Source organism: Thioclava sp. PTB-PU3-1 (assembly GCF_055666785.1).
In genome coordinates, this window is sequence record NZ_JBVNVL010000002.1 from 328,986 (window position 1) to 549,695 (window position 220,710).

Genomic DNA, 220,710 nt, shown 5'->3' on the forward strand with positions numbered 1-220,710 from the left:
CGGCAGAGATGTCCTCGGGCCCGGCAACCGCGCGCAATCGCGCGCTCGAACGGGCCAAAGGCGAGTGGGTCGCCATTCTCGACAGTGACGACCTTATGCATCCAGAGCGGCTGGAGCGGATGCTGGAAGGGGCGGACGCGCTTGGCGCGGATGTTATTGCGGATGATATGGTGTTCTTCGGGACTGTCCCGGGATCGGGCGGTCGCACGTTGCTCGAACCGATGTCTCTGGTGGCTCCGCTCGAGATTACTGCGAAGCTGTGGGTCGAGGCTGCGGCGCCGGAGACCGAGCTCCCGCCGCTTGGGTATCTCAAGCCGATGATCCGTCGCGCGATCCTCGGCGATCTGCGTTACGATCCCGATCTGCGGATTGGCGAGGATTTCGATTTCGTCCTGCGTCTCTTGCTGAAGGGGGTGAAGTTCTGTGCGTTGCCCGACCCGATGTATCTGTACCGTCGACATAATGCATCGATTTCGCATCGGCTTTCGCCTGCCGCGATCGGCGCGATGATCCGCGCTCAGCAGCGGTTGTCGGAGGGGCTGGACCCAGCCGTTGCCGCGCAGTTGGCCGCGCGCCATCGCGGGTTGCGGAAGTTGGCTGAGTTCGAAGCGCTCGTGGCCAACCTGAAAGCCCGGCAGTTCGCGGTGGCAGCGATAAAGATCGCGCGGCGTCCGTCTCTGGCGCAGGACGTTCTCCGAAGTCTCGCCGAGAGACGCAAAGGCAAAGACGCGACTGGCTTGGAGCGCCGTGCGGTTCAGGTCTCTCTCGGAGCCGAGGAAGGGGCTGACGTGCTGGCCGATGAAGTCGCGACCGTATCCGTCGCGGAGAAAATGCATGTCAGCGTACCGAAGCCGGTCGCGCCCGGTGCGATGTGGGCCTCGCCGCCCGCGAAAATGGCCGCGAAGTTGAGCGCCCTTTCCGAAGCGAATGACGTCATTCCGGAGGCTCTGGATGGGGCAGGGGCCTGGGCGCGTTGGCTGTTGCCGCAATGGGCGCAGGAGCAGGCATAGGCGGATTTAACCCGCAGACCGCGCTTTAGTCCTCGGGGCGAAGCAAGAGGCGGAGCGTATTCGTCACCGGTGCGGCGGGTTGCTTTTGGGCACGCAATTTGTCCCGCAGGATACCCGACGCGATCGGCATGAAGTTCTGCGGCGGTTTGATAGAGAACCTGAAGGCCGCCCCGAGACCGTCCTGCGCCTTGATGTCGAGAAAGCGCCGCAGCAGGTAGCGGTCGCGGATCTGGTCGTGATGCCGACGCATGGCGGAATTCGCCGCGCGGGACACCGATTGGTCGTCGAGATGTGCAGAGGCCGCTGTCATCAGCGCACCCAAATCCTTCGTCCCGTGCCGACCCGAGAGCGAATTTTCCCGCACGCGTGCAGCATAGCCGCATTCGCTGGTGACAAGAAATTTCGCGCCGCGCGCAAGCATGCGGACATAGAAGTCGAAGTCCTCGCCCAACCGCAGGCTTTCGTCATAGCGTAGAGCGTGCCGGTCCAGAAAGGCGCGCGACATGAGCGGCTTGAGAAACCCAAGCTCTCCGCGCGTCTCGCCGCGTTTGCCCATGTTTCCTTCGACGAACCCGGCCAGATCGAGTTCGAAAACCCGCGTCTCACTGTCGGGAAGCCGGGTAGGGTCGAAGGCCTGCGCCATATCGGCGGGCACGAAGGCGATATTGTCCGCGATCAGATCCCAGCCTTCATAGGCGAGAAGGCGCGAGAAGCGGCCGGGGAGCAGAAAGTCGTCGGCATCGAGCACTGCCAGAAACGGGGACCGGGAGGCGGCGATTGCACGGTTGCGGCCTGCCGCCGGCCCCTGATTGCTGTCGTTTCTAAGAACGATCAGGCGCGCGTCACCCGCTGCGGCGTCCTGCGCAGCCTCTGCACTTCGGTCAGTGGAGGCATCATCGACCACGACAACTTCCGCAACCTCTGGCTGTTCGAGTGCGGACCGGACCGCATCGCCGATCGTGTCTTCGGCGTTATAGGCGGTGATCACGACGCAAATCTCTGGGGTCATCGCTTGGTTTCTCCCACTTCGCCGACGGGCTTTCGTGTGCGCGCGATCACGTTAAGGAAGGCGTTCGAGAGGAAGGCCCGATTGCTTTCGCGCACGAGACGCCACAGGTCGCGCCCGCAGAGGCTTGCCAGAATTTCGCGCCGTCTGGGGAAACTCAGCCCTTTCTTCCAAGGCTGGAAGACCATGTCACGAATGGTTTCCGCGGAACGGTCGGCAAGCAGTTCATGCGATCGCGGCGGCAGGCCGTCTTGCCCGATGCTGGTGGTTGCGAGGGCCATGGCGAAATCCAGTGTTTCCGAGAGGCCAGTCTGTCGGGCGAGCTGTTCGAGCTGATCCCGCTCGTCCAGCTCGAGACTCTCGAATGCCTTGATCATGTCGAGGGCCACAGAGCCCGCAGGTTCATGCGAAAGAAAGGCTTTGCAGAGCGTGATTGCGGCGATCAAACACATATCTGGCGGGGACGGCACCGGCAGTGTGCTGTTCGCGACCGACTGCCTCACCGCCCGATGCAGGAAGCCCACCAAGTTCCGAGGGCGCGGCAAGCCGGGCTGTTGGACGCTATGGTGCAAGTCCACGAAGATGGGTTGGTCGGGCGCTTCGAAATGGCGTTCGCCGAGGAAATGCACCCACCAGCTGCCGAGTTCGGCTTCGGTGGGCTTGAACCCAGCCTCTTCGAGGATCTTTCCCGCCGCGATCCGATCCTTGGGCGCGACCAGTATATCGACATCCCCGGACGGCTTGAAAAGGGGCGTGCCGTAGAGCCGGATTTGCTGCAGCGGGCCTTTCAGGTGAAGGTGCGGAATCTGGCCGGCATCGAGCGCTTTGGTGATCTCGGCGGCGAGCTTCAGCCCGCGATTATTCGAAACCATTCCGCGCATGCGTCCGAAGTTGAGCTCAGCGTTCACCTGCTCGGCCGCGCCGCCTTGAAGGTCTGGCCACCCGGGGTGCATCAACAGCTTGTTCACGCGCGCGATTTCAAAGAGAAGGCGAGGGTCGGTGCTGATCGGCGGCGCTTGACCGGATGCCATCTTCCTGAGAATTTCGACCTGTGTCGAACAGTCGCGCCGCTTCACGTAAGTGAGCTCTTTCTCCGGAAAGCTCACGCGCCTACCTTCACGAAATCGCGAATCGAATCCATCGAGAGATCAACCCCAGGTTGAATTGCGAGACTTTTTAATTCCCCCAAGGTTGCAATTTTAAATGTCCAGCTTTCTGGCGAAATTTTAACGCGCTCATTTCTTGAGCGGGTTTTCGGACAGGATGCTCGCATATTGGACCCCCTGAAATCGGCCGCGGGAATATTGCCTTGATTTTGCCTGTTATTTTCGCAGCGAACTGAAGCTGTGACGCTCCGAATGGACTAAGGTTTGACTCAAGTGGAGCCTGATTAAAGACTTTAGGAGGCGCAAGCCAAAATGAGTACGTAACGTCAAAAGGGGGTATCTACTGATGAAAACGTATACTCGTCCGCAGCTTCAAAAGCACGGCAAGCTCGAAGACCTGACCCACGGTGCAGGTAGCACCACGATCGCCGACCAGGTGCTGCCGCCCGGTACGGATATTGCGGGTCTTACCTTCTCGTAATTCGAAAAAAAATGAGAAGGACAGGGGCGTGGTCTCGCCTCTGTCCACTCTATGCAACGTGGCTCTCAAGGTGTGGGTGGGTAGTCTATGAATGCAATGTCCCAATATCGGGTTCGTTCCGAATGTGTTGCTTGTCCTTATGGTGACGGCGTCGCGATTTTGGATTTAAATTCCAATGCCTATTTCAGTCTGGATTCCATCGGCGCCATCGTCTGGAATCTATTGGGCGACCAAAAGAGCGTCGAAGAAATTATCGATACGATTTCGGGCGCTTATTCTGTTCCGCGCGACACCGTTGCCGAGGATGTCTCGGTGCTCCTGAGCGACCTTCACGAAAACGGTCTCGTCGAGGCTGCGTGAAATGCGTTGGAAACGGCCGATCCTTCACGACGCTCGATTGTTGTTCGAGGCGCTCGTGACAGTCGTGCGTGTGCGTGTCGATCTGTGGCGGCACCGCCACGATGCATTGCGCAAGATCGTGGTGTCCAATGCCGCGCGTTTTCCGGAGCCGAAAGCCGCTGACCGCGGCACTCTCGCTGAAATTTCATGGGCCGTGGCGGCTGCTGCGCGTCTCGTCCCGCAAGCGACCTGTTTGACACAGGCCACGTCGGGGCAGCTCTTGCTCGCACGTCGCGGGATCGACTCCACCGTGCGCCTGTCGCTGCCGATAGGCGGGGAAGAGTTTCGCCCGCATGCCTGGTTGATGTCCGACAATATTATCGTGCTTGGTGGAACGCGCGCGGAATTCGCGCGCCATACGTTGTTGAAGAATATGACGGCGTTTGCGCAAGGCGAGGCGCGCCCATGAACCGGCCCGCACTGCATTGCGCAATTGGCGGTTTCGCGGATCCCGCCAAGCTGGCAGCCGTTCCCGAGCTGCGGAACGCCGTGGTTGAAGCATCCGCGCGGTCTTCGGTTCTCATGTCGGGGCCGCAGACGACGCGCAGCGCAACCGGCGCGCTTGTCGCGGCAGACCTGGACCTGACCCACCTGAGCGACACGGCGCGGCGTCTGGCGATGCCGCCAAACAGCTCGGCCATCGAACTTGTTGCCGCAGCCTATGATCGCTTCGACGACGAGCTCGGCCATGTGCTCGAGGGGGCTTTCGCGATCGCAATCTGGGATCCAAAGCGCGCAACTCTTCTTGTCATCCGGGACCGGTTTGGTCTCAAGCCGGTGGTCTACCGGGCCAATACGCGCGGGCTTGCGTTGGCGAGCGATCCCGAAGCTGTCATCGCGGTGACCGGGGAACGCCCCGAGCATGACGTCCTCTGGATCACCGAACATCTCTCGGGGCAGCTGACAAATCAGACGCGCACGGCTTGGAAAGATATCGTCCGCTTGCCTCCGGGAAAGCTGATGCACTATCGCGATGGCACCCTGTCGCCCCAGCGCACGTGGTGGAGCCTCGAGCCCCGCGACCTGAGCGCGGCCGAGCAAACTGACGAGGCCTTGCGAGATGCGCTCTCGGACGCCACCGGCGAAGCAATGAGCGGAGGCTCCGCCGCCGCGATGCTCAGCGGGGGCCTTGATTCAAGTTCGCTGGCGATCCTGGCGTCGCGATTGTCGTCAGAGCCTTTCCCGACCTACTCGCTGCGGTTTCCCACTGCGCCTGAACTTGATGAGGGCGAATATATCGATGCCGTTCTGGAGGCCGGAAACTTCCGGCCCACTATGCTGAATGGCGGCGTTGGAACTGCGCTCGATCCAACGCTTTCGGACCTTTTCCTCACGAACCAGCAACAGCCTTTCCCGGGCTTTGGCATGGTAACGACGCATACGATCTGTTCCGCAGCGCGGGCGGATGGGCATGCCGTTTTGATCGACGGGCATGGCGGCGATGAAGTCATCGGAGGCGCGTCCTTTTCCTATCTCAATGAACTCGCCCGGTCCGGCGAGTGGGCGAAGCTTTGGATGTTGCTGAGAAAACTGCATGGGTTCGCGGGTGGCCGTGGTGCGGTCGCGTCCTTCGCGATGGCCTATGCGCGCCACGGAGGAAACCGTAACGCCGCGAAATTGGCGGGTCGGTTGCAGCGTCGGCTTTTCAGCTCGAGCGATCCGGCCCAACCGGATTGGTTCAGCATCGTCGCGCCGGAGCTGGTTTCGCGTTTGGATCTGCGCGCGCGTTCCGAAGCCGCGGGCACCGCACTCTATTCGGACATGCCATTTGGGTTTGCGACGCATGCGCGCGCGCTGGCGGGGGATTTGACGCCGAGTGCGTTCGAGCTGCTTGATCGAGCCACGCGTCCCTTGGGGCTTCAGTTGCGGTTCCCGTTCTACGACCGGCGCGTCGTCGAGCTTTGCGTAAACCGGTCCGATGCGGACAAGATTAAGAACGGACAGCCGCGCGCGCTGATGCGCGATGCGATGAAAGGCATCCTGCCGGAGCATGTCCGATTGAGATCGACGAAGGTCGACTTCACCGCCAACAATCGCCGCGCGATGCGCGAGGACCCGCAGGGACAGTTGCGGCGGTATATCGACAACCCGCCAGAACGACTTGAGCCATACGTCAATATCGCGCGCCTTCAAGAGACCGCGCGGGCGCTGTTCGACACCTCCGCCGATGCCGGTGGATTGGAGGTCATGCAGCTCTGGCGCGCTGCGTGGCTCGACATGTGGCTCGAGCGGGAAGAACGCGCCCGCCAACCGATTGCATATGGAATAGAACCGATAAGGGAGGTCCACGCGTGACCGAACTCGAACATATTGAACCCGCGCAGGGGCTCGGCGCCCCCGTATATTCCTACAGCACATACGGCATGCAGGTTGTTTCCGATATTGAACTCCCGGAGCTGGCCTCTTTCGTTCCCGGCTCGGTTGCAGAGCCGCGCAGCTTGCGCATTCGCCGTGCGCCGGTGGAACTGCCCGAAACCGGCAGATCTTTGCCGACCTGGTACGAGTTTGGGGCCACGGAAACACGGTTCTACTGGCAAACCGTCGGGGCCTTCTCCGTCAACCTCGACGGTACGGAAATTCTCTGCGAGCCCGCAGAGGGTGTCAGCGACGACCTCATCGCGTTTCCGCTGCTCGGTCCGATCCTGTTCGAGGCGCTCCGGCGTCAGGGGCATTTCGTTCTGCATGCGAGTGCGGTCTCCCTCGGAGGGCAGGCCGTCGTTCTGATGGCGGACAAGGGCACGGGAAAGTCGACCTCCGCGGCGGCATTGCTGAATGCCGGGGGCAAGCTCCTTGCGGATGACCTCGTCGCCTTTACGCCGGACGGTGAGGTTCTGTCGGGCTTCGGTCAGGTGAAGCTGTCCGACGCGGCCCTTGAGGCGCACCGGCCGCAGAAGTCCGTCGCCCGGGGCGATGTGCATGCGGCAATCGACAAGAAGCGGGTGCAGCTTCCTCGCGATGCGACGGCAGAATATGCGGCTCCCGCCGTGCGTCTCTATATTCTCGAACGCGGAGAGGGCGAGATGGCTTCCACCGCCGACGTGGCCGCCAGCCAGTCGCTGCCCGCGATCCTGCGGTTCTCCTACGGGGTGCGCTTCGGAGAGAACCTGCTGTCGGGAGAGCCAGCCAATCGCCATTTCCGGGACGCCGTCGCGCTTGCCGGGAGGGTGAAAGTCCGCATCCTGCGCCTTCCCGCAACGCTTGATGCCATGACCACCCTCGCAGATGCCATTCGCGCCGATCTGAATTCGGATCGCGCAAAGGCTGGAGACGAGGATTGAGCGACGTTCTCTCCGCCAGGGCGTCTCTCAGCGAGGCGCGCAACCTCTTCACGACGATGCGTCGTGCGGCGGGCAACAAGCTCTATATCGCCTTGGGCATGCTGATGCTGAGCAGCCTCAGCGAGGGCATTTCCGTCCTTCTGCTTCTGCCGATCCTGAGCCTCGTCTCCCGGTCGGAGGAAGGCGCGCCGATCATTGAGATCACTGAGCGCGAATTCATGGGCGTGACGCTTCCCGCCTTCACGCTCCCGCTCGCCGTGCTGCTCTCGATGCTCGTCTGCTTTCTCATTCTGCAGGCTTTGTTCAATCGGATGCGCACGGTCTATGTCACCGACATCCAGCTGAGGTTCTCCGCGATCTTGCGGCATGGTTTGTTTTCCGCCATCGCCGAGAGCCGGTGGGATCATCTGGTCCGCCAGCGCAACGCCGATCTGGAACATGCGCTCGTCGGCGAGGTGGAGCGGGTTCGGATGGCGTCGATGTTGTTGATGTCGCTTATCCAGGGCTCTGCATCGCTTGTGCTCTACGTGGCGCTGGGGCTGATGATTTCGGTGCCGATGACGGTGTTATCCGCCGTATTTGGCGTCGTCGCCTTTCTCGCGCTTCGACCTTACCGGAAGATGTCGGCGGAATACGGTGTGAAGCTGCAGGGGCTCCGGCGCGATCAGTTTCGTGCGGTCTCGGGTTTCCTGTCGGGGCTCAAGACGGCGAAAGCGATGAACCTCGAAGAGGCGGAGATTGCTGGGTTCGACGCGATCCTTGATATGGAGCGGACGGACACCCGCGAATTCGCGCGGCGCACCGCAACGGGCTCCGGAATTTTCCAGATCGCCCAGGCGATCGGCGCGGTGATCTTCATCTACCTGTCGCTCGTGCAGCTCGGCCTCGCGATTTCCGAGATCGTGGTCTTGCTGCTCGTGATGATGCGGCTGGCCCCGCGGTTCATGACGCTTCAGCAGCAGGCGCAGATGTTTCTGGTGAATTTGCCGGGGTGGCAGCATATCCGAAATGTCCAAGGTGAGATGATCCGCCAGCGCGATGTCGCAGCGGGATTGCCGATCGCGACGCGCGCGCCATGGCACGAGATCCAGTTGGAAAGCGCGTCCTATCGTCACGGCGAAGACCTGCCGCGTGCCTTGGAAGATGTCAGCCTTACGGTTCGCGCGGGGGAGGTGACGGCGCTGATCGGGCCGTCGGGCTCTGGGAAATCGACCATCGCGGATCTGATTTGCGGCCTCATTCGGCCCGAGACCGGCAAGATCCTCGTAGACGGTCAAGACCTCGATCCGATGGATATTCGGAGCTGGCGGCACCGGATTTCATACGTCACGCAGGACACCTATCTGCCACCGATGACGGTGCGCGAAGCTCTGCAGGTTGGCGCGCCGGAGGCGGATCAGCAGGACATGGAGGCGGCCCTCCGCGTCGCGTCTGCAGACTTCGTCTTCACGCTTCCCGCGCAGCTCGACACTCTGCTGGGGGAGCGTGGCGTGCTGTTGTCAGGGGGCGAACGCCAGCGGATTGCGCTGGCACGTGCTTTGCTGAGAAAGCCCGAGCTGCTGATCCTCGACGAGGCGACGAGCGCGCTCGACTGGCAAAGTCAGAACCGTATCGTGGCGAACCTTGCGAAGATCGAAACCCCGATGGCTATCCTCACGATCGCGCATCGCTATTCGATGGTCGAATTCGCGGATATGGTTTTCGCGTTGGAAGAGGGTCGGATCGTCGAGAGCGGTGCACCTGCCATCCTGCGCACCAAGCCCGACGCAAGGTTCATGAAGATGCGTGACGCCGAACGCAGCACGAGCCGCGCGGTGTGACATCGAACGGCGCTCTGAAGCTCAGCGATTTTCCTGATTGAGGTAGGCGCCGCGCGAAACATGCGACGTCGTATTGTCGTCCGAAGCCTCGCGACCGGCTTGCGCGGGCCCTTGATTCTTTCTCCGGGCCGTTTCCTCGCGGGTCATGATGGCGACGAGGCCGACGTACAGGATCTGACCGAGAAAGAAGATCGCAATACACAAAATCGCGACCATTCCCAAAGACATGCCATTCCAGAACCCGACCGCGCCAGCGATGATCGTGACAAGAGTCAGGACGACGAGAAATGGCATCAAGCGCATGGCTTGGCACTCCGAAACTTGGGCTCGGCTCCAGCGGTTACCTTCTCGATAATAACCGGTCAAGCATTTGAAATTCAATTGTTGCGTGTGTTGGTATTTGTGCCGCGCATCTCGGGCTTGTCCCAGCTTTTTCCCGGGTCCCCGAAATATCCGTTGTAATCTTCGAAATAGGCCTCGGTGCTGGAGACATCGACGAAGTCACGCAAATCTTCCATATCCACGCGGTTCAGCACCGTTCCCAAAAGGCGCTCGCGCAACGCTGCATTGGCCGACAGGATGCGGTTCAGCATCAACTTCGGCGTCTTGCCCCAGCTTGCCACGAGGAGCACGGTGTCGAGGTTCGGGATCATGGCACGCGCATCGACGATTGCGCCGAGCGGGGCGAGGTCGATGATCACGAAATCGAACTCGCTGCGCACCTCGGCAATCAACTCGCGCATGCCGCGTGAGGACAACAGCTCGGCGCTGTGGGTGAAGCCATTCGGCGGAATGCAGGGCAGGATATGCACACCGGTGCCTTCCACTTCACGCACCAGGTTGCGCCAAGGCGCGCGACCGGCAAGCACTTCGACAAGCCCGTCGCCATGGCGGAAGCCGAGGCGCTGGCTGAGCCCCGGGCGCCGGATGTCGCTATCGATCAAGAGCACCCGTGCATTGGACATGTTGAGCACGGCAGCCAGATTGAGAGACACCGTCGATTTGCCTTCCTCGGGACGCGCGGAGGTAACACCCAGCACGATTGCCCCGGTCTCGACCGGCGCGCGGATTTCTGCGGCGAGCCGCACGCTGCGCAAGGTTTCCGCGAAGAAAGATCTGGGATGGCGCACGGCGTAGATGGCGCTTTCACTGGTCGAATGCGACCCGTTTCTCGGTTTCGAGATATTCTCGGCGAGCCCGTCCCGCAGGTTCTGAAACACGGCGGTGCTTGTGATCGATCGGACCGGTTCCGACTGCGCCGACGTTTCGAACTCCGGCAGATAGCCGAGGAACGGTCCACCGGTTTCGTCCTGAACGTCATCCGAGGTACGCAGGAAACGCTCCCGCCATTCCTGCCAGGCCGTGATCATCATCCCGATGATCAACCCGAGCACGATCGAGATCGCAAGCGCGCGCTTCGTGCTCGGGCCGACCGGGTTGCGCGGCACGTCCGCCTTGGTCAGGATCCGCACGTTCGAGACGGGGAAGGATTTCTGTTGTTCGATCTCCTGAAACTTCGTCAGGAACGCCTGGTACAGGGTCGAGAGCGTGTCGGCGCGTTGCTGCAGCGCGCTATATTGAACCTCGACGGTGCCGGAACTCGTGTCGCTGTCGATCGCGAGGCCGAGGCTGTTCTTGAGCGCATCGACCTTCGCTTCGGCGCTTGAAAGATCGCTCTTCGCCTGTGCGCTTCCTTGCTTGAGAAGGGTGAACAGGCGTTCCGCAGCCGCCTGAACCTGTCGTTGGACCACCTTATACTGCGGGTGATCTTCGCCGAAGTTCGTCTTGATCTGATTGAGCATCGCCAGCGAGTCGGTGAGCGTATCGCGGGCTTGCTGCAGGGCCGGGTCGCTTCCGCCGCCAACCCCGGTGGAGCCGCCATCGACGAGGGCTTGGACCCCACCGGCAATGATCTGGTTGTAGGTATCGACGCGCGCCCGTGCGCGGGCCACATCGCTGACCGCATTGGCCATCTCGGCATTGAGCTGAACGACGGAATCCTTTGTCATCGAAACGCCCCGCGAGGAGACGAGCCCATGCTCGGCCCGGAAGGTTTCCGCATCCAGCGCGGCTTGTTGCGCCTGATTTTGCAGCTCCGTCAGCCGGTCCTGCATCCAGTTCGTCGTCCGCTCGGTCGCTTCGAAATTCGCATTGAGGACATCGGCGATGTAGCCCTCGGCGAGCGAATTCACGATTGCGGCGCTCATGGCCGGATCGTAGGACTCGTAGCTGATAGAGATCACGGAGCTTCTGCCGACACGCCCGACATCGATGCGCGCCTGCAGGGCGCGCGCGGCGAGGTCTTGCCGCGCGGCGGTGATCTGTTCGGGCGTCAGAGTGGTTGTGCCGCTCGGTTCGGGCTTCGAGCGTAGCCAGTTGATCGGTGTGCGGATCGTGTTGATCGCGCCGCCGATCAGCCGGGAAAACAGCGAGCTCGGCGGCGACGTGAAGGAGGGATTGTCGAGAAGATCGAGCTCCTTCACGACCGATTGCGAGATGCGGTCGGAGCGGATGATCAGCCGGGCATCTTCAAGGGCGGACTCGCTGAGATTGTTGTTCTCCGAAGCCCCGAGCTGTTCGATCGAACGGCTGATATTCGCGTCGAGCAGCAGTAGTGAATTGGCGAGGTAACTGCGCGGCGTGGTCGCCAGATAGATGATCCCGAGGATACCGAGGATCACGACGGGCACGATGATCGACCACCGCCGACGACGCAGGATACGCGTGAGCTGGCCCAGCGTTACGGTTTCGGGCGGTTTCGAGATCGGCCGCTCGAGATCGTTGCTGGTATCTGCGAATTTGAATTGCGTCTGTCTCAAGAGGTCGTTCCTCGCGCGTTGCGCCTTGAGGCTGTGTTGTGCGTGGCATCGGCAGATGCGCCGCCATAGATTTCCGTTCTGCTTCCGCCGGCAAGTCGCCAGACGACACCAATATGCAAGGCCGCGCGCATCAGATTCCGGTTGCGCGCCAAGAGGTCGGTGACGTGGCCCAGCGAAAGTCCGAGACAGGCGAGTGCTTTCGCACCGGCGCGTCCGAGTTCGATCATTCGTGCAGCGAACGTCTTGCCCTGCGAGACCAGAACGGCATGGGTCTGGCCCATGCGGAAGCGGCGCCGCAAAAGCCACGAAAGCCGCGCGCGTTCAGCAGGCACATCCTCTTCGAGCCACGCGTCCGGGGCGTAGGCAAGCGTCCCGCCGCGGCGCTTGATCTGGTCGAAGAAGATCGTGTCTTCGCCGCCGCTGCGACCGAATTCGGGATCGAACCGCAGGCCAGAGACGGCGGGGTGTTTCAGGACGAGCAGGACGTTGCAGGTGTAGCCCGCGCGCACGCGCCCTTCGCTATCAAGCTCGGCGAGGGTGTCGTGGATATGGCCAGCGCGCATCCACTCGGGGGCCGCGTCACTGTGGTAGGCACGCACGGGGCCGATCACCGCGGCGCTCTCTTCAGATTGGCGCGCCTCCATCAGGGCAGGGAGCCAGCCGGGCAGGGCGCGCTCGTCATCATCGAGGAAGGCGAGGCAGTCCAAGTCTTGCGCCTCGGCCGCGTCAAGAACTGCATTGCGCGCGATCGAGATGTTATGGGCGGGCGCGTGAAGATAGTGCAGCTCGAATGGAAGCGGCACCGAACGAACCCGCTCTTCGGACGAGGGTTCAAGATCGTTATCCGCGACGATGACGCAGATATCGAGGTCCGGCGGGAGCGTTTCGGCAAGCGAGGCGAGTGTGTCGCGCACGATTTCGCGACGATAAGTACACAGGCCGATGCCAATCTTGTCTTTGCGCTTAGGATTGGTCACTCAGGCACCCCGCGACCGATGGTTGGCATGCTATTGCCCAAAATCTGCGCCCAGAACCCCGCGGACCAGGCCAGATGCATGATGCCCGCGATCGGGCCCGCCGTGAGATTGGCCAGACGCTTCGTCTGGATCGCGATCGCCAGTCCAGCAACCGCACAGCCCAGAAGCCAGACGATCGCGGGTAGGACGAAGATCGGGTGCAGCGGGGCCAGCACGACAAGAGCGAGTGCCGGTGCCAGAGCCGCCACGATCGCCTGTCGCATTGCCGGGCGTTCCCGATGCAAGGCAAGAGTGCGGGCGCGTCCCTTGCCGAACCGGAAATATTGCGACGCGAGATCGCGCAGGGATTTGCGCGGGAAGTAGCGGACGAAGGTGCGCGCGGTCAGCCAGATCTTGCAGCCCGCGCGGATCAGGCGGTGATCGAGTTCCGCATCCTCGTTATGGCTGAATGTGGTGTTGTAACCACCGACCGAGCGAAAGGCGTTCAGACGAAACAGGGCATGATGACCGTGAATGACCCAACGGCCTTCCCCTGTGCCCCGATGTGCCGATCCGCCATTCCCGAAGCGCGAATTCTGAGCCCGCGCGATCTGGGTCTGCAACGGGGTGACACCTTCGGCGCGCATCCGCACGACGACGCTGTCGGCGCCGGTGTCGATGGCTTCGCTCATCAGCGTTTCGCAGAAATCGCTCGGGTAGGCGCTGTGTGCGTCCACACGGATCAACCATTCCGCGTCGTCGCCGAAACGCTCCACGGCGAGGTTGACCGCTGCGGCCTGCAGCTTGTCGGGATTGTGCAGCAGGACGATTTGCGGCGTTTCCTGTGCCATCTTCTCAACCACGGCGCAGGTCCCGTCCGTCGATCCGCCGTCGGCTACGATGACGGTCGCGTCCTGGGCGCGCGCGAAGGGCAGCAGCGCCGAGAGGACCGAGGCGATATGGTCGATCTCATTCAGCGTGGGGATGACGATGAGGATGCGGCTCAAGATTGTGCCTCCCGCAGATGCGTGGCGCCCTTTCGAGGCGCGCCAAGCGTGGGAAGATCCGCCAACCAGGACACGAGCGCACGGCATTCTGCGTGACCCGCCTCCCAAGTTGACCTCGGCTTCGTAGCGACCGCTTGCCGAAGCTTCTGGAGATCCGCACTGCTCAGGTCGGTAAGGGCTTGCGCGACCGACGCGCTCGACGGTTCTGCCACATGAACCCCGATGCCGAGAGTTTCGGTACGTCGTGCGACCTCGGTTCCCGCAAGAACCACCGGGACCGCACCATGCAGGCAGCCTTCGTACAGGCGGTTTGGCAGCAGCCAGTCCGAATTCTCTCCGGCCTCGTAGCGGTCGATCAGCCACGCAAGATCGACCGCGTCGTAAATCTCATCGAGATCATCGGGCGCGGTATAGGGACCGCCAAATTCGAGATCGGGATTTGCTGCGACGCGCTCATGGAAATCCGGGAGTTGATCGAGCGCCGGACGTCCGCGCATTTTGACCCGGAAATGTCCCGGTGCGTTGCGAGTGAGCGCGTCGAGCGTGTCCAGCGACCAGCGGCACCGGAGAATTCCATTCCAGCCAATCTGCAGCGGCCCCTCCAGAGGGCGCGTGCGTGTGCTAAGCTGTGCCGGATCAAGCGCGAGCGGCTTGTTTTCAATCAGGCACAGGTGCGGCGCGAGCTTCTCGAACGGCTGAGGGTGGCCGCGTTTGAACCCTTCCGAGGAATACAGAAGCCCCGATGCGGATTTGAGCGCCGCTGCCTCAATGGCCCGGATCGCCTTGGACGCCGGACCGTTCCCCGACAACAGACGATGCACGTCGAGCAGTTCGTAGACGAGACGTGCCGCCGGTGCGCGTCGCTTGAGATACGCCCCGAGCGCGAGCATTTCGAGATTGCGAGCGATGATGACGTCAGTCTCTTGGAGCGTCGGAAACTGCTTGGCGAGACCGGGGAGGGCCTTGAGCACCGAGAGCGCGCGCTGGGCCATTTTCCCATTCGCTGTGTGCCCGAGGACGAGCGCAGGCTCCGGCAGTGGCCGCGCTGAGCGTTGGAACCCCGCAAGCGTCACCTCGGCGCCGCCAGCGCGCAACATCTGAACGCGTCGCCAGATCGCGGCATCGTCGAGGTCATGAACGAGGTAGATCAAACGCATCTTGAAAGCCGTCTTCCCTGCGCTCACGCTGCCGCGCGATCAACGGCGTGGCAGTCACCGATCTGCACATGGTCCGCGTGACCGTCAGTCTGCAGGGGCGGGACATTCGCATCGGGCCCACTTCGAGTCATTCAACTTCCTCCAGATCGCCTGAAACGCGGCGCGGAGCGGACAAAAACCAACCACCGCAAAATCAGGCTTCGATCTGGGCAGTTTCCGGTCAAATGCTAAGGAGGGCAGGTTTGCCGAATTACTGCGCGGCATGCGGAAACGTCGCGCGAATATCCAAGGCGCTTAGAAACTGTGCGTAATGTGAACGAATAATCGGCGGCGCTTTCTGCGCTGCAGCGAGGTCGTTCGGCGCTTCGGTAGCGATTCTATTTACGCAATGAGAGTTCTTTCGACGCGCGCTCTGAGAAAACCCGCTTGGTTGCCTATTCAGAAATGGGGTTTGCGTAAATTCGTTAGTGGGTTGTCGATAAAATGCCTGCTGAATAGGCGCTTGGCATCTTTTGCACCTTTCACTGCTGAGTGATTGTGCGTCCATGGCTGCACGAGTGGCGGGAATTGCCTGCGGGCTGGCTCGGAGCGGCCCGTCATGGAAACCCTTGGAGGACATCTGAAGTGCATAGGGCGTCGCGTGCGGGGCATGTGATCCCTGAAAAGCCACTTCGGTTTGCGGCGCGATCGCAGCGCGAAGGGGAAGGTGGACGTTGGCTGGGGCAGCTTTCACGGACAAGGTTATTCCCGTCTTCTATGACGGTTATGAGATGCGCGCCTGGGAAATGCCTCTGGGGCGGCAGCTTTCGCAGCTGCGCGGGGTTGCGCGGCGCAGCTACCGCAAGCTGAAGCGCAAGCAGCCCTATACCGGGTTCTTCACGGCGTTCCTGAACCTGACGGAAAGTCTGCGGCGAAACGGGTATGACGTTCGGATCAATGATTTCGCGCTCGCCCGTCGGTCACCGGACAGGCCGATCGCCATTGCCGGTCATCAGTCGGTCTGGAGCGATGTCGATCTGCCCAATCCGACCCTGTTCGGGCCCGGCTGGGTACCCTATCCGGACCGTGCCGAGGCGATGCTTGCCGAGCGGAACTATCAGATCGTGACGCAGCCGTCGGAATGGCCGATCCGGCTTTATACGCCTCAGGTCGCCGCGAAAATGGCGCCGATGTTCGTCGGGATCGATACGGACCGCTGGCCGCTTCTCGCTGAGAACCGCAAGCAGATCGACTGCGTTATCTACAACAAGATCCGCTGGAACCACGCCGCGCGCGAGGCAGATACGATGCAGCCGCTGCGGGCCATGCTCGAACGCCGCGGCCTGAGTTCAGTCGAGCTAAAATATGGCGAGCACGAGTTGGCAGAGTATCGCAGCGCCTTGGCCAAGGGGCGGGCGTTGATCTTCGTGACCGAGCACGAAACCCAAGGCCTCGCTTATCAAGAGGCGATGTCTTCCGGCGTTCCGGTTTTCGCGTGGGACGAGGGCGAACTCGTCGATCCGCTCGGAGCCAAGTTTGTCCCCGAGGGCCTCGAAGTCTCTGCAGTTCCGTATTTCGACGATCGATGCGGGCTGCGTTGGACGCGCGCGAATATGGAAGACCGGTTCGAGGAATTCTGGGCGCGGCTCCCGGAGTATCAGCCGCGCGAATACATCCTCGATGAGCTTTCCCTCGAGCGCGGCGCTCGGCGCTTTCTGGACCTGTTTGAGAGGATCGCGTGATGGCGAACTGTAAACGATCGGCGTGCCGCGGTCGGTCAGACCCCTTTTCGACCAAGAAGGTGTTCTAATGCCGCTAGCGCTCGTGCGTATGCCGACCTATCGGCGCCCCGACCTGTTGCGCCGTGCGATAGGCACGCTTCAGGCGCAGACTTTCGAGGACTGGGTCTGTGAGGTGCGCGATGACTGCCCCGATGCGAGCGGCCGCGCGATGGTCGAAGAGATTGGCGATCCGCGGGTTCACTATGTGCAGAACCGCCCGCAGAAATTCATGACGCGCAATCTCGATGATTGTTTTCTCAAGGAGAACCCCTACAAGGCCGATTACTTCTGCATGCTGGAAGACGACAACCAAGTCTTCCCGGACTACCTTGCGCGCGGACACGAGATTTGCACCCAGCAGGGGGTGAACCTCTGCATGCTGAGCCAGGTCATCGAGCACGAAAGCCGAACGCCCAACGCCCGTCTCGGCGACAAGGGCATCTTCGATGATGTCTATGACGAGCGCACCTACACGCCCGAAGAGGTCCATCTGGCGATCTTCGGGTCGATCGGCGTGTCGAACGGTGCGCTGTTCTGGTCGCGCAAGATGGAGGGAAGTCTGGCGGTGAAGGTCGATACGATCCCGACGCTGGAGGAATATCTGCGCACGGCTCTGATCTCCGAACCTGTCTATGTCAGCCGCGAACGATTGGCCGCGTGGGCAGAGAACGAGACATCCACCACGAGAAATCTGGGCCTCGACAAGGGGTGGCTGCGTCGCGAGCTTGATCTCAAGGCGTCAATCACGCGGCTTCAACGGGCGATCTGGGGCCGAACCTCGCCAGAGGCGAAGGACGCATTTCTGGCTGGCGAGGTTCTGCGGATACCGCGTTCGGCACGGATCGAGGCGCTCCAGAAGGCGGGGATTGCGGCGAATGGAGTGCCGGGGAATTTCGAGCCAAAGGCGGTCTTGAAGCGGAATGCCGTACGCTTTGTCGGCCGCGCTCATTCCTCCGTAGATGCTACTCTGCCGAGAGTGCGGAGCTGAAATTTACACGCATTAAGTGTATGAAAACAGGACGTTTCGCCGCGAATAGCTGGCGGTCAGGCGATTCCCTCGTGTCTTGCACCGAGGTTTTCGGCCAGCCGCCGCCGATCGCAATTTCGTTAAATTCAGGAATCCAGCCCGTAAATGCGCGTTTTTTAAGCATTTTCGGGTGACTTTTTAATGCGCGCGCAACCGCGGATTGAATCGCCGCAAAAACCGCTAGCGGTTCATCGGAGCTGTGTAACCCTTTCTATATTCAATCAAACGTGGGGGTATATGTGGTGATTGAGAATTCTCGAAGCAAAAATGACGCCATCCGGTATGAGCGGCCCAAATTGAAACATTTGGGGTCTCTCGAAGATCTGACGCATGGCGGCCGCGGTCGCGGACACAAGGATGACGATTATGACGGACAGGGCTCGTACTGTCCGCCGGATTTGGCTTTCTCGTAACGGCGTTCGGAAAGCTCCGGGTGCTGCCAGTTGCCCGGTAAAGAAGTGGAAGCCTCGCAGCGATGCGAGGCTTTCGTCTTTCCCTTCCGCGCGTGTTGCTCTTTGATGGCGCGGCAAACGACAGGAAGGGAGCGCGCGCATGGCACGTATTTACGAAGACAATTCGCTCAGCATCGGAAACACGCCGCTGGTGCGGCTCAACCGCATGACCGAGGGTGCGGGCGCGACCGTTCTGGCCAAGATCGAGGGGCGCAACCCGGCGTGGTCGGTGAAGTGTCGCGTCGGTGCGAACATGATCTGGGATGCCGAGGAGCGTGGCGTGCTCGGTCCCGGCAAGGAGATCGTCGAGCCGACCTCGGGCAATACCGGGATCGCGCTGGCCTTCGTTGCCGCCTCGCGCGGCATCCCGATCACGCTGACCATGCCCGACACGATGAGCATCGAGCGTCGCAAGCTGCTGCTGGCTTATGGCGCAAAACTGGTGTTGACCGAAGGCGCGCAGGGCATGAAGGGGGCGATCGCCAAGGCCGAGGAGATCGCGGCCTCCGATCCCGACCGCTACGTGTTGCTGCAGCAGTTCAACAACCCCGCGAACCCCGAGATTCACGAGAAGACCACGGGGCCGGAGATTTTTGAGGATACCGATGGCGTGGTCGATATCTTCGTCGCGGGCGTCGGCACGGGCGGCACGATCACCGGCGTTTCGCGCTATCTGAAAAAGGAAAAGGGTCTGCCTGTGATCTCGGTCGCGGTGGAGCCCGAGGCTAGCCCGGTTCTCACGCAGGCCCGTGCGGGCGAGGCGCTGCACCCCGGTCCGCACAAGATTCAGGGCATCGGGGCGGGCTTCGTGCCGAAGGTGCTCGACATGGATCTGGTGGACCGGATCGAGCAGGTCAGCAATGACGAGGCGATCGAGATCGCCCGGCGGTTGGCGCGCGAAGAGGGTATCCTCGCCGGGATTTCCTGCGGCGCGGCTGCGGCTGCGGCGCTGCGTCTCGCGCGCGAACCGGAAAATGCGGGCAAGACCATCGTCGTCGTGCTGCCGGATTCCGGCGAGCGTTACCTGTCTTCGGCGCTGTTCGAAGGGATGTTCGACGAAGCGTGAGCCGTGGCCTTCGCCGCGTCCAGCAGTGCCGCCACCAGCTTCTGCGGGCGGTAGTTCAGGTCAGACGGCGTCAGCCCCATCCGCACCACGACCATATCAGCCGAGGGGATCACCGTGACGGTCTGCCCGTCATGCCCCTCGAGCCAGTAGGTGTCGGCGGGCAGCCCGAACCGCGCATCATCGCCCGCTTTCTGCTGATTGCTCGGCCCCGCGAGCCAAGTCATGCCCTGCCCATAGACCCCATCGGTCGGCGCGGGTGCATGCATCCGCTGCACGAATTCGGCGGGCAGCAATTGCCGGCCATCCCATTTGCCATCCTGTAGCAGGAACTGGCCGAAACGCGCCCAGTCCCGCGCGGTGGCGTAGAGGTAGGAACTGCCCACGAAGGTCCCGGAGGCGTCGGTCTCGAGCGTGGCCGAGCTCATCCCGAGGGGGTCGAACAGCTTGCGGCGCGGCCAGGCGAGCGCGGTGGAGGTGTCGCCCACCGCATTTTGCCAGATGCGCGACAGCAGCACGGCGGTGCCGCTGGAATAGCTGAAATGAGTGCCCGGCGGATGATCGAGCGGCTGGGAGGCTGCGAATTTCGCCATGTCCGGCTCGAGATAGAGCATCCGCGTCACATCCGAGACGTCGCCGTAATCCTCGTTGAAGCGCAGCCCGCTCGACATCGACATCAGCTGCGCGACGGTGATCTTCGCACGGTCGTCGCCCTGCCATTCGGGCAGCAGGTCGCTTTGGTCCATCCGCAGCTTGCCCGCCTCGATCGCGGTGCCGACAAGGGCCGCGGTGACGGTCTTCGTCATCGACCAGCCCAGAAGCGGCGTCGCGGCATCGAAGCCATCGCCGTAGCGCTCCGCCACCAGCTTGCCATCCTTGATGACCACCACCGCGCGCATCCCCGGCCCGGTCAGCGCATCGTCGCGCAAGACGGCTTCGAAGCGGCCTTGCCCGGTCAGGTCGGTCTGCGCACCGGTGGGCCAGAGGGCGGCGCTCGTGCTGGGGCCGGGCGCGGAGGGGGCGCTTTGATCGCGGGCGGCGGCCAGATTGCCATCGGGGAAGGTGGCGCAGCCGAGGCCCACGCGCTCCTCGGCGGTCGTCGGCGCGATGATCCCGGCGAAGGCGGCCCGGACCCGGCCTGCCTGGCGGTCGGTGCTGACCCAGAAGGCGCGCAGCAACGGATTGCCCGGCGCTTGCACATCGGTTTCGAGAACTTCGTCGGGGTCGCGGCCTTGCAGCGCTTCCGCTGAGCAGGTGATCTTCGCGCTATAGCCAGCGCCGACGCGCAGCAGCTCCGGCGGCACGATCACCGCGTAGAGCACCGCCACCACGACAAGCCCGCCGATCCCGGCAAGCACCGCTTTCCATCCCCGCATCTCGTCCTCCCTCGGGTTCCCGCCGCGCCGGACGCGCCAAGTCACCCGCCTGGTTCCGTTCGCGCTGTAGTTTTGGCAAAGCACGCGGCCTTGCCAAGAGGGCGAGGCGCGGGCTGACGGAAGGTCATCTTGGGGTGTGGCGTGTCTTTTGACACGAAATGCGCCCCTCGGTGTGGGAGCCGAGATCATGGACTGAGCGCTGCGAATGGGCTAGCGATAAGGGATGGGCGCCCGTTGCGCCCGGCTTTGAGAGTGTCATGTCGCGCGAGTCCGCACCCGATAGCCAGCACCCCTTGGACCCGACCTTGGCCGGGCTGTTGCGCCACGCGCCGGGCGCGGATGAGGGGGCGGGCGAAGACGTCTGGTTCGATGTGCTCTCGGCGGTCGACCGGACCTATGCCGATCTGGTGGATTATCAGGAGCGGCTGGAGCAGCAGAACCACGAACTGGAGGATCTGCGCTCTTTCCTCGGGTCGATCCTCGCCTCGGTTTCGGATGCGCTGATCGTGATTTCGCGCTCGGGCGAGGTGCTGGAAACCTCGGCCTCGGTCGCAAGCCTGACTGGCGAGCCGCCCGGCGCTTGGCACGGACGCAAGCTCGCAGGCATGTTCGACGCGCGCTCGGTCGAGGCCTTGGATCGCGGGCTGGCGGAGGCTGCGAATACCCGCAAGCCGGTGACGATCGAAGCGGCGCTGAGCGGGCCGGAAGGGCCCGCGCCGCTGGAATTGTCGATCAGCCCGCGTATGGACGAACGCTCCCGCATCGCGGGCTACGTGCTGACCGGGCGGCCCTTGGGCGAATTGCGCCAGGCCTATTCCGAGCTGGAGCAGAGCCACGAAGAACTGAAATCGACGCAGGCGCAGCTGGTGCGCAACGAGAAGCTGGCCTCGCTGGGCCGTCTTCTCGCTGGCGTCGCGCATGAGCTGAACAACCCGATTTCCTTCGTCTACGCGAATACCCATGCGCTGGAACGCTATGCGGGCAAGTTCGAGGCCTATTTCGAGAAAGTGCAGGCCGGAGCGGATCGAGAGGCACTGATCGCCCTGCGCGAGGAGCTGAAGCTCGACCGTGAAATCCGCAACCTGCGCTCGGCCATCGAGGGCGCGCGCGACGGGGCCGAACGGGTGCGCGACATCGTCGAAGATCTGCGGCGGCTGAGTGCCGAAGGCTCGGGCGAGATGGTCGTCTTCGATCTGGTCGAGACCGCGCGGGTGGCGGCGAACTGGGTGCAGCGCGGCTCCAAGGCCGGGGTCGAGATCGCCTTCACCGGCGCGGGGACGCTGCAGGTGCGCGGTCGGCAGGGACATATCCAACAGGTCGTGATGAACCTCGTGCAAAATGCGATCGACGCGCTCTCGGGGCTGGAAGAGGGCACCGGCCGGATCGAGGTCGATGCGCGCGTGATGGAGGGACGCGGGACGTTGTCGGTTGGCGACAATGGCCCCGGCGTGACCGAGGAACTGACGCAGGCCATCTTCGATCCGTTCTTCACCACCAAGGCGGTGGGTGCGGGCACGGGGCTGGGCCTCGCGATCAGTCATAAGATCATCGAGGAACATGGCGGGCGTCTGCGGCTCTGCCCGAAAGGGTCGGCGCTGGGCGGGGCCTGTTTCTCCTTCGATCTGGAACTGGGCGAGGGGGCGGAATGAAGGTTCTCTGGCTGCAAGCGGCAGGCTGCGGTGGCTGCACCATGTCGCTCCTTTGCGCGGAAGCCCCGAATGTCTTCGACACGCTGGGCGGGGCGGGAATCGAGTTCCTCTGGCACCCGACCGTCAGCCTCGAGACCGGGGCGGAGGTGCGAACGATTTTCGAGGCGGTCGAGAGCGGCGAGATCGCGCTGGACGTGCTGGCCGTCGAGGGCTCCATCGCCCGCGGGCCGCGTGGGACGGGCAAGTTCCAGATGGTGTCCGGCACCGGGCGTTCGATGCTCGACTGGGTGGTGAGCCTCGCGCCGAAAGCCCGCCATGTCGTCGCGGTGGGAACCTGCGCGACTTATGGCGGCGTGACCTCGGCGGGCGGCAACCCCTCCGATGCGGTCGGCGTGCAATATGACGGGGCGCTGCCGGGCGGGGCGCTGCCGGTGGAGTTTCGCTCGGGCTCGGGCCTGCCGGTGATCAACGTGGCGGGCTGCCCGACCCATCCCGACTGGGTGACCGAGACGCTTTTGCTGCTGAATGAAGGCGCGCTGGGGGCGGAAGATCTCGACGCTTTCGGGCGGCCTTTGTTCTATGCCAAGCATCTCGTCCATCACGGTTGCTCGAAAAACGAGTTCTACGAATACAAGGCCTCGGCGGTGGAGCTATCCGATATCGGCTGCATGATGGAGAACTTGGGCTGCATCGGCACGCAGGCCGTGGGCGATTGCAATATCCGGCCGTGGAACGGCGACGGGTCGTGCACCTCGGGCGGATACCCCTGCATCAACTGCACCGCGCCCGAATTCGAGGAACCACGCCATTCCTTTACCGAGACGCCGAAGATCGCGGGCATCCCGGTGGGCCTTCCGACCGATATGCCCAAAGCGTGGTTCATGGCGCTCGCCTCGCTGTCAAAGGCGGCCACGCCCGAGCGGATCGCGAAGAACGCGGTTGCCGACCGGGTCGAGGTGACGCCGACGATCCGCAAGCCGAAAGGACGCAGATGACAGAGACGCCGCGCCTCGTCGTGGGCCCGTTCAACCGGGTCGAGGGCGATCTGGAAGTGCATCTCGATCTCGCCGGTGGGACGGTGGCCGAGGCGCGCGTGAACTCGCCGCTCTATCGCGGGTTCGAGCGGATGCTGGAAGGCAAAGACCCGCGCGATGCGCTGACGATCACGCCGCGGATCTGCGGCATCTGCTCGATCAGCCAGTCCGCGGCGGCGGCGCGCGCGCTGGGCGCGGCCATGGGGCTGGAGCCCACGCCGCAGGGCGCGGGTATGGCGGCGCTGATCCATGCGGTCGAGAATGTCTCGGACCATCTGTTCCATTTCAACCTGTTCTTCATGCCCGATTTCATCCGCCCCGTGTATGCGGACAGGCCGTGGTTCGACCCAGCCGTGGCGCGCTTCACCCCCGCCGAGGGCGGCGCGCAGCGCGCTGCGGTCGCGGCGCGTGCCGAGCTGATGCATATCCTCGGGCTGATGGCGGGCAAATGGCCCCATACGCTCGCAATCCAGCCCGGCGGCGTCACGCGCGCGCCGGGACCGCGCGACAAGGTGCGCATCGAGACGACGTTGCGCGCTTTCCGCCGCTATCTGGAGGAGGTTGTTTTCGGCGGGTCGCTGGAAGCCTTCTGTGCGATCGAGACGGTCGATCAGCTGATGGCATGGGAGGCGGGCGATGCGGGGCAGTTCCTGCGCATCGCGGCCGATCTGGATCTGGACCGGCTCGGGCGCGGCTCGGGCCGGTATATGAGCTTCGGAGCCTATCCGCTGGCCGAAGGGTTCGGCTTCGGGCGCGGGCTGTGGGACGGAGCCTTGGACGCGGTCGATTTCGGCGCGATCACGGAAGACCTCAGCCATGCGTGGATGCTGGGGGCGCAGGCCCATCCCTGGCAGGGTGAGACACGGCCCGACGAGGCGATGCGCGAGGCGGCCTATAGCTGGTGCAAGGCGCCGCGGCTGAACGGGCAGACGGTGGAGACCGGCGCGCTCGCGCGGCAGGTCGTGGACGGGCATCCGCTGGCGCGTGCGCTGGCGGGCGGCGGCGTGTTGGCGCGGGTCGTGGGGCGGCTGTTGGAATTGGCGCGGACGCAAGCCTTCATGGAGGGGCTGGCGAAAGGCATCGACCCGGCTGCTGCGTTCATGGTGCAGGGCGATTTGCCCGAGGCAGGGCAGGGCGCGGGACTGGTGGAGGCCGCGCGCGGCGCGCTGGGCCATTGGCTGCGCATCGAGGACGGGCGCATCGCTTCATATCAGATCATCGCGCCCACGACGTGGAATTTCAGCCCGCGCGACGCGGAGGGTGTGCCGGGCCCGCTGGAGGCCGCGCTGGTCGGTGCGCCGGTCGGCGCGGGCGAGACCACGCCGGTCTCGGTGCAGCATATCGTGCGCAGCTTCGATCCCTGCATGGTCTGCACGGTGCATTGAGTAAGTTGGGGGCGCGGTGCCTGCCGTCGCCGGAGGGCGAGATACGTTGACGAAAATGGGGGCTCTGCCCCGAACCCCCGGGATATTTGAGCCAAGAGGAAGATGCAGGGTTTCGAGATCAGGGTGCGCGGGCAGGTGCAGGGGGTGGGTTTTCGCCCCTTCATCTGGCGGCTTGCGCAGGAGCGTGGGCTTTCGGGCCATGTGCTCAACGATCCCGAGGGCGTGCTGATCCGGGTGGCGGGGGCGCTGGACGGTCTGGCCGAGGCGATCTCGGCGGAGGCGCCGCCGCTTGCGCGGGTCGATGCGGTGGAGGTGTCGGAGTTTGTGTTCGACACCGCGCCTGAGAGTTTTGATATCGTTGCCTCGCAAGGGGCGGGGGCCGAGACGCGGGTGACGCCGGATGCGGCGACCTGCCCGGACTGTCTTGCGGAAATCCGGGGCGACGGGCGCAGGCGGCAGTACGCATTCACGAACTGCACCCATTGCGGGCCGCGTTTCACGATCCTGCACGCGCTGCCCTATGACCGGGCGCAGACGACCATGGCGCCCTTCGAGATGTGCTCGGCCTGTCGCGCGGAGTACGAGAATCCGGCGGATCGACGTTTCCACGCGCAGCCCATCGCCTGTCCCGAGTGCGGGCCGCGGGTGTGGCTGGAGGTGGACGGGGAAGAGCGCCCTGCCGAAGAGGTCGGAGCGGTTTTGCAGGGCGGGGGCATCGTCGCGGTGAAAGGCTTGGGCGGGTTTCATCTCGCCTGCGATGCGAGCAATGCCGAGGCGGTGGCGCTTTTGCGGGCGCGCAAGCGCAGGCCTGCAAAGCCCTTCGCGCTGATGGGCGAGATTGAGACCATCCGCCGCTATGCCCAGGTTTCAGAAGCGGAGGCGGAACTGCTGCGTGATCCTGCGGCGCCGATCGTGTTGCTGCAAAAGGCGGGGGAGGCTTTGCCGGAGGCGGTGGCGCCCGGGCAGGACAGTCTCGGCTGGATGCTGCCCTATACGCCGCTCCATCATCTGCTGCTGCGCGAATGGGCGCGGGGGGACGAGGGGCGACCCTTGGTGATGACTTCGGGCAATCTCTCGGGCGAGCCGCAGGTGATCGGAAACGGTGAGGCGCGCGAGAAGCTGGCTGGCTTCGTCGATGCCTTCCTGATGCATGACCGCGAGATCGCGCGGCGGCTCGATGACAGCGTCGTGCGGGCCGATCCGCCGATGGTGCTGCGCCGCGCACGGGGACAGGTGCCGGGCACCTTGCCGCTGCCCGAAGGGTTCGAGGGCGCGCGGCAGGTTGTGGGCTTTGGCGGTCAGATGAAGGCCGCGATCTGCCTGATCAAGAACGGGCAGGCGCTGCTGGGCCATCACTTGGGCGAGCTGGACGAGGCGCTGACATGGGAGGCGTTCGAGCAGGCAGATGCGGATTATGCGGCGCTGTTCGCTCATCGCCCCGAGGTCGTGGCTGTGGATCTGCACCCCGATTTTCGGGCTTCGCGCCACGGGGCCGAACGGGCCGCGCGCGACGGGTTGCGGCTGGTTGAGGTGCAGCATCACCATGCGCATCTCGCGGCCTGCATGGCCGAGAACGGTTGGCCGCTGGAGGGCGGCAAGGTTGCGGGGGTCGTGCTCGACGGGCTTGGCTTGGGGCCCGATGGCACGGTCTGGGGCGGCGAGCTGCTGCTGGGCGATTACCTTGGCTTCGCGCGGCGCGGCTGGCTTGAGCCCGCGCCGCTGATCGGCGGTGACCGGGCGCAGGCAGAACCGTGGCGCAACGCGCTGGTGCGGCTCGATGCGGCGGGGCTGGCGGGGCTGGCCGACAGCCTGTTCCCGGAAGCCCCGCGCGATCTGGCGCGTCAGGCGGCGGCGAAGGGGGTCAACGCGCCGCTGTCGTCGTCGGCGGGGCGGCTCTTCGATGCGGTGGCGGCCTGCCTCGGGATCTGCCCGATGCGGCAGAGCTATGAGGGCGAGGCCGCGATGCGGCTTGAGGCGCTGGCGGCGCACGCGTTGGCACACGGCGCCCCAGCGGAGGCCGGGGCCTATGCGTTCGCGGATGCGGGCGACGTGCTCGAGGCCGGACCGTTCTTTCAGGCGCTCGCCGCCGATCTGGAGGCCGGGGTCGCGCCCGAGACAATCGCGCTGCGGTTCCATGCGGCGCTGGCGCAGGGCTTTGCCCGCCGGGCGCGGTCGCTGATCGAAAGCGGAGACGCGAAAGCCGTGGTGCTGACCGGTGGCGTCTATCAGAACGCGCTGTTGCATCGGTTGACCTGCGCGGCGCTGGGCGATCTGCCGGTGCTGAGCCATCGCACGCTTCCGGCGAATGACGGCTCGCTGGCACTGGGGCAGGCGGTGATTGCTGCGGCGCAGTCGGAAAGAGACTGACCGGAATCCCGGAAAGCTGGTCACTGACGTGCCAGTGCGGCCCCGCGCCGCACCGGGGTTTTGACGGGCAACATATCGGAAACAAACAGGAATTCGCGCCTGCGACATCCTGTCATTATTTCGTTCTGTTCGCGGACCCGACCTGCCAATCCTGAGATCACACATGCGTATTCCCCTCGGGAGGAGGGAGAATCCGGTCATCGGGATCACAGAGGGAGGGACACTTTGCCTGCGATCGAAACCTTTTACGACGTGATGCGTCGGCAGGGGATTACCCGCCGCAGCTTCATGAAATATTGCTCGCTGACGGCGGCGGCGCTGGGTCTCGGCCCGGCCTATGTGCCCAAGATCGCCCATGCGATGGAAACCAAGCCGCGCACTCCGGTGATCTGGGTGCACGGGCTCGAATGTACCTGCTGCTCGGAAAGCTTCATCCGCTCGGCCCACCCGCTCGCCAAGGATGTCGTGCTCTCGATGATCTCGCTCGACTATGACGACACGCTGATGGCGGCGGCGGGCGCGCAGGCGGAAGCCGCGCTGCAGGACACGATCGACAAATACAAAGGGAATTACATCCTCGCCGTGGAGGGCAATCCGCCGCTCAACGAAGACGGGATGTACTGCATCGTGGGCGGCAAGCCCTTCGTGGATCAACTCCGCCACGCTGCCGAGCATGCGAAAGCCATTATCTCCTGGGGCGCCTGCGCCTCCTATGGCTGCGTGCAGGCTGCCGCCCCGAACCCGACGCGCGCCACGCCGGTGCACAAGGTCATCACCGACAAGCCGATCATCAAGGTGCCGGGCTGCCCGCCTATCGCCGAGGTGATGACCGGCGTGATCACCTACATGCTGACCTTCGACCGGATGCCCGAGCTGGACCGTCAGGGCCGGCCGCAGATGTTCTATTCGCAGCGTATCCACGACAAATGCTACCGCCGTCCGCATTTCGACGCCGGTCAGTTCGTCGAGGCGTGGGACGACGAGAACGCGCGCAAGGGCTATTGCCTCTACAAGATGGGCTGCAAAGGGCCGACCACCTACAACGCGTGCTCGACCGTGCGCTGGAACGAGGGTGTCAGCTTCCCGATCCAGTCGGGTCACGGCTGTATCGGCTGTTCCGAGGACGGGTTCTGGGATCAGGGCTCCTTCTACGACCGGCTCACCAACATCAAGCAATTCGGGATCGAAGCGAATGCCGATGTGGTCGGCGGCACCACGGCGGCCGTCGTCGGCGGTGCGGTGGCAGTTCACGCTGCCGTCTCCGCGCTCAAACGCGCCCAGAAGAAGAACGAGGAGGCGTAATCCATGTCGGTTCTCAACACGCCGAACGGCTACACGATGGACAATTCGGGCAAGCGGGTCGTTGTCGACCCGGTGACCCGGATCGAGGGTCACATGCGCTGCGAAGTGAATGTGGACGAAAACAACATGATCACCAACGCGGTCTCGACCGGCACGATGTGGCGCGGGCTGGAAGTGATCCTGAAGGGCCGCGATCCGCGCGACGCCTGGGCCTTCACCGAGCGGATCTGCGGCGTCTGCACCGGCACCCACGCGCTGACCTCGGTTCGTGCGGTTGAAGATGCGCTGGGGATCCAGATCCCCGACAATGCGAATTCGATCCGGAACATGATGCAGCTCGCGCTGCAGATCCATGACCACATCGTGCATTTCTATCACCTGCATGCGCTCGATTGGGTCAACCCGGTCAACGCGCTGCGCGCGGACCCGAAGGCGACTTCGGAGCTGCAGCAGAAGGTCAGCCCGAGCCACCCGCTCTCCTCCCCAGGCTATTTCCGGGACGTGCAGAACCGTCTCAAGAAATTCGTCGAAAGCGGACAGCTCGGGCTGTTCAAAAACGGCTATTGGGACAATCCGGCTTATCTGCTTCCGCCGGAAGCGGACCTGATGGCGACGACGCACTATCTGGAGGCGCTCGATCTTCAGAAGGAGATCGTGAAGGTTCACACCATCTTCGGTGGCAAGAACCCGCACCCGAACTGGCTGGTGGGCGGCGTGCCGTGCCCGATCAATATCGACGGCGTCGGCTCGGTCGGTGCGATCAACATGGAGCGGCTGAACCTCGTCTCCTCGATCATCGACAAGTGTCAGGAGTTCAACGAGAACGTCTACATTCCGGACGTGATCGCGATCGGCGGCTTCTACAAGAACTGGCTCTATGGCGGTGGTCTGTCGTCGCAGGCCTGTCTCGCCTATGGCGACATTCCCGAGAACCCGAACGACTTCTCGCCCGAGCAGCTTCACCTGCCGCGTGGCGCGATCATCAACGGCAACCTCAACGAGGTGCATGACGTCGATCCGCGCGACCCCGAGCAGGTGCAGGAATTCGTCGATCACTCCTGGTACACCTATGGCGAGCCCGGCAAGGGCCTGCACCCGTGGGATGGCGTGACCGAGCCGCAATACGAGCTTGGGCCTAACGCCAAAGGCACGCGGACCAATATCATCGAGCTTGACGAGGCTGCGAAATACAGCTGGATCAAGGCCCCGCGCTGGAAGGGGCACGCGATGGAGGTCGGGCCGCTTGCGCGTTACGTCGTGGGCTACGCCAAGGGTCACGAGGACATCAAGAACCAGGTCGACGGTCTGCTGCGCAAGATGGACCTGCCGCTGAGCGCGGTCTTCTCTACGCTGGGCCGGACCGCGGCGCGGGCGCTGGAATCCGAGTATTGCTCGCGTCTGCAGCGGCACTTCTTCGACAAGATGATGACCAACATCAAGAATGGCGACGAAAGCACCGCCAATGTCGAGAAGTGGGATCCGTCGAGCTGGCCGAAAGAGGCCAAGGGCGTCGGCATGACCGAGGCTCCGCGCGGCGCGCTGGGGCATTGGGTCAAGATCAAGGACGGGCGCATCGAGAACTACCAATGTGTCGTGCCCACCACCTGGAACGGTTCGCCCCGTGACACGCAGGGCAATATCGGTGCCTTCGAGGCGTCGCTGATGAACACCAAGGTGGAGCGCCCCGAAGAGCCGGTCGAAATCCTGCGCACCCTGCACAGCTTCGATCCGTGCCTTGCCTGTTCGACCCATGTGATGTCGCCCGACGGCGAAGAGCTCACCACCGTCAAGGTGCGCTGAGGGAGGAGGAAATCATGAAGAAACTCGCATTCGCTTTCAGCATGATCGCAGGTCCCGCGCTGGCCCATCCGGGCCACGCAGTGGCCCCCGGCGCGGAAGGTCACACCATCGCCCATGTCGCGATGGCGGCCGGCGCGATCGCCCTGGCCTATGTGGCCGTCGAGATCGCCCGCGCCGTCAAGCGCGTCCGCAAGGAGTAAGGGCGATGGAGGACACGATCCACACGCCAAACCCCAAGGCGACAGGGGCCTTCGAGGCCTCCCGCCTGACCGGCGACGCGACCGAGGAAGATCTCGACTCGATCCGCCGCCGGACCTCTGTCTATGTCTACGAGGCGCCCGTGCGCCTCTGGCACTGGCTCAACGCGCTGATGATCACGGTGCTGATCGTGACCGGCTTCCTGATCGGTGCGCCCCTGCCGTCGCTGCAGATCGGCGAAGCGACCGAGCAATTCGTCATGGGCTATATCCGCTTCGGCCATTTCGCGGCGGCGCAGGTCCTGACGGTGATCTTCTTTGGGCGCATCTACTGGGCCTTCGTGGGCAATCACCACGCCCGCCAGCTGTTCTACGTGCCGGTCTGGCGCAAGCGCTGGTGGAAAGAGCTGGGGCACGAGCTGCGCTGGTATGCCTTCCTTGAGAAGACGCCGAAGAAATATGTCGGTCACAACCCGCTGGCGCAGCTTGCGATGTTCTTCTTCATGACGCTCGGGATCACCTTCATGCTGATCACCGGCTGGGCGCTCTATGCGGAAGGCGCGGGGCAGGGCTCTTTGCCCGATACGCTGATGGGCTGGGTGCTGGGTCTCGTGCAGAACTCACAGAGGCTGCACACGCTGCACCATCTGGGAATGTGGGCCATCGTGATCTTCATGATCTTGCACATCTACGCGGCGATCCGCGAAGACATCATGAGCCGTCAGTCGATGGTCTCCACGATGATCTCCGGCCACCGGACGTTTAAGGACGATCGTATCGAGTAACGGTTCGTGCGGTGGTAGGGCGAACGGGCGCGGGTCAATCCGCTCCCGTTCTGCATTCTGGCGCGGATTCGAGCTGTTTCCAGCGTTGCGCTGCCGGTGGAAGATTTCATTGCGAAAAATCTGCTTAAGTGGAAATATGGTTTCCACTTTGACGGCTTTGATGGCGGCGCGTTTCCCAAGAAAATTTCGTAAAAACAAATACTAGACAGATTGTCGCAGTTTCGTGCGATTTCCGTGAAATCCGCCCCTCTGCAAAGCCTATTGTCGGTTCGAGGCGAGGATGGCAACGCGCTTGCCGCCTCGGGGAGAGGGAGGAAATCATGTCGGATTTTGCGCCGGACCGGGTGCTCGTTCTGGGTATCGGGAACGTTCTTTGGGCGGATGAGGGCTTCGGCGTGCGCTGCGTCGAGGTGATGGCCGAGACCCGCGCCGTGCCGGACAAAGTCAAGCTCTTGGATGGCGGCACGCAGGGCCTGTATCTGCTGCCGTTTCTTGAAGAGGCCGATGCGCTGATCGTCTTCGATGCGATCGATTTCGGGCTGGAGCCGGGTGAGATGCGGGTGCTGCGCGACGACGACGTGCCCGCCTTCATGGGCGCTAAGAAAATGAGCCTGCACCAGACCGGCTTTCAGGACGTGATCGCCACCGCACAGCTGATGAACCGTTGCCCGGCGAAGCTGACGCTGATCGGCTGCCAGCCGGTCGAGCTGGAGGATTACGGTGGCGGTCTGCGCCCTGCGGTCGCCGCCCAGATCGAGCCCGCGATCCGCGAATGCGAAGCCGAACTGGCGCGCTGGGGCATTTCGGTCGCGGCAGGCGTGACGCAGGCCGATGACCTCGCCGATGCCTCGATCCGTCGCGGCGCTTACGAAGGGGGCCGCCCGACCGAGGGCGAGGCCTGCCGGATGGGCGATCACCGCTTCTTCCCCGGCGCCGAGAAGGTCCGCGCCTGATGTGCGTCGGAATCCCGGTTCAACTGGTGGCGGTCGATGGCATCCGCGGCGAGGTTCTCGAAGAGGGACAGCCCGGTATCATCGACCTGTCGCTGACGCCCGACGCCAAGCCCGGCGACTGGCTTCTGGCCTTTCTCGGGGCTTCTCGTGAGGTGATCACCGAGGACGAGGCGACCAAGATCGCGGCCGCGCTTGGCGGGCTGCGGGCCCTGATGCAGGGCGGCGATCTGGGCGATGCTTTCGCCGATCTCGACGCCCGCGAGCCGCAACTTCCGCCCCATCTGCAAGCCGCGCGCGATGCCGGCAAAACGACTGCCTGAGGAGAGACACATGCACGATTTCGCAATGCCCGATACGACTGCCCCCTCGGGCGCGATGCACCCGCTGGTAACCCGCCTGATCGACGAGATGGGTTATCCGCTTCTGGCGAACATGTCCGATGTGGCCGAGTTCACCGCGCGTCCCGGGGCGCATTGCCTGTTCATTCCGGGCGACGCCAAGCGCAACCTCGAGACCCCCGACGCTGCCGTGGTGCTGCCGGAAATCCGCATGGCCTTCCAGCACGCTTTCGACTGCGCGGTGGTGGGCGATGCGATCGAGACCGAGCTGCGTCAGCAGACCCGCGCGCTGAAAGCCCCCGGTTTCCTGTTCTACCGCGAGGGTGAGTATCTCGGCGCGATCGAGAAGATCCGCGACTGGGACGATTACGTCGCCCGCACCTCTCATATCCTGACCGCGAAAGGCTGAGACAATGGTTTCCAATTTCCACCTTCCTCCCATGGGCTTCGGTCCCGGCTCGCAACCCGAGGACGAGGATGCGCAGCTCGAATATATGAAGCTGCCCTCCGGCATGCGCACCTATTCGGCGCATATGCCTGATATCGACGACCCTTCCAGCGTCACGCCCGCGCTCAAGACGCTGGCCGATGTGGCGAAGGCCTGCGAGGCGGCGGCGCAAGGCGGCATGGCGAGTTTCGATCTGAGTCATCTCGACGCGGAGAACCGCGCGCTCATCGCAGAGACGATGGGGCAGGGCGAGGTCGCGATGAAGATCCGCGGCATCCCAGCGCTGGCGGTGCAGGAGTCAGTCTTTGCGGGCGTCTGGATGATCGCAGGTTCGGGCGTCGACAAGATCGAGGTCGGTCCGGTTCCCTCGGCGGCGCTGAGCCGCGCCTTCGAGCCGTTCCGCAAAGCCGAAGGCAAGACCCATCCGCGCGGTCCGGGCGTTGTGAACGCTCCGGCGCTGATGGCCGAACTGGAGGATAAATCGGGCAGTTTCATGGGCGGCGAGCCGCATGTGGTGAACCTGACCCTGCTGCCCCATACCGAGGAAGACCTTGTCTGGCTCGATGCGGCGGCGGGCGAAGGCGCGGTGACGATCCTGTCGCGTGGCTACGGCAATTGCCGCGTCACCGCGACCGCGCTGCCCCATGTCTGGCGGGTGCAGTTCTTCAACTCGATGGACACGCTGATCCTCGACACGTTCGAAGTGACCACGATGCCCGAGGTGGCGATCGCCGCGAAAGAGGATCTCGTCGACTCCGCCGAGCGGATCGTCGAAGTGCTGGAGGTGATCCGATGAGCGTTGCGGGGTTCGAGGGCAGCTACATGGGCGCCAATGATCGGATTTCCGATCAGGCGATCATGGAATGCAAAATCTGCTGGACGCCTTACGATCCGGCACAGGGCGACGATTTCCGCCAGGTCCTGCCCGGCACGCCGTTCTCGATGCTGCCCGAGGACTGGCATTGTCCCAATTGCGACGCGCCGAAAGAGCAGTTCATGGTGCAGACCGATCCGGGCGCGCCCGCGATGCTGGAGGCGCGCCGGATCGAGGAACAGGTGGCCAAGCTTACCGCCGATTTCCGCGAGGTCTGGCATTCGAAGATGCGCGACGTGCCCTTGGTGAACAAGGCGCTCTCGGTCGAGCCGGTGGGCTTCGTCTCGCACGAGGGGCGCGGGCTTGGCGTGCTCGTCAGCCCGTGGTTCATGAACCTGATCATGTTGCCGCGCGAGGGCGAGGATTGGTCGGCGCTGGTCCCCGGCGCCAAGGAAAACATCGACTTCCCGTCCGGCACCTATGAGTTCATCCATAACGTCCGCGAGATGGGCGGCGGCTACAAGGCGTGCTCGCTCTTCTCGCCGATGGGCGATTTCCAGACGCAGATGCAGGCGACCGATGTCGCCCGCGCGATCATGATGGAGCTGTTCAAGGACGAGAACCGCGCCGAGACGGATCGCAAATCCGAAATCCGCGCCGGTCGCGAGGCCGAGATTGCCGCGGTCGAGGAGGCGGAGGCTGCGCAGGCGGCGGAAGACGCCCGTGTCGAAGAGATGGCGCAACCGACCCGGCGCAAGCTGATCTCCGCCGGTCTGGCCGAGGATGCGCCGCGCGACGCGGCGGATGACGCGGAATGAACCAGACGCTCGGCATAACCATCGCGCGCGACGGCGCTCGGCTGAAGGCGGTGCTTGCGCTGCCCGCGCCGAGCCCGGTCGAGGCGATGATGCCGGGCAAGACCCCCGAAGAGGTCGCGGAACTGATGCCCCGCCTGTTCAACCTGTGCGGCATGGCGCAGGGCCTCGCGGTGCGGCTGGCGACGGGGCTGGAGACTGCCGGATGCGACCCGCGGCGCGAGATTTTGCGCGACCATCTCTCCAAGCTATGCCTGCGCTGGCCCGCGCTGATCGGTCACGACCCGATGCCGCTGCCTGCTGATTGGTCGAAGGGCGGCGCGGCGCTGCAGCGCTGGATCTGGGGCGGTGCGCGGCCCGCGCAACTCGCGGACTGGCTGAGTTCCGGTACGGGGATCAGCCCGCTTCTGGCGGCGATCGCGGAGCGCTTCGCGCCGGGTGAGGCGGTGGCCGATCTGCCCGACCTGTCGCAGCCTTTGTCGCTGGTGCCGCAGGAGAATTCCGCCGCCGGACGGGTGCGCGACGCGGATCTGATGCATCAGGCCGAAGCGCGCTACGGGCGCGGGCCGCTGTGGCGGGCGCTGGGGCGCGTGGTCGATCTGGATCGGCTGTGCTTCGATGCGCCGCCCGCGCGCCGTGTCGCGCCGGGCGTGGCCTCGGTCGCGGCGGCGCGGGGCGCCTATACCTTGCAGGTCAGACTGAGCGGCGGTCGTGTGAGCGCGCTCACGCGGATCACGCCGACCGATCATCTGACGGTGCCCGGCGGGATGTTGCAGCGTAGCCTCGAGAGCCTGCCCGCAGAGAAAGCGTCTTTGGCAAGCTTGGTAGTGGACATACTCGATCCCTGCGTGCCAGTTCTGATGCGGGAGGTCGCCGATGCATGAGATGTCGATCGCCGAAGGCATCCGCGGCGTGATCGAGGATGCGGCCAAGGCCAACAGCTTTTCGCGCGTGACCACGCTGCGGCTCGAAATCGGGCGTTTCGCAGGCGTCGAGAAACACGCGCTGGAATTCGCCTTCGACGTGGTGATGCGCGGATCGCCCGCGGAAGGCGCGGAATTGCAGATTATCGACATCCCCGGCAAAGCGCTCTGCTATGATTGCGCGGAGACTGTGGAAATCGAACATCGACTGGACCCTTGCCCGAACTGCGGCGGCGGCAAATTGCTGGCGCAGGGCGGCGAGGAGATGCGGATCAAGGATATGGAGGTGCTCTGATGTGCACGGTGTGCGGATGCAGCGGACATAGCGTGGAGGATCAGTTCCGCGCCCATCTGGAAAAGAGCAGTCAGGCCGTGCCGAAAGCGGCGCCTCTGGCGGTGCTCGCGCAAGGAGCTCCGGCACCCGCGCAGGGCCATCAGTCTCACGATCACGCCCCCCACCATCACCACCACGACCACGGCGATATCCATATCGGCCTTGGGGCGGCAGGCACCGAAGTGCCGGGTATGAGCCAAGAACGTCTGATCGAGATCGAGACCGATATCCTTTCGAAAAACAACGATTTCGCCGGGAAGAACCGGGCGCGACTGGCGCAGAAGGGCATCTTCGCGACCAACCTCGTCTCCTCTCCCGGCTCGGGCAAGACCACGCTCCTGTGCCGCACGATCGAGATGCTGGGCGATGCGCCGCTCGCAGTGATCGAGGGCGACCAGCAGACCACCAATGACGCGGACCGCATCCGCGCGACAGGCGCGAAGGCCATTCAGGTGAACACCGGCAAGGGCTGCCACCTCGACGGGCGCATGGTGGAAACCGCGCTCGACCGGCTCGCGCTGCCCGAAGGGTCGCTTCTGTTCATCGAGAATGTTGGCAACCTCGTCTGCCCCGCCGCCTTCGATCTGGGCGAGGATGCGAAGGTCGCGATCCTGTCGGTCACAGAGGGCGAGGACAAACCGCTGAAATATCCGGACATGTTCGCAGCCGCCGGTCTCGCGATCCTCAACAAGACCGATCTGGCCCCCTATTGCGATGTCGATCTCGATCTCTACGAGGCCAACATCAAGCGCGTGAACCCGGAGATCGAGGTGCTGCGCGTCTCGGCCCGCACGGGCGAGGGGATGCAGGCGTGGCTCGATTGGCTCAAGCGCGGGCTCGACCGGAAGGCCGCGTCATGACCGGCTCGACCCCGGCCATCCTCCTCGTCGATGACGAGCCCCATTCGCTTCAGGCGATGAAAATGGCGCTCGAGGACGAGTTCGAGATCCTCACCGCGCCGGGGGCTGAAGAGGCGATGGCGGTGCTCGAAGAGGAATGGGTGCAGGTGATCTTTTGCGATCAGCGCATGCCCGGTCGCTCGGGGGTCGATTTCCTCACCGAGGTGCGCGAGCGTTGGCCGGAAACGGTGCGCATCGTCATCACCGGCTATACCGACAGCGCCTCGATGGTCGCCGCGATCAATGATGCGGGCATTCACCAGTTTATCGCCAAGCCCTGGCATCCCGAGCAGCTTCTGGCCGTGGCCCGCAATGCCGCGCGGATGTTCCAGCTGTCGCGCGAGAACGAGCGGCTGACGCTGGAGATGCGCTTTCTCAACTCGACCACAGAGACGCGGGTCGAGAAGCGGCGGCGGTCTCTGCGCGAGGGGATGGGGTTCGAGACGATCCTGCGCTCTCCCAATTCCGCGATGAACGCGGCGGTCACTCTCGCGCGGCAATATGCCAGCTTCGACGTGCCGGTGCTGATGACGGGCGAGCCGGGCACGGGCAAGACGCAGATGGCCCGCGCGATGCATTACGGCTCGCTGCGCTCGGAGAAGCCGTTCTACGAATTGAACATTTCCGGCATGCCGGAAGATCTCGCGATGGTCGAGCTGTTCGGCGCCAAGCGCGGCGTGCTGCCCGGTGGCGTGGCCAAGATCGGGCTGGCGCAGAAAGCCGATCGCGGCACGCTCTATCTGGCCGGGATCGAGGGCGCGAGCCCGGCATTGCAGCTTGCGCTACACCGGATGCTGCGCGACGGGGTCGTGACCCCGGTGGGCGGGCAGGAGGCGGTCTCGACCAATCTGCGACTGATCGCGGGCGCGTCGGGCGACCTGCGCGCAGGCGTCGCCGAGGGGCGGTTCCGCACCGATCTTTACTATGCGTTGAGCCTTGGCGAGATCGCGATCCCGCCGCTGCGCGCGCGGCGGGGAGACGTGGCGATGCTGGCGCAGGCGATCCTTTCGGAGGTCGCGACGAGCCACGGCAAGCCGGTGATGGGTTTCGAGGCGGCCGCGCTGGAATTTCTGGAGAATTACGACTGGCCGGGCAATCTGCGCGAACTGACCAACGAGGTCACGCGGATGCTGATCTTCGCGCAGGACAATGTGTTGGGCGCCGAGCTGATCTCGCGTCACATCCTGCAGGCCGATCCGTCGGATGAGGGCGCCGACCGCGCCGCCGAGGACGTGATGACCGCCGAGGGCACGCTCAAGGACCGGATCGAGCTGATGGAGATGCGCATCCTGCGCGAGACGCTCACCCGCAACCGCTGGAACAAGAGCCGGGCTGCGGCCGAGCTGGGCCTGTCGCGCGTGGGCTTGCGGGCGAAACTGGATCGTTACGGCATCGCCGATCCGTCGGTGGCCACCGAGGAGGAGAGTGACTGATGTGTTTGGGTATTCCGGGCCAGATCGTGGCGATCACCGATGAGACGCGCCAGATGGCGATGGCCGAGGTGTCGGGCGTGCGCCGCGAAGTGAATGTGGCCTGCGTGGCAGAGGGCGCGCTGGAGGGGCTCGTAGGGCAATGGGCGCTGATCCATGTCGGCTTCGCGATGAGCCTGATCGACGAGGACGAGGCCGAAAAGACGCTGGAGGCGCTGCGCGATCTTGGCGAGGCGCAGGAGGCGCTGGAACAGATGGCCGCAGGCGACGCCGCGCTGGCAGGGGAGTGAGGCAGATGAAATTCGCATCCGAATTCCGCGATCCGAAAGCCGCCAAGGTGCTGCTGGCCGAGATCGCCAAGGTGGCCGATCAGATCGGCGCGACGAAGGAAAAGCCCGTCCACATCATGGAGGTCTGCGGCGGGCATACCCATTCGATCTTCCGCTACGGGCTCGACAAGCTGGTCCATGAGGGCATCGAGTTCATTCACGGCCCCGGCTGCCCGGTCTGCGTGCTGCCGCGTGCGCGCGTCGATGAATGTATCGAGATCGCCGAGCGGGAGGGCGTGATCTTCACCACTTTCGGCGATGCGATGCGCGTGCCGGGCACGAAGAAATCGCTTCTGCAGGCGAAGGCCGACGGCGCGGATATCCGCATGGTCTATTCGCCGCTCGACGCGCTGGAACTGGCGCGCCGTAACCCCGAGCGCGAAGTGGTGTTCTTCGGGTTGGGATTCGAGACCACGACCCCCTCCACGGCGCTTGCGATCCAGCAGGCCGCGCGCGAAGGCTTGGGCAATTTCAGCGTGTTCTGTAACCACATCACCGTGCCCGAACCGATCAAGGCGCTGCTCGACGATCCGCATATGTGCCTTGATGGCTTCATCGGGCCCGGCCATGTCTCGATGGTGATCGGGATCCATCCCTACGATTTCATCGCGCAGGATTACGGCAAGCCGATCGCGGTGGCCGGGTTCGAACCGCTCGATCTGTTGCAATCGGTCCTGATGGTGCTGCGCCAGATCGCCGAAGGTCGCGCCGAGGTCGAGAACCAATATGCCCGCGTCGTGCCCGAGCATGGCAATCCGGTCAGCCTTGCTGCAATCGACGATGTCTACGAGACGCGGCCGTCCTTCGAGTGGCGCGGTCTGGGCGAGATCGACAAGTCGGGGCTGCGCATCCGTGCGCAATACGAAGCCTATGACGCCGAGGAGAAGTTCGGCATTGGCTATGCCACCGGTCGGCGCGAGGTCGAAGAGGCCGAGGGTTGCGCCTGCGGGCAGGTGATGACGGGGCGGATGAAGCCGGTGGACTGTCCGCAATTCGGGCGCGGCTGCACGCCGGAAATGCCGCTTGGCGCACTGATGGTCAGCTCCGAAGGGGCCTGTGCGGCCTATTGGCAATATGGCGGCGCGCGCGCTGTCGAGCCGGCGGAGTAAGGGGGCGCTGCCCCCGTCGCCGGAGGGCGAGAAAAGGTTAGGGAAGAAGGGGCTCCGCCCCCGCGGCTTTGCCGCTCCCCCGGGATATTTGGACCAAGGCGAAGGTAGGTAGAATGGCTTTGCGCGACGAGCGGGTGACGCTGGCCCATGGCGGCGGCGGCAAGGCGATGCGGGATCTGATCGAGGAGGTGTTCACTTCGGTCTTCGCGCCGCCCGGCATGGAGGATCAGGCGCGGTTGCAGGCCGAGGCGCTGGCCGAGCCCGGCGCGCGGCTGGCCTTTACGACCGATAGCTATGTGGTGACGCCGATCGAGTTTCCGGGCGGCGATATCGGCAAGATTGCGGTTTGCGGCACGGTGAACGATCTGGCGGTGGGCGGCGCGAAGCCGCTCTGGCTCTCGGCGGCCTTCATCATCGAGGAAGGCACCGAGATCGCGCTTCTGCGCCGGATCGTGGCGACGATGGCGCGCGAGGCGGAGGCGGCTGGCGTGAAGATCGTCACCGGCGATACCAAAGTGGTCGGGCGCGGAGCCTGTGACGGGGTGTTCGTCACCACCGCGGGCGTCGGCGTGATCCCCGGTGGGGTCGAGATGGCCGCAGGGCTGGTCGCGCCCGGAGACGTCGCCATCGTGAACGGGGTGCTGGGCGATCATGGCGCGACGATCCTCGCCGCGCGGGGCGATCTGGCGCTGTCGAGCGCGATCGAGAGTGATTGCGCCGCTCTGGGGCATCTGATGGCGGATGTGCTGGCGGTGGCGCCGGGCGCGAAAGCCGCGCGCGATCTGACGCGGGGCGGGCTGGCCTCGGCGCTCAACGAGATTGCGGAAGCGGCGGGCTGCGGGATCGAGATCGCCGAGGACGCGTTGCCGCTCCGCACCGAGGTCGTCGGGATGTGCGAGATCCTCGGGCTCGATCCACTGTATCTGGCCAATGAGGGGCGGCTCGTGGTCTTCGTGCCCGAGGTCGAGGCCGAGGCGGCGCTGGCCGCGATGCGCGCGCGCCCCGAAGGGACCGGCGCGGTGATCGTGGGCCGTGCGGTCGAGGGGCATAAGCAGGTGCGGATGACGACGGCCTTCGGCGGTCAGCGCATCGTCGATATGCTGGTGGGCGAGCAACTGCCGCGTATCTGCTAGAGTTCCTTTAGCAGGGCGCGCAGCGTGTCTGCGGCGGTGCTCAACGCCCGTTCGTCGAAGGCGGCATAGCCCAAGAGCAGGCCTTGCGGCGGGTCAGGCAGGCGGGCGTGGGACGATAGCGCCCGCAGCGTGAGGCCCACCGCTTTGGCGCGCTCGGATATCGCACGGTCGCCCAGAGGGGCGAGGGCCGGGCCGAGGCCTGCGCAGAGATGCATTCCCGACGGATCGGGCTGAAGCTGAAGATAGTCCTCCAGTCCCGTCAGTTCGCTCAGCAGGTGACGCTGGCGCTTCGCGTATTGGCGCCGCATCCGCCGCAGATGGGTCGCGAATTCGCCGCTCGCCATGAAGCTCGCCAGCGCCGGTTGCGGAACCATCGAGACCCGTGATCCGGTCGTCGCAATCGCGTCGCGCATCGGGGTCACCAGCCGCTCGGGCAACACCAGATAGCCGATCCGCAGCGCCGGGCTGAGCAGTTTCGAAAAGCTGCCCATATAGATCACGCGCTGCAGCACATCGAGCCCTGCCAGCGCCGGCAGGGGCTGGCCGCGATAGCGGAACTCGCTGTCGTAATCATCCTCGACGATCAAAGCGTCGCGCTCGCGCGCCCAGTCAAGCAGCGCCAGCCTGCGCGTCAGCGGCATCGCGATCCCGGTCGGGAAATGGCGCGATGGGGTGATGGTGACCGCGCGGGTCTCGGGCGGCAGATCGGCGGGGTCGAGCCCCTCGGCGTCGATGCGCACCGGGCGCTCGGTGATCCCGCTTGCGGCCAGCACATGACCCATCGTCGCCCAGCCTGGGTCTTCGGTCGCCATCAGCGCGCCGGGGGGCAGCGCCGCCCGCGCGATCAGGTCGAACCCGTCCCACGCACCGCCGGTGATCACCACCTGTTCGGTCGCGCAGTCGAGGCCGCGCCACGCCGCGAGGTGGTCGCGGATCGCCTGCCGCAGCGGAGGCCAGCCGAACGGGTCGGGCCGGTCGAGAAGCGCGGGATCGGGGTTGCGCCATGCCCTTTCGAGGTGGCGTGCCCAGAGCCTGTGCGGGAACAGCGTCTGATCCGGCAGGCCGGGCTGAAAGGGCAGCCACGTCTGTGCCGTGTGCGGCTGCGAATGTGGCGCGTCCCGCGGCGCGGGCGGTGCGAGATGGGGCAGGTCCTCGGCCACATAGGTGCCGCCGCCGGGGCGCGTGCTCAGGTAGCCCTCGGCGATCAGCTGATCATAGGCGGTGGTCACCGTCATGCGCGAGACCGACAGTTCCTCGGCCAGAGCGCGGCTTGGCGGCAGGCGCTCTCCGGCTGCGGCGGGATCGGCGCGCAGCATCTCGCGCAGCGCTTGCGTCAGCTGCGCGTGCAGCGGCAAGCCGGAGTGCCGATCAAGCGACAGGCCGAACAAGGATGCGTTAAGATTGGACTGGTGCATTTTGGCGAAACTGGACATGTTTTCCTATCCAATAGGGCTGTATCGCTGCCGGGACAAGATAGACCCGCTTTGAGTGAGATCCCCATGACCGAGCCCCTTCCCGTGACCGACCGTTCCCGTCTGCGCCGTCTGCATGAGCGCGGCCATTTCGACCGCGAGACGATCAACGCGATCCTCGATGCGCAGCCGATGTGCCATGTGGGCTATGTCCGCGACGGTAAGCCTTACGTGACGCCGACCATGCAATGGCGCGAGGGCAATCACGTCTATTGGCACGGCTCTTCCGCGAGCCGGGCTTTGCGCAGCGAGACGCAGGCCGAGGTTTGCCTGACGGTGTCGATCCTCGACGGGTTGGTGCTGGCGCGCTCGGGGATGCATCATTCGCTGAATACGCGGTCGGTTATGCTCTACGGGACCGCGTTCAAGGTGGAAGACCCGGCGGAGAAGCTGCAGAAGCTTGGGAATTTCGTGAACCATCTCTATCCGGGGCGCTACGAGATGCTGCGCCCGGATCACGAACAGGATCTGAAAGCGACGACCGTGCTGGGGATGGAGATCGCCGAGGGCGCCGCTAAGGTCCGCACCGGCGGGCCGAGCGATGACGAAGAAGATTACGCATTGCCGATCTGGGCCGGGGTGATCCCGATCCGTATGGAGGTGGGCGACCCGATCCCCGATCCGCGCAACCTCGACGGTGTCGCGATGCCCGCGCATGTACGCAATTTCCGCTATGGCGGTTAATTGGCCTGCGCGATCTGGTCCAATTCCCCAAGGCGCATCTCGTAAAAGTAGGTGAGGCAGTCGATCAGGCTGCGAAATTGAAGCGGGTCGTTGGTGTCGATCCCGCCTGGACGACAGGCACGGTCGCGGATCTTGAGCCAATGCCGCTGGCTCTGCTTCGTGCTCGCTGCGTCCTTCTCGACGGCGCGGGGGTAGAGCTTGCCCAGCACTCCGTCGAGCTGCCCGAGCGGGCGGATCAGGCAGATCACCTCCGCCGCCGGATCGAGCTTGCCCGTGCAGTCGAAGCTGGGGCCGGTGATATCGGGGAATTGGGCGAGGATCGGCGTGAGCTCTTCGGAGGGCTCGATGGCGGGGAAATTGTTCCAGACGCCATCGGGGCCGAGGATCGTGAAATCGCTGATCGGGTAGGGGCCCTCGTAGTCGAGCACATCGCGCTGCGTGGCAGTCGTCCCGTTCATCGTGAGAAACGTATCGTTGGCATGAATGTCGATATTGTAGGTTTTGACGTACCATTGCCCGTCAGCGTCCTTGAACACGTTACAGTCGACGCGGCCAGGGCCTGAGAGCTTCGCTTGCAGGTAATAGGAGTCGTCGCCTGCGGCGGGCAGTAAAACATTCGCCGTAAGGGGGCCAATTTTCACCTTCTTCAGCCTTGGGCGGGGATTGCCCGAGGTTTTAAGGCCTTCTTCCGTCGCATATCCGAAGCTTGAGTATCTTGACCACAAGCGGATCAGGCCATGCTCCGGGATGGCCTCTGAAGATACTGGCGGGCTAGTCATTACCCGGCGACCGGTATTTGCGAATACCACGAATTCGCAGGCGTTTATGGCGCCGAGAATGTCCACATTGGCCGGGTTCGGAGCGCGGTCGGCAAGGACAGTCGTTTTGGTCTGATCGAGCCGGTTATATGAATTGATCAGCAGGAACTGCTCGCTCAGCGGCCTGTCGTCGTCCTTCTGAAATTTCTTGCCGATCATTTCGAAGACGAAGCCTGGAGCGATATTCCATGTCCCCATCCGCTTTGTGAGTTCGTTGATGGCGTCCTGAGCCTGTGCGTAGAATTGCGTGGCGATTTGATTGCCGAGCGTGCTCGAAAACGGCGTGCCATCGGGGATCATCAGCGTATTCGAGAGGCTCGAGAACGGCGCGTGAAACCCGACGACGCCCTCGGTGTGAACGTATCGCGCGTTCCACATCGGGTAGCCGCGCAGCATCCGCTCAGAGCCGCCCAGAAATGCGATCGCACAGGCCGAGAGGCACCTGTCGCCCTTGCCGACGAATGTTGCGAAGCCGCGGATCGAGTCGGAGAGTTTGAGGCCCTCGTAGAAATCGCCGCCATTACTGTCGAGAGAGACAACGACTGGGCGCATATTCACCCCGCCCGAAATCGGATCGAAGATCTCGCTGGCCTTGTCGGTGATCAGATTTCTGAATGTCTCTGCGTCGCCGGGCGCGATTTCGCCTCTAATATGAATGTGCAACGCGTTCTTGAAATCGAAGCTGTCGCCCGGCTTGGTCCCGGTGGCCATATCCACGCCGATATAAGGTAACACGAACTCATTCGTGATCGGCGGTGCCCAGTCTATATCGGCGGCGAGGGCTGGTGGGGCGGCACCGAGGACGCTCAGCGCGGCGAGGGCAGGGATCAGTCGTCGCATCTGGCCTCCACGAAATTCTGCAAACCGCTCCCGAGCCCGGAAGTGCCGAAGGTCTCGCGCACTTGGGTGATCGGGCCTTGGTAGAGGTCGGCGAAATTCGCGGCGTAGCCGCAGAAGTAGTCCGTCGCGATCTGTGCGTCGCAGCGTTTCGTCGCGATGCATAGCTCGACCTGATCGAAGAAATTCGCCATTTCCGATACCGCCGCGAATTGCTCCTGGCGCTTTACGGGGGGGCGTTTCTGGAAGAGCAGGTCAAGAAATTTTTGCCGCTGCGCGGGAGGGATGCCGCCTTTGATCGCTGTGACTTTGGCTAGGGCGTCCGAGTTCTGCCACCAGAACTGCGCAAGTTCGCGGCGGGCGCTTCCTGCATATTCGAGGTCGGAAAAGCGCGCGACCATTTCGAGCGAGAGATCGGCTTTCCGGTCCTCGCGCCATTGGTAGATTTGCCCGGCGGTGAAGAGGAGAGCAGCTATCGTGGCGATCCAGGAGCCCATCTCGATCTTATCCCGGATGCTCATGGCCGTGTTGGACGCGACTTCGGGCGGGGCGGTATCCGTTTCAGGCGCGTCTCTGGGCACATTGGGGGCGTCTGCGGTAGCGGGCGGCGTTTGCCCCGCGCTCACTGTGGGCATCCCGAGAAATCAAGCTCGGCCACCGGAATTTCGGTCGTCTCGTCGAGCTTCGCGACCTGCTTGCGCGCGACGCTGTCGAAACTGTCGCGCAGGCATTCGAGCTGCGCACGGGTCAACACGAGCACTGCAGCTTTGGGATTGGCGGGGATGACCGCGCCGGATTGCAACCGCGGCAACCCTTCGGAGTCGATGGCGGAATTGCGGCTCGTTCCCTGTGCGATCTCCGCTGCAGTGGGGTCGAAAACCCCGTCTTTGCAGAAGCCCACGAAGAGGATTGACGGGAATGCCCGTTGCTCGAGGTAGTCGGTTGCATGATCGCGCAGGCACTCGGCCTGATCCCATCGCAGGGCGGGACCTTCACCGGAGCTTTGGGCATAAGCGGCGCCAGTCGATGCGAGGGCGATCCCTGCGACGGCAAGGATCGGAAAGGCAGAAAACTGATACGACGCAACGAACATGACAATGATCCGAACTGAGTTGAACCATTTCAACAGGCTAGCAAATCGGAGGGATTCGGCAAAGCGCCGCCGGGGGCGAGGCGAAACATGCTCGGGCGTTGCGCGGAGCTGTCGGTTTTTGTTCGGTTTTGGTCGAAGCGCGCAAAAATGCGCTTCACAAAATCGTGAGCAATGGATCGGCCTAACTTCGAGAAACTTCGAAATTCCTATAAAAAATAGGGATTGAGGAGGCGCGGCTCCGCATCGGGTAACGCGACCGAGCGTCAAAGCGAAAACGAAATCACTCTCTTGTTTTGTTCCTGTTACATCCGCACACTACGCCGCGTAGCGCGGAGGCTTCGCTTGGGGCCTCAGATCCATCCAACAATGAATCCCGCTACATATGGGAGGAAGACATGAAGAATTTTGCACTCGGTGCGGCGCTTGCGTCGGCCTCGCTCATTGCGCCCTTCACGGCCAATGCAGCGACGGAAATCCAGTTCTGGCACGCCTTTACCGGCCGTCTCGGCGAGCTCGTCGATCAGCAGGTCAAGGACTTCAATGCCAGCCAGGACCAGTATGAGGTCGTGGCGACCAACAAGGGCAACTACTCGGAAACGCTGAACGCCGGGATTGCGGCGTTCCGCGCCGGTGAGCAGCCCGACATCCTGATGGTGTTTGAGGTCGGCACGGCGACGATGATGGCCGCCAAGGGCGCGATCAAGCCGGTCTATCAGGTGATGGAAGACGCGGGCGTCGAGTTCAATCCCGACGATTATATCGGCGCGGTGAAGGGCTACTACACCACCACCGACGGCAAGATGCTGTCGCTGCCCTTCAACTCCTCGACGCCGGTTCTCTGGGTCAACCGCGACATGCTCGACGAGGCAGGCGTGGCCAAGGATGCGCCGCTGACCACCTGGGAAGATGTCGGCAAGGTGCTCGACCAGCTGAAGGCCTCGGGCGTCGATTGCCCGATGACCACCGCGTGGCAGAGCTGGATTCAACTCGAGAACCTCTCGGCCTATCACAACGTCCCGTTCGCTAGCCAAGAGAACGGCTTCGCCGGTCTCGACGCGAAGCTGGAATTCAACGGCCCCGTTCAGGTCAAGCATATCCAGACGCTGGGTGACTGGGCCAAGAAGGGCGAGTTCATCTACAAGGGCCGCCGCAACGAAGGTGGTGCGGACTTCCGCGCCGGCACCTGCGCGCTCTTCACCGAGAGCTCGGCCGGTTACGCGGGCATCAAGTCCGAAGCCAAGTTCAACTTCGAGGTTCACCCGCTGCCCTATTGGGGCGACGTGGACGGTGCGCCGCAGAACACCATCATCGGGGGCGCTTCGCTCTGGGTGATGTCGGGCAAGGATGACAGCCATTACAAGGGCGTCGCCGAGTTCCTGAGCTATCTCTCCTCGCCGGAAGTGCAGGCGAAGTGGCACCAGGACACCGGCTATCTGCCGATCACCAAGGCTGCGGCTGATCTGACCCGCGAGCAGGGCTTCTATGACGCGAACCCCGGCACCGATGTGGCTGTGAAGCAGATGACCGCGAATGCGCCGACCGAGAACTCGAAGGGCATCCGTCTGGGCAACTTCGACCAGATCCGCGGCATCATCGACGAGGAACTGGAAGCTGTCTGGGCCGGTGATAAGACCGCTCAGGACGCGCTCGACAACGCGGTGGAGCGTGGCAACCAGCTGCTGCGCCGCTTCGAGCAAGCTAACCGCTAACCCAAATCCGGCCGCGGGCGGGGGAAACCTGCCCGCGGCTATTTCTATTCGAAGGCCCCGATCCCGATATGGAAAAACGCGTAACCTTCAAGGGCTGGCTCTTGCCGATGCTGCTGCTTGCGCCGCAGTTGATCGTCTCGGGCGTGTTCTTCTTCTACCCGGCGGGCGAGGCGGTGTGGCAATCGCTGTTCATCCCCGATCCGTTCGGCCTGTCGATGCAGTATGTGGGCCTCGGCAATTTCGAATACCTGTTCAACGACCCTTATTACCGCGCGTCCTTCGTGACGACGGCGGTGTTCTCGACCCTCGTGACACTGGTCTCGATGATCCCGGCGCTGTTCCTCGCGGTGCTGGCGGATCGGCTGGTGAAAGGGGCGGGGACCTATCGCACGCTGCTAATCTGGCCCTATGCGGTCGCGCCCGCGGTGGCCGGTGTGCTGTGGCTGTTCATGTTCAACACGCGGATCGGTGTGGTCGCCTTCTATCTCAACCAGATGGGTTACGACTGGAACCATGTGCTCAACGAGCATGAGGCGATGGGGCTTGTCGTCGTGGCGTCGGCCTGGGGCCGGATCAGCTACAACTTCCTGTTCTATTTCGCGGCGCTGCAAGCGGTGCCGAAATCGGTGATCGAGGCGGCGGCGATCGACGGGGCGCGGTTCTGGCGGCGCTTCTTCACGATCGTGCTGCCGCTTCTGTCGCCCACGACCTTCTTCCTGCTGGTCGTCAACATCGTCTACGCCTTCTTCGAGACCTTCGGCGTGATCCACACGATCACCTCCGGCGGGCCGCAACAGGCCACCACGATCCTCGTCTACAAGGTCTATGCCGACGGGTTCGTCGGTCAGGATCTTGGAAGCTCCGCCGCGCAATCCGTGGTACTGCTGGTGGTCGTGGGCTTCCTGACGGTGCTGCAATTCAAATTCGTCGAGAAGCGGGTGCATTACTGATGGCTGACATGCACAACGAACCGCCCCCGGGCATGGTGGAAAAGCGCGGCTCCGGTCTTTGGCTGACCCATGTGCTGATGATCGCGGGCGTGCTGGTGATCTTCTTCCCGATCTGGCTGGCCTTCGTGGCCTCGACCCATACCCAGCAGGAGATCGCGCAGGCGCCGATGCCGGTGATGCCGGGCTCGCACCTGATCCAGAACTATTCGGATGCGCTGTTCTCCGGGGTGAATGTTCCGGTCGCGACGATGCTGGTGAACTCGCTGGTGATGGCGCTGGGGATCGCGCTCGGCAAGATCGCGATCTCGCTCTTGTCGGCCTTCGCGATCGTCTATTTCCGCTTTCCGGGGCGGCGCTTCTTCTTCTGGATGATCTTCATCACGCTGATGCTGCCGGTCGAGGTGCGGATCGTGCCGACCTATGAGGTGGTCGCGGGCTTCGGGATGCTCAACAGCTATTCCGGCCTGATCCTGCCGCTGATCGCGTCGGCCACGGCGACCTTCCTGTTCCGGCAGTTCTTCCTGACGGTGCCGGACGAGCTGGCCGAGGCCGCCCGCGTCGATGGCGCGCGCCCGATGCGCTTCTTCTTCGATATCCTGCTGCCGATGAGCCGCACGAATATCGCGGCGCTCTTCGTGATCCTCTTCATCTACGGCTGGAATCAGTATCTCTGGCCGCTTCTCATCACCACCAATCCCGAGATGAACACCATCGTCATGGGGCTCAAGCAGATGTTCCCGTCGGGCGACGATATAGCCGACTGGCCGGTCATCATGGCGACCTCGATCCTCGCGATGATCCCGCCGGTGATCGTGGTGATCTCGATGCAGAAACTCTTCATTCGCGGCCTCGTGGACAGCGAGAAATAAGGGCAGACAATGGCGACCGTTGAACTCGAAAATATCAAGAAACGTTTCGGCAAGACCGAGGTTCTGCACGGGGTCTCGATCGACATCCAGGATGGCGAATTCATCGTCATCGTCGGTCCTTCCGGCTGCGGGAAATCGACGCTTCTGCGCATGGTCGCGGGGCTGGAGAGCATCTCCGAGGGCGAGATCCGCATCGGCGAGGCCCGCGTGAACGAGCGCGAGCCGATGGACCGCGACATCGCGATGGTGTTCCAGAACTACGCGCTCTACCCGCATATGTCGGTGCGCCAGAACATGGGCTACGGGCTGAAGATCGCGGGCATGGCGAAACCCGAGATCAAGCGACGCGTCGATGAGGCTGCGAAGCTGTTGCAGCTGTCGGACTATCTCGAGCGCAAGCCGCGCGAACTGTCCGGCGGGCAGCGTCAGCGGGTCGCGATGGGCCGCGCCATCGTGCGCGAGCCGTCGGTCTTCCTGTTCGACGAGCCGCTGTCCAACCTCGACGCAAAGCTGCGGGTGCAGATGCGCGTCGAAATCCGCGAGCTGCAGCGCAAGCTCGGTGTGACCGCGCTCTACGTGACCCACGATCAGGTCGAGGCGATGACCATGGCTGACCGGATGATCGTGATGAACGGCGGCGTGGCCGAGCAGATCGGCACGCCGCTCGAAGTCTATGAGCGCCCCGTGACGATCTTCGCCGCGCAATTCATCGGCAGCCCGTCGATGAATGTCATCGATGCCGAGGTGCGCGCCGGACAGGTGATGCTGGGCCATGTCACGCTCGGCCCGACCGATCTGCCCGATCGCCCGGTCAGCCTCGGGATCCGGCCCGAACACCTGCATCCCGATGACAACGGGCCGCTGACGCTAAATGTCACCCTGTCCGAGCCGCTGGGCGCGAATACGCTCCTGCACGGCACGCTGGAAGGGCGCGGCGAGGCAATGACCGCGGCGCTGCCGGGCGTGCATATGGAGAAGCAGGCGGTGGGGCAGGTGCGGCTCTCGGTGAACGCCGAGGACCTGCATCTCTTCGATCCGAAAACCGGTCAGCGGCTGAATTAAGCCGCGCCGATCCGGTGGCTGATCGCTTTCGCCGCTTGAGCGACCGCGTGCCCGAGTACGGGCAGGCGACTGTCGGGAATCCGCTGCACGGGGCCGGAGACCGAAATCCCCGCCACCGCGTCGCCATGCGCGTCGAAGATCGGCGCGGCGATGCAGCGCATGCCGAGCGTGCGTTCTTCATCGTCCACCGCGTAGCCCTGCGCCGTGACCCGCGCCAGTTCGGCACGCAGCGTCGGCGCATCGCCGATGGTGCGGTCATTGAACCGCGTGAAGTCATACTCCGCGAGGAACTGGTCGAGCCGGTCCGGCGCATAGGTGCTCAGAAGCGCCTTGCCGATGCCCGACGCATGCAGCGGTGCGACCGTGCCCGGCGGAAAGAACGCCCGGATCGGATCATGCGTCTCCACCTGCCCGGTGAACAGAACCTGACCCGCCCGCTCGACGCCCAGATTTGAGGTCTCCCCGGTCGCGCGCATCAGATCCTGCATTAGCGGCCGCGCACGCTCGAAGACATTGGTGCGTCGCAGGAAGGCCGAGCCGATGCGGAAGGCCGCCGGACCGATATGCCAGTCCTGCGCCTCGGGCTCCACGAAATCGCGGGCATGCAACGTGGCCAGAACCCGGTGCATCGTCGCCGGAGACTGGTCCAGCTCGCGGGCGATGGCGCTGAGCGACAGCCCGCCATGACGCGCCAGCAGGTCCAGCACGTCGAGCGCCCGGTCCAGCGCAAGGATCGTGCCCTGCGCGGGGGCCGTGTTGAAGCCTTTCGGGCGGCCCTTCCGGCGGGGCATGGTCATCGGGCGCACCTCTGAGTGGCAAAAAGAAATATCTAACGCAGTATAAAGCAAAATCTAATTTCACTGCGTGAAAAATTCAAAACGCTGAATTTGCTGAGAATTCTTGGATGGCGCGGTGCAAACGCCCACGATCCGTAAAAATTTCTGCGTTAGCCGCGCCATGGTAGAAACGCTTCCGACACATGGAGGAGGCGTCATGATCCATCTCAATCCCGTTTTCATTCCGGGCCCGACCAACATCCCCGAGGCGCTGCGCAAAGCCGTCGATATCCCGACGATGGATCATCGTAGCCCCGGTTTCGCCGATATCATCCACCCGGCGCTGGACGGCGTGAAGAAGGTGCTCAAGACGACCACGGGCGAGGCCTTCGTCTTCCCCGCGACCGGCACCGGCGGCTGGGAAACCGCGATCACCAATACGCTCTCGCCCGGCGACAAGGTTCTGGCCTGCCGCAACGGGATGTTCAGCCATAAATGGATCGACATGTGCCAGCGTTACGGGCTGGAGGTCGAGGTGGTCAGCGTGGCCTGGGGCGCGGGCATCCCGGTCGAGCGCTTCGCGGACATCCTCGGCGCCGACACGGGCCACCAGATCAAGGCGGTGCTCGCCACCCATAACGAGACCGCGACCGGCGTGACCTCGGATGTCGCGGGGATCCGGCGCGCGATGGATGCGGCGGGGCATCCGGCGCTGTTCTTCGTGGATGGCGTCAGCTCGATCGGGTCGATGGAGTTTCGGATGGATGATTGGGGCGTCGACGTGGCCGTGACCGGCAGCCAGAAGGGCTTCATGCTGCCGCCGGGCCTCGCCATCACCGGCTTTTCGCAAAAGGCGCTGGAGGCGGTCGAGGGCGCGAAGCTGCCGCGCTGCTTCTTCGACATTCGCGACATGCGCACGGGCTACGCGGCCAACGGCTACCCCTACACGCCGCCGGTGGGGATGCTGAACGGGTTGAAAGCATCCTGCGACATGCTGCTGGAAGAGGGGCTGGGCAATGTCTTCGCCCGTCACGCCCGGATCGCGGAAGGCGTACGCCGCGCGGTGGCGGCCTGGGGGATGGAGCTTTGCGCCGTCTCGCCCGATCTCTACTCCAACAGCGTCAGCGCGGTGCGTGCGCCCGACGGGTTCGACGCCGGCCGGATCGTGGCGCAGGGGCTGAATACCTATGGCGTGGCCTTCGGGGGCGGGCTGGGCGATGTCGCGGGCAAGGTGTTCCGCATCGGGCATCTGGGCCTGATGACCGATGTGATGGCGCTCTCGGGGCTGGCCACGGCCGAGATGGCGATGGTCGATCTCGGCCTGCCGGTGGAGCTGGGCAGCGGGGTTGCCGCAGCCCAGGCGCATTTCCGCGAGACCGCCGCCACCCCTGTGCGAAAAGCCGCCGCGTAAGAGCGGTCAGGTTCGGGCGCTGGCGAGCCTTCCCAGCATCGTCAGCGCCTGATCCATCTGCTCGAGCGAGACGAATTCGTCGGCCTTGTGGGCCTGCTCGATCGAGCCGGGCCCGCAGATCACCGCATCCATCCCGAGCGACTGGAACAGCCCGGCCTCGGTGTTGAAGGCGACGCAACCTGCGTGGTTCTGCCCTGTCAGAGCGAAAACCAGATCGCGCGCGGCATTGTCGTCCATCGGCTCGAGCCCGACGACCTCGCCGATGGTCTCGGTAGCGATCCCGGCCTCAGGGGCGATCGCGCGCATCTCGGGCAGCAGCGTGTCTTCGACGTAGCTCGCGATCTCGCCTTTGACGAACTCCATATCGGTGGCGTTGATCGGGCGCATCTCCCAGGCCAGTTCGGCGCGGGGCGCGATCACGTTGTGCGAAATGCCGCCCTTCAGCGCGCCCACGTTCAGCGTCGTCTGCGGCGGGTCGAAGCGCGAACCTTCGGGGCAGCGTTTGACCAGTTCGGCGCGCAGCTCGAAGAGGCGGTTGATGTAGCGCACCGCATATTCGACCGCGTTCACGCCCTTCTCGGGGGCGGAGCTATGACCCGGCAGACCCTCGAAACGCACGGTATATTCGCAGCAGCCCTTGTTGCCGTCGAAGACCTGCATCGAGGTCGGCTCGCCGATGATGCAAAGCCCGGGTTTGACCGGGCGTTTCGCGAGCAGCTTCACCAGTTCCTGCGCGCCCAGACAGCCGACCTCCTCGTCATGGGTGAAGGCGAAATGGATCGGGCGGGATTTCGCGGCCTCGGCCAAGAGGTCGAGCGAGCCGAGACAGGCCGCGATGAACCCTTTCATGTCGCAGGCGCCGCGCCCGTAGAGCTTGCCGTTGCGCTCGGTCATGGTGAAGGGATCGCTGGTCCAGTCCTGATCGGTGACCGGCACCACATCCGAATGGCCCGACAGCACGAGCCCGCCGTCGCGCGGCGCGCCCAGTGTCGCGAAGAGGTTCGCCTTGTGGCCGCTCTCATCGACCATCACTTCCACCGCCGCGCCGACGGTTTCCAGCCGGTCCGCGATGTAATGGATGATCGGCAGGTTGCTGTCGGTCGAAATCGTCGGGTAGGCGATCAGGTCCGAGAGGATCGCGCGGGTGGTGTCGATCCGCATGGGGTCAGTCCTTGATGAACAGTTTGCGCTCGACGTTGCACAGGGGCAGGGCGGGGCCGTCCTCGGTGATCACGATGGTCTCCGTCGTCTCCATCCCCCAATGATCCATCCAGAGGCCGGGCATGAAGTGGAAGGTCATGCCGGGTTCAAGGATCGTCTCGTCGGTGTCGCGGATCGAGACGGTGTGCTCGCCCCAATCCGGCGGGTAGGAGCAGCCCACCGCGTAGCCCGCGCGGTTGGGCCGTTCGATGCCGACCTTCGCAAGCTCGACATTCAGCGCGCGCGCGATGTCGCAGGCGCGGTTGCCGGCGCGGGCGACCTCGATCCCTGCGTTCAGCCCCTCGGTCAGGGCCTCGGACGCGTCGATCATGTGTTGCGGCGGCTTGCCGAGAAACACGGTGCGGCACAGCGGCGCGTGATAGCGGCGGTAGCAGCCCGACTGTTCGACAAAGGTTGCCTCGCCCGCCTTCAGTGCCTCGCCGTTCCATGTCAGGTGCGGGGCGGAGGCGTCGGGGCCCGAAGGCAGCATCGGCACGATGGCCGGGTAATCGCCCCAGCTGTCTTCCTCGCCCTGCACGGCGGTGCGGTAGAGTTCGCCCACCAGATCGTGCTTGCGCAGCCCCGGTTCAGCCAGCTCCATCGCGCGTTCGATCACCAGTTCGGAAATCCGCGCGGCGCGGCGCATGAAGCGCAACTCCTCGTCGGATTTGATCAGGCGCTGCCAGTTCACCAGCACCGACGCGTCGAGCAGCGTGGCCTCGGGCAGCCCTTCATAAAGGACCGCATGGGCCTTCGCGGTGTAGAAATAGGTCTCCATCTCGACACCGATCCGGGCCTTGCCGTAGCCCATGATCCGCAGGTGCGAGGCGAGGTCTTCCATCGGGTGCATGATGTCGGATTGCACCATCGCGTCGTTGTAGTGGAGGATGTTTTCCTCCTCCATCCAGACGGTGCGGCGCGCGCCATTGGCATCCATGAAGCGACCCCACCAGTAGGGCGCGCCTTCCATCGGCAGGATCACCCCCTGATGGGTGTAGAAGGACCAGCCGTCATAGCCCGTCAGCCAGAACTGGTTCGAGGGGTTGGTGATGAAGAGAATGTCGATCTCGCGTTGCGCCATCGCCGCGCGCACGAGCGCGATCCGGCGGGAGTATTCGAGTTCGCTGAAGTGCACGTTTTCGATCGGCATTCGGGCTTCTTTCTGCTGGCGGTATTTCGCGCAGGTTGGGGCGCGCCCCCGAGCGAGGTCAAGGCCAAAACGAAAACGTGCGACCCCCGGGAGGGCCGCACGATCGCGTGACTTGGGGCAGCGGATGTAACCGCTTACGGAATGAGCCGCTCGATGATCAGATCGGCCGCTTCCTCGGGGCTGATCGCGGTGGTGTCGATCCGCATCTCGGCATTCTCGGGCGCCTCGTAGGGCGAGTCGATGCCGGTGAAGTTTTTCAGCTGACCGGCGCGTGCCTTGGCATAAAGCCCTTTCACGTCGCGGGCCTCGGCCACTTCCAGCGGCGTATCCACGAAGACTTCGAGGAATTCGCCCGGCTGCATCATCGCGCGGACCATGTCGCGCTCGGAGCGGAAGGGCGAGATGAAGGCCGTGACCACGATCAGGCCCGCATCGGTCATCAGCTTCGCGACCTCGCCGACGCGGCGGATGTTCTCCACGCGGTCGGCCTCGGTGAAGCCCAGATCCTTGTTCAGGCCATGACGCACGTTGTCGCCGTCGAGCAGGAAGGTGTGGCGGTTCATCCGCGCCAGTTTCTTCTCGACGATATTGGCGATCGTGGATTTGCCCGAGCCCGAGAGACCCGTGAGCCAGACCACGGCGGGTTTCTGGTGCTTCATGTTGGCATGATGCTCGCGCCCGATATCGGTCGCCTGCCAGTGGATATTCTGAGCCCGGCGCAGCGCGAAGTTGATCATCCCCGCAGCCGCCGTCTGGTTGGTCATCTTGTCGATCAGGATGAACCCGCCCAGATCGCGGTTCTCGCCATAGGGCGCGAAGGGGATCTCGCGGTCGGTGGTGATATTGGCCACGCCGATCGCGTTCAGGTCCAGCGTCTTCGTCGCCAGATGCTCCTGCGTGTTGACGTTCACCTCGTATTTCGGCTCGTGGACGGTCGCCGAGACAGTCTGCGTGCCGATTTTCAGCCAATAGGCGCGGCCCGGCACCAATTCGGTCTCGTCCATCCAGACGAGCGTGGATTCGAACTGATCGGCGACCTCCAGCGGCTCTTTCGCGGCGACGATGACCTGACCGCGCGAACAGTCGATCTCGTCGGCGAGCGTGATCGTCGTGGATTCGCCCGCCACCGCCATGTCGCGGTCGCCCTCAAGGCTGACGATCCGCGCGACTTTCGAGGTCTTGCCCGAGGGCAGCACGCGCACCTCGTCGCCCGGTTTCACGGTGCCCGAGGCCACCAGCCCCGAGAAGCCACGGAAATCGAGGTTCGGGCGGTTCACCCATTGCACCGGCATGCGGAAGGGGCGCTCCTGATCGGAGGTCACGTCCACCTCGACCGCTTCGAGATAGGGCAGCAGCGAGGGGCCTTTGTACCAAGGGGTGTTCTCGCTCGGGCCGGTGATGTTGTCGCCCTTGAAGCCCGAGATCGGTATCGGGGTGAAGCCTTCGATGCCGATGCTGTCGGCGAAGGTTTTGTAATCGGCCACGATCTCGTCGAAGGTCGCCTGATCGTAGTCCACCAGATCCATCTTGTTCACGGCCAGCACGATATGGCGGATGCCAAGCTGGTGGACGAGATAGGAGTGGCGGCGCGTCTGGGTCAGCACGCCTTTGCGCGCGTCGATCAGGATCACGGCCAGATCGGCGGTCGAGGCGCCGGTGACCATGTTGCGGGTATATTGCTCGTGGCCGGGCGTGTCGGCGACGATGAACTTGCGCTTCTCGGTTGCGAAGAAGCGATAGGCCACGTCGATGGTGATGCCCTGTTCGCGCTCGGCGGCGAGACCGTCGACCAGCAGCGCGAAGTCGATCTCCTGGCCCTGGGTGCCGACGCGCTTCGAGTCGGCTTCAAGGGCTGCCAGCTGATCCTCGAAAATCATCTTGCTGTCATAGAGCAGCCGCCCGATCAGCGTCGATTTCCCGTCATCGACCGAGCCGCAGGTGATGAAGCGCAGCATGGTCTTGTGTTGATGCGCCTCGAGATAGGCGTCGATATCCTGCGCAATCAGCGCGTCGGTCTTGTAGATCGGATCATTGGTCGTCATGTCGGCTCACCTGATAGGGTGGAAATGAATGCGCGCGTGCGGCTCGGGAGAGGAAGGCTCAGAAGTAGCCTTCCTGCTTTTTCTTCTCCATCGAGGCGCTCTGATCGTGGTCGATCGCGCGGCCCTGACGCTCGGAGGTGGTGGTCAGCAGCATTTCCTGAATGACTTCCGGAAGGGTCTGTGCCTCGCTCTCGACGGCGCCGGTCAGCGGGTAGCAGCCCAGCGTGCGGAAGCGCACCGAGCGCATCTTCGGCTCCTCGCCGTCGCGCAGCGGGAAGCGGTCGTCATCGACCATCAGGATCAGCCCGTCGCGTTCCACCGTCGGGCGCGGGGCCGAGAAATAGAGCGGGACGATCTCGATCCCTTCGAGGTGGATGTATTGCCAGATGTCCAGCTCGGTCCAGTTCGAGATCGGGAAGACGCGGACGCTCTCGCCCTTGGCCTTCTTGGCGTTGTAGAGGCGCCAGAGTTCCGGGCGCTGGTTCTTCGGATCCCAGCGGTGATTGGCCGAGCGGAACGAGAAGACGCGTTCCTTCGCGCGGGATTTCTCCTCGTCGCGGCGCGCACCGCCGAAGGCCACGTCGAAGCCGTGCTTGTCCAGCGCCTGTTTCAGCCCTTCGGTCTTCCACATGTCGGTATGCAGCGAGCCGTGATCGAACGGGTTGATCCCCTTGGCCTTCGCCTCGGGGTTCTGGTGCACGATCAGTTCCATCCCCGCATCCTTCGCGGCCTTGTCGCGCAGGTTGTACATCGCCTGGAATTTCCACGTCGTGTCGACATGCATCAGCGGGAAGGGCGGCGGCGACGGGTAGAAGGCTTTTTTCGCGAGATGGAGCATCACCGCGCTGTCCTTGCCGACGGAATAGAGCATGACCGGATTATCGGCTTCGGCCACGACTTCGCGCAGGATGTGAATGCTCTCGGCTTCGAGCCGCTGCAGGTGAGTCAGGGTCTTGTTCATGAGGGAGGTCTCTGTCTGAACGCGGTTTTCCAAGATATAGGCGTCGGGTTTTGCTGGATAACCCCCCAAATGGGGGGTAAATACGGCTTATGTTGGGTCAGTCCGAGAACACACTGTTGATCAACGCGCTCTTCGCGGCGTCGAGTGAGGCGGGGAAAGCTGGCTGGGTGCGCTTTCTCGAGCGGCTTTGCGAGGCTGCCCATGCCGAGGGCGCGGCGGTGCAGATTCTCGCGAATGAGGGGGAGGGCGCAGGCTGGCAGGTCGGCAGGATCGCTTTGCCCGATGCTGCGCGCCTGCACCCGATGCGTCTGGACCGCGTCTATTCGCAGATCGATCTGCCGGGCGAGGTCGAATGGCCCGGGCCGCTCCGCGCGCTGAAAGTTGCGGCGGGGGCGGCGGGTCAAACTGTGTTGATGATCGCGCGTCCGCATCGGGATTTCCGCGCGGCCGAGGCGCTGGCGCTCTCGACACTCGCGCCGCATCTGGGGCAGGCAATGATGATCCGCGAGGCGCTCGGTGGCGAGCGAGCCCGTGCTGCGCGTGATACTGAGGCTGCCGAAGCGCTCGGCGCTGGCTGGGTGGTGCTGACGCCTGCGGGCACGGTGCTCGCATTCGACCCGCGCGTGGCGGCGGAGTTCGATGCGCAAGGCTGGTTGCGGCTGCGCATGGGCGCACGCCCGGAATTCGCCGATCCCGACGCTGCGCTGCGCTTTCGTCAGAACCTTGCTGCACTCGGAGAGGGGCGGGAGGTCGTCCGGCCGATTCCACTGGGACCTGAGGGCCGGGGTGTTCTCCGTCTTGCGCCGGGACAATGGCGGGGCAGTCCCGCGCTGATCGGTCATCTGCGTGAGATGCCGCGGGCCGAAGCTTTGCCAGTCGCGCGGATCGCCGGCGCGCTCGATCTCAACCGGTCCGAGGCGCGGCTAGCGGCGCTTCTGTGCGATGGGGCGAGCCTGCGCGACGCGGCCGAGCGGCTGGGCTGGACGCTGGAGACCGCGCGCTCGACCTCGAAGCAGATCTACGCCCGCGCTGGGGTCAGCGGCCAGACGGGACTGTTGCGCAAGATGTTCGGCTCGGCGCTCTGGCTGGGTTAGCCGCGCGCGAAGAAGACCGCCGCCATCACCAGCCCGACTGCGATGATGAAGCCGCGCAGCAGCGCCATGTTGGTGATCCGCTTCGACAGATGCGCGCCCAGATAGCCGCCCACCGCGCTCGCGATGCCCAGCACCACGACCGCTTGCCAGTCGATCAGCCCGGCCACCGCATAGGTCACGACCGAGACCAGCGACAGCACCGCCGAGACGAGGTTCTTCAACCCGTTCATAGCGTGCAGATCGGTGAAGCCGATCAGGCCGAGGGCGGCGAGCAGCATGATCCCGAGGCCGCCGTTGAAATAGCCGCCGTAGATTGTCACGGCCATCAGCAGAGCAAAGGCCGAAACCGCGCCCATCGTGCGGCCCGAACGCTGGAGCGCTTTCAGCAGGAACGGTCCGAAAGCGAAGGCCGCCGTCGCCAGCAGCAACAGCCACGGGACCACGCCGGCGAACAGTTTCTCGGGGGTGATCAGCAGCAGCAGCGCACCGAGAAAACCGCCGGCGACGGCCGCGATCAGGATCGTGCGCAGCGCCATCGGGCCCTTGTGGCGCAGCTCATGGCGGAAGGCCCATGCGCTCGACAGATAGCCGGGCAGGGCGGCCAGCGTCGCGGTCGCATTCGCGGTGATCGGCGGCACGCCGGTCCAGACTAGCGCGGGGAAGGACAGGAAGGTCCCGCCGCCCGCGACCGCATTCAAAGCGCCCGCCGCGAGACCGGCGAGCGCGAGGATCAGAAAAGACAGCATTATCTACCGTAATCAGCCAAGGTCAGGTGCGACCGGAACGACGATCCGCCCGCGGATCTTTCCTTCGAGGAATTTCGGCGCGGTTGCAATCACGTCTTCCAGTGCGACTTCGGTCTCCATCGCGGCGAGCTTGTCCATGTCGAGATCGGCGGCCAGGCGACGCCATGCCTCGACGCGGTCCTCGATCGGGCACATCACGCTGTCGACGCCTGCGAGCGTCACGCCGCGCAGGATGAAAGGGGCCACGGATGTCGGCAGGTTCATCGAGCCCGCCAGACCGCAGGCCGCGACGGTGCCGCGATAGGTCATCATCGACAGGACATTGGCGAGCACCTCGCCGCCGACCACATCGACAGCCCCGGCCCAGCGTTCCTTGTTCAGCGGGCGCGGTTTGCCAGAGACATCCTCGCGCGGAACGATCGACGATGCACCGAGGCCCTTGAGATAGTCTTCCTCTTCGGGGCGTCCGGTGACGGCGGCGACGGTGTAGCCCAGCTTGCCTAGAAGCGCGGTCGCCACGCTGCCCACGCCGCCGGTCGCGCCGGTCACGACGACTTCGCCGCTCTCGGGCGTCACGTCATGCGCCTCGAGCGCCATTACGCAGAGCATCGCCGTGTAGCCCGCGGTGCCGATCGCCATCGCCTGACGCAAGGAGATTCCGTCGGGCAGTTTCACCAACCAGTCGCCTTTCAGATGGGCGCGCTCGGCCAGCCCGCCCCAGTGTTTCTCGCCCACGCCCCAGCCGTTGAGCACGACCCGATCGCCCTTGGCGAAATCGGGATGCTTGCTGTCGGCCACGATGCCCGAGCAGTCGATGCCGGGCACCATCGGGAAGCTGCGCACCACGGGGCCCGCGCCGGTGATCGCCAGCGCGTCCTTGTAGTTCAGCGTCGAGTAGGCGACGTCGACGGCCACCTCGCCCTCAGCCAGATCGGGCAGGTCGATTTCCTTGAGCGCGGCGCTCTGGGTCTCTTCGGGTTTCTCGATCAGAATGGCTTTGACCATGGGGTATCCTTTCAGCTTCGGGCGAGCCGCAGGAAGCCGTCTGTGAAACGGCGCAGCGGCTCGGGGTTGCGTTGAAGTTTGGTGCGCAGGACCGCGCCTTCCCAACCGGTCCAGAACAGCTCTGCGAGGGCGTCGGGGTCATGATCGGGGCCGATCTCGCCCGCCGCTTGCGCAGCGCGAAGGCAGGTCGCGGTGAGGCTTTGCCAGCGCTCGAAGACCGCGATCAGGCGGGTGCGGAACTCCTCGGGCAGGCTGCCCATCTCCTGACCGAGATTGCCGATCAGGCAGCCGCGGCGAAAATCGAACCGCGCCATGCCCGCCTCGGCCTCTTCGGTGAAGGCGGTGAGCCGGGCGAGGGGGGTAAGGTCCGCGCGGTCGAAGGCGCGGCGGAGCTTGTCTTCGAAATAGCTGCCATAGGCGTCGATCAGGGCCGCGCCAAAGGCCGCTTTCGTCGGGAAGTAATGGTAGAAACTGCCCTTGGTCACACCGGCGGCGGCGGTGATCTCGTCGAGGGCGACGCTCGCGTAGCCGCGCTCGGTCAGTTGCGCCAACCCCGCTTGAATCAGCGCCTTTCGGGCGTCCTGATCCTCCGGTTTGCGGCGCGGGCGGCCACGGCGCGATGGGGCTGGCGTAGCGGTCATGCGGAATTAATATACCATGCGGTATGATAAATCAATTGCCGCGATTTTCACGCTGCGCCGCGCCGGGGGTCACCGACCTGCGGCAGCGCTCTGAGCAGTAGCGCACGCTCTCCCAATCCCGGGCCCATTTCTTGCGCCACGCGAAGGGGCGGCCACAGTTGGCACAGAGCTTCGTCGGCAGATCGGATTTGCGGCGCATCTTCATGCAGGGCGATACGCGGCCGGGGCGTCGCCGGATGACCCGCGCAAAAGAAAAGGGGCCGCGCGCGGCGACCCCTCTCCCGTCCCTCTTCCCTTCGATCAGATCGCCGAGCTGTGCCCGGCTTTCGACAGATCATAGGCATCGAAATGGCGCGCAATCATCCGGGTCAACGGGCGGGCCTTGACCGGAATGCGCAGCCCCTCCGCGCTCACCTGAACCATGTCGCCGAAATGCTCGGCGCAGGTGGCGAACAGCGCGGACAGCTCTTCCGGATCGGCGCCGAAGTCCTGCACCAGTTCCGCTGCGCTCACTTCGAAATCGCACATCAGCGCCTCGATCAGACGCGCGCGCATCTTGTCATCCGCAGTGAAGCGGTGCCCGCGCGAGGTCGAGAACCGATCCGCCCGGATCGCCGCCGTATGGGCCGAGGTGGCGGGCGCGTTCTGTGCATAGCCCTGCGGGAAACGCGAGATCGACGAGGCGCCGAGCCCGACCAGCGCTTCGGCCTGATCGTCGGTATATCCCTGGAAATTGCGCCGCAGCTTGCCGGCCCTTTGCGCGATCGAGAGGCCGTCCGTCGGGAGGGCGAAATGGTCGATGCCGATTTCGTCATAGCCGTCGGCCACGAACAATTCGCGCGCCACTTCGAACAGCTTCAGGCGTTCCTGCGGGGTGGGCAGGTGATCCGAGGGGATCATGGTCTGGCGGCGCGCCATCCACGGCACATGCGCGTAGCCGTAAAGCGCCACCCGGTCGGGGCCGAGAGACAGCAGCTTCTGCACCGAGTCCGCGATCTTCGTCGGCGTCTGGTGCGGCAGCCCATAGAGGATATCGGCGTTCAGGCTCGCGACATCGCGTTCGCGAATCATGTCGACCGCGGCCTTGGTGATCTCGTAGCTCTGATCGCGCCCGATAACGCCTTGGATTTGCGGGTCGAAATCCTGCACCCCGATCGAGGCGCGGTTCATTCCGGATTCGACCAGCGCGTCGATGCGCTCGGCGTCGATCTCATTCGGGTCGATCTCGACCGAGAATTCCGCACCTTCGCCCATCGGCACCGCATCGAAGACCGCATCGGCGAGGCGGCGCATCATCTCGGCGGGCATCAGCGTCGGCGTGCCGCCGCCCCAATGCAGTCGCGACAGCGTGACGCCGGGCGCCAACCGCTCCTTGAAAAGGCGCAGTTCGGCCAGCAGCGTTTCGGCATAGGCGCGCACCGGTTCTTCGCTTTGCGTGCCTTGCGTTCGGCAGGCGCAGAACCAGCACAGCCGTCGGCAAAACGGCACGTGCATATAAAGGGAGATCGACGCACCTTCGGGGATCGCTTCGATCCAGTGCGCGAATTCCATCGGCCCGACATCGCCCGCGAAATGGGGGGCGGTGGGGTAGCTTGTGTAGCGGGGCACCCGTGCGTCGAAGAGCCCGAGCCGGGTCAGTTGCGATTCCTGTTCCATAGGCGTATCTTTAGATGTAAGACGCGCAACAGAATTTGACCCAGATCAAGCAATATCCACATGGCACATGATGACGTTCAGCCTGCTTCGCTCGCCTGCGGAGACTGCCCGATCCAACATCGCGCTGTGTGCGCACGATGCGATGCAGACGAGCTCGAACAGCTTGAGAAGATCAAATATTACCGAAGTTTCGAGGCAGGCCAGACGATTATCTGGGCCGGCGACCAGATGGATTTCGTGGCCTCGGTCGTCTCGGGCATCGCGACATTGACGCAAACGCTCGAGGATGGGCGCACTCAGATGGTTGGCCTTTTGCTGCCGTCGGATTTCGTGGGCCGTCCCGGGCGCAACCGCGCCGCATATAACGTGACCGCGACCACCGACATTCTGATGTGCTGCTTCCGCCGCAAGCCTTTCGAGGAGATGATGGAGCGCACGCCCCATATCGCGCAGCGTCTGTTGCAGATGACCCTCGACGAACTGGACGCGGCGCGCGAATGGATGCTGCTTCTGGGCCGCAAGACCGCGCGCGAGAAGATCGCCTCGCTGCTGTCGATCGTGGCGCGGCGCGATGCGTCGATCAACATGAGCCCCAGCGCCCGGCAAATGGTGTTCGATCTGCCGCTGACGCGCGAGGCGATGGCCGATTACCTCGGGCTGACGCTCGAGACGGTGAGCCGTCAGATGTCCGCGCTCAAACGCGACGGCGTGATCGAACTGCAGGGCAAGCGCCATGTCACCGTGCCGGATATGGATCGGCTGCTGCTGGAAGCGGGTGATGACAGCGACGGCGGTTTCCTCATCTGAGCATCCGTCCGATCAGGGGGACACGCACTGCCGATAGGTGAGGGGCTTCATCGAGTCCCGCGTGATATCCTGACGCGAGAGGTAGATGCCCGTGCTCGACAGGGTCAGCACGATGTCGCGCTGCCATTTTTGTCCTTCGCCAGTAAAATTCCACGTCGCCCGCACCACGCGGTCGGTCGCGCTGTCGATCTCGGTGAGTTTGGCCTGCGACTCGTAGAATTGCAGGCTGTCCGGCTTCACCACCATCAGCCCCTTGTTGTCATCGCGTGAGCTGTCGCAATCGGCCTTCGTCAGCCCCCAGCGCCCGACCATGCCCTCCGGCAGCGTCTTGGGCATCGCCCCGTCTTGTTTCGGCGTCATCTCCTGACAGGCGGCGAGCAGGGAGAGGCTGGCGAGAAGGGCGGGCAGGATGATGCGGCGGGTCATTGTGGGGCTCCGGTCTTTATTTAACCAGCCAACCCGTCAGCGCGACCGGAGTTCCGCGCAGGGCAGGGATGTCGCGACAAGGTCGCGAATTCGTGCGGGTTATGCCCCGGTTTCGGCACTGTCGTTAGGTAAACAAGGGGTGGCAGCATCGAGGAAGGTCTTATGCGTATCCTGTTTACTTGTTTCTTCCTCGTTGCCGTTCCAGGCCTGAGTGTGGCGCAGCCGTTGTCGCAGAGTATGGCGCAATGCTCGGGCCTGTTTCACGGCGTCGGCACGATGATCTCCGACCCCGCGCGGGCGGAAAAGCTCGACCGGGCCGGGATGATCTGGCGTGGGGCTGCGATCAAGCAGGCCGAGGCTGAAGGGCGCACGGATGCCGCCAGCTGGGTCGCGGTTCATCAGCGTGAAAGCTTTGACGACTGGCGCGGGCGCGGCAAGATGGCGGCCTTCTCGCAGGACTTCCGCGACTGGGCCAGCTATTGCCGCAAGCTCGGTAAGGCGAAGGGCATCGAAACCGACCTGCACCAATGAAAACGGCGCCCCGTAAGGCGCCGTCATCCGTTTTGAAAGGTGATGCGCTCAGTGCGCCATGATCACTGGAACCTCTGCCATCTCGAGCATGTGGCGCGTCGCCCCGCCCAAGATCGCTTCGCGGAAGCGCGAATGGCCGTAAGCCCCCATCACGATCGCATCGGCTTCGCTGTCGCTGACATGACGGTTGAGCACGTCCGAGACGCGCGGCATGGTCTTGGCCAGCACCGACACCTCGGCATGGACGCCGTGGCGCGCCAGCATCTGGCTGAGTTGACCGCCGGGGTCGGAGCGCTCGGGCCCATGCGCGGGCGGGTCGATCACGGTGATATCGACCAGATCGGCGGATTTCAGAACGGGCAGGGCGGCGCGGACGGCACGCATCGCCTCATGCGATTGATTCCACGCGATAACGACGCGCTTGGCGGGCATGTCGCCGTTATACCCGTCGGGCACGATCGCGACCGGAACCTGACCCTCGAAGAGCGCGGCTTCGACCGCGGCCTCGATTTCCGGCCCGCGGCCCTCGCCATAGGGGCGGCCCATCACGACCAGATCGGCGAAGCGGGCGCGCTGCCCGACAACGGTCGGCATCGCGCCGATTTGCGAGACGACCGCATCGACGCCCCAGCGGATATCTTCGGCTTCGAGCCGCGCGCGCACCGCGGTCTCGGCATTGCGCGCATCGTCCTGCGCGCGGTCCATCGTTTCCTGCTGCACGAAGGCGGTCGCGCCCGCGTAGTAATATCCGGTCTGCGTGCGGTCCACGCCGAGGCAGAGCACGTCGAGATGGGCGTCGCGCCGCCGGGCGACGGCCACGGCGGTATCGATCTGTGTCGCGGCCGCCTTGGGATCCGTGACGATCGTGAGAAGTGTCTTGTAAGCCATGGGTCCTGTCCTTGCGCCAAAAGCGAATAAGCATGTGAGACCAGAGCCTAACCCGAAGAGATCGGCCGCACTTTGACGCGGATCAAGGGAGGTGATGGTCATATCACATAACTGCGACCGAATGGCGCACTGTGATCGCGAGCATTTGATGCAGATCAAGGCATCGTGCATACCCTCGGACCACAAGGACTCCAGTCAAGCCCAGGAGGATTCTCGGTTTACGAGGGTGCCGCAGGGGCAGACCAGACGAAGGGACGCACAAAATGTGGGATTATATCAAGCTGATCGCGCTTGGCCTTGTGGCGGTTCTGGCCGCCATTGCGGCCGGCTACGCGCGCGATCTTGCCTATCAGGTGAATGCAGTCGAGGTCATGCTGGCCGCGGCCATCGCATTCATCTGGGTGCTTCGCACCATGGGGAGCCGCCAGCCGGTGGCTCAGAACGAGTATTTCGACGGCGTGGTTCGCGCCGGGGTGATCGCGACGACCTTCTGGGGTGTCGTGGGCTTCCTGGTCGCCGTCATTATCGCCTTCCAGCTGGCCTATCCGGCGCTCAATTTCGAATGGGCTCAGGGCTATCTGAACTTCGGCAAACTGCGCCCGCTGCATACGTCGGCGGTGATTTTCGCTTTCGGTGGCAACGCGCTGATCGCTTCGTCGTTCTACGTGGTGCAGCGCACCTCGGCAGCGCGGCTGTTCGGTGGCAACGGCCTCGGCTGGTTCGTGTTCTGGGGCTATAACCTGTTCATCGTACTCGCTGCGACCGGCTACATCCTCGGCGCAACGCAGTCGAAGGAATATGCCGAGCCGGAATGGTATGTCGACATCTGGCTGACGATCGTCTGGGTCGCTTATCTGCTGGCCTTCCTCGGCACGATCTTCAAGCGCAAGGAACCCCATATCTACGTCGCCAACTGGTTCTACCTGTCCTTCATCGTGACCATCGCGATGCTGCACATCGTGAACAACCTGTCGATCCCGGTCTCGTTCTTCGGTTCGAAGTCGGTTCAGGTCTTCTCGGGCGTGCAGGACGCGATGACGCAGTGGTGGTACGGCCACAACGCGGTGGGCTTCTTCCTGACCGCAGGCTTCCTGGGCATGATGTATTACTTCGTGCCGAAGCAGGCTGAACGTCCGGTCTACTCCTACAAGCTGTCGATCGTGCACTTCTGGGCGCTGATCTTCCTGTATATCTGGGCCGGTCCGCACCACCTGCACTACACGGCGCTGCCCGACTGGGCCTCGACGCTGGGCATGACCTTCTCGGTGATCCTGTGGATGCCCTCCTGGGGTGGCATGATCAACGGTCTGATGACGCTCTCGGGCGCATGGGACAAGCTGCGCACCGATCCGATCATCCGCATGATGGTGGTGTCGGTCGGCTTCTACGGCATGTCGACCTTCGAAGGCCCGATGATGTCGATCAAGGCGGTGAACTCGCTGTCGCACTACACCGACTGGACGATCGGTCACGTGCACTCGGGTGCGCTCGGCTGGAACGGCATGATCACCTTCGGCATGCTCTACTTCCTCGTGCCGCGTCTGTGGGCACGTGAAGGGCTCTATTCGCTGAAACTGGTCAGCTGGCACTTCTGGCTCTCCACCATCGGGATCGTGCTTTACGCCGCTTCGATGTGGGTCGCCGGGATCATGCAGGGCCTGATGTGGCGCGAAGTGGACAGCCAGGGCTTCCTCGTGAACGCCTTCGCCGACACCGTGGCCGCCATGCATCCGATGTTCGTGGTCCGTGGTCTGGGCGGTGTGCTCTATCTCACGGGTGGCATCATCATGGCCTACAATCTGTGGATGACCGTCGCTCGTCAGCCGCGCGTGGAATCGCGTTCGGTTGCCGCCGTGCCGGCTGAATAAGGAGAGGAACAGATGGGACTTCTCGACAAGCACAGTGTTCTTGAAAAGAACGCCACGCTCCTGCTGATCTTCGCCTTCCTGGTCGTCACGATCGGCGGCATCGTGGAGATCGCACCGCTCTTCTACCTCGAAAACACCATCGAGGACGTCGAAGGGGTGCGGCCCTACACGCCGCTGGAGCTCACCGGGCGCGATATCTACATCCGCGAGGGCTGCTATGTCTGCCACTCGCAGATGATCCGCCCGATGCGCGACGAAGTGGAGCGTTACGGCCATTACTCGCTGGCAGCGGAGTCGCAATACGACCACCCGTTCCAGTGGGGCTCGAAGCGGACGGGGCCCGACCTCGCCCGCGTCGGCGGCCGCTACTCGGACGCCTGGCATGTGGATCACTTGACCAATCCGCAGTCGGTCGTGCCGGAATCGGTGATGCCGAAATACGGCTTCCTGCTCAATCGCATGGTCGATCCCGCGCATATCGACGAGCGGCTCTCGACCGATGCGATGGTGGGCGTGCCCTACACTTCGGACATGATCGAGAACGCCAAGGCGGACTTTGCCGCTCAGGCCGATCCGAACAGCGACTATGACGGGCTGATGGAGCGTTATCCCAACGCGACGAACGTCCGTAATTTCGACGGTCGCCCGGGCATTTCCGAGATGGACGCACTCGTCGCCTATCTGCAGGTGCTCGGCACCATGGTCGATTTCTCGACCTTCGAACCCGTGGCCAGCCGGTAAGGGGAGCTGATCAATGGACTATCACATCTTCAGGGAATTCGCGGACAGCTGGTTTCTGATCTTCATGTTCGTCTTCTTCCTGGCCGTCGTGGCCTGGGTCTTCCGGCCCGGTTCGCGCAAGACCTACGAAGATACGTCCGAGATCCCGTTCCGGCACGAAGACAAACCCGCCAATGCCTCGGAGGCCGGCGAGAGCCGGTCCTCCAAGGACTGACGGCGCCACGTTGTAAGGAGGCGTGGAGAACATGAGCAAGAGACCAAGCAAGCACAAGCACGAGGTCGAGACCACGGGTCACCAGTGGGACGGCATCGAGGAATACAACAATCCGCTGCCCAAATGGTGGCTGTGGACCTTCTATGCCTGCGTCATCTGGGGGATCGGTTACTCGATCGCGATGCCGGCATGGCCGATCTTCAAGTCCGGCGCGACGCCGGGGATCATGCACTCGTCGACCCGCGCGAATGTGCAGGCCGATATCGACAAGTTCGCCGCGGCGAACAAGCCGATCCAGGAGAAGCTCGTCTCGGTCGATCTCGACCAGATTTCGAGCGATCCCGAGCTGAACAACTACACCCAGAACGCCGGTGCGGCCGTGTTCCGGACCTGGTGCGCGCAGTGCCACGGTGCGGGTGCGGGCGGCAACTCGAAGCTGGGCTACCCGAACCTTCTCGACAGCGCATGGCTGTGGGGCGGCACGATGGAGGACATCCATTTTACCGTCACGCACGGCATCCGCAACGAGACGGACCCGGATGGCGAGGCACGTTACTCGCAAATGCCCGCTTTCGGCACGGACGAGCTTCTCGAGCCCGCGCAGATCGATCAGGTCGTGCAATACGTCCGCAAGATCTCGGGTCAGGACCATGACGAAGCAATGGCCACTGAAGGCGAGACCGTCTTCATGGACAACTGCTCGGCCTGCCATGCCGAAGATGGCACCGGCGACCAGATGCAGGGTGCGCCCAACCTGACCGACGCCGTCTGGCTTTACGGTGGGGATGTGGACACGCTGACCTACACGGTCACCAACGCCCGCTTTGGCGTTATGCCGAACTGGAACGAGCGTCTGTCGGAAGCGGATATCCGCGCCGTGGCAGCCTACGTTCACAGCTTGGGCGGCGGCCAGTAACGGTCGAAAATACAGAGATCCCGCGGGGCTTTGGTCTGGCGGGTCGCACCGGCACCCCGTCCTGTTCGCGCGTTTCCTGGGGGTGCCGGTGCCCAATTTCAGAGGGCCCCCGTCGCGGGGCCCTCTCGCTTGTCGAGGGTTACCTGTCGTCTATCTTGGGGTCATCCTTGGGCAAAACAAGCTCCGCGCTTGTCTTTGCACGCCGATGTGAACGCCGATGCGAGCGGGCCGCCGGTAGGCCGGGGCGCTGATCGAGGCCCGTGGCGATGGTGAAGCTCTGCGCCCAGATCCCGATCATTTCCACATCTCCCGCAAACGTTGGCGCAGCGAGGGACGCGGTGCGCGATGGCGCTTACGCGAGTCTATCGGGTCCGGCAGGTGCGGCCAGTTGCTTTGCGGCACGTCGAGGCCCATGCGGGCGAGCAGCAATAGCGTGTCGGGCGTAACTCTATCTTTCATATCTGATCTCCTGAAGGCGGGGCAACTCTGGTCAGAATGCGCTATTTGCGCGAAGATGCGACTCAGGAAACTTTCCACTATGTAAGATGAAGTTACGGATATGGACTGGCGAACCCTTCCCTCCCTGACCGCGCTGCGGGCCTTTTCGGCGTTTGCCGACACCGGGTCGGTGGCTCAGGCGGGGCGTGCGCTTAACGTGTCGCATGCGGCCGTCAGTCAGCAATTGCGGGGGCTCGAAGAGCGGCTCGGTGTGACGCTTGTCGACCGGTCGGGGCCGCGGCCTGCGCTGACGCCCGACGGTCGACTCCTTGCGCAGGCGCTGCGCGACGGGTTCGGCACAATTGCCGAAGCGGTCGCTTCGCTGAGCGACACCGCCGCCTCCCGCCCGCTGCAAATCTCCACCACGCCAAGCTTCGCCTCGGCCTGGCTGTTGCCCCGGCTGCCGGATTTTCGCGAAGCCCATCCCGAGATCGGTCTGACCATCGACCCTTCGGCGACCGTCTCCACGCTTGCGCCGGGCGGGGTCGAGATGGCGCTGCGCTACGGATCGGGGGACTGGCCCGGCCTCGAGTCGCGGCTTCTGGTGCGCTCGCCCATCGTCGTGGTCGCGGCCCCCGCGCTGGTGGGGGAGGGGCGGTATGACTGTCCGGCTGATTTGCGTGGCCTGCCGTGGCTGCAAGAGCTCGGCACTTCCGAGTCGACCGACTGGTTCGCGCGCCATGGCGTCACGCAGGATCAGGCCAGAAGCCTGACCGTGATGCCGGGCAATCTTTTGCTCGAAGCGGCGCGCGGCGGGCAGGGGGTGGCGGTGACCGCCTTGGTCTGGGTGGAGCAGGATATTGCGGCCGGGCGGTTGCGGCTACTGTTTGAAGACAGCGAGGAAAAAGGCTATTACACGGTTACGCGACCGGGCGTGAGGCGACCGGCGCTACGCCAGTTCATGTCTTGGCTCTTCAAGCAAGCGGCGCATGCCGGTAACCAGTAAAAATACCAACCAGTGAAGATTTCCTGTATGGCAGACCTGTCTTTTTGACGCAGGTCAAAGCCTTCACGACTGTGTCATACCAGAAGAGCCTGTGACGCAGAGAAATATATGAACGGAGAGAGTCGTGAGCTCCACCGAACCAGTCGATCCCCCGCCGCTTTACGCCGCCCGCGAGCCGATCTTTCCGCGCCGCGTGCACGGCCAGTTCCGCAACCTGAAATGGGTGCTCATGGCGGTGATGCTTGGCATCTATTACATCACGCCGTGGATTCGCTGGGATCGTGGCCCGGAACTGCCCGATCAGGCGGTGCTTCTGGACCTCGCGAACCGCCGGTTCTTCTTCTTCATGATCGAAATCTGGCCCCATGAATTCTACTTCGTCGCGGGCCTTCTGATCATGGCGGGCCTTGGCCTGTTCCTGTTCACCTCGGCGCTGGGGCGCGTCTGGTGCGGCTATGCCTGCCCGCAGACCGTGTGGACCGATCTGTTCATCCTTGTGGAGCGTTGGGTCGAGGGCGACCGCAACGCGCGTATCCGCCTGCTGCGTCAGAAATGGAACGCCGAGAAATTCCGCAAGCGCATCACGAAATGGGTGCTCTGGCTGCTGATCGGCGTCGCGACCGGCGGGGCCTGGGTGTTCTACTTCACCGATGCGCCGACGCTGCTGACCGATCTGTTCCACGGCACCGCCTCGCCGATCGCCTATACGACGATCGCAGTGGCGACGCTCACGACCTTCGCCTTCGGCGGCTTCGCCCGCGAACAGATCTGCATCTACGCCTGCCCGTGGCCGCGCATTCAGGCGGCGATGATGGACGAAGACACGATCACCATCGCCTATCGCGAATGGCGGGGCGAGCCGCGCGGCAAGCTCAAGAAGGGCCAGCACGATCCGACGCAGGGCGACTGCATCGACTGCATGGCCTGCTTCAACGTCTGCCCGATGGGCATCGATATCCGCGACGGCCAGCAGCTTGAATGCATCACCTGCGGCCTGTGCATCGATGCCTGCAACGAGATGATGGACAAGATCGGCAAGCCGCGTGGCCTCATCGGCTACATGGCGCTGAAGGACGAGGCGAACGAGCGCTCGGGCAATCCGGTCATCAATGTCTGGAAGCACATCATGCGCCCGCGCACGATCCTCTACTTCTCGATGTGGTCGCTGATCGGCATCGGTCTGGTGGTCGCGCTGTTCATGCGCTCGCCCATCGACTTCAACGTGACGCCGAACCGCGATCCGCTCTTCGTGGTGGAGCCCTCGGGCGCGATCCGCAACATCTACACGCTGCGGCTGCGCAACAAGGCGGGCGAGGCGACCGAGTTCAAGGTCTCCGTCAAAGCCCCCGATCCGGCCGAGCAAAGCACGCTGAGCGTGTTGCTCGAAGGCCAGGACGGAAACACCGTGACGGTGCCCGCAGATGAAACCATGACCCAAAGGGTCTATATTGTCGCCGAACCCGGTTCGTCCATCGCCACCAGCGAGCGTACCGAGCTGACGATGTGGATCGAGGACATGACCAATACTGATCGCGTGTCGGAGACGACCGTATTCAACGGAAGGGTACAATGACCGAGATGGCGAAACCGCTGACCGGAAGAAAAGTGCTGATGATCGCGGTGGCCTCCTTCGGGGTGATCATCGCGGTCAACCTCGTTATGGCGTGGCAGGCTGTCAGCACCTTCCCCGGCCTCGAGGTCGACAATTCCTATGTCGCCTCGCAGACCTTCAACGAAGAGAAACTGGCGCAGGATGCGCTCGGCTGGACCGTGTCGCCGGAGTATTCCGACGGCAAGCTGAGCTTCGTGATCCGCGACGAGGACGGGCTGCCCGCGAGGGTGGCCGAGTTCAAGGCGCTCGTCGGGCGCACCACCCATGTCCGCGATGACATGACGCCCGATTTCGACTATGTCGGCGGCATCTTCACCACGAAGCTCGATCTTGCGCCGGGCGTCTGGCTGGTGCATCTCGACGCGAAAGCCGCCGACGGCACGGAGTTCCGCCAGCGGATTGACCTGTTCGTGAAAGGCTGAGCCGATGTCGGTGTCGCCCGCTTCTCCATCGCATAGCGAACCGTTCGAGGACGAGCATGTCTCCGCCTCGGCCTGTCCCGCCTGCATCGCGGCCCCCTCGGCCGAGCAGATAGCGAAGTCGGGTGACATTAAGGGCGCGCGGATCATGCTGTCGCTGCCCACGGCGCATTGTGCGGTCTGCATCACCGATGTCGAACGCGAGTTGATGAAGCAGCCGGGCGTGAAATCGGCGCGGGTGAACCTGACGCTGAAACGTGCCTCGGTCGATGCGGCGGGCGATGTCGAGCCGGCGGGGCTGATCGCGGCGCTCGACAAGATCGGCTACGAGGCGCACGAGCTCGATCCCGGCATGCTGTCCGCGACCGAGGCCGACAAGCGCGGACGTGACCTCCTGATGCGCATGGGCGTCGCGGGCTTCGCGATGATGAACATCATGATGCTCTCGATCGCGGTCTGGTCGGGGGCCGAGGATTCGACGCGCGACCTCTTCCACTGGATTTCGGCGGCAATCGCGCTGCCCACTACGATCTTCGCGGGCCAGCCCTTCTTCGCCAATGCCTGGGCGAGCTTGCGCGGCGGGCGCCTCGGGATGGATGTGCCGATCTCGCTCGCGATCCTGCTCGCGCTCGGGATTTCGCTGTTCGAGACGATGCATTCCGGTGCGCATGCCTATTTCGAAGCGGCGACGATGCTCACCTTCTTCCTGCTGGTGGGCCGCTATCTCGACTATCGCACCCGCGCCGTGGCGCGCTCGGCCGCCGAAGAGCTAGCCGCACTGGAAGTGCCCCGCGCGACCGTGTTGCGCGACGGCGAAGAGGTCACCGTGCCCGTGGGCGAACTGGTGCCCGGCGATCTGATCCGGGTGCGCCCGGGGGGCCGTATCCCCGCCGATGGCGAAGTGACCGAGGGCCAATCCGAGAGCGACCGCTCGCTGTTGACCGGCGAAAGCCTCCCCGTGCAGGTGCTGCCCGGAATGACGCTCTCCGCCGGTGAGGTGAACCTGACCGGGCCGCTGACCCTGCGCGTGACGGCGGCCGGGCGCGACAGCTCGCTGCATCGGATGGCCGATCTCGTCGCGATGGCCGAGAGCGCGAAAACCAAATACACCTCGCTCGCCGAACGGGCGGCGCGGGCCTATGCGCCGATCGTGCATATCCTGTCCTTCAGTGCGTTCTGTGCCTGGGCCTGGATCACGGGCGGCGATTTCCGTCTGGCGGTGAATATCGCCGCCGCCGTGCTGATCATCACCTGCCCCTGTGCGCTGGGGCTCGCCGTGCCTGCCGTGGTGACCGCCGCATCGGGCAAGCTGTTCCGCAAGGGCCTGTTGATCAAGGACGGCACCGCGCTGGAGCGTATGGCCGAGATCGACACCGTCGTCTTCGACAAGACCGGAACGCTGACCATGGGCGCGCCGCGCCCGCAGAACCTCTCCGACCTCTCGCCCGAGGCGCTGTCCGTCGCGATGGCGCTGGCCGAAGGCTCGAGCCACCCGCTCGCGCGCGCCCTGCACGAGGCGGCGGCAGGGCAGGGCGTTGCGCCCGCTGCGCTGAGCGACCTGCGCGAAGTTCCGGGCTATGGCGTCGAAGGCGTCTGGCAGGGGCAGCGCGTGCGGCTCGGTCGTGCGAACTGGATCGGCGCTGCCGAAGGCGCGACCACCGCGACCCATCTCGCGATCGGTGAGACCACCCCGATCCCGATCCGGTTCGCCGACACGCTGCGCACCGGTGCCGAAGAGGCCGTGGCCGGTCTGAAGGCGCAGGGCAAGCAAGTCTGGCTGGTGTCGGGCGATGTCGAAGGCGCGGTGAGCGAACTCGCCACGCGCCTCGGGATCGACACCTACCGTGCCGGTGCCCTGCCTGCGGAGAAGGCGCAGCTCGTGAGCGATCTCACCCAACAGGGCCACCGCGTGCTGATGGTGGGCGACGGTCTCAACGACACCGCCGCGCTGGCGGCCGCCCATGTCTCGGTCTCACCCGCCTCCGCACTGGATGCGGCGCGCACGGCGTCGGATATCGTGCTTCTGGGTAAGGATCTCGCGCCGGTCTCCGATGCCGCTTCGATCTCGGTGCGCGCGCGCCGCCGGATCAAGCAGAACTTCGGCATCTCCATCGTCTACAATATCATCGCCGTGCCGCTCGCGCTGACGGGGCTCGCGACGCCGCTGATGGCGGCGCTCGCGATGTCGGCCAGCTCGATCACGGTTTCGCTCAACTCGCTGCGCCTGCGCTGAAAGGAGCCCCTCATGGAGGTTCTTCTCTATTCGATTCCGATCTCCCTGCTGCTCGGCGGGATTGGCCTCGGGGCGTTTTTCTGGTCGCTGAAGAACAATCAGTATGACGACCCGAAAGGCGATGCCGAGCGCATCCTGTCCGACGAGTTCGACGACCATCCGAAGCAGGACTGAGCGCGCGACGCGGAGGGCAGGACCGGACGGGCCAAGCCATGCAGAACCGCGCCCTTTCGCCTTGGCACAAATATCCCCGCCGGAGCCTCCTGTCGGTGCGATCCGCGCGGCGGGTGCCATAAGGTCCGGAAAAAGGAAAAGCCGCGCTGACCAAGCGCGGCTTTTCATATTTTGCCCCTAAGGGAAGACTCTCAGGGGCCGACCACTTTGCAGTCCATAGCGCGAGACTCGAGCCTTGCACAGGCCAGTTGTGCCATGTCTTGGGTCATTCCTACGAAATTCGCCTCATAACCGGTCTTTCGGGTGGCCACTTTGCGCAAAGCTTCGCCCAAAGTGTCGCTTTCCATCAATGCCGTGGTCAGCATGTGGCGCTCTGCGGCGAATCGCGAACCGAACAGTCCGAGGCTGACACCCCAGTTGCGCCCACCCGAGCTGGAGACGCGGGCGACCACACGCGGTTTCTGCTCGGGGGCCGGGGCAGGGGGGGTGAGAGCGGCGAGGATGATCTCGCTTTTGCGCTTCTCGGGGGCTGCGGCCATCTGCGCGGTCTCGGGCTGCGGGTCCGTCGATTGCACGAAGCTGGACGGGGCCTTGCCGTTTTTGTCCAGATCGAGCGTATGCGCCTCGGCCAGCTCCATCGTCTCGGGCTGCGGCTGCGTGGACTGGACGAATTTCGGGCCGTCCGACGCGCCGGGCTCGTAGGAGGCAAGCTGCACGTCGCTCGGCTCTTCGCTGCCATCCGCGCTGGCCTTGCCGGCGGCGACGGCGGCGTCATGCGCCTGCGCCTGTGCCAGCGGGGTGGCCTTGGTCACCTCGGCAGGTAGCGCCTTCGTCGCGTCCGCGACCTGAATCTCGCGCGGGTTGCGCTGCGGGCGGGGGCTTGCGGTGATCTCCGCGCCGATCCCGAGCGTGCCGGCGTCAGCCACGACGACATCTTGCGTGTCTGCGGTGCCGTCCTGCGCGCCTTCGGCGACGTCTTCCGGGATGTCGGTGCTCTCGTCCACCTGATCGGCTTGTACCGCGGCGGCGAGCGCCATCGAGATCGCATCGCTATCCGCAGTCGGCGCGGTCGGGCGGATATCGGGGCGCGGGCTCTTCTTCGGCGCGAGGTTAGCCATCAACATCGGCGATTGCGCGGGCTCGATATATTGCGGAAGCCGTGGGCGGTTCGTCGGCGCGTTATTCGGAGCGCGCTTGAAACCCAGATCCAGCAGATCGGCCATTTTCGCGTTGCGCTGCGCCGTGGAGGTGCCGCCGAAGACGGTCGCGATGATGCGCTTGTTGCCGCGCTGTGCCGAGGCGGTCAGGTTGAAGCCCGAGGCCGAGGTATAGCCGGTCTTGATGCCGTCCGCGCCCTTGTAGGCTGCGAGGAATTTGCGGTTCGTCGAATAGACAGTGCGCACTTTCGCATCCGCCGAGCGGCGCGAGAAGATGTTGTAATATTGCGGATAGTCGAAGAACAGGTGACGGCCCATGATCGTCATGTCATGCGCCGAGGACAGGTGGCCCTTGCGGGTCAGGCCATTGGCATTGACGAAATGGGTGTTCTTCATGCCCAGCTGCCGGGCGGTGCGGTTCATCCGCGCGGCGAAACCTTCTTCCGAGCCGCCGATGTAATCGCCAAGCGCCGCAGCGGCGTCATTGGCGGATTTGATCGCGGCGGCGCGGATCAGGTAGCGCACGGCGATCTTCTGACCGGGGCGCAGGCCGAGACGCGAGGGCGGCTGGCTGGCGGCGTGCTTCGTCACGGTGACGATGGAATCGAGGCTGAACTCGCCATGCTCGATCGCCTGGAAGGTGATGTAGAGCGTCATCATCTTCGTCAGCGACGCCGGATGCAGCGGCGTGTCAGCGTTCTTGGAGTAGAGAACTTCGCCCGATCGCATGTCCATGACCATCGCCGCGTAGGGCGCGGCCTGCGCAGCGATCGGCGCAATGAGTGTCAGAAGGATTACGAATAGCCCATCACGGACCCAGCGCATCAGCGTGGTCACGGCTTCACCTATTTCACTGCCTCAATTTGACCCCTTTGCGATACCGATCTTGAGCCGGTTTCCGGGGTTTATATTAGCGGGAAGCGTAGCACGGGTCTCTCAGGCTGAAAACTCCCTATTTTCAAGCGCTTTCACTGCGACATTCATGCAATACCGCAAGATGTGGTGGGCTGCTCGCGGCAGTCTGTCTATAGGTGGTGTATTTCGGACACAGGTGCGTGAGGTCAGCGGAGCATGACGCCACGCAATGCAGGGCTCAATCGGTGATTTTCGCGATCAGGTCGGGCAATGCACCGAGGTCGGGCAATTCGGCGAAGCGCGGATGCTCCATCGGGGGCTCGGCATGCTCGAAAGCCCATGTCAATTCATGGGGCACATGCACGCCCCAGCCGCCCGCCTCGATCATCGGGATCACGTCGGATTTCAGCGAATTGCCCGCCATCAGGCCGTGCTCCGCCCCTTCGGCATGGCGCGCGAAAATCTCGGTGTAGACCGGGGCTTTCTTGTCCGAGACGATCTCGACCGCGTCGAACAGATCGCCCAAGCCCGACTGCGCCAGCTTTCGCTCCTGGTCGATCAGGTCGCCCTTCGTCACCAGAAGGATGCGGTAGTCGTCCGACAGGGCCTCGATCGTCTCGCGTGCATGGGGCAGCAGCTCGATCGGGTGCGACAGCATCTCGCGCCCGGCGGCGAGAATCTCCGACAGGATCGTTGCGGGCACGCGGCCCTCGCTGACTTCGATCGCGGTTTCGATCATCGACAGGGTGAAGCCTTTGATGCCAAAGCCGTAATGCGCGATGTTGCGACGTTCCGCCGCGATCAGCCGCTCTGCCAGATGATCGGGCTCCGCGTGCTCGCGCAGCAAGTCGGTGAAGCGGCCATGCGTGAGTTGAAAGAAACGCTCGTTATGCCAGAGCGTATCATCCGCATCGAAGCCAATCGCCGTGAGCCGCATTGTCCCGCCTTTCTCGTCACAGGTGTCGAAGGACTTTTCATATGTCACGAAGACCCTATATTCCGCCAGAGCCCCTCAACGAATCCTGATGCCGGAGCGCCCTTGACCGAGCCTCTTTACATGATGTCCGACGACGACCAGGACGACAGCGATAACGATGCGTCCCTCGCGACCAAGACGCGGCCGAAGACGCAGCGCCCGCCGATGTACAAGGTCATGTTGTTGAACGACGATTACACGCCGATGGAATTCGTCGTCCATATCCTCGAGCGGTTCTTCGGTCTGAACCACGCGCAGGCGTTCGAGATCATGCTGACCGTGCACAAGAAGGGTCTTGCGGTGGTCGGTGTCTTCTCTTTCGAGGTGGCCGAGACGAAGGTGGCGCAGGTGATGGATTTCGCGCGCCGCCACCAGCACCCGCTGCAATGCACGATGGAGAAGGACTAAAGGCCGCCCAAGCGGTTCCTTGCAAATTCAGTCGCGCCCGCCTATTCGGCGGGCTCGTTTCTTTCAGAGGGTTCCCTGTATGAGCCATCCGCGACTTTCGCTCGCTCTCGAGATGCCCGAGGCGCTTCCGCCCGAGGGAGACATCGCGCTGTTCGCGCCCGTGGGCACGCTGGACCTTGGCGGTCTGCCGGTCGATCGCCTCGTGGCGATCCAGCCCGAGAAGCCCGACCATGACGTGCTCGCGCAGCGCGGCGTTCGCGTTTCGCCGAGCGCCGAAGGCACCTATGCCGCCGCGATCATCTTCGCGCCCCGCGCCAAGGCCGAAGCCCGCGCGCTGATTGCCGAAGCCTGTCAGCGCGTGGCGCCGGGCGGGTCGATCTATGTCGACGGGGTGAAGACCGAAGGGATCGACTCGCTGCTCAAGGAATTGCGGGGACGGGTGGATTTGTCCGCGCCGATCGCGAAGGCCCATGGCAAGATCGCATGGTTCTTCGCAGCCCCCGACCTGCTGACCGACTGGGCGGCTCAGGATATCCACCCGGTCGAAGGCTTCGTGACCCGTCCGGGCGTGTTCTCCGCGGATGCGGTGGATGAGGGCTCGGCGCTTCTGGCGGAATGCCTGCCCGATAGCCTGCCCGCGAAGGTTGCCGATCTCGGCGCCGGCTGGGGCTGGCTTTCGGCGCAGGTCCTTGCGCGCAAGGGCGTCGAACGGCTCGATCTGGTCGAGTCGGATGCGGTCGCGCTGGATTGCGCGAAACGCAACATCACCGATCCCCGCGCACAGTTCATTTGGGCCGATGCCACGCGGCATGCGCCGGAAGAGCGCTATACCGCCGTCGTGATGAACCCGCCCTTCCATGGGGCCGCCCGCGGGGCCGATCCGGCACTCGGTCTGGCCTTCATTCAGGCTGCACGCGGGATGCTGTCGCTCTCGGGCACGCTCTGGATGGTCGCGAACCGCCATCTGCCCTATGCCGATGCGCTCGCCGCCGCGTTCCACGAGATCGAAGAGGTCACGCCGCCCAGCGGTCCCTCGACCCGTTTCCGTATCATTCGCGCAGCCAAGCCGATCCCCGCCGGGAAGACCCCGGGGAAATCGGCGGGCACGCGCGCCACAGCCGAGCCGAAACGCCGCCTTGCCCCTCGCAAGCGGCGCTAAGCTCGCCTAACCTGCCTCAACATCCACGAGGAGACACCCAATGTCCCTTTCTGTTTCCGGCAAGACCGTCATCGTCACGGGCGCAGCCCACGGCATCGGTCAGGCCATCGCGCGCCATTTCGTCGATCGCGGCGCGCAGGTGATGTTTGCCGATATCGATGAAGAGAAGCTTGCCACCGAACTGGGCGACACGGCCAAGACCGAAGGGCCGGTGCGCTATTTCTCGGGCGATCTGTGCGAGAAGCTGGCGGTGAAGAACCTGCTCTCGGCCACGGTGGACGCGTTCGACCGGATCGACATTCTGGTGAATTGCGCGCGCACCTTCGCGCCATGCGATCCGCTTGATCCGTCCGTCGAGGTGCTCGATTCGATGCTGTCGCAGAACATGAAATCGGCGCTGCGGGTCAGTCAGATGACCGCCAAGCGGATGATCAAGCAGGCCGAGGATGAGGGTCGGACCGAAGGCGAGATCGGCTCGATCATCAACGTCTCGACGCTGGCCTCGAACCGTACCCAGCCCGAGTTGATGGCCTATTCGATCGCCTGCGCGGCGCAGGATCAGGCGATCCGCTCGCTCGCCGTGGCGCTCGCGCCGAAGCGGATCCGGGTGAACGGCGTCAGCTTCGCTTCGGTGATGAGCCGCTCGCTGCAGGATGCGCTGAAGGAAAACGACGACTGGCGAGAGGCGATCTGCGAAGGCACGCCGCTGGGCCGGATCGCGCCGCCGTCGGAGCTGGCAGAGACGGTGCAGTATCTGGCGTCTTCGGGGGCGAGCTTCGTCACCGGGCAGATCATCAATGTCGATGGCGGGCGCAGCCTTCTCGACCGCGTGCAGGTCCCGGCCTTCTAAGGCTCAGGACCGCGCCGCGCGCCGGTCCATCGTCCAGAGTACGCCCGCGCCAGCCACGCCCAGAAGGGCGCCTGCGGCTGCGGCCAGCTCATAGCCCGCAATAGCCGTGCCAATGGCGAAGATCGCGGCGGAGAACCCGTCGCCTGCCAGTTTTTGCAACGCCATCAGCGAGGCCCCCGCGCCGGGCCGGTTCGACAGCAGATCCTGCAGATAGGCCATCGGCTGGGTCAGCACGACCGCGCCGCCGATCGCGCCGGGCAGGGCGAGAAACCAGACGTAAGGCGTCGGCGCCAGCACCGGGATCAGCCCCAGATGGGTCGCGTAGAGCGCAGCCCCGATCCAGATCATCGTCGTGCGCTCGATCCGGCCCAGAACCAGCGGCAGCGCCAGCATGAAGGGCACTTCCAGCCCCGCCATGAGCCCCGCGTAAAGTGCGGTGTCAGCTGCGCCGCGCCCCGGCGTCGCCTCGAAAACCAGCCCCATCACGACGAGATAGAGCATGATCGACCCGTTGATCGTCCCAAGCGCCACGACGCGGGCGAGGATCGGCAGATTCGCCATCTCGTGCAGGGATTGCCGGAAGGTCAGCCCCGATTTCGGATCGGGCCAGCGGGTCGCCCCGTCGCGCGGCCAGAACAGGAAGGTTAGCGCGAGGATCGTGGCCCCGAGCGTCAGCGTCACCGGGTAGATCGAGGTCATCGCCGCGCCTCGGTCGAAGACCACCGACCAGATCGGCAGCACCACCACCCAAGGCAGCGCGAAGAGCGCGCGCAGCGTCGAGAGGATCGCGGGGCGGTCCTCAGCGGGGTGGGTCGAGGCCGCCAGCCGCGACAGTGCGAAGAGCTGGCCGAAGATCGATGCCGAGAGCGGCAAGATCAGCGCGTTGGCGATCACGAAGACCACCCAGTTGTCGCCCGCCAGCACCAGCCCCGAGCCTACGATCAGCATCGCCGAGGTGCCAAGCGCGATGGCCCGGCGGTTCGCGCGCTGATCGGCGAGGATGCCAAGCCCGACCGAGGCCGAGACCGACAGCACCGAGGCGACCATCAGCACGCCCGAATAAGCGCGGTCCGAGAGGCCGAAGACCTTGATCGCCAGCGCCGAGACATAGGGCCCCATCGTCGCCGCATGGGCGCCGAACAGCACCAGCAAAATGGCGGCGAGGCGCAGAGCAGGATCGGAGAGGACAAGGCGGATCGGACGTAGCATGTCGCCGCTTTGCGCCTTCGGGCGTCCAAGTTCAAGAGGCAGCCGCGAAGCCTTACTCGTGGAGCTACAAAGGCTTAGCGAAATGCTCGGCGAAAAACCGCCACAGGCAGGGAACGGCTGCGCTGGAAACCTAGTTCAAAAGGCAGGGCGGGAGAGGTTGTACATGTAAAAGGAAGCATCATGCTCTCGCGTCATATCGCACTGAAGTTCGACAATGTGATCCGCAATATCCTGCTGCGCGCGGAGGTTCCGCCCGCGCAGGTGACGACCCCGCGGCTGGGCCGTCTGGAAGATGCCGAAACCGCTCTGGAACAGGAGTGCGCCCGCGTGGTGCTGGCGATGCCGCAAGAAGAGCGCGGGGTTCTGAGCCTCACCTACGGCCTCAGCGGTCACGCCCCGATCCCGCCGCATCGCGCTGCCGACGTGCTCGGTTGGACGCTGATCCAGACGATGACGATAGGGGAGGGCGCGATCCTGCGGTTGCGCAATGCTCAATCCGCGCGTGCCGCGTTCGAGCCGCTTCTGGAGGGCCTGCATCCGCGTCTGCTGGCGGCAGCGGACGAGATCTACGAGATGCGGCTGGCCGATGTGCCGCGCAAGCGCCGCGACAAGGTGCTCAAAAAACTATGGTGCGATATCAGCCCGCTGGAACGCCTTGCCCTGCGCGGCTTCGGCGACGGCGAAATCCCCGAGATGGAGCGGGCGCTGGAGCGCCGCGCCGCCGGTCAGCTTCTGTGTTGAGTGCTCAGCGCCAGTCGAAGAACCCTTCGCCCGCCTGAGACAGCAGATCGCGCGCGAGGTGTTCGCCCATCGCGGCGCCCTCGTCGATATTGCCCCAGCGCTCGCCCGCGAGCGCCTCGGAGCCGTCGGGCCGTAGGATCTGACCGCGCAGCCAAAGCCGGTCGCCCTCGATCAGCGCAAGCCCCGCAATCGGCGTCTCGCAAGAGCCGTCCAGCGTCGCGAGGAAGGCACGTTCGGCCAGCAGGCGCTGCTCGGTCACCAGATCATGGATCGGAGCAAGAAGCGCCTCGGCGCGGGCATCGGCCATCCGGCGCTCGATCCCGATCGCGCCCTGCGCGACGGCCGGCAGCATCTCTTCGGGGTCGATGGGCCCGCGCGCCGAGTCCTCCATCCCCAGACGCCGCAGCCCCGCATAGGCGAGGAAGCTCGCCGCCGCGACACCGTCCGCCAGCTTCTTCAGCCGGGTCTGCACATTGCCGCGAAACTCGACAAGTTTCAGATCGGGGCGCACATGGGCAAGCTGCGCCCGGCGACGCAGGCTCGAGGTGCCGACCGTCGCCCCTTCGGGCAGGGCCATGATCGAGTCGAATTCCAGACTGACGAAGGCGTCGCGCACGTCTTCGCGCGGAAGGTAGCAATCGAGCACCAGCCCCTCGGGCTGCTCGGTCGGCATGTCCTTCATCGAATGCACGGCGATATCGATGCGGCCATCCACCATGGCCTCTTCGATTTCCTTCGTGAACAGGCCCTTGTTGCCGATCTCTTTGAGCGGCTTGTCCGCCGCGATCATCGCCCGGTCGTCGCCCGTGGTCTTGATCACCACGACTTCGAAAGCGTCTTCGGGCAGACCATGCGCGGCCATCAGCCGGTCTCGGGTTTCATAGGCCTGCGCCAGCGCCAGCGGCGAGCCGCGGGTGCCGATCTTGAGCGGGGATTTCGCATCGGGCATCTGTGTCATGGCCTTGGAATATCCGCGACAGATGGACCTTGCAAGAAGCCCTGCGCTTGACATGACGCCACAGGTCGCGTCGAAGGGGGCAAAGAGGAGGCGCGAGAATGACCGACAAGACGATCCTGCGAGCTTTGAAAGGCGAAGTGCTGCCGACCCCTCCGGTCTGGATGATGCGGCAGGCGGGGCGCTACCTGCCGGAATATCGCGCGACGCGGGCGAAAGCGGGCGACTTCCTGTCGCTGTGCTACAATCCCGAACTGGCCGCCGAGGTGACGCTGCAGCCGATCCGCCGCTTCGGCTTCGACGCGGCAATCCTGTTTGCCGACATTCTGCTGCTGCCGCAGGCTCTGGGCGCCGATCTGTGGTTCGTCACCGGCGAGGGTCCGCGCCTCTCGACCATCACCGGGGCAGAGGGTTTCGCCAAGCTCAAGACCAAGGACGACATCCACGAGACGCTCAACCCGGTCTACGAGACCGTATCGATCCTCTCGGAAGAACTGCCGAAAGAGACCACGCTGATCGGTTTCGCCGGCGCGCCTTGGACCGTCGCGACCTATATGATCGCGGGCCGCGGCACCAAGGATCAGGGCCCGGCCCATGCGCTGAAGGCCGAAGATCGCGAGACTTTCGTGAAGATCATCGACCTGCTGACCGTCTCGACCATCGAATACCTGTCGAAACAGGTCGAGGCCGGGGCCGAGGTCGTGAAGATCTTCGATAGCTGGGCGGGCTCGCTCAAGGGGCAGGATTTCGAGGATTTCGCCGTCGAACCAGCGCGCAAGATCGTCGCCGAGATGAAAGCGCGCTTCCCGGGCCTGCCGGTCATCGCCTTCCCGCGCGAGGCGGGCGAGGGCTATATCGGCTTCCACCAAAAGACCGGCGCCGATTGCGTCGCGCTCGACAATTCGATCACGCCGGAATGGGGCGCCGAACATGTTCAGGTGTCCGGCTGCGTGCAGGGTAACCTCGCGTCGTCGCATATGGTCACCGGCGGTCAGGCGCTGATCGACGAGACGCGCCACGTGGTGAAAGCTTTCAGCAAGGGCCCGCATATCTTCAACCTCGGCCACGGAATCACTCCCGATGCCGATCCGGAGAATGTGGCGCTGATGGTCGAAACGATCCGCAACGGCTGACGCGCGGTTCCGACCGAGCGCGCGCGTCCGAGTATGCGGGCGCGCACCCCTCCCTTCCTCTTGGCAAAAATATCCCGGGGTGAATGCGCGCAAGCGCAGAGGGGCAGCGCCCCTCCAACCTTGGCCCTATGCGCGCCTTATCCCCTCAATACCACTTCGCGACGGGCGGCAGGCTCATCAGAACCGCATCCGCGTTATGCCCGGTCTCGAGCCCGAACTTGGTGCCCCGGTCATAGACGAGGTTGTATTCCGCATAGAGCCCGCGATGGCGCAGCTGGGTCTCGCGATCCTCCTCGGACCAATCCTGCACCCGGCGCTTCTCGATCAGTGGCTGGAAGGCGGGCAGGAAGGCTGCGCCCACCGATTGTGTGAAGGCGAAATCATCCTCCCACTCGCCGGTGTTCAGATCGTCGTAGAAAATCCCGCCGACGCCGCGCGCCCGGCCGCGATGGGGGATGAAGAAATACTCGTCCGCCCAGGCTTTGAAGTGGTCGTAATAGGTCTTGTCATGGGCGTCGCAGGCGGCCTGCATCTCGGCGTGGAAATGCGCGGTGTCCTCGTCATACTCAAGACACGGATTGAGGTCCGCACCGCCGCCGAACCACCACGCCCCGGGCGTCCAGAACATGCGGGTGTTCATGTGTACGGCAGGGCAATGCGGGTTCTGCATATGTGCGACGAGGCTGATCCCGGAGGCCCAGAAGCGCGGGTCGTCCTCCATCCCGGGTACGCCGCGTGCGGCCATCGCCTTTTGCGCGCGGGGCGCCAGTTCGCCCCAGACGGTGGAGATGTTCACGCCGACCTTCTCGAAGACGCGTCCGCCGCGCATCACGCTCATCTTGCCGCCGCCATGGTCCTCGCCGTTCGGCCCCTTGCGCTCGGTGGGCGTCACCTCGAAACGGCCCGGCGCCTGATCGGCAAGCGGGCCTTGCGCATGGCTGTCTTCCAGCCCCTCGAACGCCGCCACGATCCGGTCGCGCAGGTCGGAAAACCACTGGCTCGCGCGGGCCTTGCGGGCGTCGAAATCCTCAACCGTGTCAGTCATGCGTAGGGCCTCCCAAATCTTTGGCGTGATCCTTATCAGGCGCCGAGGGATGCGGGAAGGGCGCGATTGATCGCGGGCGCGCCCGGGCGTAGGCTCGACTCATCAAGGAGATAGTCCATGCGCCACGCCCTCATGCTGATCCCGCTCGTCCTGCTCGCCGCCTGCGGCACGCCGCAGGAACGCTGCATCCGCCAATCCACGACCGAATTGCGGCGCGTCACCACTCTGGTGAGCGAGGTGCAGGGCAACATCGCGCGGGGCTACGCGTGGCAGAGCTACGAGACGACGTCGAGCCGCTGGGAAATCTGCGGCTACGACACGATCACCAAGGGCGACAAGGTGATCCAGAAGCCGCGCATGTGCCTCGAGGATTACACCGTGACGCGCCAGCGCCCGATCCCGATCGATCCGGTCATCGAGAAGCGCAAACTGGAAGCGCTGCTGAAGCGGCAGGCGGAGCTGTCGAAGGCCGCCGAGGCGCAGATCGCGGCCTGCAAGGCGGCCTATCCCGAAGAGGAGAGCTGAGCGCTCAGCTCCCCTGTTTCACCTTCGCCAGAAGCTCCAGAACCTTCGGCCCCAGAGCAGAGACCACCTTCTTCACCCCTTCGGGCGAGGGGTGGATATTGTCGGGCTGCATCAGGTCGGTCTTGGCGCGCTCCTCGATCGGGGTCTCCGTGATCGGAGCGAGCAGGTTGGGCACCAGAACGGCATCGTATTTCTCCGCCAGATCGGGATAGATCGCGTCGAAATCCTGCTGGTATTTCGGCCCGAAATTCCCCGGCGCGGGCAGCCCCGCCAGCAATGCCGGAATGCCCTTCGCCTGCAGTTTCGCCAGAATCCCGTCGAGGTTCGCCCGCGCCTGTTCGGGCGGCAGCCCGCGCAGCAGGTCATTGCCGCCCAAGGCCACGATCACCGCGTCGGGCTGGGGCGTCAGAAGCCAGTCGATCCGCGACAGCCCGCCTGCCGTGGTGTCGCCCGAGACGCCCCCATTGATCACCTTCACATCCTGCCCATGACCCTGCAGCCAGCCCTGCAGCTGCGGCACCAGCCCGTCCGCCGGATTATCGAGCCCATAGCCTTGGGTCAGCGAGTCCCCCAATGCGAGGATCGACACCTCCGCCATCGCGGGCCCGGCCCCCAGAGCCAGCCCTGCGGCGATAAAACCCGCAGCGATCCGCTTGCGTATCCCCATCCGCGGCCCATATCCCTTTGAAGCAAAAGAAAGACGGCGCATGAGTGACACGATCCTTGAGTTGAAAGACGCGCGGCTTGCGCTCGATGGCAATACCGGGCCGGTCGAGATCCTCAACGGGATCGACCTGAGCATCGCGAAAGGGGAAAGCGTCGGGCTTACGGGGCCGTCTGGATCGGGCAAATCGTCGCTCCTCATGCTGATGGGCGGGCTCGAACGCGCCACCTCCGGGTCTGTCACCGCTTTGGGCCATGATCTCTCGAAGCTGTCCGAGGATGCACTGGCGCGGTTTCGTCGGGGTAATATGGGGGTGGTTTTCCAAAGCTTCCACCTCATCCCGACGATGACGGCGCTGGAAAACGTCGCGATGCCGCTGGAAATCGCAGGCGTGGAGCGCCCGTTCGAGCGCGCCGCGGCAGAGCTGGACGCCGTCGGGCTGGCGCACAGGCTCGACCATTATCCAAGCCAGATGTCGGGTGGCGAGCAGCAGCGCGTGGCACTCGCCCGCGCGGTCGCGCCCCGGCCTGCGATCCTCTTGGCGGATGAACCCACCGGCAATCTCGACAGCGCCACGGGCGAGACGATCATCGAGCTGCTCTTCGGCCTTCAGGAAAAGCACGGCGCGACGCTGGTTCTCGTGACCCACGCACCGGAACTGGCCGCGCGCTGCGACCGCATCGTGGAGCTGCGCGACGGCGAAGTCGTGGGCGATCACATCGCAACGGGCGCGCCCGCATGAGCCTCGCGCTCTCCATCGCCCGGCGCGAGCTGCGCGGCGGCATTCGCGGCTTCTGGGTGATGCTGCTCTGCCTGATGCTGGGCGTGGCGGCGATCGCCTCGGTCGGTCTGGTGCGCTCGGCCATCGAGCGCGCGCTGTCGGATCAGGGCGCAGTGCTCTTGGGCGGCGACGCGCAATACGAATTCACCTATCGCCGCGCCAAGCCCGAGGAACTGCAATGGATCGCCGACCGCGCCACGGCGGTCTCCGAGGTGATCGATTTTCGCTCGATGCTGTCGACCGGCACCGATCCCGCCGACCGCGCGCTGACGCAGGTGAAGGCAGTGGACGGGGCCTATCCGCTGACCGGCAAGCTGCAGCTTGATCCGCCCGTTGCGCCGGACGCTTTGACGGGGCAGGGCGGCGTGCCGGGGATTTTCCTCGATCCGATCCTCGCCGACCGTCTGGGCCTGAGCCCCGGTGACAAGGTGCAGCTAGGCGGGCAGGATTTCGTGATGATGGCGCGGATCGTGCGGGAGCCGGATTCGACGGGCACGGGGATGGGTCTCGGTCCGCATTCCATCGTCTCGCTGTCGGCCATCGAGAAGACGCCGCTCCTCTCGCCTGGGTCGCTTTTCGAGACGGAATACCGCGCGACACTGCCACCCGATACTGACCTCGCCACCCTGAAACAGCAGGCCGAGACCCGGTTCGACGGGGCTGGCATGCGCTGGTCCGACCGCCGCCGCGCCGCGCCGGGGGCGGAGCGTTTCGTGCAACGGCTGGGCTCTTTTCTCGTGCTGGTCGGGCTGGCAGGGCTGGCCGTGGGCGGGGTCGGCATCTCCGCCACCGTCGCCGCATGGATCGAACGCAAGGCCCCCACCATTGCCACCCTGCGCGCGCTTGGTGCCACCGGCAGTACGATCCGCGCGGCGTTTCTGCTGCAGCTCGCAGCTCTCGGCCTCGCGGGCATTCTCGCGGGGCTCGTCCTTGGCGCCGGTCTCGTCCTCGGCGCATCCGGCCTGATCGAACGCGCGCTGCCGCTGCCGGTCGAGATCGGGCTCGATCCCGGCCCGCTGGGCGAGGCCGCGCTTTACGGTGCCTTGGTCGCGATGCTGTTTGCCCTCTGGCCGCTCTCGCGCATGTCGAAGATGCGCGCGGCGACGCTTTACCGCGACACCGGCGCAGGCCGCCGCCTGCCGGGCTGGCCCACGCTTGTGCTGACCGTCGCGCTTCTGACGGTCATTGTCTCCGTCTCGGCGTGGTTCTCGGGCCTCTGGACACTGACGCTGGCGAGCCTCGGCGGCATCGCCGTGGCGCTTTTGATCCTGACGCTCGCGGCGAGTCTGATCCGCTGGCTGGCGCGCCGCGCCCAGCATAGCGCCCGTGGCCGCCCCGTGCTGCGCGCAGCCCTTGCCGCGATTGGCGGGCCGCGTTCCGAAGCGCGCTCGGTCATCCTGTCGCTGGGCCTCGGCCTCTCGGTTCTGGCGGCCGTGGGGCAGGTCGATAGCGGTTTGCGCGGGGCCATCGACCGCGATTTGCCGAAGGTCGCACCCGCCTATTTCGTGATCGATATCCAGCCCGACCAGATCCAGCCCTTCACCGATCTGCTGGCGGATATGCCCGAAGTCACCAAGGTCGAAAGCGTGCCGATGCTGCGCGGCGTGATCACTAAGATCAACGGCGAGGATGCGCGCAAGACGCATGGCGAGCATTGGGTGCTGCGCGGCGATCGCGGCGTGACCTATGCCGAGACCCCGCGCGAAAAGATCACTGCGGGCGAGTGGTGGCCGAAGGATTATAGCGGCCCGCCGCTGGCCAGCTTCTCGGCCAAGGAGGCGCAGGAGATCGGCCTGAAGCTCGGCGATACGATCACGGTGAACATCCTCGGGCGGGACATCACCGCGAAGGTGATTTCGTTCCGCGACGTGGATTTCTCGACCGGCGGGATCGGTTTCGTCCTGACCCTCGATCCGGCGGCACTGCGCGGCGCGCCCCATACATGGCTCGCCACGATCTACGCGCCGCCAAGCGCCGAGGCGCAGGTGATGCGCGATCTCGCGGAGCGTTTCCCCAATATCACTGCGATCCGCGTGCGCGACGCCCTGCAGCGCGTGACCGATGCGCTCTCGGCCATCGCACGGGCGACCTCGCTGGCGGCGGGTGTGACGCTGCTCACCGGTTTCGTCGTGCTGATTGGTGCGGCAGCGGCAGGCGAGCGTGAACGTGCCTGGGAGGCGGCGATGCTCAAGACACTCGGCGCCACGCGCGGAGCGATCCTTGCGAGCTTCGCGCTGCGCTCGGCACTGATGGGCGCGGCTGCGGGTCTGGTTGCGATCCTCTTCGGTGGGCTCGCGGGCTGGGCCGTGGTCGATCTGGTGATGGGGGCGGAGTTCCATTTCGCCCCGATCCCCGCGCTCCTGATCGTCGCGGGCGGCGTGATTGCGACGCTGCTGGCTGGTCTGGTCTTCGCACTGCGCCCGCTTGCGGCCCGGCCTGCCGGGGTGTTGCGCGCGCCTGAGTGAGGGCGGCGTTGCCTGCAAAGGTTGGTTGCCTCCGGCGGGGATATTTCGGCCAAGAGGAAGGTAAGGCGCTTTGCTTCGCCTTGGTTCAAATATCCCCCGCGGAGCGTCCTTCGTTCGAGGATGCGCAGGGCGCGGGTCAGCGCAGCCCGGTTTCCCGGAGCAAGCCGCGCCGTTTCGCCTCGTAATAATAGCCGCGCGAATACCATTTCACCGCGCGATCTTCCGAGCCGTCCGAGACCAACCACGCGCCGCGCAGGTATTTTACCGCGTATTTCAGGTTGGTGTCGGGGTCGAGCAGGTCATGCGGCTTGCCGCGAAACCCCATGCCGCGGGCGGTTTGCGGCAGGATCTGCATCAGCCCGTAATAGGGACCGTTGCGAGCATCGGCGCGGTAGCGGCTCTCGCGCTGGACCACGCGGTGGGTGAGGCTGCGCGGCACCCCGTAATGGTCGGAATAGCGGTTGATCAGGGCGCGGATTTCCGGTGTCTCGTTGCGATGGAGCGGCAGTGCGTAGACCGGTTTCGCCATCGGACGCGGCGAGCCGCCACAGGCCGCGAGGGCGCCGAGCGAGAGCAGAAAGAGGCGACGAGTCAGCATGCGGACGCTCCGGGTGGTGGGTCGTCGCAGCTAAACGTGCTCCTTGCCGCTTGGGAAGGGCGGAGTTCCAGCCTCGGCGCGCTCTCGCCGATGCCCGCCCGGCTCAGCGCAAGGCGCGGCGCAGGCGCAGTGCGTTGGTGACCACGAAGACCGAGGAGAACGCCATCGCGCCCGCCGCCAGCATCGGGGATAGGCCGGGTCCGCCGAAGGGCACGAGGATGCCCATCGCGACCGGGATCAGCGCGACGTTATAGGCAAAGGCCCAGAACAGGTTCTGCCGGATGTTGCGCATCACCGCGCGCGACAGTTCCAGCGCCATCGCGACGCCGTTCGGGTCGCCGCGCATCAGTACGACCTCGGCGGCCTCGATGGCGACATCGGTGCCGGTGCCGATCGCGAGCCCCACATCGGCAGCCGCGAGCGCAGGCGCGTCATTGATGCCGTCGCCCACGAAGGCGACCGGGCCGATCTGGCGCAGGCTTTCGACCGCGTCGCGTTTGCCGTCGGGCAATACTTCGGCCTCGATCCGGTCGATGCCGAGATCGTGGCCGACCGCTTGCGCAGTGGCGCGCGTGTCGCCGGTGACCATCGCCACCTGTTTGCCCGCCTTGTGCAGGGCGTCGACCGCTTCGCGCGCCTCTGCCTTGATCGGATCCGACAGCGCCATCAGCGCGACGGGGCGATCGTCGAGCGACATCCAGACCGGGGTTCGGCCTTTCGCGGCTAGCCCCTTCGCGCGTTCGGCGAAGGGGGTGATATCGGCCCCAGCTTCTTCCATCGCACCGGCATTGCCGATCCAGAGCTTGGCGCCTTCGGCTTGCGCGCGCAGCCCCTTGCCGGACAACGCCTTGACGCGTTTGACAGGCGCGTGGGGAATGCCGCGCGTCTCGGCCTCGGCGAGGATCGCACGGGCCAGCGGGTGTTCCGAGCGCGCCTCGGCGCCAGCGGCCAGCGCGAGGATTTCCGTCTCGGGCAGATCGGCGAGCGGTTCGAGATCGGTGAGGGCAGGGTGGCCTTCGGTCAGCGTGCCGGTCTTGTCGAAGCCCACGACTGCGACTTCCGAGAGCCGTTGCAGCGCGTCGCCACGGCGGAACAGCAGGCCCAGTTCGGCGCCGCGCCCGGTGCCCACGAGGATCGAGACGGGCGTCGCCAGACCCATCGCGCAGGGGCAGGCGATGATCATCACCGAGATCGCCGCGACGAAGGCATGCGAAAAGCCCATGCCCGCGATCATCCAGATCGCGAAGGTCAGGAGCGACAGCGCCATGACTACGGGCACGAAGACGCGGGTGACCTTGTCGACCAGCGCCTGCACCGGCAGTTTTGCGCCCTGCGCGGCTTCGACCATCGCGATGATCCGCGACAGGACGGTGTCGCCGCCGGTCGCGGTGACGCGGTAGCTGAGTGCGGATTCGCCATTCACGGTGCCGCCGGTGATCGGATCGCCTTCGGTTTTTGCGACGGGGACCGGCTCGCCGGTCAGCATGCTCTCGTCGATATGGCCGGCGCCCTCGGCGATCACCCCATCGAGGGCTACGCGCTCGCCGGGGGCGAGCAGAAGGATGTCGCCGGGCACGAGTTCCTCGATCGGACGTTCCTCGACACCATTTTCGGTCTGCACGCGCGCAGTTTTGGGCTGCAGACCGATCAGCCGCGAGATCGCCTCGCCTGCGCGGCCCTTGGCGCGCGCCTCAAGCCAGCGACCCAGCAGGATCAGCGTGACGATGGTCGCCGCCGCCTCGAAATAGACGCCGCGCGCGCTCTCGGGCAGAAGGCCGGGCGCAAGTGTGACGAGGGCGGAATAGACGAACGCGGCGAGCGAGCCCATCGCGACGAGCGAATTCATCTCGGGCGAGCCGCGCAGCAGGGCCGGGACGCCGATGCGCAGAAAGACGCGGCCGGGGAACGCCAGCACCAGCGCGGTGAGGATCATCTGCACCCACCAGCTTGCTTCGATCCCGATCGTATTGGCGATCAGGTGATGCATGCCGGGGATCATATGCGCGCCCATCGCGAGCACGAAGACCGGTGCGGTCAGCGCGAGCGCGGTCAGGAACTGACGCTTGAGCTGGCGCGCCTCCTGCATCTGGCGCTCGGCTGCGCTGGGGCCGTTGGCCATCTCTTCTTTCAGACGGCCCGGATAGCCCGCCTGATCGAGGGCCGTTTTGAGGCTTTCGAGATCGGCAGGCCCGTCGAACTCGACATGGGCACTGCGCGCCATCAGGTTGGCCGAAGCGCTTTGCACGCCGGGTTGTGCCATGAGTGCGCGTTCGACCCGTCCGGTGCAGGCCCCGCAATGCATGGCGTCGATGATAAAAGTGGCTTCGCTCATAGGGCGTTATCTGATCCTGCACGGGGCTGCGGTCAAGCGTCGCGCGACATATGCAAGCAATTGAATTTGTCGTGAGGAACTGTTATATCTTCTGACAACGTAACCTTTTTCGTGGAGTGCCCTCGAATGAACCTCGACCGTGCGATTTTTGCCTTTGCTGGCGTGATGATCCTGATCTCGCTGCTGCTGGCCGTTTATGTCTCGATGTACTGGCTGTGGTTCACCGCCTTCATCGGCGCGAACCTGCTGCAATCGGCGTTCACCGGCTTCTGCCCGGCTGCGATGATCTTCGGCAAGTTCGGCATCAAATCGGGCTGCGCTTTCGGTAAGTAATCGACAAAGCGGCAACGATTGGCGCTGGCCTTTTTCTGACCCGAGACCAAATTCTTGAGAGGGTGGGGCGGCTTTGCTAGCCTCACCCTTGGTTTGTCGAACGCTTTGCCGGGAGACGCCGCAGGATTTTGCAGGAGTTTGATAATGGATCGCCGCGCTTTTCTTCTCTCGCTGGCCGCCTTGCCCTTCGCAAGCCTGCCCGCCTTTGCCGCAACCGAACCCGCGCAAAGCGTCGAGACCGGGCCAGCCAAGCGCTGGCCGATCGGGTCGCAATATTATCCGACGAAAGTGGCGGTGAAGCCCGATCTGCCGGTGGGCTCGATCATCATCGTCTCGGATAAGTTCTTCCTTTATCACATCACCGCGCCGGGCGTGGCGATGCGTTACGGCGTGGCCGTGGGCAAGGATGAGCTGAAGTTCCGCGGCACCGCGACGGTGGCGCGCAAGGTCAAATGGCCGAGCTGGACGCCCACCCGCGAGATGATCGAACGCAATCCGGCCTACAAGAAATACGAGGACGGCATGAAGGGCGGGCCGCAGAACCCGCTCGGCGCGCGGGCGATGTATCTGTATCAGAACGGGCGTGACACGGCGATCCGCATCCACGGCACGACCGAACCGGGTTCGATCGGGCACGCGGTCTCGAACGGCTGCATCCGGATGGTGAACGATCACGTCATCGATCTGTTCAACAGCGTTCCCGTCGGCACGCAGGTCACTGTCTACTGATGAAACTTACCTCGATTGCCGAGGTCGCCGCGCTCGATTTCGACACGATCATCGATGTGCGCTCACCTTCGGAATTCGCCGAGGATCATATCCCCGGCGCCATCAATCTGCCCGTGCTCGACGATGAGGAGCGCGCCCGCGTCGGCACGATCTACAAGCAGGTCGCGCCCTTTGACGCCCGCAAGATCGGCGCGGCGCTGGTGGCGCAGAATGCAGCCAAACATTTGCAGGGCCCTCTGTCCGACAAGGAGGGTGGCTGGCGGCCGCTGGTCTATTGCTGGCGCGGCGGGCAGCGTTCGGGGTCGTTCGCGACGATCCTGAAGCAGGTCGGCTGGCGCGTGGAGCTGGTCGAGGGCGGCTACAAGGCCTTCCGGTCGCTGGTGGTGGAGGCCGGGCTTGCCGAGATGCCCTGTCCCGTTGTCGTTCTCGACGGCAACACCGGCACCGCGAAGACTGACATCCTGAAAGCCGCGCGGGCGCAGGGTGCGCAGGTCATCGATCTGGAGGGGCTCGCCAATCATCGCGGCTCGCTCTTCGGGGCGATGGAGGGTGGCCAGTCGAGCCAGAAGGATTTCGAGTCGCGGCTGATCATGGAGATCGCGGCGCTCGATCCGGCGCGGCCGGTGCTGCTGGAGGCGGAAAGCTCGAAGATCGGCGATCTGCAACTGCCTGCCGGGATCTGGGCCGCGATCAAGGACGCGCCGCGCCTGCGAGTGCGTGCGCCGCTGTCGGAGCGGGCGCAGTATCTGGCGCGGGCCTATGCGGATATCACGGCGGATGCCGATCGGCTGCTGGCGGTGCTCGATCAGCTGCGGCCCTTCCAACCCGCCGAGCGGATCGCAGCGTGGCAGGCACAGGCCACGGCGGGGGAATATGCGGCGCTGGCGGGCGAGCTGATGCGCGACCATTACGATCCGCGCTATGAGAAGCACCGCGCGCGCCATGTGGAACATGAGCGGGTGATCGAGGCGGAAAGCCTCGCGCCGGAGGCGATCGAAGGCCTGGCAGCGCAGGTGGTGAAAGAGGCGCAGGAGATGGCGGAGCGCTGAGGCCGTGAGGCCTCGGCGCGGGCGACCAGCCCGGGCCGCGCCCGACCCTCCCCCCGGGAGGGCGCATTGGCGATGTCATCGCGAGTAGGAATGTCGTCCGGACTTGCGTGATAAAGCGCCAAGCCACCGACCGGTCAAAGCGCCCACCCAAGGCTCGGGCGCGACCCTTTTCTCACCGCACCCGCAGGAACGCCGGACCCTCCGCAATCACCCCGATCTGCGCGGCGCGGTAGCCTGCCGCTTCCAGCTTTGCCAGAACTTCCGTCGCCTGCGCTGCGGGCACGCTCGCCAGCAACCCGCCCGAGGTCTGCGGATCGTGCAGCAGCTCCGTGCGTGGCCCCGGCGGCGCGGTCATCCGGCCTGCGCAATTGGCTATGTTTTGCGGCAAGAGCGTCGAGTGCTCGCCTGCCTCGGCCAAAGCCTCGGCCCCGTCGAGCAACGGGATCGCGGCAAGGTCGAGCTCTGCCGAGACCCCTGATGCCTCGCACAGCCCCAGCAAATGCCCCGCGAGGCCAAAACCCGTCACATCCGTCATGGCAGAGGCCACGGGCGCGAGGATCGCGGAGGCCTCGGCAGAGCTGCGACCCATGCTCTCCAGCGCGCCTGCGACCACCTCGCCCGGCGCGTGTTTCGCCATCTCGGCGGCGAGGATCACGCCCGTTCCAAGCGGCTTCGTCAGGATCAGCACCTCGCCGGGTTTCGCGCCGTCTTGACCCAAAGGCCGCTCGGCCAGCCCGGTCACGGTGAAGCCCAGTGTCAGCTCCGCGCCCATCGAGGTATGGCCGCCGACGAGATCGCAGCCCGCGTCGCGGAAAGCCTCGGACGCCGCGCTAAGCATTTCGCGCAGAGCCCGTGCGCCCAATTCCTCGGATTGGCGGGGCAGGGTGACCTGCGCCAAGGCCGCCTGCGGGGCCGCGCCCATCGCCCAGGCGTCGCTCATCGCATGCAGCGCCACGATCCGGCCCAGCAGCCACGGGTCTTCGGTGAAGGCGCGGACGTGATCTGTGGTGAAGACTTGCGTCTGCGCGCCGCAAGACAGTACGGCGGCGTCGTCGCCCGGACCGCTCAGCACATCGGCGCGCGCGGGAGCAGGCAGATCGGACAGCGCCTCGCGCAGCGCCTGACCGCCCAGCTTCGCGCCGCAGCCGCCGCACATCGGCTTGCTGCCCAGCACCTCCGCGATCCCCTGCGCGTGCTCGCGGGGCAGGGGCGGCGTCGGCATCGCGGGCAGATCGTGGACCTTCGCCATGAACTTGCGGTCGATATGGTCCTTCCAGCGCCACAGCCATGCACCGTTCAGCGGCAGGCCCCATTTGTCGGCCACCGCCTGCTTGCCGCCCGTGGAGATCAGCTTCAGATAATCGCGCTGCGGCTGATAGGTCTTCATCACCCCGCCTGACGCCGCCGCACGCAGGTTGGCGAAAAGGGGCTTCGCTTCGCGCACCGCATAGACGCCCGCCTTGGCGCGCGGCGCGTGGCTGAGATGTGCGATGTCGCCTGCGGCAAAGATCGCGGGGTCGGAGCTTTGCAGCGTCGGGCCGACCGTGACGAAGCCGTCGGTCAGATCGAGCCCGGTCTCGGGCAGCCAGTCAGCGGGTTTCGTAGCCCCCGTGCCGATGATGAAATTGGCCTCCGCCGTGCGGCCGCCTTCCAGCAGGAGCTGCCCTTTTCCCGCGCCGATCAGCGCCGCGTCGGTCTCGATGGTCACGCCAAGCCGCGCGCAGTGCGCCAGCATCGCGTTCCGAGCGCCGGTGCCAAGCGCGCGCAGCGCCTCGGGGGCTGCCTCATAGACCGTGACCTGCGCTTGCGGCAGACGGTGGGCGCAGGCCATCGCGAGCTCCACCCCTGCCACGCCGCCGCCGACCACGGCGATCTTCGGCGACTCGGGCGGATTGGCGGCGAAAGCGTCCCAGGCATCGGCGAAAGCGTCGAGCGGCTTCGCGGGCACGACGTGGTCGAGAAAGCCCGGAAGTTGCGGCATCTCGGCGGTGATCCCGATATCGATCGAGGCCACGTCATAGGCGATCGGCGCGCGCCCCGGCACGTCGATCAGCCGCCGCGCCCGGCCGAGCCCCGTGGCGCGCCCCAGAACCAGCCGCGCGCCCGCATGCCGCGCGAGCTTCACCAGATCGAGCTGCAGCTCGTCGCGCGTGTAATGCCCCGCGACATGGCCCGGCAGCATTCCCGAATAGGCCGCGGAGGGGGTTGGGTTGATCACGGTCAGCCGCACACCCGGCAATGGGTTCATCCCCCACATCCGCAGCACCAACGCATGGGTATGACCGCCCCCGATCAGAACGATATCGCGTGTCAGGGGCAGGGCAGGGGCGGCGTGCATGGTCTCTCCTTTTCCCCTCATGCCTAGCCTTTGCGCGCGGCTTCGCCAATTCCCAATATGCCGCAGCGAAATGGGGGCAAATTTCCCGCAAAACGTCCTTGACTGGACGATCCGCTTTGCCTAGTTAGCCCCCCAGTGGCTAGGTAGCTCAGCTGGTTAGAGCACACGACTCATAATCGTGGGGTCGGGGGTTCAAGTCCCCCCCTCGCCACCACTCCTCCCCCTCTTTCGGGAGAGATGCGAAAAGGGCGCCCCGCAGGGCGCCCTTTGCTTTTGTCTCTGGCTCAGCCTCAGTTCGAGGCGGTACGCAGAAGATCGGTGATCCGGCGCACGACGGCGCGGCGGTTGGCTTCCGAGGCGCCTTCGGTCTGCACCTTCAGGTCCTGCTCGCCATAGCCCTGCACCACGAGGTTCTCGGCCGGCACGTCGAAATACTCGCTCAGAGCCAGCGCAACCGATTCCGCGCGACGGTCCGACAGCGCGAGGTTGTAGGCGGCGCTGCCGACCGCGTCGGTATGGCCTTCCACGAGGAACAGCTCGCGCGGGTTCTCGTCGATGCGCTGCTGGATCGCCTGACCCAGAGCCGAGAGGGCCTGCGCCTGATCGGGCTGGATCGCGGAGGAACCGGTCTCGAAGTTGATGTTCTCGACCGAGATCGCCGGGGCGAGATCGCGAACCGGGGTGATGTTGCGCACCTGCGAGAGCGTGAAGGTACGGTCGATGCCGCTCTGACGGGTCAGCGCATCGCGCAGAGCCTGCTCGTTGCTGGACGAAACCGTCGCGACGGGCTTGGGCTTGGGAAGCGCCGAGACGTCGACCGGATCGGCGCCGCGCGCGTCGTCGACCAGCAGGTACTGCGTGCCGTCGGGCTGGACCAGCGTCCGCTTCAGGATCTGGCGCTGAGCGTCATAGACGGTGACGATCTGGCTGCCATCGGGCTTGGTCACGATCGTGCGCGACGAGCCGTCGGCATAGTCCTGCGTGCGGATTTTCGAGCCGGGCTGACGCAGCAGCGCGTTGTCGTCCTTAACCAGCTGGTAGGAGCCGTCGGGCTGTTGCACCACGACGCGGTCGCCCGAATTCACGGCCACTTTCGAACCGTTGTTCAGGATCGCACCCACGGCGAGCGCACCGAGACCCGAGAGGGCTGCGGTTTCCAGCGTGCTCAGGCGGTCTTTCTTTTTCTTCTTCGACGAGTCGGTCTGCGCGGTGGCCTGCGCCTGAGCGTCGGGCTTGGCGTCGACCGAGGTCGCGAAGTCTTCGGATGCGCTGCGCGCGGTGTCCTCGGTCACCGTCTCTTCGGTGGCATTGGCGGTATCGGCGCTGTCGGTCGGCGCGTTGAGCGCCTCGTTCTGCACGGCTTCCCCTTCGATCGCGGCTTTCGTATCGGTCAGCGCGTTCTCCAAGAGCTTCGTCGCCTTGGTGGCCGCGGTGTCTTGCGTGTCCGCCTGCTGATCGGTTTCGGCATTGGCGGTCGTGTCCGCGCTGGCCGAGCCGTCTGCCGTCGCGTCGGCATTGGCGGCCTCGTCCGGCTGGATCACCTTCGGCTCGACTTCCGCGCCGGACCCGCCGTTGCCTTCCTGCACGACCTGCGTGTTGGAAGTGGTGTCCGTCGAGGTCTCGCCTGCAGGTTTCGCCTCGGGCTCTGCCGTCGCGGTGCTGTCCGCCTGGGCCTCCGAGTTCTCCATCGCGTTTTCGGTGGTGTCGGTCACCGGGGCAGGGGCGTCCTGCGAGGTGGTGTCGGGGCTGAGCGTGTTCGTCGCCTCGGCGTCCGTCTGGCCGTCGGCAGCGGTGGTGGCATCGGTCGAGCCATCAGCCGTTGCGGTGGTCGAGCCATCGGTTTCAGCCGTAGCGGAGCCATCGGTTTCTGCGGTGGTCTCTGCGGTCGTATCCGCCGAGGTCGAGCCATCGGTGTTCGCGGTGGCCGAGCCATCCGTCTCGGCCGGTGCCGCAGCATCGGGCTGTGCGTCGGTCGAAGCGGCTGCATCGGTATTGGCATCCGTCGTCGCAGCGGCCGCCGCGTCGGCGTTGGTATCGGTGCCCGTGGTCTCGGATTGAGTGGTCACATCCGCGCCGCCTTCGACTGCGGCTTTCGCGCTGGCGTCGGGGGTGTCACCGCTCGCAGCCGGGTCCTGATCGGCGGGCGGGGCAGCGCCTTCGATCGCGGCTTTTGCGGCCTGATCGGCTTCGCTGTCGCTCATCGGCGCGTCGGCATTCGCCGGATCGGTGCCTGCCGCAGCTTCGGCGGAGCCATCGGCATTTGCCGCGTCGGCCTCGCAATCGGCTTTCGCCTTATCCATCGGGGTGCCATCGGCGACCGCCTTCGCGATGCATTCAGCGGCGGCGGTATTGCTATCCTGGGCAAGCGCACTGAACGGCAGGATCGCCGGGCTCAGCGCGGCAAGGCCGGCAACGAGCGCAGTGGTCGTCTTCAACGTCTTCATGTCGTCTCCCTTTCATGCGGCATCTGGCCGCGTATCGGGGGTCCAAACGTTTCACAGACCTGTGTGTTCCGGCGCTCTGTTGATCGTCGGCAGGAATCAGCACGGGGCGGACCTGCTGGCCCGCCCCGTGATTTGGGAAGAAAAAACTGTGCCGGTTCGGCTCAGTGGGTCTTCTTGACCGCTTTCAGCTTGTCGATGCCTAGCATCTTCATCGCGGTCTTCTCGTAGAACGGCTCCGAGGTGCCCTTTCGCAGTTTACGCATGAAATACTTCTCGAAACCGATCTTGGCGAGGTGGACCCATTTGCCCTGGCTCGACCAGTTGACGTTGCGCGGCGGAAGCTGCGGCTGGGCCACGAAGGCGATGCCGCTGTCGCCGAAATCTGCCAGACAGATCGCGTTCCAGGTGCCGGTCTCGTCGGGCTCCTGACCGCGCACGATATTGCCGAGGTTATGCGCGGTGGCGGTGACCATCGACTCGATCATGAAGCCGGTCTTCGGCACGCCGCAGGGCACCGGGGTCGGGCCCATCGGCGGGATCGCGATCCCGACGCCGATGCCGAAGACATTCGGGTATTTCGGGTTGCGCTGGTGCTTGTCGACGATGACGAAACCGCGCGGGTTCACGAGACCTTCGAGCCCCATCACCGCCGGGATGCCGCGGAAGGGCGGCAGCATCATCGAGTATTTGAACGGCATCTCATGGGTCGCCTTGACGGAGCCGTCATCGGCGATCTCTTCGACATGCATCACGCCGTCTTCGACCTTCTTCACGCGCGAAGAGGTCATCCACTTCATGTGCTTCTCGCGCATCGCGCCTTCGAGAAGACCCTTGGTGTCGCCGACGCCATCGAGGCCGAGATGGCCGACATAGGGTTCGGAGGTGACGAAGGTCATCGGCACTTGATCGCGGATCTTCGCCCGGCGCAGCGCGGTGTCGAGGATGAAGGCGAATTCATAGGCTGGGCCGAAGCACGACGCGCCTTGCACCGCGCCCACGATGATCGGGCCGGGGTCTTCGCAGAAGCGCTTGAAGGCGGTGCCGGCATCCTCGGCGTGATCGACATGGCAGACCGAGTGGGTGAAGCCGTCGGGCCCGAGCCCTTCGATCTCGTCGAAGGCGAGTTCCGGGCCGGTGGCGAGCACGATGTAATCGTAGGAAACCTCGCGGCCATCCTCCAGCTCGACCTTGTTGTCATCGGGGTGAAGGCGCTTTGCCGCGACCGGGATGAACTTGATGTTCTTCTTCTTCATCGTCGGTTCGAGATCGACGGTGATGTCCTTGCGGTCGCGCCAGCCGACGGCGACCCAAGGGTTCGAGGGCACGAAGTGGTACTTCGGGTCCTTGGTAATGACGGTGATTTCGTCTTCCTTGCGGACTTGGTCACGCAATTCATAAGCCATGATTGCGCCGCCAAGACCTGCGCCGAGCACCACGATATGTGCCATTTTGTTCCCTCCCGTTACCCGGTCATCAACTTGTCACGTCTAACTCGATAGATGCAATTGTTTGAATGTGTCAAGAAGACCCGCCTTTCAAATCCTGCGACGAATCAGCCTGTGGAACAAGTCTGACGCTAACGTGAAGTGAAAAGACACTTGCGAAACAACGAAAAAGGGCCGGCGCGTGGCCGACCCTTTCCCATTCGCATCAGTAGGACTGACTTACTTCGGCGGTTCTGCCGTGATCCCCTCGACGTAGAAGGTCATCGAGTGAAGCTGATCGTCGGTCGCCATTTCGCCATCGGCGAGGAAGGCCGTGCCGTCCTGCTTGTTCAGCGGACCGGTGAAGGGATGGACCTTGCCCGAGCCGATATCTTCCTTGAGCTGCAGCGCCTCTGTCTTGACGTCGTCCGGCACGGCCGAGGAAATCTCGCCGATCTCCACCATGCCGCTGTCGATGCCGCCCCAGGTGGCTTCCGACTTCCAGGCGCCGTCCATGACCGCACCGACGCGCTCGATGTAATAGGGCGCCCAGTTGTCGATGGTCGACGCGACGCGCGGCATCGGCGCGAAGCTCGACATATCCGAGGCCTGACCGAAGGTGATGACGTTGCCGGCTTCCTGAGCTTTCGCCTGGGGCGCGGTCGAGTCGGTGTGCTGCAGCAGCACGTCCACACCATCGGCGATCAGGGCTGCGGCCGCGTCGGCCTCTTTCGCCGGATCGAACCAGGTGTAAGCCCAGACCACTTTCATCTCGATATCCGGGTTCACCTTCTTCGCGGCCAGATAGGCGGCGTTGATGCCCTGATAGACCTCGGGGATCGGGAAGGAACCGATATAGCCGATCTTGTTGGTCTTGGTCATGCGACCGCCGATCGTGCCCTGAATGGCGCGACCCTGATAGAACTTGGCGTCGTAGGTGGCGACGTTGTCCGCGAGCTTGTAGCCGGTGGCGTGCTCGAATTTCACGTCGGGGAATTTTTTGGCGACGTTCATCACCGCGTCCATGTAGCCGAAGGAGGTCGCGAAGATCAGCTTGTTGCCGTCCAGCGCCAGCTGGGTCAGCGCGCGCTCGGCATCGGGGCCTTCCGGCACGTTCTCGATGAACGAGGTCTTCACCTTGTCGCCGTATTTCTCTTCGATCGCCTGACGACCTTGGTCGTGCTGGTAGGACCAGCCCATGTCGCCGACGGGGCCGACATAGATGAAGCCGATTTTCAGCGGCTCGTCAGCGGCGAAAGCCGGGACGCCGACGCCCGCGACGACGGCCGTGGCGGCGGTGGTTTTCAAAAAGGATCTGCGGTTCATCGCGTTACTCCAAGTTGGGTGGCGGGCCTCTTGATGGGGCCCTTCGAGAGATGCCTCAGCTCGAGGCGTGGAAAGATTTGCCGAGGCTGGCAGGGGCGGCCTGCACGCCGTGGCGGTGAATGGCGGATAAGATGACCAGCACCACGATGGTGATGACGTAAGGGGCCATCGAGAGGATATGCACCGGGATCGCGTAGCCTGCGGCCTGCAATTGCAGCTGCAGCGCGGTGATGCCGCCGAAGAGATAAGCGCCCAGCAGCACGCGCCACGGGCGCCAGCTTGCGAAGACCACGATGGCGAGTGCGATCCAGCCCGCGCCTGCGGTCATGCCTTCGGTCCATTGCGGGACGCGCACGAGGCTGAGATAGGCGCCGCCCAGACCGGCCAGCGCCCCGCCGAAGGCCAGTGCGGCAAAGCGCACGGCGACGACGCGGTATCCCAGCGCGTGGGCGGCGTCATGGCTCTCGCCCACCGCGCGCAGGATCAGCCCGGCGCGGGTGGAGCGCAGCACGTACCAGACCACCGCGACGAGTATCAGCGAGAGATAGACGATCCAGTCATGCGAGAACAGGATGCGGCCCAGCACCGGAATATCCGAGAGCGGCCCGAAATCGATCTTGGCCGTCGGCGGCGGGCGCACGCCCTCGTAGCCCTTGCCGATCAGCGCGCTCAGGCCCAGCCCGAACAGCGTCAGCGCAAGGCCCGTCGCGACCTGGTTCGACAGCAGCTTCTGCGTCAGGAAGGCGAAAAGCGTCGCCAGCAAAGCACCGGCGATCGCGCCCATCAGGAAGCCCAGAACCGGGCTGCCGGTCGCGACGGCGGCGGCGAAGCCTGCAACCGCGCCCATGATCATCATCCCCTCGACGCCGAGGTTGAGCACGCCCGATTTCTCGGCGACCAGCTCGCCGGTCGCGGCCAGCAGAACCGGGGTCGATGCGCCCATCAGCGTCGCCGTGAGGGTGATGATATCGATGCCGCCCACGATCATAGTGCGCCTCCATGTCCCCAGAACAGAACCGGCCCCCAGGCCAGATAGCCGCCGACGAGGCCGACGATGAGCCCGGCCACCGAGGCGTAACGCTCGCGTCCATGCAGGGTGGGGCGGCGGGGCTCTTCGCTGTCAGGGCGCGCGCCGATGCGGTAGATCACCGCCCGCGAGGCTCCCAGCGCCAGCTCGAACACCACCATCATCACCACGCCGATCACGACGAAGGCCCAGAACGCCTGCGCCACCGCGAGCAGGTAGTACAGGCCAAGCCCCATGACGGTGCCGCCAATAAAGATGATCATCAGGCGCAGCGAGGGGAGTTTCTGCGTCATGCCGCGACCCTCCCGAAGCGGATGCGGAAATTGGTCAGCACGTCGAAGGCCAGCAGGAAGAACAGCAGCATCCCCTGGAAGACCTGGATCGCCGCCGAGGGCAGGCCGAGCATCAACTGCGCCATGTCGCCCCCGATATAGGTCAGCGCCATCAAGAGCCCCGCCAGCAGGATGCCGATCGGATGCAGGCGGCCAAGGAAGGCCACGATGATCGCGGTGAAGCCGTAGCCCACGTTGAAACTGTCGGTGATCTGACCCGAGGGACCCGAGACTTCGAACATGCCCGCAAGCCCCGCGAAGGCGCCGCCCATGCCAAGCCCGAGCATCACCAGCCGCGCCGGGATCACGCCCGCGAAGCGCGCAGCCCGCGGAGCCTCGCCCGCGACACGAATGCGGAAACCGGTGATATGGCGGTGCATCAGCCCATACGTGAAGATCACCGCGATCAGCGCCGCGACGACGCCCCAATGCATGCCCGTGCCTTCGATCAGCTCGTGATTGAAGGCCGAGGGGTAGTCTTGCAGGTTGCGCGAGCCGGGGAAGCCGAAGCCTTCAGGGTTCTTGAGCGGGCCGAAAGCCATATAGGCCAGCAGGTTCTCGGCCACATAGACCAGCATCAGCGAGACAAGAATTTCCGAGGTGCCGAACAGCACCTTCAGCACCGCCGGGATCATCGCCCAGAGAAAGCCGCCAAGAGCGCCCAGCACGATCATCGCCGGGAACAGCCAGTGGCTCTCAGCCGGGTACATCTTCAGCGCCAGCCATGCCGAGAACAGCGCGCCCATGATGTATTGCCCTTCGGCGCCGATATTCCAGATGCCCGCGCGAAAGCCCACGGCGAGCCCGCAGGCGATCAGGATCAGCGGCCCGGCCTTCACCAGAAGCTGGCCACGAAAATAGCTGGCATTGCCGCCGAAAAGCGGGTCCCAGAAGATCACGCGGATCGCCTCGACCGGGTGTTTGCCCAGTATCGCGAAGAGAATGCCGCCCGCGATCATCGTGGCGATCACGGCGAGGAGCGGCGTCGCGTAGGACCAGAATTGCGACGGGGTGGGGCGCCGGACGAGGGTGATCATACCGCGGCCTCCTGCATCCCGTGCGCACCGCCCAGCATCATGCCGATCTCTTCGATCGTCAGCCCTTGGGTCGGGCGTGAGGCGCTCAGTCGGCCTTCGTTCAGCGCCGAGAAGCGGTCGGAGATTTCCATAAGCTCATCAAGGTCCTGGCTGATAGCTATCACCGCAGCGCCTTTCGCCGCGAGGTCCAGCAGCGCCTGCCGGATCGACGCGGCGGCGGCGGCATCCACGCCCCATGTCGGCTGGTTCACCACCAGCACGGCGGGGTTTTGCAGCACCTCGCGGCCGATTACGTATTTCTGCAGGTTCCCGCCCGAGAGCGCGCGGGCCGCGACATGCGAACCCGGCGTGCGCACGTCGAAGGCCTGAATGATCTCGTCGGCGAAGGTCTTCGCCGCGCCCTGATCGACAAAGCCGTTACGGGTCAGCGGTTTGCGCATCGTGCCGGTGAGGATCGCGTTCTCGGTCAGGCTCATCGCGGGGACGGCGGCATGGCCCAGCCGTTCTTCGGGCGCAGCCAGCAGCCCCTTCGCGCGGCGGCCGTTCGGCCCGAGCCCGGAGATATCTTCGCCCATCAGGCTGACCGTGCCGGGGGCGGAGGGGCGCTCGCCCGACAGGGTCGCCAGCAATTCTTCCTGACCGTTGCCCGCGACGCCGCCGATGCCCAGCACCTCGCCCGCGCGCAGCTCCAGGCTCAGATCCTTCAGCGAGGGGCCGAACTGCGACAGCGGCGCGAGGGAAAGGCCCGAGACTTTCAGAACGACGTCGCCCAGCTTGCGCTCGGCCCGGTCGGTGACTTTCAGCTCCGCGCCGACCATCAGCTCGGCCAGCTCGCGCGCGGTCTTCTCGCGCGGATTGCAGCTCGCCACCACCTTGCCCGCGCGCAGGATCGTCGCGCCTTCGCAAAGCGTGCGGATTTCTTCAAGCTTGTGGCTGATATATAGGATTGCGGTGCCCTCGGCGGAGAGCTTGCGCAGGGTGTGGAACAGAATCTCGACCTCTTGCGGCGTTAGAACCGAGGTCGGCTCGTCCATGATCAGAAGCTTCGGGTCCTGCAGCAGGCAGCGCACGATCTCGACGCGCTGACGCTCGCCCGCGGAGAGGTCGCCGACCAGTCGCGCGGGGTCCAGCGGTAGGCCGTAGGCAGTGGAAATCTCGCGGATACGCTTGGCGAGCTGGCGCATCGGCGGCGGGTTTTCCATGCCGAGCGCCACGTTTTCGGCAACGTTAAGCGCCTCGAAAAGCGAGAAATGCTGGAACACCATCGCGACGCCCGCAGCGCGCGCGGCGCGGGGATCGGCTGGCGCGAAGGATTGGCCCGCGAAGTGCATCGTGCCGGAATCGGGCTTCACCAGCCCGTAGATCATCTTCACCAGCGTCGATTTGCCGGCGCCGTTTTCGCCCAGCAGGGCGTGGACCTCGCCCGGACGCACCGAGAAGCCGACGCCGTCATTGGCCACGACCCCAGGATAGGCTTTCGTCAGCCCGTCGATCTTGAGCAGCTCCGTCACCCGGCGCGTTTCCCTTTCCCCGTCGCCGCTTGCGCGGCGTTCAGCTCTTTCACTAGCCCGGTCGCTACCCCAAGGGCAATGGCTTGAGGATGCTTCCCCAAGGTCGGATCGCCTATCGGGCAGGCAATGCGCGAAATTTGTGCATCCGAATGCCCGAGCGCGGCGAGGCGCTTGCGGAAGCGGACCCATTTGCTGTCCGACCCGATCAGGCCGAGCCCGCCGAAGCCATGGGCGAGCAGCCGGTGACAAAGCTCCAGATCGAGAGAATGTGAATAGGTCAGCACGAAGTGGCGGGCATCGGTGCGCGCGAGGGAGATCAGATCGGCCGGGTTCTCGGCGATCAGTGGCGTGACGCCTTCGGGGATCATGTCGGGAAACCGCTCCGCCCCGCTATCGGTCCAGGACAGGGCAAGGCCGGGCAGGGGGGACAGCGCCCCGATCAGCGCGCGCCCGACATGGCCCGCGCCCCAGACCCAGACGGGCGTGGCAGGCGGCGCGACCCGCTCGATCAGCCAGGTCTCGACCAGCAGCGGCGGCGTCTCGCCGCGATCGCGGGCGCGGGCCAACGCACGGGTGACGGCCAGCGGCTCGGGCGTGCCCGGCGTCAGTGGACGGGCGTGCCAGTCGCCCGTGATCTGCGAAACGGTGGTCCGGTCCATCCGCTCGTAGCCCAGCACCACGGCCCCGCCGCAGCACTGGTTCATCGCGGGGCCCAGCGGGATTTTCTCGATCCCCGTCAGCCCGCCCCGCGCCTTCGCGATGGCGGAGAATTCCAGCGCGCCACCGCCGATCGTGCCTTCGACATGATCCGCCCAGACCAGCATCTCCGCCCCGTCTTCGCGCGGGGTGGAGCCTTGAGCGCGCGCGACCACGACACGGGTGAAGGCTCCGCGGTCTGCCGCGCGGGCGAGGGCTGCGGGATCGAGGCTCATGCGTCCCCCCTTGCCCGGTGCACGGCAGCCAGAACCGCCTCGGGCGTGGCAGGCGCTTGCAGATCGGGCCAGTTCGGGCCGCAGGATTTGCACGCGTCCTGCAGCGCGAGGAAGGCCGAGATCGCCAGCATGAAGGGCGGCTCGCCCACCGCCTTGGAGCGATAGATCGTGTCCTCTCGGTTCGGTTCATCCCAGAGCGCCACGTTGAACACACGCGGGCGGTCCGAGCAGGCGGGGATCTTGTAGGTCGAAGGCGCATGGGTGCGCAGACGCCCCTTGTCGTCCCAGACCAGTTCCTCGGTCGTCAGCCAGCCCGCGCCCTGCACGTAGCCTCCCTCGATCTGCCCGATGTCGATGGCCGGGTTCAGCGAGGCGCCGGCATCATGCAGGATGTCGGTGCGCAGGATACGGTTCTCTCCGGTCAGCGTGTCGATCACCACCTCGGTCACCGCCGCGCCATAGGCGAAGTAGAAGAACGGGCGGCCCTGACCCTTGATCCGGTCCCAGCTGATTTTCGGCGTGGCGTAGAAGCCCGTCGACGACAGCGATACCCGCGCCTCGTAAGCGAGCTTCACCAGCTTCGCGAAGGGCAGGGCATGATCGTCCGCGCGCACCTCGCCATCGGCAAACGTCACGTCTTCCACCGCAGCGCCCGCGCTTTCGGCCATGAAACCCGCCAGCCGCGCCTTGATCGTCTCGCACGCGGCCTTCACCGCCATGCCGTTCAGATCGGCCCCGGAGGAGGCCGCTGTCGCGGAGGTGTTGGGCACCTTGTCGGTGGCCGTCGCGGTGATGCGCACATCCTCATCCGTGACGCCGAAGACCGATGCCGCGACCTGACAAACCTTGCGATGCAGGCCCTGACCCATCTCGGTCCCGCCGTGGTTCAGCTGGATCGAGCCGTCGGCATAGACATGCACCAGCGCACCCGCCTGGTTCAGCTGGGTCAGCGTGAAGGAGATGCCGAACTTCACCGGCGTCAGCGAGATGCCGCGCTTCAGGGTCGTATTGGCGGCGTTCCACTCAGCCACGCGGGCCTTGCGCGCCGCGAACTCGGCAGATTGCTCCAAACGCTCGGTGATTTCGGGCAGGATGAAATCCTCGACCGGCTGGCCGTAATGCGTGCTCTGCCCGCCCTCGGGGTCGTAGTAGTTTCGCTTGCGCAGATCGAGCGGATCGATCCCCATCACATGGGCGAGGTGATCGAGCGCGGCTTCCGTGCCGATCATGCCCTGCGGGCCGCCGAAGCCCCGGAAGGCCGTCGCGCTTTGGGTATTGGTGCGCAGCCGGTGGCTCTCGATCTTCACATTCGGCAGGTAATAAGAGCTGTCGGTATGCAGCATGGCGCGGTCGCAGACCGGCAGGCTGAGATCGGGCGACCAGCCGCAGCGGGCGAGATGGGTGAACTCGGCCGCGACGATCTTGCCCTCGGCATCCGCGCCGAGCCGATACTTGATCCGGAAATCATGGCGCTTGCCGGTGATGACCATGTCGTCGTCGCGGTCGTAACGCATCTTGCAGGGCCGCCCGGTGGCACGTGCCACCACCGCGCAGGCGATGGCAAGCGCATTGCCCTGGCTCTCCTTGCCGCCGAAGCCGCCGCCCATCCGGCGCATCTCCACCCGGACGTCATGCATCGCGCAACCGAGCGCGTCGGCCACCTTGTGCTGGACCTCGGACGGGTGCTGCGAGGAGCAGCGGATCACCATCCCCTGATCGTCGGGCAGCGCGAGGGCGGCCTGACCTTCGAGGTAGAAGTGCTCCTGCCCGCCCATGTCGAAGCTGCCTTCGACGATATGCTCGGCCTGCGCGAAGCCCGCGCCGGTATCGCCGCGCGCCCATGTGACCGGGCCGCCTTCGAAATGGCTTTTGGCCTCCAGCGCTTGTTCGACGGTCAGGATCGCCGGGCGGGGCGCATAGTCGATTTTCGCCAGCCGTGCCGCCTTGCGCGCCGCATGATGGCTGGTCGCCGCGACCAAGAAGATCGGCTGGCCGACGAAATGCACGATGCCCTCGGCCAGAACCGGTTCGGGCTCGGGCGCGGGCGAGGCGTTGTTGGCGAACGGCATATCCTCGGCGGTCAGAACGGCGACCACCCCCGGGGCGCTCCGCACCGCACTCAGATCGAGCGAGGCGATCTCGGCATGGGCCTCGGTCGAGAGGCCGAAGGCGAGGTGCAACGTGTTGCCGGGGCAGGGGATGTCATCGACGTAGCGCGCCGCGCCGGTGACGTGCAACTGCGCGGAATCGTGGGGTTTCTTGGTGCCGACGCTCATGGTTGTACCTCCAGAATGGAGAGGGTGCCTTGGGCATTGCGGACGTATCGGATCAGCATCGCCTTGGCGGCCTCCATCCGGTAGGCATCCGAGGCGCGCATGTCGGTGAGCGGCGTGAAGTCCTGCTCCAACGCGGGCAGGGCGGCCGTGATCGCCTCTTCGGTGAAGGGTTGACCTTCCAGCGCGCCCTCCAGTGCCGTGGCGCGTTTCGGGGTGCCCGCCATGCCGCCGAAGGCGATACGCGGAGCGCCGATCTTGTCGCCATCGCGCGGGATATTCAGCGCGCCGCAGACGGCGGAAATGTCCTGATCGAACCGCTTCGAGAGTTTGTAGCAAGCCAGATCGGGCGCGGATTTCGGGAAGCTGACGCTTTCGACGAATTCGCCGGGCGCGCGGTCCTGCTTGCCGTAGTCGAGGAAGAAGCTCTCCAGCGGAATCGTGCGGCGCGCCTTGCCCTTGCGCAGCGTCAGCTCCGCGCCCATCGCGATCAGGACGGGCGGGCTGTCGCCGATGGGCGAGCCGTTCGCGATATTGCCGCCGATGGTCGCCGCCTGTCTCACCTGTTCGGAGGCGAAACGGCGGAGCAATTCGGCAAAGCTCGGGAGCGTGTCGCGGATCGCCTCGCGCAACGCGGCCAAGGTGACGCCCGCGCCGACGATGTAGCGGTCGTCGGTTTCCTCTATGGTCTGCAAATCCGTGCAGTTATTGAGGAAGGCGACCTCTTTCAGCTCGCGCAGCTGCTTCGTGACCCAGAGCCCCACATCGGTCGCGCCGGCGATCAACGTGGCGTCTGGATGGGCGAGATACCAATCCGCCAGTGCATCCGCGCTGTCGGGCAGGAAGACATGATCGGCTATAGGCGCGACCTCTGCCAGATCGGGCAGCGTGTCGTGCATCCATGCAGGCACCGGTGCATCCTGCGCCGCCTCGGCGGCACGGATAATCGGCGCGTATCCGGTGCAGCGGCACAGGTTGCTCGCCAGCAGATCGTCGTGATCGTGGCGCCCGTTCAGATGCCCCGCCGCCATCGACGCGATGAAACCGGGCGTGCAGAAGCCGCATTGCGAGCCGTGATGATCGACCATCGCCTGCTGAACGGGGTGCAAGTCACCCTTCGGCCCGGCGACGCCCTCGACGGTGCGCAGCGCGCGGCCGTGCAGATGGGGCATCATCATCAGGCAGGCATTGAGCGGTTTGGCGCCCTCCGCGTCGGTCACGATGACCGAGCAGGCCCCGCAATCGCCCTCGTTGCAGCCCTCCTTGGTGCCGGTCAGCCCCTCGGCGCGCAGCCAGTCGAGCACAGATTGCGTCGGATCGGTAAGTGCCACCGTCCGGGTTTCTCCATTGAGAAGAAACGTGATCTCCATACGAAAAATCCGCCGCCTTACCAGTCGTCCCTGCGGTCCCCCTCGATGCGGCGTAGAACGGGACCGGCCCAGCAAAGCCGATGCAGACAGGCTTTGGCAAGGGATTCGCGGCGGTGCGTTGCTCGAAACTTGATCCGGTGATCAAGAATTGGGCGTTCAGCCGCGCTCGAGGGCTTCAGCGATCTCGGCCATCTGCCCCGCGACGGTGCCCCAACCTTCGTGGAAGCCCATCTCCTCGTGGCGTTTGACGCTTTCCGCGCTGCCATGCCGGGCGATGACATTGTATTCGCAGCCCTCCTCGGTCTCGATGAAGTTCAGATCTGCGGTGAAAAAGGGTTGTGCCGAAGGACGGAAATCGGCGCTTAGGCAATCGGTGAAGACGAGCCGCTTTGCCGGTTCGACGATCAGGTAACAGCCCTCGGATTCGATCTCGCCGTACTCTTCGAAGACCATCTTCGTGTAGAACGCGCCGCCTGGGCGGACGTCGAGCTTGGCGTCGACCGTCTTGCCGGGTCTCGGAGCGAAGAACTGTTTCAACAACTCTGGTTCGGTCCAGCAGCGATAGACCGTGGCGGGGCTGGCGGCCACGCGCCGGGTCAGAGTCAGGTCGAGTTCGGTTGTCATTGCGCATCTCCCTTCGTGTCATGCTCCAAGGCCTCTGCCAGCGTATCGAGCCGGTCGAGGCGGTCCTCCCATTGCCGGCGCAAGGTGGCCAGCCAGTCTTCGGCGGCGCGGACCGGCAGCGCCTCGATCCTCGCCATGCGCACGCGACCGCGCTTCTCGGTCACGATCAGCCCGCCGTCTTCCAGCACCCGCAGGTGGCGCAGAAAACTAGGCAGCGCCATCTGGTGCGGCGCGTGCAGGTCGGAGACCGAAGCGGGCCCCTGCGTCAGCCGCTCCAGCACCGCGCGCCGGGTCGGGTCGGCCATGGCGGCGAAATAGCGGTCGAGTGCCTGTGTATCGAAATGCTTAGCCATGTGGCTAACTGTTTGCGCATTGCCGATTCGAGTCAATGGTTAGTCTGATCGCTAAGTTTTTCCTGCTTTCTGCAACGCGCCCGACCCGCTAAATCTGGTGGCATGACCAGCCCTCGATTCATTCATCTGCGCGTCCATACCGAGTATTCCCTGCTCGAAGGCGCCGTGCCCGCCAAGAAACTCGTGAAGATGTGCGAGTCGGCGAAGATGCCCGCCGTCGCCGTGACCGACACGAACAACATGTTCGCGGCGCTCGAATTTTCCGTGACCGCGACGGGGGCGGGGCTGCAGCCGATCGTCGGCTGTCAGGTCTCGCTGGAATTCGATCCGGCCAAGCCGGGCGAACGTCCGCGCCTGCCCGCACCGATCGTTCTGCTGGCCCAGACCGAGCGCGGCTACGAGAACCTGATGAAGCTGAACTCGTGTCTCTATCTCGACAAGCACGGGGCGCTGATTCAGGTCACGCTTGAGGAGCTGGAGCGGTATTCCGAAGGGTTGATCTGTCTTTCGGGCGGCCCCGACGGCCCGGTCGGGCGGCTGATCCGGAATGGTGCGAAGGACCGCGCCAAGGCGCTGTTGCAACAGCTTGCCGGGATCTTCCCGAGCCGGCTCTATGTCGAATTGCAGCGCCACCCGGGCGAGGGCGGCACGCTGACCGAGGCCGAGATCGCGACCGAGCGGCCCTTCGTCGAATGGGCCTATGAGCTGGGTCTGCCGTTGGTCGCCACGAACGACGTCTATTTCCCGAAGCCCGCGATCTACGAGGCCCATGACGCGATGATCTGTATCGCGGAAGGCGCCTATGTCGATCAGATCGAGCCGCGCCGGCGTCTGACCCCGCAGCATTATTTCAAATCCGAAGGCGAAATGGTTGCGCTCTTCGCCGATCTGCCCGAAGCGGTGGAGAACACCGTCGAGATCGCGAAACGCTGCGCCTTCTCGACCTATAAACGCGCGCCGATCCTGCCGAAATTCGCAGATGACGAGGTGGTGGAACTGCGGCGTCAGGCTTGGGACGGGTTGCGCAACCGTCTTGACGTGATCCCGCATGCAGCACCGGTCGAGGATTACGAGAAACGCCTGCAATTCGAGCTCGACATCATCGAACAGATGGGCTTCCCGGGCTACTTCCTGATCGTTGCCGACTTCATCAAATGGGCCAAGGATCACGACATTCCGGTCGGGCCGGGGCGGGGCTCGGGCGCGGGCTCGCTCGTGGCTTACGCGCTGACCATCACCGACCTTGATCCGCTGCGCTATTCGCTGCTGTTCGAACGCTTCCTCAACCCCGAACGTGTCTCGATGCCGGACTTCGACATCGACTTCTGCATGGATCGCCGCGAGGAGGTGATCCAATATGTTCAGAATAAATACGGGCGCGAGAAGGTGGGCCAGATCATCACCTTCGGCGCGCTTCTGTCCAAGGCAGCCGTGCGCGACGTGGGCCGGGTCTTGCAGATGTCCTACGGGCAGGTCGACAAGCTCTCGAAGCTGATCCCGGTCGAGGGCGTGAAGCCCGTCAGCATCGAGAAGGCGCTGGCCGACGAGCCGCGCCTGCGCGAGGCGGCTCGCAACGAAGAGGTCGTGGCGCGGCTTCTCGATTACGCGAAGGCGATCGAGGGGCTGCTGCGCAACGCCTCGACCCACGCGGCGGGCGTCGTGATCGGGGACCGTCCGATCGACGAGCTGGTGCCGCTCTATCAGGATCCGCGCTCGGATATGCCCGCGACCCAGTTCAACATGAAATGGGTCGAGCAGGCGGGTCTGGTGAAGTTCGACTTCCTCGGCCTGAAGACGCTGACCGTGATCCGCTCCGCGATGGAACTGATCTTCAAATCGGGCCGTCCGCTGCATGTCGATGCCGCGGGCAACCAGCTCTACGAGCCTGCCGAGGGTGCGGAAAACCATATCAACGCGATCCCGCTGGATGACGAGAAGACCTACAAGCTCTACGCCGATGCGAAAACCGTCGCCGTGTTCCAGGTGGAATCGGAAGGCATGAAATCGGCCCTGCGCCAGATGAAGCCCACCTGTATCGAGGACATCGTCGCACTGGTGGCGCTGTATCGTCCCGGCCCGATGGAGAACATCCCTACCTATTGTGAGGTGAAGAACGGGCTCAAGAAGATCACCTCGGTCCACCCGACCATCGACCATATCCTTGAAGAGACACAGGGCATCATCGTCTATCAGGAGCAGGTGATGCAGATCGCGCAGGTCATGGGGGGCTACTCGCTTGGCGGCGCAGACCTTCTCCGTCGCGCGATGGGTAAGAAGATCAAGGAGGCGATGGACGCCGAGCGCCCGAAATTCGAGGCGGGCGCGGCCAAGAACGGGGTCGACAAGAAGAAGGCCTCCGAGGTGTTCGACCTCCTGGAGAAATTCGCGAACTACGGCTTCAACAAATCGCACGCGGCGGCCTACGCGGTGGTGTCCTATTACACCGGCTGGCTGAAGGCGAACCACGCGGTCGAGTTCATGGGCGGTGTGATGAATTGCGATATTCATCTGACCGACAAGCTCGCGATCTATGCCGACGAGGTGCAGAAGAAGCTCGGGATCGAGATCATTCCACCTTGCGTGAACCGCTCGCTTTCGACCTTCGACGTGGTCGATCAGAAGCTGGTCTATGCGCTGGGCGCGCTGAAGAACGTCGGCGCGGACGCGATGCAAATGATCGTGACCGCACGCGGCGAAGAACCGTTCAAGGATCTGTTCGATTTCGCGCGGCGCGTGGACATGAAGCGGGTGGGCAAGCGCCCGCTGGAGATGCTGGCGCGGGCAGGGGCCTTCGATCTTCTGGACCCGAACCGCAAGCGCGTCTTCGAGTCGCTGGAATCGCTGATGGCGTGGTCGGGCGCGGTGATCGAGGCGCGCGAGTCGGCGCAGGTGTCGCTGTTCGGCGAGGCGGGCGACGATCTGCCGCCGCCTCGTCTGGCCGATACCGACGACTGGCTGCCGGGGGAACGCCTGGCCGAGGAACACAAGGCCATCGGCTTCTACCTTTCGGGGCACCCGATCGAGGATTACCTGCCCGCGCTCAAGCGTAAGAAAGTGCTGAGCTGGGAAGAGGTGCAGCAAAAGGCCGTGGGCGGTCCTTTCGTGACCAAGATCGCGGGCGAGGTCGCCTCGGTGCGCGAGAAGAAATCCGCCAAGGGCAACCGCTTCGCCTTCGTCGCGCTGTCGGATGCGTCGGGGCCCTATGAGGTCGCCTTCTGGTCGGAGGCGCTGGAGGCCTGCCGCGATGTGCTGGAAACCGGCAACCTTCTGGTGCTGACCGTGAAGGTCGAGGTGGATGGCGAGTCGGTGCGTATGGTCGCCACTTCGGCCCAGACTGTGGAGAAGGCGACGGCGGATGCGGGGTCATCCGGGCTTCTGGTGCATATCGACAACAATGACGCGGTCGCCTCGGTCGCGAGCCTTGTCGAGCGGGTCGCCCGCGAAGGGAAGGTCCATTCGCGCGGTCCGATCAGCTTCATGGTCTATGACAATGAGCGTGGCTGCCGCTACCAGATCACCGCGATGCCCGAGGCGCCGGTCAACGCACAGGTGAAAGGCGCGCTGCGCTCCTTGCGCGGGGTGAGCGAGGTCGAAGAGGTCTGAGCCTCACAGGCTGCGCGCCACCCATGCCAGCCGCAGCGTTATCGCGGCGGCAAGGGCGGTGGCGAACTCGCCCCAGCGCAGCAGCGCCAAGCCGCGCAGCAGATCGGGCTCGTTGATCCCGTCGCGTACCGCACCGGAGATCATGCCCATCTCCAGCCACGCCGCCGCGCCCAGCACGGCGGTTGCCAGAAAACTCATTGAGACCAAAATCATGGCCTGTCGATGGCTGCGCAGCCGCCAGATCAGCCCGCACATCAGCGGCACGGCGAAGAACACCTGCATCGCAAGGATGCCGCTGCCCTGCCACAGCTCGAACCGGTCGAGTGTCGAACGAAGATCGATGCCCGGGGGCCAGATCAGCAAAGCGGTGTAGATGAGCGCTTGGGCACTCACGAAAACACCGTTCAGCCCCCAGAGCGCCGCGTCCATTACCAGTGCGGCGGTTTCTGGTCGGCCAGGGGGATCGCACTGCCGCTGTCATATTCGCGCTCGGCCTCGCGCTCCATCAGCAGGCCCAGATGACGCTCCAGCCGCTCGATCTGACGCGCCTGCGCGGCCGCGACATCGGACAGCTCGTCCACCGTTTGCGTCAGATAGGCGATCTGTTCTTCCGCCCGTTCCAGCCGTTCCTGCATCTGCCGTTCCTATTGCTTGCCGGGGCCAGCCCCTTGGGCTACACCCTCGCGCGAGATAAGATCAGGTGCAAGCCGATGGCGAAACAGAAAAAGCAGCCCCGTCCCAAGGCAGAGGCCCCGAAGGGCTTCCGTGATTATTTCGGGACGGAGGTGACCGAGCGGGCCGATATGTTGGCGAAGATCGCAGAGGTCTATCGCACGCATGGCTTCGAGGCGCTGGAAACTTCGGCCATTGAGACGGTCGAGGCACTAGGCAAATACCTCCCCGATGTGGACCGCCCGAATGCGGGCGTCTTCGCGTGGCAGGAGGAAGACGACGGCAAGTGGCTGGCGCTGCGCTACGACATGACGGCGCCACTGGCCCGGGTCGCGGCGCAATATCGCAACGACCTGCCGACGCCCTATCGTCGCTTCACGATGGGCCCCGTCTGGCGCAACGAAAAGCCCGGCCCGGGCCGGTTCCGCCAGTTCTATCAATGCGATGCCGATACCGTGGGCGCGCCCGACGTGGCCGCTGATGCCGAGATTTGCGGGATGCTTTCGGACGCGTTGGAGGCGGTCGGCATTCCGCGCGGCGACTACGTCGTGCGGGTGAACAACCGCAAGGTTCTGAACGGCGTGATGGAAGTCGCGGGCGTTCTCGACCCGGCCGATCCGACCAAGTTCGAAGAAGAGCGCGGCATCGTCCTGCGCGCCATCGACAAGTTCGACAAGTTCGGCGAGGAGGGCGTGCGCCTTCTGATGGGCGAGGGGCGTCTGGACGACTCCGGCGACTTCACCAAGGGCGCGGGGCTGTCCGAGGCACAGGCCGATACGGTCATGGGCTTCATGGAAGCCAAGCGCGAAGACAACGCCGCCACCGTCGCGCGGCTGCGCGAGTTGGTCGAAGGCTCGGCGCTGGGTGCGGAAGGCGTGGACGAACTCGAGCAGATCGCCTCGCTTCTCGACGCGCAGGGCTACGGCCCCGACCGCATCGTGATCGACCCCTCGGTCGTGCGCGGTTTGGGCTATTACACCGGCCCGGTTTTCGAGGCCGAGCTGACCTTCGAGATCACCGACGAGAAGGGCCGTCCGCGCCAATTCGGCTCGGTCGCAGGCGGCGGGCGCTATGACGATCTGGTCAAGCGCTTCACCGGTCAGGTCGTTCCGGCCACCGGCGTCTCGATCGGCGTCGACCGCCTGCTGGCCGCGCTGCGCGCCAAGGGCCGCATCGGCGGCTCCGCGCAGGGCCCGGTCGTCGTGACCGTGATGGATCGCGACCGGATGGCCGAATACATGGCGCTGGCCTCCACGCTGCGCGGGGCAGGGCTGCGCGCCGAGGTCTATCTGGGCAACCCGAAGAACTTCGGCAACCAGTTGAAATATGCCGACAAACGCGAAAGCCCCGTGGCGATCATCCAAGGCTCGGACGAGGCCGAACGCGGTGTCGTCCAGATCAAGGACCTGATCCTTGGTGCGAAGATCGCGCAGGACGCGACGGTTGAAGAATGGAAATCCCAACCGGCGCAATTCGAGGTTCCGACCGGGGAAATGGTCGCAAAAGTGCAAGAGATCCTTGCACGCTACGAGGCCGAGTAATGGCGGACAAGGCGCAAGCGCGGGGACAGGCAGGCCGTCTGCTGGAGCTATTCCTCGCCGCCGGTGCGGTCGAGGTCACGCCTGACATCCTGCAACCCGCCGAGGCGCTTCTCGACCTCTATGGCGAGGATATTCGCGCCCGCGCCTATGTCACCGCCGACCCGCTGCGCGGCGAGATGATGCTGCGCCCGGACTTCACCGTGCCGGTCGTGCAGGAGCATATGGCCAATGGCGCCGAACCTGCGCGCTACGCTTACGCGGGCGAGGTGTTCCGCCGTCAGGATCATCGCGGCGCCGCACGCGCCCATGAGTATTTTCAGGCCGGGTTCGAGATTTTCGACCGCGCCGATCCCGAAGCCGCGGATGCTGAGGTCTTCGCGCTGTTCGCGGGGCTTCTTGCCAAGCTGACCCTGTCCGCCACGATCGGCGATATGGGCCTGCTGCGCGCCGCCGTGGACGGGCTCGACACGCTGCCCGAACGCAAGGCCGCGCTTGCGCGTCACATCTGGCGCCCCAAACGCTTCCAGCATCTGCTTGCGCGCTATTCGGGGCAGGTCGAGGTGCCGAAAGCCCGCGCCGATCTGCTGACCGGCCAGCGCTCCGGCGCGCCGTGGATCGGGCTGCGCTCGCGCGAGGAGATGGAGGCGCGGATCGCCACGCTCGCCGCCGACGCTGCCGCTGCGCCGATCCCGACCGATGCGGTTGCCGCGATGGGCAAACTGGCTGAGCTGCGCTGTGCTGCAGATCAGGCGCCTGCCGCCCTGCGCGCGCTCGGCATTGAAGCCATCGAACCGGCCATTGCGCGGCTCGAAAAGCGTCTCGACGCGCTCGCCACGCGCGGCATCGACCTCGCCGCGATCACCTTCGACGCGAGCCACGGGCGCTCGACGATGGAATATTACGACGGCTTCGTCTTCACCTTCACCGCAGCCGATCCGGCACTACCGCCGGTCGCGAGCGGCGGGCGCTACGACGCGCTGACCCGGCAACTGGGGCAGGGGCGCGAAATCCCCGCCGTGGGCGGCGTGATCCGTGCAGGGTTGATGGCCGATCTGGAGGCGCAAGCATGAGCGAGGCCATGATCAAACTCGGCGTGCCCTCCAAGGGGCGTCTGATGGAGAAGACCTTCGACTGGTTTGCGCAAGCGGGTATCACGCTCAAGCGCACCGGGTCGGAGCGCGAATATGCGGGCGCGGTCGAAGGGGCCGAGGGCGTGCAGCTCGTGCTGCTCTCAGCCGGAGAAATCCCGCGCGAACTGGCGGCGGGGCGTATCCATCTGGGCGTCACCGGTTCCGATCTCGTGCGTGAGAAGCTCGCCGACTGGGAAAGTCAGGTCGCCGATCTCGCGCCGATGGGCTTCGGCCATGCCGATCTGATCATCGCGGTGCCGGCCTGCTGGTCGGATGTGGACAGCCTCGAAGACCTCGACGCCGCTGCCCACCGTTTCCGCGCCACCCACGGCTTCCGCCTGCGGATCGCCACGAAATACCACCGGCTGGTGCGCGAATTCCTGACCCGCGAAGGCGTGGCAGACTGGCAGCTCGTCGACAGTCAGGGCGCGACCGAGGGCACGATCGCGAACCTCACCGCCGAGGCCGTGGCCGACATCACTTCGAGCGGCGAGACGCTGCGCGCGAACCATCTGAAGATCCTCTCGGACGGGCTGATCCACCAATCTCAGGCGACGCTGTTTGCTTCGCGCGCCGCCGATTGGTCGGGGCAGGAAAGCCGACTTACGGGTCTCGCGCAGCAGCTCGGACTGCCCGCGCCAACGCTCTGATCTTCCTCTTGGTCGAAATATCCCACGGGGGTCCGGGGGTGTGAAACCCCCGGCCTGCGCCGCTCAATAGCCCCGCGACCGGTCCACGAGATAGAGGAACGGCTCGCCTGCCTCGCCCCGCCGGATATTCTCGGCGATGACCTCGGAGGCGGTCTCTGCCCGGCTCTCGGCGGCGATATGGGGCGTCACCGTCACGTGGGGATGCGCCCAATAGGCGTGCTCGGGGGGCAGGGGCTCCACGCGGAACACGTCGAGCGTCGCGTGGCCGATCTGGCCGCGATCCAGCGCAGCCAAGAGAGCGTCATCGTCGATCAGCGTGCCGCGACCCGGATTGATGATCCGCGCGCCTTTCGGCATCTGCGCCAGCGTGTCCGCGTTCAGAAGCTCGGTGGTCTCGGGCGTGTCGGGCAGGATCGAGACGAGGATCTCCGCCTTCGACAGCGCCTCCGCCAGACCGTCATCGCCGCTCAGGCAGGTGATCCCGGGGATGTCTTTCGGCGACCGGCTCCAGCCGGTGACTTTGAAGCCCAGACCCGCGAGCGCCTCGGCACAGGCTTTGCCCAAAGCGCCCAAGCCCAGCATCACCACCGAGCGGTCCCGCGCCAGCGGCGGCACGCCCCCGTCGTGGCGCCAGACACCGTCCTGCTGGGCCAGCGTCGCGTCGATCCCGAGGTGATAGCGCAGCACGTGGCCGGTCACATAGTCGACCATGCCGCGCTCCAGTCCCGCATCCACCATCCGGCACAGCGGCTGGGTGAGGGTCTGGTTGCCCACCACGCGCTCGACCCCGGCCCAGAGGTTCAGCACAGCTTTCGCGCAGGTGAGGGCGGTGAAATCCTGCACCGGGCCCTGCGGCGAATAGACGACATAGTCGATCTGCGCGGGGTCGATCTCGTCCGGCTGGACGATCTGCGCCTCGACGCCGGTGGCTGCGATGGCCTCTGTCAGCGGGCGTTCGTAACGAGCCCAGTTCTCGGGCTTGTCGGCGAAAAGGACGCGGATCATCTTTGCCTCGGTCTATGGACATGGGCGCTTTGCACCAGCCCGAAGGCCGCGAGCAGGATCATCATGGCGGTGCCCCCGTAACTCACCAGTGGCAAGGGGACGCCCACGACAGGCATCAGCCCCATCACCATCGCCATGTTGATCGCGAAGAAGAAGAAGAACGTCCCGGCGACCCCGAAACTGAGCAGCGAGGCGAAGCGGTCCTTCGTTGCCATCGCGGTATAAAGCGCAAAGCCGATGATGCCGGTGTAAAGCATCAGGAGGGAGAAGGCGCCGACGAAGCCGAACTCCTCGGCGAGCGTGGTGAAGATGAAGTCCGTGTGCTTCTCGGGCAGGAAGTTCAGGCGACTTTGCGTGCCCTGCATGAAGCCGCGCCCCGACCAGCCGCCCGAGCCGAGCGCGATCTGCGCCTGCATGATGTTGTAGCCCGCGCCAAGCGGGTCCGAGCCCGGATCGAGGAAAGTGTCGATACGCTTGTACTGGTAGTCGTGCAGCAGCTGGTACTCCGTGCCGCGGCTTTCCATCACGCCGAAGACAAGCCCGACGACCAGCGCGATTACGGTGCCGAAATACCAAAACGACACCCCGGCTGCGAACATCACGAAGGCCCCGCCCAGCACCAGCATTACGGCGGTGCCGAGGTCGGGCTGGGCCAGTACGAGGAAGGTGGGCGCAAGAATGATCACCGCAGGGATGAACACCCAGAGCGGGCGCGAGACCTTCTCGACCGGCAGCCAGTCGTAATAGGCGGCCAGCAGCATCACGAGGGTGATCTTCATCAGCTCGGAGGGCTGAATGCGCAGCGGGCCGATCTCCAGCCAGCGCTGTGCGCCCATGCCGATCGCGCCGAAGAACTCCACCGCCACCAGAAGCAAAAGCGCCACGAAATAGGCTAGCGCCGAGACATTGCGCCAGAACCAGACCGGGATGAAGGCCACGGTGAACATCGCGATCATACCGAGCGCGAAACGCTTCATCTGCGGCTCCGCCCAGGTATGGATATTGCCGCCCGCGACCGAGTAGAGCATCAGGAAGCCCGCGCAGGCCACCGCCGTCAGCAAGATCACCAGCGGCCAGTTCAGATAGAAGATCTTGCGCCATCCCGTCGGGACGGTCTTGAGATTGCTCTCGAGATAGCTCATGCGCGCGACCTCGATTGCGGCTTCTGCACGGTGTCGGGGTCGACCAGATCGAGCGTTTCGTTCAGCTCCTTGGCCTTCGCGCGGGCGAAGGACGGGTAGGCATCGTCCGGGGGCAGGCCGCCCGCCAGCGCGAACAGCAACACGTCGCGCGCGATCGGGGCGGCGGCCGTCGAGCCGCCCGAGCCGTGTTCGACCACGACCGAGACCGCGTAGCGCGGATTGTCGATGGGGGCGAAAGCCACGAAGAGCGCGTGGTCGCGCCGGTTCCAGGGAAGCTGCTCGTTGCGGATCACGCCGCGGGCACGTTCGGCCTTGGTGATGTTGCGGACCTGGGAGGTGCCGGTCTTGCCCGCCATCTTCCATTCCTTCATCGCGATGCGCGAGCCGCGCGCGGTGCCGCGCGAGGAGTTCACCACCGCGGTCATCCCCTTGCGCACGCTGTCGAGATAGACCTTCTCGACGCCCAGATCGTCGGTGACGCGGATCGGTTGCTCGACCCCGTCACGGGCGCGGATCAGACGCGGCTCGACCTTTTTCCCGCTGGCGATGCGCGCCGCCATGATCGCGAGATGCATCGGCGAGGCCAGCACATAGCCCTGACCGATCGCCGCGTTCGCGGTGTCGCCGATCAGCCAGTCCTTGCCGTAACGCTCCCGCTTCCACTCCTTGGTGGGGGCCACGCCTTCCTTCACCGCCGACATCGGCAGGTCGGGCCGGACGCCAATACCCAGACGCTTGGCCATGTCGCTCATCTTGTCGATGCCGACGCGCTGCGACAGCTCGTAATAATAGACGTCGCAGGACTGCTCCATGCTCTTGGTCATGTTCACATGGCCATGGCCCGCGCCTTTCCAGCAGTGGAAGCGGCGGCCCGCAATCTCGACATAGCCGGGGCACCAGATGGTTTCCTCGGGCGTCACCAGCCCCGCCTCCAGCGCGGCGAGCGCGGTGACCATCTTGTAGGTCGAGCCCGGCGGGTAGAGGCCCTGCACGGTCTTGTCGGCCAGCGGGCGGTGATCGTCCTGCGTGAGGCGCTGATAATCGGCGACCGAAATCCCGCGCACGAAAAGGTTGGGGTCGAAGCTCGGCGCGGAGGCGCAGGCGAGCACGTCGCCATTGGTCACATCCATCACCACGGTTGCGGCGGATTCTTCTTCCAGCCGCTGCAGAGCGTAGTTCTGCAGACGATAATCGAGCGTCAGCTGAAGGTTTTCGCCGGGCTGGCCGGGTTCGCGCGACAGCTCGCGCATCTCGCGCCCGGCGGAGTTCACCTCGACGCGGCGCTGACCGGCCGCGCCGCGCAGAACGCTTTCCTCCTTGGCCTCGATCCCGGTTTTGCCCAGCTGGAATTTCGGGATCAGCAGCAGCGGATCGGGATCTTCCATTTTGCTCAGGTCGTAATCCGAGACCGGGCCGACATAGCCGATCACATGGCCGAAATCCTCGCGGCGCGGATAGAGGCGCGACAGGCCGACATCGGGGCTGACACCGGGCAGCGAGGGGCCGTTCACCGCGACGCGCGAGAACTCGTCCCATGTCAGGCGGTCGGCCACCGTGACCGGCGTCGTCGGCGGGCGACGGCGGATGTCGTGCAGGATGTCTTTCGTATCGCCATCGGTAATCGGGATCAGACGGCGCAACGCGGCCAGCGTCGCATCTACGTCGTCGGTATCCTCGCGGGTGATCGTGACACGGTAATTCTGCTCGTTGCCCGCAAGCATGACCCCGTTGCGATCGAAGATCAGCCCGCGCGCTGGCGGGATCAGCCGGATCTTCACCGAGTTGCCCTCGGCCAGCAGCCGGTATTGCTTGGCGTCTTCGAGCTGCATCTTGCGCATCCGCGCCGCCAGCACGGCCACGACCGCCGCCTGCGCGCCGCCCAAGAGCAAGCCGCGTCGCGTGATGCGGCGGGTGCTGACTTCGGTCTCTTTCGGGGATCGTCTCATTCTGGGCCCCCTCACATTCGATGTCCGTAGGCGTCGACCTCGCCCGGTGCCGCGCGACGCAGCCCGAAGGCCACCCGCGACACCAGCACCACCACCGGGTAGGCGGCCAGCGTAACCAGCATCTGGAACAGTTCCAGCCCGAGGCTCGGCTGATCGACCATCGTGACCAGCAGGACGATGCGCTTCACCGCCACCATAGCGATCAGCAGCCCCGCGACCAATGCCCATTCCAGCGCGAAGGGCAGATCACGCAGGCTTTGCTCGCGGCGGCGCAGGAATTCGGTCGCGCCGAGGACGATCAGCGCCCAAAGCCCGATGGGCCGCCAGAACATGATGTCTTCAAGCAGGAAGACCAGAACGATCAGCAGGGCCGGGGCGTATTCGGGCCGCCGCAGTACCCAAGCGAGCGTCAGGGCCAAGGTCAGGTCGGGGCCGGGCAGGCCGCCCGGCGAATGGTCGACCGGCATCAGGCGCACGAAGATCAGCACGAGGCCGATCACCACGAAGAGCGTTCGGTAGCTGAGGCGGCGGCGGGTGATGGGGTCGATCATTGGCTGCCCCCGTTGCCGTCCTCCGACCCGTCATCGGGTTCGAGCGCGCCCTCGGCGGCCTCCGAGCGCGCCTTCTCGGCGGCTTCCTGTTCGATGACTTTCGGATCGGGCGCGATCAGCCCGCCGGCATTCTCGATCCGCTCGGCCGGATGCGAGCGCAGCACGCGCAGGAAATCGAGCCGTTCGTAATCGGCGGCGAGGCGTACGCGCAGCCGCTTGTCGCGGCCCTGGAAGACCTGCCCGACCAGCAGCCCCGCCGGGAAGACGCCGCCATCGCCCGAGGAGATCACGCGGTCGCCCGGGCGCACGCGGTCGGGATGTTCGAGGAAATCCACGAACGGGTAGGGGGAGTTGTCGCCCGCGAGGATTGCGTTCTGCCCCGAGGCCGGGATCGAGACCGGGATGCGGCTCGAGGCGTCGGTCAGCAGCAGCACCCGCGAAGTCGAGGAGCCCACGCCCGAGATCCGGCCCACAAGGCCCAGCCCATCCATCGTGGCCCAGCCATCGACGATGCCGTCGCGCTTGCCGACATTCAGCAGCACCGATTTGCGGAAGGGCGAGCCGCTATCGGCCAGCACGCGCCCCGACACGGAGGTCAGCTTCGGATCGAGCCGCACCTTGTTCTGCGCCAGAAGCTTCGCGTTTTGCTGCTCCAGCTGAACGGCGGCTTCCTTCCACGCCTTCATCTGCTGCAGCTCGCGGCGCAACTCCTGGTTCTGCTCGTAGATGCGGGAATAGGATTGGAAGCCCTCGACCATGTCGGTCAGTTTCGTGACCGGGGCCATCGCCCAATCGAAGCTGGGCACGAAGCGATCCACGAGGGCAGAGCGGAACCGCTCCATCCGCGGGCTGTCGATGCGCCAGACGAGGAAGAGCGCGAGCAACACGACGACAAGAACCGCAACGCCCAGTCGGCGCAGCGGTCCGATATAGTCTTGGTCGTCGCGATTTCTGGCCAAATCCGTCTCCGGTCAGATCACTGGCCGGGCGTGGTGCGATCCCGGCCCCGTCTCAGCTGTCGTAATCAATGACGTGGCGAAGCTGCTTTTCATATTCAAGCGCCTTGCCGGTGCCGAGGGCAACACAGTTGAGCGACTGATCGGCGATCGAGATCGAGAGGCCCGTCTGCTCGCGCAGGGCCAGATCCAGCTCGCCCAGCAGCGCACCGCCCCCCGTGAGCATCACGCCACGGTCGACGATGTCGGCGGCGAGGTCCGGCGGCGTGGTCTCCAGCGCCTGCATCACCGCGTCGCAGATCGACTGGACGGGCTCGGACAGCGCCTCGGCGACCTGCGCCTGCGTGATTTCGGTTTCTTTCGGCACGCCGTTCAGCAGGTCGCGACCGCGCACATGGAGCGACATGCCGCGCCCGTCATCGGGCATCCGCGCGGTGCCGATCGTGGTCTTGATCCGCTCTGCGGTGGATTCGCCCACGAGCAGGTTCTGGTTGCGGCGCAGGTAGGAGATGATCGCCTCGTCCATGCGGTCGCCGCCCACGCGCACCGAGCGCGCATAGACGATGTCGCCGAGCGAGAGGACGGCCACCTCGGTCGTGCCGCCGCCGATATCGACCACCATCGAGCCCGTGGGGTCGGTGATCGGCATGCCGGCACCGATAGCCGCTGCGATCGGCTCTGCGATCAGGCCGGCGCGGCGCGCACCTGCCGAGAGAACCGACTGACGGATCGCGCGCTTCTCCACCGGGGTCGCGCCATGCGGGACGCAGACGATGATCTTCGGCTTCGAGAAGGTCGAGCGCTTATGCACCTTGCGGATGAAATGCTTGATCATTTCCTCGGCGCTGTCGAAATCCGCGATGACGCCGTCGCGCATCGGGCGGATCGCTTCGATCGAGCCGGGGGTGCGGCCGAGCATCAGCTTGGCGTCTTCACCGACTGCCAGCACCTGCTTCTTGCCGTCCTTGACGTGATAGGCGACCACCGAGGGTTCGTTCAGCACGATCCCCTTGCCTTTGACATAGACCAGCGTGTTCGCCGTCCCGAGGTCGATCGCCATGTCCGAGGAGAAGATCCCACCAACCATATTACGCCTGTCCCATCCCAAATTTCTTAGAAACACCGCGACTCGCGCCAAGCCACGGCCCGCGCCTCGTATAGTCAAAGCGGCCCTTACGGGGAAGCGGATTTGCGCTGTCGGCAAGGCACCCCTGCGGTTATCCGCTGAGGCTAGGCCAAGGGATTGACCTTTTTCAACATTTTGGTCGGATTTCGCCCGGAAAAATTGCTTGAAATTACAGATATGCGATACGTCACGAAATCGTGCTGAAATCGGGGAATTCGCGGGGGCTGGATTGAAAACGGGCAGCCCTTCGCGGGCTGCCCGAAACCTGTGCAACTGGTGGTCGGCTCAGAGCTTGTAGCTCACCGTTTTCACATCCGCGTCGGGCGCGGTTTTCTGGCTGCGGAAGCGCAGGCGGTTGAGCGCGCCGACATAGGCCTTCACGCTCGCGAGGATCGTGTCGGTATCCGACGCCGCCCCCGTGCCGATCCGCCCGTCTTCCTCGAGGCGGACCGAAACGGTCGCTTGTGCGTCGGTGCCTTCGGTCACCGCATGCACCTGATAGAGCTTCAGCTTCGCATGCGTCGGGTAGATTTCCTTGACGCAGTTGAAGACCGCATCGACCGGGCCGTCGCCTTGGCACTTGCTGGATTTCTCCTCGCCGTCGACAAGCATCTTCAGCTCGGCTTCCTGCCCGTCCGAGCCGCAGACCACGCGCAACCATTTCACCTGCAGGTAGTCATCGGCGGTGTTCGCGGCGCTGTCGGTCATCAGCGCGATCAGGTCCTCGTCGTAGATTTCCTTCTTGCGGTCGGCCAGCGCCTTGAAGCGGACGAAGACGTCCTTGAGCTGGTTGTCGCCCAGCTCGTAGCCCAGATCCTTGAGCTTCGCGCGCAGCGCAGCGCGGCCCGAGTGCTTGCCCATCGCGATATTCGCCTCGTTGAGGCCGATATCGGCGGGCTTCATGATCTCGAAGGTCTCGACGTTCTTCAGGACGCCATCCTGGTGGATGCCGCTTTCGTGCAGGAAGGCGTTCTTGCCGACGATCGCCTTGTTGAACTGCACCGGGAAGCCCGAAACCTGCGCCACGCGGCGCGAGATGTTCATGATCTTCGTCGTGTCTATGTGGGTCTGGTAGGGCATGATGTCCTGACGAACCTTCATCGCCATGACCACTTCTTCGAGCGCGGTGTTGCCCGCGCGCTCGCCCAGACCGTTTATCGTGCATTCGATCTGACGCGCACCGGCATCGACCGCGGCCAGCGCGTTCGCCGTCGCCATGCCCAGATCGTTGTGGCAGTGCGTCGCGAAGATGATCTCGTCGGCGCCCGGCACCCGCTCGAGCAGCATCCGGATCAGATCGGCGGATTCAGTCGGCGCGGTATAGCCAACCGTATCGGGGATGTTGATCGTGGTCGCACCCGCCTTGATCGCGATCTCGACGACGCGGCAGAGGTAGTCATGCTCGGTCCGGGTCGCATCCATCGGCGACCATTGCACGTTGTCGCACAGGTTGCGCGCGTGGCTGACGGTCTCGTGGATGACGTCGGCCATCTCGTCCATCGTCAGGTTCGGGATCGCGCGGTGCAGCGGCGACGTGCCGATGAAGGTGTGGATGCGCGGCGATTTCGCGTGCTGCACGGCTTCCCAGCAGCGGTCGATATCGGGCAGCTTCGCGCGGGCGAGCCCGCAAATCGTCGAGAACTTGGCGCGTTTCGCTATATCGCTGACGGCTTCGAAATCGCCCTCCGAGGCGATGGGGAAGCCGGCCTCGATGATATCCACGCCCATTTCGTCGAGCAGATCGGCGATCTCGAGCTTCTCGTCATGGGTCATCGTCGCGCCCGGCGATTGCTCGCCATCACGCAGGGTCGTGTCGAAAATCAGAACGCGGTTTTTGTCGATCATGGTCTGGGCCATCTGCTAGTCTCTTTCGTCTTGGCTCTTAGCGTTACTTGGTCCCGAAGGCCAGCATTGCGCGGTGGCTTTCGAAAGTTGTCCGGGCGCTGGTTACCCCTGAGCGTTCGCGCCCGAAGGCACGCTCAGAGGCTGCTAAGAAGAAGGAGACCACGGGGCATCGCGCCTTGGGCGAGCGCCCCGGCTGCGGTGAGTTGAATATGCTTAACCCGTGTCATGAGGGGCACTATAGGCGCCAAGTGATAAATGAAAAGCAAAAAAGGAACCGCTCGCGGCGGGGGCGCGTAGCCTTTGGGCGCATATGACGGAGGGAACGGTGGCAGGTCAGGCAATCGTGATCGGGGATACGGGCGGGATCGGTTCGGCGATCCGGGCCGAGCTGGAAGCGCGCGGCTTCGCGCTGAAGGGGTTGTCGCGGTCGCGCGATGGATTCGATGTGACGGATGAGCGTTCGGTCGAGGCGGGTCTGCGCGGGATCGACGGGCCGGTCGATCTGATCTTCGTGGCCTCGGGCGCACTTGGCACGCCGGAAAAGGCGCTGTCGCAGCTCACGCCCGCGGAATTGCAGACCCAGTTCGCCGTGAATGCGATGGGGCCGGCGCTGGTGCTGAAACACGCCGCCCGCCTGTTGCCCCGCGACCAGCCCGCACGGTTTGCGGCGCTCTCGGCGCGGGTCGGCTCGATCGGGGATAACGGCTTGGGCGGCTGGTATAGCTATCGGACCTCGAAAGCGGCGCTGAACCAGGTGCTGCACGGCGCGGCGGTCGAACTGGGGCGCTCTCACAAGCAGCTCGTGGTCGCGGCGCTGCATCCCGGCACGGTCGACACCCCCTTTACCGCCGATTACCCGCGCGACAAGCTCGCCCCGGAAGACGCCGCGCGCCGGTTGCTGGATGTGCTGGACGGGCTGACCCCCGCGCAATCGGGCGGGTTTTACGATTACGCAGGCAAGGAGATCCCATGGTAACCCGAAACGCCATCGTCACCGGCTCCGCGCGCGGGATCGGCCGCGCGATCACCGAGGCGCTGCTGGATCGCGGCTGGCAGGTCGCGGCGCTCGATCTGGATATCGACCCGCTGGAGGCGCGCGAAGGCTTGCAGGCGATCCGCTGCGATCTAGGGAGCGAGGATGACATTCGCGCCGCCGTCGCGGAGGCCGGGTTCGAGACGCTCGATCTCTTGGTGAATAATGGCGGTCCGGCCAATCCCGAATGCGGACCGCTGGAGGAACTGACGCTGGAAGCGTGGCATAGGTGGATCGACCCGCATCTGACGGGCACGTTCCTGATGACGCGCGAGGCTCTGCCCGCCTTGCGCAAGGGTCGCGGCGCGGTGGTCAACATGGCCTCGACGCGCGCGCTGCAATCCGAGCCTGACACCTTCGCCTATGCGGCGGCGAAGGGCGGCGTCACGTCGCTGACCCACGCGATGGCGGTGAGCCTCGGGCCGGAAGTGCGGGTGAACGCGATCGCGCCCGGCTGGATCAATTCGGGCGGCGAGGCCTTGAGCGAAGAGGATCACGCGCAGCATCCGGTGGGCCGGGTGGGCGAGCCTTCCGACATCGCCGACGCGGTGTTGTACCTTGCCGATGCCGGCTTCGTGACGGGGCAGGTGTTGGTCGTCGATGGCGGCATGACCCGAAAGATGATCTATGACTAAGCTGATCGCGGTGCTGGGCGACCAGCTGAGCCATGATGGCGCGGCTTTGCGCTGCGGCGACAAGGATGCGGATGTGGTGGTCATGGCCGAGGTGCGCGAAGAGGCGACCTATACCGGCCATCACAAGCAGAAGCTGGCGCTGACCTTCGCCGCCATGCGCCGCTTCGCCGACGAGTTGGAGCGCGACGGCTGGCAGGTTCGCTATACGAAGCTGACCGACGACGACAACGCGGGCTCGCTGGTGGGCGAATTCGCCCGCCGCGCCGAGGAGGAGGGGGCCGAGGAGGTCGTGACGCTCGCCCCCGGCGAATGGCGGCTGCGGCAGGCCTTCGAGAGCGCGCCGTTGAAAATCCGGCAACTGCCCGACGACCGCTTTATCTGCTCCGAGAAACGCTTCGCGGAGTGGGCCGAGGGGCGCAAGGAGCTGCGCATGGAGTGGTTCTACCGCGAGATGCGCCGCGAGACGGGACTCTTGATGGAAGGCGACGATCCGGCGGGCGGTGAGTGGAACTTCGACAAGGAAAACCGCAAGCCCGCCCAACCCGACCTGTTCCGCGAGCCCGCGCCGACCTTCCGCAAGGATGCGCTGGTACAGGAGGTGCTCGATATGGTCGAGGCGGAATTCCCTGACAATTTCGGATCGCTCGAAGAGTTCAACTGGCCGGTCAGTCGCGCGCAGGCCGAACGCGCGCTGGAGCATTTCATTGCCCATAACCTGCGCGATTTCGGAACCTATCAGGATGCGATGCTGGCCGAGGACCGGCTGCTGCATCACTCGATCCTGTCATCGTGCATCAATCTCGGGCTGCTCTCGCCGCTGGAGGTCTGCAAGGCCGCGGAAGAGGTCTACAAGGAGGGCGATGCGCCGATCAATTCTGTGGAGGGGTTCATCCGGCAGATCCTTGGTTGGCGCGAATATATGCGCGGAATCTACTTTCTTGAGGGGCCCGATTATACTTCGCGCAATGCGCTGCACCACAAGCGCGACCTGCCGTGGTTCTACTGGTCGGGCGAGACCGACATGGCCTGCATGAAGGCCGCGATCGGGCAGACCCGCGATCTGGCCTATGCGCATCACATCCAGCGTCTGATGGTCACAGGCAATTTTGCGCTGCTGGCCGGGATCGACCCGCGCCAAGTGCAGGATTGGTATCTCGCGGTCTATATCGACGCCTATGAGTGGGTGGAGGCGCCGAACACGGCGGGGATGAGCCAGTTCGCGGATGGCGGGGTGGTGGCCTCGAAACCCTACATTTCCTCGGGTGCCTATATCGACAAGATGTCGGACTATTGTGGCGGCTGCGCCTATGACGTGAAGGCGAAGGATGGCGAGGGGGCTTGCCCGTTCAACAGCCTCTACTGGCATTTCCTCGACCGGCATCGCGACCGCTTCGAGGGAAATCCGCGCATGGGGCTGGTCTATCGCAACTGGGACAAGCAGAAGAAAGAGACGGGGGAGGCCAAGCTGAAGACAGCGGAGGCGGTGCTCGCGAAGCTCGACAAGGGCGAAGCGCTGTAGCGCGCCTGCCCAGCAAAGCGGTCAGTTCGCGGAAGGCTGCGCCGTGGCCGGTTCGTTCGCCGGGGCCGGCGGGGTCTCGGCGCTGGCATCGGGCGTGGGCTGCGTGGCAGGCGCGCTGGTATCCTGAAGCTTGTCGTTCGACCATTCGCCGCTCGCGACATTCCCGGAGGCATAGGTCATCGTGCCTTGCCCTTCGCGTTTGCCATTCGAAAAGCTGCCCACATAGGTGTCGCCATTGGCATAGGTCGCGCGGCCTTGCCCGTCGATCGCGCCGTTGCGCCACTCGCCCTCATAGGTGAATCCATCGGGCATGGTCAGCTTGCCGGTCCCGTCGCGCTGGCCGTTCTTGAAGGCGCCCTCATAGGTCGTGCCATCGGCATAGCGCGCGGTGCCTTGGCCCTCGCGCTGCCCGTTCACCCAGTCGCCCTCGTAGCTGTAGCCGTCCGGGTAGGTCATCTTGCCCTTCCCGTCATTGCGCGCGTTCTTGAACTCGCCCTCATAGACGAGCCCGTTCGCGTAGCGCGCGGTGCCGGTGCCCTGAATGACGCCATGCGCCCAGCCGCCCTCGTAGCTGGAGCCGTCGGGATAGGTGATCTTGCCCTGACCGTCGGGCAGGTCGTTCTTGAAGCTGCCCTCATAGACCGAGCCGTCGGGATATTGCACCTTGCCCTGACCTTCGATGCGGCCTTCCTTCCATTGGCCGGTATAGACATAGCCGTCCTTGCCGCGGAACGTGCCGGTGCCGTGGCGCTTGTCGAGCAGGAAGTCCCCCTCATAGGTGTCGCCATTGGCATAGGTGACCTTGCCCGCGCCGTGGCGCTTGCCGTTGACCATCTGGCCTTCGTAGACATCGCCATTGGGTTGGGTCAGCTTGCCGCGGCCGTTCATCTGGCCGGCCTTCCAGTCGCCGACATAGGTCAGCCCGTCCGCCATCGTGAGCGTCCCGGTGCCGTCGCGCTGGCCATGCGCCATCTGGCCCTCATAGGTGGAGCCGTCGGGATAGGTAATCTTGCCGTTGCCCTGCTTGACGCCGCCCAGCCAGTCGCCCTCGTAGCGATAGCCGTTCGCGCTCTCCAAGGTGCCCTTGCCGTCATGCATCGCGTTGCGGAACTGGCCCTGATAGACCGAGCCGTTGGCGTAATGCGCGGTGCCGGTGCCGGTGATCTGACCGTTGAGCCAGTCGCCCTCGTAGGTGCCGCCATCGGCGAAGGTGATCTTGCCCTTGCCGTTGGGTTTGCCGTGGTCGAACTCGCCCTCGTAGATCGAGCCGTTGGGGAAGCGCGCGCGGCCCTTGCCCTTGATCTCGCCCATCACCCATTGGCCTTCGTATTCGTAGCCCGAGGGCAGCTTGTAGCTGCCATAGCCGTCCTGCTTGCCATCGGTGAAGGTGCCCTCATAGAGGCCGCCGTCATCGTATTGCTTGGTGATGACCTCTTGCGCCGGCGCGATCTGCGCGGTCCAGCCGATCAGAACTGCCAATGTCGCGATGCGAAGCTGCGCGCCTGCCATGCGTGCCCCCTGATGGTGCTGCCTGTGCCCCGGTCTCGCGAGCGCGTGGATTCGCGCTCTGCCGTGCTTGGGGAAAGGTTAATTGCGCGGGGATAGCCTGACAAGCGGGCAGGGGGCGGTGTCGGGGCGGTCGCGTTGAGGGGCGTCACGGGAGGGGCGGCAAATGCAGGGCAGCCATCCCCTTTTCACCCCAGCGTTTTCTGCTAAATGAGAGGGCGATAACAGCCCCGAGGACGCTTATGGCCGATCGTTTCCGCCTCACCATGGCCCAGCTCAACCCCACCGTGGGCGCGCTGGAGGCCAATGCCGAGAAGGCCTTCGCCGCTTGGGAAGAGGGCAAGCGCGCGGGCGCCGACATGGTCGTGCTGCCCGAGATGTTCCTGACCGGCTACCAGACGCAGGACCTGATCGCGAAGCCCGCTTTCGTGCGCGACGCGGTCGCCGCGATGGAGGCGCTGGGCGCGCGGATCACGGACGGTCCGGCGCTGGGCATCGGCGGGCCCTACTGGACCGAGCAGGGGCAGTATAACGCCTATTGGGTCTGGAAAGACGGCGCGCTGGTCGCGCGGATGCTGAAACACGATCTGCCGCATCACGGGATTTTCGACGAGTATCGCATCTATGATACCGGTCAGATCTCGGGGCCCTACGCGATCAACGGCGTGCGGGTCGGGACGCCTATCTGCGAGGATGCGTGGCACCCCGACGTGGCCGAGACGCTGGCCGAGACCGGGGCCGAGATCCTGATCGTGCCGAACGGTTCGCCCTATCACCGGGGCAAGCTCGACGTGCGGATGACCCATATGGTCGCGCGCGTGGTCGAGACCGGGCTGCCGCTCGCCTATCTCAACTCGGTCGGTGGGCAGGACGATCAGGTCTTCGACGGGGCTAGCTTCGTGCTGAACCGTCACGGGCAACTGGCCGCGCAATTCGCGCCTTTCGACGAGATCATCGACCATGTCGATTTCGAGCGCGACGGTGAGGGCTGGACCTGCGTCGCGGGCCGCGACGATCCGCAGCCTTCGGAATGGGAGCAGGATTACCGCGCCATGGTCGAAAGCCTTGGCGATTACCTGCGCAAGTCGGGCTTCTCAAAGGTCGTGCTCGGCCTGTCGGGCGGGATCGACTCCGCGCTGGTGGCGACGATCGCGGCGGATGCGCTGGGGCCGGAGGCGGTGCATTGCGTGATGCTGCCCTCGGAATACACCTCGCAGGGCTCGCTCGATCACGCGGCCGATCTGGCAAAGCGGCAGGGGATGCGCCTCGACACGGTGCGGATCGACGGCGCGCGCGATGCGGTCTCGGATGCGCTTGCCCATCTGATGGAAGGCACCGAGCCCGACGTGACCGAGGAAAACATCCAGTCGCGCCTGCGCGGTGTGATGCTGATGGCGCTGTCGAACAAGTTCGGCGAGATGCTTCTGACCACCGGCAACAAATCCGAGATGGCCGTGGGCTATGCGACGATCTATGGCGACATGGCGGGCGGCTACAATCCGATCAAGGATCTCTACAAGACCCGCGTTTTCGAGACGTGCCGCTGGCGCAACGCCAATTACCGCGACTGGATGAAGGGCCCCGAAGGCGAGGTGATCCCGCGCGAGATTATCGACAAACCGCCGTCTGCGGAGCTACGCCCCGACCAGAAGGACGAGGACAGCCTGCCGCCCTATCCGGTGCTCGATGGCATCCTCGAAGGGCTGGTGGAGCGCGACGCTTCGGTCGCCGATCTCGTGGCCGAGGGCTACGAGCGCGAGACGATCAAGAAGGTCGAGCATCTGCTGTATATCTCGGAGTGGAAGCGCCACCAGTCCGCGCCGGGCACGCGCCTGTCGAGCAAGGCGTTCTGGCTGGATCGCCGTTATCCGATCGTCAATCGCTGGCGCGACCACGGCTGAGCGCGGCGTTCGCGCTGCCGTTCAGTCTGCGTCGCTCCACGTCAGGCGGGCGACGCGCGGCCGGGTGACGATGAAATTGTCGAACGAAATCGCATCGCGGAAGCCGACGAAATGCTTGGTCGGATCTTTCCCGATTGACGTCAGATAGGCTTTATAGGCTTCCGACAGCTTGAAGGGGAGATCATAGGCGTAGGACGTCTCCACGATCAGCGCCTGGTCGCCCGCCGCGAGGACCGGAATGCGGTCCGCCTCGAGATCGAGCGCCTCCTGCGTGTACTTTTGCGCCAGGCCGGTCGCAAAGGAATCGTCCAGCTTCACCTTTTTTGCGTCGCTGCCTTCGGTGGGATCGTTGCAGGCGTGGTTCAAATCCTGCGGATCGTCCCAGCAACTCACCAAGGTCACGCGCATCCAGCTGCGCGACGGGTCGCTATTGCCGGTCGCAAAATCGTAGACCTGTTTGATGCCTGAGACGAATTTAGGGCCGATTGGATCCCGTTCGCGCGAGATCAGGTCCGAGACCGTTACATTGGCCCGTGTCGCGGCGCCGCGAATTTTGAACACGTCATACATTTCGATCGACAGGATCAGCCAGCCCGACAGCATGATGAAGGCCATCAGCCCTTCGATCGGGATGGATCCGGTCTCGTCGTCGCGGAAGCGGCGGAACACATTGCGCATCTTTGCCATGACCATCGCTCAGGTCCCTCCTGCAGCAGAGGCGACTGCCGGTTCGATCACGATCGCGGTCGTTGTCACCAAGGCGTAATCGCCATCCGCGCCGACCGGCGATGCTTCGAGGAAAGCTTGCGCAATGAAATCTTCCAGCAGCATCGGCTTTTCGCGCAGGCAGACCCGCACGAGGATCAGTTGATCCGGGGCGGCGGATTCCAGCGTGCCGGAGGGCGGTGGCTTGGTTACGTCCGAGAAATCCTCGCAGCGCACCGGGTGATTGGCGATTGAGGAGGTCCAGTTCGTCTTGTCGACCTGAAACATCTCGACCGAAACCCGGTTCATGCAGGTGTTCCCGAAGAAGCCCGCCTGTTTGCAGATTTCGTGGCGCAGCGTTTTCTCGTCGATGCTTGAGTAGTTCCCGATGCGGATGATCCGGCTCGTGGCTTCGGTCGCGCGGGTCAGCAGGGTCTGCTTGATGAAGATCACGCCCAGCTCGATGCCGGCGAACATGAAGAAGATCAGAAACACGATCCAGAGCAGGGCGGGGATCGTCACCGCCCCGTCCTCCGCCCTCAGGAAGGCTCGTTTATGTGTCAGCCTCAGTGCCATGCTCTGCGCTCTCCGGTCAGTTCGTCAGGCGCAGGGTAGAGATCTGCGTCGCGATCGAGGAAAACGCATCCGCGAGATTGGCGGAGTCGACGTCATACTGGTAGCTCGGACCCGAGCTGCAATCGGCGAGCGCCGTCTTGCCACTCTGGGGTGCGTCCACGGCCACGGTGAAAACGATGATATCCTTGCTTTTCCCGGCCTGGCACACGTCGTGCAGGTTCTTGTCCTTCTCCGAGAACATCGAGGAGATCGCCATCTCGTCGTAGATCGAAGCCACGGATTCTTGCGGGTCTAGGCGCTGGCGCGGCGGCAGAAGGAAGGTCTGGATCACATATTGCAGCGTCCATCCCTTGCTCCAGACGGTGCGCCAGTCGATCGCATGCAGATCACGCGGCTCGAATTGATACTCGTAATGCGAGTCCTGGTAGCAACGCTCGCGGCCCCGCCAATCCGTATAGCACTTCGTCTCGTAAACTTTCGTCGCGATGGTCTCGCCGATCTCCTCGGGCGCATACCAGTTGCGATCGGCGAATGAGTAATAGGGCTTCTCTCCCTGATCTGCGCGCTCCTGCGAGAACCAGTACATGTGCGACATGGTCGAGCTGTCGTCATTAAACGCCGTCGAACTGTCGATCGAGAACAGGCCGGAATCGCCCGTCCTGTACTTCATATAGGTCGAGAAGGTGCGTGTGTTCTGACCGTCGGTCATCAGGATCATCACCTTCATCGAGCGTTCATCGATGCTCTGACCGGTCGCCGGATAGGGCAGGGGGCGGTCGTCCACATCAGCAGAAATCGTCCCGTTTTGGACCAGAGCAGCGGAGACCGGTTTGGCCGAAGGGTCGAGCAGCGCGAAGCCCCATCGAGCGCCGATGTCGATCGCGGTATCGCCACCTGCACGCAGCGACGCAATCTTGTTCACGACGTCGTTCTGATTGTCTTCGAAGGCCATCACGTCAGAATAGCTGTGCTCGTAGCAGTTCTCGGAGGATTCCGAGAGTGTTTTGTACACGCCGTAGCCTTGGCCAACGAGATCATAGCTCCAGCCATACATGGTGCGCTGCAGGCCGGTGGTCGGCAGGCTCACGCTGTTGAAACCCTGAAGCTGCACGTCGGCGCAGGTGTTGTAGCTGTGATCGTTCGACAGATTGTACGCCGCCGCCAGATCGGGGCCGAGCGAGACCTGCTGGTTGTAGGGCACGATCGAGATCGAAAGGCGACCGGCCGGCGCGCCCGGAGGCTGAACGTTGTCGAACATCTTGTTGGTGAAATTCGTCGCGGCATCGCGCAGCGAGGCGATCTTCGTCTCGCCGTAATAGGAGCCGGAATCCGTTTGACCCATCGAGCCGGAGACGTCGAGCACCATCGAGATTTCGACATTGCCGATGGATTCCTCGGCTTTGGCTGCGGTGTTGGAGCGGAAGGAATCGACGCCGAAGCCGATCAGGTCACCGAAGATCGTGGGCATGTCATCCTGCGCGGTCATCGATACGCGGCGGTATTCCTTCTGCGCGCCCTCTTCGACCACGGGCTCGATATTGAGATAGTCGAGGCCGCTGGTGGAGAGGTAGTCTTTCGCCACGGTCGCGGGATCGAGCGTCTGATCCAGATTGGCGGCGGCGAGCGCGGCTCGGTCGAGCGAACTTTGGATAAGCGTACGGCGTTCGTCTTGGCGGACGAAATCAATCGCAATGCCGCCAATGACCATCAGCACGATCAAAACCTGCAGGCTGAAGATGAAAACCGCTCCATCCTCGTCCTGCGCGAACCGCCCCATTCGGGCGCGCGCGGCTTCGATACGGCGTGCCAAGCCGTTTTGTTCGGTTTTGTCCCTCATCCCCGACCTCCTTCTCCTTGTCCCATGGCCTCGCCGCCAGCGGAGAAAACTCGTAAAAAAATCACCGGATGAAACTGCATAATTCCTGAGGCGAAATTAAGGCAAAACCTTGTCTAACTTCATGGAATTGTTGTGCTTTAAATGTGGAATGCCGCAGTGTGTGTGAGATAGTTTCCCAATCGGCCACCAATCTGAGGGTCTTCTGACGCTGGGTGCCGTCTTAGAGACTGAGTCGTTTAAACTAAGTTAACTCGCCTCAAGGGGCGGATTTCTCACCTTCGGCTGACGCGAAGTTCTCGGCGCGCGCGAGGCCGAAAGCTGTGGGTAGCTCCGCGGGTCCCCTCGACTCTGCCGCACATGGAGACAATATAGAGACCATGAGCCTGCCACCCGGATTTCTCGACGAATTGCGCAGCCGTTCCTCGATCGCTCAGGTCGTGGGGCGCAAGGTCATTTGGGACATGCGCAAGTCGAACCAGGCCAAGGGCGACATGTGGGCGCCGTGCCCCTTCCATCAGGAAAAATCGGCCTCGTTCCATGTCGATGACCGCAAGGGCTATTACTATTGCTTCGGCTGTCACGCGAAGGGCGACGCGCTGAGCTTCGTGCGCGAGACCGAGAATGTCAGCTTCATGGAGGCGGTGGAGATCCTCGCCCGTGAGGCCGGAATGCAGATGCCCGCGCGCGATCCGATGGCGCAGGAGAAGGCCGATCTGCGCACCGAGTTGGCCAATGTGATGGAAGAGGCGGTGAAGTATTTCCGGCTTCATCTCAACACGCAGGCCGGAAGCGCCGCGCGCGACTATCTGGCCGGGCGCAGCCTGAACAAACCCGCCGTGGACCGCTTTGAGATCGGCTTTGCCCCGCCCGGCTGGCAGGGGCTGCGCGATGCGCTCAAGGCGAAGGGGATCTCCGACGAACTGATCAAGGGCGCGGGGCTTGCGAAGGACAGCCAGAAGGGACGCGAACCCTTCGACGTCTTCCGCAACCGTATCATCTTCCCGATCCGCGATCCGCGCGGGCGCTGCATCGCATTCGGCGGGCGGGCGATGGATCCGAACGATCCGGCGAAATATCTCAACTCGCCCGAGACCGCGCTCTTCGACAAGGGGCGCTCGCTCTATAACCATGGTCCCGCGCGCGAAGCCTGCGGCAAGGGCGCGCCGCTTGTGGTCTGCGAAGGCTATATGGATGTGATCGCTATGGTCGAGGGCGGCTTCGGCGGGGCGGTCGCACCGCTCGGGACCGCGATCACCGAAGATCAGCTGCGCCTGATGTGGCGCATCCATGACGAGCCGATCATCGCGCTCGATGGCGATACGGCGGGTCTGCGCGCGGCGCTGCGGGTGATCGATCTCGCGCTGCCGCTGCTGGAGGCGGGGAAGGGCGTGCGCTTCGCGATCATGCCGCCGGGGCTCGACCCGGATGACGTGATCCGCAAGCAGGGCCGCGAGGCGATGGAGACGATCCTCGCCGAGGCGAAGCCGATGGTCTCGCTGCTGTGGCAACGCGAGACCGAGGGGAAAGTCTTCGACAGTCCCGAGCGCCGGGCGGCCCTGGACAAGAGCCTGCGCGCCGCGATTGCGCGCATTCAGGATCCCTCGATTCGCGGCCATTACGGGGACGAGATCAAACGCCTGCGCTGGGAGCTGTTCGGCACCGGTCCGCAGGCTGGCCCACAGGGCGGTGCGCAAGGATCCCGCGGGGGCTTCACGCCGGGCGGTTTCGGCCCCGGCGGCAAGCGCGGCAAGGGCCGCTTCGGTGCGCCGCCGCCAGCCTTGCCCGAGACGCGCTCCTCGCTTCTGGCGACCGCGCCGAGCGACGTGGCCGAGCATTTGCGCGAGGCGATGATCCTCGGCATCTGCGTCACCCACCCGGCGCTGATCGCGGAATTCGAAGCGGAACTGGAGGCCGTGCCGCTGCGCGACGCGACGCATGATCAGCTGCGCCACCGGATGCTCGCCCATGTTGCCGCGCCCGCCCCGGAAATCGCGAAAAACCTTTACGCGGAAATGGCGGCCGACCTTGAAAAACTGTTGAACCTGCCCCATTTGCGCTCTGCCCCTCCGGTTCGCAACGCTGAGAACCTCGATTTGGCGCGGATGTGCCTGACCGAGGAACTGGCCAAGCTGGACGCCGCTCGCGCCGTGCGCGAAGAGGTCGCCGATGCGATGGAGGATCTGGCGGGGCTTGCCGACGAAGGCGTGACATGGCGTCTGGCGCAAGCAGCATCGCTTCGCCATCGTGCAGAGAGATCGAAACTGGAGGACTCCTCCGATATGGGCGAAGATCAAGCGGCGCTGTCCGCAACGCTTCAGGCCATGATCGACGGGGAAATCTGGCGTAAGAAACATTGAGCCGGATGGCTGCGGGCCAACGGATTACGGAAAAGCGAATTGTTGCGGACACATTCAGAATCAACTTTCTGTCCACAGCCCTCGCGCCCCTGTGATTCGCCGCCGCGATTCGATACACAGACGAGATATGATTCGCTTTCGTCATAGCTTGAGCCCAACCAAGCCCTGACCGAGGAGCCCACATGGCCGCCAAAGACATCGACGACAATAAATCCGACACCCCGAGCGACGACGCGACGTCCTTCGATATGAGTCAGGCCGCCGTGAAGCGGATGATCGCCGAGGCGAAGGAACGCGGGTTCATTACCTATGACCAGCTCAACAAGGTGATGCCGCAAGATCAGGTCTCCGGGGACCAGATCGAAGATGTCATGTCGATGCTCTCCGAAATGGGCATCAACGTCATCGAAGCCGAAGAGGCCGATGAGGAAGAAAGCAGCAGCCAGGGCGGCGAAGTCGCGACGACGGCTTCGGGGTCGCGTGAAGTCGCGGTCTCGACCACCAGCTCGGAAACGCTCGATCGTACCGATGACCCGGTGCGGATGTATCTGCGCGAGATGGGCTCGGTCGAGCTGCTGTCGCGCGAGGGCGAAATCGCGATCGCCAAGCGCATCGAGGCTGGCCGCAACACGATGATCGCGGGCCTCTGCGAGAGCCCGCTGACCTTCCAGGCCATCACGATCTGGCGCGACGAACTTCTCAACGAAGAAATTCTGCTGCGCGACGTGATCGACCTCGAGACCACCTTCGGCAACTCGCTCGAAGGGGTCGAAGGCGAAGAAGAAGAAATCGCACCGCCCACCGTCGGAGCCGAGGCGACGACAGAGGGTAGCAAGAAATCCGAAGATAGCGGCAATTCGGAGCCTGAGCTCGACGCGGACGGCAACCCGATCCAATCCGACGATGACGACGAGGACGAAGGCGCGAATCTTTCGCTCGCCGCGATGGAAGCCGCGCTGAAGCCGCGTGTTCTCGAGACGCTCGAACTGATCGCGCGCGACTATGCTCAGCTTGCCGAAATGCAGGATCTGCGGATGTCGGCGACGCTGAACGAGGATGGCTCCTTCTCTGTCACCGAGGAAGCCGCCTATCAGAAGCTGCGCTCCGAGATCGTCGAACTGGTGAACTCGCTTCACCTGCACAACAACCGGATCGAAGCGCTGATCGACCAGCTCTACGGCATCAACCGCAAGATCATGTCGATCGACAGCGGCATGGTGAAGCTCGCCGATCAGGCGCGCATCAACCGTCGTGAGTTCATCGAAGAGTATCGCGGCTACGAACTGGACCCCAGCTGGTCCGAGCGGATGCAGGCAAAGTCGGGCCGCGCTTGGCAGTCCCTGTTCGAGCGTTCCGCCGACAAGGTCGAAGAGCTGCGCGGGGAGATGGCTCAGGTCGGACAGTATGTCGGCGTCGACATTTCCGAATTCCGCCGCATCGTCCAGCAGGTCCAGAAGGGCGAAAAAGAAGCCCGTCAGGCCAAGAAAGAGATGGTCGAGGCGAACCTGCGTCTCGTGATCTCGATCGCGAAGAAATACACCAACCGCGGCCTGCAATTCCTCGATCTCATTCAGGAAGGCAATATAGGCCTCATGAAGGCCGTGGATAAGTTCGAGTATCGTCGCGGCTACAAGTTCTCGACCTACGCGACGTGGTGGATCCGTCAGGCGATCACCCGCTCGATCGCGGATCAGGCGCGCACCATCCGTATCCCGGTCCACATGATCGAGACGATCAACAAGCTGGTCCGCACCGGTCGCCAGATGCTCCACGAGATCGGCCGCGAGCCGACGCCGGAAGAACTGGCCGACAAGCTGCAGATGCCGCTCGAGAAGGTCCGCAAGGTGATGAAGATCGCCAAGGAGCCGATCTCGCTCGAGACGCCGATCGGCGACGAGGAAGACAGCCAGCTTGGCGATTTCATCGAGGACAAGAACGCCGTTCTGCCGCTCGACTCCGCCATTCAGGAGAACCTGAAGGAGACGACGACGCGGGTTCTGGCCTCGCTCACCCCGCGCGAGGAGCGGGTTCTGCGGATGCGCTTCGGTATCGGCATGAACACCGACCACACGCTCGAAGAGGTGGGGCAGCAGTTCTCGGTCACCCGCGAACGTATCCGTCAGATCGAGGCGAAGGCGCTGCGCAAGCTCAAGCATCCGAGCCGGTCGCGCAAGATGCGTTCGTTCCTCGACCAGTAATAGCATTCGATCAGGACGCCCCCGGTTTCGGGGGCGTTTTCATGTCATCCGGGGGAGGGAGCATGAAAGTCTTCACTACGTTTGTGGCTGTAGCCCTTCTGGTCGCTGGGTCCGCCAGCGCATCCGAGCGCGCGCAGTTCTACATTCCCGACAAGCCCGCCAAGCTGGTCTATCTCTTCACCTGCCAAGGGGAGAGCCAGGACGAGATCGCCCAGAATTGGGAGAAAGCCAAGGCCGTCTTCGCCAGCGATCATCAGGAAGAGGCCGCGCGTCTGGAAGCGAAAACCACGGCGCAGCGCGAGTCCGGCCATGCCCCGAGCCAAGAGGCGATCGACGCCCATAACGTCGAATTCAACGCGCATAAAGCCGCGGTCGAAGCCGATCTTGCTCCGCTGGGCTGCAAGATGAACGGTCTCGTTCACGTGCCGTGACGGAGGGCGGTCCGCTTGCATTGCTGCGTCAAGGCGGCGGCCCCTAAACCGCATATTTCGCACATTTCTTGAGCATTTCGGGGGGTGGAACGGCTTTTTCGTCCCTCAAGTTGCTGGAAAGTTTGAAATTCCCCTGATCGTGTTATCGTCAACCTACGGACAATTGGGGTGTTCGTTGGGGGGGAGTTAAATGCGGCTGCGCAATTACGCGCCAGCCCTGCTGAAACCGTTCAATGACGAGTTAACGCGAAAGTTTCTGTTCGCTTTGCTTTTCGTGGATGCAGTGCTGCTGGCTATTTTCATCACTTACAACGTTTTGGGGCTCAATCATGGCGACGGGCTGATCGCCGAACAGTTCTGGCGGTTCGATATCGGTCTCGACCTCAGCTTTTCCGAGAATTTCGGGTTCTTCAAATGGACCGCGATCATGGTGTTCATGCTCGCGTCGTTCCTGAAAAAGCCGAACGCCATGAGCGTGTTCATATTTGCCGTCTTCGCCATTCTGCTTGCCGATGACAGCAAGCAGTTGCACGAACACGCAGGCCGGTTTCTGAGGGAAGGGGTGTTCGAACAAGTCATCGCCGATCCGCATGCCGCGCAGACGATCGGAGAGCTTGTGTATTTCGCGGGACAAGGCGTCGTTGTTGTCGCGCTTCTGTGGCTCGCTTATCGCTTCGGGTCGCCGGAGCAGCGCCTCTATGTGCTTCGCTTTTCCGCTTCGATCTTCGGTCTCATCATCTGTGGAGTGGGGTTCGACGCGATCCATAGCGTGTTCGAGGGCGCTCCGCTCTCATGGCTTCTCGGCTTGATCGAAGATGGCGGTGAGATCATCTTCGCCTCCATCGCCTGCGGCTACGGTTTCAGTTACCTGCTCGCGCAGTTCCAGAGTGCCGAGGTTTCCCACGCGTAGTGGCGGCCTAATTCGTGTGGCGCGCGTGGGCAAAAGGCGTTGCCTGTCGTCTTGCGGCGGTCCAAATTGAAGCGACCCAATAACCGGAGATACCATGTTCAAGTTTGCGCCTGCCTTGCTCGCCCCTCTCGTTCTCGCTGCCTGTCAGGTCGGCACGATGGAATCGGGCACGCCGCGCATGGATCAGGCGGGTACCTGTTTCCTCTATGTGCAGGAAGAGGCAGGTGGCACCTATTCAGTGATCTCCGGCGTCGGCGACGGCACGCCGCAACCCAAGGCCATGGTCAAGCGCGGGCTAAGCGGCGCCCAGACCGATGCGGCTTGGGCGAAAGAGCGCAAGATCATGGATATCAATCCCGAATGCCTCGCGATCGTCGCTACGGATCGCTCCGAGGCGCGTCCCGCGCCGAAAAGCTGATGCATCGCCGCTTCGAGATCGCGACGTCGGGCCCGGGTCTCTACGAGTTCACACGTGACGTGGCGGCTTGGGTCGCGGGCGCCGATGCGGAGGAGGCGTCGCTCACACTGTTCATCCGCCATACCTCGGCTAGCCTCGCGATCCAGGAAAATGCCGACCCGGAAGTGCGCACCGATCTGAACGAATTCTTTCATCGGCTCGTGCCGCCCACGACCGACCCCAGCATGTCCTACCTGACCCATACCTATGAGGGGCCGGACGACATGCCGGCCCATATCAAATCGGCGCTTTTACCCGTCAGCTTGCAGATTCCTGTCATTTCAGGGCGTATGGCGCTCGGAACGTGGCAGGGAATTTACCTTTTCGAACATCGCAGCCGCGCGCATCGCCGCGAGGTCATGGCCCTCCTGCGCTGAGTCTCATTCGCCACAGGCAACCGCCACATCTGGGGTCGAAAGATTTTTCCTACCCAAACCATCGACGCTAGGCTAAGGTCTTGTGGATAAGAGGGGCATGCAGACCCTATCGTGAGGCGGGACAACGAACGGGGGAAAGCGAATGCGCTGCCCATTTTGCGGAAATGTCGATACTCAGGTGAAAGATAGCCGTCCGGCGGAAGATCACGTCGCGATCCGGCGACGTCGGTTCTGCCCAGCCTGCGGCGGTCGTTTCACCACCTACGAACGCGTCCAGCTGCGCGATCTCGTGGTGATCAAGACCTCCGGCAAGCGCGAGGACTTCGATCGCGACAAGCTCGAACGCTCGATCCGGATCGCGATGCAGAAACGCCCGGTCGAACCCGAGCGGATCGACCAGATGATCTCCGGCATCGTGCGGCGTCTGGAAAGCATGGGCGAGACCGACATCTCCTCGAAGGTGATCGGTGAGATCGTGATGGAGACGCTCGCACGGATCGACACGGTCGGCTACGTCCGGTTCGCCAGCGTTTACAAGAACTTCCAGGAAGCGGACGACTTCGACAAGTTCGTCTCCGAATTGCGTCCGCCGGGGGCGGGCGACCCCGAGTGACCGAAGAAGACCGGCGGTTCATGTCGATGGCCCTGACGCTTGCGCGCCGGGGCCTTGGCAATGTCTGGCCGAACCCGGCCGTCGGCTGCGTGATCGTGAACGAGGGGCGCGTCGTCGGGCGCGGCTGGACCCAGCCGGGCGGGCGGCCCCATGCGGAAGTGCGTGCGCTCGCGCAGGCGGGGGAGGCGGCGCGTGGCGCCACGGCCTATGTCACGCTCGAACCCTGCGCCCATTACGGCAAGACGCCGCCCTGCGCGATGGCACTGCGCGAGGCCGGGGTGGCGCGTGTCGTCTCGGCGATGGAAGACCCCGATCCGCGGGTTTCGGGCGGCGGTCATGCGATGCTGCGCGACGCGGGGATCGACGTGGAAACCGGGCTCATGGAGGCGGAGGCGCGCGATCTGCAGGCCGGGTTCCTGAGCCGCGTGACCCGCGCGCGTCCGTGGCTCGCGCTGAAGCTTGCGAGCAGTTTCGACGGGCGCATCGCGACCTCGACCGGCGAGAGCCAATGGATCACCGGGCCGCAATCGCGCGCGCTGGTCCATGCGATGCGCGCCGAGTTCGACGCGGTGATGGTGGGCGGCGGGACCGCACGGGCCGACGATCCGCTGCTGACCGTGCGCAGCTTCACGCCGCTGCGCCAACCTCTGCGGATCGTGGCCTCGGCGGGACTGGATCTACCGCGCAAGCGGCTTGCCGGGTCGCTGGACGTCGCGCCGCTCTGGCTGATCCATGGGGCCGAGGCTCCCGATGAGGCGAAAGATTACTGGCGCGATGCGGGCGCGGAGCTGATCGAGGTGGCCGAGACAGTTGGCGGCGGTCTCGATCCGCTGGCGCTGATGGAGGCTCTGGCCGGGTTCGGCCTGACCCGCGTGTTCTGCGAGGGCGGCGGTAAGTTCGCGGCCTCTCTGATCAATGCCGGGCTGGTGGACGAGCTGATCGGCTTCACGGCGGGCATGGTGCTGGGCGCGGATGGTCGCGCCGGGGTCGGCGATATGGGGCTGAGTGCGCTGGCCTCTGCGCCGCGCTACACGCTGGTCGAAAGCCGCCCCATCGGCGACGACCTGCTTCACCGCTGGCGGCGCCAGAGCCACGCGTAGGACGCGAACACGCCTTGCAGCTTTGCACCGATCCGGTTGAGCGGCCCACGCGGTAGGGCGCGGCCCTCGCTCAGACGATCCAGCGCGACCTCGACCGGGCAGGGCAGCCCGCTGACCGGGTCGAGATAGCGGGGATAGGCGATCAGCGTGGCATGGGTGAGCTGCAGCAGATCGGGGCGCGCCGTTCTGCGCGCCGGAACAGGCCCGAGATCGCACGTCAGCCCCCAGCCTGCATAGAAGGGCGCCCCGAGGGTGGTGACGGCCTTGCCGCGCAAGAGCGCCTCGAAACCGAGGCCGGAGGTCATCGTCCAGATCGCGTCCACCGCGTCGATCAGCGCAGCGGTGTTGGTTTCTGGCAGGATCATATCGGCGTATATCTTCGCCACCTCCTCGGGCACGACGCCGGGACGCAGACCCGCGACGACATCGGGGTGAGGTTTGAAAAGGATAACTGCGTCGGGGTTTTCGGCCCGGGTTCTCTCCAGAAGCATCGCATTTGTGCAAGTCTCCCCCGAGCCGAGGCGGATTGAGGCATCGTCTTCGACCTGTCCGGGCACGAGGATCTTATGGCCTTGGGGCAGTTCGGGAAGCGCGCCGCCGAGATTGTATTTGGTCAGGCCTTCGGTCGTAATCCGTTGGATGAGCTTGCGCACCCGCACCTCGCCACCCGGCGGTAAGGGCTGCGCGATCAGTGCCTCCAGATCGCTGGGACGGGTCGGGTCGTAGAAGATGCCTGTGCGATCCGCGATCAGCGAGAGCGGCGGGACGAGTTCGGCACCGAGGCCACGGGAGCGCAGAAACCCGTCTTCGACGCGGATAGGGGCGCGGTCGTCGTCTGGGGCCGCGCGCGTGGCCCAGTAAAGAAAGGGCCGCGTCGGGTCGGGTGTCTCGCTGAACCGCAGCGACTCGTGATGTCCGAAGAACTTGCGCAGATGCGGGCGTTTCCACAGCGACATGCCGCCCGCGACGTAGCCCTGCCGATCCTCGCGGTAGGCGCGGGTTTCGGCCTCGAGCTGATCCACCGCCTCCTCGAAGCTGCACAGGCGCTTGCGGCAAGGATCGTACCAGATCGGCGCGAGGATATGCGACACCGCGAAAATCTGCGCGCGGGTCAGGCTGCGCGATCTGCGGGGTACGGGGTTTTCGTCCTGCGTGAGCCCCCATCCCCCATAGAACGGTTGGCCGAAGACGCGCGGCTTGTGGCCTGCGAGGATCGCCTCGTAGCCCATGAGCGACGACACGGTATAAACCGCGATCGCGCCTTCGAGCAGGGTCCATGGTGAGACCGGCGCGTCGTAAATCTCGGAATTCGCATCGCAATCTTCCGGCCCGTAATGGCCGCCCCGCAGCCCGGCGCGGGTTTCGGGATGGGTCTTGATAAGGATGTGCGCGCCGGGGTTTTCGATCCGCGCATAGGCCAGCATTTCGCGGAACGTGGCGGCGCTCGCCCCGCCGTGGGTGATCGAGGCATCGTCCCGCGTCTGGTCGATCACCAGAACATAGCCGGGATCGGGGACGGGCAGGTCCGGGTCGAAATCGTTGTATTTCGAGAGCTCCGAGGTTTTCAGCCGGGCGATCCCGTCGCGGGCCCGCTGCAGGACGGCGCTATCGTCGAGCGGCTCGGTCGCGAGGAGATGTTCGAGCCGCGAGGGCTGGGCGCTGTCGAAATGCACGCCCATTGGATCGAGGATCAGGCCCAAAGGCGGCGCGCCGGTCCGGCCCGGGTGGATCGAGCGCAGAAACGCATCCTCCACCCGGATCAGCGGCACGCCGCGCTTGGCGGCCACCGCCTCGCCACGCGCCGCATAGGGCGAGCGGCCCCAGACCATCACGCCATCGTCGGGGCCGGGCAGGCCGAGGCGCGGCGCATGGCCCGCGGCGCGCAAAATCTCGCGCAGGCGCGTCTGGCGCAGCACCCCGCCATTGTAGAAAAAAAGCCGCCGGGGGATCGCCCCGGCGGCCTTCTGGTCTCTGTCGCGGGGCATCAGTTCCCGGCGAGCGTATTGAGCGTGTTCACCGTGCCCAGCGGTTGGGTCAGCGCCGAGAGCGTCTTCTGCCACTGCACGAAGGGCGCCTCGGTGACATAGACCGTGTCGCCGTCGCGGATCGCGAAATCACGCGCCATGAACATGCCGTTGGGCTGGGTCAGGTCGAGCACGTAGATCATGCGCTGATCGCCGACGAGGTCGGTGCGACCAAGCACCTTCATCGCGATATCGGCTGGCTCGTTGCGCAGCACGAAGACGCCGGTCGGATCGGCGAGGTTCGACTGCAAGCCGCCCACCGTTGCGATGGCCTCCAGCGCCGAAAGCGTCTGGGTCTCGAAGGGCACGCGGGCCTGCTTACCGGTCGCGCCGAGCGAGGTGAAGGCGCGCTGGTCCTTCTCGACGAGGATCACGTCGCCATTGCGCAGCGCGATGTCCATCTTGGGGTTCTCGTAGAGATCCTTGAGCCAGATCGAGCCCGACATGCCGCCGCGCGTCACGATGATCTTGGCGACCTCGGGGGGGATCGATACGCCGCCCGCCTTGGCGATCATCGCCGAAAGCGTCCGGGTGGGCCGCTCGATCGGGTAGACGCCTTGACCGTTGATCGCGCCCATCACCGAAACCGTCGCGCCATCGCCGGCCACGCGGGTCACGAGAACCTGCGGGTCCGGCGTTTGCGCGTCGAGCTTGGTAGTGATGATGCGGCGCAGCCCGTCGGGCGTGTTGCCCGCGGCTTTGATGCGGCCCGCATAGGGAACGAAGATGAAGCCCGCGCCATCGACCTGTACCTCTTGCAGCTGGGTCGCGTTGGCGCCCTTGCTGGCGAGCAGCCCGTCATCGACGTTCTCCCAGATCGTCAGCGAAAGCGTGTCGCCCGGGCGGATCGTGTCGGAGCCGATCTGGCCAGCATTGATGAAACTGGAGGTAAAGCCGAGCGCCGGTTGCACGGCGGTTGCGCGGGTGACGAAGTCGTTCACCTTGACGACGAAGGCGTCGCCCTTGCGCATCACGGAGCCCGCGAAGAGTTCGCGCTTGTTGGGGCCAGAGCGGGGAAGACCACAAGATGCGGTCAAAAGCGTGGCGGAAAGGCCCGTCAAAACGGCCCTGCGGGAAGGGGTCATGGTCACTGCTCGAGCTCCTCGTTCGGGATGCTGCTTATCGTTTTGCGACCAAGCTACCGAAGCCTCGGGAAAAAAACGAGAAAAATTATCGTACCACCTGCAACTGTTGCCGTGGGGCCGCGTTGCCTGCGACCAGCGCATCATAGGGATCTTCGGCGGCCAGCATCATGTCGACCACCTGTCGCAGCAGGGCGCGGCGTCCGCGCGCGGAGTAGAAGCCGCCCGGAACCTGGCTCGTTTCCAGCAGGTAGTGACGGTAGTCGCGATAGGCGCGGCTGTCGGGGCGGGCCGGGCTTGCGAAGAAGGCCTCGAGCGGTTGCGCAGAGGTGAATTCCGGCTTGTCGAAGATCGCGCGGCCCAGCGATTTCAGCGGCAGCCCGCGCCAAAGCGCCTGCTGCGCGGCGGTCGAATTCACCGTGACGGCGGAGCGCGCCTGCGCCAGAAGCCCCGCCAGCTTGCCGCCGCGCACGAAATGCACGCGCGACGCCAACCCATGCGCGCGGGCGGCCTTGCGGATCGTTTCGCGTATCGGGGCGCGCCCGTCTTCGAGCGGATGGGCCTTGAAGACGAGGTGATGATGGGGCGGCGCGCCTTTCGCGAAATTCTCCATCACCAGATCGATGAACTCGGTCTGGCTGGTGAAAGGTGAATGCATCCGGAAGCTGGAGTCGTGTTCGAGCTGCAGCAGCACGAGATGATAGGGGAAGCCGCCATGCCGGATGCGTCGCGTCGCGCGTTTGCGCTCCAGCATATGCAGCGGCATCAGCAGCAGGCGGCGCAGCCAGAGGCGGAATTCCTGAAACACCGTGATGTCGCGATGCGGCCGGAAGCGGCGATAGGGGCCGGGGCGGAGCATCACGAAGAAATGGTAGAGCGCGCCGTAGAAAACGTGGTGGCGCATATCGCCCCAGCGGGGCGGCGCGTCGGGAAACTCGATTTCGGACTGGGCAAGCGCGGTGCGCATCTGCGCCACCGACATTTCCATCAGCCGGGAATGCCCATTCGAGCCGCCGCGCTCGTAGGTGACCCAATAGGGGCGGACGTACCCCTCTTCGAAGACATGCACGCACAGGCCCATCGCCTTCGCGACCTCGACGGCCTGCGCATGGATCGGGCGGGTGTCGCCATAGAGCACGAGATCGGTGATGCCTTTCTCGGCGATCAGGTCGCGCAGGTGATCGGCCCAATCCTCCGGAGGGGCGTCGAAACGCAGGTAGGAGGCGCGGTCGAACCAGAAGACCTCATCCCCGCGATTGAAGCCCACGCGCCAGACCGTCGCCCCCGCCTGTCGCAGCATCGCGCCGAGCTGATGAAAGAAGGGGCCGTGGGGCCCCTGCAGCATCAGGAAGTGGCGATTTTCGAAACGGTTCATCCAGTCGTGGGTCCTTGGCCTGCATCCGTGATTGCGCAGGATGCGCGCGAAGTCACGGAGTTTGTGGGGTAATCCCTTAAATATTGGACAATTTTAGGGCAGGCACTGTGCGGGGCTGCGCAGAGTGTGACGGGACGGCGAGGCGCTCATCTCTTGCGAAGGCGCGCCCTGCGGGCTAGCTAAGGTCCGAAATCTGAGGGGATATGCCATGTTCACCGGGATCGTAACCGATATCGGAGAAATTCTGGAGCTGGAGCAGCGCGGCGATCTGCGCGCGCGGATCGGCACAAGCTATGACGTGGGCAGCATCGAGCTGGGCGCGTCGATTGCCTGCGACGGCTGCTGCTTGACTGTGATCGCAACCGGCACAGAGCCGAAAAACTGGTTCGACGTGGAAATCTCCGCCGAGAGCCAGGCCAAGACGAATATCGGCGGTCGCGGCAACGATGCCAGCGGCGGCTGGCAGGTGGGCCAAAAGATCAATCTCGAACGCGCGCTGAAAGTGGGCGACGAGCTGGGCGGTCACATCGTGTCGGGCCATGTCGATGGCGTGGCCGAGATCGTGGCGATGGTGGATGAGGGCGACAGCACGCGCTTCACCTTCCGCGCGCCGGAAGCTCTGGCGAAATACATCGCGCCGAAAGGCTCGGTCGCGCTGAACGGCACCTCGCTGACCGTGAACGAGGTCGATGGCGCGAGCTTCGGCGTCAACATCATCCCGCATACCAAGCAGGTCACCAACTGGGGCCATGCCAAGGCGGGCGACCGGATAAACCTCGAGATCGACACGCTCGCGCGCTATGTCGCGCGGCTGCAGGAGTGGAACGCATGACCACTGACGGCAAACCACTGACCCCGGTCGACAAATCCGGCACCCATGACGTGCCCGGTGAGGTCGAGGAAAGCCTGCGCCACGTGATCGCGCCCGCTGAGGACATTATCGCTGAGGCGAAGGCCGGGCGCATGGTGATCCTCGTCGATCACGAGGATCGCGAGAACGAGGGCGATCTGTATATTCCCGCCGAGAAATGCACCCCCGAGGCGGTGAACTTCATGGCGACCTACGGGCGCGGGCTGATCTGCCTGCCGCTCACCTCGGATCGCGTCGATCAGCTGGGCCTCGCACCGATGGTGCGCGCCAATTCGATGCGCCACGAGACGGCCTTCACCGTCTCGATCGAGGCGCGCGAGAATATCACCACCGGGATTTCCGCCCATGACCGGGCGCAGACGATCAAGGTGGCAATCGACCCGAGCAAAGGCCCGCAAGATATCGCTTCGCCCGGCCACATCTTCCCGCTGCGGGCGCGCGACGGCGGGGTGCTGGTGCGCGCGGGCCATACCGAAGCTGCCGTGGATGTGGCGCGCCTCGCAGGGCTCAAGCCCGCCGGCGTGATTTGTGAGATCATGGGCGATGACGGTCACATGCTGCGCCTGCCGGGGCTGATCGAGTTCGGCAAGAAACACGGGCTGAAGATCGGCACGATCTCGGATCTGATCGCCTATCGCCGCCGTCACGACAATCTCGTGCGCGAGGGCCTGCGCCAGATGGTCACGTCGAGCCATGGCGGTGAGTGGGAGATGCGTGTCTTCACCGATATGGCCGAGGGCGTCGATCACATCGTTCTGGTGAAGGGCGACATTTCAACGCCCGAGCCGGTTCTGGTGCGCACCCACTCGCTCAACATTCTCGACGACGTGCTGGGCATCGGCCCCGGTCCCGCCGACGAAGTGCGTCGCGCTATGGAGATCGTGGCCGAGGAAGGTCGTGGCCTCGTCTGCCTGTTCCGCGACCCGTCTAACCGCCTTCTGCGCGAAGAGGATCAGGGGCCGCGCACGATCAAGCAGATCGGTCTGGGCTCGCAGATCCTGTCCTCGATGGGGCTGCATGACATGATCCTTCTCACCGACAATCCGCAGACGAAATATGTGGGCCTCGACGCTTATGGCCTGCGCATCGTCGGCACCCGACCCATTACGGAGTAAGACATGGCCGGAACCTCGCATTACACGCTCGACCTGCCGAAATTCGACAGCGCGCCGCGGCTGCTGATCGTGGTCGCGCCGTATTATAAGGATATCGCGGATAATCTGATCGCGGGTGCGAAAGCCACGGCCGAAGAAGCGGGCGCCCATGTCGATGTGATCGAGGTGCCCGGCGCTTTGGAAATCCCGACCGCGATCGCGATGGCGGCGCGCATGGCCGATTACGACGGGTTCGTGGCGCTTGGCTGCGTGATCCGTGGCGAGACCACCCATTACGACACCGTCTGCAACGACAGCTCGCGCGGGCTGACGCTGATGGGGCTCGAGGGGATTTGCATCGGCAACGGCATTCTGACGGTCGAAAATTACGAGCAGGCGGCCGTGCGCGCCGACCCTGCCGATCAAAACAAAGGTGGCGGTGCGGCGGCTGCGGCCTTGCATCTCATCTCATTGTCGCGCAAATGGGCGCGCCGGACGAAGGGTATCGGGTTCAAACCCGCCGAATCCTTCCGTATCGCCGGCGACACTGACGGATCGAACAACGCATGACCGACGACGCCTCCTCCGACGCGCCCCAAGACGCACCGAAACCGCGCAAGCTCACCCAAGAGGAGAAGCGCCAGATGAAATCCGCCTCGCGTCTTTACGCGGTTCAGGCGCTTTTTCAGATGGAAGCGGCCGGGCAGGGTGCCGACAAGGTGCGCCGCGAGTTCGAGAATTTCCGCTTTGGCGCCGTGGATGAGGACGGCACCGAAATGGCCGAGGGCAATCTCGACCTGTTCCGCCGTCTGATCGACGATGCGGTGACCTGGCAGGCGAAGATTGACCAGGCGACCGACCGCGCGCTGGTGGCGAAATGGCCGATCGACCGGATCGACCCGGTGCTGCGCGCGCTTTTCCGCGCCGCCGGGGCCGAGCTGATCACCCCCGCGACACCCCCGCGTGTCGTCATCACCGAGTTCGTCGATGTGGCCCGCGCATTCTTCCCCGAAGGCAAAGAGCCGAAATTCGTCAACGCGGTGCTCGATCACATGGCGCGCGCGCTGCAGCCCGACGCGTTCTGAGCGCGCTCACTCGCGACACCATGCCACGGGCAAACGCCCGCTTATCTCGCCTTCGCCGCCCGTTTCCCTGTTTGAAACTTGGGAATATGCACTAGATTGTGAGGTAAGCAGGAGGATTTTTTATGCCCGAACTGGTCCGGCTCTACATCAAGAACGTCGTCATCGGCTTCTTCATCGCGCTCGCCTTCGTTGGCCTTCTTCTCGGCTTCAATGTCGGCAATCTGCGCCACCTGATTTTCACGTCCGATATCGGCTACATCGCGATGGCGCTGCTGGTCGTGTTCAACACGATCGTCTTCTCCGGTGTGCAATTCGCGATCGCGGTCATGCGCATGGCCGAGGATGACGACAGCTCCGGCGGCGGCAAACGCGACGGCATCCCCACCGATATGGCGGCCGAGCATCTGGCGATCCCGGTTCCGGTCGATACGCCCAAGTCGCGCCAGCAGATGCAGCTTCGCCGCTGAACGCATCCACGTCCCGAGACGACAAAAGCCCCGACCGATCCGGCGGGGCTTTTTGCTGTCTTGCGATGGATGGAGTGACGGAAACCGCAGCAGACGTGTAGACGAGAGTTCCCGGAGACCTGAAAAGTCAGGTGGGCGCCAGATACCGAGGCCAGGACCCCGGCAGAGCCAGCTCCCTCAGGAATGGTATAGGCCACTGGAAAAGGGTCTTTCACAGAAAGAGCAGTAACCGTCAGCCCCCCAGATAGGGGTGAAATCGGGTTCCGACAAGGGGGAGAATGAACAGCGCCACTCTAGCGTCCTAGGTGCGGCGGGGAAGGGGCGCGTGCCGGACGGCTGGACTTTTGTTCACACTTCGTTCATGTTTTCCCGCATGACGCAGATTCCGCTTTCCGAACTTCAGCCGGGACAGGTGCTCGCGCGTGGTACGGCCCGCGCGCTGTCCGAGCTGGGGCTCGATAGTTTGCCGGAAATGGTGCTGCGCCCAAGGCTGCGCGCCGATCTGATGGCGATCGACCGGAAGGGCGAAATCTGGATCGTGGAGTGCAAGTCGAGCCGCGCCGATTTCACCTCGGATCGGAAATGGGACGGCTACCTGGAGTGGTGCGACCGCTATTTCTGGGCGGTGGACCAGGATTTCCCCACGGATCTTCTGCCCGAGGGGACGGGGTTGTTCATCGCGGATGGCTACGGGGCCGAGATGATCCGCGAGGCGCCGCTGTCCAAGCTTGCGCCGGCGCGGCGCAAGGCGCTGACGCTCGATTTCGCGCGCGCGTCGGCGCGGCGGTTGCAACGGCTGTGCGATCCGGGCGCGATACCGCCCGGATTTTGAGGCTCAGCGCTTTTTGCCCTTGCCGCCTTTGCTCATTTCGCGCGCGGCTTCGGCGGCTGCCTGCAGTTCTTCGGCGATTTCCATCGCCTCGTCGGGATCGAAATCGAGCGGCAGCTCGACGCCTTCGCCCTCGACATAGATCCGCACCATTCCGAGCGAGGTCGGGCCGATTTGCAGATTCGCGGAGATGTCGCTTTCCTTGTCGATGCTCATCGAAAACTCCTGAGAGGTTGGATGGAAAATGCACCTAACCCCCGCGACGTGCGCAGGCAAGACTTGGTGCGAATTTCTCGTCATCGGACACTTGCATTCCGCGCGCGAGGGGGCTAAATCCCGCGCCAGTGCCGCCTTAGCTCAGTTGGTTAGAGCGCTGGATTGTGGATCCAGAGGTCCCCCGTTCAAGCCGGGGAGGCGGTACCATCCCCCCCTTCAAATCGGTTATCGGTGGTATTTCGCCTCGCGCGCTGGACTTTTCCGCGCAATGATCAATCTTGTTTTCTCAAACGCAGCGGAGGCTTCATGCCCGTTTACACAGATTACGAACTGCCAGATGCGCTGGTCAGCTATTGCGACAAGTCGAATGTCGCGCTGACCATTGCCGCGGCTGATCGGGATGATGTGCCGCTCGTCTACGTGAATCAGGCGTTTCTCAATCTGACCGGCTATTCCGCTGAAGAGGTGCTGGGGCAGAACTGTCGCTTCCTGCAGGCTGGGGCCGCAACCGAGGAAGAACGCTCTGCGATGCGGGAGTTCATCAACGACGAAGAAATTTCCGCGGGCCGTTTCCGCGTCACCAACAGTCGCGCGAATGGCGAAACCTTCCAGAATTTCGTCTTCATGACGCGCCTGCGCGAACCCAGCGGCGATACGCGCTTGTTCCTCGGGTCGCAGTTCGACCTCACTTCCGCGGCGGAACGTCAGAACGTGAAGGTCGATATCGCTGCGCATGACGAGAGCCTGCTGCGCAATGCCGACGATCTCGCCGCGATGTCGCGCGGTTTCGGTCTCGCGATGATCGGCTCTGCCAAGGTTCTGTCGGAGAGCCTCTCCACAATGGCCACGATTATCTACCGCGAGGGCTAAGAATGGCTGCGGCCACGGTTATGTGTTCAGTACTATGTCAAATGTTATTGCAGGGCCCTGAGGCTAGTGACACCGATCTCCGGATGAACTGCAAAGAGAACTATAGAGAAGGGCGCGCAGGCCGCGCCCTTTTGGACGCGCGCTGCGCGGATCGGCGGGCCGTGCAGTGACGGACGCCCCCGAGGATCTATACGTTGTCGGCATCGGCGCCTCCGCTGGTGGGCTTGAAGCGCTTCGCGACCTTCTGGAGCCCGCGCGGGTGGATGACCCCAGCGCCTATGTCGTGGTTCAGCATCTCGATCCGAACCACGAGTCGCTTCTGGCGGAATTGCTCGGCCGGTCGACTTCGCTCGAAGTGCTTCAGGCCGAAGATGGCGCGAAGCTGGAGGCCGGGCATGTCTACACGATCCCGCCGGGTTACGGGCTGGAGGTCGAGAACGGGCGCCTGAAGCTTTCGGAATTCGCCCAACCCCGCGGTCTGCGCCGTCCGATCGACGATTTCTTCGTGTCGCTGGGCCAGGATCTCGGGCGCCGCGCGGTCTGCGTGATCCTGTCGGGCACCGGCACGGATGGCTCTGTCGGGCTGCGGGCGGTGAAGGAGCATGGCGGCTTCTGCATCGCGCAGGATGCCACCGCGCGCTACGATTCCATGCCGAATTCGGCTGTCGCGACCGGGATGGTCGATGTGGTCAGCGCGCCCTCCGACGTGATCGCGCGCATCACCGAGTTCCGCAATGTCGACCCGGATCAGGTGAACACGGCACCGCCGGTCTCCGGCACGCTGGATGAGATTTGCGCGGCGCTGAACCGTCTGACGGGGCATGACTTCGCGCAATACAAGCGCTCGACCCTCGAGCGTCGGATCCAGCGCCGGATGCAGGTCGTGGGTATTCTGCACCCGCGCGAATATCTCGAACGGCTCGAACGCGAAGAAGACGAGCCTCTGGCGCTGCTGGGCGACCTGCTGATCAACGTCACCCGATTCTTCCGGGACAGCGCGCATTTCGAAGCGCTGAACGAGACGGCGATCAAGCCGATGGTCGAGAGCGCCGACGATGGCGGCGCGCTGCGCATCTGGGTGCCGGGTTGTTCGAGTGGCGAGGAAGCCTACACGCTGGCGATGCTCATCGACCGGGCGATCCATGCGAGCGGCAAGGAGATCGATTTTCAGATCTTCGCCACCGATATCGACGAGCGGATGCTCGCGATCGCGCGTGAGGGGCGCTATCCGGTCTCGGTCCTGCTTGACCTGCCCGAAAGGTACCGCGATCTCTACACGATCGGGCGTGAGGGCAATTTCCAGATCACCGCCGCGCTGCGTGACCGGGTGCGCTTCTCGCCGCATTCGCTGATCAAGGACCCGCCGTTCTCGCGGCTCGATCTGGTGTCGTGCCGCAATCTGCTGATCTATTTCGGAGAGAAGTTGCAGGCGCGGGCACTGCCGATCTTCCATTACGCGCTCAATCCGGGCGGCGTTCTCTTCCTCGGCCCATCCGAGACGATCGGGCGGCATGAGGAACTTTTCGATCCCATAGATGGCGCGATGCGCATCTTCCGCAGCATAGGGCCCCGGTCTCCTTATCCGACCGAACTGCCGATGCGCTCCGACCCTCATGCGCGACTTGCGCCACTCCGACCGAAGACGACTGACAGAAGAACCAAAGACTGGAACACGACCTTGGCCAGTAATCGTATCCTCGATCTTTATGCGCCCGCGACGCTGAATGTCGATCGCGACGGGGCGATCCTCGCCGCCACGGGGCGCTTGGGCAAGTATCTTGAGATCGACCCGTCCGAGACCGGGCAGGGCTATGCACAATCGCTCGCGCGCGCGGGCCTGCGCGAGGCGCTCTCTGCGGTGATCCGCGAGTCGGCGGAGCTTGGCACGCGCAAGATCGTGCGCGACGTCGAAGTGATCTCGGAAACCGGGCGGCAGCGTGTCGATGTGCTGGCCGATCCGCTCTCCGACGATACGCTGCTGATCGTTTTCCGCGACCGTGGCCCGTTCGAAGCGTTGGACGAATATGATTTCGACGAGATCGCGCCGTCGGAAAGCCATGTGCAGGTGCTCGAGGCCGAGTTGCGCGCGACCCGCAACCGCCTGCGCACGACGGTCGAAGAGCTGGAGACCGCCAACGAAGAGCTGAAATCCTCGAACGAGGAAATGATGTCGATGAACGAGGAGTTGCAATCGACGAACGAAGAGCTCGCGACGGTCAATGACGAACTCAAGACCAAGGTCGAGGAGCTTTCGACCGCGAATGCCGATCTGCGCAACATCTTCGATTCCAAGCTGCATGCGCTGGTGACGGTCGATCGCAAGCAGCGCCTGCGCAACTTCACCGATGGCGCGAGCGAGATGATCCGCCTGCGCGGCAGCGATCGCGGACGTCCGCTCGACGACATTCAGAACCTGCTCGACACGCCCGAGGTGATGATCGAATTGATTAATACGATCCTTGAAGGCGAATTGCCGCGGCCGCGCCGGGTCAAGTCCACCGAACTGGGCAAGGTCTGGTCGCTCTCCGCGACGCCGTATCTGAATTCGCGCGGCGATGTCGAAGGGGCGACGCTCGTCTTCACCGATATCACCGAGGCACTGCGCCTCGAGACCGAGCTGACGCAGAAGGGCGAGCGGCTGCAACTTGCGCTGGAGATCGCGCAGATCGGGGTCTGGTCGATTATCGAGCCGAGCGGAGACGTTGAAATCGACGAATCCGTCGCCGCCTTCTTCGAACTCGACGCGGCCGGTACCTATCCGATCGCGCGGTTCTTCGAACGTGTCGCAGAGCATGACCGTGCCCGTGTCGAACAGGCGGTGCGCGAGGCCCGCGACAACGGTTCTGAACTGGAAGTCGACTACGAGCTCGACCTCCCCTCCGGCACGAAGCGCCATCTGCGCGCGACGGGCCGGATGATGGGCGAAGGCAAGGAGCACCGCCTGCTGGGGCTCAGCGTCGACATCACCGCCGATGAAGAGGCGGCGCAGATGCGCGAGCTGATGCTGCGCGAGATGAACCACCGGGTGAAGAACCTGTTCTCCATCGTCTCGGGCATGCTGCGCATCGCGGGGCGTTCGGCGGCCAGCCCGCGCGAGTTGGTCGAGGATGTCGGCCAGCGGATCAACGCGCTTGCGCGCTCGCATGATCTGGCCCGCACTCGCACCTCTGGTGCGGCGATCCCGCTGCGCGAGGTGATCGAGACGACTCTGGCCCCCTATGACGACCCGTCGAACTTCCTGATCGATGGGCCGGAGGTTGATGTGCCGACGCATCACCTGACGGCTCTTGCGCTGATTTTCCACGAATGGAGCACCAATGCCGCTAAATATGGGGTATTGGGGCCGCGAGAGGGTGATCTCGAGATCACATGGTCGATGGAAAACGACGATACCGTGATACTTTCGTGGAACGAGCGGTACCGTGAAGCGTTGCAACTCGACACGAACAAACAGGGCTTCGGCTCGACGTTGGTCGATATTTCCGCAAGCCAGATATCGGCGCGGGTCGACACGCGTCAGACACCGGAAAGCCGTTGCAACAGGATTATCTTCGCGCATGAAATCGATGGCGACGCTGACTGAGAAAGCACCGAGCGAGGTGCTCCTTGTCGAAGATGAAGCCGTCGTCGCGCTTGATCTTCAGTTCATGCTCGAGGATCTCGGGATGGAGGTCTGGGGGCCGTGCGCCACCGTGCGCGCGGGGCTGGACCTGGTCCGCGAGCGTCTCCCGGGCGCTGCGATCCTCGACGTGATGCTGGCCGATGGCGAAGTCTACGAGCTGGCCGATCATCTTCACAAGGCGGGCGTACCGCTCCTGTTCCATTCCGGCCATGCCGAGGCCAATCAGCTGCGCGAGCGGTATCCCGGCGCGGCTGTCTGCCCGAAGCCTGCGCTTCCCTCGGAGATCGAGGCGAAGCTCGCGAATTGGTTCATTCCGTCAGAGTGAGATCGTCGAGCTGGGACTGATCGATCCGTGCCAGCAGGTCGCGGGTGGCGTGGCTGACATGGTGGTCGCGGTGACGCAGCGCATAGAAGGGCCGTGGCGCGAGGTGCAAATCCCAGTCCCGGACCGTTCCAAGGCTCAGTGACCGCGCGACGACATGGGCCGAGAGTATGGTGATCCCGGCCCCTGCCTCGACCGCGCTCAGCACCGCCTCGTTCGAGGGCAGGACCAGCGCCGCTGAGAGCGCGCCCGGCGCAACGCCAAGATCGGCAAGGGCCGTTTCCGCGGTAGAGCGCGTGCCAGAGCCCGGCTCGCGCAGCACCCAACTCGCCGCGCTCAGCGCGCGCGCATCCAGCTTGCCGGGGGGCGGCGCGGCGCTGACCAGCATCAGCCGATCCGCCCCGATCTGAACCCGCTCCAGCTTCGCATCCTCGACATCGCCCTCGACCAGCGCGAGATCGTGCAGGCCCGCGCGCAGGCGTTCCGCCGCCTCCTGCGTGTTGCCGATTTCCAGCGTCACCTCGATCCCCGGACGCGCTTGCCGAAAAGCGGCAAGGTAGGGCGGCAGCCAGTAGCCCGCGATGGTCTGGCTGGCGATCAGGCGGATATGCCCGCGTTCGAGGCCGCGGGTCTCTGCAAGCATCGCCTCCGCCTCGGCAAACCGTGCCAGCACCGCGCGCGCCTCGGGCAGAAAGGCCCGGCCTTCCTCGGTCAGCGAAATTCCCCGTCCGATCCGGTCGAACAGCGCGATCTCATGACGCGCCTCGAGCGCCGCGATGGCGGCGGAGGCCGTCGATTGCGTCATGTTCAGCCGGGCGGCGGCGCGGGTCATGTGCTGCTCTTCCGCGACCGCGACGAAAACGCGGAGTTGTTCGGGGGTCATGCGTGTCTCCGGCTCTATCGATCGACAAAAGCGATCATATCGACAAAAACATTTCGTTTGAAGAATGAATTGGTGCGGACAATTACAGGACAAGACCCGACCGAGAGGAGGCCGCCGTGCCGCACCATTCGACCCTTGCCTGCAGCCTTTCCCGCCCGCGGCTTGCGCTTCGCGCCTTCGCGCCGGGGCTTGCGCTAAGCGCCGCTGTCGCCGCGCTCGCGGCCTTGGGCGGTTTGGCTGAGCACGCGCTGTTCGGCGCGGCATGGCTGGAACCGCTGGTGTTGGCGATCCTCATCGGTGCGGTGGTGCGCTCCCTCTGGACGCCGCCTGCGCGTTTCGATGCCGGCATCCGTTTCGCGGCCAAGACGGTGCTGGAGATCGCGATCGTGTTGCTTGGCGCTTCGGTGAGTGCGCAGACGCTTCTATCGGTCGGGCCGGGCCTACTGGGGGGCATCGTCGCGGTGGTCGCGCTGATGGTGCCCGCCGCCTACTTGCTGGGGCGGGCCCTGCGCCTACCGGCCCGCATGGCGCTTCTGATCGCCTGCGGCAACGGTATCTGCGGCAATTCCGCCATCGCCGCCGTCGCCCCGGTGATCGACGCCGACAGCGACGATGTCAGTGCCGCAATCGCGTTCACCGCCGTGCTAGGCGTCGCGGTGGTTCTGCTGCTGCCGGTCGTCGGCCATGTCGCGGGGATGAGCGTGCATGGCTATGGCATCCTGTCGGGGATCACCGTCTACGCGGTGCCGCAGGTTCTGGCTGCCGCAGCGCCGATGGGGGCCGCAGCGATTCAGCTCGGCACGCTGGTGAAGCTGGTGCGAGTCCTGATGCTGGGGCCAATCACGGTGGTTCTGTCGCTTCTCGCGCCGCATCTGCCGGTGGACGGGCGCTCTGTCACGCCGGAGGGACGTGTGCGGCGCGGGCTGATGCCGTCGCTCTTTATCCTCGGGTTTCTCGGGATGATCGTGCTGCGCTCTGCCGGGGCGCTGCCGGAGGTGGCTCTCGCGCCGATGGGGCAGGGGGCGTCCATCCTGACGGTGATCGCGATGGCGGCACTGGGGCTTGGCGTCGATGCGCGGGCGGTGGCAGCCGCCGGGCCGCGTGTGATCGCGACGGTGACGCTGTCGCTCGTCATGCTGGTCGGCGCAGGTCTCGGGCTTGTGACCTTGCTTTCCGCCTGAGCGCTCGCGCTGAATGCACGGCGCGATCCGGGGGCTTTCGCAATTTCGCACGGCCCCCTGTGCGGGCTGCCTGTGTTGATCCTCGCGACCCAGAGGATATGTGGGATGGGATGAAAACGTTAGCAGGCTAACTTTATTCCCGAGGCCCCCATGTCCGACCGCGCCGCCATTACATCCGCACCCACCGAAGCCGCCCGCCGCGACCGTGCCGAGTTGACGCGCACGATGATGCTGCTGGCGCGGTCGGTGCGCGCGATGTTCGACGCGCAGGCGCGGGACATGGGGCTGACCTTCGCGCGGGCGCAGGCGATCCTTGCGATCTCCCGCGACGAGGGGCTGAACCAAACGCAGCTGGCCGAGACGCTGGCGATTGAGACGCCGACGCTGAACCGGACGCTCGACGGGCTGGAAAAGCTCGATTTCGTGGAGCGCCGCGCCGATCCCGACGACAAACGCGTCCGCCAGACTTTCCTCACCGAACATGCCCGCGCAAATGCCTCCGAGATCGAGACCTTCGTCGAGGCGCTTCGCGCGAAGCTCTACGACGGCATCGACGCCGACGAGGTCGCCCGCGCCCGCAAGACGATGGAGCGGATGCAGGCCAATCTCGAAAGGATGCGCGGCCAATGAATTCCCAGATTCGCGACATCAACGGCCCGGATGCGCGTCCGACGGCCGCCGAACCGGTATCGCCGCGCGAGCGCGTGCGGCCCGAGGCGGCTCCGGTCAACGACGCCGAGATCGCGCAGAACGAGGCCGCAGAGGCTGAGACCGCCGAGACGGAGACCGCGCCCCAGCCCGCCGCGCCTGCGGAGCCTGACCATTCCACGCCCAAGCGGCTCGTCTATGCCAGCGCCGCCGTCTTCGTGGCGCTGTCGCAATCGCTTGCCACCGGCTTCGTCTCGGCCAACCTGCCGCAGCTTGCGGGCGATTTGCACGCCACCACGAACCACACCTATTGGGTGATGGCGGCCTTCATGGCACCGCGCGCCTCGATGCCGCTGATGCTGATCCGCATCCGCGACCAGTTCGGCCTGCGCCGCTTCGCCGAGGTCGGGATCGTCTGCTTCGTGCTGGCGATGGTGCTCAATCTCTGGGTGGACGATCTGCATTCCGCGGTCATCGTGGCCTTCCTGAGCGGCTGCGCCGCAGCCCCGTTGTCGAGCCTCGGCTTTCTTTACATGCTGGAGGCCATTCCCGCCGCTCAGCGCCTCAAGGTCGCGATCCCCGCTGTCCTGACGATGATCATGGTGGGCAGGCCCTTGGCGCGGGTGCTGCTGCCCGAACTCACCGCGAATGCCAGTTGGCACGCGGTGAGCCTGTTCCAGATGGGCATGGCGCTGGTGGCGCTGGCACTGATCTTCGCGCTGCCACTGACGCCGCGCCCGCTGCAAAAGGTTCTCAAGCCGCTCGATTTCGTCTCTTTCACGCTGCTCGCGGTTGGCTTCGGTGCATTCACCAGCGTCTTCATGTTCGGTGCGCTCGACTACTGGACGCAGACCGAATGGCTGGGCGTGGCGCTCGTCGCTGCGATCGTGATGGTCGCGGGCGCGGTGCTGATCGAAATGCAGCGGGCCAATCCTCTGATCGATTTTCATTGGTTGCTGAGCCCGCCGATCCTGCATCTGGCGGGGACCCTGCTGGTGTTCCGTATCGCGCTGGCCGAACAAAGCGCGGGCGCCGTCGGTTTCCTGCGCACGATGGGGCTGCAGCCCGGGCAGGAGCAACTGCTGTTCGGGATCATCGCGCTGTCGATGCTGGCCGCGACCGGTGTCCTGATGCTGACCAATAGCGGAGCGCGCGCGCCGCTGTTCCACGGGATCGCGCTGGTGTTGATCGCGGCAGGGGCGTGGCTCGACTCGCAATCGACCGCGCTCACCGGGCCCGAGCAGATGTATCTTAGCCAAGCGATGATCGGCTTTGCCGGTATCCTGTTCCTGCCGCCAGCGATGGCGAAAGGGTTGGGAGCTGCCTTCGCGAAGGGGCCGCACTACCTGCTGAGCTTCGTCGTGCTGTTTCTGGCCACGCAATCCATCGGCGGGGTTATCGGCTCCGGTCTGTTCCGGAGCTTGGTGGTCGACCGCACCGCCTATCACATGGCGCAGCTTTCGCCGCAGATATCGGCCGACAACCCGATGTTGAGCCAGACCCTCGCGCAGAGTGCCGCATCGCTGGGCAGCCAGACTGCGGATGCCGGGGCGCGGGCAGGGGCCGCGCTGTCTTCCGTCGCCTCTACGGTGCAGCAGCAGGCCACTATTCTCGCCTATGACGATGCGTTCCGCGCCGTGTTCTGGTTCGCGCTGGCGGCCTTGGCCGGGCTGATCGCCCATGTCGCCCTGCACCGAAGCTGGCCCCTCCCGCGCCTGCGCCTCACGCCCTCCACCCCTGTTTCTACGAGTTGATCCGATGTCACAGACCCGCCGCTATCTCGCTTCCGCCCTGATCCTTCTCATCGCGCTCGCCGGTGTCGCGACCGTGCTCTATGCATGGCGCCTGCCGCCGTTCCGTTCTGACGTCGCTTGGACCGACAATGCCTATCTGCAGGGCAAAGTTACGCCGATCTCTGCACAGGTCGCGGCCGAGGTCACGGCGGTGCCGGTCAGTGATTTCGAAGAGGTCAAGAAAGGCGACGTGCTGGTGCGTCTCGACGATCGCGCGCTGAAAGCGGCGGTGGAGCAGGCGCAGGCTGCGCTCGAGACGGCGAAGGCCGCGCAGTCGAACGGGGCGCAGGCGGTGAATTCGGCGAAGGCGACGCTCGAGGCTAAGCAGGCTTCGCTCGCCTCGGCGAAAGCAGCTCAAGCCACGGCGCAGACCGCGCGCGACCGGGCGTCAAAACTGACGAAGAAAAGCTATGTCTCGCAATCGGATGCCGATCAGGCGCAGCTTACGCTCGATCAGGCGAAGGCGGGCGTACAGGAGGCGCAAAGCGCCATCGACGTGGCCGAGCAGGCGGTGCAGACGGCGCAGTTGAACAAACGCTCGCTCGCAGCGAAAACCGATGCGGCCCAGGCCGCGCTGGATGCGGCACAGGTGGCGCTCGATCACGCGGTGATCCGTGCGCCCGAGGATGGGCGACTGGGCCAGGTCTCGGCGCGAGTCGGCAAATTCGTCAGCGCCGGATCGACGCTGGTGTCGCTCGTGCCCTCCGATCTCTGGCTGATCGCGAATTACAAGGAGACCCAGCTTGCGGGGCTGCAGATGGGCGAGCCGGTGACTTTCACCGTCGACGCGCTGGGCAAGACGCAATTCAAAGGCCATATCGAGCGGTTCTCGCCCGCGACGGCAGGGCAGTTCAGCCTGCTGTCGGGCTCCAATGCGACGGGCAATTTCACCAAGATCGCGCAGCGCGTGCCGGTACGGATCGCGATCGACCCCGATCAGCCGCAGGCCAAGCGACTGGCTCCGGGCCTGTCTGCCGAGGTCAGTGCCCCGCAGCACGGATCGTGATCCGCCGTCAGCTATGCGGAAGGCGCAGCGCGGCTATGTCGAATAAGCTGTTTCTGCGGCGCAGCATTTGTGCGAAAAAGATTTCAACGCATCGAGCAAATCGTTGCAACAGTTCCTGAGGCTCTCTCCTCCTCCCTGAGCCTCGGAAATTGGCGGTGGCCTCTCTCCTCCTCCCTGAGGTCACCGCCTCCTCCTCCCCTTAGATGACCGACATGCGCCACCAAAACGGCGCCGTTTTCAATTGTGAAAACGCGTTCGAGCTGTTGTTCGGCGCGACCACATGAAGGTCCGGTTGGAATAGTTGGTCAGCGTGATTCCGGCGGCGAAGTGAAGCCGTCCGTCCTCGAGCGAAGGGGGCTGCGATTTGTGGCCGTCGTTTGGGTCGAGAGAGCGCAGCTCTGGAGACGTCGCGTCGCCGCCGCCTGTTACCAAGCCAAGCAGACGACGATCTCACGGCCTGAGCGGCCAGAGAAACCTAAAACAATTCAGTTCTACTGAGAAAAGTGGCTGGGGCGGTAGGATTTTGTGCTTTCATTTCAATATGTTAATAACATATGGACGTGGTGTCAATCGAGCGGTGACAAAATTCGGTTTGAATTGAAGTTGTGTGTCTCGCTTGGGGGCGGCCGGGATCGGCAGTATGCCGGTCCCGTTCAAGTTTCCGGATATCGGCGAATGCTCCGGATCAGCGCCTGACTGAAACGCGATACCGATAGGGGGCGACCTCTTCGACGAGCACCACGTCGCCGGGCTTTGCATCGTTCTTCGCGAAGAACTCCCGAATCCAGCCGCGCGCGCGGAAGAACTTCTTCTGCCCGTCCAGATCGGTTGAGATCGGCGCATGGCTCCCCCAGTCGACCAAGATCTCGCGTTTAGCCGCAAGGGCCTTGCTCGACCCGCCGATGGCGTCCTGTGGGAACGCGTCAAAGAACGACCTGAGATAGATGTGGTTGTGAGTGAGGTTGCCCTGAGTGAGCACGCTGTGTCCGATTACCAGAGTCTTGGAGGGATCGGGCGCGATGATCGCGTCATGTGAACCGTGGAGCTGGGGTGGTGCCACCACCGCTGTAGTATCGTCATCGCTATCTTCGAAAAGATCGAAGTCGTCTTCGAAATCCTGCACAGATTTGATCTGTGCGGGTGACCCCGACCGCTTCGCCTGGCGACCCTCCGCAAGCAGAACAACCTCTGCCGCGGCACGCGCGTCTTCGCCTGCGTCATGATGCTCGAAATTCAGTCCGAGATGCTGCTTGAGATTTCCCAGGCCATGGCCGCCGTTCCCACGCAGTTCGGGCCAGGCAGCGCGGGCTACCTGAACGCTGTCCCGCCAATGCCAATTCGGCAATTCGAGGCAGGCATTCGAGCAGGCCGCGGCAACGGCGCTACGATCGAACCCTGAGTGCTGATAGACCGTCGCCCCCGCCAATGCTTCGGCCAAGATGGGAAGTATTTCCCGGAAAAGCGGGGCTCCCAAGACGGTCCGAGCGCTGATCCCGTGCAAATCGGTGAAACGCCATGTCGTAGTCTGCGGGTCGACATGGGTTACCCAAGTCTCGATCGTGTCATCGGCACGCACGCAGGCCACGCCGATCTGACAGATGCTCGCGCGATCATGGTTCGCCGTCTCTACGTCGAGGGCGAAGAAACGAAACGGCCCGGCCGGGAACTTCGGCACGCTGCGGCTCTGCGGACGCGACGTCTTCGCTGCAGGCTGCTTGGCGCCTGCCTCGAACAATTCCCGCTGCCGTTCCAGCGCGGCGCAGGACCTTGCATCGAGGCCCAAGCGCTGAATTGTCAGATCGACAAGAGCGGCGGGCTCCTCGTAAGTGGTCATGCCGCGCTGGTTCCACGCGATCGCTTCCTTCGGTGCAATCGCGAGAACCTCCCTCTCGAGCGCCGCGATTGGTGCGCTGTCGGGCAGCGTTACCCACACAGCCTTGCAGTGATCTGCGATGAAAGCATTGCGCACAGCCTTCGCGAGATTGGCTTCCGCCGTTTCGGGCGCCTTCCGATCGCGCCACATCCGCCCGGTGTTATACATCCGCGAGAAGTAATGACTGGCGTCTTCAGAGCCGGTGCGATGGCGCCGGTGAATCCGCTTGTAAAGCGTTTCCGCCGCGGAACTGGTTGATCCGATGTAGCGAAGCGTGCCGAAGTGGTCGACGAGTCCGTAGAGTCCGCGCGCGTCACTTGGAGCTTGGGCGGTAGGACGCGGCTCAGCGTTCATAAGAGCCGCGAGAAGGTATTCGGGAGTGTATTCCATGATCCTGACCTCGATCAGTTTGCCATCAGGTGGCGACGTTCGATGCGCTTCCAGTCGCGTCCCGAGACGATGCCCCAATTCTCATTTTCGTTGGGGCGCCGCCAGCGCGGGGTCGCCATCTTCTGCAAAGCGGCAAGCGCGGGATCGAAGCCCTCGATCTGGACCTCTTCCCCCTTGCCTCCAATCGTGAACTTGCCCGAACGAGCAAGGCCAGGATGGAAATAGCTGCCGTCCGCAGCAAGCGGCACGAACACAACATCATCCGAGAAGTCGAGGCTCGGCGCCTGGGGTTCCGCTTCATCAGGCTGCTGCCAGATAGACGCGAAGAAGTCCTTCCGACCCTTGAGCCATGCAGCCGCGCTCGGCGCGGTGACTTGCTGCCCGACCTTTTCAAGCCCACTGTCGCTGCTCGAGAGGATGTTGCGGATCCGTCCTTCGGTAACCCCCCCGAAGATCGCAAGAGACATCAGATCGACCTCGCCCTCGGCATTGTCGATGGCTCGGCGTGAGAGTGCGAGATTGATAATGCGCGTAATCACGCGCTGAGGCTCGGGCTTCACCAGAGTGCGAAACTGCTCGAGGCGGGTGGCAAGATCTTCGATCCAGGCTGCACGCTCAGTCAGGGCGATGGCGGCCGGGGTGACACCGTAGAGGCCGTAGATCCCGGCATTATCGAGAAGCTTCGCGCCGTCCCAAGAGAGTGTCACGGACGGCAAGTAGGTCTCGAAAGCCTCTTCCCAGGTGTTCCCCTCAATGTCGGGACCGGGCAGCGCGGCAAAAAGATGGGGGGCGACGTTGCTCTTTCCAAGCAGCAGCTCGATCACCTTGAACCGCTCCGCAAGCAGTTCGAGAAGTTCGTCCCCATAGTCCCAATTGGCACTCTGATATCCAGTCAGTTCATTGTGGAACCAGGCCTCGCGGCGAACTTCTGCGGTCATGTTTTCGGGAAGCACAGTCGTGTTCATGTCTTCTTTTCCTTCAAGCGTGCAGGCGGCGGATCTGGGCGCGCAGGTTGAGACGCGCGCGATGGTCCGAGGGTGTGGACGCCGCGATGATAAAACCTCTTTCGAACTGCAGCGCGAGGTGGCGCCCGCGCGGCTCGATGCCGAGAAGGTTCACGCCTTCGGCGTCGCAAAGCTGGCGGTATTCACGGTGAGACTTCTTCATGGTCAGATTCCAACAAAAGTGATCTTGTGATTGTTGTATCCACGCCTTGCGCCTGGCGCAATAGGTTATTTCACGATTAACGAAATATGCCTCAAAATGGGTGCGCGAGTTGTCGCGAGAGGATTATGTATTGGACATGACGCAGTTTTTCTAAGAAGGGGCGCGGGGAGGTTGCCCGGAAGTTCGCCTTCACCCGCTCAAAGACCCTCAGGATGGTGTCACGCGGCTGAGACTGGGGCAGTCTCCCTGTATTCGTTCCGCGCAGAGTGGAGATTCCACAAATTGTCAGTGTAAGTGCGGCGCTCGAGCGCCGGTCGGGCCTGAGCATGCATTCGCAGAGGGAAGCGTGATCTCCGGAAATGCATTAGGGCGGCTGATCGCGGTGGCAGGCGCCTGAGCTGAATGAAGGGTAAACTAAACCGGCAGACTTGGATGGGTCTCGGGGGCATATCCCGCCTGCAGCACCGCAGTCAGCGGCTCGGGCGTCAGCACCGTGACCTGCCCGATGAGAACGGTGGGCAACTGCGCATAACCGTCGAGGCTCCAGGCAAATGCTTTGCCGCGCCATTTCAGGTGAGGGTCTCCCGCGCTTTCGACGATCACGCCATCGGGCAAGGTCTCGAAATCGGCTTGAAAGGTCACTTTCTCGCCGCGCTTGATGCGCGCCGCGTGCAGTGTCTTGTCGATCTCTTTGGGCAGGGGCGTGCCCGCATGGGGGGCGCCGTGGACCTGCGCCCAAAGCGCGGTAAAGATGCGATAGCGGTCGCGCCGACAGGTGGCGCAGGGGCGGTGTCCGGCGGCGAGCGCGGTCGCTTCGTCGAGAAAGAACATCTCGGTATAGCTGCGCGGCGCCATAAGCGTGCGCTTTTTCCCATTGAACGACAGGACGCAGCTGACCCAGTTCTGATGCGCGTGGGTCTTTCGGACGATCTGAGCGTCGTCATGGAGGATACCGCGATTGCCCATGAGCGTTCCCCGCGCGGGGGAGGTGACAATCTGGCCGAAAGGGGTGACGCGGTTTTGTAAAGGCATATGAGTGTCTTAGCCGAGAGTGTCGGGTGTTGGTGTCACATTGCCGTGATCGCCTCGGCAGCGCCGGGTTTCAGGGTGAAGCCGCGGGTGACGGCGTCGAACTCGGCGATCAGGCCGATATAGAAACGCGCTGGCCGGCCATCGGCGTCGCGGCGCTCGTTCGAGGGCGGGGCGGTCTAAGCAAACAGGGCCACAGTTTAGCGCCTCTATGAGTTACTGCAATGAACGACCCACGCCTCACCCGCTAGAACGGAGGTTTTGGAAACTGGGGCTACCGCCGATAGCCTGTATCCGATTTTCTTTCAGCCTTCTTGTGTCCGTATACGCCACTTATCAAATTTGAGATTGTATCTTTTGAGCGGCTTCGCTTTGCCGAATTGCTTCGCTTCCGGGAACGGATACGGAAATTCATGATCGAACGCTGCGCGCAGGTCGGACACGGACACATTAAGCTCAAGAGTGTCGGCCCAAGGAGTCCATCGGTTTATCGTCATTTTTCGATCATCTACTGCCGCCAAGATCAATAGGTGGCGGAGGCAGATCTTAAACCGTTCTGAACTCCGAAACAGGAAGCATTTCGCGGCAGTTTCGAAGGCGTTGATTGCACCCTCGATCGATCCCACTTGCGCCAAATAGAGTCCCCGTATCGCTTCCAATTCGATCATGCGTGGATGCCCTGCAAGCTCTTGGTCAAGAACAATAAAGCAGTCCTCCGCTTTCAGCGCATCGCCGGGATTTTTGGGGCGCTTTGGATTAGTGAGAAAGTTCACAGTATTTGCGACGGATCGTAAGCTAGGTGAAAACTCGCAGTGCTCTGCATACCTTTTCGCAAGAAGGCTCTCGATCTCGTGTCGGGTGCGAATTAGATCGATCGGTAGCGCTTGTTCACGCGCGTGCTGGCTTTGGTCTACGATCGCGAGTTTACAGTAGTTTTCGTAAAGACGAGCGAGGAGCAGAGCGCGACCGAAGCGTTGATCCCAGTGCTCCATGAGCCGCAAGATCGTGTCCGTTCGCATCTTATGCTTCGACGCTATCCATCCTCGCAGAAGGCGGTCCCAATGCTCGCCTTCACGATGGAGGCCTTTGATTTCGCTTAGTTCTCGCGCGAGAACGCTCGGGTTGCCGTCTTTCAGACGTGATTGCCAAAGCACTGCTGTCGCCGTGGCCGGTCGTCCGAGAATTTCCTCTGCAGAGACACCCATCCCTTGGAGTGTGGCATCGAACAGTTCGAAGAAGAAACCAGCGGCGATCCGATCGAAAAGTTGACGAATGACGAGTGCAGGGATCGCGGCGCAATCGAGGTGCAAACAAAGCTCGATATAGCCTTTAAGTGCTGAGCGAATGTCATGGTCCCAACTGGCGTTGTTACCATTGGCAGCTCGAAAGCGCGTCAACTTGTCGTCGAGAATATCCATCGCGACGTCGACCGAGAGCGGCCTCCCCGTGCGCATTCTCTGCAGGCGCTTCTTCAGGTCCGGATTTGCCTGATCGTCCACATGAGAGAGATTTCGAACCAGGAAGGCGACGATCTCCGACGGTTGGGGGATTGGCGTAAGATCACGGGTCATGCAAATTCTCCGGTCGAAATTGTCTCTGGTTGAATTCTTGAGCGGCGGATCTGTCTGCGAAAATTTTGAAAGGCGCGTCGATCGCTGGGGCTCCGAGAGAAAACGACTCTGGCCCCGCAGGGTAGAATGAGTTTCCCGTGCTTGGAGCCGCGCGCGTATCTCGCTCCGTTGCGCAATTCCTGCCGGACGAGCCGATCAATGTCCTTGTCGCTTGAATAGGTCATGGCGCTTGTCTGTGCAAAGGGGTGACGACAACGCCGCCACCCCAAGTATTTCATTTCTTCGGCGACGGTTTTGCGGCATTGGCTGCCGCGGCAGCCAACGCACGCGTCGTGAAGCTGCCTTTGGCCGTCTGGCCACCGTTCGACTTGGATTCGGCCGATTGAATGCGTTTGACTGCCGACATGGTCATGGGTTTCGATTTCGACATATCAGTTCCTTTCGTTTGCGATGCTCGCTTTTCTCCTGAAAGCGGCTCGGGAAGATACGGAAGTGTTGGGGACACGAATTCCGGATTTTACATAGGCAACTGTTAGACCACAGTTTTCTTGCCCCCGGGTGAGGTCACATTCTCCCCAAAAAGCTCGCGTTCAGGTTGCCAAGCCCACTTCCACAGGGCATCAATCGACAAAAGAAAACAGTGCATTGGCGGGCAGCGCCAAAGGGGAGGGGCTCATGTCGATCGAGACCACGCTATTTGCGGCCGCGGACAAAATGCGCGGGTCGATGGATCCGGGCGAATACAAGCATGTGGCGCTCGGCCTGCTGTTCCTGCGCTATATCGGCGTCGCGTTTCAGCGCAAATATGACGAGCTTCTGCCCGAGGGCCAGGAGATAGCCGAGGATGTCGATGAATATCTTGCCGACGGTATCTTCTGGGTGCCCGAACCGGCACGTTGGAAAACGCTTTCCGCAAATGCGAAAGACCCGAAGATCGGCGTCCAGGTCGACAACGCGATGCGTGCGATCGAGGCCGAGAACGAGCAGCTCAAGGGCGCGCTTCCCAAGGTCTTCGGCCGCGAGGCGCTCGATCCTGCCATAGTCACCGGGCTGATCGACCTGTTTTCCAACATCAAGTTCGACGGCACGCCGAAGGATTTTGATCTGATCGGTCGGATCTACGAGTATTTCATCTCGGAGTTCGCCAGCAACGAGGGCAAGCGCGGCGGTGATTTTCACACGCCGAAACCCGTGGTCGAATTGATCGTCGATATGATAGAGCCGATGAAGGGCCGCCTCTACGAGCCATGCTGCGGCTCGGGCTCCTTCATGGTGCAGTCCGAGCGCTTCCTCGAGCATCATTCAGGCCGCCGCGCCGACCTCGCTATCTACGGGCAAGAGCGCAACCACACCACCTATGGCCTTGCGCGCATGAACCTCGCGATCCGGGGCATCGTCGCCAATATCCAGTGGAACGCCGAGGGCACGCTCCTCCGTGACGCCTTCCCGGACGAGAAGTTCGACTTCGTCATGGCGAACCCGCCCTTCAATATCTCGGACTGGTCGGGCGATATCCTGGCCGAAGACCGGCGCTGGAAATTCGGCACGCCGCCGGTCGGCAATGCGAACTTCGCCTGGATGCAGCACATCTACGACAAGCTGGGCAGCACCGGCATCGCGGGCGTGGTCATGGCGAACGGCTCGATGTCGTCTATGTCGAGCGGCGAAGGCGACATCCGCCGCGCCATGGTCGAGGGCGGCGCGGTGGACGCCATGATCGCGCTGCCGGGGCAGCTGTTCTACGGCACGCAGATTCCGGCCTGCATCTGGATCTTGGCGAAGGACAAGTCGAACGGCATCGCCAAGGACGCCAAGTTGCGCGACCGGCGCGGCGAGGTGCTGTTCATCGACGCCCGCAAGATGGGCGCGCTAGTGCCCGGCTCGCGCAAGCAGAAGGAGCTGTCGCGCGAGGAGATCGCGCGCATCTCCACCGCCTACCATGCCTGGCGTGGAGAGCCGGACGCGGGCGCCTATGCTGATGAGCCGGGATTCTGCAAGGCGGCCTCCATTCACGAGATAGCAAAGCACAACTATGTGCTGACCCCCGGGCGCTACGTCGGCGCTGGCACCGCCGAGGAGGACGGCGAGCCTTTCGAGGAGAAGTTCGATCGGTTGACGGCGGAGCTCCGGGCACAGTTTGCAGAGGGAAGGCGTCTGGAGCAGGAGATCGAGGCCCGGCTCGGAGAACTGCTGTAATGGCTCGGAAAACTGGAGGCAGGGAAGCGACAACAGGCGTTATTGAAGGACAGTATGTCCTCGGCGTTGGCAACCCGGGCACGGCTACGCCAGAGGGTTGGCGATGGACTGCTCTAACAGAAGTCGCCCGATTGGAATCGGGGCACACGCCGAGTCGTAGGAAGCCCGAATACTGGGGCGGCGAGATACCTTGGATCGGCATCAAGGACGCAACTGGAAATCATGGCCGGACAATCCATGAGACGATTCAGCATACTAACGATCTCGGTATCGCAAATTCGGCAGCAAGGGTGTTGCCTGTCAACACGGTCTGCCTCTCGAGAACGGCGTCTGTCGGGTATGTCGTTGTCATGGGCGAACCCATGGCAACCAGTCAGGATTTCGCAAATTGGGTTTGCTCTGAGAAGCTTGATTACCGTTTCCTGAAATTTGCGCTGCTCGCTGAACGGGAATCTTTCTCTCGTTTCTCCTACGGGTCGACACACCAGACCATCTACTATCCGGAGCTGAAAGCGTTTCACATCTGCCTACCTCCTGCTGCGGAACAGAAACGCATTGCGGACATCCTCCAAGCACTTGACGACAAGATCGAGCTGAACCGCCGGATGAGCGCGACGCTGGAGGAGATGGCGCGGGCGCTCTATCGGTCCTGGTTCGTGGATTTCGATCCCGTCCACGCCCGCGCCCTCGGCCAGCCCCCCGCCCACATGGCCCCCACCACCGCCGCCCTCTTCCCCGACAGCTTCGGCCCCGACGGCCTGCCCAAGGGGTGGGAGATGAGCACCGTTAATGACGTTTTCGATGTCGTGATGGGGCAATCCCCGCCGGGAAATACCTACAATGATGATGAAGAGGGTTTGCCATTCTTCCAAGGGCGAACGGACTTTGGCTTCAGATATCCAGAGAACCGCAAATTCTGTTCTGAGCCGTCAAGAATTGCCGAGGCCGATAGTGTATTGCTCAGTGTTCGAGCCCCTGTAGGCGATTTGAATAAGGCATGGGAGCGTAGCTGTATTGGGAGGGGAGTGGCCTCGCTTCGGGAGAAATTTGGGCGAAAGGCATTCGGTTACTACGCGATGTGGTCTCTATCTGCGGAACTTTTGTCATACGATGCCGACGGCACCGTATTCGGGGCCATCAACAAGAAACAGTTGCTCGGTCTCTCGATTACTGACGTCCCGCAACCTCTGCGCGACAGCTTTGAAAAGATCACTGATCCGATAGACAGCCGCATACGAAATCTGACGGGAGAGTCTCGCAACCTCGCCGCCCTCCGCGACACCCTTCTCCCCCGCCTCATGTCCGGCGAACTCCGTATCCATGATGCCGAAAAGCAGGTCGAAGACGCGCTATGACTGTAGAGCTACCTTTCGGTCGCGTCTTTCAGGATCAAGATGGCTCGCAAGAGCAGTTCCCCGGGTTTCTGCTTGTCAATCATGGCCGGGAAGAAACCGCTGACGCCCGGGCACTCGCAGCTAATTACGGGCTCCTGACACTGAACGCAGTCGATTTCGCGCTGGAGAGACTCGATGAGCCCGAAGCTTGCTTTCCAGCGCTCTATCTCGCGCGTCATACATTGGAACTGTATCTCAAGGGCTTGGTGCCAGATTGGGAGGGGCGCCGGGAAAAGGGAAAGACCCGGCATCATATCGACTATCTCATCGACATCCTGCGCGACCGTCTCGCCAAGAAATATGATGTCGAAGAGATCCTCGCCCTGTCGGATTTCCTCCATCAGTTCGCATTGCTAGATCCGAAATCCATGGCCTTTCGATTTCGGGATGGCGCGAAAGCCAGCTTTGGCAAGACGCCCCTCGAAGATCCTGAAATATGGGTGGATTTCATTGCTCTTAAAGAAAGCCTCAGGCTAATCTTCGAGGCATTGCATGACCTTTGGATAGATAAAGCCGGATAACTCCCTGATGATACAGATCGACCGTTGCGCCAAGCGCCTACGCAAGCTCGAGCGCACAATATTTTTCAACGTTAAATTTAGTGCGCGGGGGGGCGAATGGTGGATTTCGATGCCGGATGCGCTCTACGCGATCGAGGATCACTCCATGGGCGTGCAATGAAGCTTACGAAGAGAATACCCACGATTGAAGAGTCTGAGTCTCACCTCGAGTTACTTCTTAGGATCGCAGATGATCTTCTTGATCGATATGCCTTTTTTACTCTGTGGCGGATCCGCGGCTGGGGCTCGCAGGGATTCTCAGGAGACTATTTTCGCTGGCCATATGTCGGATCTGTCGAAGATGCCTCGTTCGTCGAAGAACTCGCTTGGGTTCTAAAAGAGCCGGGATGCGGCCAATTCGAATATTCTTATGCCTCACATCTACGGCACGCCTGTCGGCAAACGGTAAAGTTGCTTTCCGCACCCGAAAGCGATGTGATCAAGACAATGATCTGCTGGAAAATGGACCGAGCAGTAGAAGATTTCGAGGAGGACGAGCTGATCGAGCAGAGGCTCGTCGCTCGGATTATGACGATAGCCCGTGATTTCGACATTGTTGGAATATGCGAGACTTGGGATGCCTACGGCCTTGCCCATGAAGCATTTGATGAGGAAGAATAATGTTTCAGATCGACCGTTCCACCAACCGTCTGCGCAAGCTCGAGCGCACGAGTTTCTCCGAGGTCGGATTTCGGGAGCGGGAGCATCTGCAGGAATGGCTCGCCTCGATGCCTGACGCGCTGTGCGAGGCGATGAGCGAGGGTGAGGAGGGGCTCCTGATCATCCAGAAGGAGTTCGACGGATTCGACGGCACGCGCGAGCGGCTCGATCTGTTGGCGCTTGACCGAAACGGGCAGCTGGTGGTGATCGAGAACAAGCTCGACGATTCCGGGCGCGATGTCGTCTGGCAGGCCCTGAAATACGCCGCCTATTGCTCGAGCCTGAAGAAGGCCGAGATCGTCGGCGTCTATCAGCAATATCTCGATAAGCAGGGTGGGGGAGACGCTGCGGGGGCGATCTGTGAATTCCTCGGGGAGGACACGCTCGATGAGGTCGTGCTGAATGACGGAACGAACCAGCGCGTGGTGTTCATCGCCGCGAATTTCCGGCGCGAGGTGACGGCGACGGTTCTTTGGTTGCGCGAGCACCAGATCGACGCGCGCTGCATCAAGGTCGTGCCCTACAAGTTCGGAGAAGAAATCTTCGTTGATCTGCAGCAGGTGATCCCGACGCCCGAGGCCGCCGATTACATGATCAAGATGGCAGAGAAGGACAGCGAGGAAAAATCGGCGAAGGGCGCGAAAGAAAAGACCGAACAGTTGAAGGCGGAGTTTTGGGAAAAAGCTCTCGAGGGTTTTCGTGACGCGGGGCAGGAGCGATGGTCCAATATTACGCCATCGAAGAAACATTGGTTAGATGCTCGAACAGGAGTCGCTGGCTGCTTTATCAGGCTCATTTTCTTGAAAAGCGAAATCCGAGTAGAGTTTCAGTTGGGAAGGGACGATCGGGAAGAAAACAAATGGCTATTTGATCAACTTTTTCAAAATCGTGAGCACTACGAGAAAGAGATTGGAACGGATATTGAGTGGCGTCGGATCGACGACAAGAAAGTTAGTATGATTGTCTGCAAATTTCCGGTTCAGGGCTACAGCAAAGAGAATTGGCCGAAGATGATCGCTTGGCTTGTTGAACACTATCGCGAGATGGATGACACCTTTTCCGAGCCGGTTCGGGCATTCGTGGGGCGTATGAAGCCCGGGGGCACTAACTGATGGCGTGGCTCTCGGAGAGCGATCTCGAAGACGCGATGATGGAGAAGCTGGCGGGCTTGGGCTATGTCACCGCGTCCGGTGCCGAGATATCGCCCGAAAAACGCGATCCGGAGCGTCGCAGCTTTCACGAAGCGATCCTGCGTAAGGTGTTTGAGAAAGCCGTGCGGCGTTTGAACCCGGAGTTGCCGGACGGTGCGGTTCAAGAGGTTATTGCGCGCGTGCATGACGAGAAGTTCGTTGGTGATCTCATGGCAGAGAACCGACGTCTCCACGGGCTGATTACCGATGGCGTGCCGGTTACATACTTTCACGGGGGAGAAGAGCGTCATGATCGTGCTCGTCTGGTGGACTGGGAGGATCAGGAAAACGCCTGGCACGCTTTCAACCAGGTCGACATAGTCGGGCGGAAGCCGCGCATCCCTGATATTGTCCTTTATCTCAACGGTCTGCCGTTGATCGTAGTGGAGTTGAAAGGAACAGAAGGGGCTGACCTTGAGGCCGCCTTCAATCAGATCGAAACCTACAAGTCGGACATTCCAAACCTGTTCCGCACATCGCTTTTCTCGGTGATTTCGGATGGTATGAATGCGCGCTACGGCACGCTCTCTGCTGGGTTTGATCGCTTCATGCGGTGGCGCACGATCGATGGTGAATCCATCTTGCCAGAGAACGAGGCGCTCGCGCTCAATACCTTGACGGATGGGTTGCTGCGGCGCCCGGTGGTGCTGGAAATGCTGCGCTGGTTCACCGTCTTCGAGGATGAGGGCAAAGGGCCGATAAAGAAGGCCGCAGGCTATCACCAGTATCATGCCGTGCGGAAAGCGATGGCGTCGATCCTCTCTGCGCGTGGAGACGATGGAAAGGGTGGGGTCATCTGGCACACGCAAGGCTCGGGGAAGTCGCTCCTGATGACCTTTCTTGCCGGACGCGCCATGCATCTGTCCGAACTTGAGAACCCGACGCTTCTCGTTCTGACGGATCGCAATGACCTCGACAATCAGCTCTTCGCGACCTTCGGTCGTTGCCGTGACCTGCTTGGCGAGGATCCGGTTCAGGCCGACAGTATTGACGATCTAAAGGATCTTCTGAACCGCGAGGTCGGTGGGATTGTCTTTTCGACGATTCAGAAATTTCGGCCTGAACGAGGTAAAGACTTTCCCGAGCTGACCGACCGTTCGAACGTTATCGTCATGGTCGATGAGGCGCACCGCACGCAATACGGGTTCGAAGCCAAGATCGATCGCAAGACAGGCGAGATGCGTCATGGATTGGCTCATCACCTGCGGTCTGCCTTACCGAACGCGGTCTACGTTGCCTTCACGGGCACGCCCGTCGAGTTGGTTGGTGCAAATACGCGGTCTGTCTTTGGCGACTACATTGATGTCTATGACATCGCACAGGCGGTTGCGGATGGCGCGACAGTCCCGATTTTCTATGAAGGTCGCGTTGCGCGCGTCGAAATAGCGAATGAATTTCGCGAAAGCCTTGACGAGGAGTTCGACGAGGCGACCGAAGGCTTGGCCGAGACCGAGGCTGGAGAAGCCGCACGCAAGTGGTCTCAGGTTGAAAAGCTGGTCGGGGCGGGGCCGCGTCTCGATGTGGTCGTCGCCGATATACTCGCGCATTTCGACGCTCGGCTTGAGGCCATCGACGGCAAGGGAATGATCGTCTGCATGAGCCGCAGAATTTGCGTAGAGGTTTACGAACGTATCGTCGCAGCGCGCCCCGATTGGCACAGCGAAGACGACGAAACCGGCGCTGTGAAGGTTGTGATGACCGGGAACGCGACCGATCCTCAGCCTTTTCAACCGCATATCCGCAGTAAATCGAAACTCGAAGCCCTGCGTAAACGCTACAAGGATACACAGGATCCGCTAAAGCTCGTGGTTGTTCGCGACATGTGGCTGACCGGCTTTGACGCGCCCTGCATGCATACGCTCTACGTCGACAAGCCGATGAAGGGACACGGGTTGATGCAGGCCATCGCACGGGTAAACCGTGTGTTTGCAGGCAAGCCCGCCGGACTCGTCGTCGACTATATCGGTTTGGCTGCCGACCTGAAGAAAGCCCTGGCCCATTACTCGCAGGGAGACCAGGCGCAAACGGGTATCGACGAACGCGAGGCTGTCGCGGCTTTCCTGAGCGCGTTGGATGTCGCGCGCGCGCTCTTTCATGGTTTCGATTACGCGGGCGTGCTCGGCGGTTCGGCAAGTGAGCGGCTCACTATCCTGCCAGCGGCGACCGATCATATTTTGCGTCACGCACGCGAAGAGGCCGATGAAGGGACGAAGGAGTTCGGCAAGCGCTATTTCGACGCCGTTGCAGCGCTCGCGAAAGCCTTCAAGCTCGCCGCGGGGTCCCCTGAGGCAAAGTCCCACGCGGAAGAGGTGGCATTCTTCCTCGCTGTGCGCGCGGCGCTCCAGAAATTCGATGTCACCGGAAGCTCGACCGGCCGCGGCTCGTCGGATTTCGCAATAGAACAGCTCCTCAACCGAGCGGTAGCTTCGACCGAAGTCGTCGACATTCTCGAAGCTTGCGGTTTTGACCGCCCCGATATCAGCGTTCTTTCCGAAGCGTTTCTGGCCGAAATCCAGGGGATGAAGCACAAGAACCTTGCCGTCGAGGCGTTGAAGAAGCTTCTGAATGGAGAAATCGCGGCGCGGACCCGTGGTAATGTCGTTCAGAACCAGAAGTTCTCGGAGCGGCTGACCGATGCGATTGCGCGATATCATAACCGCAGCGTTGATGCCTTGCAGGTCATACAGGAACTCATCGGCTTGGCGCATGAGCTCAAGGCGCAACCGAACGACGATATGTCGGAGGCCGAGCGCAGCTTCTACGACGCACTCGCTCAGAATGAGAGCGCGGTTGAGGTCCTGAAGAACGATCAGCTGAAAATCATCGCTGCCGAGTTGGTCAGGTCCGTGCGCGAAAATTCCGGCGTCGACTGGTGGCAACGGGAAGATGTGCGTGCCAAGATGCGGGTGTCTGTGAAGCGCATCCTACGGAAGTTCGGGTATCCGCCTGACCTGCAAGCCGAGGCCGTCCAATTGGTCCTGAAGCAAGCCGAAGCGTTGGCGCAGAATACTTAGCGAGTTGTTTTGTCAGTCTGCTATCGAACAGCATTTGTTTGGGGGATTACCTGCTGGTTCAACAGCCTCGATCGAGCAAATAGCTAAGGCGCGTTTTTCGGTGGCGCCATGAAAGGATCTATCTCTTTCCTGTTTGAACATCGGGAGAGAAAGATGCTGACGATCGAACAAGTTGCCCGTCACTACGGATTGTCAAACTCCACCGTAGCCCGCCGTATCAAATCCGGTGACCTTCATGCGAGCCGGGTCAATCGTTCTCTTCGTTTGACCTGGGAGGACGTCTGGGCCTGCGAACGCGGCCCCATCCCTAAAGGCGAGTTGCGAGAACGCTATCGAACCCCCTTGAAGACAAAACCTGAGCTGGCACACGCGTGCGGTTTTGGAGTCCGCACGATAGAACGCTGGATTGAGGACGGTCTTCCAACGCGTTGTGTGTTTGGATCCGTCCGAATGAATCCGCACGATGCAAAGGAATGGCTAGTTCATCGGCATGGCTTCGAGTTCGAATGGGAGTGCGACGATGAATTCGAAGGATGAAGGTGTTTCGCATAGAGCACTTCGTCAAATCTCGACAGAAAATAGCAACGCAAGACATTCGCACAGGCGCCTCCAAACATGTATCGGGGTTATGTTCGAGGGCGTATCTGCGAGGGCCCGTCAAATGACGACAAAAAGCGCGAAATCCCGACAGCAGCAGGCGCAGTGACGCTCCTATCCTTCGCGGCCGGTTCAGCCCCTTGCCCGCCACTCACAAAGCTGAATCTTCTGCGGCGCGGCTACTCGAAGACTGCCTTGGAGTGACGCATGTCGGCCATTCGAGGCGAATGTTTCAACGCAACGTCTATCGTCACGTTTGTGGCCGGTAGAAAGCAGAGCGTCTTCCATCAATCAAAAAATACGCGAGTTCTAAATCGGGCGCCGTATGCACAACCTGCCGCCAGCTCCGGCATCCATATTTGGCAGGGAGTTGCTCGGGATACCGCGTCGTGATCCATTCGCCGGCCTCGGTGAGCGGTGCCCACCCATCGACAGCCAATGCCTGGAAGGCTTCTCGCAAGGTGCTCACTATGCCTGCGGCAAACCAATTTACGGTGCTGTCGGAGGAGATCGCATTGATGAAAAAGTCTTTGACGGCCTGCGACTGCATGGCCTCCGCCACCGCCTGTCTCAGATTCTGCATTTCTTCAGCCCATTCCTGAAGTTGTGCGAGGTGCTGATCGATGCGGCTATAGGCCTTGATCAAGGCCTCTTGCGCTCCACGGCACCCATCTGAACTCCCGATGTCGTGTTGCTCGATGAAGTGATGAACAAGATTATTCCTTAGATCGACCAACTCCCTAAGTTCACGTTCGAGCCGCGCGAAATCTATATCCGGTAGGTGAACCGTCATCCGCAAGACGAACCCGTTGAGCGTCTCGGAAGAGACGGTCGTCGTATCTTCAGGCGGACCGATCTTGTCGGCCACGAAATACGACCCAAGGAGCTCGCCAACCAAGGTGCCGAGCGTTTTACGGGTCGTGCTGCCAATTCGCGCGGCCCATGCCTGATCCAAATCATGAGATGGCACTGAGAGCTTGTGATGCGCCACCATGGCCTTGATCAGCCGTTCATACTGCTGCAGCCGCAACATACATCGCCCCAGCAATCGTTGAACTTCTTGCTGTAGCCGAGGCAGGTCTTCGTCATTCAACGGCGTCAAGGCATCATCCTGGTTCTATAGTCGCACGCGACTATATCGCGATGTCGCGGAATGTCTTGCCCGGCCTAAGGGTGTTTAGAAGGTCCCGCCCTAGCGGCCCAAGGCGGGCATTCGCGTTATATATGGTCGCTGCGTTGCAGCTTCCCCTAAGTGGGCATGAAATATACGAGCGATTAACCGCTTGTGCGCTTTCCGTAACCGCGCGATGCTATTCTTGCAATCATTATCTTGGGGACTTGGATGGGCTACTGGAGCGATAAGGCAATCGAAGTCGGGCAGTATGGGAATGGATGGTTGGAAATTGAAAAAAAATTCGTTTGCACCGGCTGCTTGAGAGAAGAAGGTATCGTTGAATTCATCCATGCTCATGGAGAAGATGGTCAATGTAGCTACTGCAGCTCTACGGGGCGCGTCGCGCCCATGAGTGACGTTGTCCCTCATATTATTTCGTCGCTTTCACTTGAATGGGGGAGCCCGGAAGAAGAATTGCCTTACGACGCAGAAGATGGAGTGTGGTTGTTCGGAGAGCCAACGAGCACATATGATTTGCTGGGTGAGATCCTTTTTGAGGGTTACAATGAGGCCATACCGGAGGAGCTTATTGATGATATAACGTCAACGATGCCACTGTATGAATGGGCCGAGATCGATGCAGTCCGAACTACCAAGGCTGAGTTTCTAACAAATAGCTGGGATGCATTTTGTCATATCGTTAAGCACGAACGTCGATACTTCTTTGGCGTAGATTTGACTGACAAGATTATTCTAAAACTCTATGGAGATGAAGTTGAATTGGCGCCTCAAGAGCTTTTGCAAAATATTTTAGAGTTTTTGCGAGGCCAGGGGCGTATTAAAAACATGCCCAAGGGATGGCAGGTGAAGCGTTGTCAAGCTAAGGATCCTAGCGAGGATGCATTCGATGCAGTGCGTATGGGGCCACCCCCATTGGGATTTGCGAAGCAGCCCAACAGAATGAGTCCGGCTGGAGTCTCGATGTTCTATGGCTCGACCCAAATGGAGGTTTGTCTCCGAGAGATCGCAGACAAGGCCGGAACTTTCGCATGCGGCACATTCGAAGTGGATAGAGATGTTTTCTTGATTGACTTAACAGGGGAGATAACGATCCCGAGTATTTTTAATGAAAAGCTCAATAAGGACCGGCCTCTTTGGTTTTTCATCAAGCGATTCCTTGGCGACTTCAGGAAACCCATCTTGAAGGACGGGCGGGAACACATTGAATATGTCCCCACCCAGGTGGTCAGTGAGTATTTTCGAAGCTCGCAGCTGGAAGGAGGTATTTCAATTTCAGGCGTTATTTACGATAGTTCGCAGGCCCCCGGCAAAGATGCCGTCGTAATTTTTGCAGATAGTTCAAGTGTTGATCCTGAGTTTTACTCAACAGATTCACTTCGGCTAAAGATGATTGAGTATGAAGAAGTCGAATTCTCCCCTTGATTGCGACGCTCTTGAGATTATGTGGTTTGAGCTACTCCCCATCTCTTAGACAGAACCTGACGTGAATTATGGTATTCATTGCACCTGTTGACCGGGTTGGTTGATACCGTTTCTCTGCCAATAGACCGGCGCCGGTAGCTTGCCGCCGAGGGCTGAGTGAGGGCGCTGGTAGTTGTAGAACGTCATCCATTTCCGGATGGCCACTTTCGTCTCTGATCCGGTCTCCCAAGCGTGCAGGTAAACGCACTCGTTTTTCAGGGTCCGCCAGAGCCTCTCGATGAAGATGTTATCGAGGAACCGGCTTTTCCCATCCATCGATATGCGCACGCCGGATCGACGCAGCCGGTCCGTCCAGGCGATGGAAGTGAACTGAGACCCTTGATCGGTATTCATGATCTCGGGCGGGCCGAACTTGTGGACGGCTTCGTTCAGCGCCTCGACACAGAAGTCGGCCTCCAGCGCGCTCGAGATCCGCCAAGACAGAACCTTGCGGGTGCGCCAGTCCATGATCGCCATGAGGTAGAGCAACCTGCGCCGCATGGGCCGGTAGGTGACGTCCGAGCACCAGACTCGGTTGGGCGATCCGCCCGCAGACATCGCAGCAGGTAGGGATAGGCCTTGGGCCCCTTCGCCGACCCGCCTGTGTTGGGCTTCTGGTAAATCGGCATCAGCCCCATGAGGCGCTTCAGCCGCCGTTTCCGCTTCTCGTTCACGAAGAGCCCGTCCTGCGGACTTACGCGGCCCCACTGGGGCCACGGTCCCTTGGACTGCGCGGAGGTGCCAGATCATCTGGCGGAGACCGAAGAACGGGGGCTCCAAGAACTGCTCGTCGATCTGCCGCATCAGGTCGAGCTTCTGTTCGGTCTCTCCCTTCGGCTCGTAGTAATAGGGTGAGCGTGCGATCGACAGCGGCTTGCACTGCTGCCCAATCGACAGATCCGGATGGTTCGGCTCGATCATGCCGCGCCTCATTTCCTGCCCCAAGGCTTCAGCTTTCGTTCCAAAAAAGAGTTGGGCAGCGGCAGCTCCCCGATCTTGGCATGGAGCTCCTTCGCCTGCACCTCGTCGATCTCGGGCTTCTTTCGGCCCGGCGCTCGAACACGCCGGAAGCGACTTTGAGCAGAGCCCGCTTCAATTGATGGATCATCGTCGGATGCACCCCGAATTGGCTCGCCAGCTGCCTCTTCACCCTTCAGGGCGTCCAGCGCGACCTTTGCCTTGAACTCGGGCGCGTGCTGCTTGCGTTTCGACATCTCCGGTCTCCTTCTCGTCGAAGACCAGCAGACTGCAAAGCGTAGCTTATGAGAGTGTCCGAATTTCGGGGGGGCAGTTCACCTTCCACTTCCGTCACCACCAATATAAATAGGGCATGGAGAAGTGTTGAGAAGATGTTCCATGACCGCATATCCGACTGAACTATTTACATGGATTGAGGCCAATCCAGGGGCGGCGGCGACCGTCAGCGCGGCCATTATCGCCGTGTGTGGAGTAATCTTTTCCGCGTTTAGTGCTTTTTTGACGGGCCGCAGATCTGTTTATATCTCATCTGTGACGGCGGAGAGATCGAAGTGGATCGAAAAGTTAAGGTCAAATATTGCGGAACTGCTGCAAGTGTGCGCCGCGATAAACAACGAGCCCCAAAAGGGTCAAGCTTATGATGAGAAGAGAAATAGGGCTGACGGCCTCATCTCGCTCATATCCTTGCAACTCAATCCCTCAGACGAGGGTGGGATCGACAAAAATCTTATCGCGCACCTCAGGCTTCTCGTCCAAGCCGCCGAGAAGCCTGGGGACGATTTCCGAAAGGAAGAGAGGACGTTCGTTCGTCACTCCCAATTCATGCTCAAGGAGGAATGGGAAAAGGTAAAAGCCGAGGCACTCGGTTGGATCGCGAGGCTATGGAATAAAATTCGAGGGAAGAAGCGCGCCCGTAAATGCGCTTATCGACGTTTCGTCCGCAAAGAACTGCCGTGGGTATCAACGGAAAAGTAGGCCACCATCAGATAGCCCACCACCTACCCATCTGAGATGGCAGGGGGTATTACCCTGCCAATTGCAGTCTTTAGCCCTTTGCGCAGCGAAGGACCGGAAACCGCCCTATGCGCCTGTTCGAGTAACGCGTCGACGCTGAAACCCTACACCTTAACATGCCATTGCTCACTTTGAAAAATCGACAGTTCGTTTGAATTCGTGTCCGCTGACCGAAAGCCGAAACGCCTCCGAAACGCATAACCTGGTCCAAACAGAACAAATTTCGCGCTTTTCCGCACCGCCCCGATATCCGGGCCCCATCTCGCGAGGGCCCTGATCCGGGGCGCAGCGAAAAGGCAAAGCGATGAGCGAATATTCCCACGATGATTTCCCCGAAACTCAACATGCGTCCCTCGCCGATGTGCTCGCTTGGGCGAAGGAAACCGATCAGTCCTACGATGCGATCCGCGAGCTCGAGAAGTTTCCTGCGCGCCTCGCGATGATCGATGACGACATCGGTCTGATCCCCGCCGATCTCGGGTATTTCGACCGACACATTGCACCGAGCTCCTATGGGCCTGTGGCGCGCCGGGCCAGAGATCTCGAACAGAGCAGGGCAACGGGGAATTCGCGGGTGCGCGCGCTCCTGCGTCGCTTTCACGAGGCTCAAGCAGGCTCCGGTCCCGAGCGGGCGGGTCGGTCGGACTGGGACAGGCTGATCGAGCTTGTCCAAGCGCATGAAGGATTTGCCGAGGAAGGTGCGCGGTTCGCGCACGGGAGGCACCGGTCGCTCTTCGTGCTTCGCGCGCGGGCGAACTGCGCGCCGCAAGCTCTCGACCAAGTGGAGATCGAGCGCATCAGCGGCGAGATTTCGGCGAGCACAAGAAAGTCCCTTCGTAAGGCCTTGAGGCTGCTTGCGGAGCTTCGCGTCGAGATGTTGGACGACCCTCACCTTCGCGATTTGCTGCCTGCGGATGCGCTAAGGAACCCACGGCCTTCCGGACGTGCAACGAGAATTGTCTGGGACAGCCTTCCGCTGGCGTTTCGGAACTCTGTCGCCAGCGCGATCCTCACCTGTCTGGCGCAGCCCGAAGACCTCGTTGCCGACGCGAGGGAGCGCATGGCCGCAGGCGAAGACGCGGTGAAAGTGCTCGCGGAACTCGAGGAGGCAACCGGCCAGTCTGGCCGCAGGCTTCCGACCAACCTGTTGGCAGCCGAGAGCGGATACCAGAGCGCGATCGCTTGGCTGGTCCGCGCGGCGGAAGAAGAGGGGCTCTCCCGAGACGACCTGACGGACCTTGCTTCGCTGATGACGTATCCCTTTCTCGATGCCGCCTGTCGGCAGCAGATTGCAAGATCGGAGGCGAGCGACGCGTTGCGCGATCCGAAGTCTTCGCAGACGCTCAAAGCTCGGCTTACATCCCTTCGAACACTGGCCGCGCACGGGCTGCGTAATCCCTCGATCTTGGCGACGGTCGACGTGGTGCGAAAATTACACGCGGAACACGTCGTGGAGCCGGGCAAGCAAAGAGATCCCGAAGCCGAACGTGTCTGCAAAATTCTCCAACGCTCGCCGGAGGCCGCGGCGCGGTTTGTGAACGCGCCGAGCCTGATCGCCGAGCATGCCGAAACGGAAATTTCGGTGGCACGCGCGAGCGGGTCCAAGGCGCGCGAAATTTCCGCGCTCCGCCGCTATGAAGCTGCTGTCCTCGCTGCCATTCAGCTCTCGCGACCGGTGCGGCCAGAAAATCTCATCCGCCTGCGCTATCGCGGCAGCGAAGGCGCGTCGGGGCACCTGACCTGGGTCAAGAAAAAGTCCCACGCAGAACTCCGCTTTCCCCTCGGCGAGGTCAAAAATGATCGGACCGTGACCGTGCACGTCATGGGCGCGGATGCCGCGATCCTGTGGCGTTGGATGACGGAGTATCGCGCCCGTTTCCTGGAACTGCGAGGCATTCCCGATACGCCTTACGTCATTCCGGGAACAGCCAAACCGCGGCTCGTCCGCAAGGGACTGGCGCTTCCGGACGGGTGTCTCGCTCCAAGCTCGTTTGCGGATCTCTGGCGGATGGGCACGGCGGTCGTCGGACTCGATCTCAATCCTCACCAGGCACGACACGCGGTCGCGACGTTGGTGCTGGCTATTCATCCGGGCAATTTCGCCCTCGTGGCCGCGATCCTGGGCGACACCGAAGAAACCGTGCGCCGGCACTACGGTCGCGACAGCGGCGAACAGGCGGCGGTCAGAATGCGCGAGGTGCTGCTTGCGAAACACCCGGCGATTTTCCGGCAACTGAAGAAGAGGATTGCTCAATGACCCGACTAACCCTCGAAGAGCATCTCGCGTCCGCGCCGCCTTCGGTGCGGCGCGCAATGCTCGCGGATCGGCAAAATCTTTTGCGCGGCGCGGCCGCAGTGACAGGGCGGTTCTATGCGGAGATGAAAGCGCGCAAGGAGCCAGAGGACTATCCGTCTGCGGAGACCTACCGGCGAGCGGCGCGTTCCGAGGCGAGTTTGAGGACACTTCTGGTGACGCTCGAACGCTACGCGCCGGGGCTCTCAACCGCGGCCGGACGAGAGGTCCGGGCGGAACGCTATGCCGAACGGTCCGGCAAGGGCAGGGGGGATGTGTCGCAATCCGCGGCTCCCCTGCTTCCCGACATCGGTCACTGGCCTCCGCTCTGGCAATCCATGATGCCAGGCCTTCTGACGGCCAAACTCAGCGAGAGCTCCAAGCGGCGCTATTGCGCGTCACTGAGCCGTCTCGTGCGGATTCAGCAGACGCTGGAGATCTCACCGGATCCCAGTTTCTACCTTGCCTTCAGCTTGGCGGAGGCGCTCGAGGCGGATGGCGTGCGGCAGCGATCGATCGCCGGGTATCTCGACGCTCTGATCGCGCTCACGAAGCACGGTGGGGCTCCGACCAAGGGGATGAACGGGCTACGTCGCATGCGCGACCTGTGCAAGCAGAGGGCCAAGATGCAGGGGAAGCGTAAAACGGACCGCATTCGAGACCTCATGGAAAAAGGCGGGTTCGAAGCGATCATCCGCACCGTCGCGGACCTCTCGGACCAGGCCGCCAAGTCACCGCGACATTCTTCTCGTCATGAGGCATCGCTCAGAGCTGCTGTCCTGATCGGGATACACGTCAATAAACCCGGTCGCACCGGGGACGTTGCCTCCTGGCAGATCGGCCGAGAGCTGACGCGGGCGCCGGACGGGGTTTGGGAGTTGAGCTGGGAGCAGCAGAAAACGGATATCGGAACCGGAGCTGGAGCGCTCTGGCCCGAAATCTGCGAGCTTCTGGATGTGTGGATTCTCGGCGGACGGCCCGATCGGTTTGTGCATCTGCGTTATCGCGAATTGCTGGACCAGAATTGGTTGACCCTTTCGACGACGGTGCCCCCGAGCAAATATCCCAGCGAGATCATCAAGCGCCATATCGGCGTGCCATCGCATGATCTGCGCACGCTCGCGGCAGATTATCTGCGTCACCATGACCCCGCGAGCGCGGGCAATGTCATCGCGGCGCATCTCGGTCACCGGTCGCGCCAGGCCGGCGAGGAATACCGGGCACTCGCAGAGAGTGATGCCGCGGCACGCGCCTGGCTCGAAACTCGAGAGCAGATCCAGCGAGGGGCGTCCTGACGGTCGCGAGCCTTCAGAGTGAAGCTCGCGACCGTCAGGTCACCCCCTCAACTCAATCCCGCGGCGGGAGAAAGGAGAAAAAACGCCGATCTTGAAGCCCGGGAAATTCTTCCCGCGCATGGCAGGGAGTTCTGTCATGAAACATTTTACCCCCCTTCAACCCCAACTGATCGCGATGTCGTCGTTCCTGACCGAGCACGCCGAGCCGCTTCTCAATGCGGCTGGTCTGCTTGGTGGGGCCCAAGCCATCAAGCAGGTTGCGGAAATCCTCAGGGATCTTCCCGAGCAGCAAAAGCTGTCCCGACGCCTCGCCCGCAAGCTCGAGTGGCTGCGCGACTTGCTTACCCTCGAGCATGTCGATGACTTCGAGATCGCCGAAGCGGAACATTTTGCCTTGATCGATCCCGAGGACCCGATCGTTCCCGAGATTTGCTGGCTCACTGACCAGTTCAGCGACTATCTCGACGCTCTTCGCGACGCGGACCCCGTCGTGTTTCAAGCACTGCCGTCTCTGGCTGCTTGACTGCTAACCCCGTGCCGCTGCCTGTGCGCAGATGGCGGCGCGGTCTTGAGGAGCGGAGGTGATCTCCGCTCATACGCAAGTGGAGGTCCAAACCATGCGTATGTTTGAAAAAACTTTGAATACCCAAGAAGTTGCGGTGTCGGCGATCGGCGCGGCGCGGGAATTGGCCGACGCCATGAAGATGGCGCCGTTCGAGAAACTCTCACGGCATGAACTGATCCCGAGGTTCGAGGCAGGTGATATCCTTCTCGATCAGAGCTCCGAGGATCTCGAAGCCCTCGTGGAACTGGTGCTCGAGATGCTCGAGGAACTGGCGCCGGGATACCGGGAGATTGCGCTCAACTATGACACCGATGGCTATCAGTTCTCCGACAGGTTGGCTGAAGCGACGCGCAGGGTCTGGGCGCGGCTCGATGCGTTCCGCGCACTGCGTCAGCGCCTGCTCGACTACATGGACGCCGAGCGGCTGCTGTTTCGCCTGAATTTGATGGCCATCGAGCGCCAGCGTCTTTGAGCGCCTATGGGCGAGCCGGGGGCTCCGGCTCGCCCATTACGGCGTCTGCGAGCGTCCCGGCGCCTCTCCGAGGCCCAGCGCCGCGGAGACTTCAGACCAACGAAAAACGGGCACGGGGCCGATCCTGTGAACAGGAATTTTTCCAAGTCGAACATAGCGTTGAACCGTGCGGGAGCTGACTCCGAGGCGTGCGGCGAGTTGGGTTTGCGACAGTAGGTCTTCGGGGTTTTGATACATGATTTTCTCCTGTGAAAGGGAGATGGGTCCATGCGCTGGAGATCAAAAATTTTCCGCCAGACGGGCCGACAGACGACAAGGGGCCCGGAGGGCCTTCTCGTCGTCAGTCGGCCCGTCAGCCTGCCGTCGAAAAAAATCGAGTCAAACCACCTCCGATTTTTTGGGTTTCGAAATCTCTGACCAAGCTTCCGACAGGTAGCCAGGGAGCAATCCCGCCCCCGGCACAATCTCAAGGAAACTGATATGCAGAACCAATCGAACTACGCCATGAAAATCCACTCGCTCGCGGATTTCGACGTCAACGACATGCCGGAATACGTCGTCGAGGATCTCCTCCTCGCCGGCGAGGTTTCTCTCCTCGTGGGCCCCAGCAACAGCGGTAAGTCGGCTTTTGCGATCCGCCTGTCTCATCACATCGTCACGAGCACCCAGATCCTCGGCCGGGACGTCCGGCCCGGCATGGTCCTTTACATCGCTGCGGAGGGTCCTCGTTCCGTGAATAGCCGTGCGACGGCGGTGTTTCGTGACGGCGAGAAGGAGCACTTTCACGTCGTGGAAATGATGCCGAAACTCGGCGATGTCATCTGCGTCGAAAAAATCATCTCCGCCGCGAAAAGCCTCATGAAACGGCACGGGCTCTCCTTCTCGCTGGTCGTGTTCGACACCCTGATCCTCTCGATCGGGGATGCCGACGAGAACTCGAATGTCGAGATGTCCAATGCTATCCGGTCGGCGCGTCAGATCGCGGAGGCGCTGAACGCTCATGTCATGTTGATCCATCACACGGGCAAGGACGCGGATCGGGGGGCGCGGGGGGCGTCGTCTCTGAAAGCGAACGCTGACACGGAGCTCCTGTGCAAACCTTCCGGTCATGGGGCAGGGCGGATCACCCAGGAGAAGCAGCGCAATCTCTCGAAGTCGTCTGGGTTCGGGTATCGGCTCGCTGCGCACGAGATCGGGCACGACCGGAGGGGGCGCGCGATCACCGCGGTCGTCGCGGCGTTCGAGCCGCTGGAGGAGTGTCCTGCTCCTGCCGCTAATGTGAACAGCAAGCCGTCCGCCAGCGACAGGCTCACGACGGCGATCAAGGCTGTTCTGAACGAGCGCGGCGACGACATGCTGGGCTTCACCACCTCCGATCTCGTGAGCCTTCTTCCGCAAGATCTTTTCGCCGAAGGCGCGAAGCTCGAGAGCAACAAGCGCGCCGTTGCGCGTGCCCTCGAAGAACTCGAGCGCGAGAACCTCGTGCGGCGCGAGCAGGATGGGCGGATCAACCGTTGGAAGCTCGTGGAGCAGGCGCCTTCCCGCGTCGCCTGATCGGTGTGGTTTATCAAACTCAAAGACAAACTCATGAATGACAAACTGGAGGCAGATATGGCCAAAAATTCTGGTGGACGTCCCCCAAACCACACCGACGAGCAGCTTCGCGATGCCCTCGAGGCCCTTCTTGCCGCTGGCATTGCGGAAGAAGACCTCACCGCGTCGCGTGTCACCAAGGAGCTCAAAAAAAGCCATGGCATCGAGGGCGAGCCTAACGCTGCAAGCCTGCGTGGCAAAATCGCCTTGATGCTGCAGCAGATCAAAACGGAGCGCGAGGATGCCTACCTCTCGCATGTCGAGGAATCCGACGAGCAGCAGATCGATCAAGTGGTGGGCGCGATCCGGCGTGAGTTGAGGATCAACGTCGGTCGATCGCGCGAGCGGCACAAAAAGCGCACGCAAGAAGAAATCCAGGGAAATCGCGACCGGGTCGAGAGCTTGGAAGCGAGGATCAGTGCGCTCGAGGATGAGGTTGCTGCCAAGGACGAAAGGATCTCTGCTTACGAGGAGGAGGAACGCGATTGGGACGCCGATCGCACTGCGATGGAAGAAGGGCTGCGGAAACTCGAGATGGAATGCCATTCCCTCCGCGAGCAGCGTGATTTGCTTGAGCGGATGGGGTTGGTTTCGAAGGCGGCACATGGGGCAGAGGAACTGTCGCCGCCGTGATGGTTGGGCTCTCCTGGATTTTGCAGGCAGAACCAAGCCAAACTCACCCATCCCGAAGAAAACGCCGTGAGGCTGCCGACGCATAGCGCGTTGGCAGCCTTTGTTTTTCAACGCACGATTGGAGCCTGCATTTGGTCCTGCACATCCATGTTGTGCGCGCGATCTCACGACGTCAACGAGCAACAGCGTCCAATTCTAGCGTCGGTTCGTTTTCGGAAACCAAATCCGTATCGCTTCGCTCCCTTCAAAAGAGGAACAACCGGACTCAGTTGGGTGATTTGGTGCGACCGATTTTGGCACACCTGTCAGGTATTCGTTCTCCCAGCATGGAGACGAACCAATGACACCTTTTGAAAAACGAATGCTCTTCGAAGCGATCCATCGGGTTCACGATACGATATCGCCAAGCAGACAAGCCGCCGTTCTGTTTTCGGACTGGATGGAGGATGTGGATCCGGATTTTGACTGGGAGCCTGGACGAGACCATAGAGCACGCCGCGTGACGAAGCAGGAATGGTCTCTGCTCCGCAAACAGATCACAGACCACCTCGCCACCCTTTCAAAGGCTGCCCCCGACCAGCGTGAGCGCGCGATAGTTAGTCTCGGAAATATGGTCGGCCTCGACGAAACAGAGGTCTCAACCCTACGGCTCGCGCTCCACTCCGAAAGCCAAACCGGGATCGGACAACTATGCGACCTACTCCTCGATGACATGCGAATGGATCGGCACTCTGCCGTGGCGCTCTTGGCGGGGAGGCCTGCGGGCGAAGTGCGCAGTGCACTGGCTCGCAATGGTCGCCTGTTCTCTGCTGGCTTGATTGAGCGGCCGGACTGGTCGCGAGGTCGAAGCCTCAATCTCGAGGTGCCGCGCCATCTCTCGCGCCTTATAGACGGAGGGTGCAGCACGCCCGCGGAGTTTCGCGAAGGCCTGTTTCCTGCAGCCAGGCAGCCAGCAACTGAATGGGAAGACTTCACACACCTGGGCGAACTTCGCGATCTGTCCGCACGCATTCTCGAGGGGGCTATTCGCGGCGGGAATCCCGGTATCAACCTCCTGTTCTACGGCCCGCCGGGGACTGGCAAAACAGAGTTCTGTAAGGTTCTGGCACGGCAGATCGGCCTCCCATTGCGTGCTGTCGGCGAGACTGACGATGAGGGCGAAGCTCCAACGTCGAAAGAACGCTCGAGCGCCCTCCGGCTCGCGCAGCGCCTCCTGCCTGGAGAGCAACAAGGCGTTCTGCTTTTCGACGAGTTGGAAGACATCCTTGAGCGCGATTTCTTCTCCGCATTCTTCGGTCGGAGAACGGGCAGCTCGCGGATCCACCTGCACCGGATGTTGGAAACTAACCCGATACCGGTCCTGTGGACGACCAACGACATCGAGAACTGTGACCCGGCATTGCTTCGGCGCATGACGCTCACGGTCGAAATCCGCACCCCTGGGGCGCCTGTGCGAGAACAGGTGTGGAAACGCCTCGCAGAGCGCAACAATCTCCCGCTCAGCGATGACAAGATACGCCAGCTCGCGCGACACGTAGAGGTGCCGCCGGCTCTCGTGGCCGGGGCGCTTGAGGTTGCACAGCTGACATCAGGTGGCGAGAGCGACTTGGATGTCGCGATTGGCGCGGCAGATAAAGCCCTTCGCGGAGGACATTCCAAGCCTCCCGGGATTGAGCAGGCCCACGCATTCGATCAGGCCCTGATTGACGCGGATCTGGATGTGAACCGCCTGATCGAACAGTTGAGCCGAGCAGGCGCTGCTCGGAACATCTCGTTTTGCTTTTCCGGACCGTCAGGGACCGGCAAAAGCGCTCTGGCTCGACACATCGCCGAGGTGATGGGGTTGCCCGTTTTGCAGAAGCGCGCATCCGACCTGTTGTCGATGTTCGTCGGCGGCTCGGAGAAGGCTATTGCCTCGGCTTTCTCTCAGGCGAGGGATGAAAGCGCTTTTCTGATCTTCGATGAAGCGGACTCGCTGCTTGCCAACCGCGCTTTCGCGGCGCGATCGTGGGAGGTCAGCCAGGTCAATGAAATGCTCACCTGGATGGAAAGCCATCCTCTTCCGTTTGTCTGCACCACCAATCTCGCAGACCATCTCGATCCTGCGACCCGGCGACGCTTTACCATCAACGCAGAACTACGCCCGTTGAGCGCCTCACAACTTGGCATCGCGTTCCAGAAGTTCTTCGAGGCCGACCCTCCCGCCGCCTTGTTCGATCTCCGAGGGCTCACCCCCGGCGATCTGGCAGCCACCGCGCGGCGCTGCCAATTGCTCGGCGAGCACGATATCGGTGCGATCCTCGACGCTCTGGGCGACGAGGCTCAGACGAAAGAAAATGGTGGAATTCGCCCAGGGTTTAGGCCAGCTTTCGAAAAAAGTAATTGGGATACAAAGAGATGATGGAAGCGGTTGCGAGACGAAAGGCGAATTGGCTTTTCGGCGCCGGGAGTGAAAATACCTTTTCCGGCAAACGACGTCCCCAGGAAGACATGGTGACATCCGCCGTATTCGGCTCGATCCGAATGATGTCTCCGAATGATCGTTTCAAGGCGATCGAGCTGGTTCTGGGGCGCGACGCCGTTGAGGCCTCCGAGTTCACACCCGACAACGACATCGAGGTTATCCTGTGGGAGCGGTTCGATGGTTTGGAGGGCCGTCGACACGTTGAGCCCGATATTCTTCTAAGAAGTGCAGGCAAAACCGCGATTGTCGAGGTCAAGTGGCACGCGCCTTTGTCGGACCGACAACTCGAGCAGCAGGTTCAGGCCGTCGGACCGGAAATCGTCACTGCCGTGATCGTGCTCGGTGACGCCGGGATCGAGGAGAGTGTGCTCGATAAACCCGCGTTTCTTCGCCCGTGGAGAAACGTCTCCGGCGATCTGAAAAGCTGGCCTAAGGACACGGACACGCCATTGGGTCGATGGGCCGAGACCATGTTCTCTTTCCTAAAGCAAACTGACATGGGTCGAATTTTCGAGGGTATCGAAGAGCCCGAAGATGAGGGCAGTGTTACCTATCGGTTCGACAAGTCTGACTAGCGAACTCGCCCTCACAGATGTTCAAAATACCAATTTCGAGGAGACTTTATGATGCACGAGACAGCAATCAAGCATGGCCGAAGGTTGTTCCAGTCGGCGACCAACCTCCGTAATTCCGCCCCCCAGATGGATTCCCTTTTGGACAGCCTTTGGGAAAAAGCACAAAACGAGAAATACTTCGGGGACATTGTGGATTTAGGTGATGGGAACGGAGGCGGAGCAAGGGCGTGGATCGCTCCCGCCTATTCCTTTAACGGAGGGATCGAACCCTCCCCTCATAAGAAAACCAAAGGGAAGAAACAGGCTAAACAGGCGCCGTTCGGCACGATTTCGTTCATTGTGCGGCTCTGCAACGCGATCGATGCCAATGAAGATTTACTCGACTGGCCATGGTTGACCCAAGCATGTCTCATCGTCGGCTGGCATCCTGACAATGAGCAAGAAGACAAGTGGGACATCGAAGACTTCGAGGCGGTCGATGAGAACCAAGTGGCAATCCGCTTTGCGGGGGAAGGCCTGTGGGCTTGGCGCGACGAAGGCGAAGACGAAGACTATGCGTATTTCTACGTTTTGCCCATATTCGCGCTGACGAATGAAGAAATCGCGGAAGAATATGCCCTGCGCCCCCTCAAGGCGCTGTTCGACGCCCCCGATCCTGTGTCTGTCGCCAAAGAGGCGCTCCAGGACCTCCCGCTTCTCCTCCCCGCATCATAATGAGTGACGACGCCCGCAAGCTCGGCCTCGTGCGTCACCTCCAGCTCGCCTTACGTCTCGGTGCGACAGCCGATGGACTAACCATCGACGAGATTGCGGCTGAGATGGAAGTGAGCCGTCGCACAGCGCAGCGCATGCGGGCGGCGCTCGATCTGGTTTTTCCGATCGAGGCTCTCCGTGACGGTCAGGCGCTCCGGTATAGGCTGCAATCTTATCTCCCGTCTTCGATGCTCGCTCCATCGACTGACGAACTGGCCGACCTCGATCTCGCTATCGCCGCTTTGCGAAAGCGCGGTGAAACAGAGCAAGCCGATCGCCTCGACACACTTCGCCATCGGATATTGGCTGCGCTCCGAAATAAAGACCGGATGCGCCTCGCGCCGGATCTGGAGCTTCTCTCGAAAGCGCGCCTTCCCATCGCGGTCCCGGGGCCGCGCACTCCGGTCGCCCCCGAGATCCAGAGCGCTTGTCAGTTTGCGTTGCTTGCCGGAGTTTTGCTGCGCTTTGACTATACCTCCGGCAATGGTTTTCGACGTCATGAAGTTGCTCCGCGTGGTCTCCTTGTCGGGCCGCGTTCCTATCTCGTCGCGGCAGGCAACGACTGGGGTGATCCGATGCTTTTTCGGCTCGACAGAATGGCCAATCCCGAGGTGCTGAACCTGCCCGCATGGGCGGATGAAGACTTCGACCTGGAAGAGTTCGCAGCCCAGTCTTTCGGCGTTTTTCAGGAGGAGCCGGAAGATGTGGTGTTGCGCTTCGACAGCGCGGTGCATGACGAGGCCTCAGCTTTCGAGTTTCATCCAGAGCAGGAAACAAGGACTCTTGCAGACGGCCAGTTGGAAGTTAGCTTTTGTTCGGGTGGCTTCGTTGAGCTTGCGTGGCACCTTTTCAGGTGGAGCGGCGCAGTTGAGATCGTCTCTCCTGAGGTTCTCAAGGAAACAATGCGTGAGCAGTTACAAAAAACGGCGGCACGCTTGTAACGCTGAGACCTTTTAAGGCGCCAAGCTTCCAGGTTCGATTGCATTTCAAGTAGCGAGCGATTGCATGGAGCAAAGAGCGGGGCAGCGCGCATGACGTTCATCTGCACTTGAGCCGCTCCATCAAGATTTGGTCTTCGAGCTCGCCACCTTGCTTTCCTATTGGAGCAGAGTATGCGCGAAGCGTCCGGAATTGCCTCGGCGCCGCGATTTCAGCTTGTGTGAGTGTAACTCCGGAAGCTATCAGTCATGACCCCGGATAGATATAGAAGCAGCAGGCCGGAATACTCGGCCTGCTGCTTTGTTGATATCTCCGTCGAAGCTCGGCTCACAGATTGGGTTGTCAGGTTGAACCAAGCGCCATGAAATGCTCGATGGCGGCCACGCGAGAGCTGTCCTGCGGCATTTGAAGCGGAGCATTCCCGACCTTGCGCAGAAGTTTGCTCGCGCATTCCCGGCGATCGCGAGCATCAAGGACATTACCTTTGTGATACTCGAAAAGCGGTTGCCTGCTCTTCGTATCGAAGATCTGGAGCGTCTCGGCTTCGGAATTTTCGTCCAGCGTGACTGCGACCCTGAGCGCCTTCTGCTTTTTCAGGCTACAACCGTGGATGATCGGAAAGCCATGCTTCGGACTATGCCGAATTTCGAGCTGGAAATCGGCCTTGTCCATGGCCAGCTTGAGGTCCCCGACATTGTGGGCGGTGTAGTGGCAGTTCAAAACCGTGCCATGGCTGTGCCCGGCGATTGCTTGTCGCTGCGCTTCAGACACACCTGCCGCGTTGAGCATGCTCGTGAACGTCATTCGCGCCGCATAGATATCTTCGTGGAAATCATCGATTTCGAGATTCGACAGAATGCGACGCAAGTGCTTGCTGAAAGGGCTGGTCACGTCCCTCGTGGAGGCCCGCTTCACGGCGTCGGGGAACAGAAAGATCCCGTGGTTCTCAGGCAGCGACTGGAACCACTCGACGAAACCCAATTCGAGCAGAAGCTGCGGGATCGCAAGTGTTCGCTGGCTGCTCTCGGTCTTGCCAAGCTGATCTGCGCTGCTGTTGTAATTGAAGCAGTGAAGCCCGTCGCGCAGCACAACATCCTTGCGTTTGAGAAGCAGGGTTTCCTCGATGCGAGTGCCAAGAGTCAGCAAGATGAGAGGCACCCAATAGGTTGCATCCCGAACGATGATCTGACCACGGCGCGCGCGCCTGCTTGCGGAAAAAGCCCCCGTGTAGATCGGGGACAGGAAGAACGAAGCCAATCGTTCTGCGGACCAGGGCCTCCGGGTTTTGGGCTTCGTGACACGCAAGTAGAGGTCGTCTTTAGGCATCTTCTCCTCGAGGTGCCTCCAGATGTCCTTACACGAAAGCACTTCCGGCGTCTCGGCGCCGAGGTCGCGCGCCGAAGAAAAAATGCGCTTCAGGCCACCTTGATTACGTTCGATCGTCGCTCGCGCCAGACGCGGCGTAAGCTTCTCTGCGAGGACGGCACGCTTCTCAGCGAGCGACATATCGTTGCGGTTTCGGATTTCGTCAGTGATCTTGGCGTCCTTCGCATCCGCTTGGGAAATCTCGAACGCCTTGCTCAAGGTTTTCCCATTGGAGTTGAACCGATTTTTGCCGTGACTTTTTCCGTTGATTTTGGGCACGCGCGCCATCCATTCAAAGAATGCTTTCTGCCTCTCGCGCGTGATCGTCGACACCGGCACGTCGCCGAAGAACTCCATCGCGAGGTTTGCGATGGCTTGCGTATTTCCCTTCATGTCTTTGGAGGGCCAAAGCTCGAATGTCCTTGCGATCGCAACCGAAAGGAGCACGGGTGTTTGGACGAACGCGTCGAGATCCTCGATCCCGGTGTCGTTCAGGAGCGGCTTGGCGCATTGGCGCAGATCGTCGCCTTCGAGGACCTCGACTTCGATCTCGGTCAAGCGCCGCTTCAGGCCGATCGCCTGGCGGCCAAGATCAGGATCGAGCGGCTCGGGGGCAGAAATGCCGATCAGCTTCGTCGCCGCGTCGAGCAGATTGCGGACACCATCCCAATTTCCTTGGCGCGCCGCCCTCTTGAGCGCTCTATTTTCGGCCTCCAATTCTTCAACGCGCGCGTCGAGTTTCGCATCGCTCGTCTTCGTCATCTCGCATTGTGTCTGGAGAAGTCGCGCGAGTTCGGCGCGCAGAACCTCCGTCAGCAGAGCTTTTGCGTCTTCTTTCGTCAGGGTGTCGTTCAGAATTGCGTCCACGATCTGGTCTTCCTTTTGCTCGTAGACCGCGAGCAGCGCAGCGGCGCGCTTCACGGCATCGGCTGGGAGATCGGTGCGCAAGGAGAGGCACAAAAAAGAGTTTGATTCCCGATTTTCTCCGGCGAGCGGGAGGCGCTTTCGGAAATAGAAGATCCGGCCGCGCCGCATCATATAGGGGCCGGCGGAGAAGGGGTGCTTTCGGGAGAAGGTAAGGCGAGGTCGGCCCCGCCTGTGTGTCACACTGTGTGTTACAGTTTTGGAGGTGTGTAACACACCGGGTGTGCCACAAGGGATGATATCCCTTGTTTTATTGATGCTGTCGGAAAAAGTGGCTGGGGCGGTAGGACATTATTACAGAATTTTTCAAGCGCCTGAAAACACGTAAGTTATAGACGTAAAAGGGATTCTGGAGATATAAGTGTTCCGGTCGGGTGTTCCGGTTTGGTGATCCGTCCGTTTCGCATAGAGGTGATTTCTGATGGCCCGTGTTTCCTACCTTTTTCGGCGTGGCGCGACCTACTACGCGCGCATTGATGTGCCTAAAGACCTGATTGAAATCGCCAAAACTTCGACACTGAAGAAGTCGCTCAAGACGAAGGATGAGGCCGAAGCGAAGCGGTTGCTTCCGGCGGTCGTCGATTTCTGGCAGCGAGAGTTTGATGACATGCGCGCCCGTTCGATCCTGACTCAAGCGGATCAGGAGCATGCGGTCTGGGGGCACTATACGGCGAGCCTCAGTCGCGACGAGGCCGAGCGGGCAGCGCTTCCGACCGATGAGGCGGTCGAAGCGGCTAAGGCTGATATGGTCAAGGCGGCGCAGGAATCGGATTTGGATATCACCGATCCCCTCGCGCTTCTCGATGCGACGCTCGAATATCGAGCGAAGAAAGAGGCGGCAGAGGTCAGTGCTGAGGCACGGAAGGCGAAGCTCGCCGATATGCGCAAACACCTGACCAAGGGCGAGACCTCTTTGATCGCGCCGGAGGTGAACGAGTATCTGCGCGCCAATAAGCTTTTCGCCGAGCCGGGAACGCCCGGTTGGATTAGTATCGCACGAGCTATGATGCGCGCCGAAATAGAGGCGCTTCGACGCACCTTGGAGCGCGATGGCGGCGACTACACTGGCCAGCCTTCAGACCCTATCGTGAAGCCCTCAAACGGTGCGCGCAGAGAGGTTGCGAAGCCCGGTGAGACGATCATGGAGGTGTTCGAGATATTCGCTTCGGAGAACCCGCGCGGGGTAGCCAAAGACCGCGTTGATCAGTGTCGTCGTGATATTGGAACGTTCGTCCAATTGGTCGGGTCTAGCTTTCCGATTTCTCGGATCACGAAGGCTGAGGTCCGGGATTGGAAGCAGCTTCTTGTGAGGTATCCGGTCAAGGCGACCGAGACGAATGCCTTTGCCGGGATGACGATCCGCCAGATCGTCAAGGAGAACGAGAAGGTTGGGAAGCCGGTGATCGCTGACCGCACAGTGAACCGCTACCTGTCGAGCTTAAGCGCCTTCCTGTCGTGGGCGGTCGACAACGGTTATCTAGACCAAAACCCAGTTGAAGGGCTGATGCTGAAGAAAGAAACGAAAGCTCCGACGCTGCCCTTCAACGCAGAACAGCTCAACGCGCTCTTCGCCTCGCCTTGGTTCGCGGGTTGTCTGAGTGCGGACGAATGGCGCAACGTCGCGAAACCCGGCGAGGTGCTGATCCGCGACCATCGTTTCTGGGTGCCGTTGATCATGCTCTTCTCTGGTGCGCGACCGGGTGAAATTGGGCAGCTCGCCGTGAATGACGTTCGCCAAGAACATGGCCATTGGATCATGCACATCACGACCGAGGGCGATAAGACCGGGGAAGGCAAGTCCGTGAAGACCGCAGGCTCTATGCGCGTGGTCCCGATCCATCCCGAGCTGATCCGTCTCGGCTTCCTGCGCTATCACGAGCAACGGATCAAGGAGCGTGGGGTCGAGCTGTTCCCCGGTGCGAAACGAAATGCGCGTGGGCAGATGATGGCAGACGTATCGCGTGAGTTCGGACGTTACATGACGCGGATCGGGATGAAGGAGGGGCGGGGTCTGTCACTCTACTCATTCAGGCATGGCGCAGCCGATGCTCTTCGCCGCGCGGGGTTCCTTGATGCGCAGTTTGGCTTCATCCTCGGCCATACTGAGCCGAGCACGACGGGAAAATATGGCATTATGCCCCAAGGGATGCTTGAGCAGCGCATCGAGCTGGTGAACGCAATCAGCTACCCCGGCTTGAACCTCGACCACCTCGCAAGCTGAAATTCGCATTGCCTTTCACTTAGGGGATTCACATGTTCCTCGGTCGATGTTAAACTAATTAACATTAAGAGTGAATTTGTTCCGAGTTGCGATGTTTCAGAAAGTCCTTTCTGTGTTCCAAAGGAAGGCGGTGGCGGTCTCTGACCCCACCGCCCTCCCGATTTTCGGGATCACCCCGACCCTGACCGGCCAGACCGTAACCGCCGAGAGCGCGATGCGCGTTCCTGCGGTGGCCTGCGCTGTTGGCCTTATCTCTGAGACCGTGGGTAGCCTGCCGGTGAAGCTCTTCGAGCGCGAGGGCAGGGCGTCGATCACCGACCACCCCGCTTACCGTCTGATGCATGACGAAGCGAACCCGTGGACCTCTGCCGAGGCGCTGCGCGTGCAGCTCACGACCGACGCCCTCCTGCGCGGTCACGGCTTCGCTCTGGTGGTGCGTAACGGCTCTGGCGATCCGGTCGAGCTGCATCGGCTTGAACCGCATCAAGTGCAGATCGAGACCGACGACTTCGGTGAACCTTCTTATCTGGTGCAGCTCGCCGATGGGCGGCACCGCTACGCCTTCTCTGATATTCTTCACATCAGCGCCTTCGGTGGTGCATCGCCCATCAGCCTCGGGCGTGAAGCCATTGGCCTCGCTCTGGCCTTCGAGAGCCATATCGCACGGCTCTTCGCGAATGGCGGCAAACCGGGCGGTATCCTCAAAACCGAAAAGACCCTCGGCGACGAAGCCAAGGGCAAGCTCGCTGCGAGCTGGACCGCTGCGCACGGCTCGGGCCGCTCTGGTGGCACGGCCATTCTTGACGAAGGCATGTCTTACGAGAGCGTCACCATGACGCTCGCCGACAGCCAGTTCGCCGAGAACCGCCTTGAGCAAATCCGCGAAATCGCAAGGGCCTTCCGGGTGCCGCCGACGATGCTCTTCGAGCTGACGCGCGGAACGTGGAGCAACACCGAGGAAATGAGCCGCCAGTTCCTGCAAGTCACGCTCAAGCCGTGGCTGGCGTCGTGGGCTTGGGCCTATGCCCGGTGCCTGTTGACGCCTGAGGAACGCCGCGAGCTTTATGCCGAGTTTATCACAGATGACTTGACCACGACCGACACAGCCGCTCGCGCTGCCGCCTATGGGCAGTATCGCAGCATGGGCGCGATGACGGCGAACGAGGTGCGCGCCGGTCTGAACCTGCCACCCCATGCGGACGGGAACGCGCTGGACAATCCCTATACCACCACCGGCGCGACCTCGACGCCCGCCCCTGAGAAAGCCCCCATCAATGACTGACCGCATCACTCTGCGCGCGTTCTTCGGCGACCGTGAGCGCGCCTTCACCCTGACCGACCCGATGATCGCGGAGCTGGAGCGCCAGACCGACCTCGGGATCGGTGCGCTCTATGCCAAGCTGATCGGCTTGAGCTATCCGGCCCAGCTCTTGAAAGAGATCATCCGGCTTGGTCTGATCGGTGGTGGCACCTCGCCCGAGGAAGCTGCGCAGCTCTGCGCGGCTTACGTCGAGAACCGCCCGCTCGCTGAGACCTTCCCGCTCGCCTTCGAGATCATGGACGCGCGGTGGAATGGTGTCGATGACGACGAGACCGAGGAAGACGTGGCGCGCAACGCTATGGCCGATTTCGAGAGGTTTGCGGCATGACCGACCGGCTTGAGATCAAGGCGCAGCTCAGCGTCTCGGACGCAGGCGAGATCACCGGCCTCGCGTGGCCTTTCGGGTCTGCTGACCGCGTGGGCGACGTGATCGAGAAGGGGGCCTTTGCTGGCCCGGCTTCGCTGCCGATGCTCTTCGCCCATGATCAGGGCCAAGTCGTCGGTGTCTGGGAAGAGATCGCCGAGACCGATGCGGGTCTGACCGTGAAGGGCCGTCTCCTGATCGAGGACGTGGAGCGCGCCCGCGAAGTGCGTGCCATGGTCAAGGCGGGCGCGGTCTCGGGCCTGTCTATCGGCTTCGTCACGAAGGACGCCAAGCGCGAGGGCAACGGCCGTCGCATTACGGCGCTTGAGCTTCACGAAATCAGCATTGTTGCGGTCCCGGCCCATCCGGGGGCGCAGATCACCTCTTTGAAATCTACCCATTTGCACAAGGACATTTCTCAAATGGAACTGGAAGAAACCCCGGCCCAAGTGCCGGTGATCGACACGAAGGCTTTCGACGAGATCAAGGCCCGGCTCGACAAGATCGAAGCCAAATCGAACCGGCCCGGTGTCATCGTTACCGGCGTTCAAAGCCCGGTCATGGCCGCCGATGAGGTGAAAGGCTTCACCGACTACCTGCGCACCGGCGACCGTTTGGGTCTCGACACGAAGTCTCTCGCCTATGGTGCGCCTTCGACCGGTGGCATTCTCGCTCCCGAAACCGTCTCGGCGTCGATCATCGAGAAGATCGCCGAGCAATCGCCGATGCGTGGTCTTGCCTCGGTCATGGCGATGGGTGGCCCGCTGGTGCAACTCCCCCGCCTGGTGGGCGAGGTGACCCCTGCGCAAGTCGGCGAAACCGATCCGCGCCCCGAGTCCGAAGCGAGCTTCGAGCAGATCGACCTCAAGCCTTTCGAGATGGCCGTGATCGTGCCGGTGACGCGCGTCTTGCTGGAAGATGCGCAGATCGACCTCAATGGCTACCTGAGCAATCACGTCGCCCGCCGCTTCGGCCAGCTTGAAGCGCAATGGTTTGTCATCGGTAACGGCATGACTGCCGCCGAAGGTGTGATGACCGCTGCGGACGTGGAAGCGCACGAGGTGCAGACCTTCGATTCCGAGGCGCTGGTCGATCTGTTCTATGGCCTGAAATCGGCCTATGCGCGCAACGGTGCGTGGATGATGAACCGCAAGACCATGGGCATGATCCGCAAGCTCGCCAATTCCATCGGCGATGGGTTCTGGCAACCGGGCCTCGCCGCTGGTCAGCCCGCGACCCTGCTGGGTCGCCCGGTCTATGAAGCGCCCGACATGGATGACGCCGAGGCGGGCAAGTCGCCGATCATCTTCGGTGACTTCGCCGAAGGCTATACCATTGCTGATCGCACCGGCTTCACGATCATCCGCGATGAACTTACCGGTGCGGACAATGGGATCGTGAAGTTTCGCGCGCGCCGCCGTGTTGGTGGCCGGGTGACGCTGCCCGAGGCGCTGGTGAAGCTCTCGCTCGCTGCGTGAGCCAATGCATCCGCTCGCGCGTGAGGATCATGTCGTTTTGCATCATTCCGGTCATGTCGTGGTGCTTCGGCCTTCCTTGCGCGCGGCGGTAACTCTTGAGCGCCTGCACGGCGACTGGTCCGAGCTTCTTCTCCGACTCGACCAGACCCACCTCGCGACAGTGCAGGCGATCATCAGGGCCTCGGCGGTCAATCGCAACGCCGCTGAGGCCCTGCTTGCGTCCTTCGACTGCCTTCCCCTGCGCGAGATCAGGCAAGCCGTCGTAGGGCCGCTCTCTGAGCTTCTGGCGCTGTTCTTCGCGTCGATGGTCGAAGAGCGAGCAGGGGAGCCGAAGCCCGTCAGCTCAAAGCCGAAGCCGTGGTCAGAAGCCTATGCGGAGCTATTCCGCTTCGGCACCGGCTGGCTTGGTTGGTCACCCGCCGACACTTGGGCGGCCACGCCCACCGAGATCGCTCAAGCCCTAGAGGGCAAAGTCGCGATGATGATCGCCTTGAATGGCGGGGAAGAGGCTGAGCAGGAGCGCGTCGCATACACACCCGAGCGTCTGAGCGAGATCGACGAGCTGGGCCACGACCCAGCCTTCGACCGTGCGGCACTCCACAAGCTGAAAGGCTGACCTATGCCTCGCCCGCCCCATGTCTGCATCTGTGGCCGCATAGTTCCCCACGGCGAGCGCTGCGCCTGTCAGATCGCAAGCACCCGCGCCCGTAACCGTCGCCATGATGCAAACCGCCCGACCGCTGCGCAGCGCGGTTACAATCACGCATGGCGCAAGGCCCGCGCTGAGTTCCTGCGCCTGCACCCGTTCTGCGCCATGTGCGGCCAGCCTGCGACCGTAGTGGATCACATCAAGCCCCATCGGGGCGACGACCGGCTGTTCTGGGATTGCACGAACTGGCAGGCGCTCTGCACGACCTGCCACAATCGGCACAAGCAACGTGAAGAGGTCGCCCAATGAGCGCGGAAACGCGCCTCTGGCAGGCGGTTCTCTACCAAGCCGTTGACGATGCGCTCAATGGTGCAGCGCTCGGCGGCTCTGAGACCACGAAGCTGCGCAGCATCGAGGAAGCTCGCTCCTTCCTCACTGCGCCGAGCCGTGATCTTGATCTTGTCTGTTCTTCGGCTGGGTTCGATATGGCTGTGATAGTGGAGCGTATGCGCAAACTGATCGCCGAAGCTCCACCGGTGGATGAGCTGATCGCGGGCAAGGTTGCGCGTCGAATGGCTGGGCGCGCAACCAAGGAACGTGCAGAGGCTATGTCGAAGCCGAAGAAGGCCACGGCTACGCGCTACACCCACAACGGCGAGAGTCTGACGATCGCAGAGTGGGCTGAGCGTAGCGGATACTCCGAGAGCCTGATCAGGGGGCGCCTCAATCGGTGCTGGTCCATCGGAGATGCGATAACTATCACGCCGGAAGAGGCAAAGCTTCATGCGCGGCAGGCCGTGGGCGAAAGCATCAAGCGCGCGTGTGAGGGTAGGAGCTGGGCGCGTGGATCACCGCCGAGGATGATTGCGCATGAGGGTGAGACGTTGACCCTCGGTGAGTGGGCGGAGCGCTTGAAGGTCACGAAAGCTACGATCCGCAACAGGCTTGCGACAGGAAAAATGATAACGGGAGAACAAAGCCTGAACTGCGCAGATGCGACGTTAAGTCAACATTAAGTGCCACGTTGGCACCATAATTCGCTTATACTGATCAAGTGTTGCATAGACGCGAATCGAAACAATTTTCACTGTCAAGACGTTGTGCCACTGGAAATTGTGTGACAGAAGTCTAAGTCAACGCTTGACACGGGCCAATCCCCATGACAGGGGCCCGCTTGAGCCAATGGAGGGTCGGAAATGCACGAGAAGGTAGAAAAGGAAGATCTCCATTCTCTTCTCTTTTGTGAAGGAACGGAGCTTGTCAATGTCAAGTTCTTTCCCGGTAACGGGGCGAACTTGACCCCAGATAGTTTGAAAAGCGCTGCTGCGGGCATGTTGCGCATGGCCAAGGGGGCTTGGGATAGTGGTGAGCCGAGCGAGCCCCCGGTAACGGGAAGAGCTAAAGCCCGCCTGCTTGCTTGATCCTCGCAGCGCATCGCAATATATAGTAGGCCCGGTCTTTGCACCGGGCCTTTTCACATCCACGAGGCATCTATGCTCCGAGCAATAATTAAGAAGATGGAAGATCGCGAGGAGCTTCCGATTGAGGTGAGTGAGATTGTCGATGCTATCATCGAAGATGGTTGTGAGGACGAAATTTATCTCAAAGGAGTAGATGCTGATCGCTCCGAGATTCACGGTGCTTTCTGGCGCTTCATCTATCGACCTGGAGTTTATGCTGACCCGCAGCATGTAGCGGTCATCCCATACAATATGAATGATGACATCGCATGGCAGAGAGCGACTTGTGTGAAGGAGCTGATGCACTTGTTCGATACCGATCTAGAGCGAACAAACACCGACGATGAAGTCAACGCGTTGGTGGACCGGCTGCTCGGTCGTCTGTCGAGTGATGAAGTGAGCCTTGCTGATCTCATGGCCGGGAAAGACAAGCTGGCGATATACATCGGATTGCCGTTGCTCTTTCCACAAGCTGCTTTGCAAGAAGCACGAAAAGCTGTGAAGGAAGGTCTGAAGACGGCACAGGAAATCGCTGCAGCAGTCGTTATGCCTGTTGAGCTCGTTGCAATGATGCTCGACGATGAATGGGATACTCTGAATGGTGCGCTTGAGAACCTTCTTGAGTGAACAAGGGGGTGCTGAAATGCGTCATGCGGGCGTAGTCCCCGCCCGGGGGAGTTCCCTGTTTTCTAGACGGAAAGGTGGACCGGCGGGGGGAGGTCCGCAAGCGATCTGCGCTAAATAACTTTTCACTATATTCATTTGGAACCTATTTCTTGCTATCCACGATAATTCCGTCCTCAACCCATTTCGAAATATAGTGCTTGACGAGATCCAGAGAGAGTGTGTTGAAGTTTTTCTTGTCCCAAATGGATCTGGCACCGGGATAGCCAATGGGGCTGATGATTAGGTTCTCATCGTCATGTCGCGGAACAGCCGAACCTAGGAAGTAAACCAGAACGCTTCCAACGCACATTCCGCTCGGCCATCTCGTTCCCTCGATCTTGAAATAGAGAGTTACCCGGTCCTTTTCGAAGATAAGCTTTGCGCCATCTGATTTTTCTTGCGGGGCTTCGGTGGTTTTGAAGCCAGCCAAATCAAGTTGATCCGTCGCGTATTTCTTAACCTCGCCGATGTTAGTCCAGCATCCGTTCTCGACCTGATCGTCGATTGTGACCCATGCTCCTTGGAAGTCGCTAGGAGACCAGAGTGTGTCCTTCGCGAAGCTTGGGTCGCTCGTCATGTTCGCTGCCAACATGATCGCGAGGGAAACTGCAACTCGTCTCAACATTCTGTCTCTCTATGCTTCTCCGTAGGACTATATCTTGTGACACTCTAAGAGCAATATTTTCTACTTGATCAAGATTATTTGCCTTCGTTCTCGCTTTGGATTTCTTGAATGGGGTGCTAGTATACCCCAAGTTGTTCGTTTGTGAGTTCCAGTATGCCTTCCGTTTCTGTTCCCGAGCTGAAAGCTCAGCTCAATCTTGACCATGATCTTGACGACGCATTGCTTGCTCTCAAGATTGACGCTGCCGAAGCCTATGCCGCGAGCTTCATCGGCGTAGCTATTTCCGACCCGACCCCTGCTTCCATCAAGCAAGCGGTGCTGATGCTCGCTGCGCACTGGTATGAAGTCCGCGAGGCCACGCTGACCGGTGGCTCTGCCTATGTCGTGCCGTTCGGTGTGCATGACCTCCTGCAAGCGCATCGGGCTTGGGTGGTCTGACATGGCGCGCGATTTGGACTTGAACGCGCAGGCCGCTCGGCTTGCGAAACGCCTTGAGGCGATCCCCGGTGCGGTCCTTGAAGCCGTTCGCCCGGCAGTGGTGCAGTCTGCCGAAGAGTTGGCAGCGATGGCGCGCGCCCTTGCGCCGGAAGGCGAGGGCGATCTGAAGGCGTCCATCGTAGTCACGCCGCCCGGTGCCGAGACGCCCGCCTATGCAGAGGGCGGCGGGAAGCGCAGGGCAGGGGCCAATCAGGCTCTCGTCACGGTGGGCAATCCCGAGCAACGCCACGGGCATCTCGTGGAGTTCGGCACGGCCCGGCACATCAACGGTGGCCAGTTCGAAGGCACACAGCACCCCGGCACCGAGCCGCAGCCGTTCCTCTTGCCTGCAACCCGGTTGACGCAGGATCGGGCCAAGCGCCGGATCGGGCGGGCTATCGGTAAGGCCGTGCGCGAAGCGGCGAAAGGGGGCAGCGATGCTTGATCCCGCTCTCGCCTTCCAGACCGCTATCCGCACAACGCTGATCAATGCGCCCGAGGTGGCTGCGCTGGTCGAGGCTTCGAATATCCGCGCCGGTCAGGTGCGGGCCGAACGGCTGCCTTCGGTGGTGCTGTCTGATGCGCGCACTGAGTATCTGGGCCGTGCTGCCGGGGCGCAGCGCCTCGCGCGCATCTATATGACACTGCATATCTGGGCGGTCGAGGATGGCCCGGATACGGCCCGTCAGATCGGGGCTGCGATCTATGAGGCGCTTGAGTTCGGTCCGGCTGACACTGACGAGCTAAGCGTAGATGAATGGCACGCGCCGAGCGTGGTCTGGCTGCGTGACCCCAAGCCCGAGCTGAGCCTGACGCATGGGGTGATGACCCTTGAATGTGTCGTGCGGTGGAGGGCCTGAGCGATGAAGTCTGGCAAACTCTCGAACCTGATCGAGCTGCAACGCGAGACCGAGACCGTGAACCCGTCCGGCTCGGTGTCGAGCGAATGGACGACCTACGCGACCGGGCGGGCCGAGCTTCGGCAGGCCGGGATTTCCGAGTTCCTGACCGCGCAGACCGAGACCACGGCACAGCACGCGGTGTTTCTGATCCGGTGGCTGCCGGGCGTGTCTGTCGCTGATCGGATCATCTGCAACGGCACTGCATGGAATGTCGTCGCGATTGCCGAGATCGGGCGCAGGCGCGGGCTTGAGCTGCGGGCGGTGGCGGCATGAGCGTTCATCAACGTGGTATCAAGCCTGCGCTCTCACCGGATTCCGAGGCTCTAATCAAGGCCCCGCCGGTGCCGTCCTATTTCAGCGCCCATGCCAAGGCCGAATGGAAGCGGATCATGCCGCAACTGATCGCGCGCCGTATCATCACGAAGGCCGATCTGGCAGGCGTCGAAGCCTATTGCTCGGCGGTGGGTATCTGCCGCCAGATCGAGGAACAGCGGGCAGGCGGTCTGATCGACCCAAAGCTCTTTGGTGTCTGGAACCGCGCGGCTCAGACCGCGCGCCAGCTCGCGAGCGAATACGGTCTCACGCCCACCTCGCGCGCCCGCATCGGTTCGGCGGCAGCCGATGAACCCGACGCCGACGACCCGCTCGCGGTGTGATCATGGCAAGCACCTATCCCGAGTGGGTCATGGATAGCTCGCCGATTGACGACCCGCTCGGTTATGGCGAACGGGCGGTGCAATTCCTGCGCCGTCTCCGCCACCCGGCCAGCTCTGCACCGAAGCGCGCTTTCCAGCTCGCCCCGTGGCAAGAGCGGATCGTTCGGCGCATCTACGGGCCGCGCAACGCCGATGGCTCGCGCGTGGTGAAGATGGTCTTCCTGATGATCCCGCGCGGGAACCGGAAGACCTCGCTCGCGGCTGCGCTGGCGCTTCTGCACTTGCTCGGTCCCGAGAAGCTGCCCGCCGGTCAGATCATCTTTGCTGCCAGTGACCGCGAACAAGCAGGCATCGGCTTTCGTGAGGCTGCCGAGGTGATCCGCTGCGACAAGCGCCTTGAGGCCGTTGTGCGCATCTATGACGCGCACAATGCCCCGAAGGCGATCAAGAGCGCGCTTGATGGCTCGACGCTCAAGGCGGTGTCGTCGGACGGTCGCGCGCAGCATGGCACGACCCCGACCTTCATTCTCGCCGATGAAATCCATACCTGGCAGGGTCGTGACCTCTGGGAAGCGCTTCAATCGGGTATGGCGAAACGCGCGGGCGGCCTGACCGTGATCGCCACGACTGCGGGCCGGGGCAATGAAGGGCTTGCCGCCGAGACATACGCCTATGCGCGCGGGGTCGCGCTCGGCCAGATCGTGAACCCCGAGTTCTTGCCGATCCTCTTCGAGCCTGAGCCGGGCGACGATTGGGAAGACGAAGCTCTTTGGCATCGGGTGAACCCCGGTCTCGCGCATGGCTTCCCCGATCTGGAAGGACTGCGCTCGCTCGCACGCAAGGCGAAGGATAGCCCGAGCGAGCGTTATTCGTTCATGCAGTTCAACCTGAACCGCTGGCTCGGGAATAGTCGCGATCCGCTCTTCGACTTCCAGACTTATGACACCCGGTGTTTCGAGGATGACGAGGAAGACCTTGAGCAACTGCCGTGCTGGCTCGGCGTGGACCTGTCGCGCTCGGGCGACCTTACGGCGGTTGTGGCCGCGTTCCAGCACCCTGACGGGCAGGTGACATTGCGCCCGACGTTTTTCGTGCCGGGGGAAGACCTCAAGGCGCGCGCTGATCGCGACGGGGTGCCTTATCAGCAATGGGCCGACGCTGGCCTGATCCGCCTCTGCCCCGGCCCGATCATTGACGAGGGTATGGTTGAGGATGAGATCCGCGAGCTGTGCGGCCAATTCGACGTGCAAGAGATCGGCTTCGACCCGCACCTCGCGCAGCGGATCATGCAGCGCCTCTATGATGACGGCCTGCCCGTGGTCGAGGTGCGCCAAGGGCCGCTGACCATGGGCGCAGCCGGTGCCGACCTTGAGCGGATCGTCAACGGGCGTCTTGTGCGCCATGACGGCCACCCGGTCTTGCGCCAGCACCTCGCAAGCGTGGTGGCAGTGCGCACCGATAGCGGCCTGACGCGGATGTATAAGAGCAGGAAGACCGACCGCATTGACGGTGCGGTCGCGGCTGCGATGGCGACCTATCGCCTGACCCTCGGGCAAACCAACCTGAGTTCCTACAACGCGCCCAGCTCGGGCGGTCTTTATGTGTTTTAGTGTGAGTATTTCCGATGAATGACGTTACCCTTCCCGGCCTGATCGTTCCTGTCGAAGCCCGGATCGACAAACTTGAGCGGGCGCTGAAAAAGGCCAGCCAAGCCCAATCGCGCGCGGCCCGCCAGATGGAAGACCGGGCGAAGCGCTCGGCAGATCGCATGGCGAAGAGCTATGACGGCCTCGGCTCGAAGATGGCGCGCAGCCTCTCGAATATTCAGCTCCCCGGCCTCGGTGTCGGGATCGCCGGTCTGGCTGGTGCCGGGATCGGCGCGGGCCTCGGGATCGCTGCCGGTCAGGTGCGCGAAACGGTCAAGGGTATTGCCGAAATCGGGAACGAAGCTCGGCGGGCCGGTGTCGCGGTGGAGGACTTTCAGCGCCTCTCTTATGTCGCGACACAGAACCGCGTCAGTGTGGACGCTCTGACCGATGGCCTTAAGGAGCTGAACCTGCGGGCCGATGAGTTCGTGCTGACCGGCAAGGGATCGGGGGCTGATGCGTTTCGGCGGCTCGGTTACTCTGCGAGCGACCTTGCCAAGAAGCTGAAAGACCCGAGCAAGCTCTTCCTTGAGATCGTCGGGCGCTTGGAACACCTCGACAAGGCCGCGCAAATCCGCATCGCTGACGAGGTGTTCGGCGGGACAGGCGGCGAGCGCTTTGTCGAAATGCTGGGCCGTGGGCAGGCCAGTATCTCGGCGATGATGAGCAAGGCATCTGTCTTGACCGAAGAGCAGATCGCCAAGGCCGACGCGCTGGACCGGCGCTATACGGCGCTCACCGAGAGCATTCATCGCGGTTGGCAACGTGCTGCCCTCGGGGCAGCGGATTTCGTTGCGCAGGTGATGAACCTGCGCCTTGAGGGCGACAAGCTCGCGGCCTCGGACTTGTTTCGCAACGCTGCGCAGGCCCCGCAAATCCTTGGCCCCGGCGTCAGCGCTGCTCTTGATGGCAACGGGCAGGCGGTGGCTGACAACGCGCGCGAGATCGGCGATCTTCTGGCGCTCTATGAGAAGTTCTCGGCGAAATCGAATGCACTCGCGCCCTATCTGCAACGGCTCAGCAACGAGCTTGCGAACATGGGCGACACGCAAGCCGCCGATACGCTTTTCGAGACCGCAGGGGCGATGCAGCGTCTTTCCGAGAAACTGGACGCGGGCGAGATCAGCGCGGGCGACTTCGAGAGCGCGATGGCCGATCTGATCCGCAAGGCGCAAGACGCGCTCGGCTCGGTCAGCGATCTGGATGACAACCCGACCTTCACGAAGGTCATCGCCCGTCTCAGCGATTTGTGGTCTGCGCTTGAAGGCGTGCGCGCGAAAGCTGCCGAGGCCCGCGCAGCTCTGCCCGGTGGGTCGCTTCCGGTGACGACCGGGGCGGGCCTCACAGTCGATCAGATCGAAATGCCGCCCGGTGAGTTCGCGCCGACAAGTTCGCCCCGTCCGAAGGCTGCGCCGCCGATGATCTCAGAGAACGTCGCCACACCGAAGAAGGGCAGCGGTGGCGGGCGCGAACACGACAGCTACGCCCGCGCCGTGGCTGACTTGCAAGCCGAGAAAGCCGCGCTGGACGCCGAAGCGGTGGCGTTGGTGGCGGCGGCTGCGGGTGGCAAGAAATACGGCGATGCAATCGAATTCGCCCGCAAGAAGGCGGAGCTTCTGGCAGCCGCCCAGCGCGACGGTAAGGCGATCACGCCCGAGCTGAGTGCCGAGGTGGATCGTCTGGCCCAAAGCTACGTCGAGGCGGGCCGCAGGGCCGAGAGTGCCGCCGAGAAGATGAAGAAGATCGAGGAACGCGGGCAGGCGGGCGCTGACGCGCTTTCCGAAATGTTCACCTCGGTTCTCAGCGGTTCCATGTCTGCCGAAGAGGCCGTTGCCTCACTCTTGATGAAGCTGGCCGAGGCGCAGCTCAATCAGGCGTTCCTAGGGTTGTTCTCGGCGGGTGCTGGCGGCGGGATTGCTGAGTTTGTCGGTGGCCTGTTGGGCTTCGCCGAAGGCGGGTTCACTGGGCAGGGTGGGAAATACGAGCCTGCCGGGGTTGTTCATCGCGGCGAATACGTCCTCTCGAAGGCTGCGACCTCGCGCATCGGTGTCGGTAATCTCGACGCGTTGCACGACGCTGCCCTGCGCGGCTACAGCGACGGCGGGCTGGTGGGCGCTGTGTCGGGATCGGCCCAAAGTCTCACGGGATCGGCGAAGAAATCCGGGGCGCAGGTGGTCAATATCGCCCCCTCGATCACCGTGAACGCATCCGGCGGGACGCCCGAAGCGAACGCAGACCTCGCCGCCCAGGTGGCACGCGAGACCGAAGCGTCCATGCGGGCGCTCGTGCAACAGGAACTCGTCCGGCAGATGCGCCCCGGCGGCATGTTTCGTTGACTCGATAGGATGGCCGTAGAGCGGGCTTCCTGTCTGGCCGGTGGGTGTGACTCGGAAAGACCGAAGGCGACTCCTAGGGGCCTCACAGAGTCTCAGCGGGGCTGGCACGCCTAGGGGCGAGGGATTAGCCGGGGAAGAGAGCGGGCGAAGCCCACGATCTGACCGGGGGTAGGGTCTGACGAACCGAGGGAGGGCTTGGGGAGACATTCTGCACGTAACGTATTATATCTAAGTAAGAAACTAAGTATTCTTAGAGAAAATAGATATATACGTGCAGAATGTCTCCCCCATGTTCCTTCGGGAAGATACTTAGGCACCAGAGATGCTGATATACCTCCAGCAGTTCATCCGTTTCGCGTTACGTGCAAAATGTCTCCCTTTGTATACCCTCGGGGTATACCCTCGGGCGATACTTAGGCACCAGTGCCCTTGACAAGATCTGGGTATGCCTCTATCTTCCGGTGAGTAGAAACAGCACAGGTGCCGAAATGGCCTTCAATCTCAAACTGCCGGATGAACGCGGCATTCAACTCCAACAGATCGCGGAAGCCGAGGGTAAAACCGTGGTGGACGTGATCACCGACGCGATCCGCGCGAAGGTCGAGGCAGGGGTGATCCCGGCTGACCTGCCCAATATCGAGGTCGCGAAAACCCCGGACGGGATTACGATCAGCGCGCCGGGCTTTTCTGGCGACGTTCCTGCGAGCGAGGTGCCGGTGCTGGCCGACACGCTGCGCATTGCTGGGGCGAAGCTCACTCCCGCCGATGTCGAGCGCAAGACGAAGCTGATTGAAGGTCTGGCCGCTCTGCACGGAATCGAGGTGAAGCGCATGGGCCGGGGCGTGAAGCTCGTCTCGCCACGCACCGGTAAGGAATACGCGCTCGCCTTCGGTGTTGCCGAAGACCTCGGCGCTCAGATCGAGCGCAGCGCGAAATGAAAACAGGGGTGAGCGCGCCAACGCTCCACCCCTGCAAAATAGTCTCAAAAGCAAAGCAACACTATGACATTCCCCGACTTCCTGCAAGACCAAGACCCGACTCTTCGGAGGGCATCTGATCAGATCGACGCCGATAGCGAAGCCTCTAGAGCTGCGCGCGAAGCCGAAGATGCTGCGCTTATCGCTGAGCTTGACGCTATCGGAACTGACGCCGCCGAGGCCGCACCTGAGCCGGCACCTCGCCAGCTCAAAGGCACGGGTGGTCACTTCCAAGACCCCGATCCCGATGACCCTGACGTGATCATTCACGAGCCGAAGGTCACGCGGTTCGACAAAGCCATGACCACGTTGCGCGAGCTTGAAGCCCAAAAGGCGGCGCTCCCCGTTGATGCTGATGTTCACAGCGTGGTCGCGCTTAATTCTCAGATCGAGGAGGCGCGCAAGAAAAAGGAACGTGCCGAGAGCGACGTTTCGCGTAAGCAGGAAGGAATTGACGACTGGCGCAAAGGTGCTGGCCGTGAAGAATACAATGCTTCCCGGCGGCAACGCGAGCAGCCGAACGCGGATTTGTCAGAAATGACGCGCGAAGAGCGCGCGAGGCGTCACCAAGACCAAAGGAATGACTCGAAGTGGCGCAAAAACTGTGCTGCCAAGGGCATGACCGAAGCGCAGATTGCAGCCGCCTTTGTCGATCGCGTTCAAAAGCGTGATGCTGATCGCGCAGCCAAAGCCGACGAAAAGGCAGCCGAGGAGACCATGCGCGCTCTTCCCACCTTCAACATGTTCTGAGCTGCCCAGCCAAACGGCCAAGCAGCTACTTTCGGGCGGGATAAGTGACTGCTTACTTATTGAAATTGTTCACTTTTTATAGAATTTCGCTCTTGCGTGAAGCGTCCGGCCAAGTCTAGAATCTGCCCATCAGAACCCTTTGGAGCAGACCCCGAATGAATTTCTTCCTCGCCGATGATGCATGGCACCAGCTCGCCGCCGACCTCATGAAAGCCGCTGAGAATCCCGCCGATCCCGAGACCGAAATCAAGATCGTTCTCGCCGCTGCGGGCGTCATGCCTGAGTGCTGCCGGGAGGACTGTGAGGGTGAGGTGCTGCGCGCTGCCTGATCCCGCCATCGCAGGCAATTGGACAGGGCGGGGCCTCGTGGCCTCGCCCTTTTCATTTCAGGAGAAGTCTAATGAATGACCCAGTAGCGCTGGATGACCTGAGGCGCATGCTGCGTATGTCTGCCGCGCTCTTGCTCCATGATCGCACCTACCTCCCGATCTTCCTGCGGGTTGAGCGAGAGGTGTCGGAGATGGAGGCCGAGCTTGCGGCTGTAGAGCGGGCGAAGGCGATCCTTCGACTCGACGATGACGGGCGCTCTGATGATCCGGCAACGTGATCCGCAAAAGTGTTCCGGTTGCGAAACTGGTCCGGTCCGCAAGTTGTTGTTTTTATTGAGAAAATGGAAGTGGCTGGGGCGGTAGGATTCGAACCTACGGTGCGCGGTACCAAAAACCGGTGCCTTACCACTTGGCTACGCCCCAACGTGGGGGGGTATGTAGCCAAGTGGGCGCGGGGCTTCAAGAGGAAAATCCGACAAATTTCGATTGCGCGTCACGCGCCGCTACGGCAAGCGAGATGGCATGGAAAATTGCGATGTTTTAGTGCTGGGCGCAGGGGCTGCCGGGCTGATGGCCGGGATCGAGGCGGCGCGGCGCGGGCGCTCGGTGCGGGTGCTCGACCATGCGCGGCGCCCAGGCGAGAAGATTCGAATCTCCGGCGGCGGGCGGTGCAACTTCACCAATCGTCTGCTGACCCGGCAAAACGCGACCGAACGATTCCTGTCGCGCAATCCCCGCTTCGCGCTCTCGGCGCTGTCGCGCTACACGCCCGCGGATTTCATCGCGCGGCTCGATGCGGCGGGGATCGCCTGGCACGAGAAGCATCTGGGGCAGCTCTTCTGCGACGGGAAGGCCACGCAGATCATCGACCTGCTACTGCGCGATCTGCGCGCGGCAGGCGGCGTGCTGTCGCTCGAGACGGAGATCGAGCGGGTGGAGCGGGAGGGCGACGGCTTTCTCGTCACAACCTCGCAACGCCCGATCCGCGCGGCTTCGGTGATCGTGGCTACGGGCGGCAAGTCGATCCCGAAGATGGGCGCGTCCAGCCTCGGCTACGAGATCGCGCAGAAATTCGGCCTCGATATCGTGGAGACGCGGCCCGCTCTGGTGCCGCTGACCTTCGCCGAGCAGGATCTGGCGCGCACTGCGCCGCTGTCGGGTCTCGCGCGGCCCGTCGATCTGCGCCTCGGCAAGACGCATTTCGCCGAGGATCTGCTGTTCACCCATCGCGGGCTGTCAGGGCCCGCCATCCTGCAAATCTCCAGCTATTGGCGCGAGGGCGACACGCTCAAGGTCGATCTCGCGCCGGGCAATGACATCGCGGCGGCCCTGTCGGAGCAGCGCGACGCGGCGGGTCGGCAGGCGCTGCACAATGCGCTCGCGCGGCATCTGCCCGAGAAGCTCGCGCATTTCGTGGTAGCGGAGGCGAAGCTATCGGGGCGGCTGGCCGAGCAATCGAACAAGGACCTCGCCAAGCTCGATGATCAGATCCATCGCTGGCAGGTGCGGCCGGTCAGCTCGGAAGGGTATCGCACGGCGGAGGTCACGCTGGGCGGCGTGTCGACCGCTGTGCTCGATGCAAAGACGATGCAGGCGAAGCAGGTGCCGGGGCTCTATTTCATCGGTGAAGTGGTGGACGTCACCGGCTGGCTCGGCGGTTACAACTTCCAGTGGGCCTGGGCGTCCGGCTGGGCCGCAGGGCAGGTGGCCTGACCACGCGCCTCTTCCTCTTGGGAGAAATATCCCGGGGGGCCGAAGGGCGGGGGCAGGGCCCCCTCTTTCTCCGTGGATTGTCGCCCTCCGGCGACGGGGGCAGAACCCCCTCCCGGATCGGTTTCAATGCCGTCGGGCCTTACCGCCCGACCGCAACGTAATCCTCGAAGCCCGCCTTCCTGACGTCCTTTTCGGCGTAGATGTTGCGCAGGTCGGCCATGCGCGCGGTCTCCATCGTCGCTGCGATCTTCTGCAGGTCGAGCGCGCGGAACTCGTTCCACTCGGTCAGGATCACCACGCAATCGGCCTTCTCGGCTGCGGCATAGGCGTCATCCATCCAGGACACGCCCGGCAGCAGCGCTTCGCCCTCGCGCTTGCCCTGCGGGTCGACCACGCGGACCTTCGCGCCGCCACCCACCAGCGCGGGCACGATGGTAAGGGCTGGGGCCTCGCGCATGTCGTCGGTGTTCGGCTTGAAGGTCACGCCATAGATCGCGATCGTCTTGCCGTTGACCGAGCCGCCGCAGAGATCGACGACCTTCTCGATCATCCGACGCTTGATGTCGTCATTCACCTTGATGACGGTTTCGACGATCTCCATCGGGCAGGAATAGTCCTGACCGATCCGCGCGAGCGCCGCAGTGTCCTTCGGGAAGCACGAACCGCCATAGCCCGGTCCCGCATGCAGGAACTTGTTGCCGATCCGGCCGTCGAGCCCCATGCCGCGCGAGACCTGCTTGATATCCGCGCCGGTCTTTTCGCAGAGCCGTGCGATCTCGTTGATGAAGGTGATCTTCGTCGCCAGAAACGCGTTGGCCGCGTATTTGATCATCTCGGCGGTTTCCAGATCGGTATAGAGGATCGGGAATTCGCGCAGGAAGAGCGGGCGGTAGATTTCGCCCATCACGGCCTCGGCCTTCTCCGAGGTGGTGCCGACGACGACCCGGTCGGGGCGCATGAAATCGTCGATCGCCGCGCCCTCGCGCAGGAATTCGGGGTTCGAGGCCACGTCGAACTCGATATCGGGGCGGGTCTTGCGGACGACCTCGGCAACCTGACGGTTGGTGCCCACCGGCACGGTCGATTTCGTCACGATCACCGCATAGCCGGTCATCGCGTTTGCGATCTCCTCGGCGGCGGCCATCACATAGGTCAGATCCGCATGGCCGTCGCCGCGACGCGTCGGCGTGCCGACCGCGATGAAGACCGCATCGGCGCCTGCGACCGCAGCCTTGAGATCGGTGGTGAAGGTCAGGCGCCCGCCTTCCACGTTCTTCACCATCAATTCGTCGAGGCCCGGCTCGTAGATCGGCACGCGGCCGCCCTCGAGCATTTCAATCTTCGCGGGGTTCTTGTCGACGCAAACGACCTCATGGCCGAAATCGGAGAAACACACCCCCGAAACAAGGCCAACATAGCCCGTGCCGATCATCGCGATTTTCATATTCTCGTCCTTGCCTGTGCTGTGTCTGTGCCTTGATTCCCGGGCGGCGAAATTGCAAGCCGGTTCCGGACAAGTTCTCGTAATTCTTCTCAGAATCCGCGTCGTTCCAGAAGCGCGGAATGGTAGCCTGTGCCGCGTTAGACACGAATTCTGGGCATTTCATGCAAGAAAAGTGCCAAAGTGCAACAGTCTTCGCCTCTGCGTGAATGGGCCGTGTATTTCACTCTTTGCAATCCTGGGAAGCTGTGTAAGTCTCGCCGGGAAGCTGCCAGAAAAGTCCGGCGGCTCCCTACGGTAATGACGGAGATTACTATGAAAAAGATCGCTACCATCGCCCTGGCCCTCGGCCTCACCGGTTCGACCGCTTTTGCTGGCGGCTACACCGCTCCGGTCGTCGAGCCCGAGCCCGTTGTGGTTGAGCAGTCGTCGTCCTCGAACGCCGGCATCATCATCCCGGTTCTGCTGCTGCTCGGCGTTGCTGTCGCAGCCTCGAACAACTAATTTCGGGTAACACCGAATTGGAAGGGGCCGGACGTACGCGTTCCGGCCTTTTTCATTTCCGGAGATACGGGGTAGGGCCTGACGCTCCGGGGACAGGAAAAACCCGCGCTTGGCGCGGGTTTTTCTTTTGCGGGAAGGAGCGGTTTTGCCACGCGTCGAGTGCCGCTGCTGTGGCCGCACGACAGGTCCCGTCATCTCGCGAAAAGCAAAACTGGACGTTGGGGGCATCCGCCGGGTAAA

The 220,710-nt window shown here is 63.2% G+C and carries 207 protein-coding genes and 3 tRNA genes (1 of these 210 cut by a window edge); 132 read left to right on the forward strand and 78 right to left on the reverse strand.

Annotated elements, in window-relative coordinates; genetic code table 11:
* Positions 1-1,010, forward strand: partial view of a glycosyltransferase family 2 protein gene (locus tag ACZ7GB_RS07075; protein ID WP_472158081.1) — the 3' portion only. Its footprint begins 190 nt before the window's first position; only the last 1,010 of its 1,200 coding nucleotides appear in the window; its start codon lies off the left edge, out of view; the stop codon is at positions 1,008-1,010.
* Positions 1,011-1,035: 25 nt separating this feature from the next.
* Here the strand turns inward: ACZ7GB_RS07075 and ACZ7GB_RS07080 are convergent, their stop codons facing one another.
* Both ACZ7GB_RS07080 and ACZ7GB_RS07085 read right to left on the reverse strand, forming a co-directional pair.
* Positions 1,036-2,019, reverse strand: coding sequence for a glycosyltransferase family 2 protein (locus ACZ7GB_RS07080; protein ID WP_472158082.1), 984 nt, complete (start codon positions 2,017-2,019; stop codon positions 1,036-1,038).
* Positions 2,016-3,122 carry a nucleotidyltransferase family protein gene (locus tag ACZ7GB_RS07085; protein ID WP_472158083.1) on the reverse strand — a complete coding sequence of 369 codons (1,107 nt, stop codon included), beginning with the start codon at positions 3,120-3,122 and terminating at the stop codon, positions 2,016-2,018. Before ACZ7GB_RS07085 ends, ACZ7GB_RS07080 begins: the two co-directional genes overlap by 4 nt.
* Before the next feature lie 346 nt (positions 3,123-3,468).
* On the opposite strand from ACZ7GB_RS07085, the gene ACZ7GB_RS07090 reads away from it, so the two are divergent.
* From ACZ7GB_RS07090 to ACZ7GB_RS07115, 6 genes are all read left to right on the forward strand, one after another.
* Positions 3,469-3,603 carry a hypothetical protein gene (locus tag ACZ7GB_RS07090; protein WP_256365664.1) on the forward strand — a complete coding sequence of 45 codons (135 nt, stop codon included), beginning with the start codon at positions 3,469-3,471 and terminating at the stop codon, positions 3,601-3,603.
* Positions 3,604-3,690: 87 nt separating this feature from the next.
* Positions 3,691-3,963, forward strand: coding sequence for a PqqD family protein (locus tag ACZ7GB_RS07095; protein WP_078548375.1), 273 nt, complete (start codon positions 3,691-3,693; stop codon positions 3,961-3,963).
* Positions 3,964-4,000: 37 nt separating this feature from the next.
* A complete protein-coding gene (locus ACZ7GB_RS07100) occupies positions 4,001-4,411 on the forward strand; it encodes a lasso peptide biosynthesis B2 protein (protein WP_472158084.1) in 411 nt (136 codons plus the stop codon).
* Complete coding sequence (locus ACZ7GB_RS07105; protein WP_472158085.1) at positions 4,408-6,297, forward strand: asparagine synthetase B family protein; 1,890 nt, start codon at positions 4,408-4,410, stop codon at positions 6,295-6,297. Before ACZ7GB_RS07100 ends, ACZ7GB_RS07105 begins: the two co-directional genes overlap by 4 nt.
* Positions 6,294-7,280 (forward strand): phosphoenolpyruvate carboxykinase (ATP), encoded by a 987-nt coding sequence (locus ACZ7GB_RS07110; protein ID WP_472158086.1) that lies wholly within the window; start codon positions 6,294-6,296, stop codon positions 7,278-7,280. Before ACZ7GB_RS07105 ends, ACZ7GB_RS07110 begins: the two co-directional genes overlap by 4 nt.
* Complete coding sequence (locus ACZ7GB_RS07115) at positions 7,277-9,100, forward strand: ABC transporter ATP-binding protein (protein WP_472158087.1); 1,824 nt, start codon at positions 7,277-7,279, stop codon at positions 9,098-9,100. Before ACZ7GB_RS07110 ends, ACZ7GB_RS07115 begins: the two co-directional genes overlap by 4 nt.
* Before the next feature lie 21 nt (positions 9,101-9,121).
* Here ACZ7GB_RS07115 and ACZ7GB_RS07120 read toward each other — a convergent pair whose 3' ends face one another.
* From ACZ7GB_RS07120 to ACZ7GB_RS07140, 5 genes are all read right to left on the reverse strand, one after another.
* Positions 9,122-9,403, reverse strand: a complete 282-nt coding sequence (locus ACZ7GB_RS07120; RefSeq protein WP_078542026.1) for a hypothetical protein — start codon at positions 9,401-9,403, stop codon at positions 9,122-9,124.
* A gap of 74 nt (positions 9,404-9,477) precedes the next feature.
* A complete protein-coding gene (locus tag ACZ7GB_RS07125) occupies positions 9,478-11,919 on the reverse strand; it encodes a GNVR domain-containing protein (protein ID WP_472158088.1) in 2,442 nt (813 codons plus the stop codon).
* Entirely contained in the window at positions 11,916-12,896 is a 981-nt protein-coding gene (locus ACZ7GB_RS07130) for a glycosyltransferase family 2 protein (protein ID WP_472158089.1), read from the reverse strand. The genes ACZ7GB_RS07125 and ACZ7GB_RS07130 overlap by 4 nt, the downstream gene beginning before the upstream one ends.
* A complete protein-coding gene (locus tag ACZ7GB_RS07135) occupies positions 12,893-13,882 on the reverse strand; it encodes a glycosyltransferase family 2 protein (protein WP_472158090.1) in 990 nt (329 codons plus the stop codon). The genes ACZ7GB_RS07130 and ACZ7GB_RS07135 overlap by 4 nt, the downstream gene beginning before the upstream one ends.
* Positions 13,879-15,039 (reverse strand): glycosyltransferase, encoded by a 1,161-nt coding sequence (locus tag ACZ7GB_RS07140; protein ID WP_472158091.1) that lies wholly within the window; start codon positions 15,037-15,039, stop codon positions 13,879-13,881. Before ACZ7GB_RS07140 ends, ACZ7GB_RS07135 begins: the two co-directional genes overlap by 4 nt.
* A 713-nt stretch (positions 15,040-15,752) precedes the next feature.
* On the opposite strand from ACZ7GB_RS07140, the gene ACZ7GB_RS07145 reads away from it, so the two are divergent.
* The 3 genes from ACZ7GB_RS07145 (at position 15,753) to cysK (ending at position 19,344) form a co-directional block, all read left to right on the forward strand.
* Positions 15,753-16,760, forward strand: coding sequence for a glycosyltransferase (locus ACZ7GB_RS07145; protein ID WP_472158092.1), 1,008 nt, complete (start codon positions 15,753-15,755; stop codon positions 16,758-16,760).
* A 67-nt stretch (positions 16,761-16,827) separates the two neighbouring features.
* Positions 16,828-17,787: a glycosyltransferase gene (locus ACZ7GB_RS07150; RefSeq protein ID WP_472158093.1), complete on the forward strand. Its 960-nt coding sequence runs from the start codon at positions 16,828-16,830 to the stop codon at positions 17,785-17,787.
* Between the two features lie 591 nt (positions 17,788-18,378).
* On the forward strand, positions 18,379-19,344 hold the full coding sequence (cysK, locus tag ACZ7GB_RS07155) for a cysteine synthase A (RefSeq protein ID WP_472158094.1): 966 nt from the start codon (positions 18,379-18,381) through the stop codon (positions 19,342-19,344).
* Here cysK and ACZ7GB_RS07160 read toward each other — a convergent pair.
* Positions 19,299-20,717 (reverse strand): serine hydrolase domain-containing protein, encoded by a 1,419-nt coding sequence (locus ACZ7GB_RS07160; RefSeq protein WP_472158095.1) that lies wholly within the window; start codon positions 20,715-20,717, stop codon positions 19,299-19,301. The two genes, cysK and ACZ7GB_RS07160, sit on opposite strands and share 46 nt — an antisense overlap.
* Positions 20,718-20,974: 257 nt before the next feature.
* Between ACZ7GB_RS07160 and ACZ7GB_RS07165 the strand changes: the two genes are divergently transcribed.
* The 20 genes from ACZ7GB_RS07165 to hypE all read left to right on the forward strand — a co-directional run bounded on the left by ACZ7GB_RS07165 (position 20,975) and on the right by hypE (position 40,761).
* The gene (locus tag ACZ7GB_RS07165) at positions 20,975-22,366 is read left to right on the forward strand and encodes a sensor histidine kinase (protein WP_274961505.1); all 1,392 of its coding nucleotides are present in this window, start codon (positions 20,975-20,977) and stop codon (positions 22,364-22,366) included.
* Positions 22,363-23,361 carry an NADH-quinone oxidoreductase subunit B family protein gene (locus ACZ7GB_RS07170; RefSeq protein ID WP_472158096.1) on the forward strand — a complete coding sequence of 333 codons (999 nt, stop codon included), beginning with the start codon at positions 22,363-22,365 and terminating at the stop codon, positions 23,359-23,361. Before ACZ7GB_RS07165 ends, ACZ7GB_RS07170 begins: the two co-directional genes overlap by 4 nt.
* Complete coding sequence (locus ACZ7GB_RS07175; RefSeq protein WP_472158097.1) at positions 23,358-24,785, forward strand: nickel-dependent hydrogenase large subunit; 1,428 nt, start codon at positions 23,358-23,360, stop codon at positions 24,783-24,785. The genes ACZ7GB_RS07170 and ACZ7GB_RS07175 overlap by 4 nt, the downstream gene beginning before the upstream one ends.
* A gap of 102 nt (positions 24,786-24,887) precedes the next feature.
* Complete coding sequence (gene hypF, locus ACZ7GB_RS07180) at positions 24,888-27,152, forward strand: carbamoyltransferase HypF (protein WP_472158098.1); 2,265 nt, start codon at positions 24,888-24,890, stop codon at positions 27,150-27,152.
* A gap of 225 nt (positions 27,153-27,377) precedes the next feature.
* Positions 27,378-28,454, forward strand: a complete 1,077-nt coding sequence (locus ACZ7GB_RS07185; protein ID WP_078520443.1) for a hydrogenase small subunit — start codon at positions 27,378-27,380, stop codon at positions 28,452-28,454.
* Positions 28,455-28,457: 3 nt separating this feature from the next.
* A complete protein-coding gene (locus ACZ7GB_RS07190) occupies positions 28,458-30,254 on the forward strand; it encodes a nickel-dependent hydrogenase large subunit (protein ID WP_078520442.1) in 1,797 nt (598 codons plus the stop codon).
* A 14-nt stretch (positions 30,255-30,268) separates the two neighbouring features.
* Positions 30,269-30,454, forward strand: a complete 186-nt coding sequence (locus ACZ7GB_RS07195; protein ID WP_038145392.1) for a hypothetical protein — start codon at positions 30,269-30,271, stop codon at positions 30,452-30,454.
* A 5-nt stretch (positions 30,455-30,459) separates the two neighbouring features.
* Positions 30,460-31,236, forward strand: a complete 777-nt coding sequence (gene cybH, locus ACZ7GB_RS07200) for a Ni/Fe-hydrogenase, b-type cytochrome subunit (RefSeq protein WP_472158099.1) — start codon at positions 30,460-30,462, stop codon at positions 31,234-31,236.
* Positions 31,237-31,556: 320 nt separating this feature from the next.
* Entirely contained in the window at positions 31,557-32,189 is a 633-nt protein-coding gene (locus ACZ7GB_RS07205; protein WP_472158100.1) for a HyaD/HybD family hydrogenase maturation endopeptidase, read from the forward strand.
* Complete coding sequence (locus tag ACZ7GB_RS07210; protein WP_038145386.1) at positions 32,189-32,509, forward strand: HypC/HybG/HupF family hydrogenase formation chaperone; 321 nt, start codon at positions 32,189-32,191, stop codon at positions 32,507-32,509. The genes ACZ7GB_RS07205 and ACZ7GB_RS07210 overlap by 1 nt, the downstream gene beginning before the upstream one ends.
* A 10-nt stretch (positions 32,510-32,519) precedes the next feature.
* Complete coding sequence (locus ACZ7GB_RS07215) at positions 32,520-32,936, forward strand: thioredoxin domain-containing protein (protein ID WP_472158101.1); 417 nt, start codon at positions 32,520-32,522, stop codon at positions 32,934-32,936.
* A gap of 4 nt (positions 32,937-32,940) precedes the next feature.
* A complete protein-coding gene (locus tag ACZ7GB_RS07220) occupies positions 32,941-33,771 on the forward strand; it encodes a hydrogenase expression/formation protein (protein WP_472158102.1) in 831 nt (276 codons plus the stop codon).
* The gene (locus ACZ7GB_RS07225; protein ID WP_472158103.1) at positions 33,768-34,607 is read left to right on the forward strand and encodes a [NiFe]-hydrogenase assembly chaperone HybE; all 840 of its coding nucleotides are present in this window, start codon (positions 33,768-33,770) and stop codon (positions 34,605-34,607) included. The genes ACZ7GB_RS07220 and ACZ7GB_RS07225 overlap by 4 nt, the downstream gene beginning before the upstream one ends.
* The gene (locus ACZ7GB_RS07230) at positions 34,604-35,488 is read left to right on the forward strand and encodes a hypothetical protein (RefSeq protein ID WP_472158104.1); all 885 of its coding nucleotides are present in this window, start codon (positions 34,604-34,606) and stop codon (positions 35,486-35,488) included. The genes ACZ7GB_RS07225 and ACZ7GB_RS07230 overlap by 4 nt, the downstream gene beginning before the upstream one ends.
* The gene (gene hypA, locus ACZ7GB_RS07235; RefSeq protein ID WP_078520435.1) at positions 35,481-35,822 is read left to right on the forward strand and encodes a hydrogenase maturation nickel metallochaperone HypA; all 342 of its coding nucleotides are present in this window, start codon (positions 35,481-35,483) and stop codon (positions 35,820-35,822) included. Before ACZ7GB_RS07230 ends, hypA begins: the two co-directional genes overlap by 8 nt.
* On the forward strand, positions 35,822-36,721 hold the full coding sequence (hypB, locus tag ACZ7GB_RS07240) for a hydrogenase nickel incorporation protein HypB (RefSeq protein ID WP_078520434.1): 900 nt from the start codon (positions 35,822-35,824) through the stop codon (positions 36,719-36,721). The genes hypA and hypB overlap by 1 nt, the downstream gene beginning before the upstream one ends.
* On the forward strand, positions 36,718-38,193 hold the full coding sequence (locus ACZ7GB_RS07245) for a sigma-54-dependent transcriptional regulator (protein ID WP_472158105.1): 1,476 nt from the start codon (positions 36,718-36,720) through the stop codon (positions 38,191-38,193). The genes hypB and ACZ7GB_RS07245 overlap by 4 nt, the downstream gene beginning before the upstream one ends.
* Positions 38,193-38,480 (forward strand): HypC/HybG/HupF family hydrogenase formation chaperone, encoded by a 288-nt coding sequence (gene hypC, locus ACZ7GB_RS07250; RefSeq protein ID WP_038145377.1) that lies wholly within the window; start codon positions 38,193-38,195, stop codon positions 38,478-38,480. The genes ACZ7GB_RS07245 and hypC overlap by 1 nt, the downstream gene beginning before the upstream one ends.
* 5 nt (positions 38,481-38,485) lie before the next feature.
* Positions 38,486-39,628, forward strand: a complete 1,143-nt coding sequence (gene hypD, locus ACZ7GB_RS07255) for a hydrogenase formation protein HypD (RefSeq protein ID WP_347429347.1) — start codon at positions 38,486-38,488, stop codon at positions 39,626-39,628.
* 113 nt (positions 39,629-39,741) lie between these two features.
* A complete protein-coding gene (gene hypE, locus ACZ7GB_RS07260; RefSeq protein ID WP_472158106.1) occupies positions 39,742-40,761 on the forward strand; it encodes a hydrogenase expression/formation protein HypE in 1,020 nt (339 codons plus the stop codon).
* Here hypE and pdxR read toward each other — a convergent pair.
* On the reverse strand, positions 40,758-42,194 hold the full coding sequence (gene pdxR / locus ACZ7GB_RS07265; RefSeq protein ID WP_472158107.1) for a MocR-like pyridoxine biosynthesis transcription factor PdxR: 1,437 nt from the start codon (positions 42,192-42,194) through the stop codon (positions 40,758-40,760). The two genes, hypE and pdxR, sit on opposite strands and share 4 nt — an antisense overlap.
* 66 nt (positions 42,195-42,260) lie before the next feature.
* On the opposite strand from pdxR, the gene ACZ7GB_RS07270 reads away from it, so the two are divergent.
* On the forward strand, positions 42,261-42,917 hold the full coding sequence (locus ACZ7GB_RS07270; protein ID WP_472158108.1) for a pyridoxamine 5'-phosphate oxidase family protein: 657 nt from the start codon (positions 42,261-42,263) through the stop codon (positions 42,915-42,917).
* Here the strand turns inward: ACZ7GB_RS07270 and ACZ7GB_RS07275 are convergent.
* From ACZ7GB_RS07275 to ACZ7GB_RS07285, 3 genes are all read right to left on the reverse strand, one after another.
* The gene (locus ACZ7GB_RS07275; protein ID WP_472158109.1) at positions 42,914-44,575 is read right to left on the reverse strand and encodes a hypothetical protein; all 1,662 of its coding nucleotides are present in this window, start codon (positions 44,573-44,575) and stop codon (positions 42,914-42,916) included. The genes ACZ7GB_RS07270 and ACZ7GB_RS07275 overlap by 4 nt on opposite strands.
* Positions 44,563-45,093 carry a hypothetical protein gene (locus ACZ7GB_RS07280; RefSeq protein ID WP_472158110.1) on the reverse strand — a complete coding sequence of 177 codons (531 nt, stop codon included), beginning with the start codon at positions 45,091-45,093 and terminating at the stop codon, positions 44,563-44,565. The genes ACZ7GB_RS07275 and ACZ7GB_RS07280 overlap by 13 nt, the downstream gene beginning before the upstream one ends.
* 101 nt (positions 45,094-45,194) lie before the next feature.
* Positions 45,195-45,698: a hypothetical protein gene (locus ACZ7GB_RS07285; protein ID WP_210402316.1), complete on the reverse strand. Its 504-nt coding sequence runs from the start codon at positions 45,696-45,698 to the stop codon at positions 45,195-45,197.
* Between the two features lie 362 nt (positions 45,699-46,060).
* On the opposite strand from ACZ7GB_RS07285, the gene ugpB reads away from it, so the two are divergent.
* The 4 genes from ugpB to ACZ7GB_RS07305 all read left to right on the forward strand — a co-directional run bounded on the left by ugpB (position 46,061) and on the right by ACZ7GB_RS07305 (position 50,255).
* Complete coding sequence (gene ugpB, locus ACZ7GB_RS07290) at positions 46,061-47,374, forward strand: sn-glycerol-3-phosphate ABC transporter substrate-binding protein UgpB (protein ID WP_472158111.1); 1,314 nt, start codon at positions 46,061-46,063, stop codon at positions 47,372-47,374.
* A gap of 68 nt (positions 47,375-47,442) precedes the next feature.
* A complete protein-coding gene (gene ugpA, locus ACZ7GB_RS07295; RefSeq protein WP_078520423.1) occupies positions 47,443-48,324 on the forward strand; it encodes a sn-glycerol-3-phosphate ABC transporter permease UgpA in 882 nt (293 codons plus the stop codon).
* A 32-nt stretch (positions 48,325-48,356) separates the two neighbouring features.
* Positions 48,357-49,193 carry a sn-glycerol-3-phosphate ABC transporter permease UgpE gene (gene ugpE, locus ACZ7GB_RS07300; RefSeq protein WP_078601076.1) on the forward strand — a complete coding sequence of 279 codons (837 nt, stop codon included), beginning with the start codon at positions 48,357-48,359 and terminating at the stop codon, positions 49,191-49,193.
* A 9-nt stretch (positions 49,194-49,202) separates the two neighbouring features.
* Positions 49,203-50,255 carry an ABC transporter ATP-binding protein gene (locus tag ACZ7GB_RS07305; RefSeq protein WP_152843736.1) on the forward strand — a complete coding sequence of 351 codons (1,053 nt, stop codon included), beginning with the start codon at positions 49,203-49,205 and terminating at the stop codon, positions 50,253-50,255.
* Here the strand turns inward: ACZ7GB_RS07305 and bhcR are convergent.
* Positions 50,252-51,052 carry an HTH-type transcriptional regulator BhcR gene (gene bhcR, locus ACZ7GB_RS07310; RefSeq protein ID WP_472158112.1) on the reverse strand — a complete coding sequence of 267 codons (801 nt, stop codon included), beginning with the start codon at positions 51,050-51,052 and terminating at the stop codon, positions 50,252-50,254. The two genes, ACZ7GB_RS07305 and bhcR, sit on opposite strands and share 4 nt — an antisense overlap.
* Positions 51,053-51,248: 196 nt before the next feature.
* On the opposite strand from bhcR, the gene bhcA reads away from it, so the two are divergent.
* A complete protein-coding gene (bhcA, locus tag ACZ7GB_RS07315) occupies positions 51,249-52,442 on the forward strand; it encodes an L-aspartate--glyoxylate aminotransferase BhcA (RefSeq protein ID WP_472158113.1) in 1,194 nt (397 codons plus the stop codon).
* A 6-nt stretch (positions 52,443-52,448) separates the two neighbouring features.
* Here the strand turns inward: bhcA and argE are convergent, their stop codons facing one another.
* From argE to cysD, 4 genes are all read right to left on the reverse strand, one after another.
* The gene (argE, locus tag ACZ7GB_RS07320) at positions 52,449-53,603 is read right to left on the reverse strand and encodes an acetylornithine deacetylase (RefSeq protein WP_472158114.1); all 1,155 of its coding nucleotides are present in this window, start codon (positions 53,601-53,603) and stop codon (positions 52,449-52,451) included.
* A 4-nt stretch (positions 53,604-53,607) separates the two neighbouring features.
* The gene (locus ACZ7GB_RS07325; protein ID WP_078520418.1) at positions 53,608-54,792 is read right to left on the reverse strand and encodes a M24 family metallopeptidase; all 1,185 of its coding nucleotides are present in this window, start codon (positions 54,790-54,792) and stop codon (positions 53,608-53,610) included.
* Positions 54,793-54,926: 134 nt separating this feature from the next.
* The gene (gene cysN, locus ACZ7GB_RS07330; RefSeq protein WP_078600135.1) at positions 54,927-56,834 is read right to left on the reverse strand and encodes a sulfate adenylyltransferase subunit CysN; all 1,908 of its coding nucleotides are present in this window, start codon (positions 56,832-56,834) and stop codon (positions 54,927-54,929) included.
* Between the two features lie 58 nt (positions 56,835-56,892).
* Complete coding sequence (gene cysD / locus ACZ7GB_RS07335) at positions 56,893-57,828, reverse strand: sulfate adenylyltransferase subunit CysD (protein WP_256365665.1); 936 nt, start codon at positions 57,826-57,828, stop codon at positions 56,893-56,895.
* Between the two features lie 83 nt (positions 57,829-57,911).
* Between cysD and ACZ7GB_RS07340 the strand changes: the two genes are divergently transcribed.
* A complete protein-coding gene (locus ACZ7GB_RS07340) occupies positions 57,912-58,889 on the forward strand; it encodes a helix-turn-helix transcriptional regulator (RefSeq protein ID WP_472158115.1) in 978 nt (325 codons plus the stop codon).
* Here the strand turns inward: ACZ7GB_RS07340 and ACZ7GB_RS07345 are convergent.
* The 5 genes from ACZ7GB_RS07345 to hemN form a co-directional block, all read right to left on the reverse strand.
* Complete coding sequence (locus tag ACZ7GB_RS07345) at positions 58,886-59,635, reverse strand: sulfite exporter TauE/SafE family protein (RefSeq protein ID WP_472158116.1); 750 nt, start codon at positions 59,633-59,635, stop codon at positions 58,886-58,888. The two genes, ACZ7GB_RS07340 and ACZ7GB_RS07345, sit on opposite strands and share 4 nt — an antisense overlap.
* 12 nt (positions 59,636-59,647) lie before the next feature.
* Positions 59,648-60,640, reverse strand: a complete 993-nt coding sequence (gene acuI / locus ACZ7GB_RS07350) for an acrylyl-CoA reductase (NADPH) (RefSeq protein ID WP_472158117.1) — start codon at positions 60,638-60,640, stop codon at positions 59,648-59,650.
* Positions 60,641-60,651: 11 nt separating this feature from the next.
* A complete protein-coding gene (gene acuR, locus ACZ7GB_RS07355; protein WP_472158118.1) occupies positions 60,652-61,281 on the reverse strand; it encodes an acrylate utilization transcriptional regulator AcuR in 630 nt (209 codons plus the stop codon).
* A 31-nt stretch (positions 61,282-61,312) separates the two neighbouring features.
* Entirely contained in the window at positions 61,313-61,486 is a 174-nt protein-coding gene (locus tag ACZ7GB_RS07360; protein WP_253732390.1) for a DUF2256 domain-containing protein, read from the reverse strand.
* Positions 61,487-61,581: 95 nt separating this feature from the next.
* Complete coding sequence (gene hemN / locus ACZ7GB_RS07365; protein WP_078548278.1) at positions 61,582-62,937, reverse strand: oxygen-independent coproporphyrinogen III oxidase; 1,356 nt, start codon at positions 62,935-62,937, stop codon at positions 61,582-61,584.
* A 60-nt stretch (positions 62,938-62,997) separates the two neighbouring features.
* On the opposite strand from hemN, the gene fnrL reads away from it, so the two are divergent.
* Complete coding sequence (gene fnrL / locus ACZ7GB_RS07370) at positions 62,998-63,744, forward strand: transcriptional regulator FnrL (protein ID WP_078541984.1); 747 nt, start codon at positions 62,998-63,000, stop codon at positions 63,742-63,744.
* A gap of 12 nt (positions 63,745-63,756) precedes the next feature.
* On the opposite strand, the gene ACZ7GB_RS07375 is transcribed toward fnrL, so the two are convergent.
* Positions 63,757-64,170, reverse strand: a complete 414-nt coding sequence (locus tag ACZ7GB_RS07375) for a hypothetical protein (RefSeq protein WP_078548276.1) — start codon at positions 64,168-64,170, stop codon at positions 63,757-63,759.
* Between the two features lie 225 nt (positions 64,171-64,395).
* Between ACZ7GB_RS07375 and ACZ7GB_RS07380 the strand changes: the two genes are divergently transcribed.
* On the forward strand, positions 64,396-64,701 hold the full coding sequence (locus tag ACZ7GB_RS07380; RefSeq protein WP_472158119.1) for a hypothetical protein: 306 nt from the start codon (positions 64,396-64,398) through the stop codon (positions 64,699-64,701).
* 48 nt (positions 64,702-64,749) lie between these two features.
* Here ACZ7GB_RS07380 and ACZ7GB_RS07385 read toward each other — a convergent pair whose 3' ends face one another.
* On the reverse strand, positions 64,750-65,589 hold the full coding sequence (locus ACZ7GB_RS07385; protein WP_078520407.1) for a universal stress protein: 840 nt from the start codon (positions 65,587-65,589) through the stop codon (positions 64,750-64,752).
* A 263-nt stretch (positions 65,590-65,852) separates the two neighbouring features.
* Here ACZ7GB_RS07385 and ccoN point away from each other — a divergent pair, with 263 nt between their 5' ends.
* From ccoN to ccoP, 4 genes are read left to right on the forward strand one after another with little or no spacing between them, the layout of a single operon-like run.
* Positions 65,853-67,457 (forward strand): cytochrome-c oxidase, cbb3-type subunit I, encoded by a 1,605-nt coding sequence (gene ccoN / locus ACZ7GB_RS07390; RefSeq protein ID WP_078520406.1) that lies wholly within the window; start codon positions 65,853-65,855, stop codon positions 67,455-67,457.
* Between the two features lie 12 nt (positions 67,458-67,469).
* Positions 67,470-68,198 carry a cytochrome-c oxidase, cbb3-type subunit II gene (gene ccoO, locus ACZ7GB_RS07395; RefSeq protein WP_078548271.1) on the forward strand — a complete coding sequence of 243 codons (729 nt, stop codon included), beginning with the start codon at positions 67,470-67,472 and terminating at the stop codon, positions 68,196-68,198.
* A gap of 13 nt (positions 68,199-68,211) precedes the next feature.
* The gene (locus ACZ7GB_RS07400; protein ID WP_078520404.1) at positions 68,212-68,412 is read left to right on the forward strand and encodes a cbb3-type cytochrome oxidase subunit 3; all 201 of its coding nucleotides are present in this window, start codon (positions 68,212-68,214) and stop codon (positions 68,410-68,412) included.
* Positions 68,413-68,443: 31 nt separating this feature from the next.
* A complete protein-coding gene (gene ccoP, locus ACZ7GB_RS07405) occupies positions 68,444-69,328 on the forward strand; it encodes a cytochrome-c oxidase, cbb3-type subunit III (RefSeq protein WP_078520403.1) in 885 nt (294 codons plus the stop codon).
* A gap of 294 nt (positions 69,329-69,622) precedes the next feature.
* Here ccoP and ACZ7GB_RS07410 read toward each other — a convergent pair whose 3' ends face one another.
* Positions 69,623-69,787: a hypothetical protein gene (locus ACZ7GB_RS07410; protein WP_472158120.1), complete on the reverse strand. Its 165-nt coding sequence runs from the start codon at positions 69,785-69,787 to the stop codon at positions 69,623-69,625.
* Between the two features lie 100 nt (positions 69,788-69,887).
* On the opposite strand from ACZ7GB_RS07410, the gene ACZ7GB_RS07415 reads away from it, so the two are divergent.
* The 5 genes from ACZ7GB_RS07415 (at position 69,888) to ccoS (ending at position 75,210) form a co-directional block, all read left to right on the forward strand.
* The gene (locus ACZ7GB_RS07415) at positions 69,888-70,772 is read left to right on the forward strand and encodes a LysR family transcriptional regulator (protein WP_472158121.1); all 885 of its coding nucleotides are present in this window, start codon (positions 69,888-69,890) and stop codon (positions 70,770-70,772) included.
* 124 nt (positions 70,773-70,896) lie between these two features.
* Positions 70,897-72,345 carry a cytochrome c oxidase accessory protein CcoG gene (gene ccoG / locus ACZ7GB_RS07420; RefSeq protein WP_078548267.1) on the forward strand — a complete coding sequence of 483 codons (1,449 nt, stop codon included), beginning with the start codon at positions 70,897-70,899 and terminating at the stop codon, positions 72,343-72,345.
* Positions 72,342-72,806 carry a FixH family protein gene (locus ACZ7GB_RS07425; RefSeq protein WP_306461387.1) on the forward strand — a complete coding sequence of 155 codons (465 nt, stop codon included), beginning with the start codon at positions 72,342-72,344 and terminating at the stop codon, positions 72,804-72,806. The genes ccoG and ACZ7GB_RS07425 overlap by 4 nt, the downstream gene beginning before the upstream one ends.
* Positions 72,807-72,810: 4 nt before the next feature.
* The gene (locus ACZ7GB_RS07430) at positions 72,811-75,036 is read left to right on the forward strand and encodes a cation-translocating P-type ATPase (protein WP_274961471.1); all 2,226 of its coding nucleotides are present in this window, start codon (positions 72,811-72,813) and stop codon (positions 75,034-75,036) included.
* A 12-nt stretch (positions 75,037-75,048) separates the two neighbouring features.
* Positions 75,049-75,210, forward strand: coding sequence for a cbb3-type cytochrome oxidase assembly protein CcoS (ccoS, locus tag ACZ7GB_RS07435; RefSeq protein WP_078520399.1), 162 nt, complete (start codon positions 75,049-75,051; stop codon positions 75,208-75,210).
* A 191-nt stretch (positions 75,211-75,401) separates the two neighbouring features.
* Here the strand turns inward: ccoS and ACZ7GB_RS07440 are convergent, their stop codons facing one another.
* A complete protein-coding gene (locus ACZ7GB_RS07440; protein WP_472158122.1) occupies positions 75,402-77,204 on the reverse strand; it encodes a D-alanyl-D-alanine carboxypeptidase family protein in 1,803 nt (600 codons plus the stop codon).
* Positions 77,205-77,460: 256 nt separating this feature from the next.
* Positions 77,461-78,159 (reverse strand): HAD family hydrolase, encoded by a 699-nt coding sequence (locus ACZ7GB_RS07445; RefSeq protein ID WP_472158123.1) that lies wholly within the window; start codon positions 78,157-78,159, stop codon positions 77,461-77,463.
* Positions 78,160-78,279: 120 nt separating this feature from the next.
* Here ACZ7GB_RS07445 and clpS point away from each other — a divergent pair, with 120 nt between their 5' ends.
* From clpS to ACZ7GB_RS07460, 3 genes are all read left to right on the forward strand, one after another.
* Positions 78,280-78,606 (forward strand): ATP-dependent Clp protease adapter ClpS, encoded by a 327-nt coding sequence (clpS, locus tag ACZ7GB_RS07450; RefSeq protein ID WP_078520398.1) that lies wholly within the window; start codon positions 78,280-78,282, stop codon positions 78,604-78,606.
* A 79-nt stretch (positions 78,607-78,685) separates the two neighbouring features.
* Positions 78,686-79,765, forward strand: coding sequence for a methyltransferase (locus tag ACZ7GB_RS07455; RefSeq protein ID WP_472158124.1), 1,080 nt, complete (start codon positions 78,686-78,688; stop codon positions 79,763-79,765).
* A gap of 40 nt (positions 79,766-79,805) precedes the next feature.
* Positions 79,806-80,615: an SDR family NAD(P)-dependent oxidoreductase gene (locus ACZ7GB_RS07460; protein ID WP_078541973.1), complete on the forward strand. Its 810-nt coding sequence runs from the start codon at positions 79,806-79,808 to the stop codon at positions 80,613-80,615.
* Between the two features lie 3 nt (positions 80,616-80,618).
* Here the strand turns inward: ACZ7GB_RS07460 and ACZ7GB_RS07465 are convergent, their stop codons facing one another.
* Positions 80,619-81,824, reverse strand: coding sequence for an MFS transporter (locus ACZ7GB_RS07465; RefSeq protein WP_472158125.1), 1,206 nt, complete (start codon positions 81,822-81,824; stop codon positions 80,619-80,621).
* Between the two features lie 180 nt (positions 81,825-82,004).
* Here ACZ7GB_RS07465 and ACZ7GB_RS07470 point away from each other — a divergent pair, with 180 nt between their 5' ends.
* Positions 82,005-82,565 carry a hypothetical protein gene (locus ACZ7GB_RS07470; protein WP_472158126.1) on the forward strand — a complete coding sequence of 187 codons (561 nt, stop codon included), beginning with the start codon at positions 82,005-82,007 and terminating at the stop codon, positions 82,563-82,565.
* Between the two features lie 4 nt (positions 82,566-82,569).
* Here the strand turns inward: ACZ7GB_RS07470 and hemC are convergent, their stop codons facing one another.
* Positions 82,570-83,523 (reverse strand): hydroxymethylbilane synthase, encoded by a 954-nt coding sequence (gene hemC, locus ACZ7GB_RS07475; RefSeq protein ID WP_472158127.1) that lies wholly within the window; start codon positions 83,521-83,523, stop codon positions 82,570-82,572.
* 98 nt (positions 83,524-83,621) lie between these two features.
* On the opposite strand from hemC, the gene hemE reads away from it, so the two are divergent.
* Positions 83,622-84,653 carry a uroporphyrinogen decarboxylase gene (hemE, locus tag ACZ7GB_RS07480; RefSeq protein ID WP_472158128.1) on the forward strand — a complete coding sequence of 344 codons (1,032 nt, stop codon included), beginning with the start codon at positions 83,622-83,624 and terminating at the stop codon, positions 84,651-84,653.
* A 145-nt stretch (positions 84,654-84,798) separates the two neighbouring features.
* Here hemE and hemF read toward each other — a convergent pair whose 3' ends face one another.
* Positions 84,799-85,698, reverse strand: coding sequence for an oxygen-dependent coproporphyrinogen oxidase (gene hemF, locus ACZ7GB_RS07485; protein ID WP_472158129.1), 900 nt, complete (start codon positions 85,696-85,698; stop codon positions 84,799-84,801).
* A 117-nt stretch (positions 85,699-85,815) separates the two neighbouring features.
* On the opposite strand from hemF, the gene ACZ7GB_RS07490 reads away from it, so the two are divergent.
* A complete protein-coding gene (locus ACZ7GB_RS07490; RefSeq protein WP_472158130.1) occupies positions 85,816-86,223 on the forward strand; it encodes a hypothetical protein in 408 nt (135 codons plus the stop codon).
* Positions 86,224-86,227: 4 nt separating this feature from the next.
* On the opposite strand, the gene ACZ7GB_RS07495 is transcribed toward ACZ7GB_RS07490, so the two are convergent.
* Positions 86,228-86,890: an arylesterase gene (locus ACZ7GB_RS07495; RefSeq protein ID WP_472158131.1), complete on the reverse strand. Its 663-nt coding sequence runs from the start codon at positions 86,888-86,890 to the stop codon at positions 86,228-86,230.
* 40 nt (positions 86,891-86,930) lie between these two features.
* Between ACZ7GB_RS07495 and ACZ7GB_RS07500 the strand changes: the two genes are divergently transcribed.
* Positions 86,931-87,629 carry an ABC transporter ATP-binding protein gene (locus ACZ7GB_RS07500; RefSeq protein WP_472158132.1) on the forward strand — a complete coding sequence of 233 codons (699 nt, stop codon included), beginning with the start codon at positions 86,931-86,933 and terminating at the stop codon, positions 87,627-87,629.
* On the forward strand, positions 87,626-90,133 hold the full coding sequence (locus tag ACZ7GB_RS07505) for an ABC transporter permease (RefSeq protein ID WP_472158133.1): 2,508 nt from the start codon (positions 87,626-87,628) through the stop codon (positions 90,131-90,133). Before ACZ7GB_RS07500 ends, ACZ7GB_RS07505 begins: the two co-directional genes overlap by 4 nt.
* A gap of 136 nt (positions 90,134-90,269) precedes the next feature.
* Here the strand turns inward: ACZ7GB_RS07505 and ACZ7GB_RS07510 are convergent, their stop codons facing one another.
* Complete coding sequence (locus ACZ7GB_RS07510; RefSeq protein WP_078520387.1) at positions 90,270-90,731, reverse strand: lytic transglycosylase domain-containing protein; 462 nt, start codon at positions 90,729-90,731, stop codon at positions 90,270-90,272.
* Between the two features lie 103 nt (positions 90,732-90,834).
* A complete protein-coding gene (locus ACZ7GB_RS07515) occupies positions 90,835-93,063 on the reverse strand; it encodes a heavy metal translocating P-type ATPase (RefSeq protein ID WP_472158134.1) in 2,229 nt (742 codons plus the stop codon).
* A 126-nt stretch (positions 93,064-93,189) separates the two neighbouring features.
* On the opposite strand from ACZ7GB_RS07515, the gene ACZ7GB_RS07520 reads away from it, so the two are divergent.
* The 3 genes from ACZ7GB_RS07520 to mnmH all read left to right on the forward strand — a co-directional run bounded on the left by ACZ7GB_RS07520 (position 93,190) and on the right by mnmH (position 95,174).
* Positions 93,190-93,396, forward strand: a complete 207-nt coding sequence (locus ACZ7GB_RS07520) for a YgaP family membrane protein (protein WP_078520385.1) — start codon at positions 93,190-93,192, stop codon at positions 93,394-93,396.
* Positions 93,397-93,540: 144 nt separating this feature from the next.
* Positions 93,541-94,125, forward strand: coding sequence for a L,D-transpeptidase (locus tag ACZ7GB_RS07525; RefSeq protein ID WP_078520384.1), 585 nt, complete (start codon positions 93,541-93,543; stop codon positions 94,123-94,125).
* Positions 94,125-95,174, forward strand: a complete 1,050-nt coding sequence (gene mnmH, locus ACZ7GB_RS07530) for a tRNA 2-selenouridine(34) synthase MnmH (RefSeq protein WP_347432040.1) — start codon at positions 94,125-94,127, stop codon at positions 95,172-95,174. Before ACZ7GB_RS07525 ends, mnmH begins: the two co-directional genes overlap by 1 nt.
* Positions 95,175-95,346: 172 nt before the next feature.
* On the opposite strand, the gene selD is transcribed toward mnmH, so the two are convergent.
* A complete protein-coding gene (gene selD, locus ACZ7GB_RS07535) occupies positions 95,347-97,512 on the reverse strand; it encodes a selenide, water dikinase SelD (RefSeq protein WP_472158135.1) in 2,166 nt (721 codons plus the stop codon).
* A gap of 137 nt (positions 97,513-97,649) precedes the next feature.
* On the opposite strand from selD, the gene ACZ7GB_RS07540 reads away from it, so the two are divergent.
* Positions 97,650-97,726 (forward strand) — tRNA-Met (locus ACZ7GB_RS07540).
* Between the two features lie 76 nt (positions 97,727-97,802).
* Here ACZ7GB_RS07540 and ACZ7GB_RS07545 read toward each other — a convergent pair.
* The 12 genes from ACZ7GB_RS07545 to ACZ7GB_RS07600 all read right to left on the reverse strand — a co-directional run bounded on the left by ACZ7GB_RS07545 (position 97,803) and on the right by ACZ7GB_RS07600 (position 112,165).
* Complete coding sequence (locus ACZ7GB_RS07545; protein ID WP_472158136.1) at positions 97,803-99,956, reverse strand: OmpA family protein; 2,154 nt, start codon at positions 99,954-99,956, stop codon at positions 97,803-97,805.
* Between the two features lie 161 nt (positions 99,957-100,117).
* Positions 100,118-101,404: an NAD(P)/FAD-dependent oxidoreductase gene (locus tag ACZ7GB_RS07550; protein ID WP_472158137.1), complete on the reverse strand. Its 1,287-nt coding sequence runs from the start codon at positions 101,402-101,404 to the stop codon at positions 100,118-100,120.
* 216 nt (positions 101,405-101,620) lie between these two features.
* A complete protein-coding gene (locus ACZ7GB_RS07555) occupies positions 101,621-102,706 on the reverse strand; it encodes a BMP family ABC transporter substrate-binding protein (protein ID WP_472158138.1) in 1,086 nt (361 codons plus the stop codon).
* A gap of 55 nt (positions 102,707-102,761) precedes the next feature.
* Positions 102,762-103,694 (reverse strand): ABC transporter permease, encoded by a 933-nt coding sequence (locus ACZ7GB_RS07560; RefSeq protein WP_078520378.1) that lies wholly within the window; start codon positions 103,692-103,694, stop codon positions 102,762-102,764.
* Complete coding sequence (locus tag ACZ7GB_RS07565; RefSeq protein ID WP_472158139.1) at positions 103,691-104,026, reverse strand: hypothetical protein; 336 nt, start codon at positions 104,024-104,026, stop codon at positions 103,691-103,693. The genes ACZ7GB_RS07560 and ACZ7GB_RS07565 overlap by 4 nt, the downstream gene beginning before the upstream one ends.
* Positions 104,023-105,102 carry an ABC transporter permease gene (locus tag ACZ7GB_RS07570; RefSeq protein ID WP_078520376.1) on the reverse strand — a complete coding sequence of 360 codons (1,080 nt, stop codon included), beginning with the start codon at positions 105,100-105,102 and terminating at the stop codon, positions 104,023-104,025. The genes ACZ7GB_RS07565 and ACZ7GB_RS07570 overlap by 4 nt, the downstream gene beginning before the upstream one ends.
* Positions 105,099-106,613 (reverse strand): ABC transporter ATP-binding protein, encoded by a 1,515-nt coding sequence (locus ACZ7GB_RS07575; RefSeq protein WP_078541953.1) that lies wholly within the window; start codon positions 106,611-106,613, stop codon positions 105,099-105,101. Before ACZ7GB_RS07575 ends, ACZ7GB_RS07570 begins: the two co-directional genes overlap by 4 nt.
* Positions 106,610-107,545 carry a xanthine dehydrogenase accessory protein XdhC gene (xdhC, locus tag ACZ7GB_RS07580; protein WP_472158140.1) on the reverse strand — a complete coding sequence of 312 codons (936 nt, stop codon included), beginning with the start codon at positions 107,543-107,545 and terminating at the stop codon, positions 106,610-106,612. The genes ACZ7GB_RS07575 and xdhC overlap by 4 nt, the downstream gene beginning before the upstream one ends.
* Positions 107,542-109,821 (reverse strand): xanthine dehydrogenase molybdopterin binding subunit, encoded by a 2,280-nt coding sequence (gene xdhB, locus ACZ7GB_RS07585; protein WP_472158141.1) that lies wholly within the window; start codon positions 109,819-109,821, stop codon positions 107,542-107,544. Before xdhB ends, xdhC begins: the two co-directional genes overlap by 4 nt.
* Positions 109,818-111,188, reverse strand: a complete 1,371-nt coding sequence (gene xdhA, locus ACZ7GB_RS07590) for a xanthine dehydrogenase small subunit (protein ID WP_472158142.1) — start codon at positions 111,186-111,188, stop codon at positions 109,818-109,820. Before xdhA ends, xdhB begins: the two co-directional genes overlap by 4 nt.
* Positions 111,189-111,344: 156 nt before the next feature.
* Positions 111,345-111,812, reverse strand: a complete 468-nt coding sequence (locus tag ACZ7GB_RS07595) for an SRPBCC family protein (RefSeq protein WP_472158143.1) — start codon at positions 111,810-111,812, stop codon at positions 111,345-111,347.
* On the reverse strand, positions 111,809-112,165 hold the full coding sequence (locus tag ACZ7GB_RS07600) for an ArsR/SmtB family transcription factor (RefSeq protein ID WP_078548217.1): 357 nt from the start codon (positions 112,163-112,165) through the stop codon (positions 111,809-111,811). Before ACZ7GB_RS07600 ends, ACZ7GB_RS07595 begins: the two co-directional genes overlap by 4 nt.
* Positions 112,166-112,267: 102 nt before the next feature.
* Between ACZ7GB_RS07600 and dnaE the strand changes: the two genes are divergently transcribed.
* The gene (gene dnaE / locus ACZ7GB_RS07605; protein WP_472158144.1) at positions 112,268-115,768 is read left to right on the forward strand and encodes a DNA polymerase III subunit alpha; all 3,501 of its coding nucleotides are present in this window, start codon (positions 112,268-112,270) and stop codon (positions 115,766-115,768) included.
* A 3-nt stretch (positions 115,769-115,771) separates the two neighbouring features.
* Here dnaE and ACZ7GB_RS07610 read toward each other — a convergent pair whose 3' ends face one another.
* Both ACZ7GB_RS07610 and ACZ7GB_RS07615 read right to left on the reverse strand, forming a co-directional pair.
* Positions 115,772-116,197, reverse strand: coding sequence for a hypothetical protein (locus ACZ7GB_RS07610; protein WP_472158145.1), 426 nt, complete (start codon positions 116,195-116,197; stop codon positions 115,772-115,774).
* A complete protein-coding gene (locus tag ACZ7GB_RS07615) occupies positions 116,197-116,403 on the reverse strand; it encodes a SlyX family protein (RefSeq protein ID WP_078548211.1) in 207 nt (68 codons plus the stop codon). The genes ACZ7GB_RS07610 and ACZ7GB_RS07615 overlap by 1 nt, the downstream gene beginning before the upstream one ends.
* 75 nt (positions 116,404-116,478) lie before the next feature.
* On the opposite strand from ACZ7GB_RS07615, the gene hisS reads away from it, so the two are divergent.
* Genes hisS through hisG form a run of 3 tightly spaced genes read left to right on the forward strand, consistent with a single transcriptional unit; the run spans position 116,479 to position 119,761 of the window.
* Complete coding sequence (hisS, locus tag ACZ7GB_RS07620) at positions 116,479-117,981, forward strand: histidine--tRNA ligase (RefSeq protein WP_472158146.1); 1,503 nt, start codon at positions 116,479-116,481, stop codon at positions 117,979-117,981.
* Entirely contained in the window at positions 117,981-119,051 is a 1,071-nt protein-coding gene (locus ACZ7GB_RS07625) for an ATP phosphoribosyltransferase regulatory subunit (RefSeq protein WP_472158147.1), read from the forward strand. The genes hisS and ACZ7GB_RS07625 overlap by 1 nt, the downstream gene beginning before the upstream one ends.
* 8 nt (positions 119,052-119,059) lie before the next feature.
* Positions 119,060-119,761 carry an ATP phosphoribosyltransferase gene (gene hisG, locus ACZ7GB_RS07630; protein ID WP_472158466.1) on the forward strand — a complete coding sequence of 234 codons (702 nt, stop codon included), beginning with the start codon at positions 119,060-119,062 and terminating at the stop codon, positions 119,759-119,761.
* A gap of 63 nt (positions 119,762-119,824) precedes the next feature.
* On the opposite strand, the gene ACZ7GB_RS07635 is transcribed toward hisG, so the two are convergent.
* From ACZ7GB_RS07635 to ACZ7GB_RS07665, 7 genes are all read right to left on the reverse strand, one after another.
* Entirely contained in the window at positions 119,825-120,766 is a 942-nt protein-coding gene (locus ACZ7GB_RS07635; protein ID WP_472158148.1) for a 2-hydroxyacid dehydrogenase, read from the reverse strand.
* The gene (gene rodA, locus ACZ7GB_RS07640; protein WP_078520366.1) at positions 120,763-121,908 is read right to left on the reverse strand and encodes a rod shape-determining protein RodA; all 1,146 of its coding nucleotides are present in this window, start codon (positions 121,906-121,908) and stop codon (positions 120,763-120,765) included. Before rodA ends, ACZ7GB_RS07635 begins: the two co-directional genes overlap by 4 nt.
* A complete protein-coding gene (gene mrdA, locus ACZ7GB_RS07645) occupies positions 121,905-123,854 on the reverse strand; it encodes a penicillin-binding protein 2 (RefSeq protein ID WP_078520365.1) in 1,950 nt (649 codons plus the stop codon). The genes rodA and mrdA overlap by 4 nt, the downstream gene beginning before the upstream one ends.
* Before the next feature lie 11 nt (positions 123,855-123,865).
* A complete protein-coding gene (locus ACZ7GB_RS07650; RefSeq protein WP_078520364.1) occupies positions 123,866-124,405 on the reverse strand; it encodes a rod shape-determining protein MreD in 540 nt (179 codons plus the stop codon).
* Positions 124,402-125,364: a rod shape-determining protein MreC gene (gene mreC, locus ACZ7GB_RS07655; RefSeq protein WP_078548201.1), complete on the reverse strand. Its 963-nt coding sequence runs from the start codon at positions 125,362-125,364 to the stop codon at positions 124,402-124,404. The genes ACZ7GB_RS07650 and mreC overlap by 4 nt, the downstream gene beginning before the upstream one ends.
* A gap of 52 nt (positions 125,365-125,416) precedes the next feature.
* The gene (locus ACZ7GB_RS07660; RefSeq protein ID WP_038064670.1) at positions 125,417-126,448 is read right to left on the reverse strand and encodes a rod shape-determining protein; all 1,032 of its coding nucleotides are present in this window, start codon (positions 126,446-126,448) and stop codon (positions 125,417-125,419) included.
* Positions 126,449-126,772: 324 nt separating this feature from the next.
* Positions 126,773-128,332, reverse strand: coding sequence for a 2-isopropylmalate synthase (locus tag ACZ7GB_RS07665; RefSeq protein WP_078542099.1), 1,560 nt, complete (start codon positions 128,330-128,332; stop codon positions 126,773-126,775).
* Positions 128,333-128,642: 310 nt separating this feature from the next.
* Between ACZ7GB_RS07665 and ACZ7GB_RS07670 the strand changes: the two genes are divergently transcribed.
* From ACZ7GB_RS07670 to ACZ7GB_RS07680, 3 genes are read left to right on the forward strand one after another with little or no spacing between them, the layout of a single operon-like run.
* Positions 128,643-129,308, forward strand: coding sequence for an SDR family NAD(P)-dependent oxidoreductase (locus tag ACZ7GB_RS07670; RefSeq protein WP_472158149.1), 666 nt, complete (start codon positions 128,643-128,645; stop codon positions 129,306-129,308).
* Positions 129,302-130,000, forward strand: a complete 699-nt coding sequence (locus tag ACZ7GB_RS07675) for an SDR family NAD(P)-dependent oxidoreductase (protein WP_472158150.1) — start codon at positions 129,302-129,304, stop codon at positions 129,998-130,000. Before ACZ7GB_RS07670 ends, ACZ7GB_RS07675 begins: the two co-directional genes overlap by 7 nt.
* Positions 129,993-131,519: a cryptochrome/photolyase family protein gene (locus ACZ7GB_RS07680; protein ID WP_472158151.1), complete on the forward strand. Its 1,527-nt coding sequence runs from the start codon at positions 129,993-129,995 to the stop codon at positions 131,517-131,519. The genes ACZ7GB_RS07675 and ACZ7GB_RS07680 overlap by 8 nt, the downstream gene beginning before the upstream one ends.
* 21 nt (positions 131,520-131,540) lie before the next feature.
* Here ACZ7GB_RS07680 and ACZ7GB_RS07685 read toward each other — a convergent pair whose 3' ends face one another.
* A complete protein-coding gene (locus ACZ7GB_RS07685) occupies positions 131,541-133,028 on the reverse strand; it encodes an MORN repeat-containing protein (RefSeq protein ID WP_472158152.1) in 1,488 nt (495 codons plus the stop codon).
* Positions 133,029-133,267: 239 nt separating this feature from the next.
* Between ACZ7GB_RS07685 and ACZ7GB_RS07690 the strand changes: the two genes are divergently transcribed.
* Positions 133,268-134,926 (forward strand): NAD+ synthase, encoded by a 1,659-nt coding sequence (locus tag ACZ7GB_RS07690; protein ID WP_472158153.1) that lies wholly within the window; start codon positions 133,268-133,270, stop codon positions 134,924-134,926.
* 21 nt (positions 134,927-134,947) lie between these two features.
* Here the strand turns inward: ACZ7GB_RS07690 and ACZ7GB_RS07695 are convergent, their stop codons facing one another.
* The 3 genes from ACZ7GB_RS07695 to ACZ7GB_RS07705 are packed head-to-tail and all read right to left on the reverse strand — an operon-like array spanning position 134,948 to position 138,044.
* The gene (locus ACZ7GB_RS07695; RefSeq protein ID WP_472158154.1) at positions 134,948-135,613 is read right to left on the reverse strand and encodes a hypothetical protein; all 666 of its coding nucleotides are present in this window, start codon (positions 135,611-135,613) and stop codon (positions 134,948-134,950) included.
* 9 nt (positions 135,614-135,622) lie between these two features.
* Positions 135,623-136,207, reverse strand: coding sequence for a TadE/TadG family type IV pilus assembly protein (locus tag ACZ7GB_RS07700; RefSeq protein ID WP_143595003.1), 585 nt, complete (start codon positions 136,205-136,207; stop codon positions 135,623-135,625).
* Positions 136,208-136,223: 16 nt separating this feature from the next.
* A complete protein-coding gene (locus ACZ7GB_RS07705) occupies positions 136,224-138,044 on the reverse strand; it encodes a TadE/TadG family type IV pilus assembly protein (RefSeq protein WP_078548187.1) in 1,821 nt (606 codons plus the stop codon).
* Between the two features lie 377 nt (positions 138,045-138,421).
* Here ACZ7GB_RS07705 and dnaG point away from each other — a divergent pair, with 377 nt between their 5' ends.
* From dnaG to ribD, 8 genes are all read left to right on the forward strand, one after another.
* Entirely contained in the window at positions 138,422-140,401 is a 1,980-nt protein-coding gene (gene dnaG / locus ACZ7GB_RS07710; protein WP_078548185.1) for a DNA primase, read from the forward strand.
* Between the two features lie 182 nt (positions 140,402-140,583).
* Positions 140,584-142,599 carry an RNA polymerase sigma factor RpoD gene (gene rpoD, locus ACZ7GB_RS07715; protein WP_078548183.1) on the forward strand — a complete coding sequence of 672 codons (2,016 nt, stop codon included), beginning with the start codon at positions 140,584-140,586 and terminating at the stop codon, positions 142,597-142,599.
* A 62-nt stretch (positions 142,600-142,661) separates the two neighbouring features.
* Positions 142,662-143,030 carry a hypothetical protein gene (locus tag ACZ7GB_RS07720; RefSeq protein WP_472158155.1) on the forward strand — a complete coding sequence of 123 codons (369 nt, stop codon included), beginning with the start codon at positions 142,662-142,664 and terminating at the stop codon, positions 143,028-143,030.
* A 190-nt stretch (positions 143,031-143,220) separates the two neighbouring features.
* Positions 143,221-143,940 carry a hypothetical protein gene (locus ACZ7GB_RS07725; protein ID WP_347430553.1) on the forward strand — a complete coding sequence of 240 codons (720 nt, stop codon included), beginning with the start codon at positions 143,221-143,223 and terminating at the stop codon, positions 143,938-143,940.
* A gap of 94 nt (positions 143,941-144,034) precedes the next feature.
* Positions 144,035-144,358, forward strand: a complete 324-nt coding sequence (locus ACZ7GB_RS07730; protein WP_472158156.1) for a hypothetical protein — start codon at positions 144,035-144,037, stop codon at positions 144,356-144,358.
* On the forward strand, positions 144,358-144,774 hold the full coding sequence (locus ACZ7GB_RS07735; RefSeq protein WP_472158157.1) for a secondary thiamine-phosphate synthase enzyme YjbQ: 417 nt from the start codon (positions 144,358-144,360) through the stop codon (positions 144,772-144,774). Before ACZ7GB_RS07730 ends, ACZ7GB_RS07735 begins: the two co-directional genes overlap by 1 nt.
* A gap of 142 nt (positions 144,775-144,916) precedes the next feature.
* Positions 144,917-145,387 carry a transcriptional regulator NrdR gene (nrdR, locus tag ACZ7GB_RS07740; protein ID WP_075774214.1) on the forward strand — a complete coding sequence of 157 codons (471 nt, stop codon included), beginning with the start codon at positions 144,917-144,919 and terminating at the stop codon, positions 145,385-145,387.
* Positions 145,384-146,487: a bifunctional diaminohydroxyphosphoribosylaminopyrimidine deaminase/5-amino-6-(5-phosphoribosylamino)uracil reductase RibD gene (gene ribD, locus ACZ7GB_RS07745; protein ID WP_472158158.1), complete on the forward strand. Its 1,104-nt coding sequence runs from the start codon at positions 145,384-145,386 to the stop codon at positions 146,485-146,487. Before nrdR ends, ribD begins: the two co-directional genes overlap by 4 nt.
* On the opposite strand, the gene ACZ7GB_RS07750 is transcribed toward ribD, so the two are convergent.
* From ACZ7GB_RS07750 to ACZ7GB_RS07760, 3 genes are all read right to left on the reverse strand, one after another.
* Positions 146,457-148,472: a capsular polysaccharide biosynthesis protein gene (locus ACZ7GB_RS07750; RefSeq protein WP_472158159.1), complete on the reverse strand. Its 2,016-nt coding sequence runs from the start codon at positions 148,470-148,472 to the stop codon at positions 146,457-146,459. The genes ribD and ACZ7GB_RS07750 overlap by 31 nt on opposite strands.
* Positions 148,472-149,596: a polysaccharide biosynthesis/export family protein gene (locus ACZ7GB_RS07755; RefSeq protein WP_472158467.1), complete on the reverse strand. Its 1,125-nt coding sequence runs from the start codon at positions 149,594-149,596 to the stop codon at positions 148,472-148,474. Before ACZ7GB_RS07755 ends, ACZ7GB_RS07750 begins: the two co-directional genes overlap by 1 nt.
* Positions 149,597-149,681: 85 nt before the next feature.
* Positions 149,682-150,968, reverse strand: a complete 1,287-nt coding sequence (locus ACZ7GB_RS07760; RefSeq protein ID WP_472158160.1) for a capsule biosynthesis protein — start codon at positions 150,966-150,968, stop codon at positions 149,682-149,684.
* 208 nt (positions 150,969-151,176) lie between these two features.
* Here ACZ7GB_RS07760 and ACZ7GB_RS07765 point away from each other — a divergent pair, with 208 nt between their 5' ends.
* From ACZ7GB_RS07765 to ACZ7GB_RS07790, 6 genes are all read left to right on the forward strand, one after another.
* The gene (locus ACZ7GB_RS07765; protein WP_078548165.1) at positions 151,177-151,800 is read left to right on the forward strand and encodes a riboflavin synthase; all 624 of its coding nucleotides are present in this window, start codon (positions 151,177-151,179) and stop codon (positions 151,798-151,800) included.
* Positions 151,797-152,954 carry a 3,4-dihydroxy-2-butanone-4-phosphate synthase gene (gene ribB, locus ACZ7GB_RS07770; protein WP_078520343.1) on the forward strand — a complete coding sequence of 386 codons (1,158 nt, stop codon included), beginning with the start codon at positions 151,797-151,799 and terminating at the stop codon, positions 152,952-152,954. The genes ACZ7GB_RS07765 and ribB overlap by 4 nt, the downstream gene beginning before the upstream one ends.
* Positions 152,955-152,957: 3 nt before the next feature.
* Entirely contained in the window at positions 152,958-153,503 is a 546-nt protein-coding gene (locus ACZ7GB_RS07775) for a 6,7-dimethyl-8-ribityllumazine synthase (protein WP_472158161.1), read from the forward strand.
* On the forward strand, positions 153,500-154,018 hold the full coding sequence (gene nusB / locus ACZ7GB_RS07780) for a transcription antitermination factor NusB (protein WP_078520341.1): 519 nt from the start codon (positions 153,500-153,502) through the stop codon (positions 154,016-154,018). Before ACZ7GB_RS07775 ends, nusB begins: the two co-directional genes overlap by 4 nt.
* Positions 154,019-154,140: 122 nt before the next feature.
* Positions 154,141-154,485: a hypothetical protein gene (locus ACZ7GB_RS07785; protein ID WP_078541924.1), complete on the forward strand. Its 345-nt coding sequence runs from the start codon at positions 154,141-154,143 to the stop codon at positions 154,483-154,485.
* 373 nt (positions 154,486-154,858) lie between these two features.
* A complete protein-coding gene (locus tag ACZ7GB_RS07790; RefSeq protein ID WP_078549754.1) occupies positions 154,859-155,317 on the forward strand; it encodes an MmcB family DNA repair protein in 459 nt (152 codons plus the stop codon).
* A gap of 3 nt (positions 155,318-155,320) precedes the next feature.
* Here the strand turns inward: ACZ7GB_RS07790 and ACZ7GB_RS07795 are convergent, their stop codons facing one another.
* Positions 155,321-155,530, reverse strand: a complete 210-nt coding sequence (locus ACZ7GB_RS07795) for a DUF6324 family protein (RefSeq protein WP_078520339.1) — start codon at positions 155,528-155,530, stop codon at positions 155,321-155,323.
* Positions 155,531-155,660: 130 nt separating this feature from the next.
* Here ACZ7GB_RS07795 and ACZ7GB_RS07800 point away from each other — a divergent pair.
* The 4 genes from ACZ7GB_RS07800 (at position 155,661) to ACZ7GB_RS07815 (ending at position 160,347) form a co-directional block, all read left to right on the forward strand.
* Positions 155,661-155,737, forward strand: a tRNA-His gene (locus tag ACZ7GB_RS07800).
* Positions 155,738-155,836: 99 nt separating this feature from the next.
* Positions 155,837-156,400 (forward strand): PAS domain-containing protein, encoded by a 564-nt coding sequence (locus ACZ7GB_RS07805; protein WP_472158162.1) that lies wholly within the window; start codon positions 155,837-155,839, stop codon positions 156,398-156,400.
* Between the two features lie 166 nt (positions 156,401-156,566).
* A complete protein-coding gene (locus ACZ7GB_RS07810) occupies positions 156,567-159,983 on the forward strand; it encodes a CheR family methyltransferase (RefSeq protein ID WP_472158163.1) in 3,417 nt (1,138 codons plus the stop codon).
* Complete coding sequence (locus tag ACZ7GB_RS07815) at positions 159,958-160,347, forward strand: response regulator (protein ID WP_208409738.1); 390 nt, start codon at positions 159,958-159,960, stop codon at positions 160,345-160,347. Before ACZ7GB_RS07810 ends, ACZ7GB_RS07815 begins: the two co-directional genes overlap by 26 nt.
* Here ACZ7GB_RS07815 and ACZ7GB_RS07820 read toward each other — a convergent pair.
* The gene (locus tag ACZ7GB_RS07820; RefSeq protein WP_472158164.1) at positions 160,331-161,227 is read right to left on the reverse strand and encodes a LysR substrate-binding domain-containing protein; all 897 of its coding nucleotides are present in this window, start codon (positions 161,225-161,227) and stop codon (positions 160,331-160,333) included. The two genes, ACZ7GB_RS07815 and ACZ7GB_RS07820, sit on opposite strands and share 17 nt — an antisense overlap.
* 116 nt (positions 161,228-161,343) lie before the next feature.
* Between ACZ7GB_RS07820 and ACZ7GB_RS07825 the strand changes: the two genes are divergently transcribed.
* From ACZ7GB_RS07825 to ACZ7GB_RS07840, 4 genes are all read left to right on the forward strand, one after another.
* A complete protein-coding gene (locus tag ACZ7GB_RS07825) occupies positions 161,344-162,408 on the forward strand; it encodes a YeiH family protein (RefSeq protein WP_472158165.1) in 1,065 nt (354 codons plus the stop codon).
* Positions 162,409-162,558: 150 nt separating this feature from the next.
* The gene (locus tag ACZ7GB_RS07830; protein WP_472158166.1) at positions 162,559-163,038 is read left to right on the forward strand and encodes a MarR family winged helix-turn-helix transcriptional regulator; all 480 of its coding nucleotides are present in this window, start codon (positions 162,559-162,561) and stop codon (positions 163,036-163,038) included.
* Complete coding sequence (locus tag ACZ7GB_RS07835) at positions 163,035-164,810, forward strand: MFS transporter (RefSeq protein WP_472158167.1); 1,776 nt, start codon at positions 163,035-163,037, stop codon at positions 164,808-164,810. The genes ACZ7GB_RS07830 and ACZ7GB_RS07835 overlap by 4 nt, the downstream gene beginning before the upstream one ends.
* A gap of 4 nt (positions 164,811-164,814) precedes the next feature.
* Positions 164,815-165,855, forward strand: coding sequence for an HlyD family secretion protein (locus ACZ7GB_RS07840; protein WP_078600010.1), 1,041 nt, complete (start codon positions 164,815-164,817; stop codon positions 165,853-165,855).
* 685 nt (positions 165,856-166,540) lie between these two features.
* Here ACZ7GB_RS07840 and ACZ7GB_RS07845 read toward each other — a convergent pair.
* The 6 genes from ACZ7GB_RS07845 to ACZ7GB_RS07870 all read right to left on the reverse strand — a co-directional run bounded on the left by ACZ7GB_RS07845 (position 166,541) and on the right by ACZ7GB_RS07870 (position 172,315).
* Entirely contained in the window at positions 166,541-168,118 is a 1,578-nt protein-coding gene (locus ACZ7GB_RS07845) for an exonuclease domain-containing protein (protein ID WP_472158169.1), read from the reverse strand.
* Positions 168,119-168,132: 14 nt separating this feature from the next.
* Positions 168,133-169,083 (reverse strand): hypothetical protein, encoded by a 951-nt coding sequence (locus ACZ7GB_RS07850; RefSeq protein WP_472158170.1) that lies wholly within the window; start codon positions 169,081-169,083, stop codon positions 168,133-168,135.
* Between the two features lie 13 nt (positions 169,084-169,096).
* On the reverse strand, positions 169,097-169,285 hold the full coding sequence (locus tag ACZ7GB_RS07855; RefSeq protein WP_472158171.1) for a hypothetical protein: 189 nt from the start codon (positions 169,283-169,285) through the stop codon (positions 169,097-169,099).
* Between the two features lie 414 nt (positions 169,286-169,699).
* Entirely contained in the window at positions 169,700-170,251 is a 552-nt protein-coding gene (locus ACZ7GB_RS07860) for a hypothetical protein (protein ID WP_472158173.1), read from the reverse strand.
* Positions 170,252-170,619: 368 nt separating this feature from the next.
* Positions 170,620-171,885, reverse strand: coding sequence for a hypothetical protein (locus ACZ7GB_RS07865; protein WP_472158175.1), 1,266 nt, complete (start codon positions 171,883-171,885; stop codon positions 170,620-170,622).
* 274 nt (positions 171,886-172,159) lie between these two features.
* Complete coding sequence (locus tag ACZ7GB_RS07870) at positions 172,160-172,315, reverse strand: hypothetical protein (RefSeq protein ID WP_472158176.1); 156 nt, start codon at positions 172,313-172,315, stop codon at positions 172,160-172,162.
* A 245-nt stretch (positions 172,316-172,560) separates the two neighbouring features.
* Between ACZ7GB_RS07870 and ACZ7GB_RS07875 the strand changes: the two genes are divergently transcribed.
* The 8 genes from ACZ7GB_RS07875 (at position 172,561) to ACZ7GB_RS07910 (ending at position 181,436) form a co-directional block, all read left to right on the forward strand.
* A complete protein-coding gene (locus tag ACZ7GB_RS07875) occupies positions 172,561-174,081 on the forward strand; it encodes a type I restriction-modification system subunit M (protein ID WP_472158177.1) in 1,521 nt (506 codons plus the stop codon).
* Entirely contained in the window at positions 174,081-175,436 is a 1,356-nt protein-coding gene (locus ACZ7GB_RS07880) for a restriction endonuclease subunit S (RefSeq protein WP_472158179.1), read from the forward strand. Before ACZ7GB_RS07875 ends, ACZ7GB_RS07880 begins: the two co-directional genes overlap by 1 nt.
* Positions 175,433-175,996, forward strand: coding sequence for a hypothetical protein (locus ACZ7GB_RS07885; protein WP_472158180.1), 564 nt, complete (start codon positions 175,433-175,435; stop codon positions 175,994-175,996). The genes ACZ7GB_RS07880 and ACZ7GB_RS07885 overlap by 4 nt, the downstream gene beginning before the upstream one ends.
* 7 nt (positions 175,997-176,003) lie before the next feature.
* The gene (locus tag ACZ7GB_RS07890; protein WP_472158182.1) at positions 176,004-176,156 is read left to right on the forward strand and encodes a hypothetical protein; all 153 of its coding nucleotides are present in this window, start codon (positions 176,004-176,006) and stop codon (positions 176,154-176,156) included.
* Positions 176,153-176,656: a hypothetical protein gene (locus ACZ7GB_RS07895; protein ID WP_472158183.1), complete on the forward strand. Its 504-nt coding sequence runs from the start codon at positions 176,153-176,155 to the stop codon at positions 176,654-176,656. Before ACZ7GB_RS07890 ends, ACZ7GB_RS07895 begins: the two co-directional genes overlap by 4 nt.
* Positions 176,656-177,807 (forward strand): DUF4268 domain-containing protein, encoded by a 1,152-nt coding sequence (locus ACZ7GB_RS07900; RefSeq protein ID WP_472158185.1) that lies wholly within the window; start codon positions 176,656-176,658, stop codon positions 177,805-177,807. The genes ACZ7GB_RS07895 and ACZ7GB_RS07900 overlap by 1 nt, the downstream gene beginning before the upstream one ends.
* Positions 177,807-180,899 (forward strand): type I restriction endonuclease subunit R, encoded by a 3,093-nt coding sequence (locus ACZ7GB_RS07905; RefSeq protein ID WP_472158186.1) that lies wholly within the window; start codon positions 177,807-177,809, stop codon positions 180,897-180,899. Before ACZ7GB_RS07900 ends, ACZ7GB_RS07905 begins: the two co-directional genes overlap by 1 nt.
* 153 nt (positions 180,900-181,052) lie before the next feature.
* Positions 181,053-181,436 carry a helix-turn-helix domain-containing protein gene (locus ACZ7GB_RS07910; RefSeq protein WP_472158188.1) on the forward strand — a complete coding sequence of 128 codons (384 nt, stop codon included), beginning with the start codon at positions 181,053-181,055 and terminating at the stop codon, positions 181,434-181,436.
* A 310-nt stretch (positions 181,437-181,746) separates the two neighbouring features.
* On the opposite strand, the gene ACZ7GB_RS07915 is transcribed toward ACZ7GB_RS07910, so the two are convergent.
* The gene (locus ACZ7GB_RS07915) at positions 181,747-182,598 is read right to left on the reverse strand and encodes an OST-HTH/LOTUS domain-containing protein (protein WP_472158189.1); all 852 of its coding nucleotides are present in this window, start codon (positions 182,596-182,598) and stop codon (positions 181,747-181,749) included.
* A gap of 240 nt (positions 182,599-182,838) precedes the next feature.
* On the opposite strand from ACZ7GB_RS07915, the gene ACZ7GB_RS07920 reads away from it, so the two are divergent.
* Complete coding sequence (locus ACZ7GB_RS07920; RefSeq protein ID WP_472158191.1) at positions 182,839-184,053, forward strand: HEPN-associated N-terminal domain-containing protein; 1,215 nt, start codon at positions 182,839-182,841, stop codon at positions 184,051-184,053.
* 75 nt (positions 184,054-184,128) lie between these two features.
* Here the strand turns inward: ACZ7GB_RS07920 and ACZ7GB_RS07925 are convergent, their stop codons facing one another.
* The gene (locus ACZ7GB_RS07925; protein ID WP_472158192.1) at positions 184,129-185,013 is read right to left on the reverse strand and encodes an IS3 family transposase; all 885 of its coding nucleotides are present in this window, start codon (positions 185,011-185,013) and stop codon (positions 184,129-184,131) included.
* Between the two features lie 8 nt (positions 185,014-185,021).
* Positions 185,022-185,306 carry a hypothetical protein gene (locus ACZ7GB_RS07930; RefSeq protein WP_472158193.1) on the reverse strand — a complete coding sequence of 95 codons (285 nt, stop codon included), beginning with the start codon at positions 185,304-185,306 and terminating at the stop codon, positions 185,022-185,024.
* A 142-nt stretch (positions 185,307-185,448) separates the two neighbouring features.
* On the opposite strand from ACZ7GB_RS07930, the gene ACZ7GB_RS07935 reads away from it, so the two are divergent.
* From ACZ7GB_RS07935 to ACZ7GB_RS07955, 5 genes are all read left to right on the forward strand, one after another.
* The gene (locus ACZ7GB_RS07935; RefSeq protein ID WP_472158194.1) at positions 185,449-186,045 is read left to right on the forward strand and encodes a hypothetical protein; all 597 of its coding nucleotides are present in this window, start codon (positions 185,449-185,451) and stop codon (positions 186,043-186,045) included.
* 343 nt (positions 186,046-186,388) lie between these two features.
* Positions 186,389-188,341 (forward strand): site-specific integrase, encoded by a 1,953-nt coding sequence (locus ACZ7GB_RS07940; RefSeq protein WP_472158195.1) that lies wholly within the window; start codon positions 186,389-186,391, stop codon positions 188,339-188,341.
* Positions 188,338-189,672 (forward strand): hypothetical protein, encoded by a 1,335-nt coding sequence (locus ACZ7GB_RS07945; protein ID WP_472158197.1) that lies wholly within the window; start codon positions 188,338-188,340, stop codon positions 189,670-189,672. Before ACZ7GB_RS07940 ends, ACZ7GB_RS07945 begins: the two co-directional genes overlap by 4 nt.
* Before the next feature lie 136 nt (positions 189,673-189,808).
* Complete coding sequence (locus ACZ7GB_RS07950) at positions 189,809-190,195, forward strand: hypothetical protein (protein ID WP_472158198.1); 387 nt, start codon at positions 189,809-189,811, stop codon at positions 190,193-190,195.
* A 94-nt stretch (positions 190,196-190,289) separates the two neighbouring features.
* Positions 190,290-190,709, forward strand: coding sequence for a hypothetical protein (locus ACZ7GB_RS07955; RefSeq protein WP_472158199.1), 420 nt, complete (start codon positions 190,290-190,292; stop codon positions 190,707-190,709).
* A gap of 36 nt (positions 190,710-190,745) precedes the next feature.
* On the opposite strand, the gene ACZ7GB_RS07960 is transcribed toward ACZ7GB_RS07955, so the two are convergent.
* Positions 190,746-190,946, reverse strand: a complete 201-nt coding sequence (locus ACZ7GB_RS07960; protein ID WP_472158201.1) for a helix-turn-helix transcriptional regulator — start codon at positions 190,944-190,946, stop codon at positions 190,746-190,748.
* Between the two features lie 243 nt (positions 190,947-191,189).
* On the opposite strand from ACZ7GB_RS07960, the gene ACZ7GB_RS07965 reads away from it, so the two are divergent.
* The 6 genes from ACZ7GB_RS07965 to ACZ7GB_RS07990 all read left to right on the forward strand — a co-directional run bounded on the left by ACZ7GB_RS07965 (position 191,190) and on the right by ACZ7GB_RS07990 (position 197,668).
* Positions 191,190-192,263: an AAA family ATPase gene (locus ACZ7GB_RS07965; protein ID WP_472158202.1), complete on the forward strand. Its 1,074-nt coding sequence runs from the start codon at positions 191,190-191,192 to the stop codon at positions 192,261-192,263.
* Between the two features lie 33 nt (positions 192,264-192,296).
* Positions 192,297-192,935 (forward strand): hypothetical protein, encoded by a 639-nt coding sequence (locus ACZ7GB_RS07970; protein WP_472158203.1) that lies wholly within the window; start codon positions 192,297-192,299, stop codon positions 192,933-192,935.
* Positions 192,936-193,275: 340 nt separating this feature from the next.
* On the forward strand, positions 193,276-195,336 hold the full coding sequence (locus tag ACZ7GB_RS07975; RefSeq protein ID WP_472158204.1) for an AAA family ATPase: 2,061 nt from the start codon (positions 193,276-193,278) through the stop codon (positions 195,334-195,336).
* Positions 195,333-195,974, forward strand: a complete 642-nt coding sequence (locus tag ACZ7GB_RS07980) for a hypothetical protein (protein ID WP_472158205.1) — start codon at positions 195,333-195,335, stop codon at positions 195,972-195,974. Before ACZ7GB_RS07975 ends, ACZ7GB_RS07980 begins: the two co-directional genes overlap by 4 nt.
* Positions 195,975-196,025: 51 nt before the next feature.
* Positions 196,026-196,688, forward strand: coding sequence for a hypothetical protein (locus ACZ7GB_RS07985; RefSeq protein WP_472158206.1), 663 nt, complete (start codon positions 196,026-196,028; stop codon positions 196,686-196,688).
* Entirely contained in the window at positions 196,688-197,668 is a 981-nt protein-coding gene (locus ACZ7GB_RS07990; RefSeq protein ID WP_472158208.1) for a helix-turn-helix transcriptional regulator, read from the forward strand. The genes ACZ7GB_RS07985 and ACZ7GB_RS07990 overlap by 1 nt, the downstream gene beginning before the upstream one ends.
* Positions 197,669-198,008: 340 nt before the next feature.
* On the opposite strand, the gene ACZ7GB_RS07995 is transcribed toward ACZ7GB_RS07990, so the two are convergent.
* Positions 198,009-199,979: a site-specific integrase gene (locus ACZ7GB_RS07995; protein WP_472158209.1), complete on the reverse strand. Its 1,971-nt coding sequence runs from the start codon at positions 199,977-199,979 to the stop codon at positions 198,009-198,011.
* 397 nt (positions 199,980-200,376) lie between these two features.
* Here ACZ7GB_RS07995 and ACZ7GB_RS08000 point away from each other — a divergent pair, with 397 nt between their 5' ends.
* The 9 genes from ACZ7GB_RS08000 to ACZ7GB_RS08040 all read left to right on the forward strand — a co-directional run bounded on the left by ACZ7GB_RS08000 (position 200,377) and on the right by ACZ7GB_RS08040 (position 208,075).
* Complete coding sequence (locus ACZ7GB_RS08000) at positions 200,377-202,176, forward strand: DUF6538 domain-containing protein (RefSeq protein WP_472158211.1); 1,800 nt, start codon at positions 200,377-200,379, stop codon at positions 202,174-202,176.
* A 91-nt stretch (positions 202,177-202,267) separates the two neighbouring features.
* Positions 202,268-203,458 (forward strand): phage portal protein, encoded by a 1,191-nt coding sequence (locus ACZ7GB_RS08005; RefSeq protein ID WP_472158212.1) that lies wholly within the window; start codon positions 202,268-202,270, stop codon positions 203,456-203,458.
* Entirely contained in the window at positions 203,451-203,825 is a 375-nt protein-coding gene (locus ACZ7GB_RS08010) for a gene transfer agent family protein (protein WP_472158213.1), read from the forward strand. Before ACZ7GB_RS08005 ends, ACZ7GB_RS08010 begins: the two co-directional genes overlap by 8 nt.
* On the forward strand, positions 203,822-205,339 hold the full coding sequence (locus ACZ7GB_RS08015) for a phage major capsid protein (protein WP_472158214.1): 1,518 nt from the start codon (positions 203,822-203,824) through the stop codon (positions 205,337-205,339). Before ACZ7GB_RS08010 ends, ACZ7GB_RS08015 begins: the two co-directional genes overlap by 4 nt.
* A 4-nt stretch (positions 205,340-205,343) precedes the next feature.
* A complete protein-coding gene (locus ACZ7GB_RS08020; RefSeq protein WP_472158215.1) occupies positions 205,344-205,955 on the forward strand; it encodes a phage tail assembly chaperone in 612 nt (203 codons plus the stop codon).
* A 3-nt stretch (positions 205,956-205,958) separates the two neighbouring features.
* Entirely contained in the window at positions 205,959-206,297 is a 339-nt protein-coding gene (locus ACZ7GB_RS08025) for an HNH endonuclease (protein ID WP_472158216.1), read from the forward strand.
* Positions 206,294-207,004 (forward strand): hypothetical protein, encoded by a 711-nt coding sequence (locus ACZ7GB_RS08030; protein ID WP_472158218.1) that lies wholly within the window; start codon positions 206,294-206,296, stop codon positions 207,002-207,004. Before ACZ7GB_RS08025 ends, ACZ7GB_RS08030 begins: the two co-directional genes overlap by 4 nt.
* 180 nt (positions 207,005-207,184) lie before the next feature.
* Complete coding sequence (locus tag ACZ7GB_RS08035; RefSeq protein WP_472158219.1) at positions 207,185-207,409, forward strand: hypothetical protein; 225 nt, start codon at positions 207,185-207,187, stop codon at positions 207,407-207,409.
* Positions 207,410-207,481: 72 nt separating this feature from the next.
* Positions 207,482-208,075, forward strand: a complete 594-nt coding sequence (locus ACZ7GB_RS08040) for a hypothetical protein (RefSeq protein ID WP_472158220.1) — start codon at positions 207,482-207,484, stop codon at positions 208,073-208,075.
* Positions 208,076-208,217: 142 nt separating this feature from the next.
* Here the strand turns inward: ACZ7GB_RS08040 and ACZ7GB_RS08045 are convergent, their stop codons facing one another.
* On the reverse strand, positions 208,218-208,739 hold the full coding sequence (locus ACZ7GB_RS08045; RefSeq protein WP_472158222.1) for a hypothetical protein: 522 nt from the start codon (positions 208,737-208,739) through the stop codon (positions 208,218-208,220).
* Positions 208,740-208,892: 153 nt separating this feature from the next.
* Between ACZ7GB_RS08045 and ACZ7GB_RS08050 the strand changes: the two genes are divergently transcribed.
* From ACZ7GB_RS08050 to ACZ7GB_RS08100, 11 genes are all read left to right on the forward strand, one after another.
* The gene (locus ACZ7GB_RS08050; protein WP_472158223.1) at positions 208,893-209,177 is read left to right on the forward strand and encodes a head-tail connector protein; all 285 of its coding nucleotides are present in this window, start codon (positions 208,893-208,895) and stop codon (positions 209,175-209,177) included.
* A 1-nt stretch (position 209,178) separates the two neighbouring features.
* A complete protein-coding gene (locus ACZ7GB_RS08055; protein WP_472158224.1) occupies positions 209,179-209,661 on the forward strand; it encodes an HK97 gp10 family phage protein in 483 nt (160 codons plus the stop codon).
* The gene (locus ACZ7GB_RS08060; RefSeq protein ID WP_472158226.1) at positions 209,654-210,076 is read left to right on the forward strand and encodes a DUF3168 domain-containing protein; all 423 of its coding nucleotides are present in this window, start codon (positions 209,654-209,656) and stop codon (positions 210,074-210,076) included. Before ACZ7GB_RS08055 ends, ACZ7GB_RS08060 begins: the two co-directional genes overlap by 8 nt.
* Before the next feature lie 3 nt (positions 210,077-210,079).
* Positions 210,080-210,391 (forward strand): phage head closure protein, encoded by a 312-nt coding sequence (locus ACZ7GB_RS08065; RefSeq protein ID WP_472158227.1) that lies wholly within the window; start codon positions 210,080-210,082, stop codon positions 210,389-210,391.
* Positions 210,388-210,774, forward strand: coding sequence for a phage terminase small subunit P27 family (locus ACZ7GB_RS08070; RefSeq protein ID WP_472158228.1), 387 nt, complete (start codon positions 210,388-210,390; stop codon positions 210,772-210,774). Before ACZ7GB_RS08065 ends, ACZ7GB_RS08070 begins: the two co-directional genes overlap by 4 nt.
* A 2-nt stretch (positions 210,775-210,776) precedes the next feature.
* Positions 210,777-212,384, forward strand: a complete 1,608-nt coding sequence (locus ACZ7GB_RS08075) for a terminase large subunit (RefSeq protein WP_472158230.1) — start codon at positions 210,777-210,779, stop codon at positions 212,382-212,384.
* A 14-nt stretch (positions 212,385-212,398) separates the two neighbouring features.
* The gene (locus tag ACZ7GB_RS08080) at positions 212,399-214,756 is read left to right on the forward strand and encodes a hypothetical protein (protein ID WP_472158231.1); all 2,358 of its coding nucleotides are present in this window, start codon (positions 212,399-212,401) and stop codon (positions 214,754-214,756) included.
* A gap of 488 nt (positions 214,757-215,244) precedes the next feature.
* Positions 215,245-215,694, forward strand: coding sequence for a hypothetical protein (locus ACZ7GB_RS08085; protein ID WP_472158232.1), 450 nt, complete (start codon positions 215,245-215,247; stop codon positions 215,692-215,694).
* Between the two features lie 63 nt (positions 215,695-215,757).
* Positions 215,758-216,483, forward strand: coding sequence for a hypothetical protein (locus ACZ7GB_RS08090; protein WP_472158234.1), 726 nt, complete (start codon positions 215,758-215,760; stop codon positions 216,481-216,483).
* Positions 216,484-216,638: 155 nt separating this feature from the next.
* Positions 216,639-216,812, forward strand: coding sequence for a hypothetical protein (locus ACZ7GB_RS08095; protein ID WP_472158235.1), 174 nt, complete (start codon positions 216,639-216,641; stop codon positions 216,810-216,812).
* Positions 216,813-216,883: 71 nt separating this feature from the next.
* Positions 216,884-217,090 (forward strand): hypothetical protein, encoded by a 207-nt coding sequence (locus ACZ7GB_RS08100; protein WP_472158236.1) that lies wholly within the window; start codon positions 216,884-216,886, stop codon positions 217,088-217,090.
* A 70-nt stretch (positions 217,091-217,160) separates the two neighbouring features.
* Here the strand turns inward: ACZ7GB_RS08100 and ACZ7GB_RS08105 are convergent.
* A tRNA-Gln gene (locus ACZ7GB_RS08105) sits at positions 217,161-217,235 on the reverse strand.
* 99 nt (positions 217,236-217,334) lie between these two features.
* On the opposite strand from ACZ7GB_RS08105, the gene ACZ7GB_RS08110 reads away from it, so the two are divergent.
* A complete protein-coding gene (locus tag ACZ7GB_RS08110; protein WP_472158237.1) occupies positions 217,335-218,525 on the forward strand; it encodes a BaiN/RdsA family NAD(P)/FAD-dependent oxidoreductase in 1,191 nt (396 codons plus the stop codon).
* Between the two features lie 139 nt (positions 218,526-218,664).
* Here the strand turns inward: ACZ7GB_RS08110 and ACZ7GB_RS08115 are convergent, their stop codons facing one another.
* Positions 218,665-219,969 carry a UDP-glucose dehydrogenase family protein gene (locus ACZ7GB_RS08115; RefSeq protein ID WP_472158239.1) on the reverse strand — a complete coding sequence of 435 codons (1,305 nt, stop codon included), beginning with the start codon at positions 219,967-219,969 and terminating at the stop codon, positions 218,665-218,667.
* A gap of 312 nt (positions 219,970-220,281) precedes the next feature.
* Between ACZ7GB_RS08115 and ACZ7GB_RS08120 the strand changes: the two genes are divergently transcribed.
* Positions 220,282-220,470 (forward strand): hypothetical protein, encoded by a 189-nt coding sequence (locus tag ACZ7GB_RS08120; RefSeq protein ID WP_172976163.1) that lies wholly within the window; start codon positions 220,282-220,284, stop codon positions 220,468-220,470.
* Positions 220,471-220,710 lie beyond the last annotated feature (240 nt).

What these genes read in the sequence shown, in the direction of transcription:
- acuR (WP_472158118.1), bottom strand. Translation starts at nt 61,281, where the DNA reads ATGACCGCTACGCCAGCCCCATCGCGCCGTGGCCGCCCGCGCCGCAAA.
- ACZ7GB_RS08030 (WP_472158218.1), top strand. Translation starts at nt 206,294, where the DNA reads ATGAGCGCGGAAACGCGCCTCTGGCAGGCGGTTCTCTACCAAGCCGTT.
- fnrL (WP_078541984.1), top strand. Translation starts at nt 62,998, where the DNA reads ATGGCACATGATGACGTTCAGCCTGCTTCGCTCGCCTGCGGAGACTGC.
- acuI (WP_472158117.1), bottom strand. Translation starts at nt 60,640, where the DNA reads ATGGTCAAAGCCATTCTGATCGAGAAACCCGAAGAGACCCAGAGCGCC.
- ACZ7GB_RS07570 (WP_078520376.1), bottom strand. Translation starts at nt 105,102, where the DNA reads ATGATCACCCTCGTCCGGCGCCCCACCCCGTCGCAATTCTGGTCCTAC.
- ACZ7GB_RS07160 (WP_472158095.1), bottom strand. Translation starts at nt 20,717, where the DNA reads ATGCGGGGATGGAAAGCGGTGCTTGCCGGGATCGGCGGGCTTGTCGTG.
- ACZ7GB_RS07650 (WP_078520364.1), bottom strand. Translation starts at nt 124,405, where the DNA reads ATGATCGACCCCATCACCCGCCGCCGCCTCAGCTACCGAACGCTCTTC.
- hisG (WP_472158466.1), top strand. Translation starts at nt 119,060, where the DNA reads ATGATCAAACTCGGCGTGCCCTCCAAGGGGCGTCTGATGGAGAAGACC.
- ACZ7GB_RS08050 (WP_472158223.1), top strand. Translation starts at nt 208,893, where the DNA reads ATGCCTTCCGTTTCTGTTCCCGAGCTGAAAGCTCAGCTCAATCTTGAC.
- ACZ7GB_RS07790 (WP_078549754.1), top strand. Translation starts at nt 154,859, where the DNA reads ATGACGCAGATTCCGCTTTCCGAACTTCAGCCGGGACAGGTGCTCGCG.
- ACZ7GB_RS07410 (WP_472158120.1), bottom strand. Translation starts at nt 69,787, where the DNA reads ATGAAAGATAGAGTTACGCCCGACACGCTATTGCTGCTCGCCCGCATG.
- ACZ7GB_RS07760 (WP_472158160.1), bottom strand. Translation starts at nt 150,968, where the DNA reads ATGAACCGTTTCGAAAATCGCCACTTCCTGATGCTGCAGGGGCCCCAC.
- ACZ7GB_RS07900 (WP_472158185.1), top strand. Translation starts at nt 176,656, where the DNA reads ATGTTTCAGATCGACCGTTCCACCAACCGTCTGCGCAAGCTCGAGCGC.
- xdhB (WP_472158141.1), bottom strand. Translation starts at nt 109,821, where the DNA reads ATGAGCGTCGGCACCAAGAAACCCCACGATTCCGCGCAGTTGCACGTC.
- ACZ7GB_RS07360 (WP_253732390.1), bottom strand. Translation starts at nt 61,486, where the DNA reads ATGAAGATGCGCCGCAAATCCGATCTGCCGACGAAGCTCTGTGCCAAC.
- ACZ7GB_RS07520 (WP_078520385.1), top strand. Translation starts at nt 93,190, where the DNA reads ATGAACCTCGACCGTGCGATTTTTGCCTTTGCTGGCGTGATGATCCTG.
- ACZ7GB_RS07120 (WP_078542026.1), bottom strand. Translation starts at nt 9,403, where the DNA reads ATGCGCTTGATGCCATTTCTCGTCGTCCTGACTCTTGTCACGATCATC.
- ACZ7GB_RS07945 (WP_472158197.1), top strand. Translation starts at nt 188,338, where the DNA reads ATGACCCGACTAACCCTCGAAGAGCATCTCGCGTCCGCGCCGCCTTCG.
- ACZ7GB_RS07460 (WP_078541973.1), top strand. Translation starts at nt 79,806, where the DNA reads ATGTCCCTTTCTGTTTCCGGCAAGACCGTCATCGTCACGGGCGCAGCC.
- nrdR (WP_075774214.1), top strand. Translation starts at nt 144,917, where the DNA reads ATGCGCTGCCCATTTTGCGGAAATGTCGATACTCAGGTGAAAGATAGC.
- ACZ7GB_RS07280 (WP_472158110.1), bottom strand. Translation starts at nt 45,093, where the DNA reads ATGAGCATCCGGGATAAGATCGAGATGGGCTCCTGGATCGCCACGATA.
- ACZ7GB_RS07700 (WP_143595003.1), bottom strand. Translation starts at nt 136,207, where the DNA reads ATGGCACTGAGGCTGACACATAAACGAGCCTTCCTGAGGGCGGAGGAC.
- ACZ7GB_RS07245 (WP_472158105.1), top strand. Translation starts at nt 36,718, where the DNA reads ATGACCGGCTCGACCCCGGCCATCCTCCTCGTCGATGACGAGCCCCAT.
- ugpB (WP_472158111.1), top strand. Translation starts at nt 46,061, where the DNA reads ATGAAGAATTTTGCACTCGGTGCGGCGCTTGCGTCGGCCTCGCTCATT.
- xdhC (WP_472158140.1), bottom strand. Translation starts at nt 107,545, where the DNA reads ATGAGCCTCGATCCCGCAGCCCTCGCCCGCGCGGCAGACCGCGGAGCC.
- ACZ7GB_RS07695 (WP_472158154.1), bottom strand. Translation starts at nt 135,613, where the DNA reads ATGGCAAAGATGCGCAATGTGTTCCGCCGCTTCCGCGACGACGAGACC.
- ACZ7GB_RS07525 (WP_078520384.1), top strand. Translation starts at nt 93,541, where the DNA reads ATGGATCGCCGCGCTTTTCTTCTCTCGCTGGCCGCCTTGCCCTTCGCA.
- ACZ7GB_RS08080 (WP_472158231.1), top strand. Translation starts at nt 212,399, where the DNA reads ATGAATGACGTTACCCTTCCCGGCCTGATCGTTCCTGTCGAAGCCCGG.
- ACZ7GB_RS07735 (WP_472158157.1), top strand. Translation starts at nt 144,358, where the DNA reads ATGCATCGCCGCTTCGAGATCGCGACGTCGGGCCCGGGTCTCTACGAG.
- ACZ7GB_RS07705 (WP_078548187.1), bottom strand. Translation starts at nt 138,044, where the DNA reads ATGAGGGACAAAACCGAACAAAACGGCTTGGCACGCCGTATCGAAGCC.
- mrdA (WP_078520365.1), bottom strand. Translation starts at nt 123,854, where the DNA reads ATGAGACGATCCCCGAAAGAGACCGAAGTCAGCACCCGCCGCATCACG.
- nusB (WP_078520341.1), top strand. Translation starts at nt 153,500, where the DNA reads ATGACCGACGACGCCTCCTCCGACGCGCCCCAAGACGCACCGAAACCG.
- bhcR (WP_472158112.1), bottom strand. Translation starts at nt 51,052, where the DNA reads ATGACCATGCCCCGCCGGAAGGGCCGCCCGAAAGGCTTCAACACGGCC.
- pdxR (WP_472158107.1), bottom strand. Translation starts at nt 42,194, where the DNA reads ATGTCCAGTTTCGCCAAAATGCACCAGTCCAATCTTAACGCATCCTTG.
- ACZ7GB_RS07270 (WP_472158108.1), top strand. Translation starts at nt 42,261, where the DNA reads ATGACCGAGCCCCTTCCCGTGACCGACCGTTCCCGTCTGCGCCGTCTG.
- ACZ7GB_RS07660 (WP_038064670.1), bottom strand. Translation starts at nt 126,448, where the DNA reads ATGGTTGGTGGGATCTTCTCCTCGGACATGGCGATCGACCTCGGGACG.
- ACZ7GB_RS07820 (WP_472158164.1), bottom strand. Translation starts at nt 161,227, where the DNA reads ATGACCCCCGAACAACTCCGCGTTTTCGTCGCGGTCGCGGAAGAGCAG.
- ACZ7GB_RS07890 (WP_472158182.1), top strand. Translation starts at nt 176,004, where the DNA reads ATGATACAGATCGACCGTTGCGCCAAGCGCCTACGCAAGCTCGAGCGC.
- ACZ7GB_RS07980 (WP_472158205.1), top strand. Translation starts at nt 195,333, where the DNA reads ATGATGGAAGCGGTTGCGAGACGAAAGGCGAATTGGCTTTTCGGCGCC.
- hemN (WP_078548278.1), bottom strand. Translation starts at nt 62,937, where the DNA reads ATGGAACAGGAATCGCAACTGACCCGGCTCGGGCTCTTCGACGCACGG.
- ACZ7GB_RS08095 (WP_472158235.1), top strand. Translation starts at nt 216,639, where the DNA reads ATGAATTTCTTCCTCGCCGATGATGCATGGCACCAGCTCGCCGCCGAC.
- ACZ7GB_RS07665 (WP_078542099.1), bottom strand. Translation starts at nt 128,332, where the DNA reads ATGATCGACAAAAACCGCGTTCTGATTTTCGACACGACCCTGCGTGAT.
- hypD (WP_347429347.1), top strand. Translation starts at nt 38,486, where the DNA reads ATGAAATTCGCATCCGAATTCCGCGATCCGAAAGCCGCCAAGGTGCTG.
- ccoN (WP_078520406.1), top strand. Translation starts at nt 65,853, where the DNA reads ATGTGGGATTATATCAAGCTGATCGCGCTTGGCCTTGTGGCGGTTCTG.
- ACZ7GB_RS07550 (WP_472158137.1), bottom strand. Translation starts at nt 101,404, where the DNA reads ATGGCACATATCGTGGTGCTCGGCGCAGGTCTTGGCGGCGCAATCATG.
- ACZ7GB_RS07815 (WP_208409738.1), top strand. Translation starts at nt 159,958, where the DNA reads ATGAAATCGATGGCGACGCTGACTGAGAAAGCACCGAGCGAGGTGCTC.
- ACZ7GB_RS07750 (WP_472158159.1), bottom strand. Translation starts at nt 148,472, where the DNA reads ATGCCCCGCGACAGAGACCAGAAGGCCGCCGGGGCGATCCCCCGGCGG.
- ACZ7GB_RS07600 (WP_078548217.1), bottom strand. Translation starts at nt 112,165, where the DNA reads ATGGCTAAGCATTTCGATACACAGGCACTCGACCGCTATTTCGCCGCC.
- ACZ7GB_RS07920 (WP_472158191.1), top strand. Translation starts at nt 182,839, where the DNA reads ATGGGCTACTGGAGCGATAAGGCAATCGAAGTCGGGCAGTATGGGAAT.
- ccoS (WP_078520399.1), top strand. Translation starts at nt 75,049, where the DNA reads ATGGAGGTTCTTCTCTATTCGATTCCGATCTCCCTGCTGCTCGGCGGG.
- ACZ7GB_RS07730 (WP_472158156.1), top strand. Translation starts at nt 144,035, where the DNA reads ATGTTCAAGTTTGCGCCTGCCTTGCTCGCCCCTCTCGTTCTCGCTGCC.
- ACZ7GB_RS07950 (WP_472158198.1), top strand. Translation starts at nt 189,809, where the DNA reads ATGAAACATTTTACCCCCCTTCAACCCCAACTGATCGCGATGTCGTCG.
- ACZ7GB_RS07210 (WP_038145386.1), top strand. Translation starts at nt 32,189, where the DNA reads ATGTGCGTCGGAATCCCGGTTCAACTGGTGGCGGTCGATGGCATCCGC.
- ACZ7GB_RS07845 (WP_472158169.1), bottom strand. Translation starts at nt 168,118, where the DNA reads ATGGAATACACTCCCGAATACCTTCTCGCGGCTCTTATGAACGCTGAG.
- ACZ7GB_RS07080 (WP_472158082.1), bottom strand. Translation starts at nt 2,019, where the DNA reads ATGACCCCAGAGATTTGCGTCGTGATCACCGCCTATAACGCCGAAGAC.
- ACZ7GB_RS07885 (WP_472158180.1), top strand. Translation starts at nt 175,433, where the DNA reads ATGACTGTAGAGCTACCTTTCGGTCGCGTCTTTCAGGATCAAGATGGC.
- ACZ7GB_RS08100 (WP_472158236.1), top strand. Translation starts at nt 216,884, where the DNA reads ATGAATGACCCAGTAGCGCTGGATGACCTGAGGCGCATGCTGCGTATG.
- ACZ7GB_RS08070 (WP_472158228.1), top strand. Translation starts at nt 210,388, where the DNA reads ATGAGCGTTCATCAACGTGGTATCAAGCCTGCGCTCTCACCGGATTCC.
- ACZ7GB_RS08045 (WP_472158222.1), bottom strand. Translation starts at nt 208,739, where the DNA reads ATGTTGAGACGAGTTGCAGTTTCCCTCGCGATCATGTTGGCAGCGAAC.
- ACZ7GB_RS08015 (WP_472158214.1), top strand. Translation starts at nt 203,822, where the DNA reads ATGACCGACCGGCTTGAGATCAAGGCGCAGCTCAGCGTCTCGGACGCA.
- ACZ7GB_RS07955 (WP_472158199.1), top strand. Translation starts at nt 190,290, where the DNA reads ATGCGTATGTTTGAAAAAACTTTGAATACCCAAGAAGTTGCGGTGTCG.
- ACZ7GB_RS07165 (WP_274961505.1), top strand. Translation starts at nt 20,975, where the DNA reads ATGTCGCGCGAGTCCGCACCCGATAGCCAGCACCCCTTGGACCCGACC.
- ACZ7GB_RS07670 (WP_472158149.1), top strand. Translation starts at nt 128,643, where the DNA reads ATGACGGAGGGAACGGTGGCAGGTCAGGCAATCGTGATCGGGGATACG.
- ACZ7GB_RS07515 (WP_472158134.1), bottom strand. Translation starts at nt 93,063, where the DNA reads ATGAGCGAAGCCACTTTTATCATCGACGCCATGCATTGCGGGGCCTGC.
- hypC (WP_038145377.1), top strand. Translation starts at nt 38,193, where the DNA reads ATGTGTTTGGGTATTCCGGGCCAGATCGTGGCGATCACCGATGAGACG.
- ACZ7GB_RS07855 (WP_472158171.1), bottom strand. Translation starts at nt 169,285, where the DNA reads ATGAAGAAGTCTCACCGTGAATACCGCCAGCTTTGCGACGCCGAAGGC.
- ACZ7GB_RS07205 (WP_472158100.1), top strand. Translation starts at nt 31,557, where the DNA reads ATGTCGGATTTTGCGCCGGACCGGGTGCTCGTTCTGGGTATCGGGAAC.
- ACZ7GB_RS07150 (WP_472158093.1), top strand. Translation starts at nt 16,828, where the DNA reads ATGCCGCTAGCGCTCGTGCGTATGCCGACCTATCGGCGCCCCGACCTG.
- ACZ7GB_RS07610 (WP_472158145.1), bottom strand. Translation starts at nt 116,197, where the DNA reads ATGGACGCGGCGCTCTGGGGGCTGAACGGTGTTTTCGTGAGTGCCCAA.
- ACZ7GB_RS07615 (WP_078548211.1), bottom strand. Translation starts at nt 116,403, where the DNA reads ATGCAGGAACGGCTGGAACGGGCGGAAGAACAGATCGCCTATCTGACG.
- ACZ7GB_RS07870 (WP_472158176.1), bottom strand. Translation starts at nt 172,315, where the DNA reads ATGTCGAAATCGAAACCCATGACCATGTCGGCAGTCAAACGCATTCAA.
- ACZ7GB_RS07690 (WP_472158153.1), top strand. Translation starts at nt 133,268, where the DNA reads ATGGCCGATCGTTTCCGCCTCACCATGGCCCAGCTCAACCCCACCGTG.
- ACZ7GB_RS07805 (WP_472158162.1), top strand. Translation starts at nt 155,837, where the DNA reads ATGCCCGTTTACACAGATTACGAACTGCCAGATGCGCTGGTCAGCTAT.
- ACZ7GB_RS07985 (WP_472158206.1), top strand. Translation starts at nt 196,026, where the DNA reads ATGCACGAGACAGCAATCAAGCATGGCCGAAGGTTGTTCCAGTCGGCG.
- ACZ7GB_RS07835 (WP_472158167.1), top strand. Translation starts at nt 163,035, where the DNA reads ATGAATTCCCAGATTCGCGACATCAACGGCCCGGATGCGCGTCCGACG.
- ugpE (WP_078601076.1), top strand. Translation starts at nt 48,357, where the DNA reads ATGGTGGAAAAGCGCGGCTCCGGTCTTTGGCTGACCCATGTGCTGATG.
- ACZ7GB_RS07675 (WP_472158150.1), top strand. Translation starts at nt 129,302, where the DNA reads ATGGTAACCCGAAACGCCATCGTCACCGGCTCCGCGCGCGGGATCGGC.
- ACZ7GB_RS08035 (WP_472158219.1), top strand. Translation starts at nt 207,185, where the DNA reads ATGCACGAGAAGGTAGAAAAGGAAGATCTCCATTCTCTTCTCTTTTGT.
- ACZ7GB_RS07840 (WP_078600010.1), top strand. Translation starts at nt 164,815, where the DNA reads ATGTCACAGACCCGCCGCTATCTCGCTTCCGCCCTGATCCTTCTCATC.
- hemF (WP_472158129.1), bottom strand. Translation starts at nt 85,698, where the DNA reads ATGACTGACACGGTTGAGGATTTCGACGCCCGCAAGGCCCGCGCGAGC.
- ACZ7GB_RS07225 (WP_472158103.1), top strand. Translation starts at nt 33,768, where the DNA reads ATGAGCGTTGCGGGGTTCGAGGGCAGCTACATGGGCGCCAATGATCGG.
- ACZ7GB_RS07880 (WP_472158179.1), top strand. Translation starts at nt 174,081, where the DNA reads ATGGCTCGGAAAACTGGAGGCAGGGAAGCGACAACAGGCGTTATTGAA.
- ACZ7GB_RS07090 (WP_256365664.1), top strand. Translation starts at nt 3,469, where the DNA reads ATGAAAACGTATACTCGTCCGCAGCTTCAAAAGCACGGCAAGCTCGAA.
- ACZ7GB_RS08085 (WP_472158232.1), top strand. Translation starts at nt 215,245, where the DNA reads ATGGCCTTCAATCTCAAACTGCCGGATGAACGCGGCATTCAACTCCAA.
- ACZ7GB_RS07500 (WP_472158132.1), top strand. Translation starts at nt 86,931, where the DNA reads ATGAGTGACACGATCCTTGAGTTGAAAGACGCGCGGCTTGCGCTCGAT.
- ACZ7GB_RS07565 (WP_472158139.1), bottom strand. Translation starts at nt 104,026, where the DNA reads ATGACGCAGAAACTCCCCTCGCTGCGCCTGATGATCATCTTTATTGGC.
- ACZ7GB_RS07470 (WP_472158126.1), top strand. Translation starts at nt 82,005, where the DNA reads ATGCTCTCGCGTCATATCGCACTGAAGTTCGACAATGTGATCCGCAAT.
- ACZ7GB_RS07910 (WP_472158188.1), top strand. Translation starts at nt 181,053, where the DNA reads ATGCTGACGATCGAACAAGTTGCCCGTCACTACGGATTGTCAAACTCC.
- bhcA (WP_472158113.1), top strand. Translation starts at nt 51,249, where the DNA reads ATGATCCATCTCAATCCCGTTTTCATTCCGGGCCCGACCAACATCCCC.
- dnaG (WP_078548185.1), top strand. Translation starts at nt 138,422, where the DNA reads ATGAGCCTGCCACCCGGATTTCTCGACGAATTGCGCAGCCGTTCCTCG.
- hemE (WP_472158128.1), top strand. Translation starts at nt 83,622, where the DNA reads ATGACCGACAAGACGATCCTGCGAGCTTTGAAAGGCGAAGTGCTGCCG.
- ACZ7GB_RS08025 (WP_472158216.1), top strand. Translation starts at nt 205,959, where the DNA reads ATGCCTCGCCCGCCCCATGTCTGCATCTGTGGCCGCATAGTTCCCCAC.
- ACZ7GB_RS07140 (WP_472158091.1), bottom strand. Translation starts at nt 15,039, where the DNA reads ATGCGTTTGATCTACCTCGTTCATGACCTCGACGATGCCGCGATCTGG.
- ACZ7GB_RS07545 (WP_472158136.1), bottom strand. Translation starts at nt 99,956, where the DNA reads ATGAAGACGTTGAAGACGACCACTGCGCTCGTTGCCGGCCTTGCCGCG.
- ACZ7GB_RS07960 (WP_472158201.1), bottom strand. Translation starts at nt 190,946, where the DNA reads ATGTATCAAAACCCCGAAGACCTACTGTCGCAAACCCAACTCGCCGCA.
- ACZ7GB_RS07940 (WP_472158195.1), top strand. Translation starts at nt 186,389, where the DNA reads ATGAGCGAATATTCCCACGATGATTTCCCCGAAACTCAACATGCGTCC.
- ACZ7GB_RS07755 (WP_472158467.1), bottom strand. Translation starts at nt 149,596, where the DNA reads ATGACCCCTTCCCGCAGGGCCGTTTTGACGGGCCTTTCCGCCACGCTT.
- ACZ7GB_RS07425 (WP_306461387.1), top strand. Translation starts at nt 72,342, where the DNA reads ATGACCGAGATGGCGAAACCGCTGACCGGAAGAAAAGTGCTGATGATC.
- ACZ7GB_RS07850 (WP_472158170.1), bottom strand. Translation starts at nt 169,083, where the DNA reads ATGAACACGACTGTGCTTCCCGAAAACATGACCGCAGAAGTTCGCCGC.
- ACZ7GB_RS07905 (WP_472158186.1), top strand. Translation starts at nt 177,807, where the DNA reads ATGGCGTGGCTCTCGGAGAGCGATCTCGAAGACGCGATGATGGAGAAG.
- ACZ7GB_RS07930 (WP_472158193.1), bottom strand. Translation starts at nt 185,306, where the DNA reads ATGTCGAAACGCAAGCAGCACGCGCCCGAGTTCAAGGCAAAGGTCGCG.
- ACZ7GB_RS07190 (WP_078520442.1), top strand. Translation starts at nt 28,458, where the DNA reads ATGTCGGTTCTCAACACGCCGAACGGCTACACGATGGACAATTCGGGC.
- ACZ7GB_RS07685 (WP_472158152.1), bottom strand. Translation starts at nt 133,028, where the DNA reads ATGGCAGGCGCGCAGCTTCGCATCGCGACATTGGCAGTTCTGATCGGC.
- clpS (WP_078520398.1), top strand. Translation starts at nt 78,280, where the DNA reads ATGATGTCCGACGACGACCAGGACGACAGCGATAACGATGCGTCCCTC.
- ACZ7GB_RS08060 (WP_472158226.1), top strand. Translation starts at nt 209,654, where the DNA reads ATGCTTGATCCCGCTCTCGCCTTCCAGACCGCTATCCGCACAACGCTG.
- ACZ7GB_RS07635 (WP_472158148.1), bottom strand. Translation starts at nt 120,766, where the DNA reads ATGATCCGCGTCCTTTTCGCCGACAAGCCCGAGAACTGGGCTCGTTAC.
- ACZ7GB_RS07455 (WP_472158124.1), top strand. Translation starts at nt 78,686, where the DNA reads ATGAGCCATCCGCGACTTTCGCTCGCTCTCGAGATGCCCGAGGCGCTT.
- ACZ7GB_RS07765 (WP_078548165.1), top strand. Translation starts at nt 151,177, where the DNA reads ATGTTCACCGGGATCGTAACCGATATCGGAGAAATTCTGGAGCTGGAG.
- selD (WP_472158135.1), bottom strand. Translation starts at nt 97,512, where the DNA reads ATGCACGCCGCCCCTGCCCTGCCCCTGACACGCGATATCGTTCTGATC.
- ACZ7GB_RS07625 (WP_472158147.1), top strand. Translation starts at nt 117,981, where the DNA reads ATGGCGGACAAGGCGCAAGCGCGGGGACAGGCAGGCCGTCTGCTGGAG.
- ACZ7GB_RS07195 (WP_038145392.1), top strand. Translation starts at nt 30,269, where the DNA reads ATGAAGAAACTCGCATTCGCTTTCAGCATGATCGCAGGTCCCGCGCTG.
- ACZ7GB_RS07430 (WP_274961471.1), top strand. Translation starts at nt 72,811, where the DNA reads ATGTCGGTGTCGCCCGCTTCTCCATCGCATAGCGAACCGTTCGAGGAC.
- ACZ7GB_RS07990 (WP_472158208.1), top strand. Translation starts at nt 196,688, where the DNA reads ATGAGTGACGACGCCCGCAAGCTCGGCCTCGTGCGTCACCTCCAGCTC.
- ACZ7GB_RS07725 (WP_347430553.1), top strand. Translation starts at nt 143,221, where the DNA reads ATGCGGCTGCGCAATTACGCGCCAGCCCTGCTGAAACCGTTCAATGAC.
- ACZ7GB_RS08115 (WP_472158239.1), bottom strand. Translation starts at nt 219,969, where the DNA reads ATGAAAATCGCGATGATCGGCACGGGCTATGTTGGCCTTGTTTCGGGG.
- ACZ7GB_RS07505 (WP_472158133.1), top strand. Translation starts at nt 87,626, where the DNA reads ATGAGCCTCGCGCTCTCCATCGCCCGGCGCGAGCTGCGCGGCGGCATT.
- ACZ7GB_RS07975 (WP_472158204.1), top strand. Translation starts at nt 193,276, where the DNA reads ATGACACCTTTTGAAAAACGAATGCTCTTCGAAGCGATCCATCGGGTT.
- cybH (WP_472158099.1), top strand. Translation starts at nt 30,460, where the DNA reads ATGGAGGACACGATCCACACGCCAAACCCCAAGGCGACAGGGGCCTTC.
- ACZ7GB_RS07305 (WP_152843736.1), top strand. Translation starts at nt 49,203, where the DNA reads ATGGCGACCGTTGAACTCGAAAATATCAAGAAACGTTTCGGCAAGACC.
- ACZ7GB_RS07465 (WP_472158125.1), bottom strand. Translation starts at nt 81,824, where the DNA reads ATGCTACGTCCGATCCGCCTTGTCCTCTCCGATCCTGCTCTGCGCCTC.
- ACZ7GB_RS07105 (WP_472158085.1), top strand. Translation starts at nt 4,408, where the DNA reads ATGAACCGGCCCGCACTGCATTGCGCAATTGGCGGTTTCGCGGATCCC.
- ACZ7GB_RS07345 (WP_472158116.1), bottom strand. Translation starts at nt 59,635, where the DNA reads ATGCTGTCTTTTCTGATCCTCGCGCTCGCCGGTCTCGCGGCGGGCGCT.
- ACZ7GB_RS07935 (WP_472158194.1), top strand. Translation starts at nt 185,449, where the DNA reads ATGACCGCATATCCGACTGAACTATTTACATGGATTGAGGCCAATCCA.
- ACZ7GB_RS07445 (WP_472158123.1), bottom strand. Translation starts at nt 78,159, where the DNA reads ATGCGGCTCACGGCGATTGGCTTCGATGCGGATGATACGCTCTGGCAT.
- rodA (WP_078520366.1), bottom strand. Translation starts at nt 121,908, where the DNA reads ATGAGCTATCTCGAGAGCAATCTCAAGACCGTCCCGACGGGATGGCGC.
- ACZ7GB_RS07415 (WP_472158121.1), top strand. Translation starts at nt 69,888, where the DNA reads ATGGACTGGCGAACCCTTCCCTCCCTGACCGCGCTGCGGGCCTTTTCG.
- xdhA (WP_472158142.1), bottom strand. Translation starts at nt 111,188, where the DNA reads ATGGAGATCACGTTTCTTCTCAATGGAGAAACCCGGACGGTGGCACTT.
- ACZ7GB_RS08005 (WP_472158212.1), top strand. Translation starts at nt 202,268, where the DNA reads ATGTTTCAGAAAGTCCTTTCTGTGTTCCAAAGGAAGGCGGTGGCGGTC.
- ACZ7GB_RS07775 (WP_472158161.1), top strand. Translation starts at nt 152,958, where the DNA reads ATGGCCGGAACCTCGCATTACACGCTCGACCTGCCGAAATTCGACAGC.
- hypF (WP_472158098.1), top strand. Translation starts at nt 24,888, where the DNA reads ATGCAGGGTTTCGAGATCAGGGTGCGCGGGCAGGTGCAGGGGGTGGGT.
- ACZ7GB_RS07385 (WP_078520407.1), bottom strand. Translation starts at nt 65,589, where the DNA reads ATGGCTTACAAGACACTTCTCACGATCGTCACGGATCCCAAGGCGGCC.
- ACZ7GB_RS07215 (WP_472158101.1), top strand. Translation starts at nt 32,520, where the DNA reads ATGCACGATTTCGCAATGCCCGATACGACTGCCCCCTCGGGCGCGATG.
- ACZ7GB_RS07230 (WP_472158104.1), top strand. Translation starts at nt 34,604, where the DNA reads ATGAACCAGACGCTCGGCATAACCATCGCGCGCGACGGCGCTCGGCTG.
- ACZ7GB_RS07220 (WP_472158102.1), top strand. Translation starts at nt 32,941, where the DNA reads ATGGTTTCCAATTTCCACCTTCCTCCCATGGGCTTCGGTCCCGGCTCG.
- hypA (WP_078520435.1), top strand. Translation starts at nt 35,481, where the DNA reads ATGCATGAGATGTCGATCGCCGAAGGCATCCGCGGCGTGATCGAGGAT.
- ACZ7GB_RS07680 (WP_472158151.1), top strand. Translation starts at nt 129,993, where the DNA reads ATGACTAAGCTGATCGCGGTGCTGGGCGACCAGCTGAGCCATGATGGC.
- ACZ7GB_RS07560 (WP_078520378.1), bottom strand. Translation starts at nt 103,694, where the DNA reads ATGATCGTGGGCGGCATCGATATCATCACCCTCACGGCGACGCTGATG.
- ACZ7GB_RS08120 (WP_172976163.1), top strand. Translation starts at nt 220,282, where the DNA reads ATGAAAAAGATCGCTACCATCGCCCTGGCCCTCGGCCTCACCGGTTCG.
- ACZ7GB_RS07375 (WP_078548276.1), bottom strand. Translation starts at nt 64,170, where the DNA reads ATGACCCGCCGCATCATCCTGCCCGCCCTTCTCGCCAGCCTCTCCCTG.
- ACZ7GB_RS07555 (WP_472158138.1), bottom strand. Translation starts at nt 102,706, where the DNA reads ATGAACCGCAGATCCTTTTTGAAAACCACCGCCGCCACGGCCGTCGTC.
- ccoO (WP_078548271.1), top strand. Translation starts at nt 67,470, where the DNA reads ATGGGACTTCTCGACAAGCACAGTGTTCTTGAAAAGAACGCCACGCTC.
- ACZ7GB_RS07860 (WP_472158173.1), bottom strand. Translation starts at nt 170,251, where the DNA reads ATGGGCAATCGCGGTATCCTCCATGACGACGCTCAGATCGTCCGAAAG.
- cysN (WP_078600135.1), bottom strand. Translation starts at nt 56,834, where the DNA reads ATGACGACCAATGATCCGATCTACAAGACCGACGCGCTGATTGCGCAG.
- ACZ7GB_RS07720 (WP_472158155.1), top strand. Translation starts at nt 142,662, where the DNA reads ATGAAAGTCTTCACTACGTTTGTGGCTGTAGCCCTTCTGGTCGCTGGG.
- ACZ7GB_RS07275 (WP_472158109.1), bottom strand. Translation starts at nt 44,575, where the DNA reads ATGCGACGACTGATCCCTGCCCTCGCCGCGCTGAGCGTCCTCGGTGCC.
- ACZ7GB_RS07095 (WP_078548375.1), top strand. Translation starts at nt 3,691, where the DNA reads ATGAATGCAATGTCCCAATATCGGGTTCGTTCCGAATGTGTTGCTTGT.
- ACZ7GB_RS07785 (WP_078541924.1), top strand. Translation starts at nt 154,141, where the DNA reads ATGCCCGAACTGGTCCGGCTCTACATCAAGAACGTCGTCATCGGCTTC.
- ACZ7GB_RS07510 (WP_078520387.1), bottom strand. Translation starts at nt 90,731, where the DNA reads ATGCTGACTCGTCGCCTCTTTCTGCTCTCGCTCGGCGCCCTCGCGGCC.
- ACZ7GB_RS08075 (WP_472158230.1), top strand. Translation starts at nt 210,777, where the DNA reads ATGGCAAGCACCTATCCCGAGTGGGTCATGGATAGCTCGCCGATTGAC.
- ACZ7GB_RS07595 (WP_472158143.1), bottom strand. Translation starts at nt 111,812, where the DNA reads ATGACAACCGAACTCGACCTGACTCTGACCCGGCGCGTGGCCGCCAGC.
- ACZ7GB_RS07175 (WP_472158097.1), top strand. Translation starts at nt 23,358, where the DNA reads ATGACAGAGACGCCGCGCCTCGTCGTGGGCCCGTTCAACCGGGTCGAG.
- dnaE (WP_472158144.1), top strand. Translation starts at nt 112,268, where the DNA reads ATGACCAGCCCTCGATTCATTCATCTGCGCGTCCATACCGAGTATTCC.
- ACZ7GB_RS08110 (WP_472158237.1), top strand. Translation starts at nt 217,335, where the DNA reads ATGGAAAATTGCGATGTTTTAGTGCTGGGCGCAGGGGCTGCCGGGCTG.
- ACZ7GB_RS08055 (WP_472158224.1), top strand. Translation starts at nt 209,179, where the DNA reads ATGGCGCGCGATTTGGACTTGAACGCGCAGGCCGCTCGGCTTGCGAAA.
- ACZ7GB_RS07970 (WP_472158203.1), top strand. Translation starts at nt 192,297, where the DNA reads ATGAATGACAAACTGGAGGCAGATATGGCCAAAAATTCTGGTGGACGT.
- ACZ7GB_RS07490 (WP_472158130.1), top strand. Translation starts at nt 85,816, where the DNA reads ATGCGCCACGCCCTCATGCTGATCCCGCTCGTCCTGCTCGCCGCCTGC.
- hisS (WP_472158146.1), top strand. Translation starts at nt 116,479, where the DNA reads ATGGCGAAACAGAAAAAGCAGCCCCGTCCCAAGGCAGAGGCCCCGAAG.
- ACZ7GB_RS07795 (WP_078520339.1), bottom strand. Translation starts at nt 155,530, where the DNA reads ATGAGCATCGACAAGGAAAGCGACATCTCCGCGAATCTGCAAATCGGC.
- ACZ7GB_RS07170 (WP_472158096.1), top strand. Translation starts at nt 22,363, where the DNA reads ATGAAGGTTCTCTGGCTGCAAGCGGCAGGCTGCGGTGGCTGCACCATG.
- ACZ7GB_RS08040 (WP_472158220.1), top strand. Translation starts at nt 207,482, where the DNA reads ATGCTCCGAGCAATAATTAAGAAGATGGAAGATCGCGAGGAGCTTCCG.
- hypB (WP_078520434.1), top strand. Translation starts at nt 35,822, where the DNA reads ATGTGCACGGTGTGCGGATGCAGCGGACATAGCGTGGAGGATCAGTTC.
- ACZ7GB_RS08020 (WP_472158215.1), top strand. Translation starts at nt 205,344, where the DNA reads ATGCATCCGCTCGCGCGTGAGGATCATGTCGTTTTGCATCATTCCGGT.
- ACZ7GB_RS08090 (WP_472158234.1), top strand. Translation starts at nt 215,758, where the DNA reads ATGACATTCCCCGACTTCCTGCAAGACCAAGACCCGACTCTTCGGAGG.
- ACZ7GB_RS08010 (WP_472158213.1), top strand. Translation starts at nt 203,451, where the DNA reads ATGACTGACCGCATCACTCTGCGCGCGTTCTTCGGCGACCGTGAGCGC.
- mnmH (WP_347432040.1), top strand. Translation starts at nt 94,125, where the DNA reads ATGAAACTTACCTCGATTGCCGAGGTCGCCGCGCTCGATTTCGACACG.
- ACZ7GB_RS07830 (WP_472158166.1), top strand. Translation starts at nt 162,559, where the DNA reads ATGTCCGACCGCGCCGCCATTACATCCGCACCCACCGAAGCCGCCCGC.
- ACZ7GB_RS07895 (WP_472158183.1), top strand. Translation starts at nt 176,153, where the DNA reads ATGAAGCTTACGAAGAGAATACCCACGATTGAAGAGTCTGAGTCTCAC.
- ACZ7GB_RS07925 (WP_472158192.1), bottom strand. Translation starts at nt 185,013, where the DNA reads ATGATCGAGCCGAACCATCCGGATCTGTCGATTGGGCAGCAGTGCAAG.
- hemC (WP_472158127.1), bottom strand. Translation starts at nt 83,523, where the DNA reads ATGACACAGATGCCCGATGCGAAATCCCCGCTCAAGATCGGCACCCGC.
- ACZ7GB_RS08065 (WP_472158227.1), top strand. Translation starts at nt 210,080, where the DNA reads ATGAAGTCTGGCAAACTCTCGAACCTGATCGAGCTGCAACGCGAGACC.
- ugpA (WP_078520423.1), top strand. Translation starts at nt 47,443, where the DNA reads ATGGAAAAACGCGTAACCTTCAAGGGCTGGCTCTTGCCGATGCTGCTG.
- ACZ7GB_RS07400 (WP_078520404.1), top strand. Translation starts at nt 68,212, where the DNA reads ATGGACTATCACATCTTCAGGGAATTCGCGGACAGCTGGTTTCTGATC.
- ribB (WP_078520343.1), top strand. Translation starts at nt 151,797, where the DNA reads ATGACCACTGACGGCAAACCACTGACCCCGGTCGACAAATCCGGCACC.
- ACZ7GB_RS08000 (WP_472158211.1), top strand. Translation starts at nt 200,377, where the DNA reads ATGGCCCGTGTTTCCTACCTTTTTCGGCGTGGCGCGACCTACTACGCG.
- ACZ7GB_RS07325 (WP_078520418.1), bottom strand. Translation starts at nt 54,792, where the DNA reads ATGCCGATCGAAAACGTGCACTTCAGCGAACTCGAATACTCCCGCCGG.
- ACZ7GB_RS07865 (WP_472158175.1), bottom strand. Translation starts at nt 171,885, where the DNA reads ATGACCCGTGATCTTACGCCAATCCCCCAACCGTCGGAGATCGTCGCC.
- ACZ7GB_RS07875 (WP_472158177.1), top strand. Translation starts at nt 172,561, where the DNA reads ATGTCGATCGAGACCACGCTATTTGCGGCCGCGGACAAAATGCGCGGG.
- cysK (WP_472158094.1), top strand. Translation starts at nt 18,379, where the DNA reads ATGGCACGTATTTACGAAGACAATTCGCTCAGCATCGGAAACACGCCG.
- ACZ7GB_RS07495 (WP_472158131.1), bottom strand. Translation starts at nt 86,890, where the DNA reads ATGGGGATACGCAAGCGGATCGCTGCGGGTTTTATCGCCGCAGGGCTG.
- ACZ7GB_RS07965 (WP_472158202.1), top strand. Translation starts at nt 191,190, where the DNA reads ATGCAGAACCAATCGAACTACGCCATGAAAATCCACTCGCTCGCGGAT.
- ccoP (WP_078520403.1), top strand. Translation starts at nt 68,444, where the DNA reads ATGAGCAAGAGACCAAGCAAGCACAAGCACGAGGTCGAGACCACGGGT.
- argE (WP_472158114.1), bottom strand. Translation starts at nt 53,603, where the DNA reads ATGCGGATCGACACCACCCGCGCGATCCTCTCGGACCTGATCGCCTAC.
- hypE (WP_472158106.1), top strand. Translation starts at nt 39,742, where the DNA reads ATGGCTTTGCGCGACGAGCGGGTGACGCTGGCCCATGGCGGCGGCGGC.
- rpoD (WP_078548183.1), top strand. Translation starts at nt 140,584, where the DNA reads ATGGCCGCCAAAGACATCGACGACAATAAATCCGACACCCCGAGCGAC.